This window comes from Bacillus sp. FSL W8-0102 (assembly GCF_038007225.1).
Taxonomy (GTDB): domain Bacteria; phylum Bacillota; class Bacilli; order Bacillales; family DSM-4216; genus Bacillus_O; species Bacillus_O smithii.
On the sequence record NZ_JBBOWT010000001.1, the window covers coordinates 2,833,331 to 3,064,016 of the forward strand.

Below are 230,686 nucleotides of genomic sequence, written 5' to 3' on the forward strand. Positions count from 1 at the left end.
TTTTCCGCCAAATACAAACGGCAGTAACTTTCCGTCTATAAACTTCTCTGTTTTTTCAAATTCCCCGACAAGGGAATGATAAGAAACAACGGCTTTTACATCTCCATGTTCAATACGATAGTTCAAATCTTTCGTTCTTAGCATTTCCGAACAAGGAACCACGACTAATCCCGTCTTTAGAGCAGCTGTATAAATTTCATAAGCTTCAATTAAGCGCGGGGTCATGACTAAAATAATGTCCCCTTTTTTCAAGCCTCGACTCAAAAAGGCATTTCCAATTCGATTGGCGTTTTGAATCAATTGTCTATATGTAATTTCTCTTGTATCTCCATTTTCATTTTCCCATTTGATCGCCACTTTTTTTGGATCGGAAGCATATTTTTCGAATTCCATTACGATATTGTATTTTTCTGGCGCCAACAAATCCTCTCTTTTCATCCAGAGATCCCTCCTTAATCTTGCTAGCTACTCCCGGCTTTCGCCTTTTTAGGAGCGGGGCATAATCATGAGGCCTTTCGCCAGAAGTATTTGGCAGGCTCGCATTCGCCTCGCTTTTTCATGAAGAGCTCCTTTCACGATAAACACTTACGTATAAAAAAAGACCCTTCTAAAGTACCTATCACTGCTTGTCTTTTCACATAGATCCATTATATCAAAATGATCCACACAATTTGAATCAAATTTTCGATCGGGTATTGTAAACTGACTGCAAAGTTTCGAACAGAAAGAAGCAAGGGTTTCCCCTTGCTTCTAAAGTTTGACGCTTCCATTTATTTATGGTTCTTATTGAAAAAATCATTTTATCGAAGGAAATTGTATCTTTATCTTGATAAACCGTTTAACTGCTGTTCTGCCATTTGGATTAATCGTTTTGTCATTTCTCCACCGACAGAACCGTTGGCGCGTGCTGTTGCATCCGGCCCAAGCTGCACACCAAATTCTTGCGCTATTTCTGCCTTCATTTGTTCAAGAGCATTTTCTACACCGGGAACTAAAAGCTGGTTAGACCGATTATTTCTAGCCATCCATTTTCACCTCCCTGTATTCATTAAAATGTGCATAATCGGTCCGCTTTATTCCCGATGCAGTTCACAATACGTCAAAATAGGTCTTGAAACTCTTTCGATTCAAACTCTTCACTGATCAAGAGCGTTTCTGTTTTTTCAACCGCTTCTCTTACATAAGGTTCAAAATCAAAAAAGCTTTCGTAGTGTTCCACCCTTTCCAATTTTGGTTTTGTCTTTGGAGAAGGCGGTGTAAAAATAGTGCAACAATCTTCATAAGGAAGAATGGATATATCATGCGTTCCAATTTTTCGAGAGATTTCAATAATTTCCAGTTTATCCATGGCAATGAGCGGTCTTAGAACGGGTGTACTGGTCACATCATTGATGGCCAGCATACTTTCCATTGTTTGACTGGCTACTTGTCCCAAGCTTTCCCCAGTGACAAGTGCAAGTCCGCCGTTTTTCTTCCGGATTTCATCCGCAATGGTTAACATAAATCTTCTTGTCGAAGTCATCGTGTAATTAGCCGGAACCGTTTCATGGATTTTTTGCTGGATTTCTGTAAACGGAACAATATGAAGTTTAATGGTTCCACCAAAGGATGTTAATTTTTTCGCCAAATCAATGACTTTTTGCTTAGCTCGTTCGCTTGTGTAAGGAGGACTAAAAAAGTGAACAGCCTCTATCTCTACTCCCCGTTTCATCATCATGTAACCTGCAACAGGGCTGTCAATTCCCCCCGACAACAGCAACATTGCTTTTCCGCTTACACCGGCCGGAAGTCCTCCAGCTCCTTTGACCCACTCGCAGGATAAAAATACGCCCTCTTTTCGAACCTCTACTAAAAGTTCAATATCAGGATGCTTCACGTCGACCTTAATTCCGTCTATATTTTTTAAAATGTGAGCCCCCAAAACAGAGTTCATTTCCTGGGAATCGATTTCAAACGTCTTATCCGAACGTCTTGCATTAATTTTAAACGTATTCCCAGGCGAAAAATTGGCTTGAACGAGCGTAAGCGCTGCTTCTTTGACTTTTTCGATGTTCTTCTCCGTCCGTACTACCGGGCTAAACGATTGAATTCCGAAAACATTTGATAGTTTTTCTTTGATTCTTTCATAGGAAGCCCCATTTAGAAGAAGATACATGCGGTCTCTTCCTGCCTGAATTTGGATATTCCCTTCATTTTTCATGATATCTTTTATATTTTTTTTCAGTTTCGTCACAAAAACATTTCGGTTTCTGCCTTTTGTCGACAGCTCCCCGTATCGAATTAACACGCGATCGTAAATCATGGTCATCTCCTCTTTGTTTTCGTAATCGTAGGCAATAATTCTTTTAACGTCGTGATAAATTCTTTTGCCTCTTCCATTGTGTTTTCATACGATAAACTGATGCGAACGCTGAAATCTGCCTCTTTTTCCGGTACTCCCATAGCCAGTAATGTACGGCTCGGCTGATTTTGCCGCGAAGAACAAGCACTTGTAGTCGACAGAAAGAACCCTTTTGATTCCAGCGCATGAACGAGTACTTCGCCTCGAACACCGGATATGGCAAAATTAATGATATGAGGCGCCCCGGAATCCGGAGAATAAATCGTGACGTCTTCTATAGAGCGCAAACTCTTGAATAAATAACGGCGAATATTTTCCATTTCTTTCAAACCCGTCTTTTGTTTTTCCATGGTCATTCGCAAAGCTTTTGCCATGGCAACAATCCCACCGGTGTTTTCAGTTCCGCTTCGCACATTTTTTTCTTGGCTTCCTCCTGAAAATAGCGGCGAAATTCGAATGCCTTCTTTTATATAAAGAATGCCGGTTCCTTTTAAACCGTGGAATTTGTGTGCCGAAATAGAACAGAAATCAATGATTCCGTCAGACAGCGGCAAAGGAATTTTCCCCGCTCCTTGAACATGGTCAACATGGAAAAAAATTTTAGGGAAATTTTTCAATAGTTTTCCAATTTCTTCGACCGGTTGTATAGACCCAATTTCATTGTTGACATGCATAACGGAAACGAGAATGGTTTCCGGCCGAATTGCTTTTTCCACATCTTCCACTCGAACCATTCCATTTTTATCCACAGGCAAATAAGTGACTTCAAAGCCAAGATCCTCCAACTGCTTGCATGCATTGTGCACGGAAGGATGCTCAATCGAAGTCGTGATAATATGGTTTCCTCGATGGCGGTATTGCAACGCAGTCCCCTTAATCGCCAAATTATTCGATTCTGTTCCGCCGGAAGTGAAAAACACTTCACTTGGTTTGCAACGAAGCAAAGAAGCAATCTGCTTTCTCGCTTCAGTCAATAATTTTTCCGCTTGTCCTCCAAAAGAATGGAGGGAAGACGGATTCGCATAAAAATTCTCATTTATTTTTAAAAATGACTCCATTACTTCCTTATATGGTTTTGTGGTGGCACTGTTATCGAAGTAAATCATAATTCACACCTTCTCTGTGAATGATTTCTCACACTCAAATACTAATAATAACATAGCCTGAAGTAGGGAACAATCAGAAAGAAAGCACCTTATCATTCTAAAAAACCGAAAAAAAAGAAAGCAGACGATTCAAAGTAAGATTCGAACTCTTCCCCACAATCTAAGCCTGTTCTTAAATGGGGAGGCCAAATCCATTTGAATCAGCCGCTTTCTTTAGTCTTTACCATCCATATTCAATAGATCCGATAGTTTTTTCAAAAATTGAGGATCCACTTTTTCCACTGCAGCTGCAGCTTGCTCAAGCGCCTCGCTGAATTCATAATTTCTAAAAGCTTTTTCCGCTTCAATCAGTTTTTCTCGAACGTTCGGATATTGGCTCCGATAACGATTACCATACTGGATGACTTTTTCCGCCAAAAACACCTGTTCAATCAATTCATCTGTTTTTTGATTGAGAACTTCCACCGCTTCCACAGCCAGTTCCAGCTTGTCTTGAACTTGGTTCATGTTCAACGGCTTCATTTGAAGGCACTGAATGACCTCATTGATTCGTTCTGATGCATCCTCCATCAATGATTTATAGGAATCCGGCAAGCCGGGCACATTGCTTTTCGCCACTTTACGATGGGATTCGTGTATCATTTTTCTCAATTCTTCCAATTTATCTCTAGCGGCTAATTCATCTTTTCGCAAGTTCCCTAAAAACTCCGCAAATCTCTCCTGCTCCTCTTGAAGCGATTCAATGCTTTTTCGAATCTCCATTAAATCATCGTTTAACAGCGAATAAGCAGACTGTTTGGCAAATATTTTACTGGACACGATTTCATACCGTTTCTCCAACAGAGACAATTCTTTATCTAATTTCTTTGGCACATCAATTTGTTCGTCTACTAAATGATAACTTTCTTGAACAATTTGGGTTTCTTCTTTCAGTTTTCTGTTGTTTTTTTTCAGTTTTTGCAGCAGCTCAAATGTTTGGTTGTTGTTTTGGATTATGTCATGCTTTGCTTTCACTTCTTTTTCCAACAATTCGTACAGAAGATCAATATTTTCCCTCGTCTCGTTCAACGAATCTTCTACTTCTTGAATTTCGGTTTTCGCGATTAAATCTTTATAAAGATCCAGCTCTTTCCGGATTCTCGCAATTTCTTTATCAAGCTGCAAATGATTAAGAATATACCCTTGCTTTTCCATTTCTTTATATCCTTCCTCAAGCTCATCCAGCTGGGAAGGAAGCAAGCTTGTGCATTCCGGTATCAGCACCGGTATGCGCTCCATCTTATGCAGCAAATCCGCCATTTCTTCTTTCAGATTCAATACAAGCTCTCTTGCTTCCAAATAGTTCCCCTCAGCGGTCAGTTCTTCAAATTGATCGAATTGAGAGGACAGACTATCAAGCTTTATTTCCAATATAGGTGCGGTTTTTCCATATGTATGACGATGAGCAAGCAGTCTTTTTCGAGCGGAACGATATTTTTCTTTTATCTCTTCCATATCTCTGCGGTTCTTTTCTTCACTGCCTACTAGTTCATTCAGCTCTTGCAATAAATTATCAATTTTCTCCTCTGCACTGTCCAAATTTTCTTCAATTTGTCTCATGATTTCTTGTGCTTTTCGAAAACGGTATTTGTCAATGCAACTCTCGGCATCTATCAGCTTTTCATCGATTGCCGGCAACTCCGTCGTAATGATTTCATCCCATGTTTGACGCCACCGTTCAAATAATTCTTCCGTTTGTCCAGTCATATTTAATTTTTTTACTTTTTTCAATTCATCCGCTACAGGTCGATTCATAATTTCGATTTTGCGTTTGTCCAATTGATCTACAACTTGATACTTTTTTCTTTTCATTAAGAAACCTATTGTGACCATTATGATGATCAATAAGAATGTGCCGATGACGAACTCCATCGTAAGCCCCCTGTTCCACATATGCCGTACTTTCTCTAAATAAACCCCGCTTTATTGTCCATAATTTCCCGCCTGTAAAAGAGGGGGACGGACTAATCCAGTTGTGGCTCCCAGGTGCTCGAGGTCAACCCCCATCTTGTTGTGGTGGTTGAAACACCGCCACCTCGCAAGCTGTCTTGTGCTTGTCGCACCTTCAGTCGCCTCACTTTTTTATTAATCCTGCTGCGGCTTAAGCCTCTGTTACAAAATCCCTTCCGGCTCTCTGCCTTCCGCCAAATCCCGCCGTGAGATATTTTGATTCAAAGGCAAACGCTGCTCTTATATGATATATAACTTATCCTTGTCCCTTCACCCAACAAGGATCCGTTACGGACAGTTCATCGTTTTATCGTAAAAATATCTTAATGTAAATATGATACCATGTGAATGATCTTTTTTGACAAATAAATTCTAATTTTTTACCAGGAAACTCAAAAATTTGATACACTTTTATTCATACGAAAGAAATATCTTTTCATCGAGGATCCGACTTTCGATTCTCTCATTAAAATTGACTTTGCCGATCAATTATAATAAAGGTTTCGTTTCTAATCTTTATTTTAGCTTATTTCCATCATAAATTCGAGCATCGAAAGGAGAAATACTATTTATGAGGGTCGATGGTCATATTCACACTCCTTATTGCCCGCACGGAACCAATGATTCTTTCGAGTCGTACATAGAAACAGCCATTTCTCTTGGCTTTGAAAAAATAACCTTTACCGAACACGCCCCGCTTCCGGACGGATTTATTGATACGACTCCGACGAAAGACAGCGGTATGGATCCCGGCCAAATCGATGATTACATAGAAGAAGTTTCCGAATGGAAAAAGAAATATAAAGGGATTATTGATATCCAAATTGGACTGGAAGTGGATTACATCGAGGGGTACGAGCAAAAAACAAAAGAATTTTTGAATCGATACGGGCCGCTTTTGGATGATGCCATTTTATCCGTCCACTTCCTAAAAAAAGGGAATGAGTGGTACTGCCTTGACTACAGCGCTGAGCTCTTTGGAAAGATCGTTGATGTTTTCGGCTCCGTTGAAAAGACATATGAATGCTATTACGAGACGGTATTAAAATCCATAGCGGCAGATCTTGGCCAATATCGCCCGGCAAGAATCGGCCATGTCACGCTTGTTCGCAAATTTCAAAACAAATTTCCTTGCCGAAAATCTTTTGACCATATGATTGAATCGATTTTATCGGCTGTAAAGAAAAATAGCTTTTCCTTAGATTACAACGGTGCAGGCGTCCACAAACCGGATTGTCTGGAACCATACCCGTCGAATGACATCGCTTTGAAAGCAGCTGAAATGGGCATCCCTCTTATTTATGGATCAGACGCCCATCAAGCAAAGGATCTTGGCCAAGGCAGAAAAAAGATGATCCTTTCTCTTCTTGAGGACGGCTCCGGCAAGACAGTCAAATAATTTTTCTGTCAAAATGACGCGTTTCTTGCAAGGAGCATAACGTTGAGTCGATCCAACGCTCGATCATGATCATGTATTTTTCAACAAAATATTTTTCTTGAGGGAATGTGTGCCAAACCTCCCGCAAATATTGACTTTGTAAAAACGGCATCGTCAGCAGCGATTTTAATTGAATGATCACTAAACTTTCCGGCAGATTGGCGAAAATTCCCTCTTTGATTCCTTGTTCCAGGATCAAATGAAAAAGATATTTTTCCTTCACTAAATAGGATGCAATAATTTCACGTGAGATTTGGGAGTCAATAGACACTTCCCTCCAGACAAAACGAGTCAATAAATGATTTTCTCTTTGAAACGAAAGTATGCTTTTCAAGCCTTGTTTTAAACATTCATCCGGGGGCGCCATTTCAAGTAAAAATACTTTTTCTTCCAGACAAGACAAATAGCCTTCAAAAAATTGGGTTAAACACGCTTCCAATAATCCTTGTTTTCCTTTAAAATAATAGGAGATATTCGCTGGGTTCACTTTGGCTTTTTTGGCTATGTCCCTTACCCCGGTTCCGTCATAGCCTTTTGTATTAAAAAGAACAATGGCTGCGTCTATAATTAATTCTTTCGTTTCCTTTAATGTTGCGTTCATTTTCTTCCCTCTTCTCTCCTTAATTGATCGCGATGTTTAGGACAAAACAAAAACTGGGATTTTTGATTCATTGATCGATCAGAATTTTCTGTTTTTCGACTGTTTGCCTTTCCTATTTGAGAAATTGGGGGTTCTCTTTGTTGCAGAGATGCGAATGAAACGGTGACGTGCCCATTGATTATGTCTGTAACCAATCAAAGCTGTAAAACTTATTCTTTATCAAATTTCGGATTCATACGTAAAAATCCTTTATAATTTTATCGACATTTTCTTTCAGAATCGACGTGAATTTTCAGAGAGAAGGGTGATCATGATGTTTCAAACAGAAACGTACAAAGGCTCTAAAAAAGAGCAGTATCAACTCGTCATCAAACAATTGAAAGCCTTGATGGAGTCCGAAACGAACAGAATCGCCAATTTAAGCAATGCTTCCGCTTTATTAAATCAATTTCTTAAAGAAATAAATTGGGTCGGCTTTTATTTATATGAACAAGAAAAAAATGAACTTGTCCTCGGACCGTTTCAAGGACTGCCGGCCTGCGTCCGCATCCCGCTCGGAAAAGGGGTTTGCGGAACAGCGGCAGCAGAACGCAAAACCATCCGTGTAGAAGATGTTCATCAGTTTCCCGGCCATATCGCCTGCGATGCCGCTTCCCAATCGGAAATAGTCGTTCCGATGATTAAAGCGGGACAGTTAATCGGTGTTCTCGATATCGACAGTCCTATTATCAATCGTTTTGATGAGATCGATCAAAGCATGTTGGAACAATTTGTTCATGCTTTAGTGGAATTTTTATAAGAAAGGCTTGTTTGCTTTCGAAAAAAGAGGCAGATTCCAAATTTTATTTGGAATCCGCCTCATCTCGTCTTGTTATGAAAAAGGCATTTTGCTGTCGTTTTCACTATGATAACTAATGGTCATTTTGTTTTTGCCGGTTGCTTTCGAAACGTACAGTGCTTGGTCGGCTTTTTTAAACAACGATTCTACGTCTTCTCCACTTCCTTTGTACCATTGCGACATTCCGCAAGAAACCGTCACTTTCGGATTCGTCTTTTCTTCCACTTCTACTACTATCCTTTGTGAAAGTTTCTCTGCTTCATTCACAGTCAAATGAGGAAAATAGATAGACAGCTCCTCTCCGCCCCATCTTGCAGCTATTCCTTTTTGACCGGAGACAGATTGAATAATTTTGGCCACTTGAACGATGACCTCATCCCCTACTTGATGTCCGTACGTGTCATTGATTTTTTTAAAATCATCAATATCGATCAGAAGAAAGCTCCCTTGTTCGTCGTTCTGCAGCGACTCGCTCATCTTTGACTCCAAATAGTTTCGGGAATATAAATTCGTTAAATGATCGGTAATCACAAGACGTTCAAGTTCCTCTCTTAAAAGAGAATTGGTCAAAGCCAATGTGGAATGATAAATCAAGGACTGCAGCAATTTATACATATCAAACGTAAATCCATAGGCGCTGTCTTTCAATACAATGCAAAATCCTTTTAGCATGTCGCTTTCAAACATGGGAACAGCCATTAATGAACGATATGGAAATTTTCTAACCGTTATTTTTCTGGCTATGTCCCCAATAAATATCGAATCTTTTTCTTCTTCCATTCTCTTTCCTACATACGATATGTACATTTTTCCCGATTCATCAAAAAAAATCGGGGAGCTTCCTTCCAATACTTTATAGCCATCTTTTTCTATAAAAATGAATCCGCAAGCAGAAGCTCCAAAGGAGGAAAGGATTTTGGACTGCAAAAACAATATAGTATCGGAAAAGCGCAAATTGGAATTCAGCTGCCGCGATGTTTCGTTGATAAGCTGCAAATCGGCAATAAATCGTCTCGATTGCTGATAAAGCTTGGCATTTTCCAAAGCACTTCCACCTGTTTCCACAAGCAGCCGAATAAACTCAATTCTTTCGTCGCTCAATTGAAAAAGCGGACAATCGACTTTTAAAAGTCCGTACACCCCTTGCTTTCCTTTTATAGGGACATATAAAACACTTTTGTTTGCTTGCGTTAAGTGCTCCACTTTTACTTCGCCGCTTACATAGGCTTCCATCGCCATAGAACGAGTATTTTCCATTTCAAATAAACGGAAAGGCATTTCTATGTCATTTTTATCAATCGTAAGATTTAACGAATAAAAATAATGAGGAAAAACACGTTTGAGGGTGTCCACCATTTCGTTTAATACACATTCAATATTCATTGAAGAATGAAATCTTTTTGTTGCTTGAAACAATTCTTTATAAAATTTTTCCCCATTCGAGATGGAAGAAACAAAGGCATAACGTTGAAAAAAACGATGGCTTTCTTCCGTAAATTCTTTTAAAAACCTTTCGGTGATTTTTTCTTCCAAAGGAGTTTTTACAAATAAACAGCCATAGACTTCATGTTCACAAAGAAACTGGACGCCAAACGAATATTCGGAATAGCAGCGACTGACATCCAGGATATCCCGTTGTACCCATCGTTTATTTTCAAACAGATGCTCGATCTCTTTCCGCTGTTCATTTGAAACGGTTTGCATCGAACTTTTGTCCAAAAAATGGAATTTTTCTGACTTTAAAATGTCAGAAACAGATTTCAGCCATTTTTGTTGAACATTTTGTTCATCCGGGTCCACGATAAGCTCATATAGTTTCGCTTTGTACAAAGTCATCATATTTTTCAAAAAGATTTCGTCCATCCTTTAATCACCTGTGTTTCCCATCCAATTGATTTTGCAGCGGCTGCAAAGCTCCACACAGCTCTGCACGCTTAAAAGGAAGGATTCCCGGTTTCCATTTCAATCATGTTGCGTCAACTGACGTAAAGGTTTTGAAACTCGTACCTTCCAACTATAAAATTTTCCTCATTTAGATCCATGTCAATCATACAAAACGATTTTTAATTAAATACTCAACTTTCGCACACAGAAATATGGAGACAGTCCTTGATATAACGAGGTAAAGAAGTAATCCAATTGGACAGTTGACACTGAAAAATGTCCATACTCAAATAAACCTTAGCTTCAGCCAAAGTTTGGAAAAGAGAAATCAATTGTAGTAAAGCCGTTTTAAAGTCCATCTCCTTTACTTCGTCACATAGAAACAAGAATAAGTTGCCCATGGTCTTCGGATCCTCTTCTTTCCGAAGTTGCCAAGCAATCAAGATATACCGAGTGAAGACAATGGTAGTATGGCTAATCATCATGTCATAGGAACGACCTTGAAACTCTTTGGCTAAATGTAAAAACGATTTACTGAATTTAAAAAAGGTTTCAATGTCCCAACGCATCCCATAGATTCGAACGATTTCTTCATTAGACAGCGTGGTATCTGTACTCAAAATGGCCAGCCATTCACTTTGGTTGTTTCGATTCCGCACAAACACGATTTTCACTGGTAAACCCGTATGAAGGGTTGCGTGAATCGAGCCGAGTGTTTCTTTTTTGCCAATGTCTCGTTTCGCTTTTCGATACAGTTGTTCCAAGGTTAAACGTTCTCCGTTGAAAAGATACCGTTGTTTCAGCTGTTTGACCATACCAATGACAAAAAGGCCTTTGGAGTGAATCTTCTCCACCAACGGGGCATGAGTAAACCATGTATCCATGAGCACATAATCAGCGAAAATTCCTTTATCCAATGCATGTTCTACTAATTTCAACACCATGTTTGGTTTTGCTTCCAATGCCTCGAGCCGTCGTTTGTAGCCTGTGGTTCGTTTATCAATGGACGAATGGATTTCGTTCAAGCGATTCTTTTGGTTCGCTGAACTCAAAAGAGCGAAATCGATAGGTACAAATGTAAAGCCATCGGACCATCCGAGCGTTAATAGTTGAAAACCATTGACAAACTGACGAGTGGAATGATCGAATACTTTAGCTAGAAGCTCAACCGATTTACTACGGTTACGAGAATAAATCGAATCGTCTACAATAAACACGGTAACACGGCGCTTCGAAATCGTTTGTTTCACACGACGAATCACTTCGGAGCTCAGAGATAGTAAAAAGGTTCTCCAGTTATACGTAGACGAGTTCAAAAAACGATAAATGGTATCTTTTCCTGGTAAATCGGCAGCCTTTTTGCTTTGTAAGGCGTGGTACCAGTTTCTGTATTGAAAAACAAGAAGAAATAATAGTTGAAAAATCGATAAACAAGAATAACCACAAGCCTTGATAATTCCTGCTTTTCTTAAATGATTACCAATTTGTAATTCAGAAAATCCGTCTTTTATTTCTTTTGGTAATTGCGCAAAATACTCTTTTTTCGTTATCATAATGGTGACACCTTTCTTTCTTTGGTTTTTGGTTTGGTCACCAATAGTTTACCAAAAGAAAGAGGTGTCTTTTTGTTTTTTAGACGAATTTTTTCAGTGTCAAGTGAATATGAGATACCCAAAGAAACCTATCAAATCAAGGATTATTCATAAATTTTTCACTGCGAAAGTTGAGTTAAATATTTTTTCGGAATGTTACATAAATTTAATCACCTTGCATTATTTTCAAATCAATCCTTTATAGTATAGCATAGAAAAAAAGATTATTATATATATTATTCAAACTTTTTCCATTGTCCTGATTTATTATTTTTTTACTACCTTAATTCCATAAATATGAAAAAAGAAATGACTATTTCACTAATAAATAAGTTTTATCTTCCTCTCGAATTTTAATTAAGACAATAAAAATAGTTAGTCGGGGATGCAAAAACAGAAAAGAGAAACAGGAGGAATAAAAAATTCATTGATCAGATTCAAGCAAGCAGTTTGGCAGTCTTTCTCATTTTCATATTAGAAACACTCATTTCAGCACACCTGTTTATGAAATCATTGTTTCGATTTCAAGGATACTCCAAGTTCATTTCGCAGGCTGATCCTATCCTTTTGAAGCAAACTTTTGATGATTCCGTTTCAATGCCTTATTCTGAAATCAGTGCTCCCACTTTCTTTTCGCTATCCAATCAACTTTCACCTTTTTCTTAAAACGCCCTTGACTCACACAACAAGACGACATATAATGAGTTTTGTGTAAAATAAAGTAAGCAGCCTTTGTGAACACATTTTTGCGTTCATTTTGTTCCTCACATCCAATGAGAATAAATCTTGGATGAGGTGCATCGCGTAACCCTTAGCTGCTGGGGCGATGGTGCATGAAAACAAAATGGCCAAAATTGCTGTCTCACGCCTGTTTTTTATTTTACAACAAAATAAAATAAAGGAGGAGTTTTTCCATGGCTCGTTACACTGGTCCTACATGGAAAATTTCCCGTCGCCTTGGCATTTCCTTAAGCGGAACGGGGAAAGAATTAGAAAAACGCCCATATGCTCCTGGACAACATGGTCCAAACCAACGTAGAAAACTTTCCGAATATGGTCTTCAATTGCAAGAAAAACAAAAATTACGCCATATGTACGGAGTAAATGAACGTCAATTCCGTAATCTGTTCGTAAAAGCTGGCAAAATGAAAGGGGTTCACGGTGAAAACTTCATGATTTTGCTTGAATCCCGTCTTGACAATCTTGTTTATCGTCTCGGTTTAGCGCGTACTCGCCGCCAAGCTCGTCAGCTTGTTAACCACGGTCATATTCTTGTAGATGGAAGCCGCGTAGATATTCCATCTTACCAAGTTCGCCCGGGTCAAACCATCGGTGTTCGCGAAAAATCTCGCAACCTTGACATCATTAAAGAATCCGTGGAAGCTAACAACTACGTTCCTGAATATTTAACTTTTGATGCTGATAAATTAGAAGGAACTTATACTCGTCTTCCAGAACGTTCTGAGCTTCCTGCTGAAATTAACGAATCTCTTATCGTTGAGTTCTACTCTCGTTAATCAATTTAAAAAGAGCCTGTTTAGGCTCTTTTTTCATTTCTTCGCTCGTCGGTTCCCCATTTTTTTCGATTCCTCAATGAAAGAATCTCTTCTCTTTTGAGGAAAAAAGCTTTTAACATCCGTATTCATATAACAGAAACAGCGTCCCATGACTTTTTAGGACGCTGTTTTTATTCTTAGTATCTCAACTTTCGCACACAGAAATATTTAAGCATTGCTTGATATAATTAGGTATAGTGGCCAACCATTTATTCATTTGATTTTTAAAGATGTCCATGTTCAAAGAAACCTCGGCTTCCGCCAAAGTTTGGAAAAGGTCAATAAGTGATTGAAGGGCAGTAATAAAATCTATGTCTTTTACATCTTCGCAAAGGATGTAAAAAAGGTTGCCAATCGTCTTAGGATCCTCCTCTTTTCGCATTTGCCAAGCAATGAGAATATATCGTGTAAAAACAATGGTTGTATGGCTAATTAACATGTCGTAGGAACGTCCTTGGAATTCTTTCTCTAAATTTAAAAGGGATTTATTGCATTTGAAGAAGACTTCAATGTCCCAACGCATGCCGTAAATACGAATGATCTCTTCATTTTCTAATGTTGTATCTGTGCTGAGAATGGCAAGCCATTCGCTCCGTTTATTACGGTTTCGTACAAATAGAATTTTTACTGGAATTCCATTGTCTAAAGTAGCATAAACGGATCCGCGAATGTCTTTTTTACCCATGTGAGGTTTTGCCAATTTGTAAAGTTGATTCAGTGTGAAACGTTCACCATTGTAAACGTATCGCTGCTTTAATTGCTTCACCAAGCCAATGACAAATAACCCTTTGTTCGTAATCTTCTCAATTAAAGGCGCTTGTGTAAACCAGGAATCCATGAGAACATAGTCAGCTATAATCCCTTTTTCAAGCGCATGATCAAGTAAAGCTGAAGCCACGTCCGGTTTTGATTTCAGAGCTTCCTGGCGACGCTTATAGCCAGATGTTCGTTTATCAATATTGGTATTGATTTCTTGCAGGCGATTTTCCTTTTTCGGTGAACTTAGAAGAGCAAAATCAACGGGAATAAAAGTAAAACTATCGGTCCAGCCAAGGGTAAGCATTTGAAACCCTTTCAAGTACTGATGGGTAGAGTGATCAAAAACCTTAGCCAACAGTTCAACCGACTTACTACGGTTTCTTGAAAAGACAGAATCATCAATCACAAAAGCTGTGACACGATCTTTTGAAGTTAATGGTTGAAGCAGACGGATCATTTCACTGCTTAATGAAAGCAGAAACTTTCTCCAATGATAGGTTGGTGTATTTAAAAAGCGATAGACTGTATCCTTTCCGGGCAGATCCTGAGATCGTTTACTCATAAAAGCACGAAACCAGTTCTTATATTGGAAGACTAAAAGAAAAATCCGTTTGAAAACAGTAAGACAAGAATACCCGGAAAGTTTCGTAATATTCGCTTTTCTTAAATGATATCCAATATTTAATTCGGAGAATCCTTGTTTAATTTCTTTTGGTAATTGCGCAAAGTAGTCTTTATTCGTTATCATAGTGGTGACACCTTTCTTTTGGATTTGGTTTCGTCACCAATATTTTACCAAAAGAATAGGTGTCTTTCTTTATGTTTTAAAAAATGTCAAATGATAATTTTGTACTTCCCAAAACCATTTACATCAAGCATTTAAACAAGATTTTGGACTGCGAAAGCTGAGTTAGTATTTAATTAAAAAGTATTTCTTTTTCCCTCTGCGGACAATCGTAAACTGGCCCTCAATACGGTCATTTTCCGTTAATTGATAGCTTGTATCCGTGACTCTTTCTCCGTTGATATAGATGGCTCCATTTTGAATATCTTCGCGAGCCTGGCGTTTCGATGGAGAAATTTTTGCTTGGACTAATAAATCAACCAAACCCAGTTCTTGAGTTTCCTTCACTTCATAGGAAGGGACATCTTTAAATCCTTGTTTAATCTCTTCTGCTGATAATTGTTTAATATCTCCGCTGAATAACGATTCTGAAATGCGAATCGCTTGATTGAGCGCCTCTTGGCCATGAATAAGGCGGGTCATTTCTTCCGCAAGCGCTTTTTGAGCTTTGCGCAAATGCGGCTCTTTTTTCAATGATTGTTCCAAATCCTCAATTTCTTCTTTTGTCAGGAACGTAAAGTATTTTAAGTATTTCACTACATCTTCATCCGCTGTGTTAATCCAAAATTGATAGAATTCATAAGGAGAGGTCTTTTCCGGATCCAGCCAAACAGCACCGTTTTCTGTTTTCCCGAATTTTGTGCCATCTGCTTTCGTCACAAGCGGGATCGTTAAACCATACGCTTTTGCTCCGTCATGAATCTTTCGAATTAATTCCAATCCGGTTGTAATGTTGCCCCATTGGTCGCTTCCGCCGATTTGTAATTTACATTGATACTCATCGAACAAATGCAAAAAGTCGATCCCTTGCAAAATCGTGTAGCTGAACTCTGTAAACGAAATACCGGTTTCTAGGCGGGAAGCGATCGTATCTTTTGCCAGCATGTAATTGATGCCGATGTATTTTCCATAATCACGCAAGAACGTAATGACGTTCATCGTACTTGTCCAGTCATAATTATTGACGAGCACCGCTCCGTTGGATCCATCAAAATCAAAAATTTTCTCTAATTGTTTTTTCAACCCTTTTACATTTTCTTGAACCGTTTCAATCGTTTGAAGTTTGCGTTCTTCTTTTTTCCCGCTTGGATCGCCAATCATCCCCGTTGCTCCACCGATCAGCACAATCGGTCGGTGCCCGTGCTGTTGAAAACGACGAAGTGTCAAAAACGGAAGCAAATGTCCAATATGCAGACTGTCAGCCGTTGGATCCACTCCGCAATATAGCGAAATCTTTTCGTTTTCAAGAAGCTCCTTAATATCCTGTTCATCTGTTTGTTGGTAAATGATCCCTCTCCACTGTAATTCTTCCAGTAAATTCACGGTTGTTCCTCCTTTGATCAAGAAATTTTTTCCAAACGCAAAAAAGTCCCTGCTAAAAAAGCAGGGACGCTGTTCGCGCGGTACCACCCAAATTGAGAATTGCTTCTCCACTCATTGATTGCTAACGGTTTAGACCGTTCGCCGCTACTCTCCTTTTCACGGCAAAAGCTCCGGGAGGTAATTCGTTCAACTGCATGTATCGGTTTGCACCATCCACCGACTCTCTGAAAGCAAAGACAGCGAACTACTGATTCCCTTCACGGCTTTTCCACGATGCATTTGTCATTCTACATTCGTTCATATATGAATTTTTATCACAGTTATATAGGATTGTCAATGCGACGTAAAAATTTAGGCAAAGTCATTTGTCATTCAAGCCGCTTGTTGGATCACTTGGATCGAAGAAATCTCGGCATTAGCTATGACAACGATCTTAATGTCAATCATTCTCTTATGAGCAAAAGCAAAAAACAGGGCTGACTAAGCAAACAGTCAGCCCTTTTCACAAAAGGAAGGAAAAGACCTCTTCACTTCGTTTTGTACATGCAGACAATGAAACAACGATTTCGAACTAGTCTTCCATTGTGGATAAGTCGCCAGTCGGCAAGTCTAGTTCCCAAGCTTTTAAGACGCGGCGCATAATTTTTCCGCTTCGTGTTTTCGGTAGTTTGTCGCGGAATTCAATTTCCCTCGGAGCGGCATGAGCCGCCAAGCCTTTCTTAATAAATTGGCGAATGTCTTCCTTCAGTTCATCAGAAGGTTCATATCCTTCCCTTAACGCAACAAACGCTTTAATAATTTCCCCGCGTACAGGGTCCGGCTTCCCGATGACCCCCGCTTCGGCAACTGCGGGATGCTCTACCAATTTACTTTCTACCTCAAAAGGTCCCACTCGTTCACCCGATGTCATAATCACATCATCCACACGTCCCTGGAACCAAAAATATCCATCTTCATCCTTATATGCGGAATCCCCCGATACGTACCAATCTCCGGCTAAAAAGTAAGATTCATATTTCTCTTTATTTTTCCAAATCGTATACATCATGGAAGGCCAACCTTTTTTGATGGCCAAATTCCCCATCCGATTAGGAGGGAGTTCGTTTCCTCTGTCATCCACAATGGCGGCTTTCACGCCGGGAAGCGGTTTGCCCATGGATCCTGGTTTAATCTCCATGCATGGATAATTGCAAATCATAATGGCTCCTGTTTCCGTCATCCACCACGTATCATGGATGCGAACATCAAAAACTTTCTTTCCCCATCGCACCACTTCAGGATTCAATGGTTCACCAACACTCAAAATATGGCGGAGCGAACTTAAATCGAACTGTTTCACGAGCTCATCTCCTGCTCCCATAAGCATTCGAAAAGCGGTTGGAGCACTGTACCAAACGGTAATCTCGAACTCCTCAATCGTCTTATACCAATGTTCAGGATTAAAACGTCCGCCTACAATCACGTTGGATGCTCCCATTAGCCAAGGTCCGAATATGCCATAAGACGTCCCCGTTACCCAGCCCGGATCCGCTGTGCACCAATAAACATCGTCTTCTTTCAAATCGAGCACCCACTTGGCTGTTTGATAATGCTGGATCATCGCATTATGAACATGAAGGACACCTTTTGGCTTTCCCGTAGACCCTGAAGTATAATGAAGGATCAAACCATCGTTTCGATCGACCCACTCGATATCAAACCGTTTGCTGGCGTTTTTCAGTTTGGCCAAAAAGTCGATATGTGTCTCATCTTCTTGAATATCTTTCCCAACCAGAAAAATCTTTTTCAAAGCGGGAAGATCTTGTTTGGGCACCCTGTGCAGAAGTTCCGTTGTAGTGATCAGCACCTTTGCCTCACTATCTTGAAGCCGGTCTCTTACCGCCCCTTCCATAAAGGCCTCGAATAATGGACCGACGATGGCACCGGTCTTGATTGTCCCTAAAAGAGCAAAATACAGTTCAGGCGAACGGGGCATGAAAATAAACACCCTGTCTCCTTTTTGAACATCTCCATACTCCTTCAGAACATTTGCTGCCCGATTTGTCCATTCTTTCATTTCTTTAAACGTATATTTTTCATTTCTTTCAGCGTCTTTATAATAGAGAGCCACTTTATTTTTGCGAAAAGTCTCGACATGGCGGTCAATGGCTTCATAAGCCAAATTGACTTTTCCCGTTTCGTACCAAGAAAAATATTTTTCAGCTTCTTTCCAATCAAACGACTGATAAGTTTCCTCGTAATTTTTTAAATTGAAATCCCCTTTGACGACTGGTAACGCTTCCAACCTCATTTGACCGATTCCCCCTTTCAATATGACAATTTTATTATACTATATTTATTATTTTTTCTCAATTTTTTAAAAATTTCATATGTTACATGATTCTGCCATCCCATCATTTCTCTCTTTACATCATGATCTTTCCATCTTAACTTGATTATACCATTTTTGTCAAAAGAACAAAAACAATCTGAAAAGTTTGTAAAAATAGTTTACCGGTATAGTGCTTATATAAGATAATGAAAGTAAGATTTCAAGGTGGTGACCAGATGGAACATAAAAAAACATATCATTCTCTTAAAATGGAAACTCCGAAAGGAGAACTTATCATTGAAGGTCCAATTTCCTCAAACACGCTGGCAAACTTAGAGTTTCATCAAGATTTAGTTGCTTTTCGCCAGCCTTCAAAGCAGCATAAAGCGCTGATCGAAATTGCCGATCTCCCCGAAGGAAGAATTATCATCGCTCGGGAACATCAAACCATTGTCGGTTATGTAACCTTTCTATATCCTGATCCTCTTGAACGATGGTCAGAAGGAAACATGGAAGATCTTATTGAATTAGGAGCCATTGAAGTGATTCCCGAATATCGGGGATTCGGAGTAGGAAAGAATCTTTTGCGGGTCTCCATGATGGATGATGCCATGGAAGACTATATTATTATAACGACGGAATATTATTGGCATTGGGACTTAAAAGGCACCGGTTTAAATGTTTGGGAATATCGAAAAGTGATGGAAAAAATGATGAATGCCGGCGGTCTTGTTTGGTATGCAACCGATGATCCGGAAATCAGTTCTCACCCTGCCAACTGTTTGATGGCAAGGATAGGAAAAAGGGTCAGCCCCCAATCCATTGAGAAATTCGATCAGCTTCGTTTCATGAACCGATTTATGTATTAAAGTTTGTGTCAAAGGATAAGGAGGCAAATGATGATGATCGTAGAAGAAATTATGAATAAGGAAGTCTATACCCTTCCCCCTGATGCTTCAATTCGAGATGCACTTCAATTGTTAAAATCTAAAAAAATCCGCCATATTCCGGTTGTGGATGAAAAACAACATTTAGTCGGTCTTGTAACAGAGCGGGATTTAAAAAATATCACATCTTCCATTTTTCAAAAAGAAATAAGGGAAGAAATTCTGAAAAAACCCCTTCATTCCTTTATGATAAAAAAAGTTGTAACAGGTCATCCACTAGACTTTGTAGAAGAAGTTGCTTATCTTTTCTACGACAATCAAATTGGCTGTTTGCCCATTGTCCAAGACGGCAAACTTGTGGGAATCCTTTCTGAAACAGAAGTCCTCCATACATTCGTGGAATTGACGGGAGCCAATCAGCCGGGGTCCCAAATTGAAGTAAAAGTCCCTGATAAAACAGGCATTCTGTACGAAGTGGTGACCGTGATTCATAAACAGAAGGCCAATGTTTTGAGCGTTCTTGTATATCCCGACAAAAAGGATGAACGATATAAAATTCTTGTTTTTCGCGTTCAAACGATGAATCCTCTCGAACTCATTCATGCATTAAAGAAGGAAGGGCATACGGTTTTATGGCCAAATATGCCCGGGATTTCCATATGAAAAAAAAGGCCGTATTTATTTATTCAGACGATCTATTAACTTATAAATTCCATAATCAGCATCCGTTCAATCAATTTAGAATCACTTTGACAATAGATTTATTGAAAAGCATTGACGCCTTAAAAGAAGAACATATCATTCCGCCGCGGATCGCCACCGAAAAAGAGCTTACCCTCATCCACGATCCCTCTTATATTCAAGCGGTAAAAAAAGCCGGAGAAGGACAACTATCCCCGGATATCGCCGAAGGATATGGGCTCGGCACGGAGGATACGCCCATTTTTAAAGGCATGCATGAAGCAAGCGCTCTGTTGGTAGGAGGAACATTAACAGCCGTTGATTGGGTCATGACCGACAAAGCCGAACATGCCGTTCACTTAGGCGGAGGGCTGCATCATGGATTTCGCGGAAAAGCTTCCGGTTTTTGCATCTACAATGATAGTTCTGTCGCTATCCAGTATTTGCTGGAAAAATATCATGCCAGGGTTTTGTATGTAGACACCGATGCTCATCATGGCGATGGTGTGCAATGGTCTTTTTATGATGATCCAAATGTTTGTACGTTGTCCATCCACGAAACGGGAAGGTATTTATTCCCGGGCACCGGAAATATCAACGAGAGGGGAAACGGAAAAGGCTACGGCTATTCCTTCAACATCCCTTTGGATGCTTTCACTGAAGATGAATCTTGGCTCCATGCGTATGAAACAGCCATTTGGGAAGTCGCGGCCTATTTTAAACCGGATGTGATTTTGACACAAAATGGTGCGGATGCCCACTATTATGACCCTTTGACCCACTTATCGACTACCATGAAAATTTATGAACGCATTCCTAAAATGGCCCACGCCATTGCCCATCAATATTGCGACGGCCGCTGGATTGCCGTAGGGGGTGGGGGATATGATATTTGGAGAGTCGTTCCCCGGGCATGGTCCCGAATTTGGCTGGAGATGACCGACAATAATCATTTTAACGGTCCTTTACCAGAAAAATGGATATCGAAGTGGTCGAAAAAATCGCCTGTTCCATTGCCTGCTGCTTGGGAAGACCCTGAAGGAATCTACAAACCCATTCCCCGCAAACAGGAAATTACGGAAAAAAACCGCCTAACCGTAGAAAAAGCACTTTACCCGCTGCGGCATGAACATTAAACGAAACCGTCAGTTGATAAAAAATATTATTCGAATTTTCATTTTTTAAACAAGAACCAATCAAAAACACCTATCCGACTGGCTGAACAGGTGCTATGTTTCTTCTTATGAGCATTAGATCACTATTTTTGGATTTGAATATGGTCCCTGCTTTCCTCTTGATTGAAAGAAGCAAGAGGAAATTATATTCCTAAATGCAATAGGTCCAACAATAACCAGCGACGGAGATCGTGGCTGGTTATTGTTGGACCTTATTTTGTAGAATTCCGTTTTTCAATTCGGTGTGGCAGTATAACAATATGGTCTTTCACTTCCTCTTTGTTCATATATTTTGTCAGCAGACGCATAGCAACAGCTCCTATGTCATAAAGCGGCTGTACGACAGCTGTTAATTTCGGTCGAACCATTACCGAGAGCTTTGTACTTTCGAAACTAACGATTTCCAGATCATCCGGAATATGAACACCGTCATCTTGCGCTCCATGAATAACGCCTAATGCCATTTCATCGTTGCTGACAAAAATAGCGGTCGGCTTTTCTGCATTTTCCCGAAATTTTCCCCAAGCTTCCATTCCGGAGTCATATGTGTAGTCCCCTTCAAATAGCCATTCTTCTTTCCAAGAAATACCGGCATCTTTCAAGGCCTCTTTATAACCTTCGAATATAAATTCCTTGCTGATGGTGTTGTTGAAAGGTGCAGCCACAAAACCGATACGTTTATGCCCTTTTTTCGTCAGCATTTCAACGGCTTCATAAGCGGCCCGTTTATAGTCGATATTAACAGAAGGGATTTGATTGGATTGTTCAACGGATCCCGCCAGAACGATCGGTACAGACGAACGTTCAAATTCCTTTACATGTTCTTCTGTGATGGTCCCGCTCATAAACACGATCCCATCCACTTGTTTGCCAAGCATCGTGTTTAAAAGACGAATCTCTTTCTCTTTATTTTGATCGGAATTGCTCAAAATAATGTTGTAATTATACATAGTAGCAATATCTTCAATTCCTCGGGCCAGTTCCGCATAAAAAATATGGGAAATGTCGGGAATGATCACACCGACTGTTGTCGTTTTTTTGCTGGCCAGCCCTCTAGCTACCGCATTCGGACGATAGCCCAATCTTTCGATCACTTCCAACACTTTTTTTCTTGTCGTTGGTTTCACGTTGGGATTTCCGTTCACCACCCTTGAAACCGTCGCCATGGAAACATTCGCTTCTCTTGCTACATCATATATCGTAACAGTCACTGCATTTCCCACTCCTTCATACTTTTCCTCTTATTTCTATTATATTAAAACCTAGGAAATAAAAAGCTTTTCTTGTAAAAAACTTTGTGAAATTGTTTACGAACTGGTCTCGTTCTCCTATAATACCTTAAATTCCTCTCATTATGCAATGAAAAGTAAAGCGATTTTTCCGCAAAGTCCATTCAAGAAACTCTTATCGCTATAGTTGAATGCATGATCCCGACAATCATCCAGCCTTTCCTCTCTATTGTTTTGTAATATCTCCATTTCATCTTCATTATAGCCTTTTCTTTTCTCCCTTTCTTATTATTTTTCCAAAACGACATATTCTAATAAAAAAGTCTGATTCAACATGGTATGTCCTACCAGTTGAATCAGACTGCTGTACGCTTATTCTAGTCTAAGTGCCATCGTTTTCCTCTGCGAATAAGAAAGGTCTACTTTCTATGCTTTGACAGGAACGGCTTTTAAAATTTCATTGTAAAATTCGTCGAATTGTTTTAAATCCATTTGTTGAGCGGAATCAGACAACGCCACTGCCGGATCTGGATGAACTTCCGCCATCACACCGTCTGCTCCAATGGCTAAAGCTGCTTTTGCAGCCGGAAGCAAGAGGTCGCGCCGGCCCGTAGAATGAGTTACGTCTACAAAGACTGGCAAGTGCGTTTCTTGTTTTAATATTGGCACTGCCGTAATATCTAACGTATTGCGAGTCGCTCTTTCATAAGTGCGAATTCCGCGTTCACAGAGTATAATTTGTTCGTTTCCTCTTGACATTATATATTCTGCTGCATACATGAACTCTTGCAAAGTAGCGGAAAGCCCGCGTTTTAGCAGAACCGGTTTTTTCACAGAGCCTGCCGCTTTCAAAAGTTCAAAGTTTTGCATATTGCGGGCTCCGATTTGAATAACGTCCACGTAATCTAGCGCCATTTCAATATGAGCCGGATTGACGATTTCTGTGACGACCGCCAGTTGAAATTCGTCCGCGATTTGCTTTAATATTTTTAATCCATCTAACCCAAGTCCTTGGAAATCATATGGAGAAGTGCGTGGTTTAAACGCCCCTCCACGAATAAGCTTTAATCCTTTGTTCTTAATGGATTGAGCCACTTCCGCTACTTGCTCATACGATTCAACGGCACATGGACCGAATACAAACGTTGGCTGCCCTGCGCCTACTAATTCACCGTTAATTTCAATAACCGTATCTTCCGGTTTTTTCTTGCGTGAAACAAGCAAAGCTTTCCGATGATCATCTTCCTGCAGTTCCAAGCTCGCTTTAAAAATTTCTTTAAAAATATGCTCGATAGTAGAGTTTTCAAACGGTCCGTCATTTCGCTCAATAATCGTGTTCAACATTTTTCTTTCGCGAACCGGATCGTATTTGTTCACCCCTTGCGGCAATTTCGCACGTCCAATTTCTTGAACAATTTTGGCACGTTCATTAATCAATTCGAGCAATTTTAAATTAATTTCATCCACTCTTTGTCTTAATTGTTCGAGCTCTTGATTTCCCACGACCTTCAATCCCTTCTCAATTTGCTGAATATTTTTCAGTTTATGATGACACCTAGCAAAAGTGAATTCCCAGCCCTTCACTGGTATAAGTTTTATCACCGGCGATAATTTAGTGATAATTATAAATCATATATTTTAAATTGTCACGAAAAATTTGCTTCAACAATTAAACGCTTTTAAGCGATAAAGTATTCTGTATAAAAACTGGATAATACGCCTTTTTTGATAAAAATATTTAACCGTTAGAGATAAACTACGATTAGCGGCAGCTTCAAAATCTCTTACGGTTCAAAACGAAGCTGGACACCCCGCCGCTAACGGCAGAAATGCCGGTTTTATTTATGAATATTATGAAAATAACGGCCAGCATGCTACTGACCGCAGCAAAAACAGACTGGAAATTCCACTGAATCTAAATTTTTGCCAATGTGTCAGCCGTGATTTGGTAGTGAGAATCATACCATGCCGGACGCTGATTAATGAAAAGGAAGGCTTGTGGCGACTCGTGTTGGATTCCAAATTTTCGAGCGATGTAATTGGATAGCTCCCGGGATTCTTGGACAGCTAAAAAATACCCCTTTTCTCTTGGATGTTCGCGCAAAAATTGGTCCATTTCTCGATAAGCATGAGCACTTATGGGACACGTCAGACTATGCTTTAAAAAGAACACGCGTGGTTCCCTTGTCAGCAATTGTTCAAACTGTTCAATGGTTACTATTTTATTCATAATCATCACCTTTGCAATCGTTATTGGAGGGCAGCCAGCCTTTTTATACAAAGAAAGCCGATCACATGAATTTTAAATACCGTCATCACTTGATAGACTCATATAACAAAAAACTAGTTTGACAAAAAAAGAGGGTGAAAACATCATACCATTTCACCGCTCCCACATCAAATTAATCGTTTTTATTAACCGATTTTTCAGTTTTTTCAAACGCCTGTTTCGTTTCTTCCAGTTTTTTGCTTACTTCGTCTAAAGTTTGGCCATTCTGTGATTGAAATCGTTGGCTCACTTTATCTGCCATCTGAATCGTTTTTTCTTTCGCATTGGATGTGATCGTTTGAATTTTGCCTGCCATTTCACCGGATTTTGATTGCACCGTTTTGGATAAATGTTCCGCCTTATCTTTTGTAGCTGAAGCTAATTCACTACTTTTTTCTTTTGCTGAACATGTCCATTGAATTCCTTTTTCTTTGGCTAATTCTACCCAACTAGACGCTTTTTCTTTAAAAACATCTGCTTGTCCGGTTAAATTCCTTCTTAATTCTCTTCCGGATTTGGGGGCGAGAATCAAGGCGGCTGCAGCTCCAATGACTCCTCCGACAAATGCACCGGCTAAAAATCCGCATGAGTTTCTTTTTTCTTTATTTTCCACATTCCTCACTCCTTTTCATATTGCAGGATGGAAAAAGCGGGCATTAATTTCTAGCCCTCTCTATCGAACCGCGGCTTTCAGATACGGTGTTATTCTGTGTTTGGGCAGCCGGCGACTCTTCTTTACGCTTCCATTTATCCAATACTTGTTTGACGACTTGACTCCATTGGACCGCCTGTGAAATTTTATTCTGATTCTTTTCTAATTGCGACCCTACCGTCGTTGTGATTTTTTTCAAAGATTGATTGAACGTCTCAATCGAACTGCCAATGCCTTTCACTGCGTAAACGACCGAATTCAGTTCTTTCGTTTTTTCCCCAATATTCTCAGCCAACTCATTTGTTTTATGTAAAAGTTCAGCCGTTTCTTGGGTGACTCCTTTCAACTGGCTTTCCAAGCCGTCCAACATTTTTGATACACTGTTTAAAGTACTGTCAACCGACCTTAATGTTCTGGAAACACTAAGAGCTAAAATAAGAAATGCAACAGCGATCACCGCCACACTTACGTACAAAATGACAATCACTTTAAACACCTCCTCAACTTATTCTTCATTGAATTTCGGCGAAAAAAATGAAACTTCTAAAATATTCTTCTTTTTCGCGAACCCTCCATAAATTTTACTATTTCTTTTAGGGAGGCGTCAATTTCATCATCAAGATTCGCTATAATCTGATGACCATTCTATTTTATGGATTTTATGAGACTATAAAGTAGAGTCGAGCCTTATCCAATGAATAAATCGAGGAGTTTTTCCAATGTTGCATCCACCTATATCAAGCTGCAGCGTAAGTGTGGCCGGAACTTTTAACAGATTATTACGAAACCGATGTTTTTAAACAAACGGACTCATCGTTTTTTAGAAGAATGAAGAAAAATATACAGATGGCAACAAAAGGGATATGCACTGGAGAAACATACAAGTCCATATCATACTGCATTTCGAAGAGGATATTTGCCACATCATTCAATGAAACATGATAAAAAAAGGAAAATAGAAGTTTTCAAAACGGAAAACGATTTCTTTTTATGTTTGAACAGGCTTCAATTCCAGGACTGACAAGAATAAAAACGTATCTTTTTGAGAGAAATAAATGTTCAAAATACCTTTTTAAAAGGCGCCGGCTTCCTTCGGCACCTATACTACAAACAATTCTCCTATCAGCGGTCGAAAAACGGTGTGATAGAATTTCAATTTACATGGTCTATAATAGAGTACCGGCCAACCCCTGCGCGGGAAAGTCCCTTGCTTTTTCTTGTCAAAATTCTTACGAAAGTCTTCTTGCTTTTCTAAAAACATTCAAGCTAATTTGACTCGTCAAATAAAAACACCGGCTGCTTCAACCACTGGCCCCCGTCTAAAGATATGCATTCTCCATTTAAATAAGAAGCTTTGTCTGAAACCATAAAAGCAGCCAAAGCAGCGATTTCTTCCGGCGTTCCTAATCGTTTCAACGGCACGCTGTCGATAACCTTTCTTTCCGTCTCCTCAGAATCCAACAGCTTGTCTGCTCCTCCTGTTCGTTCAATAGGACCGGGAGCTATGGCATTTACCCGAATGCCGTATTTGGTGCCCCACTCTACCGCAAGCGTTCTAGTGAGCGAGAGAACCCCGGCCTTCGCCGCAGCGGAATGAACCACCCCTGGACCTGCCTGCCAAGCGTAATTCGCAACCATATTCAGAACATTACCTTTGCTGTTCGTTTCGATCCAATATTTCCCTACCGCTCTTGTACAATAAAAGGTTCCATTTAAGACAATATCCACCACCGCTTTCCAGCCATTGACGGATAATTTTTCTGCCGGACAAATGAAATTTCCTGCGGCATTGTTCACTAAAACATCAATTCTTCCAAACTTTTGATCCGTTTCTCGGACCATTTTATCTACATCATCCGGATTTCTGACATCCATGGCAATCGTCAATATCTCACTATTTCCCTGTGATTCTATCTCTTTTTTTGCCTGCTCCAGCCTTTCAACATTTCTTCCTGTAATAACGACTTTCGCTCCTTCTTGAAAAAAATGTTTCGCCATATATTTTCCCATCCCATTTGATCCGCCTGTTATGATCACAACACGATCTTTCAACTCTATCCCCCCTTGTTTAAATAGAAAGAATAATCAGATAATTTTTATTTTACCATACTTTAAAATGAACTGAAAGGCCGATCATCTAAAAAAAGAGCAGACTTAAAGCCTGCCGCCTCCTAACGCCATCCCAGCGTGGAGAAAAGGCCGGGCTCTAAGTCAGCTCTAAAACATTCAGACTTCCTAATCGATGACTATCATGACATCATTGTCTATTTTTTCAAAGTGTTGCTTAGCAGCTTTTCATAGGCAAGCTGGAATTTTTGAATATCTCCCGCTCCCATAAAGATGAGAACCGCATTTTCATGCTTTAAGAGCGGAGACGTGTCTTCTTCTTCAATAATTTGCGCTCCTGAAATCCGCTCTTGAAGATCTTTTACAGACAGTTTGCCATGGTTTTCACGCGCTGAACCGAAAATTTCGCATAAATAAACAGAATCAGCTTCATTAAGGCTTTGAGCAAAATCATTTAAGAAGGCCTGAGTTCTTGAAAACGTATGAGGCTGAAAAATGGCCACAATTTCCCGATCAGGATATTTTTGACGTGCAGCATGAATCGTTGCCTTGATTTCCGTTGGATGGTGTGCATAGTCATCAATAATGATTTGCGTTCCCATTTTTTTCTCGGTGAATCTTCTTTTGACCCCTTCAAAAGTAAGAAGCCGTTCTTTGACGATTTCCGTATCAATATTTTCATATTGGCAAACAGCTATTACTCCTAGAGCATTTAAAACGTTATGGTCGCCAAACAAGGGAATTTCAAAAGAGCCATAAAACGTATTTCTAACAAATACATCAAATGTCGTACCATTATTTGTATGCTTAATATTTCGAGCTTGGAAGTCGTTCTCTTCGCCAAAGCCATAATACACAACGGGAACTTTCGCTTGAATTTTTTGTAACAGTTCATCATCACCGTAAGCAAAAATGGCTTTATTCACTTGCATCGCCATTTGCTGGAAGGCAGAAAAAACATCATCGATATTCGCAAAATAATCAGGATGGTCAAAATCGATATTGGTCATAATGGCGTAGTCGGGATAATAGGATAAGAAATGGCGCCGATACTCACAAGCTTCAAAAACAAAATATTCGGCGTCCTTAACGCCTTTCCCAGTACCATCACCGATTAAATAAGAAGTAGGTTTTGCCCCGCCAATGACATGCGCCATTAACCCTGTCGTCGATGTTTTCCCGTGAGCGCCTGCCACAGCAATGCTTGTAAACTTGCGGGCAAATTCCCCTAAAAATTTATGGTAACGGATTACCGGCAATCCAAGTTTTAACGCTTCTTGAATTTCTTCATGTGTGTCAGGAAATGCATTTCCTGCTATAACCGTTAAACCAGGTTTAATGTTGTCTTTACTGAAGGGATAAATCGGAATTCCGGCATCTTCCAGAGCTTTTTGAGTAAAAAAGTATTTTTCAATGTCAGAACCCTGCACCTTATAGCCCTTATCGAACAAAATTTGGGCGAGGGCGCTCATCCCCGATCCTTTAATTCCTACAAAGTGATATGTTGTCATAACAGACCCTCCAACAATCGTCTATCAATAAGCATTATATGTAATTTTGGTTCCCTTTGCTCAAAATGGATAATGAGCTTTTCATATTGAAACATTATAGCACTTTTTCAGGCTCGTGACTATTAATAGGATTTTTCCTTTTTTCTTGTCTTTGTTTCAATCCATTTTCACGACCTTAATTTTCAAAAAGAATGTTTCATGGCTCATTCAAGATTTAAAATCATCGCAAATGAGCCGCTTTTTTATTTTGAAAGCACGCATTAGAATTGGCTGGATTCCTTTAAATCCTCAAAATCTTCTTCCGTGATTAAAACGTCTCTGGGCTTGCCGGGTTTTTGTTCCGAAATGATTCCTTGTTCTTCCATCATTTCAATCAACCGAGCCGCGCGATTATAACCGATCCGAAAATGTCTTTGCAATAAAGAAGCGGAAGCACCGCCATGGCGAACGACAAACTCACAGGCCGGCTTAAACAAGTCATCTTCATCTTGCAGAAAGTTGGCTTTTTGAACAAGTTCTTCTTGAACAAACAAGTAATCGGATTCCCACTGTTCTTTCACGAAGGAAACCACTCTTTCGATTTCCCCATCAGAAACAAAGCTGCCTTGAAGCCGCACCGTCTTTGATGTTCCGTTGTCCAAAAATAACATATCGCCTTTTCCTAACAATTTTTCAGCTCCCCCGGTATCCAAAATCGTTCGTGAATCCGCTTGAGAGGAAACGGAAAAGGCAATTCTAGTAGGAATATTGGCTTTAATTAACCCGGTGATCACATCGACGGACGGCCGCTGAGTGGCTACCAATAAGTGGATGCCACATGCCCGCGCTTTTTGGGCAATTCGGCAAATCGCTTCCTCGACATCAGCGGGAGACATCATCATTAAATCAGCCAGTTCATCAATCACAATGACGATATAAGGCATACGCTTTTCTTTTGCTTCCAACGCTTTTTGATTGAACCGTTCAATATTTCGAACACCAGCATGAGCAAATAATTCATACCGCCTTTCCATTTCATCCACCGCCCATTTTAACGCCTGGGTAGCTGCTTTTACATCCGTAATAACCGGGCTGACCAAATGTCCAATGCCGTTGTACGGCGCGAGTTCAACCATTTTCGGATCAATCAATAGCAGTTTCAATTCTTCAGGAGTCGTTTTATACAAAAGGCTGATCAATATGGAATTGATGCAGACGCTTTTTCCAGAGCCGGTTGCGCCGGCGATCAATCCATGGGGCATTTTCTTTAAATCAGCCACAACCGCTTGGCCGGAAATATCCAGTCCCATCGCAATCGTGAGAGGAGATTGGCTGTTTTGGAATGAAGTGCTCATAATAATTTCGCTTAAGTATACGGGTCGGCTTTCTTTATTCGGAACCTCAATTCCGATTGTATGTTTTCCCGGGATAGGCGCCTCTATCCGAATATCTTTGGCCGCCAAGCTCAACTTAATATCATCCGACAAGTTCGTAATTTTATTCACTTTCACCCCTGGTTCAGGCTGTACTTCAAATCTGGTGACAGACGGTCCTTCCGTGACATTCACCACCTTAGCGCGTACACGGAAGTTTTTCAGCGTATCGTTTAATAATTGAATTTGCTGTTGTATCCATGCTTCATTCGTTTTTTTTTCAGCCGGCGGAGTCAAAAAACGGATATCGGGCAGCTGATGGTCAGTTTCTTTTTCGATGTTCTCCTCCGCTTGTCCCTTTTCCACTTTATGGATATGAGGAGCCATGTCCGGCTGTTTCCGATTGTTCGCGATATTTTTCTTCTCTAAATTCCGTTTGTCCTGCTTAAGCATTAGCACATTAAAGGGGAGATGCGGGCGTGATTTATTCGATTTGTCTGCGTCTGCCCTTTCAGAAACAGTTTCCGATCGCTGTTCTTGATTCGAATCCTCACTAATGTCCAATTCCCGAACAACAGATTTCTGTTCCTCGACTGGTTCCATTTTTCTTACATTTTCATATTCTTCTGTTACCGCTTCTTCTACCGTAGGAAAATCGTTTTCTTGTGATGATTGTTTTGTTGATAATGGGGAGTCTTCCAAATGAGAAAATTCATTGGAAGCCGCTTCGTCTTTCAGATGATTCTCTTCAAGGATTACCTGTTCTTTTTCTGCCGCCACCTGTTCTTTTCCAGAAGGTTCGGCCTGTTTTTCTTCGTTTTTAAACGAAACAGCCAAAGTCTGATTTCGTTCTTTCTGCTCTTCAAAATTCTCATTCTTTCTTTTTAGCGTCTCTGTGTGACCTGACACTTCTCCTTCCACAAAAGAATTTTTCAACTCGTACTCTACAACTTCGCTTTGGCTTGCTTCTGACGGACGTTTATACCCGTAAATGGGAGACGGAATATTCGTTGGTCGAAAAGGACGGTTGCCTTTCCGTTCGCTCGACACATGATAAGAAGCACTCTTTAAGTTTTCCGTTGTTGGTTTTGGTTCCAGTTTGATCGGCTCATTCCTCCGATGCCGATTATGTCGTTCAAGCGTTTTTCTTTCTGTTTTTTCCGACGCAGCAGGCAAAGATAGGGGTTTTTGCGGATAATGGTAAGCAATTCTCGTTTTCAATTCCCGCACCGGCTTTGTTGGATTTTTTTTCAGATTGTCTGTTCGTTCCTTTGGTACCTGCCGCGGTACATGCGGAGAATCGCTCTCTTCAATTTCTACTACTTCTTCATCTATAAAAAGTTTCATAAATCGTTTCAGCCAGCTCAAAGTTTACCACTCTTTCTTTATTTAAGAATCATTTCTATTTTAACAGTTAAATAGAAAAATTCGAGAGGAAAATAGGCTGAAAATGCAAGAACAACAAATATTCTTAAGCCTCTTTTCATCGATGAAGGCTTTGGGCTTTTCTCCCTAAGGGAATGGCAAACCAGCCAGAACAGACTCCACCTAGATCTTTCTATACTGAAAATCTCGGAAAATCATTTTTGCAGAAATACCATCCAATCTTTACTCGCTGCTCACTTTTCAACCGATCCTTTCAATATCCACAACAAGAAATCCATTGAAACGAATAAAGGGTCCGATCCTTCTACAACCATTAATAGGATACAATCATCTTCCTATAAAGGTTGAAAGAACCAAACCCTTGTTCACATCTTTATTCACTGGCCATTATCCATTAAAAGGAAAACGGCTGGCCGACTTCATATTCATCTGATAAAACTAAAATTCCTTTTTCTTTAGGAGCATTCGGCAGCTCAAGCTCGCGAGCCGAACAGATCATGCCTTTCGAAGGAACTCCTCGCAGCTCCGCATCTTTTATAACCATTCCGCTTGGCATGACAGCGCCGATCTTGGCGACAACCACTTTTTGGCCCGCCTCCACATTAGGTGCTCCGCATACAATCTGCAATGTTTCATTTCCTACGTCGACTTGGCAGATGCTCAATTTATCTGCATTAGGATGCTTTTCCTTTTCTTTCACATATCCTACCACAAATTTAGGAGAAAAATCTCCTTCTAACGTTTCATCAAAACCGCACTCCTGCAAAATCCGGTTGATTTTGCCGAGAAGGTCTTCGTTCATGTCGACGGGGCCATTACCTTCAATTTCCAGGAATTTGGATATATGAAAAATATTATAACCAGCCGTTTCATTGGTTGGTTCATGATAAATTCTGGCCGCCTCTTTTCGCACGTCTACGGCAATTTCCTCTTGCGGAAAATCTTTGATCGATATTAGTAGAGTATCCCCTACACCTTTTCGATTATAAAATACGTTCACTTACAATCTTCCATCCCTTCATTTTCTTTTGTTTTTGGCTAAAATAAAAATCGGTTCCAACTTGCCATTTTCATACAAAAATGACAAAGCCGTAATCGGTATCCGTCCGTTGGCAAAAAAGCTCATCGTCATATTGGCCAATATGTCATATCCGGTTTCATTGCGGATATCCCCGATGATCAGCACATCTGCATGAGGCACGGAGACAGTCATCACACCTTCGACTTTCTCCTCCATCTCAGAAAGCCATTTTTCGTTTAAAATTCGGCTTGAATCATACCCGTCATTTGTATTTAAAAAATAAAAAACATTATCCTCTACCTCATCTTTTTTAACGGAAGTAGAAAGGGAGCGGGCGTTGAATTTCGCCGTCTCTCTCACTCTTCTGGCATCCCAGTTTTCCTTTTCCAACAGTTCCTTATCAATCAACCGATAAGTAGTCCCCATATCAAGGGCATAATATATTCTTGTTTCGGCCGTATGATCATCATACAAAAAAGGTACGCCTTCTTTCGCTTCCTTTGGAAAAGATGTGGAGCGAATAACCGGATAAATGTACTTTTCTCTTTCCGATAAGCTTGGTTCTTTTCCCATGACAGCCAGCGCTTCATTGACATAGTAAACAACCTCATCGATTGCTTTCTCTTTCATTGTTTCCCATCTGCCTAGAATGGGAGGGAGTGAAACATTGACCCCTTTTCTCGTTTCCTTGTCCTCGATTCGTAAAACATCTTTTTCCCGATCAAATGTAAAAAGGCGGTTTTCTGATTTTAATCGTTTTTCCAATTCCTTTCGCAGCGCTTTACTGTCCAATGAATTTTCCTCCTGTCCAAAGGAACTTATTTTTGGAGGCTGTCAATAAACTGATCCACTTCTTCTTTTGTTTTACGGTCTCTGCTGACAAACCTTCCAAGCTCTTTTCCGTCTTCATAAGCAATAAAACTAGGAATTCCAAAAACGTCTAATTGTTGGCAAAGGTCGATATATTCATCCCGGTCAATATGGACAAACGTATAATCCGGGTGCTCTGCTTCAATTTGAGGAAGAAAAGGTTCCAAAAAGCGGCAATCTCCGCACCATTCTGCTGAAAAAAGAAAAATGTGTTTCCCGTTATTTTTAAGTTCTTCAAATTGTTCTATTGATTTTAATTCTTGCATCGTTTATTCCTCCTGACCATTCTCATTTAATAAATATTGGAAATCGAATCCTTTAAAAACACACAGAGAAAGATACATCCTAATCTATCATAAGATTATCATAAACTGGCCAATAAAATGAAGAATAGCGCTCACCATGCCGCAAAAAACTTCATTCGTTTTTTTTAAGCCACCGAGCGCTTTGTTCTGATCGACAAGCAAAGATCCCTTTTGCTTGAATTTGGAAACCTGTCAAGAGTTAACCTAAAAAACAAAAATTTATTTCAACAAACAAGCCGGGGGCTTCAATGGCTATATCCTTATAAGAATAAGATCTTACCTTTCATTCTTTCGGTACAGCCATTGTCCGAGGAGCAGCTTCATCACATGGAAAAACATGTTTTTTCTTGTGACAAGCCCGTTAGTAAAAATGCCTACAGCTCCTTCTTTTTCACGGATTTGTTTTCTGCGGCAAAATTCATCCATCACCGGTCCCAACTCTTCCCCCGCTCTTAATCTTTCGGCAATCTCTTTTGGCAAGAGAATTCGGGCTCCTCCGGCAACAATAGGCTCTTTTCCTTTTTCCGACAGAGCTCCCCAGTTACAAAGCAAAAGACCTTGCGGCGTTTCCGTTACACCGCCTTCCAAACCGATTCCGACATCAGCATTTTCCGCCGACAATGCTCTTTCCGCTCGTTTGACGGCCCCTCTTATTGTTTCCTCATCCGAAAAAGGCTGATTGCTTACCCCCGATTCGACGTCAACCGAAAGTACTTCGGCACTCAATTGAACAAATTGGATTCCTTCTTTCACGGCAGCGATTTTTGCTGCATTTTTTGACCCCACCGCTATTTTCACGGATTGCCACTCCCTCTGTCTCAACCAAACCACTTTCTCTATAAATGAAAAACCTTTCCGTTCCGGCAGTCACATCTTTTAGAAAAATCCATTAACGGATGGAATGTCTTCCAATATTCCATTACCCGTTATTCCGAATGGCCTCAACCGTTGATTGATCACATGAACGAACTAGCTTAATCAATAATTCTTTAGCAGCTTGGTAATCATCTACATGAATCATCGAGGCATGCGTATGAATATAGCGGGAACAAATCCCGATCACCGCACTAGGGACGCCTTCATTGGACAAATGCACTCTTCCGGCATCCGTCCCTCCTTGTGAAACAAAAAACTGATAAGGAATTTGATTCGATTCTGCCGTATCGAGAACAAATTCTCTCATTCCTCTATGAGTTACCATCGTCCGGTCATAAATACGAATCAAAGCCCCTTGCCCCAATTGACCGAATTGATTTTTATCTCCGGACATATCATTGGCGGGACTTGCATCCAACGCAAAGAAAATATCCGGCTTAATCATATTGGCAGCTGTCTGCGCACCTCGAAGGCCGACTTCTTCTTGAACAGTCGCTCCAGAATAAAGCGTATTAGGAAGCGTTTCATCTTTTACTTCCTTCAACAATTCGATGGCAAGCCCACATCCATAGCGATTATCCCAAGCTTTGGCTAAAATTTTCTTTTGATTAGCCAATGGAGTAAACGGACAAATCGGCACGGCAAACTGCCCCGGTTTAATGCCAATCCGTTCCGCATCTTCGCGGTCGTCCGCTCCAATATCAATGAGCATATTTTTTATTTCCATCGGTTTTTTCCGCTGTTCTTCACTTAACAAATGGGGAGGAATGGATCCAATCACACCGATTACCGGTCCGTTCTCCGTTATAATTTGTACACGCTGCGCTAACAGAACTTGATTCCACCAGCCTCCCAGCGGCTGAAATCGGAGCATTCCGTTATCCGTAATCGAAGTAATCATAAATCCTACTTCATCCATATGACCAGCTACCATCACGACAGGTCCGTTTCCTTTTTTGACCCCAAAAATACTCCCTAGCCGATCTTGCACTACTTCATCAGCGTATTGAGAAAGCTGTTCCTTCATAAATGCACGTACAGCATGTTCATTTCCGGAAGCTCCCGGAAGTTCAGTTAATTGTCGAAACAATTCCAACGTTTCTTGATTCATGAGATCATGCTCCTTTTCGTTGTTGCAAAACTATGTACATTGTTATTTTACAAAACTTTGAAACCCTTTTCCAATTGAGCTCCCCTGCTTATGGCGAATTTTTCAAATTCATGTATACTGAAAATAGTAACTTTTTTGGGGGTGTGCTCATGAGAATTGGGTGGAAGTCTTTTACATTAGGTGCAGTCGCCGGTGCAGCAGGCGCGTTGTTTGCCCAAAAAGCGGTAACGTCCTCGCCTACCGTTGCAGCTGAAAAAGTCCTTGCCCGCGTCAAGGAAGCTTTTAACAAAGAAGGAATCATTGAAGGGTCATGGATTCAAATGAAACCGGAGCAATATCAAAAACTTGGAATTGACACAACTGTTTATAAAGGCGGAATTTCCAGAAGACGGGATGGCGAATTGGAGCAATATGAATTTATCGCCGATGCCAGCACCGGAACCATTATGGACGTCTATCGCCTTTCCTAATCGCTCGCCAACGGGTTCGGTCCGATCGTTCCCGTTGGCACTGACAAAACGCTTTCCCACTTCGAAAACGGACAGTTGATTTGTGGAAAAATCATCTCTTTTTTTTCGGTTTTGTTAAGGCCCCTTTTTAAAGCAAAACTTCATTCTCCTCTGCCTTTTTTGCCGGAAACTGCACTTCACAGCGATAAATTCTATTTCCTTTTTGCGAAAATTTTTCTTCATATTCGGTCATGACATTTTCTTGATAATCGCTGTTGTGAAGATCAAGACTCACATCCTTTAAAATAAGACCGTACTGCGAGAAGCTGACAAGCGAGTATTCAAACAATCCTTGATTATCCGTTTTCATATGGATCTCGCCGCCCTCCGCCAAAATTTCCTCATAGGCTTTCAAAAAATTTTTGTAAGTCAATCGCCGTTTTTCATGTCGTTTCTTTGGCCAAGGATCTGAGAAGTTCAAGTAAATTCTTTCGATTTCTCCATTGGCAAAAAAATCGGTTAAATGACCAGCGTTCACATTCAACAGCTTTACATTCGGCAATTCTGCCTCTATGACTTTGTCAAGCGCAGATACAATCACGCTTTCTTGCAGTTCAATTCCAATAAAATTGACATCAGGATGTAATCGAGCCATCCCCACAATAAACTGTCCTTTTCCTGTGCCAATTTCCAAATGGATCGCCTGATCATTTCCGAACATTTCCCGCCATTTTCCTTTTTGCTTTTCAGGTTCAGGAATCACATATTGTGGATATTGCCGAATTTTTTCTTTAGCCCAAGGTTTGTTTCGTAAACGCATTAAAAATCCCCCACTGTCTATTCGTTCATAATCTTCATGCATAAAAAAAAAAGAATTCCCGACACTAAAATAAGAGAATTCCTTATATGATGCGAAAGAAAGGATGAGTGCCATGCCTTTAACATGGAAGGATCAAGCACAATTATTAAGAGATATTTTAAGCGACCATCAACTGGATTGTTGCGGAACCGTCTCCGAATGCGAACAGCTCGAAAGACTGGCAAAATCGTTGATGGCCAATGCAAACGTTGATCAAGGTGTCAAATCAACATTACAGGAAATTTATCAATACAGCCAAGATGGTCAATATACACAACATTTGGATGAGCACATCCAAGCCCATCAAAACCACTTATCTCAATGGGTCAGCGATATAGACCAATTGTCTTAACACGATCATAAGATGTTATGGAGAAAGGTAAGCCAGCGGTTCATTTCATGAAAACGGCTTTTATCTTTATGCCATTGAATAGATAATATGGTTTGCATCACCACATACCATTTCATCCGCAATTGAAGGTGAGTAGTCAGTTCCATTCCGTACAACCTAAGCCACTCTTCCCAATCATTTCCGGGGATATAACAATATAGAAGCATGCCCAAATCAATGGCCGGATCGCCTATAAGAGGGCGGTCCCAGTCAATCAAATACAAACGATTGCCTTCGGAAAGCAGCCAGTTGTTATGGTTGACATCTCCGTGGCAAACGGCATAATCGTCATAGCGAATGAACTTGACCTTTTTTTGCAGAAACTCAATGGCTTTTTGAATGGTAGGATGCTGCAGCAAATTCAAGTCAATTCCATCTTGGACTTCCAGCAACAGCTTTTCCGGCTGAACCGGGCGCTTTTCAAGTCGCTCCAGCATTGTCAAAAGCGGTTTAGATGTATGAATTTTTTTTAGTAATTTCGTCACCCTTCTGTCCACCATCTCATCAGGAGACAGTTCTCTGCCGTTCAGCCAATGCTGGGCGGTAATCACATCCCCGCTTTCTAACCTTTTCGTCCACACAAGTTTGGGAACGATTCCCTCAGCTGACAAAGCAGCAAGAAAAGGCGAAGAATTTCGCTTTAAAAAAAGCCTCTGTTCTTCATGCTTGGCAAAAAAAGCTTCGCCAGTAAGTCCTCCGGCGGGGATAATCTCCCATTCTTGATCAAACAAATGTTCCAATTTATTTAATTTTATTTTGGCAGCTTTGTCCATACGCTCTTTTCCCGATTGATTATCCATCTTATTGCGCAATCCGATTCTCCTATATTTTTAAGCTTTCCGTCCGATCGATCCAAACGGGCAAGCTACCACTGAATGAAATCATTCCAAGTAAAACGATCATACTCTATTCCATTCAGCTTTCCTTCAATTCAACATCCGCTTTTCAATTGAAACTACTTTTTAAATTTTATCTTCTTTCGAGTGTTTTCGTCAAGATGCCGTCCAAAACGACTTCAGCGCAATACGAAGGCAATGGTCCGACCAATGACCAATGGACTTCGCTTGAAAAAGCAGAGGGTCCCTTTTTCTCATCACAAGCAAAATAGGGGTTCGATTTTAAAGGACAATTGCCTCAAAATGACCGTTGTATCCAACTAATCATCAGCAGTCCCCACTTGACGGAAGTTTCGCTTTCCTCGTGTTGAAAGGATCTAAACTCATTATTTAAAAAAATAGAAACAAGTTCGCGAAAAAAAAGACTTGCCGCTTTCTAAATTATTATTCTGCCCCGTTCGTCCAACAAACAAAATCCATGGTATGAACAGAGACGATAAAAAAGATTCCTACTATTGAACACATACATAGCAGCTAATAGGAGAAAGGACAAGCGTCTTTTCCACTTCTCGGATTGGTTGAATGCCTGCACGGTTCTCATCCGCAATCACTTTCCAAGCAAACTCGCCGGGAAGAGCCATTTCTCCAGACAATTCATTCGGATAAAACACGACGAGAATCTTATTCCAAGGTCCCTTGCCGCCCACGTCGTCCATTAAAACTGATACGATTCCCTCCCTTACTGTCCATTTTTTCAAATGCTTTCGGATCTCCTCAGCAGTTTGCAAGCGGAAAGCTCCATGATTTTTCCGAATTTCAATCAAACCTTTTATATAATCAACGGCGTCTTTATAATTCTCCTTCCTGCTCCAATCCAGCCAGTTGATTTCATCTTCGCTGTTATAGCTGTTTCCAACCCCTTTTTTTGTCCGAAAAAACTCTTGGCCGCTGTGAAGAAAAGGAATCCCCTGGGAAAGCAAAACCATAGCAGTAGCTAAAAGGTGGCGGCGACGGTTTTCCTCCTCTTGGTTTGGAAAACAAGCCATTAACTTATCCCACAAAGTATGATTATCATGGCATTCCACAAAATTTACAGATTGCAGCGGCTCTGTAAATATTCCCGTTCTGCCTTCTAAAGGGATGCTTGCGCACACCGCATGGAAAGCTTTTTCATACATATCCAGCTTTCCAAGAGCAAAGCCTTTGTCCGAAAGATGAAATACGCTCCCCTTTACGGAGTCGCGGAAAAAATCATTAAACTGGCCAATTTCGGGAAGTATATGCTGATTATGAAGCGCAGCTTTTTGCTGGCGGGCGAGCGGCGTCGGCAAATCCCATCCTTCCCCGATGATAAGACAGTCCGGCTTGTAAGAGCGAGCCACTTTTACTGCTTCTTTCATCGTTTCTACATCGAGAATACCCATTAAATCAAAACGAAACCCGTCAACATTATATTCTTTCAACCAAAACTCAATGGAATCCAGAATGAATTTTCGGGCCATCAGCCGTTCAGAAGCAAAGTCATTTCCAACTCCGGTGCCATTGGACGGCCGCCCGTTTTCATCAAAACGAAAATAATACCCCGGAACAAGTTGTTCGAAAGCGGAGCTCTCCCGTTCATACAAATGGTTGTAAACAACATCCATTATGACTCGCATTCCTTCAGAGTGAACGGCTTCAATCATTTCCTTTAACTCTAGAATCCGATTGTAAGGGTTTTGAGGCTCACTTGCATAAGATCCTTCAGGTACGTTATAAAATAGAGGGTTATACCCCCAATTGTATGATTCTTCCGGTTTATCGTCAGGAATGCCGTAAAAATCGTGAAAAGGAAGAAATTCGATATGGGTGATTCCTAAATTTTTGATATAAGATAAACCCGTTATTCCTCCCGTCTTTCCTCTCGTATTTTTTTCCGCAACTCCTAAATATTTTCCCTTGTTCTTTACTCCGCTGTCAGGATGAATGGTGAGATCTCTAATCGACGTTTCGTATATGATTGCATTGACGGGCGATCCAAAAGACGGAGGAGAAACTCTTTTAACATTGGTTTTGCCGAGATCGACGACGCAACTGTACTCGCTGTTCAGACTGACTGCTTTTGCATATGGATCAGCCGCTTTTCTCCATTCTCCATTTATAAAAACTTCGTAATAATAGCAAGATTGTTCCCAATCGCCTTTCACGACAGCAGAAAAAACTCCTCGTTCTTCCCGAATGAGCGAAAACGTTTCCCAATTGATTGCCCCTCTTCTTTTTACATGGACTTTCGCCTCTATCGCTGCCGGCGACCATATTTTAAAAACGGTCCTTTCCTTTGTATAATGAGCTCCCAAATCTTTTCCCTCATAAAAAAACATTTGGTCGAACTCTTGCGTACGAATAACTTTGCCGACAAGTAATAACGTTTCTTGCCCTCTTTCATCCAAAATATAATGACTTTTCCCGAAAACCGGAACCACCGGAGATTCGCAACGATATGTTCTGCCGTATTCTGAATCCAGTTTCTCCAGTATGTTCAAGTCAATTATGGCATCTTCCGTTTTTAGTCGAAAAGAAGACGATTCTCCTTGAAAGTAATCGTATGAAAGAAAAATAGTGAAGACATCCAACTCATCTTGGTAGGCATGAAACGATTGATTTTTAGGAAGCATACATCCTTCTTTCCTTTCCACTGTTTCAGTCCTTGCTCCCGCTTAACAGATCATTAGCCAAGGAGACGATGCCGCCCATTCATTTATAAAAATTCTTTTTGTCATCTGAGCACTCTGAAAGTGGAAATTTTTTTATCATCATTTTCTTGTCAACAGAAACCTATACAACTCTGAAAAATTACAGCCGGATGATGAAATTGATCCGATTATACAGCTAAAAGAATCCAGCTTTTGCCCCCTCTGATCGAATTTTATCAAACGGTCAGGCAGTTGGTGATAAATGAAAAGCACAACTTTTGTGCTTTTCAAAGTGTTCTATCTTCTGCTTCATCTCCGATTCCAATTTCATGATCTGGCCATTCCGCCTCATCGTCCCACTCCGGCCTATTGATGCTGTTGGTTTCCGCAAATTCCAAAACGGTTTTGGCCGCTTTTAATTGCTTCATTTTTAACGGGGAACGGAACTCTCTCATCGATTCAAACCATTTCGGATAGCTTTTTTTATCGAAAATGTGGAGATCAAAAGGAGGAGATGGATAATCAATGTAGCCGTTTCGCGATATGACCGCTTTTTTCACCGGAAAATCCACATTGTACGTACGAAATAACTTAGACACGATGACCCCCATTCTTTGCAAAGAAAGAACCGGACTTAACACTTTTTTCTCTTTTTTTCCTATTTTTTTGATCCAGAATCGATCTGAGGATCCAAAATAAACAGCCCGGTTTTCCTCCTCCAAAAAAGTAAGACACCATAGTTCAGTGGGCGTCAACAAGAGAACATCCAATTCGACCGGCGCCTTTTTCAAAGCCAATATCGGTTTATACATAACGAGAAACGTATCTGGAAATCTTTGCAGAAAATATTTTAAGCGTTCATCATAAAAATATTTGTAATCAATATATGATGTTTCTGTTAAAGTGGAACTTGCCCACTTGATTTGAAATTCAAACAGCTGATCGAGAAAAAATTGTTTTAACTCCAATTCGTTCATATTCGAAAGATCCATTTGAAAAAAGGGAGACTCTTTCTTTTCATTTTCCCCTTCATCCATCGAAAAATTCCTTTTTCGAAACATATTTTTCAATTTATGGAACATATTTGTTTTTTCCTTGTTCTCATCTTCATAAAAAAGGGATTCCTCTTGCGCCCACCCCTCATGCTCTTGTTTTTGCATTTCGCTCCAATTCACAAACTTGTCCCACTGTTGTTTTTTTAATCGGATAAATTGGGATGGGTAACGGTACACATCTTGTTGATATCGAGACACATAATCTTGGAGCTTAATTAACTGAGCCATTTCTTTTCTATTCCTTTCCTTCCTTATTTTCGAAACAAAACCGGACAATTTCTTCATACATGGGCGAACGGTCTAAATGGGTCTGATACAACACCACTGAGTCTGCTTGAAAAATATGGGAAGGTGGTTTGGCGTACAAAAAACCGGTTGCATCTGTAAACGAAATATCCCCATTCCATTTTTTCGCCAGCGTAATATGAGGGCGGAATGGTTTAGAATCCAACTGAAAACCTGCCTCTTTCGCAGCTTGGAATACTTGTTTTTGAATATCGAAGAGGCGGTTGTTCCGTTTTGTTCCTGCCCAAAAAATTCGGGGAGATTCTTTACGGCCGAATGTTCCGATAGAGTCAATCTGCACGGAAAAAGGCGGCGTTTTTTCGACGATCCGTTTTACTGTATCCACCGCTTCTTGTAACGGCTTTGGATCTGCGTCGCCTAAAAAAGCGAACGTAATATGATAATCGTTCGGGTGCACCCAACGTTTGAACGGCAATGAAAATTGGCGCCGCCAAGAATACAAATATTCTTTTGTTTCATCAGGCAGCCTTAAAGCAAAAAAATAATGAGTTTTCACTTCCACCACTCCTATGATTGGCCCTCCAGCACATGATGTCTAAAAATCGAGCCACTATCCCAAAATAATAATTACATTGTATCAAAAAATGGGAAAAAGTATAAAATCTGCAAAAGTTGATTAGACCTCTAAGAATAGGTATGATGAATAATGAAGATTAGAAAGGAAGGCGTAAACAATGAAGATCGTTCAAAACATAGCTGATCTAATCGGCAATACACCTTTGGTAAAACTAAACCGTCTTAATCCCAAAAACGGGGCCGATATTTACTTAAAGCTGGAATATTTCAATCCGAGCAAAAGTGTAAAAGACCGCGCCGCGTATAATATGATTGTGGAAGCAGAAAAAGCGGGACTGTTGAAAAAAGGATCCACCATTATTGAACCAACGAGCGGCAATACCGGCATTGGTCTAGCGATGAATGCAGCGGCTAGAGGATATCGCGCCATTATCGTGATGCCGGATACCATGACAAAAGAGCGCATTAACTTATTAAAAGCATACGGCGCCGAAGTCGTTCTGACTCCAGGAAACGAAAAAATGCCCGGAGCCATCAAAAAGGCGAAAGAATTGGCTGCGGAAATACCAAATAGCTTTATCCCCATGCAATTTGAAAATCCCGCCAACCCGGATGCCCATCGCCGCACTACCGCTATCGAAATCGTTGAGGCCATGAAAGAACTCGGAAAAGAGTTGACGGCTTTTGTAGCGACATCCGGTACTGGAGGAACGATTACCGGAACCGGTGAAGTACTGAAGGAACACTATCCCAATCTCAAAATCCATGTTGCCGAACCTTATGGATCGCCGGTATTATCGGGCGGAAAACCAGGAAAACATAAACTTGTAGGGACAAGTCCGGGATTTATTCCTGCCACCTTGAATACGGAAGTATATGATCAAATCCATTTAGTAAAAGATGAAGAAGCATATGAAATGACCCGCAAGTTGGCCAAAGAAGAAGGTATTCTTGTCGGTCCTTCATCCGGTGCTGCTTGCTTTACTGCCATCAAAGTAGCAAGCGAGCTTTCAAAAGATGACGTCGTTGTTTGTATGACAGCTGATACAGGCGAACGTTATTTATCAAGCGATCTTTTCCGATATTAATCATTCGTGTCTGTCCACCAGCAGTATTCCTTACTCCCCAAGGAATATGCTGGACCCATCAAAAATAACGGAAAAACCACGTTTTTGCCGAACCTTTTGGTGGGGTATTTTTCTATCTATATTTTTGCCCGGAATCCGCAAGGGGTCACATTCATAAAAAAAGCCAAAGCCTTCTATCCCTTCTGAAAAGCTTTGGCTAAACCACTATTCTTTCTTTTTCTGTTCTATCTCTATCCTTCAGTAATTTTACTTAAAGCTTCGATTTCTTTTTCTAACAACTCCTGTATTTTTAACGTAACCGCACCTGGTTTTCCATCAGCCACCGGCTTCTCGTTTACTTCCACAACAGGAAGAACTTCGGACGTAGTGGAAGTAAGAAATACTTCATCTGCTTGCAGCAGTTCTTGTTTCGTAAACGGCTTTTCGTCCACTTGAATGCTGTTTGCTTGGCATAACGAAATGACTACCTGCCTAGTAATTCCGTTTAAAATCAAGTTGTTTGCCGGATGTGTTTGCACAACTCCGTTTTTCACAATAAAAATATTGGAAGAGGCGCCTTCCGTTACAGTTTCTCCACGATGAAGCACCGCTTCATAGCACCCCTCGGAAGCCGCTTTTTGCTTTGCCAGCAAATTCGCCAGCAAATTTAAACTTTTAATATCGCATCGCAGCCAGCGAATATCTTCCACAAACAGCGCTTTCACGCCATATTTTCTTTCCTTGTCAGGCCTTTCGAATGATTTAGTATATGCCACCACGACAGGTAAAACGCTTGAATCAGGAAAGGCGTGAGCTCTAGGAGACGCACCGCGTGTCAATTGTAAATAGACGCTTCCTCCATCCAACTCATTTTTGTCAATTAATTCTTCAAGCAAGGCTTTCCATTCATCATTTGTATAAGGATTTTGAAGGGAAATTTTTTCCGCACTTGATTGAAAGCGAGACAGATGCTGATCGACAGCAAACATTTTACCATGATAAACCCTGATGACTTCATAGATTCCATCGCCAAATTGATAGCCGCGGTCTTCAATATCCACTTTGGCTTCTTTTCTCGGGAAAAACTCCCCATTTAACAGTACCCATTCCATCGGTATCTCCCCCATTCCCTCTTCATTGAAAACTCAATCAAATCAATCCAATTGCCGTCAGCTTTTTCTATTATCTTGTTAATTCATATATGGCTTGAGCATAAATCGCGGTTGCTTTCCATAAATCTTCTAAAAACATATACTCATCTTTTTGATGGGCGACGTCCGGTCTTCCTGGAAAAAGAGCTCCAAAAGCAACCCCCGTATCAAGCGACCGTGCGTACGTTCCTCCGCCAATGGCCAAAAGTTCCGCTTTTTCACCGGTTTGCTGTTCATATACATTCGCCAACGTTTGAATAAACGGATGGTCTTTGTCTACATGATGAGGTTTGCTGTCAGAGAAATTTTCAATGGCCAATCTCTTTTCACGAAGAATGTTTTTTAGCTGATCTATACGATCTTTAAGAGGAAAGGTGACAGGATAACGCATACTGATCCCTATTTTTCCTCCACGATCCCGATCAAAAGAAAGAATGCCAGCATTCAACGATAATTTGCCTGTTATATCATCTTCATAAGCGAGGCCTAATGAATCTCCTGTGAAATCTTGATGGAAATAATGAGAAACAAATTGGAAAAAATCTTTTTCGTATTCTGGCAGATCTAAACGAGATAAGAAATCACATAAATACAAACCCGCATTTTTTCCTTTTTCAGGCTCCGAGCCATGCACGGATATTCCTTCCATTTCCAGGACCAGATCGCCTCTGTCCATGAAATACTTGCCCTGCAAACCGTTTTCGCTCAAATAATTGGAAAACTGCTGCAAAATTTTTGTTTCCCCATGATGAACCATCAAAACCGCTTTTGCGTGATCAGGGACCATATTATACCGTCTTCCCGATTGAAAGGAGAGCACTTCTACCTCGCTTTCGGCCGCATCCTTCTCTTTTGCCGTTTGCACGATATCAAAATCAGCAATTCCTTTTTCTGCATAAATAATAGGAAAATCCGCGTCGGGAGCAAATCCAAAAGTCGGCATTTCCTCGACCTGAAAATAATGGTCGACACAGCGCCAATCGCTCTCTTCATCCGTTCCGATAATCATTCGAACCCGTTTGTTAATCGGCACTCCAAGATCCTTAACAATTTTCATCGCATAATAAGCCGCCATCGTCGGACCTTTGTCATCGATGGAGCCACGCCCAAATATTTTTCCGTCTTTGATTTCCCCGCCGAACGGCTCCACAGACCAGCCGTCTCCTTCTGGAACAACATCCACGTGACAAAGGATTCCTAAAAGCTCATCCCCTTGGCCAAATTCAATATGACCTGCCACATTTCCGACATTGCGGCTGCTGAATCCATCTCTTTCTCCCAATTTCAGCATAAATTCAAGCGCTTCTTTTACTCCTTTTCCTAACGGAGCGTCACTCGTCGCATGGCTTTCATCCAAAACGCTTTTTATTTGAATCAATGATTGCAAATCGCGAATCAATTCCTCTTTTCTTTTTTCGACTTCTTCGTTCCAATGAATTTCAGCCATATTTTGTTCTCCTTTAACTCTTTACTTTCTTCTTTTATTTTACTCTTCCCGGCCTGCAAAAAAAACATTTCGCCATTGAAAAAACCTTTAATCAAAAACTGCTATTTTACGACAATGGGATAAATTATCCACATTTGGGGCAAAATTTCAGTAAATTCAAGTTTTTTTAATAGTAAAATATCATCTAAAGGGGTATAATGTAATTATCAGACATCTTAAATTTCTTTGCAAAGGAGTTGTCTGAAACGAAAATCGTTACATAAAAGTATACCACATAAGTCGTCCGTTGTTATTGCCTCTGGAAAAAAGAAGAGGGAGTGGTTTTTTGAAACCTTCAACCAATCGGATGTTGACTAGGATTAAGTCCGTTTACATGTTCATTAAAGAAAATGGAACTGTCACTACGCAACAGATTGTCGATGAGTTTGGCATCACTCCTCGCACTATCCAACGCGACTTAAATGTGTTAGTTTACAATGATTTAGTTCAAAGCCCTAGCAGGGGCAAATGGACAACAACGTCTAAGAAAGTGAAAATATCCTAATGCGAAAAAAAGCGATTCCCGCTTAATCGGACGGGAAATCGCTTTTCTTTTTTATCTTTCGCTGTTTTTTCGCATCAGGACGTACTGCTGCAAGGAAGCGATCTCCTCTTGCCGCAATTCCCGATACTCTCCTAGTTTCAGTTCTTCATCCAATGTGAGTGGCCCCATTTTAAGACGCTTCAAATAGATGACTCGTTTTCCGACGGCTTCAAACATTCTTTTGACTTGATGAAATTTCCCTTCAGTAATCGTTAACTCAATATGAGAACGAATCCCGCTTTGAAGAATGTTCAATTGAGCCGGCTTCGTTACATATCCGTCATCCAGTTCGATGCCTTTTGAAAAAACGTTTCGGTCATTTTCCGTCACTTCTCCTGCAATTACGGCAAAATAGGTTTTCGGAACATGCTTTTTAGGGGACAAAAGCAGGTGAGCCAACTGACCATCATTGGTCAACAGCAATAGGCCCTCTGTATCTTTATCAAGCCTTCCAACCGGAAACGGCTGAAACACCTGATCTTTTGGATCCAGCAAATCTACAACTGTTTCCTCATATAAATCTTCTGTGGCGGAAATAACACCGGCTGGTTTATTCATCATAAAATAGACAAATTCTTTGTAATGAACGATTTCCCCCAAAACTTCTACCTTGTCCGTTTGTGGTTGAACATGCGTTTTCCCATCTTTGACCGGTGCCCCATTCACGAGCACCGCCCCTTTTTTCAACAGACTTTTCACTTCTTTTCTGCTTCCATAGCCGAGATTGGCCAGCATGCGATCAATTCTCATCATGAACCTCCTTGAAGATGGGAACCACAAGCAGCTAAAAGCAAAAGGATCATCATAATCCCCTAGATATTCTCAATTTTTTCCCGAGAAGCGTCGCTTTCTTGCCGAACATTTTCCCTATTAATTTAGTGCGGTAACTTAAATAAAAATAGACGGAAGCCCCCACCAAAGCACATATTCCGATTATGATCAATGCTTGAAGCTTGCTTGCCGGGTTCAAGAAATGCGCAAGAAGATGATAGGCGACGATCACGCAAATCGACATGATCAAATTAAACAGAAGGATTAATACCGTCCGACGAAAAACCACTCGATAAGAATAGGACGTAAATGCTTTAATCACCACAAGATTGATGATAATGGAAACCATGTAACCGATCGCCGTCGCATAGATAGCTCCTTCTGTTTGAAACATTTTAATCAAAGGAATGTTCAAACTAAGTTTTAAAAGAATTCCCACAAGTAAGCTGAAGACGGTAAAGCGTTGTTCGTTAATTCCTTGTAAAATCCCTGCCGTTACTTGGAAAAGCGCAAACAAAATCGCCACAGGGGCATATGTCTGCAAAATTTCCGTGCCAAGAGTGCTATGTTCATAAAAGACTGTGTAAAACGGCTCTGCCAGCAGAGATATGCCGAGAGAAGCCGGGACCGTCAAGTATAACAGCACTTGGAACGTCTGATTTAATTGATCGTTTACCCGTTTCATATTTCCTGAAACAAAGGATTCTGTCACTAACGGTACAAGCGTCATGGCAAAAGAAGTAGCAAGCGAAACCGGAATAATGACCAATTTCTGCGAGCTGAAATTTAAAATACCGAAAGCAGGAACAGCCGCTTTGGCTTGTCCAATAGCGGTCATCGCTCGGTTAAACGTCACCATATCCACCAGCTGATACAGTGAAGTGGCGATGCCGACAAAAACAAATGGAATCGCGGAAACAAAAATTTCTTTATACATATCAAAGAGAGAAACACTCACTTCTCCCCTGTCCTGCTTCAGCAGTTCGTTCAAATGCCGTTTTCGTTTCCAATAATACCAAAACAGCACCAGGAGGCCGGCAACCGCCCCAATAAAGGCCGCAAAAGTAGCGACGCTGATCGCAGAAACAATCGTGCCATGCAGAACATGCAAAACGACATAAGCCCCGATCAATAAAAATAAAATACGTGCTATCTGTTCTACGACTTGCGAAACAGCGGACGGTCCCATGGATTGGTGGCCTTGGAAAAAGCCGCGCATGATACTCATAAACGGGACGATAATCAAAGCGAAACTAACCGCCCGAATAACGGTAGCCACGTCTTCCACCGAATAGGTTTGATCTTTATTAGTAATGACAAGTTTTGCAAAAAATGGCGCAAATTCATACATGGCGAGAAAAGACAAGAAACCCGTGATCGTCATTAATACGAGTCCTGATCTAAAAAGTCTTCGCCCTACAGAATATTCTTCAAGTGCATTATATTTGGAAATAAATTTTGATACCGCCAGCGGTACACCAGCTGTGGCAATGCTGATAAAAATCATGTAAGGAACGTAGCCGTACTGATAAAGCGAAGCGGCATCTTCCCCACCGATAATGGCATAAAAGGGAATCACATAAAAGAGGCCAATAAATTTTGAGATAAACGTACCTAGTGTTAAAATAAAAGTTCCTCTTATTAATTTTGAAGCCATAACATCCCTTCCTGATCATAGAAATGTTGAAATGCACTAAGACATAGTTTACAACTTTACATAGTTTCTGACAAACTTTTTCATGGTCTTTTTAGTGTCGAAAAAGATGGTAAAGCAGGTGGTAACAATATGTATGATGTCATTGTGATTGGAGGCGGTCCTGCCGGTCTAATGGCGGCCATCGCAGCCGGCGAAAAGAAGGCAAATGTTCTTTTGGTAGATAAAGGAAACAAACTCGGCCGCAAACTAGCCATCTCCGGCGGCGGACGCTGTAATGTAACGAATCGGCGGCCGATCGAGGACGTGATCCGGCATATACCAGGAAACGGCCGATTTTTATACAGTGCCTTTTCGATTTTTAATAACGAGGATATTATTACATTCTTTGAACAGTTAGGAGTCCAATTGAAAGAAGAAGATCACGGGCGTATGTTCCCCGTTTCGGATAACGCTCAATCAGTCGTCAACGCCTTATTGCGCCGTTTAAGTGAATTGAAAGTCGAAATTCGAACGAACTCCCCTGTCAAAGATATTCTGTTTGAAACAGACCATAAACACACCATTGTCTTGGCCGACGGATCGACCATTGACGGTCGTGCCATCGTGATCGCAACCGGCGGTAAATCAGTGCCTCATACCGGGTCAACCGGCGACGGCTATCCTTGGGCGAAAAAAGCCGGCCACACCATTACCGAACTATACCCGACGGAAGTTCCTGTTACGAGCGACGAACCCTTTATTCAAGAAAAAAGGTTACAGGGCCTTTCACTAAAAGACATCGCTTTAAGCGTCCTCAATCCAAAAGGAAAAAAAATCATTACTCATCAAATGGACATGATTTTTACTCATTTTGGCATTTCCGGACCCGCCGTCTTGCGCTGCAGTCAGTTTGTCGTCAAATCGATGAAAAAATGGAATTTGGATAAAGTGACAATGCACCTAGATTCTCTTCCTGACTTTCACGAGGAAGAACTGTTTCAAAAAGTGAATCAAGAAGTGAAAAACAATCCGAAAAAATCGGTCAAGAACACTCTAAAAGGCCTGCTGCCCGAAAGATATTTGCTGTTTTTGCTGAAAAAAGCTGAGATTGACGAAAATACGCCTTGCAGCACTCTTCCAATAGATCGAATCAAGAATTTCGTCCATCTGTGCAAACATTTTACTTTTCAGGTAAACGGCACGCTCCCACTCGAAAAAGCGTTTGTCACAGGCGGCGGCGTCTCCGTAAAAGAAATCGAGCCAAAAACGATGGAATCCAAAAAAAGACCGGGCTTGTTTTTCTGCGGTGAAATCATGGACATCCATGGATATACGGGAGGATACAATATCACCTCTGCTCTTGTAACAGGGCGGCTTGCCGGCCTGAACGCCGCAAAATATCGGACAACACAAAATTAATAGAAGTTGCGTTTCAACCTAAAACGCCGTTTGCATAGACGGCGTTTTCTTTCATTCTTTGCTTTTAAAAAGCCGAAAAGTTTCATAGACCCATTCAGCTCATCGTTTTTCTTTCCGGTAAACCACCATCGCGCTGAAACAATAAATTTGCTCTTCTTCCTCTTCCGGCATCGCTGCAATATGGTACTTTATGTCCACAATATTTGGTTCATCCACCGTTTTTAAAAATGCGTTTATTTCTTCTTCCAAGTCTTTTTCATGCTCATAATCAAACACTTTGACTTGAATCATCATTGTTACTCCTTTCATTTCCTTTTTTAATTATCTTTTCCAATTTTTCGAAAATTTAATCGCATTCTAGATTTTTGCAAGGAAAAAGCATACAATTTGGAGGACGGCAGCTCCTTCCCGACCACGGCTCATCAACGGTTTTTTGAAGTGATTGAGGTACGTCCGGAAACGTCCGTCGATCTTTCCTTGGAAAAATCCCCTCACACTCCCGTTCGATGAATGGAGTGCTAAGTGAGAGGTCTTGACATGGGCCTAAAGGGAGCCGGGGAATGTTTATCGTTTTGCTGTTTTAACGGCCGTTTATCTTTGAAAACGGGCAAAGCAGTTTTAAAGTCAAACATAATGAAATTTTGTTTTAAGAGAACATTAGGATCATTTATTTTTCATCCTATAATCATATATTCCATGAAAGAGACGGAAATCAGAATATTTACGACTTGTTGCCTTGGTCTCGGATAAACGTATAAACGAAGAAGAGACAGCAGTAAAAGGAGGAGAAAGGGTATTGAACAACTCTTGGAAGCTCTATTGGCAGTTATCCATAGCGATGATTCGGACCGGAATTCTCGGTTACGGAGGAGGTCCATCCGTTATCCCTCTGATTCGATACGAGGCCGTCACAAGATATCGATGGATGGAAGATGATGAATTCGGAGAAACGTTAGCGATCGCAAACGCTTTGCCGGGACCGATTGCCACGAAAATGGCCGCCTACATTGGCTATAAACTAAAAGGAAACGTCGGAGCGGTTCTCGCCGTCATAACCCATATACTTCCTAGTTGCATTGCCATGATTGCTTTATTGTCTGTCGTCTCCGTGCTAAGCACTTCAAAAGTAGTGGCCGGGATGATCGCAGGAGTAGCGCCTGTGGTCGCTGTCATGCTCGGGGTCATGGCTTATGAATTTGCGAAAAAAACGATCGATGGATTAGGAAAAGTGATGGGCATCGCTATGTTTCTTTTAGCCTTTCTGCTTTTAGAAACGGTCCATATTCATCCAGCCATCGTGATCATTCTCTTTTTAGCCTATGGAAGCATCCATTTTCGGACGGCTGCCAAATGGAAAAAAGAACATAAAAACAAGGAGAGCGAAAAAGCATGACTGTTTGGATTCAACTGATGATCGGATTTTTTTTGGCAAACGCCCTTGGATATGGCGGCGGCCCTTCGTCTATTCCTTTAATGTATGAAGAAATCGTGTCCCATTACCATTGGTTAAATAATCAAGAGTTTTCCAATATGCTTGCCCTTGGAAATGCCCTTCCCGGCCCTATTGCTACCAAAATTGCCGCCTTTGTAGGGTTTGATGCAGGCGGATGGGTAGGCATGCTCGTCGCTTTAGGAGCAACTGTCATACCATCTGCTGCGGCGCTCATCTTTTTGTTAAGAGTACTTGAAAAACACCGGCATTCACTCGTCGTCAAAGGAATGACTCTCTTAGTACAGCCGGTCATTGCCATTATGATGGTAGTCCTTACTTGGCAAATGGGAAAAAGCTCGATCTCTTCCATCGGAATTTGGCATTCTCTCGGCATTGCGGCCGTTTCCTTTTGGGCGATGGAAAAACTCAAACTCCACCCTGCTCTCGTCATCGTAGCTGCCTTCGCTTATGGCGGCATTGTCCTTCAACATAGTATGTAAAAGATGAGAAACAATATCGTTTCCCATCTTCCCGCCGACGTTTTCTTCTAATTTTTGGATTCCCTCAAAAACGCAGTGCCCATTTTCATTTTTTATGGGCTCTGCAAAGTTCTTTTATGATGTCGATCCCCTTAATGATCCTCATGCCTTAAATATTCGAAAGAAAAATGATGAAAGGTTTATTGTTTCTTTGAAAAAACGATCTGTTACGTTGAAGAGAAAGATTGAAAAGCGATTTTACAATGGCATCATACCGCCTTCCTTTCTGTGCCAACGATAATACTACTTGTCATCGGCTTCTTGATAAAAACTTTCACTATGCCCCCCTTTTCAGTCATCCGTTAAACACACTTGACAGTCTGAATTTCGTTGAAAAATCGGAATTTCTTCGGAAATATAATGGTTTTAACCAATCTGGAACAATGAATGACATTTTAAAAAAGATTTGAAAATAACGATTAATCAGAATATAATATTAACATAATATGTTAGATATTCTGACATAATTTTCGGTTAGTCCATTGCGCTTCTTTTACAGCCGTTTTTTGAAGGAGGTAGAAAAATTGGGGTTATTTGAGGGTTTGGGAGTTCGAGAAGGATTTTCACTGTGGTGGTCCTACCAATTAAATCGCAAAAGCACGGGAACCATTGAAGAAATTTTCGAAGACATCGCCAAAACGAGGGTCGAATTATTAACAGAATGGGCCAATGAACAGTGGAGTTTTTTAGAAAACATGACTGCTGAGTTTGAACGCATTTTGCCTTCTGAGATTGATCTGTATTTGAAAAAAATGTTGAAAAAAAGCCGGTATTTTACAGAACTTTTTCTGTTGGATACAGAAAACAGAGTGACTAGTACGACTTTTCCTAACCATAAGAATGATTTCAATCATCACTCTTTCAAAAAAGGGATCGACTATGTCCTTCAAACGAAGGAACGTCTTTTATACGGTCCGTATTTGGATCCCACGACTCTGGAGATTGGGCCAAGGACATCCCAATTTCACGATGAAGTGACGTTATTATTCTTGCAGCCCGTCATCTTGCAAGAGAAACTGCATTCCATCTTGGCAGGACGCGTTCCCAATGATGTAGTCGGAGATCTCATTCAACGTGAGGCTGGTCACGTTTATCCTGATTCCGGTGACAATTATATTTTTTTAGTAAAATCCTATTTTGATCCGTCTCTTCCCCAAGGAATTGCTTTATCACGCAGCCGTTTCGAAGACCGTACCTTTACTTTCGGCGAAAATTTAAAAGACGGGGTCCATACGAAAGACGGAGGATTGGTTAAAATCAAGAACCATACAGAATTTGAAATTCGTTTTACCGATCCAGCCACAAAAGAATTACATCCCGGTGTTCAAAATACGATTCGAAATGGGGAAAATCTTTTTGTTCATTTCCCGGGATATCCTGACTACCGTCATATCCCCGTCATAGGGAAGGGTGTGACGTTTCAGCTGCCGGGATCTCTGGATGTGTGGGGAATGATGTGTGAGGCTGATTTAGAAGAGGTGTACCGTACCCGCTCCATTAGCTGGCGATTAGGCATACGTTTTGCTTTTTACATTTTCATCGGCGTTCTTCTCAACCAATGTATATCATTTTTCGGATTTTCGCCTTCCTGGTATGATTTGCTCCTCAATGGATTATACGGCATTTTAGCCACTTATTTGTTTTATAAAAGAGGGTTGGTGCCTATTGCTTCTCGATTAAAGCAATTAACCAATATGATGCGAAAAATTGCGGAAGGCGGCGGAGACTTAACTACCCGCTTAGATACAAGGCTTCTGATCAATGATGAAATTGGATCATTGGGACGTTGGGTCAACAATATGATAGACAGTCAGGATGAATTGATAGGAAAAGTGAAATACGCCGCATTGGACGTGGAACAAACCAATCAATTTCTGCGGGAAAAAACCATTCTGGTTGAAAACGATTCTTTTTCGGTGATCAAGCAAATGGACGGAATGTTCGCGGCCATTCAACAGCAATTAAATGAGGTTCATGAAGCCAGAGGACAGGTGGAACAAATTCATCAAACTTTACAAGGACTGGAGCGATTATCCCAAGAACAATTGATACAAGCTCAAACCCAAGTGCAAGGCATTGATCAAAAAATGAATGATATCGTGGAAAAAGTACATAATGCCCTGAATTTAACAGATCGCTTTATGGAACTGTCCAATAATATTGGACGTATTGTCGAAACGATCAATCACATTGCCAAGCAGACCAATCTGTTGGCTCTCAACGCAGGGATTGAATCCGTAAGAGCCGGAGAATACGGACGAGGTTTTACCGTAGTGGCCAATGAAATTCGCAAGCTGGCAGACCAAACGACCGTTGCGACAGAAGAAATCAGCAAGACTTTAGAAAAAATTAAAGAAAGTTCTGTTCTCGTTCAAAATGCGATTCAAGACAGCAGCCAAGAAGTCAAAAAAGGAGCAGACTTTATTCACAATGTACAGGAAGTGTTGGAATCCATGTCACAAGCTGCCGCTTCCCATGAAGCCACAGAACAAATGAAGCAGATTATCAATAACATTGCCGTCATTAATGAGCGAAATGCCCATACCGTCGAAAGCGTTGACGAATCGACCAAAAAAATGGTGAACTTAATCCAAGATGCACGATTCGCTTCTGAACAAAGTTCACTAGTCGTGTCTACCCTCAGAAGTTTAGTCGACAAATTCAACTTAACAGCAGAACAAACTGTCAAAAACAACGGAATCGATCATTCTCCTTCATGAACGAAATCGAGTAGGAGGGAGCGATTAACTCCCGTCCTCTCACACCACCGTACGTACGGTTCCGTATACGGCGGTTCAATTAAGATCATTGACGCAAGTCTTTATAACTTCCGTGAATAGCTGTTCTCTTTATGCCAGTGGTCACTCCACCCTCCAAGAGGTCTCCCACGGGATTCACCGCTTCCTCCCTCAAGTGAGGTACTACGTTTTCTGTGTTCATCATGACTCACTGAATACCAAGGGCTATTCTCTCTTAATTGTTCGGTCCTTCTTAGTTGTTCTAGACCAACTAATACTATGACCTCTGCTGACTTCTGACGGTTCAGCTACTTATCACTAAGTAGGTTATGAAGAGTACTTCACATATCCGCCAGACCTCCCCGGGTAAGTACATGCACTTTCACACCATCTATCCGCCTCATTTACTCGATATGACCTTCGACAGAAAGAGCTTTGTTTTGTTATGCAAACTCACTCAATCATACCTAGCCTTATATGAGGTTCGTGTTCCTCGGACCGGTGTTTTGCCTCCAGCTTCCTTCAGATTCCGCGTCACCACGGACACCCTTGCTCTTGGCTAACCTCTACTTCTGTCTTCGGGGTTCGGGACTTACAACCTATAGTTCATGTACATGCCGGGCGCACATAAAAAAGCCTTCCATCGCCAAGTGGAAGGCTTTTTTATGATTGCGAAAATCAGAAAGCAATCGATACAAATTTGGTTTCCAAAAATTCTTCCATACCGTGGTGGCCGCCTTCACGTCCGAGACCGCTTTGCTTAAAGCCGCCAAAAGGAGCTTGGGCAACAGACGGAAGACCGTCATTTAAGCCAACGATGCCATACTCAAGTTGTTCCGTTATTTGAATGGCTTTGCTGATGTTTTCTGTAAAGACGTAAGCTGCTAAGCCGTAAGGAGTGTCATTTGCTCTTTGGATGACTTCCTCAATATTTTGGAACGTGGTGATAGGAGCGAGCGGACCAAATGTTTCTTCATTCATACAAAGCATTTCATCCGTGACATTTGTGATCACTGTCGGTTCAAAGAAGAATCCTTTGTACTGATCCGCTTTTTTGCCGCCGATGACCACTTTCCCGCCTTTTTCCACCGCATCTTCAATATGTCTTTCTACTTTTTTCACAGCGTTTTCATCAATCAGCGGGCCAATTTCGACTCCTTGATCCAATCCATTGCCCATTTTTAATTGTTGAACAGCCTCTGCCATTTTTTGAGTAAAAGATTCCACAATCTTTTCATGAACATAAATTCGGTTGGCGCATACGCACGTTTGTCCGGCATTTCTAAATTTGGAGGCAATAGCTCCCGCAACCGCCTTCTCGATATTCGCGTCGTCCAATACAATAAAAGGAGCTTGACCGCCTAATTCAAGCGATACTTTTTTCACCGTATCAGCCGCACCACGCATCAAAATCTTTCCAACTTCCGTCGAACCCGTGAAAGTGATTTTTCTAACCCGCTCATCCGCCAGCCATGTTTCGCCAATTTCTTGCGGATTTCCTGTAATAATATTCAGAACGCCTTTCGGTATGCCTGCTTTTTCGGCTAATTCTGCTAATTTAAACGCTGTAAGAGGTGTCTGCTCAGCGGGCTTAACGACAACAGTACAGCCTGCCGCCAATGCCGGAGCCACTTTTCTCGTAATCATAGCAGCCGGAAAATTCCAAGGCGTGATGGCTGCCACAACCCCAACCGGCTGTTTTAGCACTAAAATTCGTTTATTTTCGTGAGAAGCTGGAATCGTCTCCCCGTAAATACGTTTTCCTTCTTCCGCATACCAAGAAATGAAACTGTTTGCATAATCCACTTCCCCGATGGCTTCTTTTAACGGCTTCCCTTGTTCTCTAGTCATGATCTCGCCAATTTCTTCTTTATGTTCATCAATTAATCGATGCCATTTATACAACAAAGCGCTTCTTTCGCCTGCTGTTTTTTTGGACCATGACAAAAAAGCATTATATGCGGCGTCCACCGCTTTCTTCGCTTCCTCTTTCCCGCCATTTGGCACGGCCGCAATCACTTCTCCATTTGCCGGGTTGATCACATCAAATGTAAGCAATTCCGTTCCGGTCCATTCACCGTCGATAAACATGGGTGCAACCTTCATCCTTGATTCCTCCTATCCCTATCATTCCGATTTTTGCAAGCGGCTTCAAATTAGTCGCATCGAAATCATGACATCCATCATTTCAGGTAATCCATGTATTCCATATTCATTTCTTTTAGATTTTTTCGAAAATTAAAAGAAAAAAATTTTCATTCATAAACAACCATTGTGTCAAGCAAAACAAAGTTCCTACATTCATCGGTCCCTGTCTTAACAGTCTTGATGAACGTTTACAGAAGATATTCTTGCTGTATCTTAGAGGAGGTATGGTTTCAAAAGAAAATTCACCGTAAACATGTAAAAACAAAAATCTTCATAACTGCCGAATTTCTTTACCACCTCCCTCAATAAAGTTTATTTTTCTCCCGAATACTCGCTTTTTCTCAAAATTTCATAGACACTTAATAGAATACACACCTCATTTAATGGATATATGTTGAATTTTTTTAAATAATTTACATGGTAGGGGGCATCCTATCAACCAAATTGTATTTATTTGGTAAAAATATGGTATAACCGTGCTTCATCATCTCCACATCACTCACGGTCGCTAACCCTCCCACATCTCTCCGGATTGAATTCCATACATTCCTTCGTCCTGCGTATCCATGAGGTGGAGGTTGGATATGCTCCTTTGCTGGGTCACATGCCCGTATGGAATAAATAAGCTCCAACTCTGCACTATTGGTGTTTGTCATTTGAGATAATTACGGTATTCTGAAATGATTTCATGAACTTAATAAAGCCTTAAGCTGCCTGTAATGAATCGATTTGAGGCAAACCTCTCAATAACTTTGAACCATCAAATTCACACTGTTTTTGACCAATGACAAATAAGACACGTAGTAATTTACAACACAAGGCAATCAGTGACTGCTGTTTCTTCAAAGGTCGATCAGGACGCTTTGTGTAGTATTGATGCAGGGCTTTAAACGTTGGATTATGGGCAACGAGTGGACGAATGGCCAAGTATAAAGCTCTTCGCAATCGACTTCGTCCTCGTTTTGTGATCTTGGTTTGCCCCTTAAACTTCCCGGAACTATGTTCACGTAATGACAGCCCTGCCAGATTTACTAATTGCTGGGGATGACTATACTTTGTTATATCCCCGACCTCAGCGAAGAATAGCGCGACTGTTGTAGGACCTAAGCCTTGAATATTGATCATTTCCTTCGCTCCAGGTATCGTTACTACAAGTGCTTCCAGATCCTTATCTAACTGTCCTAATTGCTCTTTGTATAGCTCATATTGATCGAGTAAATAATCCAATTCACGTTTAGCAAACTTGATACCAATTTGGATACCAATGCTCTTTTTCGCTGCTTCTATTAACTTTGTAGCTCGTTTGATTCCTACACCACGGTTTACTTCTTGTTTCCATTTCGCAAGAACTTCTTCTGATGTCATTTCTTTAATCTGAGAGGGGAATGGAAAGTTTCTTAATGTACAAAGAGCTGCCTTTCCTTCCCAGTCTTTAAATACATCGAAAAACTCCGGAAAGTAACGCTGGATGTGATTTTGAATACGACCTTCTGTGATCATAAGCTGCTGGATGAGCTGATCTCTTAATTTGACGCCTTCTCTTAGCTCTGCATAGATGCCATCTAAGAGATTTGGTACGGAGTATCGCCCATCTTTAATCAGCTGTGCAATCACACGTGCATCTTTCGTATCGTTTTTAGTTGGAGAGTTATCATCCAGCTCTTTAGTTTTTTTGACATGCATAGGATTGACCAAGACAAAGTCATAACCTTTAGCAGTCAAGAAATAGGCCAGACTCAGCCAGAAATGACCGGTCGGCTCAACACCAAAAATGACATGTGTTTTTTGGTGTTCCTTTTGATGCCTCGAAACCCAATCAAGCAGTTTTTGATAGCCATGTATGCGATTTTCAAAGATCAGTCTTTTTCCAAATTCGATTCCTCGATCATCCTGAGCTCGAGCGACGTGTTTGTCTTTGGCGATATCAATGCCTACAATTAATGTTGATGGTGTAATTTGCGAGATTTTACGATTTTGCGTATAATTCATCTTGAGTCCTCCTTGGTAATTATTAATTCGGGGTCAATGCATTGACACCCTGTACTATACCAAGAGGGCTCTTTTTGTTTCAAACCTCAAATTTCTTCATTACAGGAATAGCTCCTTTAATCTTCTCTTTTTATCATAACACTGTAAGTTTCCATTTGGTGATTTTTTGTACTGAGAGGCGGTATAAAACAGATTCAATCTGCTGCTTCCTGTGAACGGAAATCCGATTGCTTTCATTATAACGTAGAGGCTGCCGACTTTATCGACAGCCAAAACATCTGAAACATTCATATTGTGATCTTACTATTTTTTTGGTTGAACTTTTCCTGTCCATTCCAACATGCCGCCAATCATATTGCGGACTTTGTATCCTTGCTCTTGCAAGTAATGGCAAACATTTTCGCTGCGACGTCCGGAGCGGCATATAAAAATATATTCCTTTTGTTTGTCCAGCTGATCAAGAGAATTTGGAATTTCTCCCATTGGGATGTGTTTGGCTTCGGGTATCATTCCTTCTTGTACTTCTTCTTCTTCACGAACGTCAATTAAATTGAGTTTTTCGCCCTTTTCCAGCTTTTCTTTCAATTCCTCCGGTGTAATGATTGGAATTTCTTGCATCCTGCCATCTCCTTCTGAATCAATATAATGATCTGTTGCAATGGTTTAGAGAACGGAGTTTCTGCTCAAAATTTTGGACAGTCGACGTTCTTTTTCGCACTATTCATTTGTCCCCGCCATAATGCCGTGAGTTAAGCGGACGGGGACACAACACCGGTTAATTGGCTACGATATTCACCAATTTACCCGGCACCGTAATCACTTTTCGAATCGTTTTTCCGGACAACTGTTCTTGAATCTTTTCATCGGCGAGAACGAGTTTTTCCATTTCCTCTTTGCTCGCATCCTTGGCGATGGTCCGTTTCGCGCGTACCTTGCCATTGATTTGAATGACAATTTCCACTTCGTCATCCACTAGCTTGGATTCATCGTAAGCAGGCCATGGTTCGTACGCAATAGTGTCACTGTGCCCCAATTTTTCCCACAGTTCTTCCGCAATATGAGGGGTGATCGGAGACAACAGTTTTACAAAGCCTTCAGCAAATGGTTTTGGCAAATAATCGGCTTTATACGCTTCGTTGACAAACACCATTAATTGCGAGATCGCCGTATTAAAATGGAGCTGTTCATAATCCTCCGTCACTTTCTTAACCGTTTGATGATACACTTTTTCAAGCGCATTTCCTTCTTCTTTGATCTTGCTGCTCAGCTGACCGTTTTCATCCACAAACAGTCTCCAAACACGGTCAAGGAAACGACGCGCCCCGTCAAGTCCGGTTGTACTCCATGAAATGGAGGCATCTAAAGGTCCCATAAACATTTCATAAAGACGCAACGTATCAGCGCCATGACTTTCAACGATTTCATCCGGATTGACGACATTCCCGCGCGATTTGCTCATTTTTTCATTATTTTCACCAAGAATCATTCCTTGGTTATATAACTTTTGGAACGGTTCTTTCGTCGGCACTACTCCGATGTCGTATAAGAATTTATGCCAGAAACGAGCATAAAGAAGATGGAGAACTGCGTGCTCCGCTCCGCCGATATAAATGTCAACAGGAAGCCATTCCTTTAATTTTTCAGGATCAGCCAATGCTTTTGGATTATGCGGATCTATATATCTTAAAAAGTACCAGCAGCTTCCGGCCCATTGAGGCATTGTGTTCGTTTCTCTGCGTCCTTTTTTGCCGGTTTTCGGATCCACTACATTAACCCATTCTTCGATATTGGCCAATGGCGATTCCCCTGTTCCGCTCGGTTTAACTTCTTTTGTTTTTGGAAGCATAAGCGGCAATTCCTCTTCCGGAACCGGAGTCATCGTTCCGTCTTCCCAATGGATGATCGGAATAGGTTCTCCCCAATAACGTTGGCGGCTGAACAGCCAGTCGCGCAGACGGTACGTAACTTTTTTGGAGCCGACCCCTTTTTCTTCCAGCCATTCGATCATTTTGGCAATGGCTTCTTCTTTATTTAATCCGTTCAAGAAATCGGAATTGACATGCACACCATCGCCGGTATAGGCTTCTTTGTTCACATCTCCGCCGGCGACTACTTCTTTAATAGGCAGTCCAAATTTTTTAGCGAACTCGAAGTCCCTTTCGTCGTGGGCAGGAACGGCCATAATCGCTCCTGTTCCGTAGCTCATCAGTACATAATCGGCAATCCAAATAGGCATCTTTTCATTTGTAACAGGGTTGATCGCATAAGCGCCAGTAAATACACCCGTTTTTTCTTTTGCCAAATCGGTACGTTCCAAATCGCTTTTTGATTGAATTTGTTCTAAATAGCGTTCAACCGCTGCTTTTTGTTCCGCTGTCGTAATTTTTTCCACTAACGGATGCTCAGGGGCCAAAACAGTATAAGTGGCTCCAAACAAAGTATCCGGTCTTGTTGTGAAAACAGTGAATGTTTCATCATGGCCATCGACTTGGAAACGAACTTCTGCCCCTTCTGAGCGGCCGATCCAGTTTCTTTGCATCTCTTTAATGCTTTCAGGCCAATCCAATTCTTCCAAATCTTCCAAAAGTCGATCAGCATAAGCTGTAATTTTTAATACCCATTGTTTCATCGGGCGGCGAATAACCGGATAACCGCCACGTTCACTTTTGCCATCAATGACTTCTTCGTTGGCCAGAACAGTGCCAAGAGCCGGGCACCAGTTGACCGGAACTTCATCTATGTAAGCAAGACCTTTTTCATACAATTTTAAAAAGATCCATTGCGTCCATTTATAATATTCGGGATCGGTAGTATTAATCTCTCTATCCCAATCGTATGAAAATCCTAATGATTTGATTTGACGTTTAAAATTGGCAATGTTTTTTTCCGTGAATTCCGCAGGATCGTTGCCGGTATCAAGGGCATACTGTTCCGCCGGCAATCCAAATGCATCCCACCCCATCGGATGGAGAACATTATACCCTTGCATCCTCTTCATTCGGGCAAGAATATCGGTTGCTGTATATCCTTCCGGGTGACCGACATGAAGTCCGGCGCCGGATGGGTATGGAAACATGTCTAATGCATAAAATTTTGGCTTGTCCGGATCTTCCATCGTTCGGAATGTCTTATGTTCTTCCCAGTATTTTTGCCATTTCGATTCGATTTTTTTATGGTCGAAACTCATGTAGCTGATCTCCTCCTTTGCTTTCAGCGATATTGGTATATCAAAACAGGGAAAATAGAAAAAAACTCCCGTCCCCCAGTTTGGGACGAGAGATGCTTTCGCTCCCGCGGTACCACCCACATTAGTGCACAAGGCACTCAGCTCGATTCCTTAACGTGGAAGGACGGCAAACGCTACTCATCTTTCACGTCTGCAACTCTAAGGCGAGTTCATGGCAGACCCGGTTGACTTGCACCTTCCGTCAACTCTCTAAATCGGGAGTTTATGCCACTACTGCTCCTTATCATCGTTTTTTACCCATCATTTTAGTATAAGATTATTTTAGACAAATTTAAACAAACTTTCAAGTCTGTTTCAAAGAAGGGCATGGAATCAAACAGCTATGTAGCTACATGGTTATTGCTCCAGAACCAATAAAACGAAATGGTTTGATATTTTCCATAAACTAAAGAATTCAGAGAAACTATATCCGGATAAATACAATAATTTCTAACTTATTAACTAGACAGTTACTGGTAAATAACCGGCTATCAGCAGCTACATAACTGTTATACATTTTCGTTTTCTCATGATTTTTATCAATTCGTTCCGTAACAGGAAACGATAACATTCGATGTGTTGACTGCCTTTATCAATACTCGATATTTAGTTGAGGAGCTTTTTGTCTTAGTGGTGATTTTATAAGGTGTATTCCAGTAGGTTAAGTGATAACCATAGCCAGTCGTAAATTTCCAAGATCCGCCATCCAGGTATTGAAGATAAACATATACGTCTCCAGTGGTGTTTTTCACACTCACTTCATGCACGATGTTAGGATAAGAAGTTGTACAAGGACTACTGCCTGCATAAGAACCGGCAGAAAGGGTATTGTTAAAAGTTGTAGTAGCTGCAAATGTTTCAGACACAGAAGCAAATGCTAATATAAGCGCAAAAATTGGAACAAGAATGAAAAATAGCCATCTCTTCATTACTCCTTGAGACAACTCCAAATTCATTTTATATCTTCTCCCTTCATTAATAATGGTTAAAACCAACAGTACACACTCTTAAGTTAGAATGCTTTTATTTTATTCTGAATTTTCATTCTATAAAACAAACCAATTTCCCAATAATGAAGTACGAAAATCTTAAGCCTAACTTTACTGCGACTAATGTCTCAATCATCCAAAAGCCATCATCTCATTTGTCTAATAAACAACAGAAGAAGTCCCAAAAAAGGACTTAAACTCTGTCCTTTTTGAGACTGCTTCCAAAAAGCATTACGATTTTGATTTCACGGGTTGGCTGTTGCGGGCATTCTGTTTTTTTGTTTTTTCGATTGTGCTGTATTCATTCGCTATTTCATAATGCTCCGGATTCGTTCCATTTTTGGTTTTTTGCTCGGGATTTTGTCGTTTGGATCTTTTTTTCACATCAGTTCCCCCTAACGATCGTGGCTAAGCAAAATCATTTTGTTTTGCATATCTTGTATCTGCAGCCTTTTACGGTAAAGCTGTTCCCTTTGTTGCGGATTGGCACTGTTATAAAGCTGCAGCCATTCATTGTAAAGATTCTCCAGTTCTTGCATGGCTTCACGATATTCGACATCATGATAATGCCCCTGCAAAGCCCCTTCCTGATATTGCTCTTGGGCTTTTAAAATTACATTTTCGCAAGTCTGAAGAAAATGATCGATGGAGTCTCTCGTAGCCATGATTTTGCCTCCTTGACAAATTGAAGCGATTTTATCCGCCTCTTAAATAGTTTTTTCCACATTTCATCCTTTATAGTTGGTAAAGTTCGGTTGACATGTTTTTTAAAAAATCGTGATTTTTCAATCTTCTCAGCCAACTGCATTCCCTTTTAAAAATGGAATCTTTATTTACTTTTACGTGACATTCTTGTTCTATTGGAATGTATTCGCTCTTCATGATAAAATTTGTACGTTAGGAGGAATGCAAATGGAAAACCCTTTTCCATACAGCAACAATGACAAACGTTATCACACCTGGAATTATCACTTACGTCAGGTGTTTGGCCATAAAGTATTTAAAGTTGCCTTAGACGGCGGTTTTGATTGTCCAAATCGGGACGGCACCGTCGCATACGGCGGCTGTACATTTTGCAGTGCGGCTGGTTCCGGAGATTTTGCAGGCGACCGCGCCGACGATTTGGAAACACAGTTTCATAAAATAAAGGCAAAAATGCATCAGAAATGGAAAGATGCAAAATACATGGCTTATTTTCAAGCGTTTACCAACACTCACGCACCCGTAGAAGTATTAAGGGAAAAATATGAAACGGTCTTAAAACAAGAAGGAGTAGTAGGATTGTCGATTGCCACACGTCCGGACTGCCTTCCCGACGATGTAGTGGACTATTTGGCAGAGTTGAATGAAAGAACTTACTTATGGGTCGAGCTGGGATTGCAAACCGTCCATGAAAAAACCGCTCAATTGATTAATCGTGCGCATGATTTTGACTGTTATGTAGAAGGAGTAGAAAAGCTTCGCCGACACGGCATCAGAGTTTGTTCCCACATTATTAATGGTTTGCCGTTGGAAACATATGACATGATGATGGAAACCGCTGAAGCTGTCGCCAAATTGGACGTTCAAGGGATTAAAATCCATCTTCTTCATTTGTTAAAAGGTACACCGATGGTCAAACAATATGAAAAGGGAATGTTGAAATTTCTATCCTTTGATGAATACGTTCAACTAGTGTGCGATCAATTAGAAATTCTGCCCCCTGAAATGATCATTCACCGTATTACCGGCGACGGTCCGATCGATTTGATGGTCGGTCCGATGTGGAGCGTCAACAAATGGGAAGTTTTAAACGCCATTGACGATGAACTGAAGCGCCGGAACAGCTGGCAAGGAAAATTTTTTAAAAAAGCTAAAGTCCATTCATGAACAGCAGGTGAATTCAATGATATTAGAAGGAATTTTGCCTTATGCGCGGACGCTTTTGGAAAAAGCAGTAACGCCAGGGGATGCTGTCGTAGATGCCACCATGGGCAACGGGCATGATACGGTATTCCTTGCCAATTTAGTAGGGGAAAAGGGGACAGTATTTGCTTTTGATGTTCAAACAGAAGCGTTGAAAAAAACAAAAGAACGTTTGGAGCAGCATCAACTGACTGATCGAGTCGTCCTCTATCATAGAGGACATGAAGAACTAATCCGAACGATTCCCGAAAAGTTTCACGGAAAAATTACCGCGGCGATTTTCAATCTCGGATATTTACCCGGAAGCGACAAATCGATCGTCACCAAACCGGAAACGACTAAAGAAGCGGTCGAACAATTGCTCGAAATCATGGCTCCTGGAGGCGTCATTGTGTTGGTTGTCTATCACGGCCATGAAGAAGGAAAAAGAGAAAAAGACGAACTTTGTTCTTTTGTCCGCAGCATTGATCAATCCATCGCTCATGTGCTGCTTTACCAATTTATCAATCAAATTAACGATCCGCCGTTTATTATTGCTTTGGAAAAAAGGAAATGACATTATTGGCGAGATTGAAAGAGAAAAAAGGCAACTGGCTGATAAACCAGTTGCCTTTTCTTTTTAACTCAGATTGACTTTTACTTAAGCACTTCTTCCGCGATCAGTTCATAAGAGCGCAAACGGTCTTCAAAGCTGTAAGTGATGGACACCAACACAATTTCTTCTGTTTCATATAATTCACTTAAGCGCAAGAGTTGATCGTGGACCTGTTTCGGATCACCGATAATCATTCGTTTTCGATTCTCCTGAACGATCTTTCGTTCCAATGAATCGTACGAATATTGAGCGGCTTTTTCCGGGCTTAGAGTTCCGTTCAGCGGCGTTCCCCGCTCCAGCATAAGTAAAGTTAAGTCTAAACTTGAAGCAATTCGTTCCGCCTCTTCTTCTGTTTCTCCGCAAATGGCAAAAACCGCTACCATATTTTTAGGCTCGCTTAAATACTTGGACGGTCGGAACTGACGGCGATACTCTTTTGTAAACTCCGGACCTCCCTCCCCATTGATAAACTGGGCAAATGTATAGGGCAGTCCTTTTTGAGCAGCCAGTTCTGCGCTGGAAAGGCTGGAACCAAGCATCCAAACTTCAGGAACAGTCTGTGTAACAGGAGAAGCTTTCAATCCGTAATACGGATGACTTTCGTCCAGCGCATCGTATAGATAGGTGAGCAGTTCATCAATTTGTTCAGAATAACGGTCAACTTTGCGGTACTGGCCGTTGTTTAACGCCAGCGTGGCTCTCGGCATTCCACCGGGGGCACGTCCTATTCCTAAATCGATTCGTTTCGGATTCAGCGCTTCTAAAACACGAAAATTTTCCGCCACTTTAAACGGACTGTAATGAGTGAGCATTACCCCGCCGGAACCTAGCCGGATTTTTTTCGTTTTGGCTGCCAGATAGGATATCAACACTTCCGGTGAAGATCCTGCTAAAGTGGTTGAATCATGGTGTTCAGAAACCCAAAAACGCTCATATCCCAATTTTTCTACATGCTGAGCCAATTTCACTGTATTGGAGAGTGCTTCTTCCGCCGCCATTCCTTCTGAAATGGGCGACTGATCTAAAACACTTAATTTTAAAGCCACTTCTTTACATCCCCTTATTGAAAACTTTGGTTTGATTGTTTCATTATTCACTATGAGTAGCTAATTGTCTAATAAATTGCTCTTCCTTAACGTCACCAATACTTTCGAAAACATTCTTGAACGAACGGATGAAAAACGGCTCTTTTGTATGTTCTGTCCAAACAGAAAAAGGTTATTTGGATACATGCTGACGAAATTTTCGATACATTCTGCCGTTATAATAGAAAAAGTAGCTGGTCGAACCTCCAAAACGGATAATTTTCTTCGCTAAAGACTGAACATCCTTTTGTTGGTTGACTTTATCCTCCGATAAATAAATGCCAAGGAGCCCCCTGTTGATCAATTGATGAAATTTGGCATGAGGCAAATGTTTCGTGCTGCTATCCGCTTTTTGAATAAAATATTGAAAGCGGGACAAAAGCTCTTCTTGACTGTCATAATAAAAGCAAAAATTTAAATCTCCGCCTTTCCGGTCCTCTTCCTGATCAATAAAATAATCCAATAAAATGTGAAGACCTTGGATATACGGAAAATAGGCTTCTCGAATCATGGACGCATATTCCGGCTTGAAATCGTCTCTAAATGCATAAGAAACTAAACAAAAAATGCCCAAAGTGGAACCTGAACAAGCCGAAAACTCAAACCATTCCATCTTCGGAAGCTGATCTTTATAACGAGAAAACCATTTTTTTAATCGTTCTTCTCTTTCTTCCACACAAACATGCTTATGTATTTGGAGATCGCAATAATATCGGCAAAGTTCAAGCAAGTAGGAGGATATAGCCGGATAATGATTGATTTTTTGCAAGACTGACTGGCATGTGCCGACTAATTCCCGTAAATAGCCGCCATCTTCCTGCTCGTTTCGAAATCGGTAATAAGGGCGAAAAGGAGCTCCTACCGTTAACGCATCTATCATCGATTCGTGAAGGGCAGCAAAATCTTTTGGATCAAGAGAAGTGCTCCGGTCGCATAAATTGTCCAAGTAATCGCTGATCGTCTGGTAAGCGACAATAAACTTTACAGCTTCTCCGAAATGTTCGCCGGACAGCAGCGCTAAAATCGAACCGCCTTCACAATGAAACGTTTTATGTTCGATACTGGCAAGTGCTTGTTTTTTCAATTCTTGATCAGGTATCGAGTTCGCCTTTTTTTTCCATTTGTTTAATTCTTTATGAACAGTTGGAAATACTTTACGATAAGCCTGCCCCATTAATGAAAATGGATGGGTGGGGATGGTCAATATTCTCACCTCTTTTAATCAACCACGTAGCCAATGGAACGCAAGCAATTTTCGACAAAACTCTTCGTATATGCGAAAACCTCTTCTCTTTCCGGCTCATTAAAAATTTCATGGTACAGTTTCGGCCACTCTTTGAAATGCATTTCTGAAAGAGACAATTGCTGAAACCACTTTTTCACTTCAGACTTATCTACAATTTTATCATCTCCTGCTTGCATGACCAAAAATGGAATATCAGGCATTTTCGAAACATCTGTGAACGCAAGCTTTACAGCCTGTATCATTTCCCTGTACCAGCGGACTGACACCTTTGTCACGTACAACGTATCGTTTAAATCAATTTCCTGTACTTCTTTATTCCTCGTCGCCATTTCAATGGATAATCCCGTTGCAAATTTAACGGAAGGCACCAGGGAATTTAAACCATAGGAAAGAACATCAAGAATTTTTGGCGGCGTGTGCAGAAGCCCTAAACAAGGCGAAGACAAGATCACCCCGGCCAGTTTGACTCGCTCTTCCTGCAATAGACGGATGGCAACAAGCCCTCCTAAACTATGTCCAAGCAAGAATATAGGCAAATCAAATTGGTAGGCAGCCTGTAACCACTCTTTCACTGCCGATATGTATTCATCAAAACGCTCAATATGGCCGCGCTTAGACCTGGATGTCGTTCCTTGCCCGGGCAAATCGCCCATTACTACATGAAAACCGGAATTTCTCCACATTTCAATGAGCCATCCATATCTGCCATGATGTTCAAAAGCGCCGTGAATCATGACAATGACGCCCTTTCCTTGTCCATCCTCGGGATTCCATTTCCACATGTTGATCAACCTCGCTTTTTTACAGATCTAGAGGTCCCTTTTGCCTCCGTTTCTTGTTCCTTTCATGCTCTCTAAACGGCTTCGTTGATAAATACCGACACTTCGCTTATAGAATCCAAGTTTTTTCAAACAGTGTCGACTCTTATCCATTACGGCCACTTGCTGAGATAGATTTTCTCCAACGTTCACATCATGTAGCAAAAATACAGATTTGGCAAGGAAGATACCCACCACATTATACAAATCTTCTAAAATTCGATAGAATAAGGTAGAAGGAGCAAAGAAAGGAGCCAAGAACGGTCATGATCTATCCTTATCACGAAAAAACGCCGAAAATCGCTGATTCTGCCTTTATCGCTGATTATGTCACCATTACGGGAGATGTTGAAATTGGCGAAGAATCCAGCGTTTGGTTCAACACCGTCATCAGAGGAGACGTTGCACCAACGATCATCGGTAAAAAAGTCAATATTCAAGACAACTCCGTACTTCATCAAAGTCCAAATAATCCGTTAATATTGGAAGATGAAGTGACAATCGGCCATCAAGTGATTTTGCACAGTTGCATCATTCGTAAAAAGGCTCTTATCGGTATGGGTTCTATTATACTCGACCGCGCTGAAATTGGAGAAGGGGCTTTTATCGGAGCCGGCAGCCTTGTACCGCCGGGAAAAGTCATCCCTCCGCACTCAATGGCTTTCGGACGGCCAGCCAAAGTCATCCGTCCCATTAATGAACATGATAAAAGCGAAATGGAACGAATTGTCCGGGAGTACGCCGAAAAAGCTCAGTATTATAAGCAGCTGCAAAATCAAAAGGATTAGTAGTATGTCCAAAAACCATTATCCCATTCCTGCCATCCACTTTCCAAGCAGGATCATGCGCCGGTATTGATTCAAACATCCATTTTGTTTTCCATCCGGTGCTCTCAAAAATGTTTTAGGTGGTGCTGAATGAATTTTACTTTCATGATTTTATTCTTTTTTCTCATTAGTTTAGGAATCCTTCTTCTTTTTATCATAAGATATTTCCGCGACAAATGGAAACCGACCGTTTTAATAGTGTTGCTTTTTTTCTTGTTTCTTTCAGTCTTTTTCCGGGATGAAATCAAATATTCGATTCCGTTCCAAAAATCGCTTATAGCATTTCATCATTGGACTCATTATTCTACAGCCAAAGTAAAAGAGAGTGTTTTGCTTGATTCCCCTCTCATTCCTCAATTGCCGGAACTGCCACGGGGATGCGAAGTGACAAGCTTAGCCATGCTCCTTCAATCAGCAGGCGTCTCCGTCGATAAAATGGAACTGGCCAAAGAAGTGAAAAAGAACCCTGCCACTTATCGAGTGGAGAATGGACTTATTTTTTTCGGCGACCCTGACAACGGATTTGTCGGCGATATGTATACGCTTTCTAAACCCGGCCTGGGAGTTTATCATAAGCCCATTTTGGAACTGGCCAATAAATATTTGCCAGAAGGCAAGAAGGCATTAGATTTGACAGGAGCGGATTTTGAAGAATTAAAAGTCCATCTTTCCGACGGCCGCCCAGTTTGGGTTATCATCAATACCACTTACAATAAGCTGCCGGACAGCGCGTTTCAAACTTGGCATACGGAGAGCGGAAAAATAAAAATTACCTATAAAGAACACTCGGTATTAGTCACCGGCTATGACGATCAGTATGTGTATTTTAACGATCCACTAACCAATGTAAAAAATCAAAAAGCACCCATTGACTCCTTTGAAAAAGCATGGGTGCAAATGGGGAGACAGGCCATTACCTATCTCCCCTAGTTTTTTACCCATTATTACACAAGCTGCATTTCCCGTTGTTTTTGTGTTTGAAATTCATATTTGCCTTCTACATATACAGCATGCCAAATCATAAAAATAAGAACGGTCCAAATTTTACGGCTGTTATCTTTTTTTCCTTGGCAATGTTCTTCCAGTAAATCTAATACATATTGCTTGTTAATAAGATGCCCCGTTTCGCTTTCTTTAATAATGGTTACAGCCCAATCATGCATTTCTGCTTTCAGCCAATGGCGAATTGGCACCGGGAATCCCAGTTTCTTTCTATTTAATACATGATCAGGGACAATTCCTTCCGCAGCTTTTCGAAGGATGTATTTGGTCGTGCCATGAGCGGTTTTATAGCGCGTTGGAATTTTGGACGCCACTTCAAATACTTCTTTATCAAGGAATGGAACGCGCAATTCCAAAGAATGGGCCATTGTCATTTTATCTGCCTTTAACAAAATGTCACCGCGCAGCCATGTATGAATATCAATATACTGCATGCGATCGACATCGTCATAACCGACTGTTTCTGCATAAAATGGCTTTGTAATGTTGGTATATTCAAGGCCGTCGCGATATTGTCGCAATAGTTTCCGTTTTTCCTCTTCTCCAAACATCTTCGCATTACCGATGTACCGTTCTTCCATCGGCGTAACGCCGCGTTCAATAAAGCTTTTTCCTTTCACACCATCAGGCAAAATGGAAGCCAACAATCGAAGCAATTTTTTCCCAACTTCCGGTATGTTTTGAAAAACAGCCAACGATTGCGGTTCACGATAAATATTATAGCCGCCGAAAAGTTCATCTGCTCCTTCTCCTGATAATACGACTGTTACATGTTTTCTTGCTTCGCGAGCTACGAAGTACAACGGAACACAAGCCGGATCGGCCAGCGGATCATCCATATGCCAAATAATCTTCGGCAATTCTTTCATATATTCTTCCGGTGTGATCACGTAGCTAATATTTTCCACACCCAATTTTTCCGCTGTTTCTTTAGCCACATCAATTTCACTATATCCATCGCGTTCAAATCCGACAGAGAATGTTTTAATCTTTGGATGGTATTGCTTGGCAATCGCAGCAACAAAAGAAGAATCAATTCCCCCTGAAAGGAAGGATCCGACAGGCACATCGCTTCTCATGTGTACTTTTACAGAATCAAGAAGCGCCTCACGCACCATTTTCACATATTCGTCTTCTTCGCGGTAAATCGGTTGGAAAGCGGCTTTCCAATAACGGCGAATCGTCATGTTTTCGCCGACTTTTTTAATAAAATAGTGGCCAGGTTCCAATTTTTGAATTTCCGCATGCAATGTATCAGGTTCCGGAACGTATTGATACGTAAAATAATGTTGAGCGGCATTCGCATTTAAGCTGCTTTCTTCACTGGCAAGCAAAATGCTCTTCTTTTCGGAAGCAAAAAAAGTACGTCCTCCTTCTTCTTTATAAAAAAATGGTTTAATGCCGAACGGATCTCTTGCACCGAACAACACTTGTTCTTCTTTATCCCAGATCACAAAAGCGAACATACCGCGAAGCTTTTCTACAGCTTTTTCTTTTAGGCGGCTGTACAAAGCGACGATGGTTTCTGTGTCAGACGAAGTAGCAAATTCAACGCCTTCTTTTAAAAGTTCTTCTCGTAATTCCACATAATTGTAGATCTCGCCATTAAAAATAATCCAATATCGTTCATTTTCAAATGACAGCGGTTGGTTTCCATTTTCAAGGTCAATAATACTTAAACGTCGAAATCCTAATTGAACGTGTTCATCTTGATAAAATCCATCATGATCAGGACCACGGTGATAAATGATATCGTTCATTAATTTAAATTGTTCTTCCGTTAATTTCGGATAATCTTTATGATCATAAACGCAACCGATAAAGCCGCACATGACTATCACCTTTCTGTAATTTAAGTTCACATTACTAGTTTAACGAAATTGTGAATCTTGGCAAGGAATTTATTTCATGAAAAATTTCCATTTCATTCCGGAAGTTCCAAAATCAAATCACTTCCAATACCTCAACAGGAAAAGCGTCCAAGTTCAAAAGTCGAATTTTTTATCAGTCCTTTTCTAGTTGTAGGAGAGTTTGCCTATTGGAATGTTGTATAAGTATCCCCTTTTTCACGATGATTCATCAATTGTACCATTTATTTTCCGCTATAGATGGCCACAATACTTGGATTCATTAAAAAATCTTCACGTTCAAATGAAAAAGGAGCTACAGCTAAAAGTGTAACTCCTGTACATTTGTCTATTGATTTAATGCTTGTTCGCGAAGCGTTTGGGCTTTATCTGTTTTTTCCCAAGGAAGGTCCAAATCGGTGCGTCCGAAATGGCCGTATGCAGCTGTTTGTTTATAAATTGGGCGACGCAGATCAAGCATTTTGATAATTCCAGCTGGACGCAGGTCGAAGTTCTTTCTCACGACGTCTACCAATACATCTTCCGATACAGCTCCAGTTCCGAATGTATCGATGGAAATCGATACCGGCTGAGCTACCCCAATCGCATAAGCAAGCTGTACTTCACACTTTTCTGCCAGTCCAGCTGCCACAATATTTTTAGCTACATAGCGGGCAGCATAGGCTGCAGATCGGTCTACTTTCGTCGGATCTTTCCCAGAAAAAGCTCCTCCACCATGTCTTGCGTAGCCGCCGTAAGTGTCTACGATAATTTTCCGTCCCGTTAATCCGGCGTCACCTTGAGGTCCTCCAATAACAAAACGGCCGGTCGGATTGATGAAATATTTCGTTTCATTATCGATCAATTCTTTTGGAACAATTGGGTCAATAACATGTTCTTTAATGTCGCGCTGAATTTGCTCTAACGTGATTTCCGGATGATGTTGGGCCGAAATGACAATCGTATCGATGCGCACAGGCTTGTCGTTTTCATCATATTCAACCGTTACTTGAGTTTTTCCGTCCGGACGCAAGTAAGGAATAATCTCTTCTTTGCGCACTTTTGTCAACCGGCGGGATAAAGAATGGGCTAAAGAAATAGGAAGCGGCATTAATTCTTCCGTTTCATTGCAGGCAAATCCGAACATCAAACCTTGGTCGCCCGCGCCAATCGCTTCAATTTCTTCATCCGTCATCGATCCTTCTCTTGCTTCCAAGGCGCGGTCCACCCCTTGAGCAATGTCGGGAGATTGTTCATCGATAGACGTCAAGACACCGCAAGTATCTGCGTCAAATCCGTATTTCGCCCGGGTATAGCCAATATCCCGCACCGTTTGGCGTACAATTTTGGGAATATCCACATAAGAAGACGTCGTAATTTCTCCAGAAACCAGCACAAGCCCAGTTGTTACTGAAGTTTCAGCAGCTACCCTTGCATTCGGGTCTTTTTCGAGAATAGCATCGAGAATGGCATCAGAAATTTGGTCGCAAATTTTATCCGGATGCCCTTCGGTGACAGACTCTGAAGTGAAAAGACGGCGTTTTTTTGACATCAAAGTTCCTCCTATCGCAGTTTCGATCAATTCCATTTCCTTCTTTTAACCCGCCAGTTAAGGTCTTGACAACAGAGAAAGTAAGCCTTATCTTTTTGGGGTCAAAACATTTGAAAATGGATGTTCGCTTTATTTTTAAACGGTACTCGTTTCCTTTCGTAGTATGGTATGATTGCCCGTTTCCAAAGGACCGGCAATCTCAATGGTCCAGCGCCAAACTCAATCAAAAAGAAAAACCTTTCCCAAAAGAATGCAGAGGAAAGGTTTTTGGTTACATGCGCCTTTCACTCTTATCGTTCAAGGTATTTACACCTTGCATCAGGTTAGCACCTTTCTCACAAGCCCCTCGCGTCGCCGGTACGACATAAGAAGCATGTCCTTTTACCTGACGGCTTCAAAATCATCGCTTGTCGTTGAGAAGGTTGCCGGGTTTCATCGGGCCTGTCCCTCCGCCAACTCAGGATAAGAGTATCCGTTCAATGTTAAACTATAACGTAGAAACCAAACGGGTGTCAACAAATTTTTGTCTTTCCGTTGACGCAATGTTTTCTTCCTGAAATAGAAATAAATTCTATTTTAAATCCGTCGCAACAGACGGTTTAAACGGACTCATTAAAACCTGAACCAAAAAACTCTGAATCATATCCTGTTTCTCCCTTTTTTCTTCCTTTTATATATATAAGTTGAATTAAAGATTTACAACTGAACATACAAACGATCGATCGTTTGTTCTGGTTTCTGGTTGATTCGCTGAATAAAGGCTTGGACATTCTTTCTAATTTCTTGCACACTCGAATAGAACACGTTGTAAATCACGTCTGATTTCAGCCATTTCCATAGCCCTTCAATCAAGTTCAATTGCGGACTGTATGGTGGCAAAAAGACGAGCTCTAACCGATCTTCGTGTTCTTTTAAAAATGGCTGAATGAGTTTGGCATGGTGAATTCGAGCGTTATCTAAAATCATCACTATTTTGCCTGTGGGATAGCGTTCTAACACAAGTTGAAGAAATCGAAGAAATGTTTCCGCGTCATAGCGTTCTTCTTCGATGCAAAACACTTCCCCTGTTTCGTAGTTCAACGTGCCAATCAGCTTCAGCCCTTGATGTTTTCCAAACGTCGGAATGATTCGTTGTTTTCCTTTGACAAACCATGTTTTTTGAATCGCTTGGTAATCACGAATCATCGACTCATCTTGAAAGAGGACATGGGCGATGTTCCCATCTACCAGTTTTTTTTACTTCAGGGAAGGTGATTTCGACGAATTCTTTTTGTTTCTCTTCATCGGCATTGGCTAGTGTATAGGTCGGTTTCGTATAGCTTAGCCCTAACCGATGCAGAATGTCAATTGTTCCGCGAAGCGTGTATGTTGGCCCCCACTTTTGTTGAATGAGTTCAGCGATTATCGCAAGCGTCCAATTATATTTTGCTTCGAATCCCACATCTACGGGGAGCTGATGTTCAATGATCAAAGCCAGCTCTTTTTCCTGCTCAGGGGTCAATCGACGTGGGGCGCCAGGTGAGTATTTCATCTCCAGTCCATCAAGACCGCGCTGGGCGTAGGCATGAATATAGTTATAAATAGTTTTCTTGGATCGACCAATAATCGTTGCGATTTCTCCTTTGGTATATCCCTGCAAATGAAGATAAATCGCTTGGTAGCGTTCATATGCTCGTTTACTTTTTGCTTCTTTCATGGCAGTGGACAACTTTTCGATCTCGTCTTTGTGATTTGGCATCATATTTTCTCTCCGTTCCCCTATTTTCTCTTTGTATTTATTCGCCGTGGAACGGGAGAAAACCTTTATTTCAATTTATATAGTATAGAATAGGCATGCCAATTAAGGAAAAGATGAAAAAAAATAGACAAAAATTTACGATAAATAGTATAGACTAATCGAATAAAAGTGTTATACTATTTCTTAAGTGAACTCGAAAATAACATCTAAAAATAAAAACAAAAGGATGGTTATTATTTATGAATTCTGTCATTTCGAATGAAATTTTGGAATTAGTTAAGGGATCCAATGTCCATGTTCAATTATCTGTCCCACAACTGGTTGAAAAAGTCCTTTCCAGAAAAGAAGGCGTATTAACTGCTTCCGGCGCCGTTCGCGCTCAAACCGGAAAATATACCGGGAGATCACCAAAAGACAAATACATTGTAAAAGAGCCATCAACCAAAGACAAAATAGACTGGGGACCGGTGAACCAGCCGATTTCTCCAGAAGTTTTTGATAAATTATACCATAAAGTCATTCGTTACTTAAAAGAACAAGAAGAAATTTTCGTATTTAAAGGATTCGCCGGCGCCGATCCATCTCATCGCCTTCCGATTCAAGTAATCAATGAATACGCATGGCATAATCTTTTTGCCCATCAGCTTTTTATCCGTCCGACGGAAGAAGAATTAGCGGGTCATCAGGCGGAATTTACCATTCTTTCGGCCCCTAATTTTAAAGCTGATCCTGAAGTTGACGGAACGAGATCAGAAACTTTTATCATTATCTCTTTTGAACGCAAAGTCATATTGATTGGCGGGACTGAATACGCCGGAGAAATGAAGAAATCCATTTTTTCGATCATGAATTACCTCTTGCCGGAATCCGGCGTCTTATCGATGCACTGCTCGGCCAATGTCGGTTTTGAAGGAGACGTTGCTCTGTTCTTCGGGCTTTCCGGAACGGGAAAAACCACTTTATCCACAGACCCGAACCGCCGTTTAATAGGAGATGACGAGCACGGATGGTCATCTACAGGAGTCTTTAATATCGAGGGCGGCTGCTATGCAAAATGCATTGGGCTTTCCGAAGAAAAGGAACCGCAAATTTATCATGCGATCCGCTTTGGGTCCGTTCTTGAAAATGTAGTATTGGATGAAAATACTCGGATTCCGGATTATAACGACTCTTCCTTGACAGAAAATACTCGTGCCGCCTATCCAATTGACGCGATCGATAATATTGTCGTTCCTAGTATTGCAGGTCATCCAAACACGATTATCTTTTTGACCGCAGACGCTTTCGGTGTTCTGCCCCCTATCAGCAAATTGACAAAAGAACAGGCCATGTACCATTTTCTAAGCGGATACACATCCAAATTATCCGGTACGGAAAGGGGCGTTACCTCGCCTGAAGCAACATTCTCCACATGCTTTGGAGCGCCATTCTTGCCTCTTCCGGCTACACGATACGCTGAAATGCTCGGTGAAAAAATCGATGAACATAATGTGCAAGTCTATTTGGTCAATACCGGATGGACAGGCGGAGAATACGGCGTCGGATCCCGAATGAAACTATCCTATACACGTGCAATGGTTCAAGCCGCTTTAGAAGGCGAATTAGCTAATACCGAAACTCAGAAAGACGAAATTTTCGGTCTGGAGATCCCTCTTCATGTTCCGGGAGTGCCGGACGAAGTATTGCTGCCGAAAAAAACATGGCAGGATGAAAAAGCATATGAAGAAAAAGCACTGGAATTGGCGGCCCGCTTCCGTGAAAACTTTAAGAAATTTACCGATGTACCCGCAGAAATTGAAAAATTGGGTGGACCTATTCAATAAAGTTCTGCCGTTTGAAAGATATCCAATAATACCGAGATCCAACGTCAAACATCCCCTTCCCCCGCAAGAATTTTCTTGCGGAAGAAGGGGATAGTTGCTTTTATGATCATTTTGGTCCATTTTTCCTTTCAAAATGCCCCATCACCAACACGGTCCATGCACTTCGTAGATCAGTTGGAAGATGTGTGAACTACCCTCCACTTATCAACCTTACGGTTTGATTGAAGTGGGGGCTTCTCGGGTAATCCCGTCTAATGACAGAAAATTGACCGAGCTAACCCTCTCGTTCCGAAAGTTATTATTCTTTATGCTAATAAGCGTAATCCCTCATTTTTGATATTGATTGCTGAATTGTGATCGCGATCTAATACAAAGCCGCAAGAACATTTATATACACGTTCAGATAATGGCATTTCTTTTTCCTTGCCGCAACATGAACACTTCTTAGTGGAGGGAAACCACTTATCAATTTTCACAAGTTGTTTCCCCTGTTCTTTTAGCTTATACGCTAAGAAAGTAGTGAACATCCCCCAGCCGTTATCATGAACGCTTTTTCCAAAGTTGAGGGCTTGAGACATGCCTTTCATGTCTAAGTCCTCAATAATCACAGCGTCATAGTTTGTTGCTAATTCTTTTGACTTATGATGAAGAAAGTTTCTGCGCTGATTCGCTGTCTTTTCATGTAGCTTAGCCACTTTCAGGTGTTGTTTTTCCCATCTTGCAGAACCTTTCTTTCTTCGAGAAAGAATTCGTTGTGCTTTTGCTAATTTATCTAAGGCTTGCCGATAGTAACGTGGGTAATTGGCTTTCTTACCCTGTTCACTCTCGACATATAGACCATCCATAGCAAAATCCAAACCAACAACTTTCTGTATTTTAACTGGACGAATATCTTTCTCATATTCTGTCAAAATTGAAATGTAGTATTTGCCTGTCTTTGTTTTAGAAATAGTGCAAGATTTGATTTTATAATCAGCAGGTATCTCTCTATGCTGTTTCATTTTTATTGGCTTTTTGATTTTTGGCAGTTTGATATGACCATTTTCTAGCTTAATATTTCCGTTGACCATATTAGTTGTATAGGATTGTTTTGCTTTACGATTTTTGAACTTTGGAAAATCCGCATTTCCTTCAAAGAAATTCTTATAAGCAGTCTGTAAGTTCATTTGTGCATTTGCCAAAGCTAAAGAATCCACTTCTTTTAGGAATGGAAATTCACTTTTATATTTTGCAGGGGTCGGAAACTTTTGCTTTTTAAGCAATTCTTTATCATCCTTGAACTTTTCATACGTTTCTTTGCGTTCAGCTAACATCTTATTGTAGACAAAGCGAACACAACCAAATGTCTTAGCTAATAATGCGGATTGTTCTTTGTTTGGTAACAAACGAAACTTGAAAGCTTTGTTTTGCTTGGCCATATCAATTCACCTCACTTTGTGCGGAAAAATTTCGTATATATTGATTATACCGTAAAAAATCCGTACAATCAATATGAGGTGATAATCATGAGAGAAGAGAAAGAACGTGTAGAAATTCGTATGCCTAAGACGATATTAGAAAAATTGGAGCAATATCAAAAAGAAAATGGGATTCCAACTAGAACAGCCGCAATCTTAGAATTGTTGAGAAAGGGATTGGAAAAATAACTTTGGCTAAAGCCAACCGAAATTCATCTCCCACCTACTCATTGGTGCTATTCACACCTTCACATTCCTAAAGGATGGAAGACTTCTTTCGGAAAGACGTTAAAAAATGATTAGAAATCGAGTAGGAGGGAGCGATTAACTCCCGTCCTCTCACACCACCGTACGTATGGTTCCGTATACGGCCGTTCAATTAAGATCATTGACGCAAGTCTTTATAACTTCCGTGAATAGCTGTTCTCTTTATGCCAGTGGTCACTCCACCCTCCAAGAGGTCTCCCACGGGATTCACCCCTTCCTCCCTCAAGTGAGGTACTACGTTTTCTGTGTTCATCATGACTCACTGAATACCAAGGGCTATTCTCTCTTAATTGTTCGGTCCTTCTTAGTTGTTCTAGACCAACTAATACTATGACCTCTGCTGACTTCTGACGGTTCAGCTACTTATCACTAAGTAGGTTATGAAGAGTACTTCACATATCCGCCAGACCTCCCCGGGTAAGTACATGCACTTTCACACCATCTATCCGCCTCATTTACTCGATATGACCTTCGACAGAAAGAGCTTTGTTTTGTTATGCAAACTCACTCCATCATACCTAGCCTTATATGAGGTTCGTGTTCCTCGGTCCGGTGTTTTGCCTCCAGCTTCCTTCAGATTCCGCGTCACCACGGACACCCTTGCTCTTGGCTAACCTCTACTTCTGTCTTCGGGGTTCGGGACTTACACCCTATAGTTCATGTACATGCCGGGCGCACATAAAAAATAAGGGTGCTGTTGCGCAACCCCTTATTTTCTGCCTTTGAAAAGGTGAACAGTCTATTGATTTTTTCAGTTTGTGGAGTTTAAAGCAATAAGCCTGTATGTGATGAGAGTTTCCTGATTTTCCCATACTACTTTTTCAATCACAGCGGTACCTGAAATATCGCCATCCAACGTTTTTTTGACAGGAACAGGTACATGCAGCGGATAAAGACGATACCCTTTTTTTCTTAACTGAAATAGATTTCCTCCCACTCTTTCCTCATTTCCTTTTGTCACAATCATTGTATTCAGTTCCAGCGGCATTCCCATCGTTTATGCCCTCCCAATGAAAATATCGTTCTCTCCCTTATCCTATCACGACAGGACCTGATTTTTCATCCATTGACAAGAGGATGTCACCATTTTGCGGTTCATTGCGGGCGGAAAATAATGAGTGAAGTTCGGAAAATACCAAGTAGTCACACGTTTTCCCAATTCTTTCAGTCTTTTTTCCAAGCGGTAAGCGTGTTCAATTGATACATTTTGATCTTTTCCCCCGTGTATGATCAACACCGGACAACAAAGATTTTCTAAATGATAGATAGGTGTTCTCCACTTATATTCTTCTGGCACTTTTTTCGGACTTCCGCCGATCACCCTTTTCATCATCCTTCTTAAGTCCTTCCGCTCTTCATAAGTTAATTCCATATCTGTTACCCCGCCCCATGAAACGACCGAAGCAGCATCCCGTTTTTCAATCGCTGTCAGCAGTGCCATAACACCGCCGCGGGAAAAGCCGAAAATATGAATTCGGTCAGGATCCACCTTCGGATTTCTTTTTAACAATTCAAAACCGGAAAAAGCATCTTCACGATCTTTTCCCGCGAAATCTTCATTTCCTTCTCCTCCTTGATTCCCCCTGTAAAAAGGTGCAAATACAACAAATCCTTCCGAAGCAAATTGCGCGATTCGGGCCGGTCGAACCATACCGACGCTTTTGATCCCGCCCCGCAAGTATAATAATCCATCATACAGACCTTCTTTTTTCGGCACCGCAAGCAACCCTTTCACCCTTAAACCGCTTGACCAATAGGTAATCATAAAAAGATTCACATTTGGACTAGGAGAAGGAAAAACATATCGTTCGATGATCTGACCATCTTGCACGTTACCACCACCTTTCCCGTTCTCTTGCTTGCAGCCGTTTTTTGTTCAACTCCAAGAATTTGTTTCCACGATCCTATGTACTTTGTACTAAAACTGATAAATTACTGTTTTTTAGAAATTGAAGCAAAAAACGGCACATCCTATTCGTTCATTTTACAGCTTTTCCTGTAACGCGTTTCAAAATGGGCGTTCACACATTTTTTGCCGTCATCATAAAATAGAATGAATCAAGTGCACTATAAGATGACTAAAGGAGGCATCGTCCATGTCGAGTACGTTTAAAATGTCGTTTTCCATTCTCTTTGCTGCCGTGTTAATCATTGGGTTAAGTGCTTGCCAATCGAATGAAACAACTCAAAAAACAGAAAAAATAAGAGTTGCAGAAGTGACACGATCGGTTTTCTATGCCCCCCAATATGTTGCGCTCGCCAAAGGCTTTTTTAAAAAAGAAGGATTGGACGTACAGTTAAAAACCACTTGGGGCGGCGACAAAACGATGACCGCTCTGTTGTCGGGCGGTACAGATATCGGGCTTGTAGGCTCGGAAACATCGATTTATGTCTACACTCGCGGCTCTAAAAATCCAGTTATTAATTTTGCTCAATTGACCCAAACAGACGGAACGTTCCTCATTTCCAGGAAGAAGATAGATCACTTTACATGGAGCCAATTAAAAGACTCCCGTTTTCTCGGGCAACGTAAAGGCGGTATGCCGCAAATGGTCGGAGAATACGTGTTAAAGAAAAACGGAATTGACCCGCATAAAGATCTCCATCTGATACAAAATATCGACTATGCCAACATCCCGAACGCATTCGCTTCCGGCACCGGAGACTTCGTACAATTATTTGAACCTCAAGCCTCCATTTTTGAAAAAGAAGGAAAAGGATACATCGTCGCTTCGTTCGGAAAAGAATCAGGCCATGTTCCGTATACTTCTTACATGGCGACAAAAAGCTATATGGAATCTCACCAATCTGCTGTTTCTAAATTTACCCGTGCCATCTACCAAGCTCAGCAATGGGTCGCTGACCATAACTCGAAAGAAATTGCGCAAGTCATCCACCCCTATTTTAAAGATACGGATACCGATATGCTCGCGAAAGCGATTGATCGGTATAAAAATCAAGGAACTTATGCAACTGATCCAATACTCGATCCAAAAGAATGGAATCATTTGCAATCGATCATGAAGGAAGCCGGTGAACTTCCTAAGCAAGTAGATTACAAAACTCTTGTAAACACTTCATTTGCCGAGAAAGCCATAAAAGATTAAGGAGGGGCTAGTCTTGAGTTTCGTCGAAATCGATCATGTCTCTTATACTTACTTTACCCCCGAAGCAGCTTTCGAAGCTGTTCATAATATTCAAATGACCGTGGAGGAAGGCGAATTTATTTCTTTATTAGGGCCGAGCGGTTGCGGGAAAACGACCCTCCTATCGCTCATCGCAGGACTGATGACCCCGACGTATGGAACGATTTATGTGGACGGACAACATCCAAAAAATTTAAAAAATACCATCGGTTATATGCTTCAGCAAGATTACTTATTTCCTTGGAAAACCATTGAACAAAACGTTCTGCTCGGCTTAAAAGTAATGAAACAATTAAACGAAACGAGTAAAGCAAACGCCCTATCCCTTTTGGAGCAAATGGGATTAAAAAACGTTCGCAATCAAACACCCCGGCAGCTGTCGGGGGGAATGCGACAAAGAGTGGCACTAGTCCGAACATTGGCAGTCAATCCGAAACTGCTGTTATTAGATGAACCTTTTTCTGCCTTAGATTATCAAACAAAACTGAAGCTTGAGGATTTAGTTTTCCAAACGCTAAAGTCTTTTCAAAAAACGGCTATTTTAGTGACACACGATATTGGCGAAGCGATTTGTATGAGCGACAGGATCTATCTATTTTCCAAAGGTCCCGGACGAATCCATAAAGTCTTTGAAGTGCCGGATGAACTGAGATCCCTTTCTCCGCTCGAAGCAAGAAACCATTTATCCTTTACACCGTTTTTCCAAGAAATATGGAAGGAGTTGGAAAGTCTTGAAAATGGATGATCGCATTTCCTCACTGCATCAGAACTATAAATTAAAAATCAAAAAGGAAAAACGGTTCATCACCATATGCCAGATCCTATTATTTCTCGCCTTTTTCACGATCTGGGAAGTCGCCAGCCGCCGGGAATGGGTGGATCCGCTGATCTTCAGCTCTCCCTCTAAAATTTGGCATTTGCTTCTCAATAAAATCAGCGATGCTTCCTTGTTTCACCATATGGTCGTTACTTTAACAGAAACAGCGGCGGGATTTATCATCGGGACTTTAGCCGGCACGATACTTGCCACTATTTTGTGGTGGTCTCCTCTTCTTTCCAAGATTTTGGATCCTTACCTCGTTGTGTTAAACGCTCTGCCTAAAGTAGCTCTTGGCCCGATTCTCATCGTCGCGTTAGGCCCTGGTTTTACTTCCATCATCACGATGGGAGCAGTGGTTTCCGTCATCATCACCACCATCGTCGTATATACGTCCTTTCGGGAAGTGGATCCAAACTACTTGAAAGTATTGCAGACGTTCGGAGCCACCCGGAAACAAATCTTTCAAGAAGCTGTTTTTCCATCCAGCCTCCCCGCGATCATCTCTACTTTGAAAGTAAATGTCGGTCTATCATGGGTAGGCGTGATTGTCGGAGAATATCTTGTTTCCAACGAAGGACTCGGTTATTTAATCATTTACGGGTTCCAAGTATTTGACTTTACGCTTGTACTCATGTCGTTATTGATCATTGCCGTATTGGCAGCCATTATGTATCAAGCAGTAGCCGTGTTGGAAAAATTAACGGCCAAGAATCGAAACTAAAAAGAAATGCCCTGCGATTGTTTCAAATAACACAGCGTTTGCTGCACCACATCGTCTTTCATCAAAAAGCTGAATTTACTTGAGTTCAAATACCGATTCAAGTCCCCTTTTATTAAGACCGGGCCGTCTGTTTCTAAATAATCCTTTTTAGGAACCAACGAATCAATCATGCCGTAGCATATCGCTTTTACAAAAGGCTTTATAGGATCTTTGACCAAATATTCACCCAAATAGAGCAAATGGTTGTTCAACAGGCCGCCTGTTTCTTCCCAAACTTCCCTTTTGGCGGCCTCTTGCACCGTTTCTCCTTCTTCGATTTTTCCACCCGGAAATTCCAATCCCCTTTTCGGATGATTGGTCAAAAGCCAGCTATCGTCGTATCGGCATATAACAAGAACATGCTTTGGAGGGATGGTAAAAGCATTTTGAGAAAAACAAAGCTGCACTTCATATCCGTTTTGATCGTAAAACTTCTTCATTTTTTGGTCACACTCGATTTTCTTGGTTTTACCGATATTATACCGTGGAATGAATCGTTTCGCATTCCTTCTATTCGTTACAAATCCCCTTTTTCTTCCCAATAGCTGCCATCCAAAATCCCTATTTGTTCGATATGATTTTTGGCCTCATCATCGCCCAATTGATAAATCATTTCATAGATTTTGCGAAGATTTCGGTCATAGGCATCATTTTCCCGATCGTAATGGTATTGAACATACGGGGCGTGGCTGCGGAAAAAATTTTGCCATTCTACCGAATAATTCGATTCAAATATTTCGCGCAAACGAGTTATTTCTTCGTCCGTGGCAAAAATCCGATAATTCCATGGGGAATCCTGAGATGTTTTGAGAATCTCTCCATTCCCAACATGTACATAGTAAGTTTTTTTCTCACCGGCCAAATGATATCCTCCTCTTTTCTTTTTTGTTATTTTTACTTTTTTCAACTTTCTTTAAAAATATACAAGCACTTCATGTTGTCGTGCTCATAAGGTCTTGTTGTAAAAAAAGAAATGACTAGAATAAACGGAGATCTTTTATGAGCGAGTCCCCACCTCAACTGTACGGTTGATTCAACAAGCGGGGAACATTCTTTTATTCTTCAATGAAAGAAATAAGGGGGTTAAGGAGGAGCAATGAACAAATATTAGAAGGTTAAGAAATTTTTTTCAAGGCTTTTCTAGCCGTCTAATCCAAAGTAAATCAAAAAAGTCATGCAACGAAAAAGCAATTTTTATACAGATGCACTTTTGGCTATAGCTTTTACAATGAGTGATTGAGAAAGCCATCATTTTTACTCTTTCATCTTATATAGGTAACGGATTTAAACGAAGTCAAGATACCAGCCATTGCAGCTACACTAGCTACCGTTATTAAGGAGTATAGAAGTATTTTGTCTCCTAGTATCCATAAACCGAAAAGAATAATCAATGAATCAATTAGAATGAGAAGATAACCAACATTAATCGAAGTGGATTTTGAAATTAAAAAAACAAGAAGATCAATTCCACCCGGAGAGGCATTATATCTGAGCATGATCCCTACTCCCATCCCAATTGTTAGCCCTCCCAGTAGAGCACTTGCTATAACAGGAAAATGAACTATTCCATTTAATAATAGATCGATCATTATGGAGGTGATCATCAATCCATATAGACTATGTAAAAAATAAGAAAGGTCATACTTTAATGCCATCAAATAAATGGGAACATTTAAACATACCATCGTCATCCCCATCTTAAATCCCCATAAATATTTCACTAATAAACTAATGCCAAAGATTCCACCATTTATGATGTGGGATGGAATAATAAATGTATTAATTCCTATCCCGATCATCGTACTTCCCAACCCAATCATCAGCAATTTTTTGCTCACACTCTTCACCCATGCTCTCAACTTTTTATTACTACCTATATGAGAAACTTGTCTATTCTATGCACTGTTTAAAGTGGCTCTTGACACATAGAAGACTTCTCTTTGAAAAAGATTAAATCGAATGTCAAACGGAAAAAATGGAGAATAATATTTACATGAAAAGTTTTGGAATCTGAAGTAAAGGAGGCTTTCCATATGAAATTAGTCGATGAATTATATGAACTGTATCGAGGGCGCTTGCAAGGAACGGAAGAAGATTTGGATATGATTACGTTATCCGTTTTAGAACATTTGTCTCGAAAAGAACTGCTGGATATCATCCACGATTTGCCCGATCCAGAACTGGAATATTTTTTTCGATTATATTTATTTGAAGAATTAAAGGAAAAATTTGCTCAGGAAGATGAACAGCTGTTAAAAGGAAAGCACAATTTCCACTAATTGGTTACATAAGCCATGACTTTACGGGCCGTAAAAAAAGCACATGATGACGCCCGGTAAAAAATCGCAAGACGTCATCATGTGTTTTCAATGGTGACCGATTGCAAATTCCCTATTATGGGAGGACAACCAGCCTGTTGACTTCACCATTGCTTAAGCGGTCAAATCCTTCATTGATTTGCTCCAAAGGAATAGTGCCGCTAAGAAGTTTATCAATCGGCAGTTTCCCTTGTTTATACATATCAATAAATCTCGGAATATCTCTGAAAGGAACGCAGCTTCCGACATAAGAACCTTTCATCGTTCTTTCCTCTGCCGTTAAAGTCACTTGCGTGAATGAAAACTTGTGCGAAGGGTGAGGAAGACCGGTTGTAATCGTCATTCCACCTCTTCTGGTAATTTTATAAGCCGTATCCATGGCCGGCACCGCTCCTGCCGTTTCAAACGCATAATCAACCCCTCCGTCAGTAGCGGCCTTCACGTTTTCTACTACATGCTCATCTCCTGCATTGAAAACATCCGTCGCACCAAGCTGTTTGGCGAATTCCAGCTTTTCTTGATTCAGATCAATGGCGACGATCTTTCTCGCACCAGATGCCACCGCGCCTAAAAGGGCGCTCAAACCGACTCCGCCCAACCCGACAATCGCCACGGTGCTTCCCATCTGAACTTTTGCAGTATTCACTACCGCCCCGACTCCGGTCATCACCGCACATCCGAATAATGCCAATCGTTCAAACGGTACATCCTTATCCACTTTTACAACCGAATTTCTGGCAACCACTACATATTCAGAAAAAGCCGAAACGCCGAGATGGTGATGAATATCTGAACCGTTTTCATGCAGTCTTCTTTCACCGCTCAATAGAGTACCTTGATTATTTGTTTCGGCTCCTTTTTCGCATAAAGCCGGCCGACCTTCCTGACAGGGCAGACAATGTCCGCAACTAGGAACAAAGACACAAACTACATGATCACCTTCTTGCAAATCGTCTACCCCTTCCCCGACTTTTTCTACAATTCCTGCTGCTTCATGTCCCAGTGCCATTGGTGTAGGCCGCGGTCTGTCGCCGTTAATCACAGATAAGTCTGAGTGGCATAATCCAGCCGCTTTGATTCTGACCAGGATTTCTCCCCTTTTCGGCGGATCCAGCTCCAATTCTCTTATTTTCAAAGGCTGGCTTTCTGCATACGGACGTGATAATCCCAACTCATACAATACGGCTGATTTTGTCTTCATTTTGCTAGTACATCTCCCTATTCATAATATCCTTCAGTAGACTTAATAAATGATTGAAATTGTTGGCTGTCATGGCCAAACCATACTTGAGAATTGGTTTCTTTCGCCAATCGTTTGATTTTTTCCACTGCTTTTACATAACCTAAAGAATCATAAATAATTCCCGGAACTTTGATGGGAGGGCCATAATTTTCAGCTGAATAGACAGCATCGGAAGCTAAAATAATTCCTCCCGTACCCGGCAGTTGAACATGCAGACCTAACATCCCCCAAGCATGGCCGCTGCCAAAGTTCAAAAGCGTCACATCTTCCGCCAATTTAAGCTGGTCCTCATTTCTGCCGATGGTCTTCCACTGCAGATGGTTTTTGATCCAAGCATCAATATCAGCCCAAATATAGGCGCCGCCTTTTTGATGCTCAGCATAACATCTTAAAGCACCGTTCAATTCATCTTCATGAACGATAATCGTCGCATTTGTAAACATTTCCAAGCAGCCGGCATGGTCCAAATGCAAATGAGAAGCTACAACGTATCGGATATCTTCAGGACGCACTTTCAACTGTTCCAGCCGGTTATGTAAATAGCATTCTTCGCTCGCTTCCCAAGGAAAGGTCTTTTGGGTCATTTCTTCCCAGCGCCCTTTCACTCCCATTGAGTTCGGATTGCAAGCGGTATCAAACAAAATTTTTCCTTCCGGATGATCGATCAGTACGGTATAAATCGGAAACTCAATAAATTCCGTAGGCTGGTTGGGATGATCTACAGTAGCCGGATTATGCATGGCAACCATAAAGTTTTTATCCATTTTCATTCGGCCATTATCCAGCACATATAGCTTAGAATGCGCTTTCACAATATTCGTCATCACAGCACCTCTATCTTTCCGTATTTACCGACGGCTCTTTCATTTTCCCAACGAATCCAATACATTCAATAATCCTCTAAATTTCAGCTATCCTTTCCCTTATCCTTTTATCACCCCCGATTAGGATCACTAAAACCGTCCGTCATTTTTTCCTCCACCAGATGCAAATCAAATCACTCTTTTGTTCAATTCGGTCTATTCTTTTAATTCATTATTACATAAATTATCTAATAATTAAATATAAAGTGAAACTTCCGTTTTATTAAGGCGTACAGTTTAATACCTGCTCCATAACGACGTCTTCTTTTTCTCTTGGAAATAAAAAAGTAGTATGTTAAAATCTAAACGCTTTATAATATTATATATTTTCTGAATAATATATAATAAAGAAAAAAGTTAGATACCATCCCCCCCTTTGACCATGGTGTTTCTTTTTACAGGAGGAGAATTTCTTATGACAGATGGGAGGTCTGCTTTTCTTGTTTTTCTAGCTGCAATATTATGGGGGACAACGGGAACAGCCCAAACTTTTGCACCTGATAGCGCCACCCCTGTTGTTATCGGAGCTGTCCGGTTAGCCATCGGCGGTCCCGCGTTGCTCATCTCCGCTTTTTTGAAAAGGAAATTAAATCATCAAGGGTGGTCGGTTATCCCCGTTATCATGGCTGCATTATGTATCGCTGCCTATCAACCGCTTTTTTTCTCCGCAGTGAAATTAACAGGAGTCGCAATAGGAACCGTTACGGCAATCGGAAGCGCCCCGATTTTAGCAGGCATCCTTGAATGGATTGTGAAGAGGAAAACTCCTGAACGAAATTGGTGGCTTGCGACGTTTTTAGCAATGATGGGCTGTCTATTGCTTATTCTGAATGATCATGAAATGAATGCCGCGCCGTTAGGCATCATTATGGCAATTGGTGCGGGATTATCATTTGCGGCATATACGTTGATCACGAAACATTTGCTCGAAAAGCACATACCCGAGGCAGTAGTTGGGGTTGTGTTTACTTTAAGTTCGATTTTCTTAACCCCCTTTTTATTTGTATACAATCTCAAATGGCTATTAGATCTTCATGGGATAGCTGTTGCTTTATATCTCGGACTTTTTGCCACTGCGCTTTCTTATATGTTTTTTGCAAAAGGACTGATGGGGATCCTCGCCTCAACGGCGGTTAGCCTTTCTTTGGCTGAGCCGCTCACTGCTGCATTACTTGGTGTTTTCATAGTTGGTGAGACGCTGGTTCCCATTGCATGGATGGGGGTTCTTTTGTTATTCATCGGGTTAGGATTATTGTCCTTTAAACCCGGAATGCAAAAAAGAAGATAGTTTGACCCATTCACTCGATCATACCCGTTATTTCATAACATGATCGCTTTCAATAAGATCGGAAAGAGTGTATTAAAGGAAGTTATCATCATTCAAATGTTAATAATTATCTTTCCGAATTTCCAAGCTGAAGAATTACCTGTATTCCCCGACGTTTTACCGGATGTAAAACTAATTTATTATCAAAACGTATGATAGTAAAAGTCCATTTTTAAGAAATAGGGGGCAACACAATGGAAACCAATAATCGAAACTGTTTAAGATGCCAAGAAGAGATGACTAGGGTGTCTGTAATCCCCGGCGGTGGCGGGAATTGAAAAGATGAAATCAGGATTCTTTAAAGGAAAAAACGTCAAGCGTTAACGCATTTGTATGCACTCAATGTGGGTATGTAGAACTTGTTGCTGAAAATCCAGCAATTTTCAAAGAAAAATAAGTTTTATGGATTTCTAATCGAGTAGGAGGGAGCGATTAACTCCCGTCCTCTCACACCACCGTACGTACGGTTCCGTATACGGCGGTTCAATTAAGATCATTGACGCAAGTCTTTATAACTTCCGTGAATAGCTGTTCTCTTTATGCCAGTGGTCACTCCACCCTCCAAGAGGTCTCCCACGGGATTCACCGCTTCCTCCCTCAAGTGAGGTACTACGTTTTCTGTGTTCATCATGACTCACTGAATACCAAGGGCTATTCTCTCTTAATTGTTCGGTCCTTCTTAGTTGTTCTAGACCAACTAATACTATGACCTCTGCTGACTTCTGACGGTTCAGCTACTTATCACTAAGTAGGTTATGAAGAGTACTTCACATATCCGCCAGACCTCCCCGGGTAAGTACATGCACTTTCACACCATCTATCCGCCTCATTTACTCGATATGACCTTCGACAGAAAGAGCTTTGTTTTGTTATGCAAACTCACTCAATCATACCTAGCCTTATATGAGGTTCGTGTTCCTCGGACCGGTGTTTTGCCTCCAGCTTCCTTCAGATTCCGCGTCACCACGGACACCCTTGCTCTTGGCTAACCTCTACTTCTGTCTTCGGGGTTCGGGACTTACACCCTATAGTTCATGTACATGCCGGGCGCACATAGATAAATGGACCTCATCCATCTAAGGTCCATTATTTTGCAAAAACAGCAAACATTTAACAGAGCCATTTAAAAAAAGAAATGAGAGTGTTACACGAATAAAAAATAGTAAACACTCGGAAAGGTTGCTTTTTCATTTAAACACTAACATGCTCTGAATGATGTTTGAGCCTTCATTCGGATATTTCCGGAAGTTCATTTTTGGATATGTGAATCTCCCTGTTCATTGGCTCAATGTATTGTACTCTTTATACACTCCATGGTGTTTTTATGATGATTGCATGATATCACAGAAAAAGTTTTCACTTTTTCATAAAAAAGGGTGTCCCTCATTCAAATTTAGGACACCCTCACACTACTTATTTGCCAAGAAAAGAATTCAACATCCAAACATGCTTGTCTAGTTTTTGGTGAATGGAAAGCAGCATATCTCCTGTCGTGTCATCGCCCACTTCTGCGGCCAAGTCCATTCCTTCTTTTAATTCTTTTATTAAGATCGAGAAATCGTTTACGGTCGCCTGTACCATTTCTTCAGCGGTTTCCGTTCCTTCGGCTTCCTTCACACTAGCTACTTCCAAGCTTTCTTTCAACGTAGCGATCGGCTGACCGCCTAATGCCAGCAGTCGTTCTGCCAATTCATCAATATTTTCGCTTGCTTCATTATAAAATTCTTCAAATTTTTCATGAAGGACAAAAAATTGTGAACCTTTTACATACCAATGGAAGTTATGTAATTTTGTGTAAAGCACTGTCCAATTGGCTACTTGCTTATTGACGATTTCCAATAATTTTTCCGACATTTTTATCACCCTCCACATTTATGTTGTTCCCATTTCCATTTTAAACTAAACATCAAACGTTGTCATTTTTTGTATCTCGATCTGGAATCATGATAAAATAAACCTACTGTTAGGGAGAGGTGTATCATGGGAAAAAAGTTTGCCATATTCTTTATCCGAGTTTACCAAAAAGCGATATCTCCATTAATGCCTCCTTCTTGCCGATTTTATCCAACCTGCTCTCAGTACGGTTTAGAAGCGATAGAGCGTTTTGGCGTCCTGAAAGGCGGAATGTTAACATTAAGACGAATCAGCAAATGCCATCCTTTTCATCCCGGCGGCTATGATCCCGTACCCGAAAAATGGCCGCAAAAAAAGAATGATGATTAAAAAAGAAATTCGTTCGTTAAGAAAGCGCCCATCTAAATTCCGAATCGTTACAAATCGCTTCCGACTTTATATGTAAGTAAGAGACATTGACATTTACCTTAAAGGAAAACGTCAATCCATAAAAAAGAGGCTGCCGCTTTGGCAAGCCTTTTTTATTCGGCCGAGCTATGGGCATTTTTTTTCACCATTTCCCGGTACAGCTGTTTTAATTCTCTTCTTAACAATTTGTTGGACGCATTTCTTGGCAATGCCGGCACGGTAAAAAAGCGCCTTGGAATTTTATATTTTGCCAAATGCATTCGGCAATAATCCAATAATTCCTTTTCTGGAACGTGTTTTTTCACGACGAGAAACGCAACCGGCACTTGGCCCCAGTTTGCATCGTTTACGCCGATGACTCCGGCTTCGACAACATCCGGATGTCCCGTTAGAACCGATTCGATTTCTGCCGGATATATGTTCTCTCCACCGGAAATAATCAAATCTGAACGCCGATCCAACACATACAGAAAACCCTCTTCATCCAAATAGCCGATATCCCCCGTGAACAGCCAACCATCTTGGAATCGTTCGCGATTCGCATCTTCCCTTTTCAAATAACCTTTCGTCACATTTGGTCCTTTCACGACAATTTCACCGGCTTTCAGAGGAGGCAGCACTTTCCCATCTTCCATAATGCGAATTTGTGCTGGAAAAAGCGGCTTTCCGGCTGATCCAAGCTTGCTCAAACTATATTCAGGCGGAAGCGTTACGATTTGCGAGGAAGTTTCGGTCATTCCGTATGTTTGAAAAACGGGAATTCCTTTTTCAGCACATTGTTCCAAAATTGATTTTGGCGCCGGGCCTCCGCCGAGAAGCATGCAGCGAAAACGTGATGAATAAGATTTATTTCCAAGATTATTCAACAAACGTTGCAACATCACCGTCACAACGGAAATAATCGTTCCTTCACCGTTGATCAGCTTATTGTTGATGTCTTCTTCATCAAATCGTTCATATAGCCGAACAGTCATTCCGTATATGATGCTGCGCATTAATATGGAATAGCCGCTGATGTGGAAAAGAGGGACAGCACAAATCCATAGATCATCTTCTTTTAACCCTAAATTCAACGCAGAACCGGCTGCACTCCAAAAATGATTATCGTATGATTGCAAAACTCCTTTTGGATTGCCGGTCGTACCTGAAGTGTACATAATGGAACATATATGATCCATCTTCCACTCTTCAGCAATAAATGTAAGACGCGGCTCTCTTTCCTTCAGTTCATCTATGCTTGCTTTTTCCAAATTCCCGTTTTGATTTTGGACGCGATCCGCTGTATCTTTAAATTCATCATCGTAAATCAGGAGCTTGGCCTCTGAATCCGTAATCTGCCATGAGATTTCTGATTCTGTTAATCTTGTATTGATCATGACCGCCACTGCGCCTAACTGCTGTAAAGCATAAATAATAAAAATCGATTCCGGTTTGTTTTTGACTAACAAGGCTACCGCATCCCCCGAACTGATGGAGTAGGATGCAATTTTTTCCGCGAATTTCAGCGCTTTTTCGAAAACGTCTTGAAACGTATAAGACTGATCATGAAAAAGAACGGCAGGACGGTCAGGAGTTAATGATGCCCGCTGTTTTAAAAAATTGGGTAATACTGCGGCCACACGAAAACCTCCTTTCTATGATTCAAAAAAGCTTGATGGAATTCCATCAAGCTTTCTTCGTGATTCTTGTATGATATCAAGGGAAACGCGGGAATTGTCCAAAATTTGGTTTACGTTTTTCTTTAAAGGCATCGCGTCCTTCTTTTGCTTCATCGGTTGTATAATAAAGCAACGTTGCGTCGCCGGCCAATTGCTGAATTCCGGCTAAGCCATCGGTATCAGCATTGAACGCCGCTTTTAAGAAACGAATGGCCGTCGGACTTTTTTCTAAAATTTCTTCCGCCCATTTCACCGTTTCTTCTTCTAATTTCTCAAGTGGAACAACTGTATTGACAAGCCCCATTTCCAATGCTTCCTGAGCGTTGTATTGACGGCAGAGATACCAGATTTCTCTCGCTTTTTTATGACCGACAAGACGAGCCAAATAGCCAGCTCCGTATCCACCGTCAAAGCTTCCCACTTTCGGTCCGGTTTGTCCGAAGATCGCATTGTCAGCCGCAATCGTTAAATCGCAAACGACATGAAGGACATGACCGCCGCCAATGGCATATCCGGCTACCATCGCAATAACCGGTTTCGGAATCACGCGAATCAAACGCTGCAAATCCAATACATTTAAGCGCGGAATATTATCTTCTCCTACATAGCCGCCATGGCCGCGGACTTTTTGGTCACCGCCGGAACAAAACGCTTTGTCTCCTGCACCTGTTAAAATGATGACTCCAATATTAGAATCATCGCGGGCATACGAAAAAGCATCGATCATTTCCATGACCGTTTTCGGCCGAAAAGCATTTCTAACTTCCGGGCGGTTAATCGTAATTTTGGCAATGTGGTTATAAGTTTCATAAATAATATCTTCGTATTCGCGTTCCTTTACCCAAGGAAAACCCATTTTCATTCTCCTCCTTATGTAGAACTAATAAACTCATTCACTATTGTACCAAACTTTTGACTATCTTCGACATGAATTGCGTGCCCAGCGCCTTCGACTTCTTCCCAACGTCCATTCGGCAGCATTTTTTTCATTTCTTGGGCAATTTTTTTAAATTTCACATCCAGTGAACCGGTGATCAACAGCACCGGCATGTCCAGACGATCTAATTGGCTCCACCAAGACGGCTGTGCGCCAGTACCCATCCCTATAAGAGAATTGGCCAGTCCTAAAGGATGTTGGCGAAGTCTTTGTTCGCGGATTTTTTTTCTGATCTCGATCGGCAATTGAGACTGAGAAGCAAACAAAGGGATCTTTTCCCACTCATCTACAAATGCCTGAATACCAGCTTGCAAAATTTTTTCTGCCAATGCATGATCTCGTTTTCTGCGCGCAGACCTTTCCGTCTCGGTTTTCAAACCGGGAGAAGAACTCTCCAAAATCAACCGTTTTACTCTTTTCGGATATAATACCGCCATCGTCAAGGCTAGCCGTCCTCCCATGGAATAGCCGATCACATTGATTTTCTGGATACTCAGACGGCTCAATAGTTCGATCACGTCACCAGCAATCTTTTTGATCGCATATTCTTCGCTGTTTTCCGGATGTGCGCTGTTGCCATGGCCGAGAATATCGATGGAAATGCATTGATAATCTTTTTGCAGCTTTGCCACTATTTTATCCCATGTTGTATGGTCGCCGGTAAATCCATGAAGAAATAAAAGCGGCTCCCCTTTTCCAGTGATTGTGAAATAATACGTTCGGCCATTGACCGTCATATTCATTTTCTCTCACCTAGCAGCATAGAAGTTATTTCCCGGGAAACATTCTTCCACAATTGTCGATGGACCATGACATTTTTTTCCCGATTGGTCGGTACTTCAATAATGGATAATCCTTCATGGGAAACCGCTTTTTGGACAGACTCTTGAAATTCATCCCAGCTTGATATTTTTTGATAGTCGCCTCCGTACATTTCAGCAGCAAGCGAATAATCCAGATCGATGGGAGTGCCAAAAAGTTCTTCAAAATGTTTTGGATGCTCTGCCTGGGGCAAATAAGAAAAAATGCCGCCGCCGTTGTTGTTGACGATGATGATATTCACATTCAATCGATGCAGTTTAGCTGCGAGCATCCCGTTCATATCGTGAAAGAGCGAAAGATCGCCGATGACTAAAAACAATGGCTGCCTAAATACGCTCGCCCCCATGGCAGTGGAAACGACCCCGTCAATGCCATTGGCTCCCCGGTTCGCCATAATTTCAATCTGTTTAGAATTCTTAAAGAAGAAGGAATCTACATCTCTAATCGGCATGCTGTTGCCTACGAACAGAGTGGCTCCTTCAGGCAATGCATGTTGAAGCTGATAAAACAGTTTCCCTTCATCTAAAAACTCGACATCATTTACGGTGCGCATCCATTCTTTTGTTTTCTCGTTGACGGCTATCCATTTTTCAATCCACCGGGAATGATGGTTTCTTCGTACCTTTTCTGATAACTTTTGACAAAAAGATGTTTCCTCACAGGCAATCATTCGTGTGGCAGAATAAGAAGGGTCACGCCAAAGACCTCCGCCATCGACCACCCATTGCTCAGCATCGCGGTTTTCTTGCAAAAAGAAAGTCAACGCTTTGGAGACCGGCATGGCACCAAAACGAATGATCACATCTGCAGCAAGCAGACGGCGGACGGTTTGATCCCGCAAAAAAGAATCATAACTATCTATAATTTCTTTTGACAAAAAAGGGCCGCTTCTCAACTGTGAGAGCGGGTCCGCCAAAACGGGAAAACCTAACGCTTTCGAAAGCTTCACGACTTGTTCGGAAAAACCGGTGGAATCAAGCGCTCCACAAACGATAATCCCGCGCTCATATTGAACCAGTTCATGCGCAAGGCCTTCCAGTTCCTCCTCCGGAAGTTCACGCGCAACATTTTGAAGCTGAACAGTCTGTCCAGCTTGTGTGATGGATTCGTAAGCATGCTCATAATCAGGGATAAGCGGTTCACGAAACGGAAAATTCAAATGAACCGGGCCCATCGGTGCTTGAGAAGCTATATAAACGCTTCGAGCCGCATTCGAACGCGCGTAGCGAAGCATCGTATCCCCCGTCTCCGGAAGCGCCATATCGACAAACCATTTCACATGGCGACCGTAAAGATGATTTTGATCGATCGCTTGCGGTGCCCCTACTTCTCTTAGTTCATGTGGTCGATCAGCTGTAAGAACAATCAAGGGGACGCGTGCATAATTTGCCTCGATCACAGCCGGATAATAGTTGGCTGCAGCGGTTCCGGATGTACAGAGCAACGCGATCGGTTTTCGCAAAGCTTTTGCCATTCCCAAAGCAAAAAAACCGGCTGACCGCTCATCGATGTGAAGATACAAATGCAGGTCAGGATGTTCTGCCATCAACATGGCCATCGGAGTTGATCGCGAACCCGGACTGACGACAACATGGCGAACTCCTGCTTTCGTCAATTCATCAATGAAATGGGATAAATACAATGTCAATGATTCATTATTCATGGATGTCTCCTCCTATAGCCCGGAGCATTGGCCGAAACTTAATGCTTGTTTCTATATATTCGCTCTCCGCTTCTGAATCAGCTACAATTCCGCATCCTGCGTATAGATAAGCTTGAGCGTCATGAAAAAGACCAGAACGGATGGCCACTGCAAATTCTCCGTTTCCGTCGCCATCTATCCAGCCGATAGGTCCGCCATAAAGACCTCTGTCTATTTCTTCCAATTGACGAATCTTTTCCAGCCCTTCTTGCTGAGGCAGACCGCCTAACGCAGGAGTAGGATGCAATCTTTCAACAAACTGCAGCACCGACATGTTTCGACGGGCTTTTCCGACAACAGGCGTAAAAAGATGCTGTATATCACTCAATTTCAGCAGCTCCGGCTGTTCTGGAATTTGAACGTTTTCACACAAACTGTTGATGACGCTGCCAATCATATCGACAACCAACTGATGTTCTTTTCGATTTTTGCGATCTCCCATTAATTCTTGTCCAAGCTTTTGGTCCTCTTTTAAATCTTTGCCGCGCCGGATCGAACCAGCCAAGCATGTGGAAAGCACATTTTCATGCCACTTTTGGACCAATCTTTCAGGAGACGCGCCTAAAAAACAACGATTCATCGTTTCCAGCGCAAAGAGGAAGCTTTCATGCTGCTCCTCCCATAAACGTTTTAATACAGCTTCCAGAAAAGGTCTTTCTTGAAACTGTACGGTTAACATTCTGGCTAATACCACTTTTTTTAGTGTTTCATTACAGTGAATTTGTTCAACCGCTTTATGGACTGCTTGCTTCCATTCGTTGCTGCCGTGCTCAGCCACATTTACGATGGCCGTCATTCTTTTCGGGACTTCTTTCGCGTTTCTAATGACCTTTTCTTTTTGGCTGATCCATTTTTCAAGAAAATCGTCTTCTTCATGGGCCGTATGAATCACGTTGGAAGTCAAATATGTACGGTCTTTTTTTATCGTTACCATAAACGACGGAAGAACAAAATAGGCAGAAGAAAACGGAGCCCATTTTTCCTCTTTTATCGTGCCGGGGTCAAAAGAAAAACCACCGAATAAAAGGGGACCGGTGCCCATAACCTCTTTATAGGCGTTTTCGATAACCGCTTCTTTCAATAAATGATTCCATTTTTCCTCTATTTCTTTATATCTTTCCTTAATTCCCTTTTCGCTCCTTAAAACAGCTGCATTCCCCACACCAACTATAATCGTGTCGCTTTCGGAGTCTTTCCAAAAAAAGCGTTCACCTGAATAAACGGAATCATTGCCATAATAAAAAGCGAGGGGATCTATAAAATCCATTTCTTCTGTTATACTGAAAAGCATAGCTTGATTCTTCCCTTTTCTGTTTTCCAATTTGCTCATCAATTGAACAGGAAGATGATGACTTTTAATAGACAATGAAACAGCCTCCACTTCAACTATACTTTATTCGACTCTCTCGTTTAAACTTCTTTAAAGATACACCTCTGTCGTTTTTAAAGTCAACGTAACACTTTTTTCACAATTCCATTTCTATTATATCTTAACCTTGCCAAAGATTAATCAAATACGCTTGCCCACAATAAAATAAGCTAAAGAAAAAGTTGGCATTCGCATTACGACGAAAGTCAGAAGGATGCAGCAGAGATTTTCAATCAGCTGTTTCTTTTCCTGCGCATTCCTTAGGCTGTCATTATCATCCCTCCCGTTCATCAATCGGTAAAAAAAGATTGACACCTTTTGTTTCATTTTCTATAGTGATGGTGGGAGAATAGGATGTTTTATAGGCTATTTTTACTAGAAATATAAGGAGAGATCCATCAATGGAAATGCATACAACTCCTGTTATACAGCCGGAGAAAAGATGGCGTGTTTGGTGGCGTCTTACTCGTCCACACACCCTGACAGCCGGCTTTGTTCCTGTTTTAATAGGGACCGCGCTCGCATATCAATATACATCGATACATTTTGGTTTATTTTTTGCCATGCTGTTGGCTAGTTTGCTGATCCAAACGGCTACCAATATGTTTAATGAATATTTCGATTATGTGCGCGGCTTGGACACAGAGCATTCAGTCGGAATCGGTGGAGCCATCGTACGAAACGGCATTAAACCGAAGACTGTTTTATCTCTAGCTTTTGCCCTGTGCGGAATATCTGTACTGCTCGGCGTCTATATTTGCATGCAATCAAGCTGGTGGATTGCGGCTGTCGGAACGCTTGGAATGATTGCCGGATACCTCTATACGGGCGGACCGAAACCGATTGCTTATACCCCGTTTGGCGAACTGACATCAGGCTTGTTCATGGGACTTATCATTATTTTAATATCCTTTTACATTCAAACGGGATTCATCACCACTACAAGTGTTCTGATCTCGATTCCCATTTCTATTTTGATCGGCTCCATCTTATTGGCGAATAATATTCGAGATTTGGATGGCGACAAAGAAAACGGCAGAAAAACATTAGCCATATTGCTCGGTCGAGAAAATGCGATCCGTTTCCTGCAAGGGATGTTTATCGTTTCGTATGCTTGGGTAACAGCCCTCGTCCTATTTCAAATCGCCTCTCCATGGCTATTGATCGTCTTTTTAAGTGTACCAAAAGCCGTCAAAGCCGTTAAAGGATTTATTGGAAAAACAAAACCAATCCAAATGATGCCTGCCATGAAAGCCACCGCACAAACGAATACGATCTTTGGATTTTTGTTATCAATCGGGCTTTTTATCAGTTACTTCTTATAACCTGTCCCTATAATGAGGACAGGTTTTTTCTTTGTACAAAAATAGATGTCCTGATGATGAGTATTAGTCGCCCGCAAGGATGTGGAAAGGGGTTTTTAAAATCAACGAGGGGATGGATCCAAGAAGTGAATGGATGAATGCCAGTTGGCGGGAGCCGGGGAAAACAATATAACAGTCCCATAAAGCTGCTTTTATTCTTGCTGAAAAGGCGCCCGCCGAACATTTGATTTATTCAAAACAAAGGTTCCATTGACGAAAAGTCTGATTCGTCTCGATTTTCATATTTTCCAATCTTCCATATCTCTTTGGCATATTCTTGAACGGTCCTGTCACTAGAAAAATATCCCGACTGCGCGATATTTTGAACCATCATTCGCAACCAACGCTCTTGTTCTTTTTCATAGAGATATCCTGCTTTTTCTTGAATCGCCACATAAGGAGAAAAATCTTTTAACACAAAATACTGATCATTTCCTTCAAGCAAAGAATCATAAATCACTTCGAACTGTTCGGAATCAGGCAATAGACCATCAACCAGCCGATCTACCGCCCGCCTGATACGTTTGTCATGATGGTAATATTCACGGGAATAATAGCCGCCTTCTTTTTCAAACTTCATCACTTCTTCCGATGTCAAACCAAAAATCAAAATGGATTCCGAACCGACCCGCTCCAACATTTCAATATTAGCCCCATCCAGCGTCCCGACCGTAATGGCCCCATTCATCATAAATTTCATATTTCCAGTGCCGGAAGCTTCTTTGCTGGCTGTAGAAATTTGCTCGCTTATATCGGCTGCAGGAATAATTTCTTCTGCAAGCGAAACGCGGTAATTTTCGAGAAATATCACTTTGATGAATCGATTGACAATAGGATCGTTATTCACGATTTCAGCTAAAGAATGGATCAGCTTAATAACTCGTTTCGCATAATAGTAACCCGGAGATGCTTTCGCGCCAAAAATAAAAGTTCGCGGATAAATAGAAAAAGTGGAATCTTCTCGGATGCGGTTATACAAATAAAGAATATGAAGAATATTCAGCAGCTGTCTTTTATAGGCATGAAGACGTTTCACTTGGACATCAAAAATAGAATGGGTGTCGACTTTGATCCCATTTTGTTTCCAAATTCTTTCAGCCAATATTTCTTTTCGGGCCGCTTTTACTTTCTTCAATTGTTCTAAAAACAGCCAATCGTCCTCATATTGTTTCAATAAGCTCAATTTTTCCGGTTCTCTGATCCAGCTGTTTCCAATCGATTCCGTTATTAAGTGGGATAACTCCGGATTCGCTTTTAACAGCCATGTCCGATGAGTCACTCCATTCGTTTTATTGTTAAACTTTTCCGGCTGAAATTCATAAAACCGTTTCATTTCCCTTTTTTTCAAAATTTCTGTGTGAAGTTTGGCCACTCCATTTACACTATAGCTTCCGGAAATCGCCAAATGAGCCATTCGGACTTCTCCGTATGAAATAATGGCCATCTTCTCAATCCGTTCCCAATCTCCCGGATATTTTTCCCAAAGCTGTTGGCAAAAACGTTCATTTATTTCTTGAACAATCATATAAATTCGCGGCAGCAGCGGCTGAAAAAGACGGACAGGCCAACGTTCAAGAGCTTCTGACAACGTAGTATGATTCGTATAGCAAAAAGTATGGGAAGTAATATGCCATGCTTCATCCCATCCTAATCCTAGTTTGTCCATTAAAATCCTCATCAGTTCAGGAATCGCCAAAGCAGGATGGGTATCGTTAATATGTATGGCCGTATAGCGATGAAAATCCCGAATCTGTTTATGCTGGGAAAGATAATTTTTTACAATCGATTGAATGCTCGCCGAAACGAGAAAGTATTGCTGCTTCAAACGCAATATTTTTCCTTCATCATGAGCATCATCGGGATAAAGAAATTCTGAAATCGCCTCTGTATCTTTCTTATACTTCATCACATCTTTATTAGGCATATATCGAGACGGTTCAGCGCTCCACAGCCTTAAAGTATTTACGGTTTTTCGTTTATAGCCAATAACGGGAATATCGTATGGTACAGCTGATACATATTCAGCATCCAATTGATGGAATGTCAACCTTCCATTATCATTCTCCGTTTCTACTCTTCCCCAAAAGGGAACTTCCATCGTTAAATCGGCTTTTCTCACTTCCCAGACATGCCCATGCTTCAACCATTGCTCCGGCAGTTCAACTTGATAGCCATTGACCATTTTTTGTTCAAAAAGGCCGTATTTATAGCGAATGCCAAGCCCATGTCCAGGTAAATCAAGCGTTGCAAGCGAATCAAGAAAGCAGGCGGCCAGCCTCCCAAGACCGCCGTTCCCCAGAGCTGCATCCATTTCTATTTCTTCCAACTCGGAAAGTTGAATCCCCAGCTCTGAAAGTCCCTCTTTTACGAGGTCATAAATCCCGGCATTTAATAAATTTTGTCCAAGAAGCTTTCCAAGAAGAAATTCAATGGACAAATAGTACACCTGTTTTTGACGATGAGAACGATAATGTTCATTCGTTCGAATCCAATTAAGGCTAATATACTCCCGCACCATGTTTCCCAATGTTTGAAATTGATCCGAAGGTGTTGTTTCCGCAAAACTTTTTCCAGACGTTCTTTCAACTCGGTTTAAAAATGCTTCCTTAAACTCTGCTTTAGTAGAAAACATGGCTTTCCCTCCCAGCTAGCAAATCGGCATACATTTCATTATATTGATAAGCAGAATGAGACCAGCTGTTATCAGCAGCTAACGCCTGTCTAACCATTTCATACCGAATGTCAGGCTGACGATAAAAAGACAGTGCTCTCCGAATGGTATACAGCATATCATGTGCATTGAAATTTCGAAACGAAAACCCGTTCCCTTCTTTCGTGAACTCATTATAAGATTGAACCGTATCGTTAAGTCCGCCTGTTTCCCGTACTATAGGAAGGGTCCCGTATTTCATCGCGATCATTTGCCCTAATCCGCACGGTTCAAATTTCGACGGCATTAAAAATAGGTCCGCCCCCGCATAAATCCGATGGGCCATTTCCTCGTTAAATTCCAAAATGGCTTTAACTTTTTTTGGATAAAGGTTTTCCATTTCGGCAAAAAATCGTTCGAATTCTGCTTCTCCCGTACCCAGTACAATCAATTGGACATTCTCTTGCATGATCTCATGAAAAACACATTTGACCAGATCCAGCCCTTTCTGTTTTGTCAACCTCGAAATAATCGCTATAACAGGAATATGTTCCTCCACGTTTAAATGAAGCTGTTCTTGAAGGCGCTTCTTATTTTCTTTTTTTCCACTTAGATCTTCTTCCGAATAAGGTTCGATATACGGGTCATGACGAGGATCATAAATCGATTCATCTATTCCGTTCAGTATGCCCGTTATCTGTTCTTTTCGACTATTTAATACTCCGTGAAGCTTCTCGCCGAAATAAGGGGTTAGAATTTCCTCGCGATAAGTCGGACTAACCGTTGTGATCCAATCAGCAGATACAAGCCCCGCTTTCAGGAAATTAATATTGCCGAAAAATTCGGTTAATGAAGGGTGATAATGCTCCTCTTTCAACCCGAGCAAATCAGTGAGCACGGTTTTAGGGAAAATTCCTTGGAATTGAAGATTATGAATGGTCATGACGGTTCGGATCAATTCATATCCGTGTCGATGTTGATGCTCCATCCGTAACATAAACGGAATCATTCCGGCATGCCAATCATGACAATGAAGAATTTCTGGATAAAAATTCAAAGCGGCCAAACTGTCCAAAACCGCTCTTGTAAAAAAAGAAAATCGTTCCCCGTCATCGAAATAGCCATACAGGCCCTCTCTTTTAAAATAATATTCATTATCGATAAAATAATAAATGACTCCATCGTATTCTAACCGTTCCACTCCGCAATATTGATTTCTCCATCCGACCGAAACCGTCAATTCCGCCTCTTTTGTCATTTGCGATTTCCAACGACCCTCTATATTGCCGTATTTGGGAAGAATGACGCGAACATCATTGCCGAACCTTTTCAATTCTTTTGGCAATGATCCCGCCACATCTGCCAATCCTCCTGACTTGATAAAAGGCACACATTCCGATACAACGAATAATATTTTCAAGACTTCATCAACTCTCCTTGTTTTGCGCCTTTTGGCAAGACAATCGGGAACCCATTCCGAGCTTCCAAAGATACACCGTTCTTAATTTGGCCATTTTTATCGACAATGACTCCATTCAAATGACAATCCTTGCCGATTTGGGATTTTTGCATAATAATGCTGTTCTTTATGACCGAACCTTTTTCTATTTTGACGCCGCGAAAAATCACACTATTCTCGACCGTTCCCTCAATGACACAGCCATTAGCAATAATCGAATTTTTGACAATAGCCGATTTCGTATATTTTGTCGGCGGCTCATCTTTCACTTTTGTAAAGATCGGCTGGCCGTCCTTAAACAATGCTGACCAATTGTCTCGTTCCAACACATCCATGCTCGCTTGATAGTATGAAGCAATCGAAGTAATTTTTTTCACAAATCCTTCATATTCGTACAGGCATATTGTCAAACGACTATTTTGATCTTCCACCACATCCTGCATGCATCGATATCCTGTTATTTTCCTTGTTTGTATCAATTGAACTAGCAAAGACTTCTTCACAAGGTACATATCCATAGATTGTCCATGGTGGGAAATCATCATGATATCACAATTTTCATTTATAAATCGATTTAAGATCGGTTCAAAGTTCATGTTAAAAACCGTAAAGCAATTGCTGATTAATGCATATTGTTGCTGGCTTCGGTCAAAATAATCCATGTGATGGGCAAAATGACTAAACGATCCAATCCCCTCTTCCATAACTTCTAAACCTGGTGATGGAAAGAAAAAGAGCCCATCTCTTTTACGGTTTAAATCCCATTCCTTTCCCGATCCTAAATGATCCATTAAGGAACGGAACTGAAATCGCGGAAAAATGGCCACACTCTCGATTCCCGAATTCACCATATTGGAAAGAATAAAATCGATCAAGCGATAGCGCCCCGCGAACGGAACGGCTGCTAAACAACGATGGGTTAGCAGTTCCTCCATAGAATCAAAATAAGTGGTTGCATCAATGACACCAAGCAAAGAAGCTTTCAATCGATCCCCTCCCTATTTATTATTCTCTATTTTCATTTTTAAATTTAAGCAATCCATTGCTGTAGATTATCTTGTGTAATCAATGGAATTTCCATGAAATCATAACCGCGGATTTCCGTATGTTCCGGCAAATCACAAGTAACAATGGCCCGTTCAATCGTGCAATATTTTCCTATCTTCGTGTTGGGCAAAATGACAGAATCTTTTATATAGGACTCTTCGTCGACGACTACTCCTTGGAATAAAACCGAATGATGAATATATCCATCCACGACGCACCCTTCATTTACTAATGAGTCCTGTATAACGGCATGTTCGCCAATCGATTGCGGAGGCTGGTTTGGATTTACAGAGTAAATTCTCCATGATTGATCAAAAATGTTTAATCCACATTCTTCTTCCAGCAAATCCATGTTCGCTTCCCATAAACTTTGAACCGTACCAACATCTTTCCAATACCCCGAAAATGGATAGGCGTAAAGACGTCTCCGCTTGCGTAAAAGAGTCGGAATAATATCTTTTCCAAAATCATGGCTTGATAAAGGATCTTGATTATCTTTTTCTAAACAATCTTGCAACAAATCCCAATTAAAAACTATAGATGAGCAAATTCGCTAACATAAATTTACAACCAAACAAAAAAAGAGACATGAACCCGATTCCTTGATTAGAATAGATGTGTCACCAAAACTATTCACAAGGAGGTTCATGTCTCATGAATAGATTAGCACATCATCAAGGAATCCACAAGTTTTTCACGATGTTGGGGTTGGCACTTTATTTTTCAAAACCTGTCATGAAGCATCTCGTTCATATCGTGGATGCGCTGACCACCAAAGGATTTGCGGGAACATTGACCGATCTTCATCATTGGAGCTTTCATCCGAACCACCGCACGACACTCAGCCATTTTTTCACGAAAAGCCCTTGGGATGAAGAGACGCTGCTTCGCAAACTTCAACAGTGGATGCTTCGTCGTGTCGAACGCATCGCCAAACAGGAGAATCAACCCCTTTTTGTTTCGATCGATGATACGATTTGCCAAAAAACCAAGCCTTCGTCACAGGCAACGCACGCCATTCAAGGGTGTGATTGGCACTATTCTCACACAGAGAAAAAGTCGATCTGGGGACATTCTCTCGTTTGGCTCATGGTTCATACGATGACCCAGGCTTTTCCCTTTGCGTTCCGCCTCTACGACAAGGCGGCTGGGAAAAGCAAGGGGGAACTCGCGATCGAGATGCTTTCTTCTTTGGATGTACACCGTCCTGTTTATGTGCTGATGGACTCTTGGTATCCATCGCAAACGCTCGTGGAAGCTTGTCTGAAAAAGGGATTCCACGTAATCGCAATGCTCAAGGCCAATCGGCTTCTTTATCCAAAAGGCATTGCGGTTCAGGTGAGGGAGTTTGCCCGCTACATCGAACCGAAAGACACTCACCTCGTCACGGTGGGAGAAGAGCGTTATCGGGTTTATCGCTACGAAGGCTCTCTCAAAGGTCTCGATGATGCCGTGGTGCTGCTCGCTTGGAAAGCCGATCAGCCGATGACATCGGAACATCTTCACTGCGTCTTGAGCACCGACCGGGATCTAAGCGATGAAGAGATCTTGCGCTACTATGCCCAGCGTTGGTCGATCGAATGTTTTTTCCGTCAAGCGAAAGACCAGCTGAAACTCGATGGATACCGCGTTCGCGGACGTCGGGCGGTGAAACGCTACTGGATCTTGGTGCAGCTTGCTTACGTGTACAGCATGTTCGAGTCGAACAGCGATTTTTCTGATGGGCTCGATCTTCTGCGCAAGAGAAAAGGACATAGCCTCGTGGAGTTCATTTACCGTGCAGCGAAACAAAATATTCCCATTGATACCGTGAAAAAACAGCTCCACGTGGCATAAGGGGTACCCTGTTTGTCTCTTTTACATGGTAATTATTGTAATTAAAATTGCTCAACTACAGTTAAAAATATAAATTCCCATAGATGCCAAATTGCTTTTTGGAATCTTAGGTTTTTCTTCGAATTCGGTTATTTCCATTTTTTCATTTGTGTTCATAATTCCAAACCGGCTTGCTTCTTTCAATGGCACTTCGATTACGGAAATCGTCGCCTCTGCACCCTTTTCAATATGAAACTCGAGCATTTTGCAGTAATCCATTTTATAAATATGGTCTCCTGACAAAATCAATACATATTCCGGATCATATTGCCGCAAATAATTAAGATTTTGATAAACGGCACTAGCTGTTCCCGAATACCATTTCATCGTCGATGATTCGCTGTACGGGGGCAAAACCGTCACTCCTCCGTTTTTGCGGTCAAGATCCCAGGCGCTTCCGATGCCGATATAAGAGTTTAAGACTAACGGCTGATATTGGGTAAGCACCCCCACCGTATTAATTCCCGAGTTCGAGCAATTGCTCAAAGTAAAATCAATGATCCGATACTTTCCGCCGAACGGAACGGCCGGTTTTGCCAGTTGTTTGGTCAATGCGGACAGTCTGGTCCCCTGGCCTCCCGCTAGCACTAGAGCAACACATTTTTCTTTTGCCATCGATTGATTCCTTCCTTTCAAGCGTTTCCGGTTTTAAATAAAGAACTGCAAAAGGTGGTATGATTAATTCTATGTACGCGGATTTGCCATGATACATCCCTTTTTTCGCCGATAATGGCCTATGATTCACCCTTCCTGAGCCGCCAAACTCGTCACTATCGCTGTTCAAAATCTCTTTATAGGTTCCCAAAAAGGGCACTCCTACCTTATATTTCTCGTACGCAAACTCTCTGAAATTGCAAATCACGATAAGTGGATTCCCATCTTTGTCTTTCCGTATAAATGAAAAGATGCTTTGGCTGTAATTATGAACATCAATCCATTCAAATCCTTCAGAGGAATGATCTAGTTGAAAAAGAGGAGTCTCTTTTTTATATAAGGAGAGCAGTGTTTTCGAGAAATGTTGGAATTTCGCATGAAGCTCATATTGACTCAAATGCCAATCTAACTGTTCCCGATCTTTCCATTCGGAAAATGGGGCCAGCTCAGTGCCCATAAACAACAGTTTTTTCCCGGGATGAGCCGCCATATACCCTATTAACAGGCGAAGCTGGGCAAACTTTTGCCAATAGTCTCCGGGCATTTTATCCAACAACGATTTCTTGCCGTGCACAACTTCATCATGAGAGAAAGGCAAAATGAAATTTTCAGAAAAAGCGTAAATCAAAGAAAAACTAATAAGAGAGTGATAATGAGAGCGTTCCTCAAATCCTAGTTCCATGTAGGTAAGAACATCATTCATCCAACCCATATTCCATTTATAATTAAATCCAAGACCCCCGCAATAAACAGGAGAAGTAACAAGAGGAAAGTCCGTAGAATCTTCTGCGATCATCAGCGTATTTTCATCATAATGAAAGACCGCTTCATTCAGCTTTTTCAAAAATTCAACACCAAAAGAATTCAACTGATTTTCATGGCGGTTTGGCCAATAGAGAAGGTTTGCAACGGCATCGATCCTAAAACCATCTATATGATAAACATCTAGCCAAAATAACGCATTGGAAATTAAAAAACTGTGAACTTCCTTTTTAGCTAAGTCGAAATTAGCTGTTCCCCATACATAATTTTCCCTATCCTATTCATGTTCGTATTCATATAAAAAACTCCCGTCAAATTTTGACAGACCATGAGCGTCCTTGCAAAAATGACCTGGGACCCAATCTAAAATAACCCCTAATCCGTGTTGATGGCAGCAATCTACAAAATACATAAAATCATGCGGGGTTCCGTATCGGCTTGTCACGGCGTAGTAGCCCGTTGTTTGATATCCCCAAGATAGATCAAATGGATGCTCGGTTATCGGCATTATTTCAATATGAGTAAATCCTTGTTCTTTTACATACGGAATTAAAGTTTCCGCTAATTCCTTGTAAGAATAAAAATCACCGTTTTCTTTCTTTCGCCACGTTCCAAGGTGAACCTCATATATGAACATGGGCTCGTCATATAATCTCTTTTTTTCTTTTTCCAACAGCCATGATTCATCATGCCACTTATAGTCGTTCAACGAATAAATAATCCCTGCGGTTCTCGGACGCTTTTCCGTATAAAAAGCATATGGATCGGTTTTCAAAAAACGTTCTCCGTCCCGGGTCGTTATTTCATATTTATATAGCTCTCCTTCCAAATTTCCGTTCACTGACAGGAACCATATACCATCCGGACCGGTACGCTCCAAACGGTATCCCTCACCATTCCATCCATTAAAAGTACCCATCAGCCTTACTTCCACTGCATTTGGGGCCCAAATACAAAATTCTGTCGTTTCCTTACCATGGCGTTTTCGGATGTGTGCACCAAAAAGACCGTAACAATGAAAATGTTTTCCTTCATGAAATAAATAATGATCCATATCCGTAGGGGCAGATGCAGACATAAAAGTATCCCCTCCTCCAATTAGTGTCATGATTAAATTCTGCTGTTAGAGAGAGAACTCCTTTTATAACTTTTCACTGTTTTCTGACAAAATCCAAACCATTTCACCACGGGAAAATGTTGTCCAGCATGTCCGGGGTTCAAATGATACAGGCGTCAAAGAGGGAAAGACTTCATTTTAACAGTAATCTTATAGTCTTTATATCTTCCATATGGGAGTATATGCTTAACAGATATATGGAGGTTCAAACTCATATGAACATAAAAAAACCGCAGTGGCTTTAACACTGCGGCTAAAAACGAACAGGAGATAAGACAAAAAAATCGGCAGCATGCTGCCGATTTTTCAGAGTGACCCGTACGGGATTCGAACCCGTGTTACCGCCGTGAAAGGGCGGTGTCTTAACCACTTGACCAACGGGCCATATTCATATAAATGGTGGAGAAGGCGGGATTCGAACCCGCGCGCCGCATATTTGCGACCTAACGGTTTAGCAAACCGTCCTCTTCAGCCACTTGAGTACTTCTCCTTATACAAAAATGGCTCCGCAGGTAGGATTCGAACCTACGACCGATCGGTTAACAGCCGATTGCTCTACCACTGAGCTACTGCGGAACAAAATGGGCCTGAATGGACTTGAACCATCGACCTCACGCTTATCAGGCGTGCGCTCTAACCAGCTGAGCTACAGGCCCATGCTGAATGAATTGGAGCGGGTGATGGGAATCGAACCCACGACATCAGCTTGGAAGGCTGAGGTTTTACCACTAAACTACACCCGCAAACACTGTATGGGGCGACTAGTGGGAATCGAACCCACGAATGTCGGAGCCACAATCCGATGCGTTAACCACTTCGCCATAGCCGCCATAGACATTACATGAGAATCAATGGACAAAAATGGTGGCTCGGGACGGAATCGAACCGCCGACACAAGGATTTTCAGTCCTTTGCTCTACCGACTGAGCTACCGAGCCAAAATATTTAAATTCTAAGAAGGAAAAGCAATTGCGGGGGCAGGATTTGAACCTGCGACCTTCGGGTTATGAGCCCGACGAGCTACCGGACTGCTCCACCCCGCGACGATAATCATCATTCAGAATGGCGGAGGAGGAGGGATTCGAACCCCCGCGCGGTGTAACCCGCCTGTCGGTTTTCAAGACCGATCCCTTCAGCCAGACTTGGGTACTCCTCCACGAATGAATGGTGGACCTTGTAGGACTCGAACCTACGACCGGACGGTTATGAGCCGTCTGCTCTAACCAGCTGAGCTAAAGGTCCTTTAAATGGCGGTGGAGGGGATCGAACCCCCGACCTCACGGGTATGAACCGTACGCTCTAGCCAGCTGAGCTACACCGCCATATGTCATATAAACTTGTAATTGGTGGAGCCTAGCGGGATCGAACCGCTGACCTCCTGCGTGCAAAGCAGGCGCTCTCCCAGCTGAGCTAAGGCCCCATTTCTTTTATTTCAATCGGGAAGACAGGATTCGAACCTGCGACCCCATGGTCCCAAACCATGTGCTCTACCAAGCTGAGCTACTTCCCGTATGGCGCGCCCAAGAGGAGTCGAACCCCTAACCTTCTGATCCGTAGTCAGACGCTCTATCCAATTGAGCTATGGGCGCAAACGAGTGCCGAGGGCCGGACTCGAACCGGCACGGTGGTCACCCACCGCAGGATTTTAAGTCCTGTGCGTCTGCCAATTCCGCCACCCCGGCATGATAATGGAGCGGAAGACGGGACTCGAACCCGCGACCCCCACCTTGGCAAGGTGGTGTTCTACCACTGAACTACTTCCGCATTTACATGTGCGGGTGAAGGGACTCGAACCCCCACGCCTTGCGGCGCCAGACCCTGATTCTGGTGCGTCTGCCAATTCCGCCACACCCGCATAAAGTGAGCCATGGAGGATTCGAACCTCCGACCCTCTGATTAAAAGTCAGATGCTCTACCGACTGAGCTAATGGCTCATAACAAAATCAAATTGCTTACTACTGTATTTAGGATCTGGATCATCTGATGGGAGTGGTAAACCCGACACGTTTCTCAAAGATAATATGTTTATTATTCCTCGATTAATCTAGCGATCCAAATGAAAATGGTGCCGGCTGTAGGACTTGAACCCACAACCTACTGATTACAAGTCAGTTGCTCTACCAATTGAGCTAAGCCGGCTTATTATGTATGGTGGAGGTTGACGGGATCGAACCGCCGACCCCTTGCTTGTAAGGCAAGTGCTCTCCCAGCTGAGCTAAACCTCCATCATCGCCTGGCAGCGTCCTACTCTCGCAAGGGGAATCCCCTCACTACCATCGGCGCTGAAGAGCTTAACTTCCGTGTTCGGTATGGGAACGGGTGTGACCTCTTCGCTATCGCCACCAGACTAGTTATTCTAGTTTGTCGTAAGACAAATATTATTATAACAAATTATTTTTAATTTTCAAGAATAAATTTTTCTTCTTTAACGATTCTTTATAAAACCTTTGTATGTACTCCTTTACAACTAGATAGAAGAAGCAGTTTCACCGATTTCGCGCTTTCTTTTGGTTAAGTCCTCGATCGATTAGTATCCGTCAGCTCCACGTGTCACCACGCTTCCACCTCGGACCTATCTACCTGATCATCTTTCAGGGATCTTACTTTCCGAAGAAATGGGAAATCTCATCTTGAGGGGGGCTTCATGCTTAGATGCTTTCAGCACTTATCCCTTCCGCACATAGCTACCCAGCGATGCCTCTGGCGAGACAACTGGTACACCAGCGGTGCGTCCATCCCGGTCCTCTCGTACTAAGGACAGCTCCTCTCAAATTTCCTGCGCCCGCGACGGATAGGGACCGAACTGTCTCACGACGTTCTGAACCCAGCTCGCGTACCGCTTTAATGGGCGAACAGCCCAACCCTTGGGACCGACTACAGCCCCAGGATGCGATGAGCCGACATCGAGGTGCCAAACCTCCCCGTCGATGTGGACTCTTGGGGGAGATAAGCCTGTTATCCCCGGGGTAGCTTTTATCCGTTGAGCGATGGCCCTTCCATACGGAACCACCGGATCACTAAGCCCGACTTTCGTCCCTGCTCGACTTGTAGGTCTCGCAGTCAAGCTCCCTTCTGCCTTTGCACTCTGCGAATGATTTCCAACCATTCTGAGGGAACCTTTGGGCGCCTCCGTTACCTTTTAGGAGGCGACCGCCCCAGTCAAACTGCCCACCTGACACTGTCTCCCACCCCGATCAGGGGTGCGGGTTAGAATTTCAGTACAGCCAGGGTAGTATCCCACCGGCGCCTCCACACAAGCTGGCGCTCATGTCTCTCAGGCTCCTACCTATCCTGTACAAGCTGTACCAAAATTCAATATCAGGCTGCAGTAAAGCTCCACGGGGTCTTTCCGTCCTGTCGCGGGTAACCTGCATCTTCACAGGTACTATAATTTCACCGAGTCTCTCGTTGAGACAGTGCCCAGATCGTTACGCCTTTCGTGCGGGTCAGAACTTACCTGACAAGGAATTTCGCTACCTTAGGACCGTTATAGTTACGGCCGCCGTTTACTGGGGCTTCGGTTCGCACCTTCAAGCAAAGCTTTAAGCGCTCCCCTTAACCTTCCAGCACCGGGCAGGCGTCAGCCCCTATACTTCGCCTTACGGCTTCGCAGAGACCTGTGTTTTTGCTAAACAGTCGCCTGGGCCTATTCACTGCGGCTTCTCGGGGCTATGCACCCCAAAAAGCACCCCTTCTCCCGAAGTTACGGGGTCATTTTGCCGAGTTCCTTAACGAGAGTTCTCTCGCACACCTTAGGATTCTCTCCTCGCCTACCTGTGTCGGTTTGCGGTACGGGCACCTTTTTCCTCGCTAGAGGCTTTTCTTGGCAGTGTGGAATCAGGAACTTCGGTACTATAATTCCCTCGCCGTCACAGCTTGAGGTTAGTGGCAACGGGATTTGCCTCGCTGCCCCTCTCACTGCTTGGACGCACATCCAACAGTGCGCTTACCCTATCCTCCTGCGTCCCCCCATCGCTCAAACGGAAAAGAGGTGGTACAGGAATATCAACCTGTTGTCCATCGCCTACGCCTGTCGGCCTCGGCTTAGGTCCCGACTAACCCTGAGAGGACGAGCCTTCCTCAGGAAACCTTAGGCATTCGGTGGAAGGGATTCTCACCCTTCTTTCGCTACTCATACCGGCATTCTCACTTCTAAGCGCTCCACCGGTCCTTCCGGTCCGGCTTCTCTGCCCTTAGAACGCTCTCCTACCGCGGACACCCGAAGGTGTCCACCCGCAGCTTCGGTGATACGTTTAGCCCCGGTACATTTTCGGCGCAGAATCACTCGACCAGTGAGCTATTACGCACTCTTTGAATGGTGGCTGCTTCTAAGCCAACATCCTGGTTGTCTAAGCAATTCCACATCCTTTTCCACTTAACGTATACTTTGGGACCTTAGCTGGCGGTCTGGGCTGTTTCCCTTTTGACCACGGATCTTATCACTCGCAGTCTGACTCCCAAGGATAAGTCACTGGCATTCGGAGTTTGTCTGAATTCGGTAACCCGATGAGGGCCCCTAGTCCAAACAGTGCTCTACCTCCAAGACTCTTCCCTTGAGGCTAGCCCTAAAGCTATTTCGGAGAGAACCAGCTATCTCCAAGTTCGATTGGAATTTCACCCCTACCCACACCTCATCCCCGCACTTTTCAACGTGCGTGGGTTCGGGCCTCCAGTAAGTGTTACCTCACCTTCACCCTGGACATGGGTAGATCACCTGGTTTCGGGTCTGCGACCCCATACTCATGCGCCCTGTTCAGACTCGCTTTCGCTGCGGCTCCGTCTTTCCGACTTAACCTCGCATGAGATCGCAACTCGCCGGTTCATTCTACAAAAGGCACGCCATCACCCATAAACGGGCTCTGACTACTTGTAGGCACACGGTTTCAGGTTCTCTTTCACTCCCCTCCCGGGGTGCTTTTCACCTTTCCCTCACGGTACTGGTTCACTATCGGTCACTAGGGAGTATTTAGCCTTGGGAGATGGTCCTCCCAGCTTCCGACGGGATTCCTCGTGTCCCGCCGTACTCAGGATCCACCAGGGAGGGAACGAAGTTTCGACTACAGGGTTGTTACCTTCTCTGACGGGCCTTTCCAGACCTCTTCGTCTACCTCGTTCCTTTGTAACTCCACAATTGGTGTCCTACAACCCCAGAAGGCAAGCCTTCTGGTTTGGGCTGTTCCCGTTTCGCTCGCCGCTACTCAGGGAATCGCTGTTGCTTTCTCTTCCTCCGGGTACTTAGATGTTTCAGTTCCCCGGGTTGCCTTCCTTACCCTATGGATTCAGGCAAGGATGCTGCCCCATTACGGGCAGCGGGTTTCCCCATTCGGAAATCTCCGGATCAACGCTTACGTACAGCTCCCCGGAGCTTTTCGGAGTTAGTCCCGTCCTTCATCGGCTCCTAGTGCCAAGGCATCCACCGTGCGCCCTTTCTAACTTAACCATGTTGGTTTTATCCTAGATGGCGATACTCGGTTTATGCTGCTTCTTTCTTCTATCTAGTTTTCAAGGAACAACTTGGAAGGATGAAATCCTTCAAAACTGAACAAAACAAAAGCGTACAATTGATATCCTTAGAAAGGAGGTGATCCAGCCGCACCTTCCGATACGGCTACCTTGTTACGACTTCACCCCAATCATCTGCCCCACCTTCGGCGGCTGGCTCCCGTAAGGGTTACCTCACCGACTTCGGGTGTTGCAAACTCTCGTGGTGTGACGGGCGGTGTGTACAAGGCCCGGGAACGTATTCACCGCGGCATGCTGATCCGCGATTACTAGCGATTCCGGCTTCATGCAGGCGAGTTGCAGCCTGCAATCCGAACTGAGAATGGTTTTTTGGGATTAGCTCCACCTCGCGGTTTCGCGACCCTTTGTACCATCCATTGTAGCACGTGTGTAGCCCAGGTCATAAGGGGCATGATGATTTGACGTCATCCCCACCTTCCTCCGGTTTGTCACCGGCAGTCACCTTAGAGTGCCCAACTGAATGCTGGCAACTAAGGTCAAGGGTTGCGCTCGTTGCGGGACTTAACCCAACATCTCACGACACGAGCTGACGACAACCATGCACCACCTGTCACTCCGTCCCCCGAAGGGGAACCCTCTATCTCTAGAGGTAGCGAAGGATGTCAAGACCTGGTAAGGTTCTTCGCGTTGCTTCGAATTAAACCACATGCTCCACCGCTTGTGCGGGCCCCCGTCAATTCCTTTGAGTTTCAGCCTTGCGGCCGTACTCCCCAGGCGGAGTGCTTAATGCGTTAGCTGCAGCACTAAAGGGTGGAAGCCCTCTAACACTTAGCACTCATCGTTTACGGCGTGGACTACCAGGGTATCTAATCCTGTTCGCTCCCCACGCTTTCGCGCCTCAGCGTCAGTTACAGACCAGAGAGCCGCCTTCGCCACTGGTGTTCCTCCACATCTCTACGCATTTCACCGCTACACGTGGAATTCCGCTCTCCTCTTCTGCACTCAAGTCTCCCAGTTTCCAATGACCCTCCACGGTTGAGCCGTGGGCTTTCACATCAGACTTAAGAGACCGCCTGCGCGCGCTTTACGCCCAATAATTCCGGACAACGCTTGCCACCTACGTATTACCGCGGCTGCTGGCACGTAGTTAGCCGTGGCTTTCTGGTCAGGTACCGTCAAGGTACCGCCCTGTTCGAACGGTACTTGTTCTTCCCTGACAACAGAGCTTTACGATCCGAAGACCTTCTTCGCTCACGCGGCGTTGCTCCGTCAGACTTTCGTCCATTGCGGAAGATTCCCTACTGCTGCCTCCCGTAGGAGTCTGGGCCGTGTCTCAGTCCCAGTGTGGCCGATCACCCTCTCAGGTCGGCTACGCATCGTCGCCTTGGTGAGCCGTTACCTCACCAACTAGCTAATGCGCCGCGGGCCCATCTGCAAGCGGCAGCTTGCGCCGCCTTTCAACCTTCCTTCATGCGAAGGAAGATATTATCCGGTATTAGCCCCGGTTTCCCGGAGTTATCCCCGTCTTGCAGGCAGGTTGCCCACGTGTTACTCACCCGTCCGCCGCTGACTTTCAAAAAGCAAGCTTCTTGAAAGTCCGCTCGACTTGCATGTATTAGGCACGCCGCCAGCGTTCGTCCTGAGCCAGGATCAAACTCTCCAAAAAGAAATTTGATTAGGCTTGTTTCTATTGAAACATTGGTTTACGCTTCGTTTTGTTCAGTTTTCAAGGATCCATCAAAAGCGATTTTTCTATTATATCACAAACTTGAATCAACATCAAGTTTTCTCATCCGTATCTAACGGACGATTAATAATATATCACGAAAAAAGTCCCTTGGCAACCACTTTTTTAAAAAAATTTTTCTTCATTGTTCTAAAGTCAAAAAAGAACATTCCCCTACAATATTGCATTACTTTTTGGCGTCAAATAATAGGTTAGGCGAATAAATGATGCATTTTAACTTTTAAAATATCCCATATTGCTTTAAAAACAGATAGGTCTTTTTCATTTTATCGTAAAAATGTTTTTATTCACTCAGTCCATTTGGTACATAATCTCCTTTTAACTAGACAAAAAATTATCTACATAGGAACAACCATCGTAAAATAGCCGTTCAAAACGAAATGTGTACTCATAATATGATGAATCTCCAAATACGAAAGAACATCTATCAACTGTCTCTACTTTAGGAGGACTGGAAGGCTGTATTGAATAGGAATTTGTGATTTGTAAAATTCCATGTCATAAACGTCAGATTGTAAACATAACTTATCAGAATAATAGTGTTCAAATTAGCCTTTTCCCCTTCTAGGTTATGACGGAAACGGAAAATGAAGCTTTTGAGCAAAAACAGGAAACAATCCTTCCTTCATTTCTAAATCAAAATGCTTGACGCCGATAAGAGGTTCATTTTATTTTATAAAGATACTTACTTAATTTCATAATAAATTAAAATTGCTTAAAGAATCCAAAAAAGAATTGAAAATACCAATGATCCAAATTTTCGATAAGGAGGGATGAGGAGAATGGATTGGATGGACTTTCATATATTAGCGAAACTTGTCATTTCAGCAGTATTAGGACTAATCATTGGTTTGGAACGGGAATTAAAAAGAAAACCGGTCGGATTGAAAACTAGTTTGGTTATATCGATCGTCAGCTGCTTGTTGACGATCGTTTCAAGTGAGTCTGCTTATGTATTTCCCGCAAATCATGATGTGAATATCACGATGGATCCTCTCCGTCTTGCAGCCCAAATTGTTTCAGGGATTGGTTTTTTAGGAGCGGGTGTCATTTTGCGCAGAGGCAATGACAGTATATCAGGTTTGACAACTGCTGCGATTATCTGGGGTGCCGCCGGGATTGGAATTGCAGTCGGAGCCGGATTTTACGTTGAAGCGATTGCTGGCGTTGTTTTACTGATCATCAGCGTAGAAATAATTCCCCTTATTTTTCTTGTGATTGGGCCTAAAAAATTGCGTGAAAAAGAAGTATTGCTCAAAATGACCATTAAAAATAAAGAACAGATTCAAGAAGTGATTGATATTATTCAAAAAGATAAAATAACAATCGACAATATTCATATTAAAGACCTGAAAGACGGAAATACTCATCTCCTAGAACTAAATGTGTCCGTAGATTTCCGGAGAAGGACTACTCATCTGTACTACTCTGTTTCTGAAATTCCCGGAGTGGAAAACGTGGAAATCGAAAGTCTTTAGTTTTTTTAGACGCTTATATTGTTGTGTAGCAAAGACCTCTTCGCCATCAATGCAGCAATGGAAAGAATAAAAAAATATCTTAAATTGCAATATTAAATGCAACAAGTATTGAAAGACCAGATAACCCATGATTAAGTAGAATCGGGACACTCTGCGCGACTTGACGTGGAGTGGTGGGCATGGTAGCCTGGTTGGCCCAGCCAGTACCGTATACCTGGCTTCATGGCTGGTAGCCATGCCCGCAGAGGCTCTTTGTCAAGTTGCTAAAAACCAACCCTTTGGGTTAGCTGGCTTAAGGTTAAGAAGCTAAGCCAGCTAACTCTATTTGGAAACACTCCTCAGGTGTACGATAATTGAGGATCTTCCTTGGAAGATGGTTACACCAATTTTCAACATAGGTAATGGTTTCGTCTGCCACAGAGGAAATGGGTCTCCCCTTTGGTATGAAGCGCCTAATAAGGCCATTATGACGCTCGTTGGTTCCTCGTTCACAGGATGTGTAAGGGTGTGTAAAATAAACCTCTGTTAGATCTTTTTCAACACTAAGGCCGAGGTCAGCAAATTCAGAACCGTTATCAGCCGTAATGGTTTTAAACACTTTAGAGAACCGATTACCATAAGACACTTTCAACTGAGATATGACTTCTGAAACGGATAGACTATCCTTGGCTGTCACTCTCAAAATTATTTCTTTACGGGTTTTGCGCTCAGTAAGAGTCAATAAGGCCTGATCTTTAGTCTTCTTGCCTATAACCGTATCAATTTCCCAGTGACCAAACTCTTGGCGTTCATTGACTTCAATTGGTCGCTCATCGATACTGCGTCCTAAGATCTTCTTATTCTTCCGGTTACGTTTTTTCTTGGTGTTCAGGGTAATTTTCATAGGTAGGTCAATGTTTTTAACGCCTATAAGTCCTAGATCAATATAGTTATAAAGGGTCTTGGTGCAAACCATTTTGTCTTTGAATTTCCCATCACGTTTGGCTCTCCCACATACCGCATCAGGAGACCATTTCTTATCAAGGATCTGAGTTTCGGCATACTTAATAAACTCGATGGCATCGTCTAGTTTTAGCTTGCGGCCACAGGCTTTCCTGTTTCTCTCATAGAGAAGTTGACCTGTGTCTGGAAAATAGACATGAACAATTTTCCCGTTGCTTTTTCTTTGTGGCACTGTACCTCTTCTTAACTCACGGGAGATGGTGCTTTTGTGACAACCAACATAATCTGCAATCTCCTGTTGAGTCTTACCAGCAGCGTGTAAGGCCGCAATTTTCCCACGGTCATAAGCCGTTAAGTGTTTGAAATGCCGAGCTCCTATGGTAGAATTAGTAATTGCCATAGATAAATCCTCCGTATCGATATTGTTTTAGTCGACTTAATCATACGTGGTTTATCTATGGTTTTTCATTTTTTATGCTTGTTGCATTTGATTATACAACTAGCCAATAAAAAAATATAAAAAACCTCTTGTCTTTTTAAAACAAAATAATTATAATGTAATTGTTCGTTTAAGAGTCACAAAAAAACGGGGCATTAGCTCAGCTGGGAGAGCGTCGTGCTGGCAGCGCGAAGGTCAGGGGTTCGAGCCCCCTATGCTCCATCATAAAAACGTGAATTCAGTGCGGTTAGACCATATGGCAACCGCACTGTTTTTTTATTCATTTTGTTATTTGCTTATTGGAGTTTTATACGATTGTTCAACCAACACTCTTTGAATGCTGTTCGTATAAAGACAACGAAGACCTAAAAAAATTCAATTTACCTCAATATCGATTCTACTTAAGGTCCCTTGTTCTCCATATATACTGGATAAATGAATGAAAAAAGGCCTTTCCTAAAAAAGGAAGGTTTTTTATTTAAATCAAATAACGAGTTGTCCTCTATCATCATAAAAGTTTCCACACTATGATGGGACTGAGTCGTTATTGTTCGTGTAAGGATCATTTTCAAACAATAAATGTGTTGAAAAAGGCACGCTGCCTCAACGCTGCGCAAAGGAAATCTCCATTCACTATTTCTTTTATGACTATGATCTTTTTGTTTGTCGTTCCGCCCATTTATTTCGTTCACCGTCATCAGACAGTGCTTCTGCAAACGGGTGGCTGTCTCGTTCTTGAGAAGGCATTTTCGAAGATCGAAGCTCTGCCGAATTCAAATTATTGTTTGGAGCCGCTTCTTCATTCCATTTTCCCATCTACCGCCCCTCCTTTCTCATCTTTTTGGTTTAGATGAAAAACTCTCATAAGACAATAAATCAAGAATTTGTGTTCAATAAAAAGCAATCTTATCCATATGGAGAAGTTTCGTTTATAGTTTTAGTTTATCGAAGTTCCAAAAAAACATGCTCCGACTTGAGAGTCTTTGTTCTCTAGTTATGCAATGCCGACAAAACGGACATACTGATAGACAGAAAATAAAGGAGCTGGATGCGGAATGGCTTTTTACCGGATTTTTCTGCGCTGGCCGCTTGTCGGCCGTGTATTAGCCATCTCTGTAGCCATTATTGTAGCAGCCGGAGTCATTATTCACTTCTTGGAACCGGTCACTTTTCCTACTATATTTGAAGGAATCTGGTGGGCTGTGATCACCGCCTCCACGGTTGGCTACGGAGATTACGTTCCCGCAACATTAGAAGGGCGGCTAATCGGATTGATTCTAATTTTTGCCGGCGCCGGATTTTTAACGACTTATTTCGCCTCATTAGCAGCAACCGCGGTCACTCGTCAAAATGCCTATATAGATGGCAAAGAAACATTTAAGGAAGACCGCCATATCGTCATTATCGGCTGGAATGAACGATCGCGTGCGTTTATTCATCATTGGTCTCTCTTAAAAAATTCCAAGTCCATCTTGTTGATCGATGAGTCTTTGCACCAAAATCCATTTTCAGATGGCAGAGTGCACTTTATTAAAGGAGTTCCTTATCAAGACGACACCTTGCAAAAAGGAAATGTAAAGCAAGCCGATCTCGTTTTGATTACAGCAGATCAGGATAAAAACGAACGTCAAGCGGATATGGCCACCATCTTAACGATTATCGCTGTAAAAGGAATGAATCCAAACGTCTATTGTTTAGCAGAAATTTTAACGGCAGAACAAGTAGAAAATGCTAAAAGAGCCGGTGCAGATGAATTGATTCATACGAATCAGCTTGCAAGTTTCGCTATGTTGAACAGCTTGCTTTGCCACGGAATGTCTGACGCCGTAATGGATCTATTTGATCATGTGAATGGCAGTCATTTCAAAACGATCGTAATGGAAGACGAGTGGGATGGGTTGACCTTTCGACAGTTAAGCAATGTGCTCATCCAAAAACGAATGCTTCTGCTCGGAGTGAAGCGGGAAGAAGACGTAATCATCAACCCCCCACCTGAATTAACAATGAAAAAAAGTTTTCAGCTGATCATTATATCCGATTAGTCTATCAACAAAGACTCGATGTCACGCACAAGCTGTCTTCCAAACTGGATATACTCTTCCGGAAATTCAGCATCTTTCTCTTGCGGTTCCGAAAATTGATTAAAAGAGGCGGCCAAATTTCCGGAGGAAGCATAATCGTCCAAGCCGCGCTGATATACATGATTCATTAAAAATGGCCTCCCTAGTTTCACAGTTACACCTGCTGAATCCAATTGGCCGTCTACAGCCGTAAATGGGATGCGTAAAAATTGATAACCTTCATCATCGCTGATTTTATAATCGAATGATCCATGATCATAATCCCAATTCCCGCCAATTTGAAACCCTTTTGGTTTTAATGATTGTTCCAGATTATATAAAGAATAATGCCGCCCCTCTATTTTCGAAGGTATTTGAATCATTGCAATTCCCTCCCTTTCTTTTTAGTATTTACAGCTTATCTTAAAGAATCCGTCATTTTGTTTTTAACGCTATGCTTCTCCCTTATGTATGGCTTTGTTTGTTTTTAAGCTTGCAGTGTTTCATGTTTTTGGAATAAAATAAGCGGCTTTATGATCTTTATTCTTACACAGTCTTGGAGTTTTGATCTCGATGGAAAGTTTGTGAGTGGTCCATTTTCGCACAACATGCCACTTATAACTTGAAGCATCTTTAGTTTTCAATTTAGGAGATCAAGAAAGAGGAGAATCAATCATAGCTGCAGGGAAAACCAAGCAGCATGAAGAACGAGATATCATTCATCACTTGGATTGCCCTGAAGCTGGTCAAAGTAAAAGAAGGTCTAAGTTCAGACTTTTGAACTTGGGGAAGAGACAAGGTTTTCAGCTGCTGTAAAAGTATTACCCATAATCGACAAATCAGCAGTTCCATGACTTTGGAAGAAGCTGATGATGAATATGCTTTTTGGAGACTGCACAAACAAAAAACGAATGTTTGCGACATCTCCATCTTTTGGTATGAAACTAGCTGTTTTTCATTTTGGTAACAGGAACTTCCAGACTTTTGTTTCGCAATATCAATACCATGTTTACCAACAGAAACGCCATAGTGACATAAAATATAATCTTTATGTTATAAGCCGCAGCAATCGAACTTCCTAACAAAGGCCCCAGCAAATTTCCAAGAAACCGTGCGGAAGAATTGATTCCAAACGCCGTTCCTTGGAGATTGGCGGGGGCTAATTTCTTGACCAAAACGTTTAACGAAGGGATCATTCCTCCGGTAAACAGTCCTAGAAAAAAGCGTCCAATAAGCAAAAGAGTGATATTTTTGGCTAACACTTGGGGCAAGAAAGCCAAGGCAGACATCGTGAGGGATATGATTAAAATTTTTCGCTGCCCAATTTTATCTCCTATTCTCCCTAAAATAGGGGAGCCAATCAGATTGGCGATGCCAGTAACTGCACTGACGAGTCCGACTATAAAGGCCAAATGTCTTCCGTGATATAGTGTTTTTGTGTATAGTGTGATGATGGGCTGAATGCTCATCATGGCCAATTGTGTAATTGTGGCCGCAATAAAGACAGGGAGAAGCGGTTTTAACGATTTCCAATTCTTTTTTTGTTTTGATGTCTTTTCTTTCTTGACCGTTGCTGTCTCTTTTATAAAGATCATGACCACCAGCCCGGCTAATAAAATAAGGCTTCCTGTGAGAAAAAATACTCCTTCAAATCCAACCAGCTCAGACAATATTCCGCCAATCAACGGGCCGATCAGCGTACCGACAATTTGACCCGTTTGCAACGTTCCGAGCGCCTTTCCCGAGTCTTTGTCCGGCGTCACAGAAGCCTGCAATGAAATGGACATCGAAATAAAACCGGAAAATAAACCATTGATTAGTCGCAGACCAAGCAATTGCCAAGGACTTGTCACAATCCCCATTAAAATGGTCACAATCCCCATCCCGACGGAAGAACGTAGCAGCATCACTTTCCGTCCATATTTATCGGCCAAAGAACCCCATAATGGTTGAAATAAAAAAGAAGTGATAAATTGAGCTGAGAAAATCCATCCTGTCCAATGTTCCACATTTTGAATATGATGAACTCCCAGTTTCTCAATATATAACGGTAAAAACGGTATGATAAGACTCATTCCGGCGGCTTGTAAAAAATTAGCCGGCCATAAAACCCATAAAGTACGTTTCCAGTACATGAATATCACCTACCCGTTCAGAATAATAAACTACTTGTTTTTAAGAATCCACTAAACAGGTAGTCTCCTATTTACTTTATCTAAAAAAGTATAGATTTTTAGTAGATGAGTTTCCTTCTATCATGCTATGCAAAGACAAAATAAAACATTTCATTGCAAGGGTTTGCTATTCGTTATTCATTTCATACCCAATATAAAGTATTTTGAAACTCGGCAGCCTGGAATGTTGTAATTGTTTTGCATGACAAGCTATTATCCATTTTTTCCTTATGATAAAGTTAGGGGAGAGACTCACTCCCTCCTCTTTTATCCTTTATACACGTAAAGTTTCATATTTTGATCTCGGCGAAAATGTTGATTGTTGTCAGAGTTCTTTGCCGATTCCCACTCACTGCTTGGAACTTCTTTGCAATTCTTTTCAATCCACTCGTTGATTTTCTGATCGCGTCCCATTCCCATGCCGGAAGAAATCAGGAAGTATTTCACTTCACCCGCTTTTGCCATCTTTTCAAGTTTCTGAGGCGTCAAAACTGGATCACTTCCTGAAAATCCCCCCATCGCCATCACAGCATAATTGGTTTTCAACATGAATGGAGCGGCGGTTGTCGCCCTATCAACAGCTAACATAAATTTTTCCCCATGATAGTGTTTTTCTAAATAATTCAGGAGTTTTGTATTCACTTCTTCTTCCATCATTCCGCCTCTTTGTCTAAAATCTGTTTGGCCACTCGGCCTTCCGACACTTTGTCCGCTATGGAACATCCCGGCTGGTGCTCCACCCGGTTGTGCAGAGTTCCTTTTTTCATCCATCATCGGACCAAATGATTGACTCGTAGGTCCTGCAACTGGAATTGTGCTGTTTCCCCCATGTAAAACGGTCGTAAGTCCCCAATAAAACGGAAGGATCAGCACGGCAAGCATTCCCGCAACAGACAGGAAGTAAGCAGCTTTTTCTCGATTTTGCATGATCGTCAAGAACACGAATAAAATAACTCCAACTATCGCAGTAAAAGCCATCCATGTTTCCGATACAGCTTCTCTATTTTGGAATAAGATCAATGTTTCAAAGAAAGCGGTAGCTAGAATAGCCGCAGGCAAAAGCCAACTTGGCCATCCTTGCTTCTCCTTGTAGAAATCCCATAAGTTTATCCAGCCCATTCCGACTAACCCCGCAATGGCAGGACCCATCATACTTAAATAATACTGATGGAAAAATCCCGCGATGCTGAAAAAGATCATCATCGGTATAAGCCATGCCAGCCAAAATATCGCAAATTTATGCTGCATCGTAAATTCTCTCATTTTCCGATACGATACAATTAATCCAATAACCGAAAAGAGAACGAATGGCAACAGCCAACTAATTTGACCGGCTAATTCTTTCGAGAAGAGTCGGGTTACGCCGGGATTTCCGGTTCCAAACATTCCCCTTCCCATTCCTCCATTCCCCATCAAGTGTTTACCGCCATCTTGGCCAAAGGAGGAAGGAAATTCCCCATTTCCCAGTGTTCTATTCCCATAGGGCATTCCTTGCGAAGAACTCCCGTTTCCGTTTTCAAACTGCTTTTGATTTTGCTCCATGTTCGGCATTCCTTTGAAAGCTCTGCCATTTCCATGGTCCATTCCTGTTAAACGTGAGATCCCATTATAGCCTAAAGCCAGTTCAAGTACAGAGTTTGTCTGGCTGCTTCCGATGTAAGGGCGCTTATCTTTCGGCACCATGTCCACAATCGTCGCCCATGAAAGGGATACGACAAGGAGCACAACGGTTGCCGCAATCAACTGTACCATTCGTTTCGTCCATTTTGATTTCGCCGCGATAAAATAAAAAAGATAAAACGCCGGTAATACCATATAAGCTTGCAGCATTTTAATGTTAAATCCAATTCCGACGAGAAAAAAACTCAATAATAACCAGCGAATTTTTTGTTTTTCCACTGCTTTCATTAAAGACCATGTGGCCACTAAGAGCGTCATAATGAGAATACTGTCTACATTATTTGTACGTACAACGGCTACAAAGATGGGTGTGCAGGCCAATACTAAGCTGGACAGTAAAGCTGCTTTTCGTCCAAATTGAGGTTTGATAATGACATACATGAGCCATACGGATATTACCCCTGCAAGTGCTTCCGGCAACAGAACACTAAAGTCGCTTAATCCAAAGAGATACGCACTAAGCGCTTGGATCCACAACGCAACGGGAGGCTTATCCACGGTAATAAATCCCGCAGGATCGAAGGATGCATAGAAAAACGTATGGAAGCTTGTCAACATACTTTTAACAGCCACCGTATAATATGTATCGGATCCGGCATCCTTTAACCGATAAAAATTAAGAAAAATCGAGAGAAGGAGAATTCCTAACAATAAAAAATCGATTCTTCCTTTTAATTTCATTCTCATAATTATTATTCGCTCCTTTTTTAAAGTAGAGAATCCCGCTCTCAAATAATAAAATTCTTACAATGAATACATTTTCGGAGAATCTTTATAAAGCCCGCTTATGCCCCAGTTCGACCCTTATTTGAAACCGTGTTGATCATATAAAATTTTCCTTAATTTTTTCTTAACGAATGTTTGATGAAACGAAGGAGGAGAAAATAAAAAAAGCTTTTATTGTTTGTGAAGAAACAAGAAATTGGAGGAAAAATCAAAAAAGCAATAAGCGGAATTTTCATTTTCGAATTTCTTGACAAAAGTTTGATAAGGTATATCCCGATAGAAAGCGACAATAAAAAAGCTCCTTGACTTAGGTTTATCCTAAGAAGGAGCTACATTAGCAAACTGACACTGAAATGTGACCACCGTTTTTTATGATAGAAAGCACTTCGTTTTAGATATAAAAGAAAATGATTGCGTCAGAAAGACATATACTTTTCCAATCAAAAGGCCAACTAAAATTCCTGCCCCTACAAGCGTCAATACTTTTAAATCCAATTTTGCTGCTAAGATTCTCTTCTACCACTCCCGCGATTAATCCCGCTGTATAGTCAGCAGAAGGAAAACCAGGTTGTTAAAGGTCCGGTCCAGCCACCGAAGAAAAAACCGACAATATCGCCAATGGCAGACATGAAACTCTCTCTCCATTTCAAAGAAAATAAAAAAGCCCTATTTTCGACTTCTCCATGCGTTCGTGTCAATTCCTTAAACTCTCCCGCGTTCGTTCCTCACTCAGTCCGATTTACAGTTGACACTTCTCTATATAAAAGACCCTTATTTTATATCTCATTTAAGCTTAGAAATTGATTGTTCATTCTCCGGTATTGCTGATTAATACTTTTTCTGGTTGAATAAAAGTAATAATCTACCGAATGAATTTTAAGATACCCTAAAATATTCCATCTTCTTAATATTAAAATTTTTTAAAAAATAAAGGGGAGAGAAAAAAATAATATGAAGACTAAAAAGCAAAATATATTGGATCTAGTTATGTATTCTGTATTTTTAATTTTCTTTATTTATTGGTTTATAAAGGATGATCTGCCATCCACTTATTTATGGATATTAATTATTGTGTATGCTTCAATAATTGCTTATAAACTAAAAACAATTTTCACCTCAAAAAAATAAACTAAAGATGTGTAGCTCACAAAGCAGATTCCTTACCTTCTTTTACAAATTGTTCAATGCGCTTTTTTAACAGATATTCCGAAAGAAGTCTCCCACTTCAAGCGTGAGAAGGGCGTAGCCCAACGATAAGTGGGGGATGAATTTTGGTTGGCGATAGCCAACTAATAGGATAGAATATAGCTAGAACGGACACCTTCGGAACGAAGGGAAGCGTAAAGGGTTCTTGTGTGTGGCTTACCGTTCAGCGAACACGCACAAGTCGCTTGAAGCCCCCGCCTCTAAGCGAAGCGTAGGTGGTGGGTAGTTCACTGGCCCATTTGCGATCATTCTTGTTTCAACTTATTCACCAACTTGAACAACAAACAAATCCGGCACGATTTGGGGCACGAAAGCACCCCCATCACGGCGGATACGTAAAACACGAAAAATAAAAAAAGAATCGAAAAAAAGATTTTCGGAGTACATGTCAAACTATTTTTGTACTCCGAAAATCTGCTCTTTTCTCGATTCTTCGAAAAACGTCGTTATTTCAATCGTTTTTCAAGTTCCGCTTTCTTCTCTTCATAGCCTGGTTTGCCGAGAAGGGCAAACATGTTGACTTTATAAGCTTCCACACCCGGTTGGTCAAACGGATTGACTCCGAGCAAGTAGCCGCTCATGGCACAGGCTTTTTCAAAGAAGTACACTAAATATCCGAACGTATACTCATCCATTTTTGGAATGCGAACGATTAAATTCGGAACACCGCCGTCTGTGTGAGCGAGCATCGTGCCTTCAAACGCTTTATTGTTCACAAAATCAACCGTTTTGCCGGCAAGATAGTTCAAGCCGTCAAGATCGTTTTCTTCCGCTTCGATGGTCACTTCATGGCGCGGATTTTCGACTTTAATGACCGTTTCAAAAAGATCACGGCGTCCTTCTTGAATATATTGCCCTAATGAATGAAGATCAGTGGAAAAGTTTGCAGAAGAAGGATAAATGCCTTTTTGGTCTTTTCCTTCGCTTTCTCCGAATAATTGTTTCCACCATTCCGCAAAGTATTGCAGTCCCGGTTCATAATTGATGAGCAATTCGGTCGTTTTTCCTTTATTGTATAAAATATTTCTCACTGCTGCATATTGGTAAGCCAAATTGTTTTCCAACTCGGAATGGCCGAAATCTTCACGAGCTTGAGCAGCACCTTTCATCATCGCTTCAATATCCGCTCCGCTTACCGCAATCGGCAAAAGTCCTACTGCCGTCAATACAGAATAGCGGCCGCCGACATCGTCCGGAATCACAAAGGTCTCGTACCCTTCTTCATCGGCCACTGTTTTCAACGCGCCTTTTGCTTTATCGGTAGTAGCATAAATTCTTTTGCGCGCTTCTTCTTTTCCGTATTTTTCCTCCAACAACTTACGGAAAATTCGGAAGGCAATGGCAGGCTCAGTCGTCGTTCCCGATTTAGAAATCACATTAATGGAGAAATCCTTGCCTTCGAGAAAATCCATGACATCCTTCATATAAGTGGAGCTAATATTGTTGCCGGTAAAAATAATTTGCGGCGTTTTTCTTTTTTCGCTTGGAAGAGCGTTATAAAAACTGTGATTGAGCATTTCAATGGCAGCTCTTGCGCCTAAATAAGAACCGCCGATTCCAATCACAAGCAGCACATCGGAATCTTGTTGTATCTTTGCCGCCGCTTTTTGGATGCGAGCAAATTCTTCTTTGTCATAGTCAACAGGCAGGTCGATCCATCCAGTAAAATCACTGCCTTGTCCCGTTTTCTCATGAAGAGCATGGTGAAATACTTTTACAGCGTCTTGCAAATAGCGAATTTCATGTTCTCCAAAAAAAGTTAAGGCTTTTGAGTAATCGAATTGAATATGTGTCATATTGCAGCCTCCGTAGGAAATATTTTCAACTTAACTTTATCGAATGAAAAAAAAATAATCAAGCTGTAGCCTTAAGAAGGAAACGATTACAAATTTGACATTATTTCAAACTCCTATAATCAGTTATTATATGGTTCAAAATCCATTTTTTTAATGAAATCAGCAGGGGCCGTTCTATACAGCCCCTGCCAAAAAAGATTTTAAATGCCCTTTATAAAGAAGCTTTTAAAATCGAAAGCACATCGTCGCGATTGAGAGCATGGAAATTGCCAAATTCCCCACGGAACATGGCCTTATCTGCAATCTCTTCCAAGCGTGAATCGTCAATGTCGTAATCAGCCAAACGAGATGGAGCGCCAAGCGAACTCCAAAATTCCCGCAGTTTTTGGATTCCTTCTAATCCTGCTTCTTCCGGCGTTTTTCCTGTTGGATCCACGTCGAAGACACGGACCGCTAATTGTTGAAAACGTTCCGGACGAACATGCAAGTTATGTTTCATCCAGTTAGGGAACAGAATCGCCAGCCCACCGGCATGTGGAATATCATATACGGCGGAAACTGCATGTTCAATATTATGAGTAGCCCAATCGCCGCGGTAGCCCATTTGCAGCATGCCGTTTAAAGCGATCGTTCCGGCAAACATAATCGTTTCGCGCAGCTGGTAATTTTCCAAATCTTCGATAAGCTTAGGAGCTGTTTCTATTATGGTTTTTAAAGCCCCTTCACACATCCGGTCTTGAAGAGGAGTGTCTTTAGCATCGTGAAAATATTGTTCAAAAATATGAGTCATCATATCGACAATTCCATAAACGGTTTGATCTTTCGGTACGGTAAACGTATGGGTCGGGTCGCAAATAGAGAATTTCGGAAATACGAGCGGGCTTTTCCAGCTCACTTTTTCTTTCGTTTCCCAATTGGTGATGACGGATCCTGCGTTCATTTCTGATCCAGTCGCTGCATGAGTCAACACCGTTCCAAAAGGCAATGCCGACTCGACTTCCACTTTTTTCATGACAATATCCCATGGATCTCCATCAAACTTTGCTGCTGCCGCAATGGCTTTCGTGCAGTCAATAACGCTTCCGCCGCCAACTGCTAATATAAAATCAATTCCTTCTCTTTTGCATATATCTGCTCCTTTTCTAACGGTTGAAATCCGCGGATTCGGCTCCACACCGGAAAGCTCATGCACTTGGACATCGATTTCTTTCAACAAAGAAAGCACGCGGTCATAAAGGCCGTTTCTTTTAATGCTTCCTCCCCCGTAAACAAGAAGCACATTTTTTCCGTATTTCGGAACTTCCGTTTTCAGCTCCTCCAGTTGTCCCTTCCCGAAAATCCACTTCGTCGGATTATAAAAAGTAAAATTATCCATACCGCACTCTCCTTTCTATCCTAACTATGTTATTATGTAACATTTTCTATATATTTTTCAAAACATCCACCTTTTTAAAGTAGTGGAAGTTTTGAAATGAAAAATTTACCGGGTGGCGAAAAGAATAGGACGTCTTCTTCTGCTGCAAACTACAAAAAAGAATCGTAAAAAAGGAGGTTTGTCTTATGAGTGCTCTTCAAAGAGTGGCGCTTATCTTTACTATATTAGGAGCCATCAATTGGGGATTAATTGGCTTTTTTCAGTATGATCTAGTAGCCGCCATTTTCGGTGGACAAGATTCGGCTCTTTCACGAATCATTTACGGCATTATAGGCATCGCCGGATTAATCAATCTCGGTCTGTTGTTTAAGCCGAACGAATCACTTGAACACGATCCTGAACCCAACACGGCTGATTAAACATTTTTGGTCTTGAAGACGAAAGAAATTTTCGACAAAAGCGAAAGGCATCGCTTGGACAGACATAAAAAGAAAAAGGCGGCTGAATCATACGACAGCATCATCATTTGCAGTGGACAGCCGCTAACGTCTCCTGCCAAGGTTATTTCGCTGCTCCCTTCTCAAACCGAATTCCTATTCTCCGCATCGAGTAGGAGGGGGTGATTAACCCCCGTCCTCTCACACCACCGTACGTACGGTTCCGTATACGGCGGTTCAATCAAGATAAATGACGCAAGAATTCATAACGTTTCTGTAGACTTTTAAGCCCTTGGTTACTCCAATAGGAGTTTCCAAGGGTTCTGTGTAATATGGGACTTTTTGAGATTCGCCAATAACCTTTGCGACTGTTCCCCCATTCATAAGCTTTCCATTCAGGAACTCCTAGTTTTATGAGGTTGCGTATCCTGGTCTTTGAGGTCTTCCAGTTTTTCCATAAACACATCCGGAGTCTTCGTCGAATCCAGCCATCCAAATCTTCAAAGATACTCTTTGTGTCTGCTAATGCAAAATATCCACACCATCCAAGTAGATATTGGTTAAGTTTCTTAATCCGATATTCCATTGGGTATGGTATTTTTCTTGACGTGATTTCTCGCACCTTTTTCTTCATTCGTTTTAGACTTTGCTTGGCAATCCGAACTTTTGGCTCTTTTGAAGGTGTAAAACTAAATCCTAGAAACTTTCGTTTCCATGGTCGGTCAACCGCAGATTTCTTCTCGTTGACTTTTAGACGAAGTTTTCCCTCAATAAATCGTTTGACACTAGCCATGGTTCTTTCACCAGCCCGTTTTGACTTCACGTAAATATTACAGTCATCGGCATAACGAACAAATTTATGCCCTCTTTTCTCTAATTCTTTGTCTAGTTCATCTAGTACAATATTCGAAAGTAAAGGGCTTAGGGGGCCACCTTGCGGCGTCCCTTCTTCTGTCCTAGATACCACACCATTAATCATGACACCAGCTTGTAGATATTTGCGGATTAGCTTCAATAATAGTCTTGGCTAATGTACTCATCAGCCTGTCATGATTCACTCGATCGAAGAACTTTTCTAAATCCATGTCTACTACCCATCTATAACCATCTCTGATATAGCCTTTTGCTTTCCTAACTGCGTCATGAGCACTTCGATTTGAACGAAACCCATAACTATGTTCGGAGAACATAGGGTCATATATCCTCGATAATACTTGGGCAATTGCTTGTTGAATCAAACGGTCTGTTACGGTTGGAATACCTAGTAACCGAACACCGCCATCAGGTTTCGGGATTTCGACTCTTCGAACAGGCATTGGTTCATAGGTACCCTTGAGAATTGCTTCTTTAATGGATATCCAGTTTTCGACTATGTGCTGACGTAGGTTTTGTACGGGCATCATATCTACTCCATGGCTACCTTTGTTCTTTTCTACTCTTTGTAAAGCTAAAAGCATATTCTCCCGTGACAGGATTTGATTCAAAAGCATTGTTATTCTTCCTTCCGTGAATAGCTTATCTTCTTATGCCAGTGGTCACTCCACCCTCCAAGAGGTCCCCCACGGAATTCACCGTTTCCTTCCTCAAGTGAGGTACTACGTTTTCTGTGTTCAACATGACACACTGAATGCAAAGGGCTATTCTCTCTTAATTGTTCAGTCCTTCCGAATTGTTCTAGACCAATTCGTACTATGACCTCTGCTGACTTCTGATGGCTCAGCTACTTATCACTAAGTAGGTTATGAAGGGTACTTCACGTATCCATCAGACCTCCCCGGGTAAGAGTGTAATCTTTCCTTCCATCCATCTGCTTCATTTACTCTGTATCACCTTCGGCAGAAAGGGCTTTGTTTTGTTGTGCAAACTCACCCAGTGATACCTAGCCTCATATGAAGTTCGTGTTCCTCAGATCGGAAGTTTGCCGCCCGCTTCCTTCAGATTCCGCGTCACCACGGACACCCTTGCGTTAAGCTAACTGCTACTTCTGCCTTCGCAGCTCGGGACTTTCACCCTATAGATTACACCCATGCCGGGCGCACACAAAAAAGAAGAAGGCGCTCGTCCTTCTTCTTTTTATATTTCTTCCTTTTACATCGGTTTAAAAAACCTGACTCATCTATTTACTTATACCCAGCCTCTAAATTTAGCCGCTTCCGCTGTACGGCGGACTCCAATCATATAAGCAGCCAAGCGCATATCAATATTTCTGGATTGGGCGGTATCGTATACCGTGTTAAAAGCTTTCACTAATTTCTCTTTTAATCGCTCATTTACTTCTTCTTCTGTCCAATAATATCCTTGGTTATTTTGCGTCCATTCAAAATAAGAAACCGTTACGCCGCCGGCGCTGGCCAGCACGTCCGGAACAAGAAGGACGCCGCGATTCGTTAAAATTTTTGTCGCCTCCATCGTCGTAGGTCCGTTAGCCGCTTCTACCACAATGGACGCCTTAATATTATGTGCATTTTCTGAGGTAATTTGATTTTCTACTGCTGCCGGCACTAAAATGTCACATTCCAATTCCAGAAGCTCTTTATTCGTGATTGTATTTTCAAATAATGTTGTGACGGTGCCAAAACTGTCACGGCGATCCAGCAAGTAATCGATATCAAGGCCATCCGGATCATACAGAGCCCCGTAAGCGTCTGAAATTCCGACAATTTTAGCTCCTTCATCATACAAGAATTTGGCCAAGAAGCTTCCCGCATTGCCAAAACCTTGGATAATGACTTTCGCTCCTTTTATATCAATGCCTCGCTTCTTCGCCGCTTCTTTAATGCAAATGGTCACACCTTGAGCGGTGGCTTTTTCCCGTCCTTGCGATCCCCCTAATACAAGAGGTTTGCCTGTAATAAAACCAGGGGAATCAAATTCGCGCAGTCGGCTGTATTCATCCATCATCCAGGCCATAATTTGAGAATTTGTGTACACATCAGGCGCCGGAATGTCTTTTGTCGGTCCTACCAATTGGCTGATCGCTCGGACATAGCCGCGGCTTAATCGTTCGATTTCTCCCATCGACATCTGTCTCGGATCGCAGACAATCCCGCCTTTTCCGCCGCCATATGGAAGATTCACGATGCCTGATTTGATCGTCATCCACATAGACAGCGCTTTCACTTCATCTTCAGTGACATCCGGATGAAAGCGAACTCCTCCTTTTGTCGGGCCGGTTGCATCGTTATGCTGTGCTCGGTAGCCGGTAAATACTTTTGTGGTTCCATCATCCATGCGGACCGGTATCCGAACCGTCAGCATACGCATTGGTTCTTTCAACAGTTCATACATTTCTTCATTATATCCCAATCGGACAAGAGCCTCTTTGATTACACTTTGAGTAGAAGTAAATAGATTTAAATTTTCCGTCATAAAATTCGCCTCTTTACACCTTTTTCATCTTTACTATTATAATAACATTTTGATGATTCGTTCAACCGCCCTTTGAAAAGTTCTTTTCATTACGGATCAGAAACATCAAGACGAATAACGGTTTTATCATGTTTTTTCAAAAAAAATTTCTCATCCTTTCCAGTCTTTCCATTACTTTCAGAGATTTCGTTCGACGTCTTTTATCTCTCATTTATTATTGTAATCATTGCGAAATTCAAAATTCTCTATAAAAAAGTATGATTAACGAATTCTCCCGCTGATGGCGACAAAACTATTTTTTCACTCAAAACGCTTCCGACACTGTTTTGGCTTGCATATGAAGAAGCAAATAATCCGGCCCTCCCGCTTTTGAATCAGTACCTGACAAATTAAATCCCCCAAAAGGCTGGTATCCTACGGTCGCGCCTGTACACCCTCTGTTGAAATATAAGTTCCCTACATGAAAATCTTCGTGCGCTTTTTCCAAGTTTCGTCGATCATTGGAAATAACGGCCCCGGTTAATCCATATTCCGTATTATTCGCAATTTCCAGCGCATGTTCAAAATTTTTCGCCTTCGCAAACGCAACAACCGGACCAAAAATTTCTTCCTGCATAATCCGAGCATCCGGTTCCACGTCCGCTATAATGGTCGGCTCTATATAATATCCTGTTGAATCGTCTCCTGTGCCCCCAATAATGATGTTTCCTTCTGTTTTGCCGATTTCGATATATCTCATAATTTTTTGAAAAGAAGAGGGATCAATAACCGGCCCCATTTTGGTTTCAAAACAAGCGGGGTCGCCGATTTTCCATGTTTTCGCCAAATTGGCTGCCCGATGAAGAACTTCGTCATATACCTCTTCCAATACAACAGCCCGTGAACAGGCAGAACATTTTTGCCCGGAAAAACCAAAAGCGGAAGCGACGATGGATTGAGCAGCCAACTCCAAATCGGCTTCCTTATCCACCACGATCGTATCCTTTCCACCCATTTCTGCTATGACTCGTTTTAGCCAAATTTGGTCGGTTTGTTTCTTTGCCGCTCTTTCATAAATTCGAAGTCCAACATCACGAGAACCGGTAAATGAAATAAACCTCGTTTTCGGATGATCGACTAAAAAATCGCCTATTTCCGAACCGCTTCCCGGAACAAATTGAAGAACACCGTCAGGCAAACCGGCTTCTTTCAACACTTCCACCAATTTTGCCGCCACCACAGGCGTTGTGGAGGCCGGTTTCAACAATACTGTATTTCCTGTTACAAGTGCAGCAACCGTCGTTCCCGCGGTTATGGCCAACGGAAAGTTCCACGGAGAGATCACCACTCCCACTCCGAGCGGTATATAATGATATCGATTGCGTTCTCCTTCTCTGCTTAGGACAGGAGCGCCATCTTTTATTTTCAGCATTTGTCGTCCATAATACTCCATAAAGTCAATGGCTTCCGCCGTATCAGCATCGGCTTCTATCCACGATTTCCCGGCTTCTTTCACCATGAGAGCCGAGAATTCATGCTTTCGGCTGCGGATGATGGCCGCTGCTTTAAACAAAATGTCCGCACGCATTTCAGGTTTCGTTTTACGCCAAGATTCAAACGCTTCTGCAGCTGCTTGAATCGCTTTTTCCGCCAATTCTTGATTGGCTTTGGAAACGAAGCCGATCACTTCTGTTTTGTTCGCAGGATTCCGGGAAATGATTTTCTCTTTCGTTGTGATGAGTTTGCCATCGATCACAAGCGGATATTCTTGCCCCAAATGTTGATTTGTCCTCTTTAAAGCTTCTTGAAACGCTTCCCGGTTGTTCTCATTCGTAAAATCTGTCAACGGTTCATGTTGATAAGCTATCATCTTTTTCCCTCCTGAACATGAAATTGGAATCAGCGGAACACGATAAAACAGGCAATCATCCATGAAGTTCAGATAAAAATCATCTTTTTGTTTGGAAATCAGCTTATTACATGATATCGAAAAAGGCTTTTTTTCATGCAAAAATAAAACCGAACGGCTTTGCCGTTCGATTCAGAGTGTAGACAAAAGGCATCCGAATGTGTGTATTCGGATGCCTTTTGACATTTTTATACTTTAAAGGTTGGGATTAGACCCCTCTAAGGGGTCTATTTTATGCCATTATTGGACTTTTCCATGCCCAGCAGGCCATCTTTTTCAAATTCATTGCAGCAAAAGTTAGCATCGCCTGCATGGACAATTTTTTTAGACCTCTTAAGGTTGTCCAACGCATACCATGCTTTTCCTTTGCATCAGCAAAAACACGTTCAATGGTTTCTTTCCGTCTTGCATAAATGCTCTTATTCTCTTGTGTATGCCGAAGATGATCAGCTTCCTCTAAATAAAATTCCCATACATGTCGCTGAATCAGTTTTTTATGCTCCTTACTTTGGGTGCACTTCGAGAGGAATGGACAATCTTTACACTGGACTGGATCAGAAAAATATTGACGATAGCCTTCCTTCGTCGTAGTTGCATATTTTAACACTTGTCCTTGCGGACAAAGATAACAATCGTAGTATTCATCGTAAACATACTCATGTTTTTTGAAATAACCATCCTTTGTACGAGGGCGAGTATAAGGTAAAGCAGGGGTCATATCATTTTCAAATATGTATTGGGCAACGGCGGGAGTTTTATATCCAGCGTCAGCAGCAACTACAACCGGTTTTCCATGTTTTTCGATGACTTTTTCAAGAAGTGGCTCCAATACGGAACTGTCATGAATATTCCCTGGCGTTACAATAGCCCCCAAAACAAAGCCATTTCGATCCGCAGCAGCATGGAATGAGTAAGCAAACTGTTTTGTTCGCTCGTCTTTTACGTAGTAACCACTTTCCGGATCAGTGGTACTTTCTTTTATTTCTTTATATTCTTCTTTCCCAAATTTATCTGGAGGAAATGGCTTTTTTCCATGTGCTTCTCGATCAGCATTTATCTCATCTTGTAGACGTGCTTGATAGGCTTTCGTTTCTTTTCGAACCACTTTCTTCACAAATTTATGCTTATTCGCACTCGCTTTGACATGAGTAGAATCAATAAAGACATGCTCACTGCTTATCAGCTTCTTATCTGCAGCTTCTTTCAAAATGCGATAGAATATCTGTTCAAATAAGTCTGTATCCTTAAAGCGTCGCTCGTAGTTTTTCCCAAACGTTGAAAAGTGAGGTACCTTATCATAAAAACCAAATCCAAGAAACCAACGGTAAGCCAGATTCGTTTCGATTTCCTCTATAGTTTTTCGCATGGAACGAATACCGAAGGTATATTGGATGAAAGCCATTTTAATCAATACAACTGGATCAATACTTGGTCGACCTCTTTCCGATGAATACATGTCTTGAACAAGCGAATAGATAAATGAAAAATCAATAGCAGCGTCGATTTTACGAACCAAATGATCTGCAGGTACAAGTTGGTCTAAAGCTATCATTTCTATTTGATCACGATTCATCTGTGTATTTTTTGTTAGCACTTCATCCACCTCAATTCATTACGGTATCTTAATTATACAAAAAAAGACTGTCGGCAAATCCGGTTTTTTCGGATTTGTCGACAGTCTGAACCGAACGGCTTTGCCGTTCGATTTTATTTTTTTTGATACGTATTGCTTTTTTCGGATTGAGCAATCCATTCTTTCAGTTTCTCTTTTAAAGTATTAAATCCGGTGGAAGAATCGTCCAATTTAATATTTCCGTATCGTCGAGGCATTTTCCGATCCGTTTTGGAGGATTCCATTTCACGCATGGAAAGGCTGATTTTTCCATCTTCTTCATCAATCGCAACAATTTTAGCTTGAACCTCGTCCCCAACTTTTAAATAGTCTTCAATGTTTCTGACATATCCATGTGTAATTTCCGAAATATGGATGAGTCCTTGCGTTTCCTCATCTAAGGCGACAAACGCCCCATATGGTTGAATCCCGGTGACTTTTCCGGTTACTATGGCACCAACTTCATATTTTGCAGACATGCAAACACTCCTATAAAATTTTTTCTCCTATTTACGCATTGATCAATTATAGCATAATCATACTTCCACCGCAAAAACGATTGTAAACTTCATCCATATTCAACTGAATAAATTTCGATCGTCTATAAGCATTCCATGTTTATGGCGGTCAAAACATTACTTGCCTAATCATCATCAAGAGACGTCTTATTTATCCATCATCCAAAATTTTTAGGAAAAATAAGAATAAATTTTCACATCATTGGACATCCTTAAAATGCAGCAAAGCTTTCTAATAGTATTCCCCCTACCCTTATTATCAGGACGAGTGGATCGTCCTCTTTTTTTTGCCAAAAATGAAAGGCTGATTTCCCGGTAAAGGAATTCAGCCTTTGGAGCGTATCTAAAGGGAAGCCAGAAAACGTTTCATTCTTTTAATCGCTTCTTGAAGCTGTTCGATCGATGAAGCATAAGAACAACGAATATATCCTTCTCCGCCTTTGCCGAATACATGTCCGGGAACAACGGCCACTTTTTCCGAAAGCAAAAGCTGTTCAGCGAATTGCTCCGATGAAAGCCCCGTTCCCTTAATAGACGGAAAAGCATAAAAAGCACCGCCCGGCATATGGCAATCCAATCCTAGTTCATTTAAAGATTCGACAAAGAAGTTTCGTCTTCTTCTATAATCGTTTTTCATTTCTTCCACATACTCCATTCCGTTTTGCAAAGCCTCAATCGCAGCATATTGCGCAGGAGTGGAAGCACACATCATGGTATATTGATGCACTTTCAACATCGCTTTGGAAATTTCTTTTGGAGCGCATGTAAATCCAAGTCTCCAGCCCGTCATGGCAAATCCCTTCGAAAATCCGTTTATTAATATCGTCCGCTCCTTCATCCCTTCCAAGCTTGCAAAAGAGGTATGCGGAATATCGTAAGCCAGCTCAGCATAGATTTCATCCGCAATCACCAATAAGTCATATTTTTTTACGATATCACAAATGGCGATCAAGTCTTCCCGTGCCAGCTGTGTTCCGGTCGGGTTATTCGGAGAACAGATCAACAACGCTTTCGTTTTAGGTGTAATGGCCCGTTCCAATTCTTCCGGCTGAAGTTTAAAATCATTTTGCGCCAATGTGCCTATGGAAACGACATTGCCGCCGGCCAGCTGAACGAGGGGTCCGTAAGAAACGAAGCATGGCTCTACTACCGCGATTTCGTCTCCAGGGTCAATAATCGTTCGAAGGGCAATATCCAGCGCTTCGCTTCCCCCCGATGTCACGATAATTTCTTGTTCCGGATCATATTCTGCTTGAAACCGTTCTCGCATATAATCGGCAATCGCCCTTCTTAGTTCGATTAAACCTGCATTGGCCGTATAGGAAGTATATCCTCTTTCCAGCGAGGAGATGGCCGCTTCCCTAACGGACCAAGAGGTAACAAAGTCCGGCTCTCCCACTCCTAGTGAAACGACGCCTTCCATATTGGCCGCCAGATCAAAAAACTTTCGAATCCCAGACGGAGGAATTTTATCCACTGATTTGGCTATATAGCTTTTCATTGTATTCATGGTGACACCACAATTCTTCTATCATCATTGTTTTGGTCATAAATAATTCCGTCATGCTTATATTTTTTCAGTTGGAAATGTGTAGTAGTCGAAACGACCGAATCCAACGTGGACAGTTTTTCCGAAACAAAGCGGGAAATTTCATTCATCGAACGGCCTTCCACCGTCACGGACAAATCGTAAGCGCCGCTCATTAAATAAACGGATTTCACTTCTTTAAACCGATAAATGCGCTCAGCCACGGCATCGAAACCTACTCCCCGTTTTGGCGTGACTTTCACATCTATCATGGCGGTGACTCCATGATAGCTATCTACTTTCGACCAATTTACTAAAGTTGTATAATGGACGATAATATTTTCTTTTTCTAATTTTTGAATCACGTCTTGAACTTCCTCGACAGATAATTGTGTCATTTTTGCTATGTTCTCGAGACTCGTTCTGGCATCCTTTTCCATGATCGCCAATATCTCCAGTTCTTTCTCGTTGAGCTCCATGATTCTCCCCCATTTTTGAAATATTAAGACTACTTTATTATAACAAATTTAGGAGAAAATAAAGAAGAGAGTTCCATTTAATCAAGAAAAGTTTCTCACGGATTTCCATCAACTAGGGGGAACCAACATTGTTCAATCAAAAAGAAAGAGTTTCAATCAAAATAGACGATTCTTGCTTATATTACCGCTATATTCCAAATAGTGCAGCCAAATACACGCTCGTCTTTTTGCACGGCTTTCTTTCTTCCTCTTTTAGTTTTCGCAAACTGATTCCTTTATTAAAAACAGATTATGCACTTCTTTTGATTGACTGGCCGCCGTTTGGAAAAAGCAAAAAATCAAAGGCATTTCTTTACTCGTACGAAAATATTGCCGTCTCCATTCTCCGGCTGCTTCGTTCTTTCCAATTCGAATCCGTCGTGCTCGTGGGTCATTCCATGGGAGGACAGTTGATTTTGAATATGCTGAAACAAAAGCCGGATGCGGCGGAAAAAATCATACTCATCAATGGCTCTGCTTATATTCCGAGGTTCAAACAATCTCTGATTTTGGCCAGTTATCTGCCATTTGCCCATCGATTGGTAAAACGCTTGCTGGAAAAAACGGGGGTGGAGGGAAATTTGCGGTCAGCTGTCTATGAACATGAAAAAATTAATCAAGAAATGGTGGCAGGCTATATGGAACCATTTCTTTCTGAGGATATTTTCCACGGACTGATCCGATTTCTGCGCCATAGGGAAGGCGATCTTTCTTCCATAGAAATTCAAAACATACAAACCCCTTCTCTTTTAATTCACGGGGAATTTGACAAGATCGTTCCTTTCCATATCGGCAAACGGTTAGCTCAAGATTTGCCGAACAGTCGTCTCGTTATGATCGAAAAAGCCGGACATCTTTTACCGGAAGAAAATCCGGAAGAGATCTGCCGGCACTTGAACGAATTTGTCAGCGTTGAAAAGGGAGATCGCACGAAGAATTTTCTTTGACGGCTAACAAAGCGCTTGCTATTGGTTCAATTTCTTCACGCGGAAGAAGTTCTTCAAATGAAAGTTCAAAGATGGCACGAATTTTTCGCACAAGAGATTCAAGGTTATCCGTTTCATGAACCGCTTGGATAATATCCGCCATTTCCGTATCATATTGACCTGCTCCAATGCAGAATGGATCCCAGCCCATTAAAATATCTGCCAGCTGCAGATTCGTTTTAGCGATTGGATTCAAGTTGCATCACCTTTTGTTTTACCATTTTTGCTTCTTATTTTACCATGGAGTAGAGAAATCAAACACTAGGAGGAAATATGGAATGGTGCAATTTGACGAAATCATCAGCCGAAAAGGAACTTCCTCGGTAAAATGGGACCAAATCAAAACGATATTCGGAACCGAAGAAGCGTTGCCTATGTGGGTAGCAGACATGGACTTCCGCGCCCCGCAAGAAGTGATCGAGGCTCTGAAGAAAAAAATCGAACATGGCGTTTTTGGTTATACGACCATGCCGGACTCTGCCATCGAAGCTGTTTGCCAATGGATGGAGAAGCGTCATCATTTTCCCGTTCAAAGAGAATGGCTGCTTTTCAGCCCGGGCGTAGTTCCTTCCATCAGTTTAGCCATTCAAGCGTTGACGGAGGAAGGTGACGAAGTGCTAGTGCAGCCGCCCATTTACCCGCCGTTTTTCAACATGGTAAAAGCAAATAACCGCAAAGTGGCCTATTGCCCGCTTGTCTTAAAGGGCAATCAATACGAGATCGACTTTGATGAGTTTGAACAGTTATTAAAAACTAGAAATATTAAATTATTTTTACTGTGCAGTCCTCACAACCCCGGCGGAAGGGTATGGACAAAAGAAGAATTAACCAAAATAGCGGATCTCTGTCAAACTTACCAAGTATGGATCGTCTCTGACGAAATCCATAGTGATTTGACGGCACTCCCAAACAAACATATCCCCATCGCTTCCATAAAAGAAGAATACCGCGAATTTGTCATTACTTGCATCGCACCAAGCAAGACTTTCAATTTAGCAGGACTTCAAGCTTCCTGTATCATTGTGCCAAACCCAAAAATTCGGAATCAATTATCCCGCGTTCAAAAACGTCAAGGCTTTTTCCAGCTGAATATGATGGGAATGGCAGCGATGGAAGCTGCTTATCGTTACGGGGAAAAGTGGTTGGATGAAGCGATTTCGTATATTCGTGGAAACGTGGAGCTTGTGAAGCAGTTTATTGAAAAAGAAATCCCATCATTAAGAGTAATGGAACCGCAAGGCGGATACCTTATTTGGATTGATTGCCGAGAAACCGGCTTAACGGATCAAGAAATAAAAGAGCGGCTATTATTCAAAGGAAAACTTGCTTTAGAGTCCGGCCCTAAATACGGACCAGGCGGAGAAGGGTTTGTCCGTATGAATGTCGGCTGCCCGCGCTCCTTAGTCGAGGAAGGTTTGAAGCGAATGAAAGCTGCGTTTTCGGAAAACTAATTCCCTTCATGCAGCACATTGCCGTAAATGGACGAAAGCGCCGGTCATCTGAACCGGCGCCCAATGGTTTGGATACATAAATTCGCCAATTTAAAATAATGAGCTTATTTCCTTAAATGGCGTCTCTGTTTATTAATTTGCTCTTCTAATTCCCTTGTTTTTTCCTCTTCTTTTTTGGAGATTTTTTTAATCAACAGGAAGGCGATCACTGCCAAAATAAAAAAAATGGTCATAGATATAGCCGCCGGAATATACTCCGATTTATCTTCCGGAAAATACAAAAACAAACCTAATATGAAAGCGATCAAAACAAAACAGCCCCCTTAATAGTAATGAGCTCCCTATTTCTCTTCACCATTCCAACTTCTATCCCCTTCGTCCATTCTCGATTCAAATACGAGAAAACAGCAGTCACATCAAACATTTTGTTCCTAAAATTCTGATTTCTTACACTCTACCTTTAAATCATCATGTTCGAAATCCATCGTTCCTCCGCCGGATTGAAGCATCCAGCGGAGGACTTTCATTTATTCGGCCACCAATATCGTTTCAATAATCACATCTTCCAAAGGACGATCTTGTTGATCTGTTTCCACGTTGGCGATTTCATCTACAACGTCCATTCCTTCCAACACTTGTCCAAAGACAGTGTGGCGGAAGTCAAGCCAAGGCGTTCCACCTTTCTCCATATAAACGTCAATAATTTCTTTCGGATACCCGGCTTTTTCCATTTGTTCCCGAAAACCAGGATCGATGTTTTGATTTTGGACAATAAAAAACTGGCTTCCATTTGTGTTTGGCCCCGCATTGGCCATCGAGAGCGCTCCTCGAATGTTAAACAAATTCGGCGAGAATTCATCTTCAAATGGCTTTCCGTAAATGCTCTCTCCACCTGTTCCATTTCCTTTCGGATCGCCGCCTTGAATCATAAAATCGCGAATCACACGATGAAAAATTAATCCGTTGTAATAGCCGTTTTTGCTGTGAGTAATAAAATTTTCCACAGTTTTCGGCGCGTATTCCGGAAACAGCTTGATTTTAATGCTGCCTTTATTGGTCTTCATTTCAACAACGATCTCATTTTCTGCTACTTGATTGGTTAATTGCGGAAATGTCATAAATTTTCTCCTTCCGTTTTATTATCTCTCTTACTTTACCTTATTGCGGATGAAATTTCCACATCGCAACTTCGGCTGGAGCTTCCCGACTAAAAAGTTCTTTTCCCGTTCCATTCTTTTTGTGTTATGTTTATGAAAAAGACTTTTCAGGAGGAACGAATCATGGATATAGGAGATGTGGTAACCGCCATTTACAAAACAGGAAAATATATCGGAAAAATTACGGACGAACGACCGGAACATTATACCGTGCAAATATTAGCGGTAGAAAAGCACCCGCTGCAAGGAGACCTTCACCATCCGAAACAAGGAAATGTAGGCTTTTTCCACGAACGCAAAGCGCTGGCTTTCAAAGAACAAGCCAATATTCCTAAAAAAATGGTGAAACCTTTTACCGGAAAAGTGCCGAATTACACGGAATCATTGGTGAAATCCTTTATCGTTTATAAACAGGAACTGGAACAAAACCCGGAAAATGAATATGCCCAAAAAAGCCTCCAATGTTTATCATCCATACAAAAAGAATACGAATTCATGTACTCGATTTCCTTCCCAAATTAATCATCCAGTACAAAAATTCGTATTTTCTCTACACATCAAACCTTCGCTTCTCCATGTTTACCATCATGGAGACTGATGGATCTTTTCATTTGATTGATTAGGAGAGTTTTCACTCGTCGAAGGTTGATCGGCATTTGTTGTTTGGCTTTGATTGTTTTCTGATGTTTGCGTATGATCAGCAGTACCATTGTTGTTCTGATTGTTTTCCGTCGATTGATTGGTCGGCGCCACCGGTACTAATGGATTGCTTTTCCCTGAAGGATCCGGAGTCGAGATACTTGGCGGCGTTAGTTTTAACTTTTTGGCAATCGTTGAATCATAATAAACGGAAATCGTCATATTAACCGTTAAGGCATTCGCTTCATTCTCTGTGGAAACAGGTTCGTTGTTTCCTACAAATTGGATCGATTCCACTCGATTGACACGATCCATTTGCTCCAATTTTTTTAAAAACTGATAAATCTCAGGATACGTTGACGCTTGTACGACTAAATTGACTTTTTCTTGTTTTACCCCCGACGGCAATGAAGTTTTGGCCGTTTTGGATGATTTCGTATCGTTATTTTGTGCAGTTGTACTCGTCGTTTCACCCGTATTGAAACTAGTCGCATTGGAATTTGAGTTTGTTCCAGTCATTTGATCCATTTGATCCGCTTGATTCGTACCATCATCAGCATCAGTTGATGAGTCAGAGTCTTCCGCAAGAGCGTATTGAATAATGGTACAGCCTGATGATGCTTCAGCCTTTTGCAAATCCAAAATAAATTGGTCGACAGAATCGTTCCAAGGAAGCGCTGTCTGCCATTGATAGACCTTTTTCAAATCGTCTGCTGATAATTGTTTTTCAGATTGAACCTTTTCCGATGAATTATTGACATGAGCCATTTGCGAAGAAAGGGCAGCAATCTGTTTTTTGGCAGGGACGATTGCTTTCCAATAATAAAAAATGTCTAAAAAACAGAAAAGGAACACAAGAATTAACGGGATCAACATTTTCACTCGTTTGCTCATGCCTACTCATCCTTTTCTGTATCGATCTTTAATTTACTCGTTTCAAGCTGTAAAACATACTCCGCTTGATAGCGCGGCAACGTTGTTGGATCAATAGCGGTGTTGTCTGTTGCATTATCGGTTGTATAACCGTTCACGCTGCCGGTTGTATCATTTGTTTGAGGCGGAACGCCAAAACTCTTTAACGTCGCTTTCTTGATCCATGATATTTCATTGAGTCGTTTCAAATAATAAGCAATCTCGCTTTTTGTATCAAATTGAACGATCATATCCGCTTCTTGATCATCTGTCAGTGAAAATAGCAACAAATATCCTCTTTCCGGCAGCTTTTCCGTGAGTTCTTTCAATATTTTCGTCGTTTCAATGGGTTGATTTTGTGCCCATTTCACAGCCGTTTCGTATTGATGGAAGGACTCGACTTCAGGATTTTGATGGTTCGCTTTCATTTTCGCAGCTTGCAGCTTTGTGGCAAAATCCACTTTCTCTTGCAGCTCGGCTTCTTGTTTTTGCAATGAATGGCCATAGATGAGAAGAAAAACAAGCAAAAAAATAAAAAGAACGAGCAAGATAAAAAGGCCAATCAAGAGATAAGAAGGTTTTTTCTTTTTTTCAATGAAATTGATTTCTACTAACATATACTCACCTTCTGATGCTCATTCTGCAGGGTGGAGGGCTAGTCCAATACAGTCAGAAAAAGCAGGCGGAATATTGATATTTTCTTTATTTTGAAATAACGGCACAGTCAATGCATCATCGATCTCCATTTCAATTTGCTCTTGCAAAACTTCGGAAATGGTTTGTAAATAAGGATGGTCCCCCGCTACGACGATTTTATTCAATCGCTTTTCCCCTTGCATGATGGTGAATTCGTAAAAGTTTTGCAATCGGCTTATTTCCTGAACGATCGTGCGAATATATTCACCGAGTAAATCTTCAATTCCTTCCGGCATATAATATTCATAATCCATATGTGAGCGGTTGATATACGCTTCTCTATTTGCAGGCAAGTTTACATAGTGAACATAAATCGGCTGATGTTGTTCAAAAATCGATACTTGAATATACGAATAATGGATTTGCAACAATAAAATACGGTCATCCGGACGAACCCGATTCAAATGGTAATACAGACGATACAACGATAAAAGCGATAAATCCATAACTCTCGGCTTTAATTTTAGTTTTTCCAATAAACCGACATACTGGTTCACAATCGCCTCCCGCGCTGCAATCATCAATGCTTCTCGGCCATTTTCACTCTCATCTTGCCATTCTACCGTTTCAATAATCGGATCTTCAAAAGGAAGCGGAATGGAATCATTGGCCGCCATATAAAGATATCCTTTGATTTCATCACTCGGAACATCTTCAGGAATGGCAACTTTTCGCAAAAAAGTGTGGCCATCCGGAATACAAAGAAATGTAGGCAGCTTTTTGGCGCCATATTCACTTAATTGTTCCTCAATCATTAAAAGCAAGCTATCTTCATCCTCAATCATTCCACCCGATATCAATCCGTCCGGCAATGCTTTTTGATTGAATGAGAGAATGGTATTTTTTTTTGTCACCAGTAAACGCAAATAATCATCCGTTATGATCATTTGTAATTTCTTTCGTTTGCCATATGTATAGGACTTCATTTCCTGATCTCCTTAACTCCACATGGTTCTTATGTAGAAATCTATCATATCTTGTCCATAAAAAAAGGCAAGAATGGCACCGGCAGCTATAAACGGGCCAAAAGGAACCGGTTTTCCTTTCTTAAATTTTCCTTTGAACAGGAGAATCAATCCGAATAACGATCCAAACAAGCAAGCCAGAAAAAATGACAATAGAGTCTTTTCTAATCCTAAAATCAACCCGATGACAAAGTACAGCTTAATATCTCCTCCGCCCATTGCCCCGTTTGTCACAACCGCGATGAGAAAAAGAAGTCCAAATCCAATCACGGCACCCGCCCATGAACTCCACCACGGTACGGTTGGCGAAAGGAGTCGAATGACGATAAAAAGAATCATAAACGGCAGCAAAATCTTATCAGGAATCACCATATAAGCTAAATCCGAAACGGTAATGATGACGAGCAAGGATGTAAACAAACAAGCCATCACCAGATTCATACTCCAGCCAAATTGATAAAAAGAAAAAGCAAAGAGCACACCCGTGACAGCTTCAAAAATAGGATAGATCCATGAAATTTTTCTTTTGCACGACCGGCATTTGCCTTTGAGAAAGAAAAAAGAAAACAAAGGAATATTTTCAAACCAACGCAGTTTATGATGGCAATAAGGACAATGTGAGCTTGGAAAAACGATCGATTCATGGTTTGGCACGCGAAGCCCCACAACATTAAAAAACGAACCGAACACAAGACCTATTACGGCAAAATAAACAGTCCAAAACGTATTCATTCTCGATCCTCTCATTCCTTGTGATAGCAAATACTCACTTAAGCGAAAAACGCCATGATCATTGCTAAAACTATCATCACTTAAGAGAGAGACTTTCTTTACATCGTGTCATAGAATGAAAATTACCAACAGCGTAAAGGCAATGGAATAAGGAACGGTCTGGAATATCATCCAGACCTAAAACTTGTCATTGCGCATTAAATTTACCAGAGTTAATATCTTTTTCATATCCTGCAAAAGTACCTTTACTTGTGATTAATTTAACGTAGTAGCCCGTACTATCTTTTTTCACGATGCTGTTTCTAGAATACGTTTTCGATTTATCATATGGATCTTTTGGAATCGCATCTAAATATCCACCATTAACCAAGGTTTGAAGATTGGCGCCGTCTGCACTTTTTATTTTCGATGATACTGTACTGTTTTCATCATCGGCAATCGCCAGTTTAGCTGCATTAATAATTAACAAGGCATTGGATCGATTCGAATCGGCTCTGCTGTTATCGATAATTTTTCCGACGCTTGGTACAGCCACCGCTGCGATAATGGCAAGAATGACAACAACAGCCAATAATTCAATCAGCGTCATACCTTTTTGATTCTTCACGACAGTTTGCAATTTTTTCATTACACTCCCTCTTTCTTTCCTAATAATTCTTCTAACGATCAATGAACACTAGAAAATTGAGCCATCATTTCATGTTTAAACGATTGCCCCCAACTCCTCTCAAATACTATTTTTATTAGGAAAACAGAAAATGGGAGGTTGCACTACTCGCTCCAAGTCATTCAAGTGCCCAGATACAAATGACTCTTCATCACTCCAAATTCCGAAAGTTTACAACTCTATTATACGATTTTTAGGTAGAAAGTCACTAAATTTTTCCGTGAAAAAAGTATGAATTTTCTATTAATAGTCTCTCTATCACTTACTCTTTTAAAAACCTTGATAAATGCGAAAAATCGGGACGTAAATGGATAAAATGATGATGCCAACCGCGACCGCCAAAAACACAATGAGCATCGGCTCGATTAATGTTTTCACTTGTTCAGTTGCTTGTTCAACTTCCGATTCATAAAAATCCGCCACTTTTTCCAACATAAAATCTAACGTCCCGGAGCTTTCCCCTAAAATAATCATTCTTGTAACAAAAGGCGGAAAAGCCCAATGTCCAATCATCGGCTCAGCCATTGATTTTCCTTCTTCCAATGATTCTTTCGATTTGTTGAGCACATTGATGATGACTTGATTGTCCACTATACGTTCAACAATGGTTAATGAATCAAGAATCGGGACTGAAGCGGAAAACAATGAACTTAATGTTCTCGCCATCCGAGCAAGCGCCGATTTTTGAATGATTTTACCGAACACAGGAATTTTAAGTTTCATATAATCAAGCAAATAATTGCCTCTCGGTGAACGCATCCATAGCCAGAATAAAAGCGAGCACGCCATCACAATCAATACAATAAGCCAACCGTAAGACGTTAAAACGTGACTGATCATAAGCATCAATCTAGTTATCAACGGCAGATTGGCACCAAGAGAAGCAAACATGTCTTCAAACATGGGCACAACATAAATAAACATAAAAAAGACTACCATAATAGCAATGAAGAGAATCACCAACGGATAAGCCATGGCCGATTTCACTTTTTGCCTTGTTTCGTATTGTTTTTCGAAATAAGTCGCCAGCCGGTCTAAAATTTCATCCAACTGCCCACTGACTTCTCCTGCTTTCACCATATTTATAAAAATGGGCGGAAAAATATTTGGAAATTTTTGGGTAGCCTCAGAATAAGCGATACCCGAACGAATCTCTTCTTCAACCTCGACAAGAGCCTCTTTCAACAGACGATTATCTGTTTGTTCTGATAAAATTTTCGTTGCTTCCACAACACTGATCCCTGCTTTTATAAGCGTCGCAAATTGACGAATATAAATCACTAAATCTTTGTATTTGACCTTTTTGGAGAGAATATGGATTTCACGGTAAAGCAGACCGGTCATCTCTTCCAGCGCGGCAACAGCAATTCCTTTTTCTTTCAACTTTTGCACCGCTTTGCTGCGAGTATCTGCTTTCACCGTTCCTTTCACTTTTTCCCCTTTGCGATTACGGCCGCTATACTGAAAAACCGCCATCAATAACCACCATCTATCATATAAGGTTTGGCATCTTCCAATGAAATAAGATTTTGATTCAGCAACGATTGAACAGACATTTGCATCGTCTGCATGCCAATATGTTTGCTTGTCTGCATAACACTTCTAATTTGATGAATTTTCTCATTGCGGATTAAATTTCGTACAGCCGGATTATTAATTAAAATTTCAAAAGCGGCGATTCGCCCATTGCTTTTTTGATTACGAAATAAACGCTGAGAAATAATGGCTTTCAGCTCTGACGCCAGCTGGATTCTAACTTGTCCTTGCTGGCCCGGAGGAAAAACATCAATGATTCGATCAATCGTCGTCGGTGCATCGGTTGTATGCAGCGTCGCCAAGACTAAATGGCCTGTTTCAGCTGCTGTGATCGCAGTCGAAATCGTTTCAAGATCGCGCATTTCTCCTACTAATATCACATCGGGATCTTGTCGGAGACAGGCTCGCAACGCGCTTGCAAAAGATCCAGTATCAAAACCGACCTCTCTTTGATTAATAATGCATGTCCCGTGTTTATGCAAATATTCGATCGGATCTTCCAATGTAATAATATGTTTTTTGACCGTACGATTCATCTCATCAATCATAGCCGCCAAAGTGGTCGATTTACCGCTTCCGGTTGGACCCGTCACCAATACAAGTCCTTGAGGCAATAAGGCAAAATCCCGAAACACAGCTGGAAGTCTCAGCTCTTCAAATGTTGGAATGTCTCTCGGAATGACACGAATGGCTAAACCGACACAGGAACGTTGATGATAAGCATTGACACGAAAACGAGATACCCCTGGAATTCCATAGGAAAAATCCAACTCTCCTTGTTTTTTGAACCTTTCCCACATCGAATCAGGAATAATCGCTTTGGCCATGTTTTCCGTATCCTCTGGTTTCAGTGTCGTCTCCCCTTGTTTTTTGAGTTCGCCATTGATTCTCATTACAGGCGGAACCCCAACGGTTAAATGAATATCCGAAGCACCCAGCTCAAAAGCAGATCTTAACAAATTTTCTAGTTGTTGTTTCAAGTCCCTTTCCCTTTCCTTTCATACCATATTGCTTTTCATTAGTTCATGGTTGCTTGCAAAACTTCACGAACAGTCGTCAACCCTGACTTTGCTTTTAAAAGACCGTCATCCAGCAAGAAGAGCATCCCTTTTTTCAAGCAAGCTTTCTCCACTTCTTGCATGCTCTTTTGGTTATAAAGCAATTGTCTAATCTCGTCATCTAAGATGAACAATTCATGAATGGCCAGACGCCCCTTATAGCCTGTTTGATGACAATGGATGCAGCCTTTGCCATGAAAAAGTTTTTCAATTTGAAGCCCTCGTTTTTGAAAGAGCTCTTTTTCCATTTCACTTGGTTCATAGGCTTCTCGGCAATCTGGACAAATTTTGCGGACAAGTCTTTGGGATAAAACTCCTTGTAAAGCAGAGACGACTAAATAGGATTCCACACCCATATCATTCAGACGCGGGATGGTGGCGATGGAACTGTTCGTGTGCATCGTGCTGAAAACAAGATGTCCCGTTAACGCTGAACGAATAGCAATTTCAACCGTCTCTTTATCTCGCATTTCCCCCACCATGATAATATTCGGATCCTGCCTTAAAATTGCGCGCAATCCTGTAGAAAAATCAAGACCGATCGATGGATTGACTTGCACTTGATTAATGCCTTCTAGTTCGTACTCAACTGGGTCTTCAATCGTGACAATGTTCACCTCTTCCGTGTTTAAATGGTTTAAAGCAGCATATAACGTCGATGTTTTGCCTGAACCGGTTGGGCCCGTAATAATCACAAGTCCGGAAGGTTTTTCAATCAACTTTTGAAATTGTTGTAAGTTGATTTTATTAAATCCGACCTCTGTGATATCTTTTCGAATATTCTGTAGATCCAGTAGACGAATCACCACTTTTTCTCCATAAATGGTTGGCAAAATGGAAATGCGCATATCGATCATTTTATACTTTGGAAGTTTCATTCTTCCGTCTTGCGGCAGTCGGTTCTCCGTAATATCCATATTTCCTAATATTTTCATTCTTGCGATTAATGCAGAATGTATAGACTTTGATAAAATCCTTTCCGTCCTTAATAGGCCATCAATACGGAAACGAACGATCAATTTCGATTCTTGAACATCGATATGAATATCGCTCGCTTTTAATTGAATGCCCGCTTCCAGAATGTCATTGACTAAAGCAACGACGGACTCCTCCGCTGCCTCTGATACATTGGTGCTCGCCGCAGCGGTTTCATTCAACTGATCCGTTCCATTGTAATATTTATAAATCGATGAAATAATATCTTCTCTCGTGGCAATCACGGGTCGAATTTGCAGTCCAGTGGACAGCGTTAAATCATCAATCGTGTAAAAGTCTAATGGATCATACATCGCCACTGTTAGCTCGCGATCTTTTTTCTCAATTGGAAAGACTAAATTTTTCAAAGCAAATTCTTTCGGAATGAATTTTAATAGAGTGGTATCAATCGGTATAGATTGTAATTTTACGTGCGGAATCCCAAGCTGGAACTCCAATACTTCGATTAATTGCTGTTCATTCAAATAACCTAAGCTGACTAGTACATCGCCCAATTTTTGTCTACTTTTCTTCTTTTTGAGTGCTTCTTGTAATTGTTCTTCTGTAATAACTCCCGCTTCCAATAATAAATCGCCCAGTCGTTTTCGTTCCATTTCAAAACCCTACTTTCAAACAATTATAGTAGTTTTTTCCCATTCATTATAAAATAGAATGAGAACTTTTAATACCATATTGCGAAAAGGAATGTGGCAAATGTTTCAATGTCGACAAAACGATGAACAAGGATTTACTTTAATTGAGGTGCTGGCGGCAACGACATTATTATTAATTATTTTTACTTGCCTGTTTGGCGTTTACGTTCAATCTACTGCCTATAATACGTCAAATCGTGAAAAATTACAGGCCATTCATCTAGCCAAAAAAGCTGTTTCTACATTGCGTTCCAATCAAGCAACAGTTCCAAAAAATGCGAAAGAAGGGGATGAAGTGGATATCAGCGCCTACAATCTCAATCAATCTCCCTTTGAAGTCAAGGCAACACTGTTGAAAAGCACACCAGAGGCCAATCAAGCGCAATTACTTCCCGTTCAAATCTCTGTGATAGAGGCAAACAGTAAGAAAATCCTTGCGAAAACATTTGTATATTTAGAAGAGGCATCGTCATGAAAAGAAAACAATGGAATGATCAAAAAGGGGTCACATTAATTGAATTGTTGGCAGCCATTACGCTGAGCAGCATCGTGATTGCGATTGCTTTCGCAGCATTGTTTTCAGCCATAAACATTTATAAAAACAATATGGCGCAATCGAGGCTTCAACAAGAGGCCAATATCATTTTATCCAACTTAAATCAACTGAGCGAAAAACAAGATGAAATGACGATTAGTCTTAGCAGCGATAGCCAAAAATTAACCATTGCAGCGAACGATCACACATACACATACGATCAAAATCATTATGAAATCACCATAAATTCTAATGAACTTCAGCCAGGAGGTTCCATCACTTTGCAAACAGCAGCACCGATTCCTATTCTTTTGCATGTCCAAGATCGAAATCATTCCAATCAACAAGTGAAAGTGGAAACAACGCTTGAACGTATTCATTAGGAGGGCCCACCTTTGATTAAGAAAAACGATGGTCAAGTGCTCATCATTGTCTTGCTCGTTCTTACATTAACGATGATCTTTGTGATCACTCTTTTTCCGTTTATCATTCAATCAGCGAAACAAGCCACTCTATCTGAAGAAAATATGCAAACAAAACATGCAGCTGAAATGGGGATGACATTATTTGAAAAGATGTTTGACCAAATCATGGATAAAAAAGAGTTTCATTCAACAGATGAGCTTCAAAATGAAGTACAAAATAGCACACCAACGAATCCAATTTCTCTTAATGACCACGTCGCCTATCAACTCAATGTCCATACAGCCACTGTTAAGAAGAATAACGATAGCGTCATCACGATAACCGTTGATAGCTACGGCCTTTATGACGGTAAACAAAAAAAAATTTGCAAAAGACTTATACTGTCACTTTTCGTTCCAACGACAATTCAGGATCCAAAAAAATTTTTACGAATATAAGCGATTTTGACGTACTGAAAGATCCGAGTTTTTTGAATTTCGGCAACGAGAGCTTTAGAATTAATTATAATATCAACTTACAATCTCATTATATAGGAAATTATAACTTCCCATTTTACAGCTTTTTGTTAAGAAATATTGATGTATCTCATGATGCAATATTTCAAAATGATCTTTATATACCTCTAAATTTGAAGTTGAAAATGGGGAATAGCGCATTATTTAATGACGATGTTTTATTATTTACAGGAAATTTACAGATTGGAAACGCTATGTATGCTCAAAATGAGATAAACGCTTCCCTGAATTCAAGCGTAACCGTTGGGGGAAATGCAAGCGTGAACGAATTATACGCATCCAATTCTAGGTTATTATTTTCCTCAAACTTATATGTAAAATATCTTCAACTATTTTGGTATTCAAAAATGGAAGTAGATGGAAGCATGTATTTGTCAAGTGCAACAATTGGTCCTGGCTCTACTCTGACTGTGAATGGCAACCTATATTCTGATAGGTTTTTAACGGTCTCAGACTGGCCGTTCGGCGGAAAAGTTTGTGTACATGGAAAAGCAGAAAATATCAGGACAAACGCTGACGTCAATTACAATAAAAGTAGTTGCGACAATCAACCAGAAGGGACAATCTATGTTCTAAACCAACCAGTAGACTCTCAAAATGATGGCAGTAGCGATAATAAAATTGTGACGGTTGAAGAAGGAGATGTCATCTATAAATAATGAAAAACCATCCATTAGACTGTTCATCGTCCAAATGGATGGTTTTTTGGCCTCTTCTTTTATTGATTATGATTGGCTGAATTGACATTGCTCTTATTCGTATTTTGTGAAGAAGATGGATTCTGTGTATAGGATCTGTTATTGGGTGAACTGCTATTATTATCGGTTTGAAATTGGTTATTCGATGTATTCCCTGTTGATGTATTTTGTGAAGTATTGTCGGTTCCGTTGTATGACGAATGTCCTGTTGTACCATTCTCTGTGCTAGATGTGCTATCTGTCGTTGTTGTACTTTCCGGTTGTTCCAAGTTTTTCACGACGATTTTTGGGGTCGGCAAATAAAAATCTTTGGATACAAGAGATTCATAGAATACCATATGATCCAATGCCACTTCTTTATAAAGTTCCACCGAATACCCGAATTTGCCATTTCGATTGACCGCTTTTTCTGCTAACGGGCGGTATTGTATGATTTTTCTCGGTGCATACGCTTTTACGTTTTTCTTCACCAATTTGTAAGTAAAAGGATCGGTTGGGCCGATTAAACTGAGCTTCAATACGTGATTCGATATTTTCTCACTTTTGATGACAAACGCTGTATGATTTGGATTATAGATTTTTAAATCAGCATTTGAACCGTCTACTCTTGCCTCAAAACCTAATTCGATTCCATCTGGCAAAGTATCGCTAATATGTCTTTCTACGATTTGTAAATTCGTTGGCAGCGCTAATTGATAGATGGCAGAAGCACAATGGATGAAAAAGGAAACGTCTCTATTGTCCAGATTTTGGATGTAATCATTCAATGAAAAGATTTTCTTTGGTTTAAGCGTCATGGTGGAGTTGGTCGCCATCCAGTCCTCTATGTCAGCTGGATCATTGACGACGATCCTTTTTGAGGCGATGATTTCCGGTTTATTATGGGACGTTTTCAAATACTGAACTAAATCTTCTGTTTGCTGTGAAGAATCTAGACGACTAGCTTTTTCCTTCAATAGCTGCTTCAACTTCTCTAAATCCACTAAATTGACTAATTCAGGGTTTTCCAATCGATTGAATAAAATCGTTTTAAGGGGTTGTTCATCCACTTCTGTATACAATACATTTCTTGCACCATCTAGACTGGCATCAAGAGAGGCATGGATCTTAAAATGTACAACACTCATCGGAATGGGAATCGTTTTATTAAAAAAAGAAAACGTTACTTGCGATTTTTTTTGCCAATCCAACACTTTTTCTGTTATTTTCGATTCTGCTTCTTCTTTATTCAAAGAGGCGATATTCATTGGACCAATATAAGTACCTTCTGAAAAAACAGGCTCTTTTTTTGAAAAGGAAGAAACCGCCAAAGTAGTGATTTTGGAAAGAGCCATTAGAACAACGGTCGAAATTAGTAAAATAGCGAAAAATCGAACCATGTTTGTTCTGTTCATGACGGATCACCTTTTTCATCCGTTTTATTTGTGCGCCGAGCCAGTATGTCTTCAAATGAAGACTCATTTTGTTGCGAGGGATTTGCTTCCTCTTCAAATGCTTCAAACCGTTTTTGATACATTTCTTGCATGCTTTCATCCTCATTTAAAGCCGTAATCGTTGAAACATCATATTCCGTTTCCATTGGGGGAGCCGTTATTTCATCACGTAAAAAATTTGGACGACCTTCTTCAAATCCAGCATTTGGTTGGATAGGTATGTCTATATTTTCTGCCATCGCTGCTTTTTCTCTCAAATCATCGTAGTCAAACTTTGGCTCTAAATTTTCAGCCTGATTCATTCCTGGATTGTCTTCAAACCACTGTTCTCTTGGATATAAAAGAATGGTTAAGCATAAAATAAATAAGAGTGTGATCGCCGCGGCGATTCCATACGGAAAAATCATGAACGCTACCTTGGCAATCAAGAAACAAAAAATACTTGCTATCACCATATAACGTTTATGGCGTTTACTCATGGATAAAGGAATCATATAAAACAAACAAGAAAATACGATGACCGGAATGACTAAAGAAAGAATTGTCTTCATAATGCCTCCAAAAAATCAAATTCAGTTCTTTCCTCCCGCATCTATTATACTAATAAATAACATCGATTCTGTGAAAAAATTTTTATTTTTTTGAATGTCAATGAATGGGATTCTAATAGCTGTTTACGTAAAATAGGCAAATTTCCTTGAAGAAGGTGCCCGTTTTTTTTTATTAGTGGATCTACTCACTTTGTCTATCCTTACAGCGAGTTTATATTCGTGAGACGAAATCTGTGATTGCTTCTTAGCACTTATTAGAAGCAGGGATTATTACTATATTTGGATAAAAAGGAATTTTTCCTTCTCATTCCATTCCTATATTAGAAAAAGGGGCTTTTTCAAAAAGCACTGTTCTCCCTTCTTCCAATTGCCCTGATCGTACAACACTTTCCTGCATTATTTAAGCTATTATATCAGGATGCTCGTCATTCAAAAAACCGTTGTCTTTTTAAAATGGAAGAATAAAAGATTTCAAAAAGGAACCCTGTTAGAAGGCAAAAATTCTTCCTACTACTTTATTCTTAGCTGTCTTTCTATTATCATTGGTGGAGTAAAGAACATTGACATTTTACTCGAAAAAGTACGAATGAAAAGGCGGGTCTGCATTGATGAAAACCATTTTTGGCTACTTCTTCACTGCCGTTCTGATGGCGCTTGCGATTTACTTTTTTTATTTTGCCAATCAGGAAGCGCAGCATGTCGAAAGTTTTGACAAAGTTGTAGAAAAGAAGATTCCGATACATTCGGTGGATCTTTCTCAAGAAAGCAAATTTTTGGACCAGAACGGCCGTACGTTTCTTGAAATTCGCAATCCTTATCGAATTGTCGTGAGCAACAAAGACATTCCCGATTTCATGAAGGAATTATTTTTGCAGTCTGAGGACCGGCAATTTTACGAACATGGCGGCATAGACGCTTTCGCCGTATTGAGGGCGATGATCGTCAATTCCCATTCTCATCAAATCGAGCAAGGCGGAAGCACCATCACCCAGCAGCTGGCCCGAAACTTATACTTGAATTACAACAAAACGTTTAGTCGAAAATTATCCGAAGTGTTTTATGCCTATGAACTGGAAAAAAAATTAACGAAAGATCAAATTCTCAATCTTTATTTAAACACCATTTATTTTCAAAACGGAGTATACGGGGTGGAAGCCGCTTCCCAGTTTTACTTTCAAAAAAGCGTAAAGGATTTAACGAAAGCACAGATGGCTTTTCTGGCGGCGATACCTAATAATCCAAGCTTATATAATCCTCTTACCCACTTTGCGAATACGAAAAAACGACAGGAACGATTGATTGATTTAATGAAGAAAAACGGCTTTCTTACAGCTGAAGAAGCTGAAGCAGCCAAAAAAGAACCCATTACATTAAAATTGAAAAAGCGAATAGATGAATTTCCCAACTATTCCACTTATGTTCAAGAAGAATTGAAAGAACTGATTGCGGAAAAAGAAGGGTATAAAGAAAAACTGGCCAATGAAAATCCTAAGGAAAAAGAACAAATCGAAAAACAGTTGGAAAACCGCTTAAATAAAGTGCTATCATCCGGAATTATGATTTATACCTCTTTAAATCCAATCATACAGCAAAAAGCGGAACACGCTGTTTCTTCCGTTTTGTCTTATACCAATGTGGAAGGTGCTGCTGCGGTCATCGACAATCAACATCGAAACATAATCGCATTAGTGGGAGGAAAAGATTTTCACCATACGGATTTCAACCGGGCATACCTTGCTTACCGGCAGCCAGGATCATCGATTAAACCGCTGCTCGACTACGGGCCGTATATCGATCGTTTCCATGTTTCTTTATCCAGTCTTGTCAATGCCAACAACGTCTGCATCGGCAATTACTGTCCGACAAACTACAGCAAAAAAGAATATGGATACGTCACTCTGAAAAAAGCGTTTGCGAATTCGTATAATACTCCTGCCGTCCGGATTTTCATGCAAACCGGGATCAAAAACTCTTTTTCCTATTTGAACAAATTTGGTTTTGAAAAAGTATCAGAAAGGGACGAGAATCCGTCAGCAGCTATCGGAGGCTTTACTTACGGGATGACTCCGCTGGAAATGACATCCGCCTACACCTCATTTATTGATGGCAGCTATAAAAAGCCTAGAGCCATCCAAAAGGTGACGGATTTAAAAGGACACGTTTTATATCAGTGGAAAGATGAACCTGTCAAGATTTGGTCGCCGGATACCGTATATAAAGTCCGGGAATTAATGGCAGAAGTCGTAAAAAACGGTACTGGTAAAAAAGCGAAAATCGCCCGCCCTTATGTGGGAGGGAAAACCGGAACGACCAACAATTACCATGACTTCTGGTTTGTCGGGCTGACGGATCAATATACAGCAGGTGTCTGGGTAGGAAGGGATACACCGTCAAGCATCGAATCATTGGAACATTACGGACCACAGCTGCTCATTTGGCGGAAGATCATGCAATAATCCAATATTCTTCGTTTTTGAAACAGAAAAATCATTGAAGCAAAAAAGGTCAGCTCCTCCGTCACCCGAATGGGATCGGAAGGAACTGACCTTTTTTCGTCATTTCTCATTTTTGATTTAAATAGGCAATCCGGCCATCGCAGTGTTATAGATTTTCAGAATCATATAGAGCAGAGCGGACGTAATAAAGCCCCAAACGACAATTTGGAAGCAAATAAAACCGACGAGTTTAAACGATGTTGTCAACGAAGGGCTGATTTTATAAACAAAATAAATAAAATAGATTAAAACGGTTAAAAGAAATATGGCGATAATCCCAATGATGGATGCATAACTGCACAACGAAACCAACCCGCCGGCCAAAAAAATAAGTGAACCATTTCGGACATTTTTTAAAATTTCTCCGTCCGTATCCGTGGAAAAAAAGAGCAAAGAAAGTTCATTGATGGTTTCAGCGACTACTTTTAAAGCCGACAGCACCATGAAAAACACTGCGATCAGTCCAATCATGACAGCCAGCTTCAATTCTGTTTCCGAAATGATTCCCAGCATTCCTTGATAAATGCCAATCTGTTTCAAAAAATTGATGATGGTGTCTTCCACATAAATCGCCAGTGACAAGCTGAATAATAAAATGGTCAAAAAAGGAAAATAACCTGTTAAATAAGTATTTTTCATGATCAGTCGCTCCTGTTTTTCTCGAATCAACTTTCATTATGCAAGAGCCTTTCTACATTTACAAGAGCTTTATAGAAAAACATTGATTTTTCGTTTATTTATAGAATGGCAGTCAAAATATCCCTTTTCTCCATTTTCAATCGTCCAAAAATCTTTTCTCCATCTCCCAACCGTCTGCCATTCTTGAGAGTTTCTAAAAAGCCCTGTACAATAAACAGTCTACGTTTACTTTGCTTTCTTATGTATCATCGTTTATTGACAATGGCAACCGTACATCTCGATAAACAAATAAGACGGTCGTTTTCGTCGACGATCCGGATCTCCCAAACACATGTTGACCTTCCAATATGTACTGCTTCTGCACGGGCTGTCACCATTCCCTCTGTTTTAGAACGGATATGATTAGCGTTTATTTCAAGTCCAAAGCAGATTTGTGTTTCCGGATCAATGAGTTGTGCTGTTCCTAAGCTTGCAGCGGTTTCAGCCAATGCAACGGAAGCCCCTCCATGAAGAAATCCCATTGGCTGCCGAGTGCGGTCATCTACAGGCATGGTCATGACCACTTTCCCTTTTTTCATTTCGATTATTTTCATGCCAAGACTGGCTATCAACCCTTGTTCATAATTTCCTTCCATTAACTATCCCCCGTTTTTTATTTTTTAGAAAATACGTTTTTTTTTAAATATTTTCTCTTATTTTATCATAATCACCCCCTGTGCTACATATCTTTTCCACAGAATGACATTTATGAATCAGGAAGGAGAATCTATAAATGCACCAGCCTCCTTTCCCGCCTCATAACGATCCAAATTCTATTCCTTATGGCCCAAATCATCCAACATACATTTCTCCCGACAACCGACAATTTCCAGTCGTCCAGATCAACCAGTTCACTCAATCCGCCAGAAAATCATTGGAACTGCTAAGAGACGCACAACTGTTTTTGAATACGGTCTCCACGAACGGTGCCTTTGCAAGAGAGCTGATGGACGCCGCTCAACGTTCGCAAACAACGAAAGTGATACAAATGATTCAATCGATTGGAATTAGAATTCGGCCGGAAATTTATTTTAATCCGGATGGGCTTTTAGTTCGCTTTACCCGCATGGATGAAGATCAAAAAAAAGAATGCTGCCGATTACTGTTGGAACTTCGTTGGAAGAAATAATATAGGTTTTTAACTTTTCACTGCATTTTTTTGATAGAAAACCTGCTTAGTATGCAAGAGAATAGCCATCCCTTTCAAAAAGGCTGTTGATAACTAGGAAGCCGATCCATGTTTCATAGAGCGGCTTCCTTTGCTCCATTCATCAGCCTCTTTCCTTGTTTAAAAATACGGATATGGATAAAACGGACGCGGACCGTAAAAAGGATATGGCGGTCTAAACAATGATGCTGCTATCGCCGTTCCTAGCAAGCCGCCCAGCAGTCCACCGATAAACGGTTCCCCCGGAAAAAAGCGATGCGGATAATACATATAGGGTAACCTCCTTTTCCTATGCTACCCTATCCTTATGCAAAGACGGAAATCTTTGTATAGGCCCGCCAAAAATTTAGCTTTAAAAAGCAGCGGTACGAAAATCAAACGCCGTATCCTTACTCTTTATCAAATCGATCGACAAATAAAGCAAGCGTTCTCGTCATGACGCCCGTTGCACCTGCAGGCCCCAAGTCGTAGTCCTTATCGGTATCAGCCGTTCCGGCAATATCCAAATGCACCCAAGGAGCTCCTTCCACGAATTCTCCAATAAAAGCAGCTCCCATGATCGCATGGCCTTCTCTGCCGGGAGAATTATTTAAATCGGCTATTCGGCTATTTCGAACCCGTTTTTTATCTTCTTCCGTATAAGGCAGCCGCCAAATATATTCTCCAGCTTCAAAAGAAGCCTCTAAAATTTGTTCAAAAAGCCACTCATCATTGGTGACCGCTCCTGTTTTATCTGTCCCGAGCGCAACGATTACTCCGCCTGTCAATGTGGCCACATCGACTAAATATTCGGCGCCATGATGTTTCGCATAAGTGACGGCATCCGCCAATACTAAACGCCCTTCAGCATCCGTATTCAATACTTCGATCGTTTTTCCGTTCATGGATGTTATCACATCATCAGGCCGAAATGCCGACGCGCTCACGACATTGTCTGTAGCCGGAATGACTGCCACCACATTTTGTTTAGGTTTCCATTCGGCGATCGCCTCCATTGCCCCAAGTACAGCTGCAGCCCCCGCCATATCGGTTTTCATGCCGACAAGTCCGTTTTTCGTTTTGAGCGAGTAGCCGCCCGAATCATATGTAATGCCTTTTCCGATGAGCCCGATGACATCTTCCCACTTTTCTTTTCCTTGATATTTTAGCGTAATCATTTTTGGTTCTTCTTTGGAACCTTGATTGACGGCCAAAAAAGCGCCCATTCCCAGTTTTTCGATTTCGCTTTTCCCAAGAATCTCTACTTCCAATCCATATTTTTCTGCCAATTGGCTGGCGTACGAAGCAAGATAGGACGGAGTCAGCAAGTTGCTTGGCATATTGACGAGCGTACGGGCGGAATTCGTCGCTTTTCCAAGTATGTATCCTGCTTTGGCTGCTTGTTCGATTTCTCCGATCTTATGGCTGCTGTAAACAGTCATTTCCTCAATCCGCGGTTCCGGCAGATTGGGTTTTTGCTTATAATCACGGAATTCATATGTAGAAAGCGGAACCGCTTCGCCTAATGCCGCTGCTGCTTGAACGGCATCCCATTTATCCGTTATAAACGTATCAAGCGCAATAGCGGCCTTTTGAACCGGCGTATTTTTTATATATTTGGCGGCTTTTCCAAAAGCCATTTTTAATTTCTGAATCGTGAGTTCTTTTTCTTTTCCCAAACCGACAAATAAGATTCTTTTGGCAGGCACAAAACCAAATGTATGGATCAGTTGCACGCTTTTATATTTGGTGGAAAGATCCCCGGTCTTTACAAGTTCCGTCAACTGACCTTGAAACGCCTCATCCAATTCTTTGAGAACTCCTTCAAACTTAAGGGGTTTATCCAACAAACCGACGATCAAGCAAGGCAATTCTATTTGAAACGGATTTTCATGACTAAATTGAAACATCTTTTAACACCTCCAACACCATTATAACCCTGGCAGAAAATAAACCACCAGTAATGATCATGGATATTTGGAGTTGTTCACTTCCAACTGTTATTTACTGGAAAGAAAAGAACAAGACAAAAGGCCCCCCTTCCATACTGCTCTTTCTGTACAGGCTCAATATGGAAAGGGGATCCTATTTGACTCTCGAAATTTTTATTCATTGCGGGTTTTTATATATTGCTGCCGGTATACTTGCAAAGCTTTATTTTGGTTTAAAGAAACCAGCGTTTCTTCTGTCAAAGTTCCTTTTCCCATTTTGACAATATAAACGGCCAGTTTTTTCTTCCCCCACTCTTTATAAACATCATCAACTGTCTCGTAATATAGGTCAATCCGATTTCCTTTGATTGCGCTCCCGGTATCCGCTACCACTCCATAGCCATATCCGGGAATGAACAAAATCGTTCCAATCGGAAAGATCGTTGTATCAGCGGCAATAGTCGAATAAAGATCTCTTTTTACCTTGACGCCTGAATATGTAATACCATAACTGGGATGGCTGGGAGACTTCCCCGTTGATTCTTTTCCGGCTGTATAACCTGTCGCAATCACCGTTTTTTGGGGGTATTTCGACCAATCAACATCTTGTTCCAATATACGGGGCTGCTTCTCCCTCTCCGGTTGGGTATTCGCTTGCACAGGTTTCATAAGCAGCTGATCGATCCTTTTTCCGGATAATCCTTCAAGCTTTCGCTCACTCGTTTCCATCTTTGATAAAATCGTATGTTTAAGAGCCCAATTTCCAATCATAGCCGCATCTACTCCGGAAATCGTTTTAAAAGTGGCCATAAGTGCGATCAAAAATAAGATGGTCATAAAAACTCTTTTGGACGTCCGTTTTATTAGTCCCATCCTTTCACTCCCCTCACCCTATTGGTCTCCAAATGATGGCCACATTATTCAAAAATGGAAAAAAACTTGGTAAAGGTTGGAGTGAACAAAAAAGGATTCGTGAAGAAAATCTAGGATAAGACTTAGAAGAACACCGTTTTATGCAAATCACCCATGAGGAAATGATCTAAAGAGAAAAAAGTCGGCTCTTCTTCGATTAGTCCATCAGTCGCCTTATTAGAAACTTTTGCGAAGGCATTCCCTCATTTTTTTGTTTCAAATTGTGCTACAATAATGCCAAAAATGATCTGGAGGCATGTATATGGCGGAACATCACTTTCATTTAAAAGCAAACTGGCCCGGCCTGCGAAATGATGTTGGGGAAATAAAAGCTGGGAATTTACGGACAAAGGTTTCGATTCCGGCGGAAATGGACGGCCCAGGCATCGGGACAAATCCGGATGAAATGCTTTTAGGGGCGGCAGCCACTTGTTATATCATTACATTGGCCGCCATGTTGGAACGAAGCAAGCTGGAGAAGAAACAGTTAACGCTGGAATCAGAAGGGATCGTTGAAGTAACCAATGGCGTATTGACTTATAAAAAAATCATCCATCGTCCGAAAATAGTCCTTCATCGTGATGCAACCGCCAAAGAGATCAGCCGAGCACAACGTCTTGCTGAAAGAGCAGAATCGTCTTGCATGATTTCACGAGCCGTCAAAGGAAATGTGGAGATAGAACTGGAAATAGACATTCAAGTTGCTTCCGAATAACCGTGAACATAAAACTTTTAACGATTTTGGAGCAAAAAAGAGACTGAATCCAAAAGAGTGATTTCCTTTTGGATTCAGCCCTTCAAAACATTCGATATCCTTTTTTTCTTAATTCCTTTATGACAATTCCCGATAAAACGGCCCCGGCTAAGCCGCTTAACAAAATCAACATATCGGCCGATTTCAGTCCTACCAATCTTTCTCCTAACGTAGTGAAAGCTTCTCTAGTATGCGTTATATAAGAAAGCGTACTAATCCCATCTACAATGATCAACACAACGAGAGGATATAAAATCGACATGATCCATGTCATTCGAAGCAGCATATTTAAAATAAATCCGATTCCGAAAAAAAGCACAAAAAACAGCAACATCGATATAAATAAAACGGCAATATGCACTAGGAAACACCCCACAGGACTAAAAAGTATACTGAATATTCTTATATACGCCAATCTTCCCGATTATTCCTCCATTCCAATCTCATTATTCTCTCATTTTTTAGCCCTTTTGATTTCTGGAAGTGTTCCCCACTTTTAAAAGGGGAAATGTGAACGGGTAGTCTTTGCTGTTGATTCTTGTTTCAACGATCACATAAAAAAACAGAACGGCTTATTACACCGTTCTGTCGTTGTAATACCTTTTTATTTGTTGTACAATCAGCCGTTTTGTTATCTGTAAAAGGCTTAGTTGACTGTCTTAGAAAAATTTGAACTTTCCTTTTTTCAGTACCAAGGACAAACCGCCAATCATAAACAAAGCACGGTTGTCAATCACTTTTTTCATAAAGGAAGCTTTTATACCTTTCAGCTTTCTGCCGAACACAATTCCGATTGCGTCGTCATCGCCAAGAGAACATACCGTTCCTTTATTATCAAATACAAATTTTTGAGTTTCTTGTCCCTTTAATAAAGCCACGATATTTTTCGCACACACTACGCCTTGCTGCATGGCAATTTGGGCAGTCGGCGGATATGGACGATTCGTTTCTTCATTAATGACAAGCGAACAGTCTCCTACAATAAACACATTATTGTAGCCAGGAGCTCGCAAATCTTCTTCTACTTTTACACGGGCACGATTGTTTTCAAAACCGGCTTTTTCAATGACAGAGTTTCCTCTAACTCCCGCAGCCCAAACGACAGTTCCTGCCTTAATTTCCTCGGTTTCATTTTCGCCTTTAGCCACGATAATACCGTCAGGAGTCGCTTCTTTAATGGCCGTGCCGACTCGGAATTCAACGCCTTTCTTTTGCAGCTGTTCCATTGCATATTGAACAAGCTCTGGATCAAATCCAGGAAGAACAGTTGGTGCTGCTTCTACGCAGATGATACGCACTTTTTGGAAATCAACGTCGTATTCGCGGCAAAGTTCAGGAACACGATTGGTCAATTCCCCTAAAAATTCGATGCCAGTAAATCCGGCACCGCCGACAACGATCGTTAAACGTTCTTCTTTTTTATCTTTTTCAGTGTTGTAAGTAGCAAATTGAGTTTCGATATGCTCGCGGATACGGCGGGCAGCATTCACGCTCGTGATCGCAAAAGCATACTCTTTCAAGCCTTTAATTCCGAATGTTTCCGATTCAGGTCCTAAAGCGACAACGAGATAATCGTAGTCCAATTCCCCGTTATTAAGAACTACTTTATTTTCGTTTGGTTTAATGTTTTCAACAGTAGCTTGAACAAATTTGACTTTGCTGCGGTTAATTACATTGCTGATCGCATAGCGCACCCTGTCGTGATGAAGGGTTCCAGCAGAGGCTTCGTGAAGCCAAGTCGTTTCATAGTGATAGTCATGTTTGTTCACTAAAACAATTTCCGCTTCGTTTTGGCTTAACATCTTTTGGAGGCGCGTTACAGTCATCAATCCACCATAACCCGCGCCAAGTACAACGATTTTTGGCTTAGTCACTGTTATCACTTCCACCTTTTTCTTTTAGTATGAGTGAATTCGAAAAAGTTTATTTCCTTTTTGCAATTAAAAATATCACATGTGATATTTTTCACGAATGAGGGCATACAACAACTTTTTCGAAATTTGTCATAAAATCTTAACATTATTCCCTTATAAATAATATTCCTTTTACATATACTTTTCAACCCATTTCCTACAATTAAAAGGAAGTTTTCAAAATTATATCCCTTATAAAGAAAATGATGAATTTTGGTATTTTTTGAAATGTTTTTCTCTTGTTGTATTGAAAAATGGAAACACTGAATTGGAGTATGATAAAATGGTGTTTAATAAAACTTCCATTGGTCAATAAAGCGATGAATGCAAAGCTATCTGCTAGTATATCGAAATGGGGGAGATTGTTTTGAAAGAAGACTCGAACATATACGATATGACGATTATCGGCGGTGGACCTACCGGCTTGTTTGCAGCTTTTTACGGAGGGTTAAGACAAGCGTCCGTAAAATTAATTGAGAGCTTGCCCCAACTTGGCGGCCAGCTGGCTACTCTTTATCCGGAAAAATACATTTACGATGTTGCCGGATTTCCCAAAATTAAAGCACGCGATTTAGTTGAACAACTCAAAGAACAATTATCGCTGTTTAAGCCCACCATTTGCTTGGAACAAACGGTCACTGATCTTCAAAAATTGGATGACGGAACATTTCGATTAACGACAGATAAAGAAATACACTATACAAAATCTGTTATTATCACTGCCGGGATTGGAGCATTCCAACCTCGAAAACTGGAGCTTGAAGAAGCGGAGCAGTATGAAGGAAATCACCTTCATTACTTCGTAAATGATCTGGATACATTTAAAGGAAAAAATGTAGCGATATGCGGCGGAGGAGATTCAGCGGTCGATTGGGCATTGATGCTGGAACCGATCGCTAAAAAAGTAACGATCATTCACCGCCGAGATAAGTTCCGCGCCCACGAACACAGCGTCGAACAACTGAAAGCTTCTACCGTGGAGATCAAAACACCGTTCGTTCCGTCGAAAATACTCGGTGACGGACGTACAATCCATGGACTTGTTCTTAATGAAGTACGCGGAGAACGGGAAGAAACGATTGAAGTGGATGAATTGATCGTCAACTATGGATTTGTTTCTTCACTTGGTCCTATCAAAGATTGGGGAATCGAAATCGCTAAAAACTCCATTGTTGTCAATTCCAAAATGGAAACCAATATTCCCGGAGTTTATGCGGCCGGAGACGTTTGTACATATGAAGGAAAAGTAAATTTGATCGCAAGCGGATTCGGCGAAGCCCCTACGGCCGTCAGCAATGCAAAAGCTTTTATTGATCCAAAATCCCGCGTTCAGCCAATGCACAGTACGTCTTTATTTGAACAATAAAAAGCTTTCAAGGATGTTCAACCGGAACGGTTCCATATTGGACCGGCTCGTCAAAACAAGAACGAACGACTTCTTCATCGTGCAGATAGCTCATAAACATACAATCCGCCGATATATCCTTTGCCCAAAATCGCTGAAAGACGGTTCGTTTTTGATTTTAAAACCATGGAACAGGCGCCGGGGAATCAGTACTCTAAAATAGCAGGAAATAGTTTCGTCCAAAACCAAAAGGCATGCCGTGAATGATGCATGCCTTTTGGTTTTGCCGCAATTTCAGTCATGGAATAAAAATCCGGCTTATTGGATGGCTGTAAAAAAGTTATTTTATGCATATAAATTTTTGCCTACAAAAGCTTTCCAAACGATGAGATTATATGGATTACTCCAATCGATTTCGTCTTGATTTCGTTCAAACATCTGATGAAGACGGTTGCTGGTGAACTACCCACCACCTACGCTTCGCTTAGAGGCGGGGGCTTCAAGCGACTTGTGCGTGTTCGCTGAACGGTAAGCCACACACAAGAACCCTTTACGCTTCCCTTCGTTCCGAAGGTGTCCGTTCTAGCTATATTCTATCCTATTAGTTGGCTATCGCCAACCGAAATTCATCTCCCCACTTATCGTTGGGCTATCGCCCTTCACACGCTTGAAGTGGGAGACTTCTTTCGGAAATAATGTTAAAAATAATGGACCCCTTTTGATCAAATGCCACCCCGTCTACCCACAGCATCCGATCATCAGAGACGAAGCGATGGAACCGATTGTTCTTAGGAGAATAGACCCCGATTCCTTTCCCCTCCAGCATCGTATAAAAAACATTTCCTCTGTTGTCTGCGTGCATCCCGTCGGTGGTCGTCCCTTTGCTTCCAATCGCTTTAACCGCTCGACTGATTTCATCTAAGGGTGTTTGAAAGTTTCTCAAAAGCGCTGTATCGATCGCATATAAATTTCGACCTGTAACCGGGCAATAATACAAAGTGGAACGATCTGCGGACAACGCAATACCATCGCTCCCTATTTTAATCGGTCTGTCTTTAAAGACCGGTTTCGAGTCAATCTCAAAAACAAATCCCGGAAAATCTTGTGTGCTGTAATGACGGTCAAGCACACGTCTGAAAGTTTTCTTCCTCATATTGTATACGATGATTCCACCGACAACGGGGTGGTCGGGCCAACCATTTCCGGAATCGGTGATGTAGATAAAACCATGTTTATTGTCTACAACCAAATCATTTAAATCCCATATAACCAATTTTTGTGAACCTTCCCGCGAAGGCGCATAGGCGATTTTCCCTTGATCTAACAGCCACATCCGGTTGTTTTCATCAATTTCATATCCCAGGACAGATTGCAGCACTCCAGGGTTTTCCGCCTTATTCCATTCCCAGCTTGGAAAAGCTTCTAACAGCGGTTTGCCATTTTTCATGACAATGCGATTCATAGTAGAAGGGATGCCTTCTGCCCAGCGGGGAACAGATACATAATAGTTGCCTTGCTGATCAACCTTAATACCGGCAGGCATGGCATGTCTCCAATATTGATTTGCCTCAAATTCCTGCTTCATCCTTAAATTTGGAAAATGCCAATCCAAATGCTTCCAATGGAAGAGTATTTGGTAGCGACCGATTTTCCCTTTCTCGGCTTGAAAAAAATACCGCAGCCAATAAGGATCTCGTTGGTACGGATGTGGATGTTGATAAGCATGTTGAAGATAAGGATACATTGGATAAGGGGAGAGCTGCGAAGAATAATACTGTCGCTCATCATTTCTTGGACAGTCACCGGTCCCATTGTATTTGGAATCCTGCATGTCATCCAACCTCCTCTTAAGGTTTCTCGTGGTCATTCCCTTTGATCAATATATGTCTGCTGTTAATAAAGGCATGGGCTCAAGCCGGGCGTCATCATCAGAATCGTATGGCGGTGGCATAGTTGCATCCAAGACAAGAGGGAAAAAGAAATAGCCGATTCCAAAGATAAAAGATATCTGTGTTTTAACATCAAAAAAACGACCTCCTTCAACGATTTAACATAAACCGTTAAAAGAGGTCGTAATTAACAACCCTAAATCGCAAATTTTGGGGTTGTTTTTATTCAAAAATACAAGCACGGACTGCGGATTTTTTACTGGAATTAACAACCCTTACCGATTATGTTGCCGTTTCAAAACGTGCCGGAAGACTTAGCACTCTTCCGGCGTTCCAACGTTTTGCGCCGTACGGAATGATGAACCGCAACCGCATGTGGCAATAGCGTTTGGATTATCGATTGTGAATCCGCCGCCCATTAACGATTGTTTATAATCAATTTTGGTTCCTTGCAAGATCGGTGCGCTTGCTTTATCCACTAATACTTGAATGCCATGTTGTTCAAATTGGATATCGTCTTCACTCGCTTCATGGTCGAATCCCATTCCGTAAGATAATCCGCTGCAGCCGCCGCCTCTGACAGCCACGCGCAAAAAAGCGCCTTCTTCTTCATTTTCTTTCATCATATCTTTTATTTGAAAAGCTGCAGCTTCCGTAAGGCTAATGACTCCCTCCATCTTAAAAACCTCCTTTTGTATTGGATTTCCATTCTTTTCGGAGTACAAACCGTCCCGATTAAAAACAGCGGATTCCGATGTTATTTGTAGTATAATCCGTTTTTCTTTTTTCCTCAATAGATCCGTTTGAAAACACACGAATAAGTCCCTGAATGATTTGACAATAAAATCCGTTTATGGGGTCATCTTTTCATTTTCCATTCAGATAATACATTCTCATAATAAAAAAGGCCTATTTAAATTTTTTTACAACGAATAAAGACCTATTTTAAAAATTTTTGTATAATGAAAAAGACCTATCAAATAAAATAATAAAACATCTCAGGAAGTGAACAAATTTGGCGGAAATCACACCATTTTACGAAAAAACTGAAGAATGCCCTCTTTGCAAAAAAATATTCACCACCACTAAAATACGTTCCCGCTTTATAAAAGTGGCTTCTTGTGATACAGATTTTTCCCCTATCTATCAAGATTCTGAAATCAACCCGATCGTTTACTTTGTAAACGTGTGCCCCCATTGCGGCTATTCTTACACAGAGGAATTTTCCCGATATTTCCCCCCGGCCGTTTTAAATGAAATCAAAGAGAAAGTTTGCTCGCGCTGGGTGTACCAGGACTACGGCAAACACCGCAGCATAAAAGATGGGATTAACAGCTACAAACTAGCTTATTATTGCGCCACCTTAAAGCATGAAAAAAATATCACAACGGGCGGGCTGGCATTGCGTACGGCTTGGTTATACCGTCTCTTGAAAATTCAAGAAGAAGAAAATCGTTTTTTAGAAATGGCCGTCAAACAATACGAAGATTCCTATTCAAAAGGAGACTTTTCACGAACAAAAATGTCTGAAATAAAACTTTTATATTTGATCGGGGAATTAAAAAGACGGCTGGGACACTACAAAGAAGCGACCTTTTATTTTTCCAAAGTAATCGAACGGCAAAAATTCGCTACAGAACCAAAGATTTTGGAAATGGCAAAAAATCAGTGGCAAATGATCAGACAAACAATGGAATAGAAAGGCGGCAAAGCTCGGTTCTTCTGTCAAAATTTGTTTTCTAAACAGCCTCTATATTCTATTTGTACGATGATTTTTGCCGTTTTCTCTCGCCCCTTTTCACACCAAGCCTCCCATCTTTAGCTCTCTCTTTTAAAACATCTGGTTTTCTTCGATATGTTTATATATATTCTTCACCAACTCTTCCGGAGAGTCCCCTCTTACAGGATCGCCATTGACAAGGGCGAAAAGAGATTCTCCACAAAGAGTGCAATAATTAAGACAGCCATATTCGACAATGTCCAGATTAGGATCTTCTTCCAATATTTCAAGCGCTTTTTGCGCACCGCTTGCTAAATTGCTGACGCAGAATTCAATAATTGGATTCATAGCATCACCCCAGGATTGATTGTACTATTGTTCCGCCGGTCAGAAAAGAAATGTATCTTGCCAATAGACATATGCTGGAAATGCCTTAATAAGCTGTTGTGAAAAACATGAACTTTCGTTATACTCTTGTATGGGGTATTTTTATAGATAATTTTTCTTACGTATTTTTTCATATTGAAAGGGTTTTAAAACTGACTTAGCAGAACAAAAGGGGAAATTTTTTATGAGAAACTTGGTTTTACTTGGCGGAGGATATGGGAATATGCGAATATTGCTCCGGCTGTTGCCAAATCTTCCGGAGGATGTCGCCGTTACACTTGTGGACAAGGTTCCCTACCATTGTTTAAAGACTGAATATTATGCCTTGGCAGCCGGAACAACTTCCGACCAGCATGTACGGGTTCCCTTTCCTACTCATCCACAGCTTTCGCATGTTTTTGCAGAAATTACTGAAATTGATCTGGAAAATAAAACTGTTCATCTAAAAGAACAAGATCCGATCACATACGATGAGCTGGTAATAGGTTTGGGATGCGAAGACAAATATCATGGAGTTCCGGGGGCGGCTGAGTACACACATAGTATTCAGTCGATTGAAAAAGCGAGAAATACATATCAGTGCTTAAACAATATGCCCGCTGGTTCAACCGTCGGCATCGTGGGAGCAGGTCTAAGCGGAATTGAACTGGCAAGCGAACTTCGAGAAAGCCGTCCTGATTTAAAAGTGAAATTATTTGATCGAGGACCAAGAATTTTATCCACTTTTCCTGAACGATTGAGCAACTATGTACAAAATTGGTTTACGGAACACGGAGTAGAAGTGATCAATGGCGCCAATGTGACGAAAGTGGAGCCAAATACATTATACAACCATGATGAAAAAATTGCTTGTGATGCGATTGTCTGGACTGCCGGCATTCAAGCAAACAGACTGGTCAGGCAATTGGATGTGGAAAAAGATGCTTCCGGCCGTGTGAAGTTAACCCAATACCACAATATTCCGAACAATGAACATGTTTATGTAGTAGGCGATTGTGCAAGCCTTCCTTATGCACCGAGCGCCCAATTGGCGGAAGAACAAGCAGAGCAAATTGTTCAAGTCTTATTGAAACGCTGGAAAAATGAACCTCTTCCGGAAAAAATGCCTGAAATTAAGCTGAAAGGAATTTTGGGATCTTTAGGAAAAAAAGAAGGATTTGGTTTCTTGGCAGAACGTGCCATTACCGGCCGCGTCGCCCGTTTCTTAAAGTCCGGAGTCTTATGGCTGTACAAATATCACAACGGTTAATCGAAACAATCCCGGCTAACAGACGAACAGCCGGGAAAACTAGACTTTTCAAAATCAAAAGTTTGTCTTGTAAAGGCCGTCCCTCCGTAACTGCAGCAATGAAAATATTCGGGCATTCTTTTAATACAAAGGAGGTTCCCGGCCCCTTAAGTGAATCGGCTTTCTTTCAGCTCATTCATTGATTTATGGAGCTTTGTATCCGTATTTTTCCATTTCTTCGCAAATGACTTTTAATCGCGGATTTCCTTCCCCGACCATTTTTCCTTCAACTAACACCACAGGATAAAAAAGTTCTTCCTCAATCACTCGGGATGCGAAGCTTTTTTTCTCCTTGTCTTCAGGTGGATCATAAATATCCACATACGTCATCTTGAAAGGCTGATGTGGAAACTTTCTTTCCAAAGCTGCCGTCAACCACTCAAACGTATCTTTCGATGAAGGCAAATGAACACAGCTTGCACAAATCTGTTCTGCACCATATACGACAATTTCAATCGGCTTCTGCACCGCTCTCCCCCCACCCAAACCTTTGTCCGTTTCTCATCTTCATTTTATCCAAAATCTTTCAAAAACGAAACAAAGACGATAGATTTTTTTCATGATAGTCATTATAATAAACGTAGGAAAGGAGTCGATACAAATGTCCGATCAGGCAATGAAAGAACAAGTGCAAGAAGTGTTGGATAAATTGCGTCCGTTTTTACTTCGCGACGGCGGCGACTGTCAATTGATGGACGTTGAAGATGGAATTGTAAAGCTTCGACTATTGGGCGCCTGCGGCAGTTGTCCAAGCTCGACTATTACATTAAAAGCAGGTATCGAACGTGCTTTGTTGGAAGAAGTCCCTGGAATCGTGGAAGTCGAACAAGTATTTTAAAAACGATGGAATTTGAAGCTGATCAGGAGAAAGATGATCCCTTGACTAAGCAGAACAAGACATAAAAAACGCTTGTCCTTATCCATATGTCCGAAGGGAGAAACTCTTTTCCTTGAATCAGCTTTTTTTTGAATTGAAGTCTTGATTGATTTCATCACCATTGTTTTCACAAAAGCAAAAATAATACGCAGAGTAAAAAGACCAACTTTCACATTCCGGAAGTTGGTCTTTTTTAAGCATAGTGTTTTTTTCGTTACCGTAGGAGCCATGGCACCACCGGAATTTGAATTCTTTTTATAGGCACTTCCGCCAGCTGATAAAACGAAGCCAAAAAATGTTCGTATTCTTTGGTATCTCGGATATAGCGTGTTAATTGTTCTTCCAGTTCCTTTTTTCTCTGGGGAGAAGGCGTCATAAAATAATCTTCTACACATTCAAAAAAGTGAAGCGGAAACATGAGCCTTGCAAAAATCAATCTCCAGGAAAACACCGTCAGCGGCTGAATCGATTGATACCCCTTTATAAATTGTTTAATCTCCGCCTTATATCTCGTTTGTTGATGCCAAAATTGATATCGAATCCACTCGGAAATATCCCTTGCCGCATGATCAAAAACCCAATCAAAAGGATTTTTGATGATATCCGTTTTTCCCCAAGTATCAGGTCGAAAACGTTCATGGCATATGGTCCCCGCGTCAGATTCCATTGGATCTTCATCTAACTCTGTATCGGCTACATACTGAATGGCATTTTCCGCCATTCCCATATAATACGGGAAAATATCCACGAATAAAATGTCAAACGGGTCGCTTGGAGATTGTTGAAGCAATCGGTGATAAAAGCCTTCAAGCTGCTCCAGCCTCTTTTCCCATAAAAACCGCCAAGTACCCATTCGATTCGTTTGAACCATCTTTTCTTGGATAAAACGGCCTCTGTAATGAAATTTGGCTAGCTTTCTGCCCATGTTGCTGTAGCTTCTCCCTTTTTTAACGGGATTACGCAAAACAATGAAGTCCTGCCCTTCCACCGTTTCTAAAAATTTTCCGTTTTTGGACAAGCAAAAAGAAGATACTCCTCTTTCACCGAACTTTTGAAGATGCAGAGACATTTGGCGAAATTCGATGAGCATTTCTTGTGTCAATTTCGTAGCATTTATAATAGTATATAGATAACCCTTTGCTTTATATCGGATGGGTTGGTTAGAATAGAGGGCTTCTGTCTGGATGCCGTAATATTGCTCTAACAATTGAGAGTAATCCATTTCCTTCCTCCTTTAGCCACTGGCCCCGTTTCGTTCCTTTCCGTGCCAAAAGCTTTCATGTTTCACCTGTGTAAATAAACCACAAAAAATTTTGAAAGCATGCAGTTTGAACATACTAGTAATATATATGTATCTGGCTCCCATAATTGCGTCTATTGATTGGATTTATGATCCCGCTTTTCATCTGGCAAATCAATGAAAACGGGCTTTCCAGACGGATTTCTGTCTTTTTCTTACAAAAAGCGAATGAACCATTGAATTCTTTATATTCCATCTTTTTTAATGGAGTATATTATAATAGAAACAGCAACCTCGTAAGACAAAGAATATCCTTTCCAAATATTACAGAAAAAAGGTGATGGTATGACAATGAAAAAAAGAGATGCATTAAACATGACAGAAAAAATGGCGCGCGAATGGCTGACAAAACGAGGAGTAACGATTGAGGATATCGCAAAACTGGTATTGTTTTTACAAAAAAAATACCATCCCAATTTGCAGCTGGAAGAATGCATTCAAAATGTAGAGGCAGTTCTCGGAAAGCGTGAAGTTCAAAACGCCATATTAACAGGCATACAATTAGATGTTCTGGCAGAGCAAGGCAAGCTCGAAGAACCATTACAATCGATTATTCAAACAGATGAAGGACTATATGGAGTCGATGAAATATTAGCTTTTTCCATCGTAAACGTATACGGTTCGATAGGATTTACCAACTATGGCTATATCGACAAAATCAAACCGGGTATTTTAGAATATTTAAACGATAAGTCTTCCGGAAAAGTGAACACATTTTTAGACGACATTGTCGGCGCCATTGCTGCGGCGGCTTCAAGCCGACTTGCCCACCGAGCCGGCAATGGCGATGAAACAATTGATTCATGAAAGGTAGTGTAAAAAGCGGACAGCCGGGCTTCCCTTCCCATTGTACGTCCGAAGGAGAACCCGGCTGTTTGTTTTCATACTTCCCACTCGCTAAGAGAATCAACAGTATAGGTCGGTTTTACTTCATAACGCTCCAAATGCTCTTTTAAAGTAACTCCAGTATGGACGAGGAGCGTATCCAAACCGGCATTAATACCTGCACGAATATCTGTATCATAATTGTCTCCCACCATTATGGTCTCTTCTTTGGAAGTTCCTAATGCTTCAAGAGCTTGTTCCATAATGATCGGTGACGGCTTCCCGATAAAAATAGGTTCCGTTTGAGTCGACACAGAAATAACGGATGTCAGTGCTCCGTTGCCCGGAAGAAACCCCCTCTCCGTTACAAGGGCAATATCGCTGTTAGTGGAAATAAACGTTGCCCCGTTGCGGACGCCAAGGCAGGCAAGAGTCAATTTTTCGTAGTTGATCGATCTATCTATTCCGATCACGACGAAATCAGGATTCTCGTCTACAAACCGAAATCCTTTTTCCTTCAATGCCTCTTGGAGTCCTTCTTCCCCAATCACATAAACAGAAGCACCTGGTTTTTTCTCATACATAAAATTGGCAGTCGCCATCGCTGTCGTATAGACTTGCTCCTTGGTGGCCGGAATATCAAAATCCCTCAATTTTGCTGCCACCTGTTCCGGTGTTCTAGACGAATTATTGGTTACAAACAAATAAGGAATATTTTTTTTCTTCAATCGATGAACGAATTCACCAGCGGCTTCGATTTTTTCCGTTCCTTTATACACCGTTCCATCCAAGTCTATTAAATAACCCTTATATGCTTTCATATGAACTCCTTCCAAATCGTCATATTCATAAAAAAACGCTCCCATAAAGAAAGCGCTGATCATTGATTTTTAAAAGCAGAAACCGGACCTAATTCATTGTTCAGATACGAACGAACTTTGATTGGAAATTGTTTTAATAATTCAAGATTTTTTTTGAATACTTGGTCCACTTTCTGATGATCAATGGTGGTATATTCCTGAACAAGCATTTTTCGGAGGCTGATGATCTCTTTTAAAGAGGCAGCCAATTCTTCTGTTATCACTTTTTCATCCAATAATATATCCACAATATCGTCATAACTTCCCGGATCTCTCATAATAAATCCATCAATAATATCATTTCCGGTATCAATGACCGCTTCAATGATCGAATGCGCCACACGCTCTAAAGCGGCCTTTTCTATACCTGTCTTCCAGTCAGTCTGTGTTTCCAATAAGCTTAAACGAACTTCCAAATACGTCAGCCTGTCTTCGACTTTGTTTCGATCCACAAAGTACACGGTACAACACCTGCCCTTATCTCTTCTCAGCCACTTTCATTGTACCATACTTCACTGTCTCATGGTAAAATCAAAATACTGAGTTGAAGGGGAGGAATCTGGTTAATGGAACGCTTTTTTTTATATGACGAAACGGAAAAAACAAACATACGCTATATCAGTTTTATGGGAGAAAATCAGCGATTTGATCTGGCGATTATTCAAACAGATAAATACTACGGAAAAAAACTGGTGCTGGATTTGCTCGGAAACCGCTTTGCCATTATCGGTACGGATGATTTGGAAGAGCCCGGATATTTAGAAGAAGTGTACCGTCTTAGTGAAGCAGATGCTCAAGAACTCCGTGAACTTTTATATGAAATGATTTAAGCGAATGATCCCCCCTATTTCGTCCATACTAACGGTATAGACAAATACGGAGGTGCCGCCATGTCTCGTCGAGTTGGAAAAGTGGACAAAGAAGATCAAGCCTATTCAGATTTTTCTGTTGTCGAAACCATGAAAAATTTCCTAATACCTGAAGAAGTGCCGGAAGGACCTTATGGATCTCCAAGAGGGCAAGATACCCCTGTTGAAAATAAATCGACCCCTTGGGAAGAAGGCCAACGGCATCACAGTGCGTTCAATTATGAATTTAAATCGCTTCACGAAGGGCTTCCAAGGCAATATCCCGACGCCCACCTTCCTCATGATGACCCTGATCGCACTGAAGAACCGCCATACACTACAAACCGCAACGCCGACCCTTTAGATCCTGAGGAATAAGGTTTCACTAACCATCTAAGGTCACTGGGGGTTAGTGGAACCAATCGGGCATTCAGAGGCAGTTGAACCCTTCTTGGACTTTTTTTGAAGAAGGAGACTTACTGCCCTTTCATGAGGGACAAAATAAAACTTCCATCCGTGGTACACGGATGGATCGTTGCACTAATCGGACAGTTCCCGACACACTAGGATGTCTCGTCCTTCTGTTTCTTGAAGTAGGGGTTACTGCCCCTTAATGTAGGGTAAAAAAATTTTCCTGAAAAGGGAAGTCTTTTTCACAGAATCACTTTCCCTCTAAAAAAGGCATCTGAAAAGTACAGCCGATTAGCAAAAAAGGACGGCAGCAACCGTTTTATTTTTTTACTTTTTTCAAGACAAAATAAGCGCATCCAAAATTGCAGTATTCATATAAATATTCTTTCAAAGTGCTAATTTTCGTATCAAAAGTTGCCTTTTGGCTTTGATCATCAAAGAAGCCTTTCAGCCGCAGCTGGCCATATCCCCAATCACCGACAATATAATCATACTTGCCTAATATCTCACTATAGCGATGGCGAAAAGCCTCTTCTTGAAAGCCGTTTTTGTAATCCTCTATTACTTCATAGCAATGATTATTGACGCAAATCATGCTTTTCACCTCATTCTGAAACCTTTCCTCACTGTCAAAAAATTTATTTGTTCCATTATAACATAACGAATCCCCCACAAATTACTAAAGGGGATTTAAAAAAATATGGTTATCCTATGCCCAGGGGGGATAAAAAGATGAAAAAAAACATCTTTGCAGGATGCTTATTAAGTTTGGCGGTTTTGTCCGGCTGCAATAATGAAGCCGCTGACCGCGATCGTTCGGGAATTTACGACCGGAACGGAAATACACTCAATGTCAATAACGATCAAGATCTTTTTGATAAAAATCGAAAAGCATACAATATCATGACAGATGACCGTGATGAGTCATTTGGCTATGTACGTCATCAAAAAAGCCCGATTCAAGGAAAAACCATTTCTTATCGGGACATGTACACTATGGACAGAGAGCAGGTGGCTGATACGATCAGCCGACTGAGCGTCGGACTTCCGGACGTAAAAGACTGCGCCACGCTTGTAACAGATGAGGAAGTGCTCGTAGCCTATGACCGTCGGCAAAACGCCCATACTTCCCGTTCTGAGACGGCAGATCAAGTGAAAAGAACGGCCATGAGCGTAGTCCCTCGCTGGTACCATGTTTATGTCACGGACGATCCAAATTTGAGAAGAGACGTTGAAAACCTTGCCTCCATGGATGCCAATACGAGAAATTCTGAAACAAACATCAATCGGACCATCAACCTCATGTTGGATCGTTCACCGCAAGGACGCTCCATAGTGGACGGCGAAAATCCGAATGGCGAACGCATTCACGACCCACTCGAAGATGATAATCATGCACAAAAAAGAAAACATCAATGATCATGAAAATCCGGTTTTGTGGCTCCATTCTCTTTGCAACAGGACATTCGCACGGATCCTGTCTAGCGGGAATCATCCGATTCTCCAAAAAATGGAAGAATACGTTGAAAGCGGATGAAAGGAAAAACTTCCATACAGCTATTTTTGTTTTTCTCACTCGCTCTGGTTTGGACGGCTATATGCCCCCTGACACCTTATTTCAACATGTTTTATTTAGCGGAAAAAGTGAGTTCAGCAAACAATGCTGAACTCACTTTTTCTATTTCGTCATCATTTCAAACTTTAGGCGTTTTGCGCTTCAATCCGATCCATAATTTCTTTTGCTTTAGAAGCTAAGTTGACTTGTTCATCCGCATGATAGGAAGAGCGAACAAGCGGTCCCGCTTCACAGTGGCTGAAACCTTTGCTTAAAGCAATTTCTTTTAATTCCGCAAATTCATCCGGATGATAGTACTTTTGAACAGGCAAATGCTTTTTCGTCGGCTGCAAGTATTGGCCGATCGTCATAATATCCACATGATTGGCCCTGAGATCATCCATCGTTTCGATAATTTCTTCTTTTGTTTCTCCAAGTCCGATCATAATGCTCGACTTTGTCGGAATATCAGGCTGCATTTCTTTGGCACGGCGCAAAAACTCCAATGACCGTTCATAAGTGGCCCGCGCCCGCACTCTTGGTGTCAGTCGTTTCACCGTTTCCACATTATGATTTAAAATATCCGGACGGGAATCCATTAAAATTTTCAAATTTTCTTCCACTCCGCCCAAATCAGAAGGCAGAACTTCTACAGTTGTAAACGGATTTTTTCTGCGAATGGCGCGTACTGTTTCCGCCATTACGGCAGCTCCTCCATCTTTTAAATCATCTCTTGCCACCATCGTCACAACCACATGTTTTAAGTTCATTTGTTGAACGGAATCAGCTACCCGTTCCGGTTCTTTCCAGTCAAGTTCCGATGGCAAACCAGTCTTGACTGCACAGAACCGGCAAGCCCGCGTACATACTTCCCCTAAAATCATGAATGTTGCCGTTCTTCTCACTCCCCAACATTCATGGATATTGGGACAGCGCGCTTCTTCACAGACCGTATGAAGGCTTTTCTCTCTCATCATTTTCTTTAAGCCTTTGTAATTTTCGTTTGTATTTAGTTTTATTTTTAACCAATCGGGTTTTCTTAAATATTCCTTCGTTTTGCTCATTTTTAACATCTCCATTTCTTTAGTAGCTTCCAAAGAGCCGAAAACAATGGCAATGTAATAAACTTCTCTCTTTGTTGCCACTTTACCATAGTTTTCAGTGTAAACACAAGCATTCAGAATTCATGATTGCCAATATTTTAAATCATAAAGAATCCTTTTTCTTCAAATAGTATAGTTATCGATTATTTTATTTGAAAGGGAGGCTTTCATTTGAAAAAAATGGTTTTCCTGCTATTATTGCTGATCCTCTTCCCTTCTTATTCCTTGGCGGCAGAGAATCAGACAATGAAGGAAAAGCAGATTTTCAAACAACGGATAGAGTTATATAAAAAAATGCAAGCTGCAACGAACATTCCTTGGTATTACTATGCAGGGCTGGACCAATATGAACGAAACTTACGCCTCTTCCGAAAAGACTTGCCTAAGCCTAAAGGAGCTATTTCGATTTGGATCCCCCCCGAAAAATGGTCTGGTTTGGTAAACCCGAATCGCGAAGACACCAATCCGAAAACGATCGCCTTTTTTAACGGCTACGGGGTGGATGGAAATGGTGATGGAAAGGCGGACAGAAATAACGATGAAGATTTGTTGGCAGCCATCGGCCAGCATTTTCTGAAGTACGGAACCGATGAAGATAATATCCGCATCGCATTATGGGCTTATTATAAAAGAGATAAAGCGGTAAGCATCATTATGGAACAGGCTAAAATCTACAAAGTTTTCAATCGTCTTGATCTTTATGACAGAGCGTTCCCGATTCCATTAAATTACAATTATTCATATAAAAGTACTTGGGGAGACAGAAGAGGATGGGGCGGCCGCCGTATACATGAAGGAACCGATATTTTCGCTGATTACGGTGTTCCTGTCCGTTCTACCTGCTACGGCATTGTCGAGATGAAAGGATGGAATCGATACGGCGGATGGAGAATCGGCATTCGCGATGTCAATAATACGTACCATTATTTTGCCCATTTAAGCGGTTTTTCCAAAAATCTAAAAGTTGGGAAAGTCGTAAAACCCGGCACGGTCATTGGCGGAGTCGGCAGCACTGGATACGGTCCGCCGGGAACGGCAGGAAAATTCCCACCTCATCTTCATTACGGTATGTATAAAGATACGGGCACGACCGATTATTCTTTTGATCCGTATCCTCACTTAAAACAATGGGAACGAATGGAACGATTAGAACGTAAAAAGAATAACTCTTAACAGTTGCCCCTTCTTCAAAAATCCCGTTCAAAAAAGCTTCCTTAAAATATGCGCACCATAAAAAGAAATCAGGGCGTTCCCGATTCCTTAATACAAACGGGAGCGCCCAGGTTTTTTATTTCGCCGGAATTTCAACAGAAGAATGGCCATTTCCGCCAAAAAATTGAGGCACGTCTCCTTGAATAATTCCCATTGCCACCGGAATATCCTGTTCCACTTTGGTTGTTTTGGTCGAAAAAGGAATAATGATTTGCACATTAACTTGAACATGGATGGCCACTTCTACATAAGCATTGTTTATGCCATAAGGTCTTACCGTCGATTTTACATCAGAACGAACATCGCCGACCGCATGAAAACGGACAGGGACATTCGGGCCCAAATTGCCGAGAATGGCGTTATTCGTTGCCTGGCCTAACGGAACGGAAAATACGATCCCTTCCAGTTTTTTTGATTGCTGAGGATCTAATTTGACATCCGCATAGTCCAACGGTTCGAGTTTCCCTTTTTCCGCTTCCCGCAAATTGTTTTGAACTTGATTCGTTACCTCTCCCAAAATCCGATTAATAATTTCCGTATTCAGCCTAGTCGTAGAAGACTTGCTTTGATCGCGATTCGGAACGGTTTCGATAATGTCGTTAATATCCATGACGTTGGCCACTTTTTGGTTAATAGCATTATTAATGACCATGGAAGCAATTTTTTTCGTTTCTGATTCCGCATAGCTCATTAAAGTAGGCTTAATCCCTGCATTAATCAGCCATAAGCTTAATGCAGTAAAGCAGGCAAAAAGAATGAACGTGATGACAAAAACATACCGTAAAGGCAAAGGTCCTCTCCGGGGTTTGTACTTTCGCAATGCAGGCAAAAAAATCCCCCCTTACAAGCTATATGTATGCTCGTAAAGGGGGAATTCATTAATCATTTTTATTTTGCACCTTCACATGTAAATGTACTTTCTTGCCCCGAATGCATTTAAGAGCCAAGCGTCGTGAAGCCTATTCTTGCTCACTTTCACACGGCTAAAACACTGGATATCCTTAATGAATCGCTTTCCTATTTGAAATCGGTCTATTGGGCATAAGAGGTGAGAGCCAATCAAATGGGCAATGCCAGCAACCGCACTGTCCGTCTATCAATTCCAAATATCTTCGATAATATTGTACTTACCCAAATACACGCACTAATTTCCATTCCATCAGATCACGCAAAAATTCCGGCATATAATATTGCTTTTCTTGAGCACGAACTAATTCCGGGAAAAAAGCGCCGTATGTAAACAGATCCGGTACGGCTAGACGATATTGTTTGTCCAAGTTCAGCTCTTGTCCATTTATTTTAACGGAACCGTTGTCTCTGTCGATATCGATCCGATCATATACAAATTCACCCCATATTTTCCCCCTGAATCCAAATCCTTTTACCTCCATATGAGGCCATTTTTCATCCAAAGTTTGATCGATGATCTTTTTCAGTACTCCTCCGTTGAGAGTAATGGCACAAGGATTAATCGGATGAGGCAATAGTTGATGAAGATCAAATTTTGTAATCGTTCCTTTTCGAAGCGAGCGAAGAAGAAGACCGGCATTTATAATGGCGCAATCAGCATCGCACCATTCTCTTAAGCCTTCGCACAGCCATTCCGCTAACGGTGATGCCTTAAACCAATCAATCGAGAGCTCGCGATCTAATTTTACGACAGGCTTGCTTAACAAACGCTTTCCCTCGCTTTGATAACGGGCCGTTTCTTCTTCCTCGCCAATAGCAGGCTTCAATTCATGGACATCATAAAGCACCGCTTTTTTCTCTATCCCTTTCTTCGATTCGGGTTCGATCTCCACAACAATATGTCCGACGTAATTCCCGAATTTTCCGGCCGCTGCTAATAGTGTGTCGTTGACCCATTTCCCTTGATGGTAAATATGATGGGTATGAGCTCCCATCACTATATCTACCTCTTCCATTTCCTGTGCAATTTTGTCATCTTCATGCATGCCTAAATGGGAAAGAACGACTACTAAATCTGTTTCTTGCGCCAAATATTCCACCTGCGCTTTTAATTCATCAAGAGGCAGCGTTATTTTCCATCCGAGAAGATGATAAGATTCAGGTAAATAGGCAGTGACGCCCGTAACGCCTACTTTCCAGCCGTTTTTCAGCTCATAAATATGATAAGGACGACACCAAGAAGGTCTCTTTCCATTTTCATCATATAAATTGGCGCAAATGACGGGGAATGCGGCCTCCTCATATAAATGATTCAATCCTTCTTTAGGCAACGTCATCCCTTCATTATTCCCGATCGTTGCCCCATCATATCCCGCTTTATTTAACAGCTTGACATTGCCTTTTCCTAGAGTAGCCTCTGTATAAGGATGGGAACGATCAATATGGTCCCCGATATCAAAAATCAGCACGCTTTCCCCCGCTTCTTCATGCCATTTTTTTCTTTCCTGCAGAAAACGGCGGATTCGCGGCCAATTTTCAAAATGGCTGTGAAAATCATTTGTGTGGTAAATATGAATCGTTTCGCTCACCGTCTTACCTGATGACTAAAAACTGAAAATGCCAACCGCAAGGATACGAAACATAACATCGCCGACCTTTTCGGCATATTCACCGGCCGTCAGGCGGCATGTGAGTCCAGAAACAGGAAAACTTTGTTTCCTTTCCGTTCATGATGCGATCATGACATTATACATTGGCAGCCACCAGGTTTCCACCTCCTTTCCTGAAACGGTCGCCTGTCGGATATGTGGAATGAGTAAGAAAATTCTATCATTATTCACTTTTTCTTAAGGTGATTTTTTTCAACACTTCCATCTTACACATTTCTGACAGCTTGGTCCAAAAATCTAATTCTGGTGTTAAAATAAATTTAATTGCCTAGGTGCTAGGCCTTCATATTCTAACCCTAATAAATCCATCATTTGTTTGGCATTATCAGCTGCATCCCCGCCGGAATTGTTATTAAAAACGACATAGATTTCTTTGCTTTGCTTCTCTAAATCGAGTAATTTTTCTTTCCATGAAAGCAATTCTTCTTTATTGTAACGATATAAATATCGAACCTCTCGCCAATTGCCTTGATTGGGCTTTCGCCAGCCATGGATATTCCGACCGTGAAAGCGGACAAGCGTCTTTTGAGGGTCCGTTGCTTCAATAACAGCCGGTATGGAACCACTGCCCGCTTGTGGTTCGTCGCAAACGCTATGAATCCATCCTTCTCGTCGCATAAAATCTAACGTCTTATCTTTCCATGCTTTCGAAAACCATGATTGGTGGCGAAATTCAAGAGCCGTTGGAACATCCTTCATCCACTCTTTGCAATATCTTAAATAATCGACATTCTTCTTTTGGCAATCAAACCACGGTGGAAATTGAAAAAGAACCATGGCTAATTTTCCAGCTTGTTGATAAGGCTGTATAGAATCCAAAAAAGCTGCAAACATTTCCTTTTTAGACGAAAAAGGCAGCTTTCCACGTTCATGTCCGGTCATTCCTTGAAACGCTTTTACGATAAACTGAAACTTTTCAGGCGTGTCTTGCACCCATTTTTCCGCATTTTTTAAAGGTTGAATGGCATAAAACGAAGCGTCGACTTCGACAATCGGAAAATGCGCCGCATATTCTTTTAGCTTATCACGTGGGGAAATTCCTTCAGGATAAAGAGAATGATGATCTCCCCAGCCTGTTACCCCGATCCAAATCACATTTTATACCTCGCTATCTTCAAGTATAGTGTGTTTTTTCTGTATAACCCTTTTGAAACGAAATAAAACCAGACAAAAAGAAAAGGCCGAACTTCCTCAGACATAATAATGGAAGAAAATTTTTCCATTGATTATGCTCATAAGGAATCTGGCCCGGATGACGAACCTGATGAACAGGTCTTAACCGATGGATCCTTTCGTTTTGATTATAGCAGAACGATACCAAAACTTAAAAGTGAGTAAAATCATTGTGAGACTTCACAAAATGGAATTTTGACACAATACATTCAGTTTAAATATTCTTCTTTGTCTATTCCCTTTGATCACTTGGTTTTTAAATCTCAGCTGCTGCGCAAGTATAAAAACAACCGCTGACACATATCTGCACATTGAAGATGATGCGCTCGAATTGTATCAGCGGTGTAACAAAGGGTTATAAAATGGTGGATGGATTGTGGAAGCTCCTACTATAAATTGATAAATCGTTGATCATATCAACGTTATCCGATGCTTCCTTCCATTTCAAATTTGATTAATCGGTTCATTTCTACCGCGTATTCCATTGGAAGTTCCTTCGTAAACGGTTCGATAAAGCCCATTACGATCATTTCTGTAGCTTCTTCTTCGGAAATTCCGCGGCTCATCAAATAAAATAATTGTTCTTCCGACACTTTAGATACTTTTGCCTCATGTTCAAGCGAAATATTGTCATTTAAAATTTCGTTTGCCGGGATTGTATCCGATGTCGATTGATTATCCATAATCAGCGTATCGCATTCAATATTGGAGCGAGCTCCGTCCGCTTTCCGTCCAAAATGAACAAGACCGCGATAGTTTACTTTACCGCCATGTTTAGAAATGGATTTAGACACGATAGTGGAAGAAGTGTTTGGAGCAAGGTGAATCATTTTCGCTCCGGCATCTTGTACTTGCCCTTTTCCTGCGATTGCGATGGAAAGGGTCATTCCTCGAGCCCCTTCTCCTTTCAGGATAACAGCCGGATATTTCATCGTTAATTTGGACCCGATGTTGCCGTCAATCCATTCCATCGTGGCATTTTCTTCACACACGGCGCGTTTTGTAACCAAATTATAAACGTTGTTTGCCCAGTTTTGAATGGTCGTATAGCGGCAATAAGCACCTTTTTTCACGAAAATTTCTACCACTGCACTATGAAGCGAATTCGTTGTATAGACCGGTGCTGTACAGCCTTCTACATAATGAACGCTTGCTCCTTCATCCACAATGATGAGCGTCCGTTCAAATTGTCCCATATTTTCAGAATTGATGCGGAAGTAAGCTTGAAGGGGAGTATCCACTTTTACACCCGGCGGAACATAAATGAATGATCCCCCCGACCATACTGCAGAGTTTAACGCAGCAAACTTATTGTCTGAAGGCGGGACAACTTTTGCAAAATGCTCACGGAATATATCTTCGTTTTCTTTTAAAGCAGAATCGGTATCTTTAAAGATAATCCCAAGTTTTTCTAAATCTTGTTTCATATTATGGTAAACAACTTCTGATTCGTATTGAGCAGAAACTCCGGCAAGATATTTTTGCTCTGCTTCCGGAATTCCCAATTTATCAAACGTTTTCTTGATTTCCTCCGGCACTTCATCCCAAGAACGACCTTGATGCTCCGTTGGTTTTACGTAATACGTAATTTCATCAAAGTCTAGTGCAGAAAGATCGCCTCCCCATTGCGGCATAGGCTTCGCATAAAATTGTTCCAAGGATTTCAGCCGAAATTCCAGCATCCATTGTGGTTCTTCTTTCATTCGAGAGATTTCTTCCACAACTTCCCGAGTCAATCCGCGTTGTGTACGGAAAATCGAGATGTCTTTATCCCTAAAGCCGTATTTATAATCACCGATTTCCGGCATTTTTTTTGCCATATTCATTTCCCTCCTTTGGAGATTATGCCCCATCAAAAACTTTCCTTTTCAACCTCCCCTTCTTACAGGAAGAGGTTGAACCCAAACACTAAATGATGATTGCATTTTCAAAAGGTTTAATGAGCTACTTGATCTTTTAAACCTTTTTCCATGGCCTTCCAAGCTAATGTAGCGCATTTAATGCGGGCCGGAAATTTAGAAACGCCTTGAAGTGCTTCCACGTCGCCAAGATCTAGATCATCAGGATAATCTTTTCCCTGCATCATGTCAGAAAAAATCTTAGACAGCTTTAAAGCAGTCTCGATATTTTTCCCCTTAATCGTTTCGGTCATCATGGAAGCGGAAGCCATTGAAATGGAACAGCCTTCTCCTTCGAATTTAGCATCTGTCACTTTACCGTCTTCTACATTCATGGTCAAATGAATGCGATCCCCGCAAGTCGGATTATTCATATCGATCGTCAAGTTCCCGTTTTCTAAACTGCCTTTGTTTCTTGGATTCTTATAATGATCCATGATCACGTTTCGATACAACTGGTCTAAATTATTAAAAGACATTGTTGAAATACTCCTTTGTTTTCAAGATACCCGAAACAAAGCGGTCAATATCCTCTTCCGTATTGTATAAATAGAAGCTGGCTCTTGCTGTTGCCGAAACATCGAGCCATTTCATCAACGGCTGCGCGCAATGATGCCCGGCGCGAATGGCAATTCCTTCCGCATCCAGCACTGTCGCTACATCGTGCGGATGGACGCCTTTTATATTAAAAGTCACTAATCCTGCTCGTTTCATCGGATCTTTCGGACCGTAAACTTCGATTCCTTCCACTTCACTCAATTTGTCCAATGCATAAGCAGCGAGATGATGCTCATGTTTTAAAATCTCATCCAAGCCAACTTCTTCAAGAAACTCAATAGCCTTACCCAAACCGATAGCTCCGGCGATAATCGGAGTTCCTCCTTCGAATTTCCAAGGAAGCTCTTTCCATGTCGAATCATACAAACCGACAAAATCGATCATCTCACCGCCAAACTCTACCGGTTCCATCTTTTCCAGAAGCTCTTTCTTACCATAAAGAACACCGATTCCGGTAGGACCACACATTTTATGTCCGGAAAAAGAGAGAAAATCGCAATCGAGATCTTGAACGTCTACTTTCATATGAGGAACGCCTTGCGCACCGTCCACCGCCAAGACAGCTCCATTTTCATGAGCAATGTTCGCTATTTCTTTGATCGGATTGATCGTTCCAAGTACATTGGAAACAAGGGTGACAGCCACAATTTTCGTCTTCGGGGTAACGGTTTCCCTTACTTTTTCAAGCGTAATAGTGCCGTCTTCCTCCAACGGAATGTATTTCAATTCCGCTTTCTTTCTTTTGGCAAGCTGCTGCCATGGAATTAAATTGCTGTGATGTTCCATATAGGTAATGACGATTTCATCGCCTTCTTTCACATTTTCCTCGCCATAGCTTGCCGCAAGCAAATTAATGGAAGCTGTCGTTCCTCTTGTAAACACTACTTCTTCCACTGATTTGGCGCGGATAAACTTGCGAACTTTTTCCCTTGTCCCTTCATAAGCGTCGGTTGCCTTCGTGCCGAGCGTATGAACACCTCTGTGAACATTCGAATTATAGCCTTTGTAATATTGTTCGATTGCTTCAATGACGGATAACGGCTTTTGCGAAGTAGCTGCGTTGTCTAAATAAACTAAAGGATGGCCATTGACTTCTTGATTCAATATCGGAAAATAGTTTCGAATATCATTCACATTCATTTTACCGAACTTTCCTTTCAATGACTTGAATAAGCTGTTCTTTTACCCCTTCAATCGGCAATTGGTTGACAACCGGAGCCAGGAAGCCATGTATGATCAATCGTTCAGCTTCTTTTCGCGGAATTCCGCGACTCATTAAATAATAAAGCTGAATGGGATCCATACGACCGACCGAAGCAGCGTGACCGGCCATTACATCGTCTTCATCAATCAACAAAATAGGATTGGCATCCCCGCGGGCATTTTTGCTTAACATCAGCACTCTGGATTCTTGTTCAGCATCCGATTTGGAAGCGCCATGCTCGATTTTACCGACGCCGTTAAAGATCGAAGTCGCTTCATCTTTCACAACACCGTGCTTTAAAATAAATCCTTGCGTATTCTTTCCAAAGTGTACAACCTTTGTCGTAAAGTTTTGCACTTGCTTGCCTCGGCCTACGGTTACGGTCTTTGTATCTCCATAAGAACCGTCGCCTTCCAGATAGGTTGTATTTTCAGAAACCGTATTGCCGTTATTCATAAGCCCGAGAGCCCATTCAATCCGTGCATCTCTTCCGGCTGTGCCTCGGCGATTGACATACGACGTCACGCCGCTGGCAAGGGTGTCTACAGCCCCGTAAGTTACTTTTGCACCTGCTTCAGCAACGACTTCTGTCACGATATTCGCAATTCCTTCCGGTACTTCTACAGTGGAAATATAATTTTCCACATAGGTGACGGAACTGTTTTCATCTGCAACAATTAACACATGGTTAAACAAAGGAACTTGGTTGTCGTCTTGAAGGAAAACGGCTTGAATAGGATCCTTCAACTCCACGTTTTTGGGGATATAAAGGAATACTCCGCCGTTTAACAAAGCTGCATGCAGAGACGTTAATTTATTTTCGTCTGCTTTCACATGTTTCATAAAATATTTTTGCACTAAATCCCCATGTTCTCTTAACGCTGTCAAAATGTCGGTAAAAATGACGCCTTTTTCTTTCAGTTCATCCGTTAACTGCAGATAAGCCGGAGTCTGGTTTCGTTGAATATACAGATTTTTCTCGGTTTCCAAACGAATCAATGCTTTTGCGTCTTCAGGCAACTGTTCAAGAGATTCAAATGTATCGCTTTTTACATAGTGCGTTTGAAATGACGTAAAGTTCCATTTATCTATTTTCGTTTTGTCCGCCTTTGGCAACGGAAGGGTTTCAGCCTTCTCTAATGATTCGATTCGAAGAGCTGCAAACCATTCCGGCTCGCCGTTTTCTTTTGAAAACGACTGGATATACTCCCGATTGACTGGTAATTTTGTTTCCACCGTCATGTTCATCCTCCTAACTGTTACGCTTCTTGACCGACTGTTTCGTCTTCAATGCCCAGTTCTTTTTTGATCCAATCATAGCCGTTTTCTTCAAGCTGTTTAGCCAATTCAGGTCCGCCGGATTTTACGATCCGTCCTTGCATCATGACATGAACATAATCAGGAGTAATATAATTCAACAAGCGTTGATAGTGCGTAATCATAATGCATCCAAAATCGCTGCTGCGCATGGAGTTAATTCCTTTGGCAACGACTTTCAAAGCATCGATATCAAGTCCTGAGTCGATTTCATCCAAAATGGCGAATTTCGGTTGAATCATCATTAATTGAAGTATTTCATTGCGTTTTTTCTCACCGCCGGAAAAACCTTCGTTTAAATAGCGTTGCGCCATATTTGGATCCATTTCCAAAAACTCCATTTTTTCATCCATTTGGCGAATGAATTTCATCAACGAAATTTCATTGCCTTCACCACGGCGAGCGTTAATGGCGGAACGCAAAAAGTCCGCATTCGTTACCCCGCTGATTTCACTTGGATATTGCATCGCCAAGAACAATCCGGCACGAGCCCGTTCATCGACTTCCATTTCAAGAACATCTTGTCCGTCAAGCGTAATGCTGCCTTTTGTTACTTCGTATTTTGGATGTCCCATAATCGCGGATGATAAAGTTGATTTACCTGTTCCGTTCGGTCCCATGATTGCGTGGAACTCTCCAGTTTTTACTTCAAGATTGACTCCTTTTAAAATCTCTTTTCCCTCTATCTCAACGTGTAAATCTTTAATTGTTAGAGTTGAACCTGCCATCTTTTCTACCTCCGTCAATATCGATATATGCTGAATACCCATTTCATTCTCAATTTATTATCATTACAATCTTATAACAAATGAAAACTAATATCAACTTTTCCAATAGTTCTTTTCCGTATTTTTTTTGAATAATTTCGACTTTAGTTATAAAATTCACAATTGTTTTCTATGCAGAACGGTGGTGGTAGTCGATATTCACTATTTTAACGCAATTTATTATTGAAAAGAACAAACCAGCGTGGGGCTCACACTGGTTTTCCCAAATGATAAAGCTTTTGACAGTACAGCTTTCCGTTCATTTCAACGACAATTTGTTTGGATTGGCAATGATCCTTTTCTCTTCGCTTTTCCACTTTCATCCTCACTTCATGATTGCTCCCGTAAACTTTATACCCTACACCATGAGCACAGTACATGGCCTTTTCCATGCTCTCCGTATATTGAAGTGTTAAAGAACAAATAACGAACCAGTCCTCTCTAAGTTTAAAGTTCTTCTCAACCAACGACAGAATCAAATAATAAACCTATATGAAAGAGTCATGTTCGTTATGAATGTTCTTATCGGCCGTCTATAGTTATTTAACCTCTCTTCACCATTTTAAACCTTCATTGAAACATCCAGACTTATTCTTTCCTTGAGCGATTGGGACTATGCGAATAATACAAGTAAGACAAGAGGACGCTGTGAAATAAAAAGCTCCTCCACAATAAAGGAGGAGCGATACATCTTTCTTTTCTTATTTGTTGACAGGCACTACAGCGCCGCCCCATTTTTTCAAGATAAAGTCTTGAATTTCTTTAGAATGAAGGACGTCGACAAGTGCTTTGATTTTCGCTTTCTTTTCATCGCCTTTGCGGACAGCTATGATATTAACATACGGAGAATCTTTGTCTTCCAAAGCAATCGCATCTTTTAACGGATTTAATCCCGCGTCAAGAGCATAGTTGGAATTGATTAACACAGCATCGCCTTCGCCGTTTTTATATACTTGTGGAAGCATGGACGCTTCAACATCGTATTTAAATTTGAAATGCTTTGGATTTTCAGCAATATCTTGAACCGTTGCTTCTTCTTTATTCACGCCTTTTTTCAGCTTAATCAAGCCTTTTTTCTCAAGCATCGTTAAAATCCGGCCGTGGTCAGCTACAGAGCTGGACATAATGATTTCAGCACCTTTCGGCAGCTGATCTAAGCTTTTATATTTTTTCGAATATAAGCCGATTGGTTCAATATGGATGCCGCCGGCGTTGGCAAACTTATAGCCGTTTTCTTTGATTTGTTGTTTGAAATAAGGAATGTGCTGGAAGTAGTTCGCATCCAATTTTCCTTCAGCCAATGCTTTGTTAGGCATAATATAATCTTGGAATTTGACAATTTTTAAATTATAGCCTTTCTTTTTCAAGATAGGTTTTGCTTTTTCCAAAATGACAGCATGTGGAACATTAGATGCTCCCACAATAATGGTTTTGTCATTGGATCCTGTTGTTTCTTTTGGTTCGCTGGAAGATTTTCCGCATGCAGCAAGACTCAATACAAATACAGATGCAATAATGGCTATAAAGAACTTTTTCACCAAATTTTCCCCCTTTATCTTTTATCTATTTTTGAAGTGATAAAATCACCAATAAACTGAATAACAAACACAATAATCAACACAATGATCGTAGCCACTAAGGTCACGTCGTTATGGTTGCGTTGGAACCCATCCAAATAAGCAAGATTTCCAAGACCACCCGCACCGATTACTCCGGCCATTGCCGTGTAACTGACAAGCGAGATCGCTGTCACTGTGATGCCTGAGACCAAAGCGGGAAGCGATTCAGGAATAAGCACTTTCCAAATAATCGTGCTTGTTTTGGCCCCCATCGCTTTAGCCGCTTCAATAACTCCTTTGTCAATTTCCCGAAGCCCGATTTCCACCATCCGTGCATAGAATGGGCCTGCGCCAATAATCAGCGCCGGAAAGGCGGCATTCGCACCGATTATCGTGCCGACAAGCGCTTTTGTAAAAGGAATGAGCAGCACGATGAGAATGATGAAAGGAATCGAACGGAAAATATTCACAACTGCGGCAACGATGGAATATATAAATTTATTTTCCCATAAGTTCCCTTTCGATGTTAAAAAAAGCAAAAGTCCAAGGATTAAACCAAGAATAAAGGTGGCAACTACCGATACTCCCGTCATGTATAGGGTTTCCTCTGTTGCCTGCCACATCATTGCCCAATCCACATTTGGAAACCATTTTTCAAGCATGGGTAATGACCTCCGACTCTACTTGTTGTGTTTGTAAATAAGCGATCACTTTTTGTACGTCTTGTTCCGATCCTTGAATCTGGATAAACAGTGTGCCATATGCACCATTTTGAGTTTGGGACACTTTCCCCTGAACAATATTTACCTCAACCGGAAAATCTCTGATTAAGTTGGCTATGATCGGCTGTTCAGCGGAATCGCCAATAAAGGTAAGTTTGACAATTTTACCGTCCTTATAGCGTTTGAGAAGATGAGCAATCGTTTCCTTCGATTCTTCCGGTTCGGTAACTTGTTGAACAAAACGCTTCGTTACCGGCTGTTTTGGATTTTTAAACACTTCCAGCACCGGACCGATTTCAACGATTTGCCCATTTTCCATAACTGCCACGCGATGGCAAATTTTTCTGATTACATGCATTTCATGTGTAATTAACACGATCGTCAAACCGAGCCGTTTATTAATATCGACAAGTAGATCAAGGATCGAATCGGTCGTCTGTGGATCCAATGCAGAAGTGGCTTCGTCGCAAAGCAATACTTTCGGTTCGTTGGCGAGAGCTCTGGCAATGCCCACTCTTTGTTTTTGGCCGCCGCTTAATTGAGAAGGATAGCTGTCTTCTCTTCCTTCGAGTCCTACTAATTGAATCAGTTCATCTACACGTTTCATTCGTTTTTCTTTCGGCACTCCGGCGATTTCCAGCGGGAAAGCAATATTTTCCCGTACTGTGCGCGACCATAACAGATTAAAATGTTGAAAGATCATGCCGATTTCTTGGCGTGCTTTTCGTAAAGAAGCGCCTTGAATTTTCGAAATTTCTTGCCCCGCAACCGTCACTTGGCCTTCTGTCGGAATTTCCAAACCGTTCAGCATGCGGATCAGAGTGCTTTTTCCGGCTCCACTGTAGCCAATAATACCGAAAATTTCTCCCTCTTGAATCTGCAAATCTATATTATTAACGGCTGTCACATTTCCGTTTTTTGTACGAAAAACTTTCTTCACCCGCGATAAAGAGATCAGTTCGCTCATTGATTCATTCACCTGCTTTCTTTTTTGAAATGAAAAAAACCTTTCCGCCAATGAGCAGAAAGGTTACGTATTCTTCGTCCTTTCTCTCATCTCTCAAAGCAAACTGCTTTGTGTGAATTGGCACCATGTCAACTGAACGATTGACGGTTGCCGGGTTTCATTGGGCACATCCCTCCACCTCTCTTGATAAGAGCAAGTGTTTATGAAATTGTTCGGAAATTGGTTTCTCGAAAATTATACATTTTCATGCGAATAATGTCAAATAAAATTGATAGAAATATGTTACTTTCATCCTAATCTACCTAATACGACGGTTTCTTCCCGTTCCTTGCATAACCACAAAATAGCTTCCAGCTGCAGCTGCAAACGAAAGGATCCAAATATGCTCACGTCTTTTCTTTTGACAGCTGTTAACAATCTTTCTTCCCCCAACAAAATATTTCGAAAAATCTCGTCCGTCCCGCAAAGATGTACGTGTGGGCTTGAAATGCTTCCTTTTTTCCAATCCATTTGGCTTTTGGACAAAGAAAACATCCATGTTTCATCGTTTGAATCAAAAAGAACGGTCAGTGGATTAGAAGGAAGAATCGGGAAAAGATGTTTTCGTTCGAAACATTCCCTTTGAATCCTTGCGAATAACTTGTCCATCTTCTCATCCCTTCACCTGAATGTTTACTGTACATAGTTCCATTTTTCAGGTGAATTCCCTTTAAAAAGGATTCGACAGATAAAGAAAAACCCTTTGACAAATTCCACCCATTTCTTCACATTCGACCGCTCTTTTTCAAATAAAAGGACGTTTCTTGAATTATTTCCTAAGAAATATGTCATTTTTGCAAGTTGGCGAAACACGAAAGCCAATCATTGGCTAAAATCATTTTTCACTTGGAAACGCTGCCTGAATGACAAAAATGGACATCCACAAAATAACAGCGGGATAAAGGCCCATAAGGATGCCTTTACCCCGCTTGATATTGAGATAATTTTTCATATAGAAAAGGTACAGAATGAAAGGCATAAATTTTGTCTTTTAATTCTTTTTTATCAAAAATCATCAGGCAAGGAACGCTTTCAATTTCATATTGATGAGCAAAATCCTCATGATAATTGATATCCGCTTTGGCAAAAGTGCAATCAGGAAAAAGCTTTTCAATCACATCCACCATTTTTCCTGCCACTGCACATGTTCCGCATAAAGGAGTATAAAAATATAATACCGTTTTGCCTGTTTCGGAAATTTGTTCATGGAGAGGTTGTTGTGTCCAATCAGATACCACTTTCATCATCCTTTTCAATATACTTCGTATCGATGTCGATACCGGCGCTAAGTAAAATGGCGGCTAGATACCGAAAAGGGGTATTTTCGACCTCCGTAAAAGCTCGATCAACATAAAGATGCCTGGCTTCGGGAAATTCTCGTTTAAACATCTTTCTCAGCTTTTCCCCGGCGGTATCAGCATCCACCAGAATATACACATCGCGGCCATAAAGTCGATCGACAAGATCATCCATTTTGCTGAGGCCGATCGTTCCATTCGTGCAAATAATCTCTACCGGCTCCTTAATAATCGCTTGAATTTTTCTCTTATCCGACGTTCCTTCCACAATAATCACTTTATCCGTCCCATTCATCTTTATCCATCCTTGCCTGATTTCTTTCTTCATTCATTGTCCCATGTTTGCGATCCATTTCAAAGCAAAAAGCCTCTACTTAAACATAGAAAAAACCCCCAGGGAGCACCCAGGGGGCCATACTAGTCTTCGCTAGTCATTTCATCGTATTGTTCAGCCGTCAACAGTTGATCTACTTGGCTGATATCGCTAGGTTCCACCACGATCATCCAAGCTTTTTCATAAGGGGATTCGTTCACATACTCCGGATTGTCGTTCAATTCTTCATTGACTTCCACTATTTTCCCGCTGATAGGAGCATAGAGCTCAGAAACGGTTTTAACGGATTCCACACTGCCAAACGGTTCGTCTGCTTTAATTTCCGTTCCTACTTCAGGCAGTTCAACAAATACAATATCCCCTAATTCCGATTGAGCGAAATCCGTAATCCCGATGCGCACTTTGTCCCCTTCTACTTTTACCCATTCGTGTTCTTCCGAGTACCTCAGTTCTTTCGGCGAACTCATGAAAATCCCTCCACTCTCAATATTTTCATAATTTACATTAACTTATTTCCATTGCTAAAAGCAAGAAAACACCCTTATCTATTCAGCCATATTTCCTCAAATTCATCTTCATGAAACCCAACTGTGACACGCGTACCATCCGTCACGATCGGGCGTTTGATTAACATGCCGTCGGAAGCAAGCAATTCAAGAAGTTCATCTTCCGAAGCCGTTTTTAAACGGTCTTTAACTCCTAGTTCTCTGTACTTTCTCCCACTCGTATTAAAAAATTTTTTTAATTCCAATCCGCTCTTGCGCCAAAGCGTTTCCAGCTCCTCTTTCGATGGAGGGTTATCGACAATATGTATCTCTTGAAAATCAATTTGATGATCTTCAAGCCATTTCTTTGCTTTTCGGCATGTTGCACATTTCGGATACCAATAAAATGTTACGTTCATGTGATCACCTTTTATAAAAGATTCTGCTGCTTTAGCGAGTTTTCCCTTTTTTAGTTCGACAAATACAGTAAAATTCCTCTTTATTTTAAAATAATCTCGAGAGAAAACAAAGAGGCCGACATCGTTGTCCGCCTCATCCATTTCTATTTCTTACACAATATATCGTTCTGACTCGATCAGCTTGGCCGCTGCTTCACGTTTTTTCGCAATGATGTTGACGGGCGTATGACGCGTAAGTTTTCGGAGGGCAGAAAGCGTCACGCGCAGCGCATCGCCTTCTTGTACTGCCGCAACAGTTTCCTTCGCATCTTGTTCGATTTGAGCAAACGCTTCTTGGCAAAAAATTTCTGTGTAAAGCAGCTTTTGCTTGTTCTTTTCAAGGCCGGTTCTGTCCAATGCCTTTTGAGTTCTCAAAATCGATGATTCCATTACATAAATATTGGCGGCTATGTCCGCAATATTCGCCAAGATTTCTTGTTCGTTCGCAAGCTCTTTGCCAAATGTTTGCACAGCAAGCCCGGACACAAGCAACGCAGCTTTTCTCGCATTTCTTAATAAATATCGTTCACGCGCGAGCGGTTCTGATCCCGGATCTTCCGGCGCCAGCACGATCAGCTCTTTTTGCAGGTCTTGCGCTTTTTGAAGCAAAGGCAATTCGCCTTTCAGCGCTTTTCTTAAAAACGTATTCGGCACTAGTAAACGATTGATTTCGTTTGTCCCTTCAAAAATACGGTTAATGCGGGAATCACGGTAAGCTCTAGAAATTTCGTATTCTTCCATAAAACCGTAGCCGCCGTGCAGCTGCAATCCTTCATCTACCACGTAATCGAGCACTTCCGAACCAAAAAATTTTCCAATCGAGCACTCGATGGCATATTCCGAAATCGAAGCAGCAATCGCTTTTCCGTCTTTTGCTTCTTCTTCCGACAGCTCGCCCATCGCTTTGTCAAATAACCCGACAGTGCGGTAAATGGAACTTTCATTCGCATAAATTTTGGAAGCCATGGTAGCAAGCTTTTCTTGTGTTAAACGAAATTGTGAGATCGGTGTATTGAATTGCCGACGTTGGTTCACGTACGGAATGGTGATTTCCAGTACACGCTTGGAAGAACCGACAGTGCCGACGCCCAATTTATACCGGCCGATATTCAATATATTAAAGGCAATTTTGTGGCCTTTGCCCGCTTCCCCAAGCAAATTTTCCACCGGAACTTCCGCGTCTTGAAGGATCAACGTCCTGGTGGATGAACTTTTAATCCCCATCTTGTTTTCTTCCGGTCCTGTCGAAACGCCCGGAAAATCACGCTCCACGATAAAAGCTGAGAAATGTTCTCCATCAATTTTGGCATAAACGACAAAGACATCGGCAAATCCGGAGTTGGTAATCCATTGTTTCTCCCCGTTTAAAATATAATGCGTACCCGCTTCATTTAACTTGGCAGTCGTTTTCGCACCTAATGCATCCGAACCGGAGGAAGGCTCTGTTAGTGCGTAAGCAGCGATTTTCTCACCGGTTGCCAATTCCGGCAAGTACTTTTGTTTTTGTTCTTCATTTCCGAATAATACGATGGGCAAAGATCCAATGCCGACATGAGCTCCGTGAGTAATGGAAAATCCGCCGGCACCTGCCATTTTTTCCGTGATCAAAGCAGAGCTGATTTTGTCCAGCCCTAAACCGCCATATTCTTCCGGAACATCGGCACTTAATAAGCCTAACTCGCCCGCTTTTCTCATTAATTGGACGGAACGGTCAAATTCATGCTTTTCCAAGTAGTCCAGTTGAGGCAGTACTTCATTGGCCACATAGTCTTCCGTTGTTTTGGCAATCATCTTTTGTTCTTCCGTGAAATCTTCCGGTGTAAATACTTGACTTGCATCTATTTCATCCGTTAAAAAGCTTCCGCCTTTTATAATGGCACGATCTGTTTGGTTTGACATCTTTCTTCCTCCTATTCATTTTTCATTTGACGAAGCCGTTTCGATTTTGTTCACTCTCATAACATATCCTGCTAGTCTTTCCATTCTTTTTCGGGATCACTCATCCTATCAATCTATCAATTCAAAAACTCCGGCAGCACCCATGCCCCCGCCGATGCACATCGTAACGACGCCAAATTGGACGTTCCGGCGCTTCATTTCGTGCAGGAGAGTAAGGGTAAGTTTGGCTCCTGTGCAACCGAGCGGATGGCCCAGAGCAATTGCACCTCCATTGACGTTCACTTTTTCTTCATCAAGGTTGAGTTCGCGTATAACTTGAATCGATTGGGAAGCAAAGGCTTCATTCAATTCAAACAGCCCTATATCCGATACTTCCAGTCCTGCCAATTTCAATGCTTTCGGAACCGCAACGACAGGGCCGATCCCCATAATTTCCGGAGGTACACCACCTACTGCGAACGAACGAAACTTCGCCATCGGTTTCAGACCGAGTGATTCCGCTTTTTCGCGATCCATCACCATAACCGCCGCTGCTCCGTCGCTCGTTTGCGAAGCATTTCCGGCCGTTACCGTGCCATTGGCCGAAAAGGCAGGACGCAATTGGGCGAGTACTTCCATGTTGGTATTCGGGCGAACTCCTTCATCTTTCGTTAAAGTGACTGTTTTTTCCACCAGCCGATGGTCCGGTCCGACTGAACGGACTGTCGCTTCTACCGGCACGATTTCATCATCAAATTTCCCTGAAGCAATCGCTTTGGCGGCACGCTGATGGCTTCTAACGGCAAATGCATCCTGATCTTCGCGAGTGACGCCAAATTTTTTCGCTACTTGTTCAGCGGTATGCCCCATGCTCATGTAATATTCCGGCGCCGTTTCGGCTAATTTTGCATTCGGTCTGACCACATGCCCCATCATCGGCACCATGCTCATCGATTCAGTTCCTCCGGCGATGATCGTATCCGCATGACCAACCATAATTTTTTCGGCCGCAAAAGCAATGGCTTGTAAACCGGACGAACAAAAGCGATTGATCGTGATTGCCGGAACGGTGTGCGGAAGGCCGGCAAGAGCTCCAATATTCCTAGCCACATTTTGTCCTTGCTCTGCTTCCGGCATGGCACAGCCGATAATTAAATCATCGATGTTCCCTTCGTAATCGCCTGCTCTTTTTAACGTTTCTTTCACTACCAGCGCGCCCAGATCATCCGGACGTACCGTTGCCAATGTTCCTTTTTTGGCTTTTCCCACTGGCGTACGCGCACCGGCAACGATGACCGCTTCTCGCATAAAACTTCCTCCTTCAACATTGTTTTTTTCACTCTCTTGTTCCAGCGGACTAGCAAAAAGATTCGCCTCCAAAAAAGTCAGTTGCGCAGCGGTTTGCCTTTTACAAGCATGTGCTGCATGCGCTGCTGGGATTTCGGCTCAGCAATCAAGCTCAAGAAAGCCTCTCTTTCTAAATCAAGCAAATACTGTTCATCTACTTCCGTTCCGTACGGCAGTTTTCCTCCGGCAATGACATATGCCAGCTTTTTGGCAATGTGGCGATCATATTGGGAAATATATCCTGATTCAAACATCGATTGAGCCGCCAAGAGCAACATCGCATAACCGGTTTCTCCTACAACGGGCACTTTTTTCCTGGTCGGCGGACGATATCCTTGTTCATAAAGGGAAAGCACCACTTGTTTTGCATCGTACAATTGATGGTCACGATTGACGCTGATCCCGTCCGCATTCGATAAGAAGTTGTTTTCGCGGGCTTCTTCACCGGAAGAAGACACTTTCGCCATCGCAATGGTTTCAAAAACTTTATTGGCGATTTTTTGCAAATCAAAATCGACACCGCTCGGCAAATTGGATAAATGTTTCCAATATAATTCCTTTGTTCCGCCGCCTCCCGGAATTAAGCCGACCCCAACTTCTACAAGCCCCATATACGTTTCAGCGGCAGCTTGAATACGCGCCGCCGGCAAACAAACTTCCGCGCCGCCGCCCAATGTCATTCCAAACGGAGCCGCTACTATTGGCTTACTGCTGTATTTAATTTTTAGTGTCGCTTGCTGGAATTGACGGATGATAAAATCGAGTTCAAACAGATTGTCGTCTTGTGCTTCCATCAGCATCATGGCAAGATTGGCTCCCACGCAGAAGTTTTTCCCTTGATTTCCGATCACAAGTCCTTTATAGTTTTTTTCCACTTCATCAATCGAATAATAGATCATTTCCACAATGTCCGGACCAATCGCATTGTTTGGCGAATGAAATTCAAGCAATGCCACTTCGTCGCCCAAATCAATCAGACTTGCACCATTGTTGGATTTGATGACTTTTCCTTGTTTTTTCAAGCTTTTCAAATCGATCACTTTCGGATGCAATGAAACCTTTTCGTAGCGGCCGTTATGATAGAAATATCGTTCTCCTTGTTCCTCTTTATAAAAAGTTTTATTGCCTGAGGCGATCATGTCTTTTACCCATGAGGGAACGTCCATTCCTTCCGATACCATTTTTTGAACCGACGTTTCCGTTCCGATCGCATCCCACGTTTCAAATGGCCCGTATTCCCAGCCAAATCCCCATTTCATAGCATTGTCGATCGCCACGATCGTATCAGCGATTTCGCCTAGCAGTTTGGCAGAATAGATTAACGTAGAAGCAAGCACGTTCCATAGAAAAGTTCCGGCCTGATCATCCGCATAAATAAGCGCTTTCATTTTTTCTGCTGTTCCTTTTAATTGCTTCGCTTTTTCTACCGTAGGCGTTTTTAAAGACTTTCTCGGTTCATATTCCAGCGTTTCCAGATTGAGTTCGAGTATTTCTTTTCCTTTTTTGACAAAAAAACCTTGCCCGGTTTTAGCGCCAAGTTTTCCTTTTTTCAGCATTTCATTCATAAAATCAGGCACTTCAAATGCGTCTTTTTCTTTTCCTTCGACTTTTTCATACACATTGTTGGCCACATGCACAAATGTATCGAGCCCCACTACATCGAGCGTACGGAAAGTAGCACTTTTGGGGCGGCCGATTAACGGTCCGGTGATCGAGTCGACTTCTCCAACCGATAAACCTGCTTTTTTCATTTCATGAACAGCTACGAGCAGTCCGTAAGTGCCAATGCGGTTCGCAATAAAATTGGGCGTGTCTTTGGCTACTACCACCCCTTTTCCTAATGTTTCTTCTCCGAATTGCTTTATAAATTGCACAATTTCAGGATCGGTATCTTTTGTCGGAATCACTTCCAACAGCTTCAAATAACGAGGGGGGTTAAAGAAATGAGTTCCTAAAAAATGCTTTTTAAAATCGGCGGAACGGCCTTCTGCCATAGCTTCGATGGAAATGCCGGAAGTATTGGAACTGACAATGCTTCCATGTTTACGATATTGATCAATTTTTTCTAATACTTGCTTTTTTACGTCCAGTCTTTCCACCACAACTTCGATAATCCAGTCGCATTCAGAGAGTCTTTCTAAATCATCCTCCAAATTTCCTGCTTCAATGAGATTTAAGCTGTTCTTAGAAGTGAGCGGGGAGGGCTTTTGTTTTAAAAGCTTTTTTAAAGCGTCGCTTGCAAAGCGGTTGCGGACTTTCTTATCTGCAAGGGTCAATCCTTTTACTTTTTCTTCTTCTGTCAGTTCGTGAGGAACAATATCTAATAATAATGTAGGCAGCCCAATATTGGCTAAATGGGCAGCAATTCCCGATCCCATAACTCCGGATCCAAGTACAGCCGCCTTTTTGATTTGTAATACCAAAACTATTTCCCCCTTCACTTTTTGAATGAATGGTCATTCATTTTCCTATCTCCACTATATATGAATATTCTAAATTTTTCAATAAATAATCAGCACAAAATAGATGAATTTTTTACTTGTTTAAGTGGACGATCAAGTGTTTCATTTTATTCGTTTCTTTTCGATTTTACTTTTAAAAAAAGGAATGAAAATAGTCTGCGGAAATAAAATAAATTTTGAATACTGCGAAAGACTCACTCGCTCTGTTCATTAAGGCAAATGATTGCGTGAATAACTCCGGCGGCCGTTATCGAGATTCTGCAAAAAGAACAAAGCCAATCCCGTTTTTCCGTTATTTCTTGACCATTCCTTTAAGAACAAAACCGACATTGGCCGGACGTTCTGCCAGTCGACGCATGAAATATCCGTACCAATCCGATCCGTACGGTACATATACACGCATTTTATATCCCTCTTCAACCAATTCAAGCTGTTTTTCCGGTCTGATGCCGTACAACATTTGAAATTCAAATTGTTCATTTGAAATCTTGTACTCTTTTACAAGCTTTTTCGTGTAGTCAATCATAGCATCATCATGAGTGGCAACAGCTGTATAAAATCCGTTCAACAAAAGCTTCTTCACCAGTTTTTTATAATTTTCATCCACATCCATTTTCTTTGGAAACGCTACAGAAGCCGGTTCTTTGTATGCCCCTTTTACCAGTCGAAGATGAGGGGAGAAAGATGCAAGATCATCAATGTCTTTTTCGGATCGATATAGATACGCTTGGATGACGGTCCCTAATTGTGGATACTCTGTTTTTAACTGTTTATAGACAGAAAGAGTGTTTTCACAGCGTGAAAAGTCTTCCATATCAATGGTCACAAATACAAACCGTTCTTTTGCCGCCTCCAAAATGCGGCGCATATTGCTCAATACCGTTTGTTCAGATATGTCGCTTCCTAACGACGTCAGTTTTAATGAAATCTCGGCATCTAATGATTCTTTCCCTATGGCCTCAATCGTACGAATGGCTTGATTCGCCATTTCTGCTGCTTCTTTTTCATTTTCCACAAACTCACCCAAATAATCGACTGTAACGCTTAAACCTTTTTGATTTAAATCTTGAATTACTTTGACTGCCTGATGGAGTGTTTCCCCGGCGACAAATCGGGATGCACCGAATTTCAAGCCATATTTTTGGGCAATCTTTGTGAATGAGCGATTTCTTGAAAGAAATAAAAAGAAATTTCGCATCATTTTCTCCATCGTATTCCCCCTTTTCTCGTAAATCTTCAGCTACTGAAGGAAAACACGGACGTTTCAAAGTGAGGGCAGTTCCACGATCGCCTTTAGACTTTCGTCTTTTCATTTCCTGTTTTTAAAAATATATTCAAAAAACGCTCCGATTTGCATAATTTTACTGGAGAAAGACAAGCTAAGAGGGAAAAAGGAGGGAACCAAATGCAGCAACCATATTCCAATAATCCGCAATCTTTCATGTCTTCGCCGCCGGTGATGACGACAAAAGATCTCTCTTACGTGAATGATATGCTTTCATGGAATTTATTAGCTATGAAAAAGGCGCATTTCGCCGCTCAAAATTGCCAAGACCCGGAAATCAAATCTGCTTTAGATTCATATGGTCAAATGCATCAGCGTCATTATCAAACTATTTTGTCGCATTTGCAATCACCAAATAACGGGATGCAGCAATGATGGAAAGGGGAAACAAGATGGAAATGCAAAATCAACAGCAAAAAATCCAAAATCCAAAAATACAGGTGCCGGAAACCCCGCAAATGAACGATCGCGATTTTATTCAAGATATGCTGGCAACTGAAAAGTACATGACTACTTCGTATGCTGTTGCATTGAACGAAATTTCGATTGATCCGCTCCGTCGCGATTTGCAAAACATTCTTACAGAAACACAAAATGCTCAAAGAGATATATTTTTAAAAATGTTTCAAAAAGGCTGGTATTCATTAGAGGCCGCCGACCAACAAAAAATCCAGCAATCTTATCAGCAGCATCAAAGCTACTCCAGCCAATTTCCGTACAACAATCCATCTCAATAAAAAGAGGCCTAAAGAAAGAGCCTGATCTCTTCCTCTGAATAAATACCATTTGGAGAGGAGAGGACAGGCTCTAATGCTTTACCGGTCGCTGATGACAATGTACGTAGCCTTCACTGGTCCGTGGACTCCATAAACCGTACTTAACTCGATATCGGCAGAGTTGCTCGGACCGGTAATAAATTGAATGCAAGAAGGAACGGCTTCACCTTTTTTGATTTTTTCACGGATGATTTGAGCGGCCTGTGTCATTCTTGGGACAAGAGTGCTTTGCGGGATCAAAGCAATAAAGTGTTTCGGCAGCAATGTCATGGACCGTCCTTTGTTCTTTCCCGTAAACAATACGACCGTCCCGGATTCCGCCAGCGTGATATCGCTAAAGACGATCGACACATTGGCTTTCTCGCTTAAACGGATGTTTTCTTCCCCTAGATCATCATTCCAAACATGGACCAATGTCTGTTCATGCGGCCATTCTTTTTCTACCAAGTCGGTGAGGCCGTATTCGGCATAGCGCTCATCTTTCCAAACGGATACGGGCCCTCCTCCGTATGATCGAACAGCCGTTTTGACTTGTTCAGCAAGATGATCTGCCGTTGTTTCCATCAATTGAACATGGATATTCGAACATTGACTGGCCAAAACCGAAACAAGCTCATCTCGGGTAGCTGTTTTCAGCACTTCATATTGTGGCGTATGCTTGTAAGACGGACGATGCACCCCCTTCGTTATCGGGTTTCGCCCCAATTTTTCAGCTATATTTTCCAAAAACGAGGTTCGATTTTGAATCATTCCCGTCATGATTGCTTCCCACCTTCCCGATTTTTAAACCAATCTCGGAAACGTTCTTTCTCAGGAGCCGGAAATTCACGTATTTTCGTCCATGCCTTTAACGGTCCGGGCCCCTTGGAAATACGCGCGTTTTTTGTGAACGGTTTCAAAGCGGAATGAGCCGCTCTCGATCCCAAACCATACAACATATCGGAGGAAGCTCCCAGCCCGAAGGCTTTCATCATGATTTTTTCCGAAAAAGGCGCTTTCCCTTCTCTTTCCACAATGACTTGCCGATGTTTCAGAAGCAGCTCATGCAAAGGAATTTTCACGGGGCATGCTTCTGTACAAGCTCCGCACAGCGAGGAAGCATAGGGAAGTTCTTTATATTCCTCATATCCGCCCAATAGCGGGGAAAGAACAGCGCCAATCGGTCCGGGATAGATGGAGCCGTAAGAATGTCCACCGATATGTCGATACACCGGACATACATTGATACAAGCAGCGCAGCGAATGCACTGAAGCACCGGCTGAAATTCCGTTCCTAAAATATCCGATCGACCATTATCCACGATGACAAGATGAAATTCCTCCGGTCCATCCGCTTCACCTTCTTCTCTCGGACCCGTAATGGCCGTCACATAGCTGGTTAGCTTATGTCCAACGGCACTTCGGCAAAGCAGACTTACAAGAACTTCCATTTCCTCGAAAGTTGGAACAATTCGTTCCATTCCCATCACGGCAATATGAGTTTTGGGAATAGACATGACAAGGTCAGCGTTTCCTTCATTCGTCACGAGGGTAATCGAACCCGTTTCGGCAATCGCAAAATTGCATCCGGTAATCCCTACATCGGCTGTTAAAAATTCGTTTCGAAGATGTTTTCTTACAAAAGCGGTGATTTCCTCAGGCTTTTCCGTATTGGAATAATGAAACTTTTCTTTGAATACTTCCCGAATTTGATTTTTATTTTTATGAAGAGCCGGAGCGACGATATGGGATGGGTGATCTTCGTCCACTTGCAAAATGTACTCGCCGAGATCCGTCTCTATCACTTCGCAGCCCGCTTCTTCCAAATATGAATTTAAATTAATTTCTTCCGTGACCATCGACTTGGATTTCACCACTTTTTTAGCCTTTTTCTTCTGAACCACTTCTTTTACGTATTGAGAAGCTTCTTCCGACGTTCGGGCAAAAAAGACATGACCGCCTCTTTTCGCTACATTTTCGCTTAATTCATAAAGATAATAATCTAAATGATTTAATACATGCTGACGAATTTCCTCTCCTAAAGAACGCCATTCTTCCCAATTTCCAAGTTGTTCCGCTTCATCCAGACGTTTTATGCGAAGCCGTTCTTGAGCGCCACGAACCGCGCCGCGCATAAACTCATTATTCAGTTCCTCATGAACACGTTCTTTAAAGTCTCCTACTCCAATTTTGATCGACAAGATTTCTCCCCTCTTTTCTTTTACCCTCTATGGTTTAAGACTTCCGCAATATGCATGACTCGAATCGGTTTTCCTTGACGTTCCATACGTCCCCCGATATTCATCAAACAACCACAATCAGCGCTGATCAAATAATCCGCACCCGTACTTTCCACATTTGAAACTTTTTCATCGACCATTTGCTCGGAGATCGGTCCCATCTTGACTGAAAACGTTCCACCAAATCCGCAGCACAAATGAGCGCCCGGCAACGGTGTAAATTCCAGTCCTTTCACGTTACGCAATAACTTTATCGGCGCTTCCTTCACCCCCAAAAGACGGGTCATATGACAGGAAGTATGATAAGTGGCTTTCCCTTCCATTTTCGCTCCCACATCTTCAACACCAAGAACTTCGACAATAAATTGTGTCAATTCGTATGTTTTATCGGCCAATTCTCTTGCCTTTGGCTCCCATATTGGATCGTCCTTAAAAATATGAGGATATTCCTTAAACATAAAAGCGCATGAACCAGACGGAGCGACAACATACTCTGAATGTTCAAACGTCTTAATCATATGTTTCATGGCATCCTTCGTTTCTTCAACATACCCGCTGTTGTATGAGGGCTGGCCGCAGCAAATCTGACTTTCCGGAAAATCAACTTCACATCCTAAATGTTCCAGCAATTCTACCGTTGCTTTTCCTACATTCGTCTTAAACAGATCGACCAGACAAGTAACAAATAAACTGACTTTCAATGGTTCCACCTTCTTTTTCTAATCGCTTCTCTAAAGAACCGGTCATCTGATGACCTTATGATATATAGTATATCATATCTATAATTATGTCAAAATCAGTACAATATTCAAAAAAATTTTTGTCTCTTCACCATTTTTTGTGACTAGCACAGAATTCTGACAATCAGTTAGCTAGAGTGGGGGACACTCAAACCCTCTCCTTCTTCATCTTACAGACCAGCCAGTTGGTGGAAAAGAAGCGGTCAAGTGCTTTCCTTGACGGCTTCTTTTCCACCAACTATGATTATCAAAGTGATGAAGAAGGAGAGGCTAGGACACCTGTTTTTTATAAGTTTTTCCTGTACACTCCAAAAATACACGTGTTCTAAATCGATCAAGATTTCTATACCCGTAAGCTCGTCGTTTGATGTTCTTAATTTTGCGGTTGGTGCCTTCTGTTCGTCCATTCGTGTAAGGTGTTTTAAAGTATTGAAGAATCTGGTCTTTCCAATTCTCGATCGTTTTTGCCACTTCATGGAAGGAAGGAAAAGGACTACTCCAAGCCAGTTGAAGCCATTCTTTTAAGTACTGGTTTGCTGTCTCATAGTTTGGTGATTGATAAAAGTCTCGAAATAGCTCTTTTAGATAATATCCATAGGCTAGGTTTTCATGTTTTTCTAATAGTTCATTTAGTCGTTCTCGTTTCTCTTCTTTCAGATTTTCATAGCCCTTCAGTAGGATAAATCGTGCTTTTTTTAATCCGGGGATTTTCTTACGGACTTGATCGAACGCCTGAGTCACTTTTTGAACAACATGGTATTTATCCACGATCATCCGGGCATGAGGAAACGCTTTGCGAACGGCTTTATGAAAGGGATCCCACATATCTACGACCACGTTTTTCACCTTTTCAGGATGAAGGACCTTTAAAGATAAAAGTTCCAACGTTGAATCGAAATCACGGTTGTGATGCATCCCCATGACAGCACCGAGGTTCGCATCATATAGTACCGTTTCATAGCTGTGTCCTTTTCGAACAGCGACTTCGTCCATACTCAAAGTCATGTCTTGATCGCTTTGAGTTTCTTGGATGACAGATTCATGTTCCTTCGCTTTATCATGAGCGACGGAATAAAAAATTCGCTCCACCGTGGAATAAGGAATCTGGTATTTTCGACGAATCTCTTGAATGGTGGTGCCGAGAACCTGTTCATAAAGGAAAAGACAAAAACGCTTCGTATAGTGTTGATGAGAACCAATCGATTCAAAGGAAGACGTAAAGACTTCGTTACAGTTTCGGCAACGATAACGTTTTACAAGCACCAGTAAATATAATGGTTTATTTAACACGGATAAATCTCTAACTTTCCTTGTCCTTCTGTCATGAACAAATGATGTGAGAAACCCACAATGAGGACATCGTTCCTCCTCATCTTTTTTCTCAACAAGAACAAGATAATGAGTGGGCAAAATTTCTTGATTAACAACTTCAAATTCTGGCAATTCTAGTGATACGGAAAACACTGACAGAACCTCCTGTTATGTTTAGTGACGCTAACATTATTGCCAGGAATCTGTTGGTGTTTTCTTATTTTTTGTCTAACATCACAAAATGTGATGATGAATCAAATTTTTTAATTCTTTCAAGGACAATCCATAAGATCAAAATTGAGTCGGGTCAAGAAAAATGATAAGAGTTGTCTTATAAAGGGGCTTTTTATGGCTTTCATGGCCAAAGTATATGTATAATGATAACTCCACAAGCACGCCATGGAAGATGACAGGTAGTTCATTTCCCGCTGCTGCTTTCTAATCAAAGCCCGATACTACCTTTTATCTTCCATGTCAATGCCCTATCATCACAAACTTATAACAATATTTTTATATGTAAAAGGCTTGCCCTTTTCACATTTCGTTTTTCTTCTTCTCATCAGCAAAGGCTTCCATCAAAACTTGCTCTACACCTTCTAAATGCTTTAGCATCGCTTTTCGTGCAGCTTCCTTATCACGGTCGACAATAGCCTGATAAATTCTTTCATGTTCCTCGTTTAATTTCTCCATTGTAGCGTCTTCAGAATAAAGGAGTAACCGGCGAGTCTCTTTCATCGCTTCTGCCATTAAGTCGGAAACATGGTGCATTAATCGAACAAGCAAATGATTTTGCGTAGCTTTAGCAATGGCCATATGAAAGTCTAAATCCGCTTTTTCACCCAATTCCTCATTCCCCACCGCTTTTTTCATTTCGGCTAAGGTCTCGCCAATTTGGCGCAAATCGCTGTCTGTCCGCTTAACAGCAGCGGCGGCGACTATTCCGGTTTCCAAAATTTTTCTCATTTCCAGCAATTGCTCAATCTGTTCATCACTCATTAAATACGCTTGCGAAAGAGGGTACATAATGCCATCCGGATTGAATTCTTTCACAAACGTGCCCTCTCCCTGCCTCATTTCTACGACACCCATTGCGCGCAGAGAAGTAAGCGCCTCGCGAATGGCGGAGCGCCCCACTTGAAAGTTTTCGGCTAATGCCTGAACCGATTGTAATTTATCACCCGGTTTTAACTCACCGTTGCGGATCATTTCTAAAAGGACATTCGCCACTTCTTCATATATTTTTTTCGGCTTTATTTTTTTAAACTCCAAAATTGTTTCCTCCCGTTGTATCTTTGCTATTTTCATTATATTATCTTTTTCCAATCAAAGTGGAAAATTTGAGTTACAATAATAGAGAAACCTGGAACAGATTGGTGTTCCAAATGCAAAGGGTGTAAAAGCAATGGAATATATCGAAAAGGGGAGCAAATTATATTCAAAAACGATTCTCTCCCTGTTTTTAGGAAGTTTTGTTACATTCGCCGTGATGTATAGCGTCCAACCGTTGATCTCCACTTTTTCAAAAGAATTTGATGTATGTCCGGCTCGAGCAAGCCTGTCTCTTTCCCTTACAACCGGCTTGTTGGCTGTTTCGATGATTCTCGTTTCCGCCTTATCCGATGCAGTCGGAAGAAAAAAAATCATGGTGGCCTCTTTGCTGTTTTCTTCCATTTGTGCAGCCGTCACAGCTTTCAGTCAAAATTTTTGGTTTTTATTAACGGCAAGAGCGATTATGGGCATTGCCTTAGCGGGATTTCCAAGCATTGCGATGACCTACATCAATGAAGAATTCCACCCTAAAAACCTAGGCACTGCAATGGGGATGTACGTAAGCGGAACATCCATCGGCGGTATGGTTTCCCGTGTGGTTGTAGATGCTCTGACGGATTGGTTTTCTTGGCATATTGCTTTAAGCGCCATCGCCTTCCTGTCTCTTCTTGTCAGTGCTTGGTTTTGGAAGTCCCTTCCGGATTCCCGTCATTTTCATGCTCAAAAAGCCAGTTTAAGAAAGCTGTTTTCCTCTCTTGGCCAAAGTTTAAGAGACCCCGGACTGCTTTGTCTTTACAGTCTAGGCTTCCTGTTAATGGGAAGTTTTGTTACATTATATAACTATATCGACTATCCGTTAATGGGTGAACCTTACCATTTGAGCCAAACGATTGTCGGACTTATTTTTTTCATATACTTGGTAGGAACATTCAGTTCTACATTTATGGGACGAATGGCCGATCGTTTTGGCAAGCCGAAAGCTCTTGTCGCAAGCATTGGCATTATGCTTCTCGGGGGAATTGTGACGATCAACAGTATACTGGTGGTTAAGCTCGTGGGCGTAGCTTTGTTTACATTTGGATTTTTTGGCGGACATTCGATCGCGAGCGGATGGGTTGGCCAAAGAGCTCTAAACTTTAAAGCTCAAGCATCATCTTTATATTTGTTGTTTTATTATACTGGCTCAAGCATCGTCGGTACAACGGGCGGCACATTTTGGAGCCGATTCGGATGGATCGGGGTGATCGGGTTAATTGCTTCACTGCTCGTCCTCTCGCTCATTATTGCGGAAATTCTTCCGTTATTGAAAATAAAAAGAAAACCGGACACGACTCATCACAAAGGATACTAGGACGACGAAAAAAGGCGTTTTCCAAGATTCGAAGACCTTGGAAAACGCCTTTTTTCAAAATCTAATAGGAAGAAAACATAAATCTTCTTTCATGGTAATACACAGAAAAAACCAGACCCATCGCCAGCATATTTCCCATTAACGAACTCCCTCCATAACTAACAAACGGAAGAGGAATTCCTGTTATTGGAAGAAGCCCGACAGTCATTCCAATGTTTTGGAACACATGGAAAGTAATCATGGAAATAATGCCGGCGCACATATAAGAATAAAACGGATTTTTCGTTTGAAGCGCTATTTTCGTCAAATGGTAAACGAGCAGGAAAAACAAGCTGATGACTACACTAGCACCCAGAAATCCGAATTCTTCGCCGACAATACTGAATATAAAATCAGTGTGGCTTTCAGGCAAATAAATATCCCGCTGGCCGAAACCCTTTCCCAATGTTTGTCCTGAGCCGATGGCCAACAGGGATTGGGTTAGATGATATCCGGACGAACTTTGATAACTGTACGGATCCAACCAAGAATAGATCCGCCCAAACTGGTACTGTTTAACTCCCAAATATTTTTCCAATATTTTCGGATGCCACAGCACCATATAGAAAATACCAACGATCAATACAGCAGCTGAACCGAATAAAGGAACTAAGATTTTCCACGTAATTCCTGAGACAAAAATCATTCCAAGCAGGATCGCAATTAACACGAGCGATGTTCCCAAATCGGGCTGCTGCATCACAAGAAAAAGCGGCAGAAAGGTAGCCAACCCCATCTTGATCAAGAGCCAAAAATCCGATTCGATTGTTTTTACGGGATTTTTTTGATGGTGCTCAACCATGATTCTAGACAACACAAGAATCAAAAACACTTTTTCAAATTCGGACGGCTGCAACGAACCCATGGCAGGTACTTTATACCAGCTTTTTGCCCCATTGATGACGGGAGCGATGCTGGAAGGCGCCACGATTAAAAATGCCAACAGCAATATGCCCAAACCGTAAGTAAACCATGAAAGCTTCATCCATTGATCGGCATCGACGCGGATTACTAACGCAATAATGCCAATACCGACACCATACCACATGATTTGTTTGACAACGAAATTTTCTTTATATTGACCAGTTGACTGCGCACTGTAAATCGCAACTAAACTAGTGATCAACAACAACAGCAAAATGAATACAAGACCATAATCAATACGGCTTTGCGATTGATTTTGAGAAGTCATCCATGTCTCCTCTTCCCATAGAAAATTACAATATACCTCTAACATTATACCTTTTCAAGTAAATTTCACAATAGAAAAATGTTTCAAATCCAACAGTTTTGAAGATAAATAACGAAAGTCTCTCTCCATAATGACAACATGAGTAATAAAAAGCATTTTAAAAACAATGTTTCAGCTATTTTTAAACTTATACAAAATCATGATCCGGATGGTGATTGCATCCATTTCTTTTTGATTTCATTTCAAGTTTGTTGCATGTCCGATTTCCCGCTTTTTATGATAGCACATAACGTGAATTTGCTAAACTATGACTAAGTGACTTCTTTTTGAGAAAGAAAAATGATCATGAAATTATGGGATCACGGCCTATAAATCATGCTCTTTTTCCAAAATAAGCCGAAATTTCGAATGTACTTTCATTTGAAATGGATATAAATATTCAAAACAGGGATGACAATCATGGTGAGGATGCCAAATGCTTGAGGTATAAACGCTCTCTAGAGGTGTAAAGCTTTGCCATGACTGTTTCGCCGATTTTCATAGTTTAGAAAAGAGACTGACATGTCCTTTCAAGCGGAATAAAAAGAGATTTCCACCTGTGGGACCTTTGGGCCCACTGATCGTTAGATGAACAAAGAAGACGATTAGGGAGTGCTCCTTCACTTAAGAACAGTTGCTGTCCTGCTTGTCTTGAAGAAGAGAACTGACTGTCCTTCATGGGGAATCGAGTAGGAGGGAGCGATTAACTCCCGTCCTCTCACACCACCGTACGTACGGTTCCGTATACGGCGGTTCAATTAAGATCATTGACGCAAGTCTTTATAACTTCCGTGAATAGCTGTTCTCTTTATGCCAGTGGTCACTCCACCCTCCAAGAGGTCTCCCACGGGATTCACCGCTTCCTCCCTCAAGTGAGGTACTACGTTTTCTGTGTTCATCATGACTCACTGAATACCAAGGGCTATTCTCTCTTAATTGTTCGGTCCTTCTTAGTTGTTCTAGACCAACTAATACTATGACCTCTGCTGACTTCTGACGGTTCAGCTACTTATCACTAAGTAGGTTATGAAGAGTACTTCACATATCCGCCAGACCTCCCCGGGTAAGTACATGCACTTTCACACCATCTATCCGCCTCATTTACTCGATATGACCTTCGACAGAAAGAGCTTTGTTTTGTTATGCAAACTCACTCAATCATACCTAGCCTTATATGAGGTTCGTGTTCCTCGGACCGGTGTTTTGCCTCCAGCTTCCTTCAGATTCCGCGTCACCACGGACACCCTTTCGTTGAGCTAACCTCTACTTCTGTCTTCGGGGTTCGGGACTTACACCCTATAGTTCATGTACATGCCGGGCGCACATAAAAAGTCTTCCCCCGTTATTCTGTCGGGGGGAAGACTTTTATAAGAAGCGAACGATATCTTCAACAGGAATTCTTGTTGTTTTGTAAGCAGGCGCAGCCGCTTTTCCTAAGGCAATTAACACCGTTGGAACGAAGCGATCGGAAATGTTAAATCTTTCAACGAATTGTTTTTTATTAAAACCGCCCATCGGAACCGTGTCATAGCCACGAGCCTTCGCAATCAGCATGATTTGCATGGAAACAAGGCCGGCGTCAAATGAAGCTATATTTTTCCGGTCTTCCGCAGACAGAGATGGATAAAGTTTGTTAATGTTTTCGATCATGAGTCTCATTCTCTCTTCATCCATATAACCTGCTTCATAGTTGCTTCGATACACTTTTTCGGCGTTTTTATACATTTCCGTATCGCCTAAAACCGCAATGACGGCTGAGCATGTTTCTACTTGTTCTTGGTTATTGGCGATGGCGCGGAGCTCTTTTTTCGTTTTTTGATCTTGAATAACAAGAAAGCGCCATGGTTGAAGATTACTGGACGAAGGGGCCAAAGTGGCTTCCTTTAAAATTTCTTCAATTTCTTCCTTCGCAATTTTATAATTAGGATCTGTAGTTGAGCAATTTTAATTACAATAATTACCATGTAAAAGAGACAAACAGGGTACCCCTTATGCCACGTGGAGCTGTTTTTTCACGGTATCAATGGGAATATTTTGTTTCGCTGCACGGTAAATGAACTCCACGAGGCTATGTCCTTTTCTCTTGCGCAGAAGATCGAGCCCATCAGAAAAATCGCTGTTCGACTCGAACATGCTGTACACGTAAGCAAGCTGCACCAAGATCCAGTAGCGTTTCACCGCCCGACGTCCGCGAACGCGGTATCCATCGAGTTTCAGCTGGTCTTTCGCTTGACGGAAAAAACATTCGATCGACCAACGCTGGGCATAGTAGCGCAAGATCTCTTCATCGCTTAGATCCCGGTCGGTGCTCAAGACGCAGTGAAGATGTTCCGATGTCATCGGCTGATCGGCTTTCCAAGCGAGCAGCACCACGGCATCATCGAGACCTTTGAGAGAGCCTTCGTAGCGATAAACCCGATAACGCTCTTCTCCCACCGTGACGAGGTGAGTGTCTTTCGGTTCGATGTAGCGGGCAAACTCCCTCACCTGAACCGCAATGCCTTTTGGATAAAGAAGCCGATTGGCCTTGAGCATTGCGATTACGTGGAATCCCTTTTTCAGACAAGCTTCCACGAGCGTTTGCGATGGATACCAAGAGTCCATCAGCACATAAACAGGACGGTGTACATCCAAAGAAGAAAGCATCTCGATCGCGAGTTCCCCCTTGCTTTTCCCAGCCGCCTTGTCGTAGAGGCGGAACGCAAAGGGAAAAGCCTGGGTCATCGTATGAACCATGAGCCAAACGAGAGAATGTCCCCAGATCGACTTTTTCTCTGTGTGAGAATAGTGCCAATCACACCCTTGAATGGCGTGCGTTGCCTGTGACGAAGGCTTGGTTTTTTGGCAAATCGTATCATCGATCGAAACAAAAAGGGGTTGATTCTCCTGTTTGGCGATGCGTTCGACACGACGAAGCATCCACTGTTGAAGTTTGCGAAGCAGCGTCTCTTCATCCCAAGGGCTTTTCGTGAAAAAATGGCTGAGTGTCGTGCGGTGGTTCGGATGAAAGCTCCAATGATGAAGATCGGTCAATGTTCCCGCAAATCCTTTGGTGGTCAGCGCATCCACGATATGAACGAGATGCTTCATGACAGGTTTTGAAAAATAAAGTGCCAACCCCAACATCGTGAAAAACTTGTGGATTCCTTGATGATGTGCTAATCTATTCATGAGACATGAACCTCCTTGTGAATAGTTTTGGTGACACATCTATTCTAATCAAGGAATCGGGTTCATGTCTCTTTTTTTGTTTGGTTGTAAATTTATGTTAGCGAATTTGCTCATCTATAGTTAGGATCATATTTTCTGACGGAATGGCGTTCTTTTATAACGGTAGATAAATCTGTAGAATGACTTGCCATATTTCTTCCCTCCATGATCAAATTACTTACTTTAAGTAAGCACTGTTAAAAGTTTAACTTTCATCATAGATTACGTCAAGAAGGAGATTTTATGATCCCAGAAAAAAAGGAAAAAGGAGCCAACTAAATAGTCAGCCCCTGGTTATTTCAATTCATAGCGTCTCCGAACAGGAAAGACCTTTCGATGCCATGAAAAATGATCATGGTGAAAGCTTGTTTCCGAAGAAATTATTTTATAACGGTTGCTCGGCTGCGGCTCATTCGTCGTGAAGATTGTTTTTGGGCCTGTTTCTTCGGGTTGCGGTACGTTCCCAACAGCAAATCCATCAGCGGATTCGTTATGCCAAACCAATATTTTTTGTTAATGGTATGATGCTGCAAGTGATAGACTTTCAGCCGCTTGCCGATAGGGGTGAAAGGCTCAATGGGACGATGAGCGGAAAAATGCCTCCATTGATGATAAAGCAGCGTTCCCGAAACGCCCGTGACAAAAGCGATGGAAAATGTGATATCCCGCATGATCAATTGAACGGCGAGAACCAGAAGCAAAAGCATTGGAAGAGTCAGCCAAGCAGGCAGCAAAATGCCTTTTAGCTCGCTCGGATGTTGATGATGATCATGCCAGTCTTTTACAGGTTGTAAAAATTTTATTTTTTCCGGCAAAGACCCATGAAAAAGAAAACGATGAATAACATATTCCATAATACCGAAAAATATGATTCCAATTAAAAAAATAAATAAAAGAGGCCAGCGAATATAAAAGACCGATAAACTCAATCCGAGAAATAAGAATAAGCCTAAACCAATCATTTCCGTTGTATTCCAAAATTCACGGACATACTTGAACATATTTGGTCGTCCCCCCTCCTTTATTTTTTTGTCAATAACTTGCTTTTTTCTATATATAATATTCAATGAATTGATGAGTGATGTCTATTATAGACTCTTTTCTTCCATCGATTCAGAGTCCAAAAAATGAATCGCTCCATTTGGTGTTTCAACGCGGCCACGATTCTGTTTCATTTTCTTAAATCCAGACGTATTTTTTCCGAAGAAAAACATTCATCACTTGTTTGATTTTGAATCAGTTCCCCCAGTATTTTATGATTTTGCTTCTTTTGGAATCGGTTTAAAGCGGAAATACCATAGCCCATTTTTTTGACTTATGTTCACTGGTTGAGTGAAAACAGGGACGGGCAGTGGAATATGCTGCTCATTGGGAATAACTCTTCGCTTTTTTACAAAGTAGACAGGGTCTTTCTTCTTTTTCCATAAGGCGGTTTTTGTCTTTATCAGTAAATTTTGATGGTCCATCCACATTTGAAACTCATGTTGATCCAGACCGGGGAGTTCCAGTTCCAGAACAAGGAAATCGTTCCATTGATAAAGATTATAGTTCATTTTCTCTTCTTTATCTGAATATCCATCTTCTCGACCATGTTTTCTGGAATGAAACACGGATTTCCAAAAAGAATCATCCTGGACCTTGTGAGCGAAATTCAGCCGTTTTTTCCATTTTTCCATCTCCGTTCTCATCTCCCCTTAAAAACATAATGCCTTTTAGTCGTTTTCTGCATGATCGCTTTCCGTCTTTCCTCGTCACAAAATCATGAAGAATGCACTACTGATTTTCAAACTATGACCATAAACAGCCGTCTGCCTTTCCCAAATCCTTTTTGCTCGTTGATCTATCTTATTCAAAAAAGCGCCCAATGTTCATGTTCATAAAACATATGCTCAAATTGCTTTTCCAACTGTATGGAGGCCTTTCCCTCGTACAAAAAGTTCAGAAGAGCAATGGACGTTATCAAAAACTGTACGCACAAAAATAGCAGGGCCAGGTTAGTCCCCGCTTGTCAGTTTTGAAAATACGTTTTATCTAATAATATTTCGTCTGTGTACGGCTTTTTTTATCATCTGTCTTCGTCCTTTTGGATCAGACAGGGTAAACCGGGTGCTTCCGATCGGAAAAAACTAGATACTTAGACATATAGACATCCAGACGTCGGGATAATTCTTCACGGAGTCGATTCGGCTCCACAATATCGTCCACGACTAACTCAGACGCCAACCGGTATATATCAATATCTTTTCGATATTCTTCACGCTTTGCTTCCACAAATGCCGCTCTTTCTTCCGGTTCCATCGCTTCTATTTTATTGGCGTACACCGCGTTGACAGCGGCTTCCGGCCCCATCACCGCAATTTGGGCAGTCGGCAAAGCTAAACAACAGTCCGGTTCAAAAGCGGGACCCGCCATGGCATACAGGCCGGCTCCGTATGCTTTGCGGACAATCACGGTCATTTTTGGAACCGTTGCTTCGCTCATTGCCGCGATCATTTTGGCGCCGTGGCGAATAATCCCCGCTTTTTCTACATTCGTTCCAATCATGAAACCGGGAACGTCCGCCAAGAATAAAAGCGGAATATGGAAGGCGTCGCACAAATGAATGAACTTAGCGGCTTTGTCGGCAGAATCATGAAACAACACGCCGCCTTTTACACGCGGTTGATTAGCAATAATACCAATCGGCTGCCCTTCTAAACGAGCAAGACCCGTAATAAGTTCAGCCGCAAATCTTTTTTTGATTTCACAAAAAGAATCTTCATCCACAATGCGGTCAATAAGCTGATACATATCAAAAGGAGCGTTCTGGTTTTTTGGAATGATGTCTTCGATTGACTGATCAAAAGATTTGGGAGATTTTTTTTCGGCTCGTTTCGGCTTTTGCGTGTAATTGTCCGGAAAGTATGTTAAATATCGGCGGGAAAACTCGATGGCTTCCTCTTCGGTTTTTACGAGCACATCACCGCAGCCCGAAACACTGCAATGCATTTTGGCTCCGCCCATTTGTTCAAGCGTCACTTTTTCGCCGATCACCATTTCCGCCATCCGCGGCGATCCTAAATACATGGAGGCATTTCCATCCACCATCACGACAATATCGCAAAAAGCGGGAATATAAGCGCCGCCAGCAGCCGAAGGGCCAAATAACAGACAGATTTGCGGAATTTTCCCTGAAAGTTTTACTTGATTGTAGAAGATTCTTCCCGCTCCTCTCCTTCCGGGAAACATCTCTATTTGGTCGGTAATTCGGGCTCCTGCGGAATCAACCAAATAAATGAGCGGACAGCGAAGCTTTTCTGCCGTTTCCTGAATTCGAATGATTTTTTCCACTGTTCTTTTTCCCCATGAACCAGCTTTCACAGTGGAATCATTGGCCATTACGCAAACAGTGCGTCCATGAATTTTTCCAATCGCCGTCACGACTCCGTCCGCCGGAAGGTCACCGGCAAGACAATTGGCAAATAGCCCGTCCTCCGCTATTATATCTTCGTCGAACAGAAGCTTGAGGCGGTCACGGACAAATAATTTCCCTTTCGCTTTATTTTTCTGATGGTATGTTTCATTCCCACCTTTTAGCACACCCTCTTTTATCTCATGATAGTTGGTAAGAGCTGCTTTTATTTCCGACATTGGGGGACCCTCCTTTATCTTCCCGTGTATCGGGGTTGTCTTTTTTCCTGAAACGCTTTGAGCCCTTCTATTCGGTCAGAACTATTTAAAAGAGTGTTATAAGCCAATTCTTCTATTTTTAAGCCTGTCATGATGTCCGTTTCCATCCCTTTGTTAACGGCTATTTTGGCTTGCCGCAAAGAAAGCGGAGCGTTTTCCACAAATTCTTTTGCCAGTTCAAAAGCCTTCTCCAGCACTCGTTCCGCTTCTACCGCGTATTCCACCAGTCCAAGTGTTTCGGCTTCTGCCCCTGAAATTTTACGAGCCGCAAAGATTAATTCTTTTGCTCTTCCTTTCCCGATTAATCTTGGAAGACGCTGAGTGCCTCCCGCACCGGGGATAATACCGAGAGAAGTCTCGGTCAATCCTAGTTTGGCATCTTGAGCAGCAATTCGAATATCGCATGCCAGCGCCAATTCCAAACCTCCTCCCATCGCAGCACCATTGATGGCGGCAATCGTCGGCTGAGGAACATTTTCCAATTCGTTGATGATGGAACGTATCTGTTGTACCGCCTGTTTCACTTCTTCTTCATCCATCCCTTTTCTTTCTTTCAAATCAGCGCCGGCACAGAAAAACGGACCGCTTCCCGTAATAATGACCGTTTGAATATCGTTCTGTCCTTTTACTGTTTGCAGCAGCTGTTTTAATTCACTGAGCAGCTGTTTTGACAAAGCATTAGCTGCTTCCGGGCGGTTTAAAATAATGATCGCTATCTTCTCCCTATGTTCCCATCGAACCATTTCTCCCATCGCTTTTTCACTCCTTCCTCGTCCGTCTTGCCAACTCCATTTGTTTGCTTGACAACGGCTTTTCCAATTTTTCTTCTATAAAATGCGCCGCTTGAAGCAGACGATTCCGATCAATTCCCGTCTCAATCCCCATCCCCGTAAGCATGTAAAGCAGGTCTTCCGTTGCGACATTTCCGGTAGCTCCTTCGGCATACGGACATCCCCCCAGCCCTCCGAGTGAACTGTCAAAAGTGGTTATCCCCATTTGCAAAGAAATGAGAACATTGGTTAACGCAGTCCCACGAGTATCATGAAAATGCATCGCAAACTGATCCGCTTTATAAGATTTCAAAAGTTCTGAAAGCAAAGCTTCTACTTGCGACGGTACGCCAACGCCAATCGTATCGCCGAGAGAGATTTCATCCACCCCCATTTCAAGAAGCCGATCTACCACCCTTTTGACTTGAGAAACCGGAATCTCCCCTTCATACGGACAAGCAATCACTGTGGATACATATCCGCGCACCGTTTTTCCGGCAGATTTGGCTTCTGCCACGACTTCTTCTAAAACCGGAAAAGTTTCAGATATGGATTTGTTTATATTTTTTTGATTATGCGTTTCACTGGCTGACATAAACAAACAGACTTCGTCCACGTCCACTTTCAACGCTCTTTCCAATCCTCTCAAGTTCGGAACAAGCGCTGCATACTTGACTCCTTCTTTTCTATGAATCTTGGAAAATACCTCTTCGGCATCGGCGAGCTGCGGAATCCATTTCGGGTTGACGAAAGAACTCACTTCAATCGAAACAAGCCCCGCCTCAGACAGCCGATTGATCCATTCCGCTTTGACATCAGAAGAAAGAATTTTATCTTCATTTTGGAGACCATCCCGGGGGCCAACTTCTTTAATGTGTACTTTCTTGGGCCATTTCAAAAACATCCCCTCCCTACTCCATTTCGATCAAATCGTCCCCTTCGTTGACAAAATCCCCCTCTTGAACATGAATGGCTTTTACGATTCCCTCTTCATCTGAAGAAATGGGAATTTCCATTTTCATTGATTCGAGAATGATCACATCTTGACCTGATGTTATTTTCTCCCCCTCTGAAACCAGTATTTTCCATACACTTCCGGCCATGCTCGCTTGAATGGTACTCATATTTTCATCCCCCTGACATCCTATTACTCGTATTCCGCCAACAAATTATTGCCTCCTTTTCCACTGCTTCTCGTCGATCAATTTTCTATACTAAACAAGGAAAGGCGGCCTTTATTTTTATAGAAAATTCAGACTTAAATTGCAATATTAAATGCAACAAGTATTGAAAGACCAGATAACCCATGATTAAGTAGAATCGGGACACTCTGCGCGACTTGACGTGGAGTGGTGGGCATGGTAGCCTGGTTGGCCCAGCCAGTACCGTATACCTGGCTTCATGGCTGGTAGCCATGCCCGCAGAGGCTCTTTGTCAAGTTGCTAAAAACCAACCCTTTGGGTTAGCTGGCTTAAGGTTAAGAAGCTAAGCCAGCTAACTCTATTTGGAAACACTCCTCAGGTGTACGATAATTGAGGATCTTCCTTGGAAGATGGTTACACCAATTTTCAACATAGGTAATGGTTTCGTCTGCCACAGAGGAAATGGGTCTCCCCTTTGGTATGAAGCGCCTAATAAGGCCATTATGACGCTCGTTGGTTCCTCGTTCACAGGATGTGTAAGGGTGTGTAAAATAAACCTCTGTTAGATCTTTTTCAACACTAAGGCCGAGGTCAGCAAATTCAGAACCGTTATCAGCCGTAATGGTTTTAAACACTTTAGAGAACCGATTACCATAAGACACTTTCAACTGAGATATGACTTCTGAAACGGATAGACTATCCTTGGCTGTCACTCTCAAAATTATTTCTTTACGGGTTTTGCGCTCAGTAAGAGTCAATAAGGCCTGATCTTTAGTCTTCTTGCCTATAACCGTATCAATTTCCCAGTGACCAAACTCTTGGCGTTCATTGACTTCAATTGGTCGCTCATCGATACTGCGTCCTAAGATCTTCTTATTCTTCCGGTTACGTTTTTTCTTGGTGTTCAGGGTAATTTTCATAGGTAGGTCAATGTTTTTAACGCCTATAAGTCCTAGATCAATATAGTTATAAAGGGTCTTGGTGCAAACCATTTTGTCTTTGAATTTCCCATCACGTTTGGCTCTCCCACATACCGCATCAGGAGACCATTTCTTATCAAGGATCTGAGTTTCGGCATACTTAATAAACTCGATGGCATCGTCTAGTTTTAGCTTGCGGCCACAGGCTTTCCTGTTTCTCTCATAGAGAAGTTGACCTGTGTCTGGAAAATAGACATGAACAATTTTCCCGTTGCTTTTTCTTTGTGGCACTGTACCTCTTCTTAACTCACGGGAGATGGTGCTTTTGTGACAACCAACATAATCTGCAATCTCCTGTTGAGTCTTACCAGCAGCGTGTAAGGCCGCAATTTTCCCACGGTCATAAGCCGTTAAGTGTTTGAAATGCCGAGCTCCTATGGTAGAATTAGTAATTGCCATAGATAAATCCTCCGTATCGATATTGTTTTAGTCGACTTAATCATACGTGGTTTATCTATGGTTTTTCATTTTTTATGCTTGTTGCATTTGATTATACAACTAGCCTAGAAAATTCAGATATTTTTTCGTATACATCTTACTGATGGTCATAATGAAAAACTATGAAGGCAAGGAAGGTATGATTCTCCTTTTTCAATCGGCTTCCTCTTATGACGTTTTCGGCTGCTTGGTGCTTTCTTGCAAATAATGACGATTCACAAACTGCGTTGTCGTGTCTCCGGCTAAAAACCGCTCATGGGACACCGTTTTTAAAAGCATTGGGATATTGGTTTTAATCCCTTCAATTTGATAGTGTTTCAGAGCCTCGATCAACCGATTGCACGCTTCTTGACGGTCTTTTCCCCAGACAATCAATTTGCCGATCATCGGATCGTAAAATGGAGTGATCACCGTCCCTTTTTCGATGGCCGTTTCATGCCGAATGCCCTCCCCTTCCGGCAATCGCAGAAAAGTGATTTTGCCTGGCGATGGATAAAATGTATTCGGATCTTCCGCATAAATTCTTACTTCAATCGCATGGCCGTCTCTTTTGATATCTTCTTGGGAAAATTCCAGCCTTTCTCCGGCTGCTATTTTGATTTGGTGCTCAACAAGATCCAATCCGGTGATTTCTTCTGTGACAGGATGTTCCACTTGAAGTCTTGTGTTCATTTCCAAAAAGTAAAAATTTTGATTTTTATCGACTAAACATTCCATCGTACCCGCATTGGTATAGCCGATTTTCCGAACCGCTTGCAGCGCCGACGCCAACATTTTTTTCCGAGTAGATTCGCTAATAAATGGAGATGGGGCTTCTTCCACCACTTTTTGATTTCGTCTTTGAATGGAACATTCCCGTTCCCAAAGCGCTACAGCATTTCCAAATGAATCGGCTAACACTTGCACCTCGATATGATGCGAGTCTTCAATATACTTTTCTACATACATCGTCCCGTCCCCAAAAAATGATTCCGCTCGTTTTTTATTGCCGGCAAATGCTTTTCGCAGCTCTTCTTCAGAACGAATCACTTGCATGCCAATCCCTCCACCGCCTGCAGAAGCCTTTAACATAAGGGGATAGCCGATTTCTTTTGCAGCCAATACAGCTTCCTCTTCATTCCGGAGGGGAATATCGATTCCTTCTATAATTGGCATTCCGGCTTGTTTCATTGTTTTTCGCGCTTCAATTTTGCTTCCCATCGCTTTAATGATATCGGAACCGGGACCAATAAAAACAAGTCCTTCATCGTGGCACGCCCTCGAAAATTCGCTATTTTCAGATAACAATCCGTATCCCGGATGAATCGCTTCCGCTCCGGACTCCTTGGCAACACGGATGATAGCATCCATATTTAAATAGCTTTGATTGACAGGAGGCTTTCCAATGCAGAACGCTTCATCGGCCTCATGAACATGCAGTGAATCCTTGTCCGCTTCCGAATAGACGGCGACTGTTTCAATCCCCATCTTTTTGCAAGTGCGAATGATTCGTCTGGCAATTTCCCCCCGATTGGCGATTAAAATTTTGGAAAACATCTTATCTCCCCTTTATATCCTCTAAATACCTTTCCCGAAGTTTAAATTTTTGAATTTTTCCCGAAGCAGTCATCGGATATTCATCTGTAAAGAAAACGTATTTTGGAACTTTGTGCCGTGATATCTTTCCTTTGCAGAACGCTCGTATTTCCTCGGCATCGGCTGTTTCTCCTTCTTTCAAAATAATCCATGCGCCTACTTCTTCCCCGAATTTCTCATCCGGCACTCCCACTACTTGCACATCTAAAATTTTCGGGTGTTGATAAAGAAATTCCTCGATTTCTCTTGGATAAATATTTTCCCCGCCGCGGATAATCATATCTTTTAGGCGACCGGTAATCCGTACATAGCCATTTTCATCCATTACCGCCAAATCGCCTGTATGGAGCCAGTGATCTTCATCTATTACTTCTTTTGTTGCCTCCGGATTTTTATAATAGCCTTTCATCACATGATAGCCTCTTGTACAGAGTTCCCCTTGTGTGTTCGCCGGCAGCACGCGGTTGCTGCCTGGTTCCACAATTTTTACTTCGACATGAGGCAATGCTTTTCCTACTGTTTCCACCCGCAACGAAACCGGGTCGTCCGTGCGGCTTTGAGTGATGACAGGCGAAGATTCCGTCTGTCCGTAGCATATGGTAATATCCTTCATCCCCATTTTTTCCATGACTGCCTTCATCACTTCCATCGGGCAATTAGAACCCGCCATCACCCCCGTCCTTAAAGTCGTTAAATTGTATTTTGAGAAGTTCGGGTGATTCAATTCTGAAATAAACATCGTCGGAACGCCATGAAGGGCTGTGCATTTTTCTTTTTCTACCGTTTGCAGGACAGCCTCAGGGTCAAATTCCTGAACCGGAACCATCGTCGCTCCGACACTTACAGAGGCAAGTGTACCGATCACGCAGCCGAAGCAATGGAAAAAAGGAACAGGAATGCATAAACGGTCATCTTTCGTAAGCTTCATGCATTCAGCGATATTGCGGGCGTTGTTGACGAGATTATAATGAGTCAACATAACCCCTTTCGGAAATCCGGTCGTTCCCGAAGTGTATTGCATATTAATGACGTCATCAGGATGAAGAGATCGAGACCGTGCTTTCAGTTCTTGAACACTGATTCTTTTCCCCTTTTCTATCAATTGAGACCAATTGTACATTCCACTATATGGTTTTTCGCTTAAAACAATCACATTTTTTAAGAGCGGCAGTCTTTTCGATTGCAGTTCTCCAGGCTGGGAATGGCGAAGCTCAGGGCATATTTCATAAATCGTATCCACATAAGAAATTCCCCTGTATCCTTCTATTAAGATTAAAGTCTTGGCATCGGATTGCCTCAGCAAGTATTCCAGTTCCATGGTTCGATAATTCGTATTAACCGTAACTAAAACGCCGCCCATTTTCCCGGTGGCGAACTGGAGCGCAACCCATTCTGGGGTATTGGTGGTCCAGACAGCCAAATGATCTCCCTTTTCCACCCCTAGCGCCATTAAGCCTTTCGCGACCAAATTGCACTCTTCGTTCAATTCACTGTAGGTCCATCTAAGATTGCGGTCGGCATATACTAATGCCTCGTGATCCGGAAAATCATGCACCTTTTCCTCCAACAACTGCCCAACCGTTTTACGTAGTAATTCGGCCATTTTCTCCTCCTAAAAATGGTTTTAGCAACCAAGTTGACGCGCGATGACGAGCCTTTGGATTTCGGATGTTCCTTCGCCGATTTCCATTAATTTTATATCGCGCAAGTGTCTCTCTACATCATATTCACGCATATACCCATATCCTCCATGAATTTGAATCGCTTGATTGCAAACGCGAAAACCGGTTTCGGAGGCAAACAATTTGGCGATTGCCGCTTCTTTTGAGAACGGTTTTCCTTGATCCTTCAGCCATGCCGCTTTATAAACTTGGTTGCGAGCGAGTTCAATCTCCATTGCCATATCCGCTAATTTAAATTGAATAGCCTGGAATTTTGAAATGGGTTGACCAAACTGATATCGTTCTTTAGCATAACGAAGAGCTTTTTCAAACGCTGCTTGTGCAATGCCGACAGAAAGAGCCGCAATGGATATTCGACCTCCGTCCAGTGTATAAAGAAATTGGCTGAATCCTTTTTCTGGATCGCCGAGCAAATTCTCTTTCGGCACACGCACGTTGTCGAGTACAATTTGACAAGTATTAGACGCTCTTACTCCCATTTTTTCATAGTCACAAGAGATTTGAACACCTGGCTTATTCGTAGGCACAATGATGGCTGAAACAATCGGCCGGCCGTTATCCCGTCTGCCAGTGACAGCGGTTACAATAACTTGTCTAGCAAATCCCGCATTCGTAATCCAGCACTTTTCTCCATTAATAACATATTCATTTCCGTCTAAAATCGCTGTGGTTCTCGTGCCCCCAGCATCGGACCCGGCATTAGGTTCTGTCAGACCGAAAGAGCCCAGTGTTTCCCCTTTTGCCATTGGAACGAGCCATTGTTTCTTCTGTTCCTCCGTACCAAAATAATAGATGGGACTAGCACCAAGGCTGATAGCGGCGGCATAACTGAGACCTGTCCCCCCACACGCTTTGCCGATTTCCTCTACAGCAATACAGTAGGAAATCGTATCCCCTCCCGATCCCCCATATTTTTCCGGAAACGGAATACCAAGCAGGCCAAGTTCGCCCATTTTTTTAAACGTTTCATATGGAAATTCCGCTTTTTGATCAAGTTCTCTAGCATAAGGTTTGATTTCCTTTTCAGCAAAATCACTGACCATTTCACGGATCATTTGCTGTTCTTTTGTCAACTCAAAATTCATGAAAATTCCCCCTTTTTAATAACCGACTAGTCGGTCTATATTCGTGTGAACCAACTGATCGAGGTCGCCCTTTTTATTTGCCATTTTAGTACCATTCATTCACCGCTTTACCGGCTGATTTCGAAGCAGATGCTCTTGTGCTGCCGGATCTTTCATGCCTTTTTCCGTTAAAAGGGCATGAAAGATTAAATCAACGTAGATTTTTCCAATGTCTTCAATGGAAAGCGGCCCTTCTTCATGAAACCATTTATACAACCAGTTCACCATTCCGATGACCGCCATGACGGTGATTTCAGCAGGGACTTCTGAACGAAAATCACCGGATTCTTGCCCTTCCCGAACAATTTGCAAAATGATATTTTTATATTGTTTGCGCTTCCGATTGATGTTGATCTCAAATTCTCCTTTAAGATAGGTGCTTTCTTGGTAAAAAACAGTGATGTGGGGTTTATACATTCCAAATACTTTCGTAAACGATTGAATGATGGCACACATTCTGGAAACGGGCGTCGTATATCGATCATATGCTTCTTGCGCTTTTTCAATGACATAAGAAATAAAAATATCATGAATGTGAAAAAGCAATTCATCTTTCGATTTAAAGTTGTGATAAAAACCGCCTTTGGATGTGCCGCATTGTTCTACAATCCGATCAACTGTCACCCCGTGGTAGCCTTCTTTTTCAAAAAGAATCAGCGCTGTATCGATAATCTTTTCTTTCAATGATTTTTTTCCCATAAAACTGATTACCATCCTTTATTTGACATACTACCGTACGATGCGCTCTCTGTAAACAGAATAATCAGAATATTCAGTTTTTGTTACAAAAAAAGACCGTTGGCTTCTTTATGAAGCTGTCCGGTCTTTGTCTTTTATGAAAGTCATCTGCAGAACCATTACGATTGATCCCTTGTTTCAGAACCCTGTGAACTACCCTCCACTTACCACCCTTGCGGGTCGCTTGAAGTGGGGGCTTCTCGGGTAATCCTATCTAACGATAAGAAATTGACCGAGCTTACCCTCTCGTTCCGAAAGTTATTATTCTTTATGCTAATATGCGTAATCCTTCATTTTTGATATTGATTGCTGAATTGTGATCACGATCTAATACAAAACCGCAAGAACATTCATATACACGTTTAGATAATGGCATTTCTTTTTCCTTGCCACAACAAGAACATTTCTTAGTAGAAGGGAACCACTTATCGATTTTTACAAGTTGTTTCCCTTGTTCTTTTAGCTTGTATTCTAAGAAAGTAGTGAACATACCCCAGCCATTATCATGAACACTTTTTCCAAAATTGAGGGCTTGAGACATTCCTTTCATGTCTAAGTCCTCAATGATAACTGCGTCATAGGTTGATGCTA

Annotated in this window: 201 protein-coding genes, 21 tRNA genes, 3 rRNA genes, 4 pseudogenes, 3 riboswitches and 2 other annotated features (2 of these 234 cut by a window edge); of the genes and pseudogenes, 54 read left to right on the forward strand and 175 right to left on the reverse strand. The window is 41.6% G+C overall.

Features of this window, described 5'->3' with window-relative positions; translation table 11 throughout:
• The 5 genes from mbcS to ezrA all read right to left on the reverse strand — a co-directional run.
• Positions 1-438, reverse strand: the start of a protein-coding gene (mbcS, locus tag N1I87_RS13450; RefSeq protein WP_341102256.1) for an acyl-CoA synthetase MbcS. The gene continues 1,149 nt to the left of window position 1, outside the view; 438 of the gene's 1,587 nt are visible here — the first part of the coding sequence; it begins with the start codon at positions 436-438; the stop codon falls past the left edge of the window.
• Between the two features lie 383 nt (positions 439-821).
• Entirely contained in the window at positions 822-1,025 is a 204-nt protein-coding gene (locus tag N1I87_RS13455) for an alpha/beta-type small acid-soluble spore protein (RefSeq protein WP_003355662.1), read from the reverse strand.
• A gap of 74 nt (positions 1,026-1,099) precedes the next feature.
• Positions 1,100-2,302: a tRNA uracil 4-sulfurtransferase ThiI gene (thiI, locus tag N1I87_RS13460; protein ID WP_341102258.1), complete on the reverse strand. Its 1,203-nt coding sequence runs from the start codon at positions 2,300-2,302 to the stop codon at positions 1,100-1,102.
• A 2-nt stretch (positions 2,303-2,304) separates the two neighbouring features.
• Positions 2,305-3,447 (reverse strand): cysteine desulfurase family protein, encoded by a 1,143-nt coding sequence (locus N1I87_RS13465; protein WP_341102261.1) that lies wholly within the window; start codon positions 3,445-3,447, stop codon positions 2,305-2,307.
• Positions 3,448-3,660: 213 nt separating this feature from the next.
• Positions 3,661-5,358 (reverse strand): septation ring formation regulator EzrA, encoded by a 1,698-nt coding sequence (ezrA, locus tag N1I87_RS13470; RefSeq protein WP_341102264.1) that lies wholly within the window; start codon positions 5,356-5,358, stop codon positions 3,661-3,663.
• 649 nt (positions 5,359-6,007) lie between these two features.
• Here ezrA and hisJ point away from each other — a divergent pair.
• A complete protein-coding gene (gene hisJ / locus N1I87_RS13475; RefSeq protein WP_341102267.1) occupies positions 6,008-6,835 on the forward strand; it encodes a histidinol-phosphatase HisJ in 828 nt (275 codons plus the stop codon).
• On the opposite strand, the gene refZ is transcribed toward hisJ, so the two are convergent.
• Positions 6,828-7,475, reverse strand: coding sequence for a forespore capture DNA-binding protein RefZ (gene refZ / locus N1I87_RS13480; protein ID WP_341102269.1), 648 nt, complete (start codon positions 7,473-7,475; stop codon positions 6,828-6,830). The genes hisJ and refZ overlap by 8 nt on opposite strands.
• Positions 7,476-7,788: 313 nt before the next feature.
• Here refZ and N1I87_RS13485 point away from each other — a divergent pair, with 313 nt between their 5' ends.
• On the forward strand, positions 7,789-8,274 hold the full coding sequence (locus N1I87_RS13485; protein ID WP_341103398.1) for a GAF domain-containing protein: 486 nt from the start codon (positions 7,789-7,791) through the stop codon (positions 8,272-8,274).
• Positions 8,275-8,346: 72 nt separating this feature from the next.
• Here the strand turns inward: N1I87_RS13485 and N1I87_RS13490 are convergent, their stop codons facing one another.
• Both N1I87_RS13490 and N1I87_RS13495 read right to left on the reverse strand, forming a co-directional pair.
• Positions 8,347-10,176, reverse strand: coding sequence for a sensor domain-containing diguanylate cyclase (locus tag N1I87_RS13490; protein ID WP_341102272.1), 1,830 nt, complete (start codon positions 10,174-10,176; stop codon positions 8,347-8,349).
• Between the two features lie 212 nt (positions 10,177-10,388).
• Positions 10,389-11,750, reverse strand: a complete 1,362-nt coding sequence (locus N1I87_RS13495) for an IS4 family transposase (protein ID WP_003353499.1) — start codon at positions 11,748-11,750, stop codon at positions 10,389-10,391.
• A 953-nt stretch (positions 11,751-12,703) separates the two neighbouring features.
• Here N1I87_RS13495 and rpsD point away from each other — a divergent pair.
• On the forward strand, positions 12,704-13,306 hold the full coding sequence (rpsD, locus tag N1I87_RS13500) for a 30S ribosomal protein S4 (protein WP_003355671.1): 603 nt from the start codon (positions 12,704-12,706) through the stop codon (positions 13,304-13,306).
• Positions 13,307-13,490: 184 nt separating this feature from the next.
• Here rpsD and N1I87_RS13505 read toward each other — a convergent pair whose 3' ends face one another.
• From N1I87_RS13505 to acsA, 3 genes are all read right to left on the reverse strand, one after another.
• The gene (locus N1I87_RS13505; protein ID WP_341100516.1) at positions 13,491-14,852 is read right to left on the reverse strand and encodes an IS4 family transposase; all 1,362 of its coding nucleotides are present in this window, start codon (positions 14,850-14,852) and stop codon (positions 13,491-13,493) included.
• 162 nt (positions 14,853-15,014) lie between these two features.
• Positions 15,015-16,271, reverse strand: coding sequence for a tyrosine--tRNA ligase (gene tyrS / locus N1I87_RS13510; RefSeq protein ID WP_327797785.1), 1,257 nt, complete (start codon positions 16,269-16,271; stop codon positions 15,015-15,017).
• Between the two features lie 59 nt (positions 16,272-16,330).
• Positions 16,331-16,541 (reverse strand) — a binding site (T-box leader).
• A 301-nt stretch (positions 16,542-16,842) separates the two neighbouring features.
• Entirely contained in the window at positions 16,843-18,561 is a 1,719-nt protein-coding gene (gene acsA, locus N1I87_RS13515) for an acetate--CoA ligase (RefSeq protein ID WP_270583299.1), read from the reverse strand.
• A 257-nt stretch (positions 18,562-18,818) separates the two neighbouring features.
• On the opposite strand from acsA, the gene N1I87_RS13520 reads away from it, so the two are divergent.
• From N1I87_RS13520 to N1I87_RS13530, 3 genes are read left to right on the forward strand one after another with little or no spacing between them, the layout of a single operon-like run.
• The gene (locus N1I87_RS13520) at positions 18,819-19,451 is read left to right on the forward strand and encodes a GNAT family N-acetyltransferase (protein ID WP_341102274.1); all 633 of its coding nucleotides are present in this window, start codon (positions 18,819-18,821) and stop codon (positions 19,449-19,451) included.
• 33 nt (positions 19,452-19,484) lie between these two features.
• Positions 19,485-20,132, forward strand: coding sequence for an acetoin utilization AcuB family protein (locus N1I87_RS13525; RefSeq protein WP_040342025.1), 648 nt, complete (start codon positions 19,485-19,487; stop codon positions 20,130-20,132).
• On the forward strand, positions 20,129-21,286 hold the full coding sequence (locus N1I87_RS13530; RefSeq protein WP_341103401.1) for an acetoin utilization protein AcuC: 1,158 nt from the start codon (positions 20,129-20,131) through the stop codon (positions 21,284-21,286). Before N1I87_RS13525 ends, N1I87_RS13530 begins: the two co-directional genes overlap by 4 nt.
• A gap of 251 nt (positions 21,287-21,537) precedes the next feature.
• Here N1I87_RS13530 and ccpA read toward each other — a convergent pair whose 3' ends face one another.
• From ccpA to N1I87_RS13595, 13 genes are all read right to left on the reverse strand, one after another.
• Positions 21,538-22,536 (reverse strand): catabolite control protein A, encoded by a 999-nt coding sequence (gene ccpA, locus N1I87_RS13535; protein WP_003355677.1) that lies wholly within the window; start codon positions 22,534-22,536, stop codon positions 21,538-21,540.
• Between the two features lie 444 nt (positions 22,537-22,980).
• On the reverse strand, positions 22,981-24,057 hold the full coding sequence (locus N1I87_RS13540) for a bifunctional 3-deoxy-7-phosphoheptulonate synthase/chorismate mutase (RefSeq protein WP_327824315.1): 1,077 nt from the start codon (positions 24,055-24,057) through the stop codon (positions 22,981-22,983).
• A 412-nt stretch (positions 24,058-24,469) separates the two neighbouring features.
• Complete coding sequence (gene ytxJ / locus N1I87_RS13545) at positions 24,470-24,784, reverse strand: bacillithiol system redox-active protein YtxJ (RefSeq protein WP_341102277.1); 315 nt, start codon at positions 24,782-24,784, stop codon at positions 24,470-24,472.
• 172 nt (positions 24,785-24,956) lie between these two features.
• Complete coding sequence (locus tag N1I87_RS13550; protein ID WP_048623845.1) at positions 24,957-25,436, reverse strand: YtxH domain-containing protein; 480 nt, start codon at positions 25,434-25,436, stop codon at positions 24,957-24,959.
• Between the two features lie 43 nt (positions 25,437-25,479).
• Positions 25,480-25,962, reverse strand: a complete 483-nt coding sequence (locus tag N1I87_RS13555; protein ID WP_048623846.1) for a DUF948 domain-containing protein — start codon at positions 25,960-25,962, stop codon at positions 25,480-25,482.
• 779 nt (positions 25,963-26,741) lie between these two features.
• Entirely contained in the window at positions 26,742-27,533 is a 792-nt protein-coding gene (gene fadH, locus N1I87_RS13560) for a 2,4-dienoyl-CoA reductase (protein WP_174521046.1), read from the reverse strand.
• A gap of 206 nt (positions 27,534-27,739) precedes the next feature.
• Positions 27,740-29,053, reverse strand: coding sequence for a UDP-N-acetylmuramate--L-alanine ligase (gene murC / locus N1I87_RS13565; protein ID WP_270583294.1), 1,314 nt, complete (start codon positions 29,051-29,053; stop codon positions 27,740-27,742).
• 260 nt (positions 29,054-29,313) lie between these two features.
• Positions 29,314-31,773 (reverse strand): DNA translocase FtsK, encoded by a 2,460-nt coding sequence (locus N1I87_RS13570; RefSeq protein WP_341102280.1) that lies wholly within the window; start codon positions 31,771-31,773, stop codon positions 29,314-29,316.
• A 412-nt stretch (positions 31,774-32,185) separates the two neighbouring features.
• Positions 32,186-32,791, reverse strand: a complete 606-nt coding sequence (gene ytpR, locus N1I87_RS13575) for a YtpR family tRNA-binding protein (protein WP_327803744.1) — start codon at positions 32,789-32,791, stop codon at positions 32,186-32,188.
• A gap of 18 nt (positions 32,792-32,809) precedes the next feature.
• Complete coding sequence (locus tag N1I87_RS13580) at positions 32,810-33,604, reverse strand: DUF1444 domain-containing protein (RefSeq protein ID WP_341102283.1); 795 nt, start codon at positions 33,602-33,604, stop codon at positions 32,810-32,812.
• A 26-nt stretch (positions 33,605-33,630) separates the two neighbouring features.
• Positions 33,631-33,948 (reverse strand): thioredoxin family protein, encoded by a 318-nt coding sequence (locus tag N1I87_RS13585; RefSeq protein WP_003355690.1) that lies wholly within the window; start codon positions 33,946-33,948, stop codon positions 33,631-33,633.
• Positions 33,949-34,263: 315 nt separating this feature from the next.
• Positions 34,264-34,785, reverse strand: coding sequence for a DUF84 family protein (locus N1I87_RS13590; RefSeq protein ID WP_340396259.1), 522 nt, complete (start codon positions 34,783-34,785; stop codon positions 34,264-34,266).
• Positions 34,786-34,906: 121 nt separating this feature from the next.
• The gene (locus N1I87_RS13595; RefSeq protein ID WP_048623850.1) at positions 34,907-35,974 is read right to left on the reverse strand and encodes a M42 family metallopeptidase; all 1,068 of its coding nucleotides are present in this window, start codon (positions 35,972-35,974) and stop codon (positions 34,907-34,909) included.
• A gap of 155 nt (positions 35,975-36,129) precedes the next feature.
• On the opposite strand from N1I87_RS13595, the gene N1I87_RS13600 reads away from it, so the two are divergent.
• Positions 36,130-36,444 carry a PepSY domain-containing protein gene (locus N1I87_RS13600; RefSeq protein WP_040342037.1) on the forward strand — a complete coding sequence of 105 codons (315 nt, stop codon included), beginning with the start codon at positions 36,130-36,132 and terminating at the stop codon, positions 36,442-36,444.
• A 127-nt stretch (positions 36,445-36,571) separates the two neighbouring features.
• Here the strand turns inward: N1I87_RS13600 and trmB are convergent, their stop codons facing one another.
• Positions 36,572-37,243: a tRNA (guanosine(46)-N7)-methyltransferase TrmB gene (trmB, locus tag N1I87_RS13605; protein WP_048623851.1), complete on the reverse strand. Its 672-nt coding sequence runs from the start codon at positions 37,241-37,243 to the stop codon at positions 36,572-36,574.
• 112 nt (positions 37,244-37,355) lie between these two features.
• Here trmB and N1I87_RS13610 point away from each other — a divergent pair, with 112 nt between their 5' ends.
• Positions 37,356-37,634 (forward strand): YtzH-like family protein, encoded by a 279-nt coding sequence (locus tag N1I87_RS13610; protein WP_003355696.1) that lies wholly within the window; start codon positions 37,356-37,358, stop codon positions 37,632-37,634.
• 5 nt (positions 37,635-37,639) lie between these two features.
• On the opposite strand, the gene N1I87_RS13615 is transcribed toward N1I87_RS13610, so the two are convergent.
• The 4 genes from N1I87_RS13615 to thpR all read right to left on the reverse strand — a co-directional run bounded on the left by N1I87_RS13615 (position 37,640) and on the right by thpR (position 43,038).
• Positions 37,640-38,413 carry a phosphotransferase family protein gene (locus N1I87_RS13615; RefSeq protein WP_040342038.1) on the reverse strand — a complete coding sequence of 258 codons (774 nt, stop codon included), beginning with the start codon at positions 38,411-38,413 and terminating at the stop codon, positions 37,640-37,642.
• Positions 38,414-39,021: 608 nt separating this feature from the next.
• Positions 39,022-41,163 (reverse strand): type I pullulanase, encoded by a 2,142-nt coding sequence (gene pulA, locus N1I87_RS13620; protein WP_341102285.1) that lies wholly within the window; start codon positions 41,161-41,163, stop codon positions 39,022-39,024.
• A 305-nt stretch (positions 41,164-41,468) separates the two neighbouring features.
• Positions 41,469-42,464, reverse strand: coding sequence for an NERD domain-containing protein (locus N1I87_RS13625; RefSeq protein WP_341102287.1), 996 nt, complete (start codon positions 42,462-42,464; stop codon positions 41,469-41,471).
• Between the two features lie 7 nt (positions 42,465-42,471).
• Positions 42,472-43,038 (reverse strand): RNA 2',3'-cyclic phosphodiesterase, encoded by a 567-nt coding sequence (gene thpR, locus N1I87_RS13630; protein WP_341102289.1) that lies wholly within the window; start codon positions 43,036-43,038, stop codon positions 42,472-42,474.
• 178 nt (positions 43,039-43,216) lie between these two features.
• On the opposite strand from thpR, the gene cysK reads away from it, so the two are divergent.
• Positions 43,217-44,146: a cysteine synthase A gene (gene cysK, locus N1I87_RS13635; RefSeq protein WP_270583287.1), complete on the forward strand. Its 930-nt coding sequence runs from the start codon at positions 43,217-43,219 to the stop codon at positions 44,144-44,146.
• A gap of 230 nt (positions 44,147-44,376) precedes the next feature.
• Here the strand turns inward: cysK and dat are convergent, their stop codons facing one another.
• Together dat and pepV are read right to left on the reverse strand one after the other, a co-directional pair.
• Positions 44,377-45,237, reverse strand: a complete 861-nt coding sequence (gene dat, locus N1I87_RS13640) for a D-amino-acid transaminase (RefSeq protein ID WP_270583286.1) — start codon at positions 45,235-45,237, stop codon at positions 44,377-44,379.
• Between the two features lie 70 nt (positions 45,238-45,307).
• Positions 45,308-46,723, reverse strand: coding sequence for a dipeptidase PepV (pepV, locus tag N1I87_RS13645; RefSeq protein ID WP_341102292.1), 1,416 nt, complete (start codon positions 46,721-46,723; stop codon positions 45,308-45,310).
• 325 nt (positions 46,724-47,048) lie between these two features.
• On the opposite strand from pepV, the gene N1I87_RS13650 reads away from it, so the two are divergent.
• Complete coding sequence (locus tag N1I87_RS13650; RefSeq protein WP_003355705.1) at positions 47,049-47,267, forward strand: DeoR family transcriptional regulator; 219 nt, start codon at positions 47,049-47,051, stop codon at positions 47,265-47,267.
• A gap of 51 nt (positions 47,268-47,318) precedes the next feature.
• On the opposite strand, the gene N1I87_RS13655 is transcribed toward N1I87_RS13650, so the two are convergent.
• Both N1I87_RS13655 and N1I87_RS13660 read right to left on the reverse strand, forming a co-directional pair.
• Positions 47,319-48,056, reverse strand: coding sequence for a pseudouridine synthase (locus N1I87_RS13655; protein WP_003355706.1), 738 nt, complete (start codon positions 48,054-48,056; stop codon positions 47,319-47,321).
• Between the two features lie 52 nt (positions 48,057-48,108).
• A complete protein-coding gene (locus tag N1I87_RS13660) occupies positions 48,109-49,734 on the reverse strand; it encodes a putative polysaccharide biosynthesis protein (protein ID WP_327823845.1) in 1,626 nt (541 codons plus the stop codon).
• A gap of 129 nt (positions 49,735-49,863) precedes the next feature.
• On the opposite strand from N1I87_RS13660, the gene N1I87_RS13665 reads away from it, so the two are divergent.
• Positions 49,864-51,132, forward strand: coding sequence for an NAD(P)/FAD-dependent oxidoreductase (locus N1I87_RS13665; RefSeq protein WP_341102295.1), 1,269 nt, complete (start codon positions 49,864-49,866; stop codon positions 51,130-51,132).
• A gap of 99 nt (positions 51,133-51,231) precedes the next feature.
• On the opposite strand, the gene N1I87_RS13670 is transcribed toward N1I87_RS13665, so the two are convergent.
• Positions 51,232-51,423, reverse strand: a complete 192-nt coding sequence (locus N1I87_RS13670; protein ID WP_040341861.1) for a sporulation protein Cse60 — start codon at positions 51,421-51,423, stop codon at positions 51,232-51,234.
• A 505-nt stretch (positions 51,424-51,928) separates the two neighbouring features.
• On the opposite strand from N1I87_RS13670, the gene N1I87_RS13675 reads away from it, so the two are divergent.
• The 3 genes from N1I87_RS13675 (at position 51,929) to N1I87_RS13685 (ending at position 55,823) form a co-directional block, all read left to right on the forward strand.
• Positions 51,929-52,525, forward strand: a complete 597-nt coding sequence (locus N1I87_RS13675; RefSeq protein WP_003355714.1) for a chromate transporter — start codon at positions 51,929-51,931, stop codon at positions 52,523-52,525.
• Complete coding sequence (locus N1I87_RS13680; RefSeq protein ID WP_003355715.1) at positions 52,522-53,064, forward strand: chromate transporter; 543 nt, start codon at positions 52,522-52,524, stop codon at positions 53,062-53,064. Before N1I87_RS13675 ends, N1I87_RS13680 begins: the two co-directional genes overlap by 4 nt.
• 563 nt (positions 53,065-53,627) lie before the next feature.
• Positions 53,628-55,823, forward strand: coding sequence for a methyl-accepting chemotaxis protein (locus tag N1I87_RS13685; protein WP_341102297.1), 2,196 nt, complete (start codon positions 53,628-53,630; stop codon positions 55,821-55,823).
• Between the two features lie 696 nt (positions 55,824-56,519).
• Here N1I87_RS13685 and N1I87_RS13690 read toward each other — a convergent pair.
• From N1I87_RS13690 to N1I87_RS13720, 7 genes are all read right to left on the reverse strand, one after another.
• On the reverse strand, positions 56,520-57,947 hold the full coding sequence (locus tag N1I87_RS13690) for an NAD-dependent succinate-semialdehyde dehydrogenase (RefSeq protein ID WP_341102299.1): 1,428 nt from the start codon (positions 57,945-57,947) through the stop codon (positions 56,520-56,522).
• A 747-nt stretch (positions 57,948-58,694) separates the two neighbouring features.
• Positions 58,695-59,978 (reverse strand): IS110 family transposase, encoded by a 1,284-nt coding sequence (locus N1I87_RS13695; protein WP_270584767.1) that lies wholly within the window; start codon positions 59,976-59,978, stop codon positions 58,695-58,697.
• A 303-nt stretch (positions 59,979-60,281) separates the two neighbouring features.
• Positions 60,282-60,596, reverse strand: a complete 315-nt coding sequence (locus N1I87_RS13700; RefSeq protein WP_341102301.1) for a rhodanese-like domain-containing protein — start codon at positions 60,594-60,596, stop codon at positions 60,282-60,284.
• 157 nt (positions 60,597-60,753) lie between these two features.
• Entirely contained in the window at positions 60,754-63,165 is a 2,412-nt protein-coding gene (leuS, locus tag N1I87_RS13705) for a leucine--tRNA ligase (RefSeq protein WP_341102304.1), read from the reverse strand.
• 78 nt (positions 63,166-63,243) lie between these two features.
• Positions 63,244-63,461: a binding site (T-box leader), on the reverse strand.
• A gap of 282 nt (positions 63,462-63,743) precedes the next feature.
• Positions 63,744-64,160: a hypothetical protein gene (locus N1I87_RS13710; protein ID WP_341102306.1), complete on the reverse strand. Its 417-nt coding sequence runs from the start codon at positions 64,158-64,160 to the stop codon at positions 63,744-63,746.
• A 264-nt stretch (positions 64,161-64,424) separates the two neighbouring features.
• On the reverse strand, positions 64,425-64,577 hold the full coding sequence (locus N1I87_RS13715; RefSeq protein WP_003353826.1) for a hypothetical protein: 153 nt from the start codon (positions 64,575-64,577) through the stop codon (positions 64,425-64,427).
• Between the two features lie 11 nt (positions 64,578-64,588).
• Positions 64,589-64,858, reverse strand: a complete 270-nt coding sequence (locus N1I87_RS13720) for a YtzC family protein (protein WP_341102308.1) — start codon at positions 64,856-64,858, stop codon at positions 64,589-64,591.
• 241 nt (positions 64,859-65,099) lie between these two features.
• Here N1I87_RS13720 and N1I87_RS13725 point away from each other — a divergent pair, with 241 nt between their 5' ends.
• Both N1I87_RS13725 and N1I87_RS13730 read left to right on the forward strand, forming a co-directional pair.
• Positions 65,100-66,062, forward strand: a complete 963-nt coding sequence (locus tag N1I87_RS13725) for a TIGR01212 family radical SAM protein (RefSeq protein WP_040341210.1) — start codon at positions 65,100-65,102, stop codon at positions 66,060-66,062.
• Between the two features lie 16 nt (positions 66,063-66,078).
• The gene (locus N1I87_RS13730) at positions 66,079-66,654 is read left to right on the forward strand and encodes a tRNA (mnm(5)s(2)U34)-methyltransferase (RefSeq protein ID WP_327797765.1); all 576 of its coding nucleotides are present in this window, start codon (positions 66,079-66,081) and stop codon (positions 66,652-66,654) included.
• Between the two features lie 80 nt (positions 66,655-66,734).
• Here N1I87_RS13730 and N1I87_RS13735 read toward each other — a convergent pair whose 3' ends face one another.
• From N1I87_RS13735 to N1I87_RS13745, 3 genes are all read right to left on the reverse strand, one after another.
• Positions 66,735-67,739, reverse strand: a complete 1,005-nt coding sequence (locus N1I87_RS13735) for an LLM class flavin-dependent oxidoreductase (protein WP_341102311.1) — start codon at positions 67,737-67,739, stop codon at positions 66,735-66,737.
• A gap of 172 nt (positions 67,740-67,911) precedes the next feature.
• Entirely contained in the window at positions 67,912-68,982 is a 1,071-nt protein-coding gene (locus tag N1I87_RS13740; RefSeq protein WP_341102312.1) for a tetraprenyl-beta-curcumene synthase family protein, read from the reverse strand.
• Between the two features lie 14 nt (positions 68,983-68,996).
• Positions 68,997-69,806, reverse strand: a complete 810-nt coding sequence (locus tag N1I87_RS13745; protein ID WP_341102314.1) for an alpha/beta hydrolase — start codon at positions 69,804-69,806, stop codon at positions 68,997-68,999.
• A 302-nt stretch (positions 69,807-70,108) separates the two neighbouring features.
• On the opposite strand from N1I87_RS13745, the gene N1I87_RS13750 reads away from it, so the two are divergent.
• Together N1I87_RS13750 and N1I87_RS13755 are read left to right on the forward strand one after the other, a co-directional pair.
• Positions 70,109-70,630 (forward strand): gamma carbonic anhydrase, encoded by a 522-nt coding sequence (locus N1I87_RS13750; protein WP_003353834.1) that lies wholly within the window; start codon positions 70,109-70,111, stop codon positions 70,628-70,630.
• Between the two features lie 129 nt (positions 70,631-70,759).
• On the forward strand, positions 70,760-71,599 hold the full coding sequence (locus N1I87_RS13755) for a C39 family peptidase (protein ID WP_003353835.1): 840 nt from the start codon (positions 70,760-70,762) through the stop codon (positions 71,597-71,599).
• Positions 71,600-71,613: 14 nt separating this feature from the next.
• On the opposite strand, the gene asnB is transcribed toward N1I87_RS13755, so the two are convergent.
• The 3 genes from asnB to N1I87_RS13770 all read right to left on the reverse strand — a co-directional run bounded on the left by asnB (position 71,614) and on the right by N1I87_RS13770 (position 76,811).
• Positions 71,614-73,503, reverse strand: coding sequence for an asparagine synthase (glutamine-hydrolyzing) (gene asnB / locus N1I87_RS13760; RefSeq protein ID WP_048623868.1), 1,890 nt, complete (start codon positions 73,501-73,503; stop codon positions 71,614-71,616).
• A 364-nt stretch (positions 73,504-73,867) separates the two neighbouring features.
• Positions 73,868-75,070 carry a methionine adenosyltransferase gene (gene metK / locus N1I87_RS13765; protein ID WP_003353837.1) on the reverse strand — a complete coding sequence of 401 codons (1,203 nt, stop codon included), beginning with the start codon at positions 75,068-75,070 and terminating at the stop codon, positions 73,868-73,870.
• A 287-nt stretch (positions 75,071-75,357) separates the two neighbouring features.
• A riboswitch (SAM riboswitch) is annotated at positions 75,358-75,539 on the reverse strand.
• A gap of 227 nt (positions 75,540-75,766) precedes the next feature.
• Positions 75,767-76,811, reverse strand: a protein-coding gene (locus tag N1I87_RS13770) for an IS630-like element ISBs2 family transposase (RefSeq protein WP_341102317.1) whose coding sequence is annotated in 2 segments (ribosomal slippage) — positions 75,767-76,306 and positions 76,308-76,811 — 1,044 coding nt in all. Because the reading frame shifts where the segments join, the coding sequence is not laid out codon by codon here.
• 236 nt (positions 76,812-77,047) lie between these two features.
• Here N1I87_RS13770 and pckA point away from each other — a divergent pair.
• The gene (gene pckA, locus N1I87_RS13775) at positions 77,048-78,631 is read left to right on the forward strand and encodes a phosphoenolpyruvate carboxykinase (ATP) (RefSeq protein WP_270584760.1); all 1,584 of its coding nucleotides are present in this window, start codon (positions 77,048-77,050) and stop codon (positions 78,629-78,631) included.
• Positions 78,632-78,936: 305 nt separating this feature from the next.
• Here pckA and N1I87_RS13780 read toward each other — a convergent pair whose 3' ends face one another.
• Positions 78,937-80,049 (reverse strand): RNA-guided endonuclease TnpB family protein, encoded by a 1,113-nt coding sequence (locus N1I87_RS13780; protein ID WP_003353982.1) that lies wholly within the window; start codon positions 80,047-80,049, stop codon positions 78,937-78,939.
• An 87-nt stretch (positions 80,050-80,136) separates the two neighbouring features.
• On the opposite strand from N1I87_RS13780, the gene N1I87_RS13785 reads away from it, so the two are divergent.
• The gene (locus N1I87_RS13785) at positions 80,137-80,277 is read left to right on the forward strand and encodes a ribbon-helix-helix protein, CopG family (RefSeq protein WP_003352379.1); all 141 of its coding nucleotides are present in this window, start codon (positions 80,137-80,139) and stop codon (positions 80,275-80,277) included.
• 829 nt (positions 80,278-81,106) lie between these two features.
• On the opposite strand, the gene N1I87_RS13790 is transcribed toward N1I87_RS13785, so the two are convergent.
• On the reverse strand, positions 81,107-81,349 hold the full coding sequence (locus N1I87_RS13790; protein ID WP_003352726.1) for a DUF2584 domain-containing protein: 243 nt from the start codon (positions 81,347-81,349) through the stop codon (positions 81,107-81,109).
• 45 nt (positions 81,350-81,394) lie between these two features.
• Positions 81,395-82,120, reverse strand: coding sequence for an alpha/beta hydrolase family protein (locus N1I87_RS13795; protein ID WP_081473002.1), 726 nt, complete (start codon positions 82,118-82,120; stop codon positions 81,395-81,397).
• Between the two features lie 331 nt (positions 82,121-82,451).
• Here N1I87_RS13795 and N1I87_RS13800 point away from each other — a divergent pair, with 331 nt between their 5' ends.
• From N1I87_RS13800 to N1I87_RS13810, 3 genes are read left to right on the forward strand one after another with little or no spacing between them, the layout of a single operon-like run.
• On the forward strand, positions 82,452-83,462 hold the full coding sequence (locus tag N1I87_RS13800; RefSeq protein ID WP_003352724.1) for an ABC transporter substrate-binding protein: 1,011 nt from the start codon (positions 82,452-82,454) through the stop codon (positions 83,460-83,462).
• A gap of 13 nt (positions 83,463-83,475) precedes the next feature.
• Complete coding sequence (locus tag N1I87_RS13805; RefSeq protein ID WP_341102320.1) at positions 83,476-84,246, forward strand: ABC transporter ATP-binding protein; 771 nt, start codon at positions 83,476-83,478, stop codon at positions 84,244-84,246.
• Complete coding sequence (locus N1I87_RS13810; protein ID WP_270584363.1) at positions 84,239-85,042, forward strand: ABC transporter permease; 804 nt, start codon at positions 84,239-84,241, stop codon at positions 85,040-85,042. Before N1I87_RS13805 ends, N1I87_RS13810 begins: the two co-directional genes overlap by 8 nt.
• Here the strand turns inward: N1I87_RS13810 and ytkD are convergent.
• The 3 genes from ytkD to N1I87_RS13825 all read right to left on the reverse strand — a co-directional run bounded on the left by ytkD (position 85,039) and on the right by N1I87_RS13825 (position 86,940).
• Positions 85,039-85,521 carry an RNA deprotection pyrophosphohydrolase gene (ytkD, locus tag N1I87_RS13815; RefSeq protein ID WP_270584360.1) on the reverse strand — a complete coding sequence of 161 codons (483 nt, stop codon included), beginning with the start codon at positions 85,519-85,521 and terminating at the stop codon, positions 85,039-85,041. The two genes, N1I87_RS13810 and ytkD, sit on opposite strands and share 4 nt — an antisense overlap.
• A 77-nt stretch (positions 85,522-85,598) precedes the next feature.
• Positions 85,599-85,943: a hydrolase gene (locus N1I87_RS13820; RefSeq protein ID WP_270584359.1), complete on the reverse strand. Its 345-nt coding sequence runs from the start codon at positions 85,941-85,943 to the stop codon at positions 85,599-85,601.
• Between the two features lie 400 nt (positions 85,944-86,343).
• Positions 86,344-86,940, reverse strand: a complete 597-nt coding sequence (locus N1I87_RS13825; RefSeq protein WP_341102322.1) for a YitT family protein — start codon at positions 86,938-86,940, stop codon at positions 86,344-86,346.
• Between the two features lie 174 nt (positions 86,941-87,114).
• On the opposite strand from N1I87_RS13825, the gene N1I87_RS13830 reads away from it, so the two are divergent.
• Complete coding sequence (locus N1I87_RS13830; RefSeq protein ID WP_003352715.1) at positions 87,115-87,360, forward strand: DUF6154 family protein; 246 nt, start codon at positions 87,115-87,117, stop codon at positions 87,358-87,360.
• Between the two features lie 115 nt (positions 87,361-87,475).
• Here the strand turns inward: N1I87_RS13830 and N1I87_RS13835 are convergent, their stop codons facing one another.
• On the reverse strand, positions 87,476-88,600 hold the full coding sequence (locus N1I87_RS13835) for a zinc-dependent alcohol dehydrogenase family protein (RefSeq protein ID WP_270584357.1): 1,125 nt from the start codon (positions 88,598-88,600) through the stop codon (positions 87,476-87,478).
• A 17-nt stretch (positions 88,601-88,617) separates the two neighbouring features.
• Positions 88,618-89,466, reverse strand: a complete 849-nt coding sequence (gene ahlS, locus N1I87_RS13840) for an AhlS family quorum-quenching N-acyl homoserine lactonase (protein WP_341102325.1) — start codon at positions 89,464-89,466, stop codon at positions 88,618-88,620.
• A gap of 454 nt (positions 89,467-89,920) precedes the next feature.
• Between ahlS and N1I87_RS13845 the strand changes: the two genes are divergently transcribed.
• Positions 89,921-90,793, forward strand: coding sequence for an EamA family transporter (locus N1I87_RS13845; protein WP_341102330.1), 873 nt, complete (start codon positions 89,921-89,923; stop codon positions 90,791-90,793).
• A gap of 1,452 nt (positions 90,794-92,245) precedes the next feature.
• Here the strand turns inward: N1I87_RS13845 and N1I87_RS13850 are convergent.
• Complete coding sequence (locus tag N1I87_RS13850; protein WP_341102333.1) at positions 92,246-92,686, reverse strand: Dps family protein; 441 nt, start codon at positions 92,684-92,686, stop codon at positions 92,246-92,248.
• 126 nt (positions 92,687-92,812) lie between these two features.
• On the opposite strand from N1I87_RS13850, the gene yidD reads away from it, so the two are divergent.
• Positions 92,813-93,055 carry a membrane protein insertion efficiency factor YidD gene (yidD, locus tag N1I87_RS13855; protein ID WP_341102336.1) on the forward strand — a complete coding sequence of 81 codons (243 nt, stop codon included), beginning with the start codon at positions 92,813-92,815 and terminating at the stop codon, positions 93,053-93,055.
• A gap of 152 nt (positions 93,056-93,207) precedes the next feature.
• Here yidD and N1I87_RS13860 read toward each other — a convergent pair whose 3' ends face one another.
• From N1I87_RS13860 to N1I87_RS13880, 5 genes are all read right to left on the reverse strand, one after another.
• Entirely contained in the window at positions 93,208-94,713 is a 1,506-nt protein-coding gene (locus N1I87_RS13860) for an o-succinylbenzoate--CoA ligase (RefSeq protein WP_341102339.1), read from the reverse strand.
• Between the two features lie 76 nt (positions 94,714-94,789).
• Positions 94,790-95,608, reverse strand: coding sequence for a 1,4-dihydroxy-2-naphthoyl-CoA synthase (menB, locus tag N1I87_RS13865; RefSeq protein WP_003352704.1), 819 nt, complete (start codon positions 95,606-95,608; stop codon positions 94,790-94,792).
• Positions 95,609-95,622: 14 nt separating this feature from the next.
• Positions 95,623-96,432, reverse strand: coding sequence for a 2-succinyl-6-hydroxy-2,4-cyclohexadiene-1-carboxylate synthase (gene menH, locus N1I87_RS13870; RefSeq protein ID WP_341102343.1), 810 nt, complete (start codon positions 96,430-96,432; stop codon positions 95,623-95,625).
• Entirely contained in the window at positions 96,429-98,174 is a 1,746-nt protein-coding gene (menD, locus tag N1I87_RS13875; RefSeq protein WP_341102345.1) for a 2-succinyl-5-enolpyruvyl-6-hydroxy-3-cyclohexene-1-carboxylic-acid synthase, read from the reverse strand. Before menD ends, menH begins: the two co-directional genes overlap by 4 nt.
• Positions 98,167-99,579 carry an isochorismate synthase gene (locus N1I87_RS13880; protein ID WP_341102347.1) on the reverse strand — a complete coding sequence of 471 codons (1,413 nt, stop codon included), beginning with the start codon at positions 99,577-99,579 and terminating at the stop codon, positions 98,167-98,169. The genes menD and N1I87_RS13880 overlap by 8 nt, the downstream gene beginning before the upstream one ends.
• A gap of 404 nt (positions 99,580-99,983) precedes the next feature.
• Here N1I87_RS13880 and N1I87_RS13885 point away from each other — a divergent pair, with 404 nt between their 5' ends.
• Entirely contained in the window at positions 99,984-100,907 is a 924-nt protein-coding gene (locus N1I87_RS13885) for a 1,4-dihydroxy-2-naphthoate polyprenyltransferase (protein WP_341102350.1), read from the forward strand.
• Between the two features lie 232 nt (positions 100,908-101,139).
• Here N1I87_RS13885 and N1I87_RS13890 read toward each other — a convergent pair whose 3' ends face one another.
• Genes N1I87_RS13890 through N1I87_RS13905 form a run of 4 tightly spaced genes read right to left on the reverse strand, consistent with a single transcriptional unit; the run spans position 101,140 to position 106,652 of the window.
• Positions 101,140-103,578 carry a glycogen/starch/alpha-glucan phosphorylase gene (locus tag N1I87_RS13890; RefSeq protein ID WP_341102353.1) on the reverse strand — a complete coding sequence of 813 codons (2,439 nt, stop codon included), beginning with the start codon at positions 103,576-103,578 and terminating at the stop codon, positions 101,140-101,142.
• On the reverse strand, positions 103,565-105,016 hold the full coding sequence (gene glgA, locus N1I87_RS13895; RefSeq protein ID WP_340396513.1) for a glycogen synthase GlgA: 1,452 nt from the start codon (positions 105,014-105,016) through the stop codon (positions 103,565-103,567). Before glgA ends, N1I87_RS13890 begins: the two co-directional genes overlap by 14 nt.
• A complete protein-coding gene (locus N1I87_RS13900) occupies positions 105,013-106,041 on the reverse strand; it encodes a sugar phosphate nucleotidyltransferase (RefSeq protein ID WP_048623888.1) in 1,029 nt (342 codons plus the stop codon). The genes glgA and N1I87_RS13900 overlap by 4 nt, the downstream gene beginning before the upstream one ends.
• Before the next feature lie 44 nt (positions 106,042-106,085).
• A complete protein-coding gene (locus N1I87_RS13905; protein ID WP_341103409.1) occupies positions 106,086-106,652 on the reverse strand; it encodes a sugar phosphate nucleotidyltransferase in 567 nt (188 codons plus the stop codon).
• Positions 106,653-106,756: 104 nt separating this feature from the next.
• On the opposite strand from N1I87_RS13905, the gene N1I87_RS13910 reads away from it, so the two are divergent.
• Entirely contained in the window at positions 106,757-107,938 is a 1,182-nt protein-coding gene (locus N1I87_RS13910) for an IS701 family transposase (RefSeq protein ID WP_040037972.1), read from the forward strand.
• Positions 107,939-107,998: 60 nt separating this feature from the next.
• Here the strand turns inward: N1I87_RS13910 and N1I87_RS13915 are convergent.
• The 25 genes and pseudogenes from N1I87_RS13915 to N1I87_RS14035 form a co-directional block, all read right to left on the reverse strand.
• Positions 107,999-108,592 (reverse strand): annotated as a pseudogene (locus N1I87_RS13915) (sugar phosphate nucleotidyltransferase); the annotation flags it as partial.
• A pseudogene (gene glgB / locus N1I87_RS13920) lies at positions 108,576-110,471 on the reverse strand (1,4-alpha-glucan branching protein GlgB); the annotation flags it as partial. The pseudogenes N1I87_RS13915 and glgB, both read right to left, overlap by 17 nt.
• 351 nt (positions 110,472-110,822) lie before the next feature.
• Positions 110,823-110,894: transfer RNA gene (locus tag N1I87_RS13925), tRNA-Glu, on the reverse strand.
• Between the two features lie 13 nt (positions 110,895-110,907).
• Positions 110,908-111,000 (reverse strand) — tRNA-Ser (locus N1I87_RS13930).
• An 11-nt stretch (positions 111,001-111,011) separates the two neighbouring features.
• Positions 111,012-111,086, reverse strand: a tRNA-Asn gene (locus N1I87_RS13935).
• 6 nt (positions 111,087-111,092) lie between these two features.
• A tRNA-Ile gene (locus N1I87_RS13940) sits at positions 111,093-111,166 on the reverse strand.
• A gap of 13 nt (positions 111,167-111,179) precedes the next feature.
• Positions 111,180-111,253, reverse strand: a tRNA-Gly gene (locus N1I87_RS13945).
• Positions 111,254-111,263: 10 nt separating this feature from the next.
• A tRNA-His gene (locus tag N1I87_RS13950) sits at positions 111,264-111,339 on the reverse strand.
• A gap of 33 nt (positions 111,340-111,372) precedes the next feature.
• Positions 111,373-111,448: transfer RNA gene (locus tag N1I87_RS13955), tRNA-Phe, on the reverse strand.
• Positions 111,449-111,479: 31 nt separating this feature from the next.
• Positions 111,480-111,553: transfer RNA gene (locus tag N1I87_RS13960), tRNA-Met, on the reverse strand.
• A 20-nt stretch (positions 111,554-111,573) separates the two neighbouring features.
• Positions 111,574-111,666, reverse strand: a tRNA-Ser gene (locus N1I87_RS13965).
• Positions 111,667-111,675: 9 nt separating this feature from the next.
• Positions 111,676-111,752 (reverse strand) — tRNA-Ile (locus tag N1I87_RS13970).
• A 6-nt stretch (positions 111,753-111,758) separates the two neighbouring features.
• Positions 111,759-111,832 (reverse strand) — tRNA-Met (locus N1I87_RS13975).
• Positions 111,833-111,854: 22 nt separating this feature from the next.
• A tRNA-Ala gene (locus N1I87_RS13980) sits at positions 111,855-111,930 on the reverse strand.
• Between the two features lie 16 nt (positions 111,931-111,946).
• Positions 111,947-112,020 (reverse strand) — tRNA-Pro (locus N1I87_RS13985).
• Between the two features lie 2 nt (positions 112,021-112,022).
• Positions 112,023-112,099, reverse strand: a tRNA-Arg gene (locus N1I87_RS13990).
• Positions 112,100-112,106: 7 nt separating this feature from the next.
• Positions 112,107-112,192, reverse strand: a tRNA-Leu gene (locus tag N1I87_RS13995).
• 7 nt (positions 112,193-112,199) lie between these two features.
• Positions 112,200-112,274: transfer RNA gene (locus N1I87_RS14000), tRNA-Gly, on the reverse strand.
• 9 nt (positions 112,275-112,283) lie between these two features.
• Positions 112,284-112,365, reverse strand: a tRNA-Leu gene (locus N1I87_RS14005).
• Between the two features lie 6 nt (positions 112,366-112,371).
• A tRNA-Lys gene (locus N1I87_RS14010) sits at positions 112,372-112,444 on the reverse strand.
• 129 nt (positions 112,445-112,573) lie between these two features.
• Positions 112,574-112,649 (reverse strand) — tRNA-Thr (locus tag N1I87_RS14015).
• A 10-nt stretch (positions 112,650-112,659) separates the two neighbouring features.
• Positions 112,660-112,735, reverse strand: a tRNA-Val gene (locus N1I87_RS14020).
• 6 nt (positions 112,736-112,741) lie between these two features.
• A 5S ribosomal RNA gene (gene rrf, locus N1I87_RS14025) occupies positions 112,742-112,857 on the reverse strand.
• Between the two features lie 160 nt (positions 112,858-113,017).
• Positions 113,018-115,950: ribosomal RNA gene (locus tag N1I87_RS14030) — 23S ribosomal RNA — on the reverse strand.
• Positions 115,951-116,084: 134 nt separating this feature from the next.
• Positions 116,085-117,639 (reverse strand): 16S ribosomal RNA (locus tag N1I87_RS14035).
• The 16S, 23S and 5S rRNA genes sit together here with 20 tRNA genes alongside, the layout of an rRNA operon.
• 872 nt (positions 117,640-118,511) lie before the next feature.
• Here N1I87_RS14035 and N1I87_RS14040 point away from each other — a divergent pair.
• Entirely contained in the window at positions 118,512-119,198 is a 687-nt protein-coding gene (locus N1I87_RS14040) for an MgtC/SapB family protein (protein ID WP_341103412.1), read from the forward strand.
• 298 nt (positions 119,199-119,496) lie between these two features.
• Here N1I87_RS14040 and N1I87_RS14045 read toward each other — a convergent pair whose 3' ends face one another.
• Positions 119,497-120,540, reverse strand: coding sequence for an IS30 family transposase (locus N1I87_RS14045; protein WP_048622401.1), 1,044 nt, complete (start codon positions 120,538-120,540; stop codon positions 119,497-119,499).
• A gap of 188 nt (positions 120,541-120,728) precedes the next feature.
• Here N1I87_RS14045 and N1I87_RS14050 point away from each other — a divergent pair.
• Positions 120,729-120,801 (forward strand) — tRNA-Ala (locus tag N1I87_RS14050).
• 426 nt (positions 120,802-121,227) lie between these two features.
• Here the strand turns inward: N1I87_RS14050 and N1I87_RS14055 are convergent.
• On the reverse strand, positions 121,228-121,395 hold the full coding sequence (locus N1I87_RS14055; protein ID WP_169799149.1) for a hypothetical protein: 168 nt from the start codon (positions 121,393-121,395) through the stop codon (positions 121,228-121,230).
• 239 nt (positions 121,396-121,634) lie between these two features.
• Between N1I87_RS14055 and N1I87_RS14060 the strand changes: the two genes are divergently transcribed.
• Positions 121,635-122,621, forward strand: a complete 987-nt coding sequence (locus tag N1I87_RS14060) for a potassium channel family protein (protein ID WP_341030091.1) — start codon at positions 121,635-121,637, stop codon at positions 122,619-122,621.
• Here the strand turns inward: N1I87_RS14060 and N1I87_RS14065 are convergent.
• The 5 genes from N1I87_RS14065 to N1I87_RS14085 all read right to left on the reverse strand — a co-directional run bounded on the left by N1I87_RS14065 (position 122,618) and on the right by N1I87_RS14085 (position 131,596).
• Positions 122,618-123,022 (reverse strand): YugN-like family protein, encoded by a 405-nt coding sequence (locus N1I87_RS14065; protein WP_327797021.1) that lies wholly within the window; start codon positions 123,020-123,022, stop codon positions 122,618-122,620. The two genes, N1I87_RS14060 and N1I87_RS14065, sit on opposite strands and share 4 nt — an antisense overlap.
• A 561-nt stretch (positions 123,023-123,583) precedes the next feature.
• Entirely contained in the window at positions 123,584-124,774 is a 1,191-nt protein-coding gene (locus N1I87_RS14070; protein ID WP_270584421.1) for an MFS transporter, read from the reverse strand.
• Positions 124,775-125,080: 306 nt separating this feature from the next.
• A complete protein-coding gene (locus N1I87_RS14075) occupies positions 125,081-127,180 on the reverse strand; it encodes a glycosyltransferase family 39 protein (RefSeq protein WP_445285697.1) in 2,100 nt (699 codons plus the stop codon).
• Positions 127,181-128,871: 1,691 nt separating this feature from the next.
• Positions 128,872-130,221, reverse strand: coding sequence for a glucose-6-phosphate isomerase (locus N1I87_RS14080; RefSeq protein WP_003354294.1), 1,350 nt, complete (start codon positions 130,219-130,221; stop codon positions 128,872-128,874).
• Positions 130,222-130,432: 211 nt separating this feature from the next.
• Positions 130,433-131,596, reverse strand: a complete 1,164-nt coding sequence (locus N1I87_RS14085; RefSeq protein ID WP_003354295.1) for an iron-containing alcohol dehydrogenase — start codon at positions 131,594-131,596, stop codon at positions 130,433-130,435.
• A gap of 185 nt (positions 131,597-131,781) precedes the next feature.
• Here N1I87_RS14085 and N1I87_RS14090 point away from each other — a divergent pair, with 185 nt between their 5' ends.
• Positions 131,782-132,015 (forward strand): DUF378 domain-containing protein, encoded by a 234-nt coding sequence (locus N1I87_RS14090; RefSeq protein ID WP_003354296.1) that lies wholly within the window; start codon positions 131,782-131,784, stop codon positions 132,013-132,015.
• A gap of 259 nt (positions 132,016-132,274) precedes the next feature.
• On the opposite strand, the gene N1I87_RS14095 is transcribed toward N1I87_RS14090, so the two are convergent.
• The 8 genes and pseudogenes from N1I87_RS14095 to N1I87_RS14130 form a co-directional block, all read right to left on the reverse strand.
• Positions 132,275-132,667, reverse strand: coding sequence for a group II intron maturase-specific domain-containing protein (locus tag N1I87_RS14095; protein WP_081473106.1), 393 nt, complete (start codon positions 132,665-132,667; stop codon positions 132,275-132,277).
• Between the two features lie 114 nt (positions 132,668-132,781).
• Positions 132,782-133,523: pseudogene (gene ltrA, locus N1I87_RS14100) on the reverse strand (group II intron reverse transcriptase/maturase); the annotation flags it as partial.
• Positions 133,524-134,157: 634 nt separating this feature from the next.
• A complete protein-coding gene (locus N1I87_RS14105; protein WP_048623896.1) occupies positions 134,158-135,402 on the reverse strand; it encodes a Glu/Leu/Phe/Val family dehydrogenase in 1,245 nt (414 codons plus the stop codon).
• A 304-nt stretch (positions 135,403-135,706) separates the two neighbouring features.
• The gene (gene pruA / locus N1I87_RS14110) at positions 135,707-137,251 is read right to left on the reverse strand and encodes an L-glutamate gamma-semialdehyde dehydrogenase (RefSeq protein ID WP_341102361.1); all 1,545 of its coding nucleotides are present in this window, start codon (positions 137,249-137,251) and stop codon (positions 135,707-135,709) included.
• 271 nt (positions 137,252-137,522) lie between these two features.
• Entirely contained in the window at positions 137,523-138,884 is a 1,362-nt protein-coding gene (locus tag N1I87_RS14115) for an IS1182 family transposase (RefSeq protein ID WP_341100430.1), read from the reverse strand.
• A gap of 113 nt (positions 138,885-138,997) precedes the next feature.
• Positions 138,998-139,381, reverse strand: a complete 384-nt coding sequence (yugI, locus tag N1I87_RS14120) for a S1 domain-containing post-transcriptional regulator GSP13 (protein WP_341101433.1) — start codon at positions 139,379-139,381, stop codon at positions 138,998-139,000.
• Between the two features lie 382 nt (positions 139,382-139,763).
• The gene (locus tag N1I87_RS14125) at positions 139,764-140,930 is read right to left on the reverse strand and encodes an aminotransferase (protein ID WP_003354300.1); all 1,167 of its coding nucleotides are present in this window, start codon (positions 140,928-140,930) and stop codon (positions 139,764-139,766) included.
• Positions 140,927-141,427: an Lrp/AsnC family transcriptional regulator gene (locus N1I87_RS14130; protein ID WP_003354302.1), complete on the reverse strand. Its 501-nt coding sequence runs from the start codon at positions 141,425-141,427 to the stop codon at positions 140,927-140,929. The genes N1I87_RS14125 and N1I87_RS14130 overlap by 4 nt, the downstream gene beginning before the upstream one ends.
• Positions 141,428-141,555: 128 nt before the next feature.
• On the opposite strand from N1I87_RS14130, the gene N1I87_RS14135 reads away from it, so the two are divergent.
• Entirely contained in the window at positions 141,556-142,413 is an 858-nt protein-coding gene (locus N1I87_RS14135) for an alpha/beta fold hydrolase (protein WP_341102365.1), read from the forward strand.
• Here the strand turns inward: N1I87_RS14135 and N1I87_RS14140 are convergent.
• The gene (locus N1I87_RS14140) at positions 142,373-142,648 is read right to left on the reverse strand and encodes a DUF1871 family protein (protein ID WP_341102368.1); all 276 of its coding nucleotides are present in this window, start codon (positions 142,646-142,648) and stop codon (positions 142,373-142,375) included. The two genes, N1I87_RS14135 and N1I87_RS14140, sit on opposite strands and share 41 nt — an antisense overlap.
• Before the next feature lie 82 nt (positions 142,649-142,730).
• Between N1I87_RS14140 and N1I87_RS14145 the strand changes: the two genes are divergently transcribed.
• On the forward strand, positions 142,731-143,903 hold the full coding sequence (locus N1I87_RS14145) for a MalY/PatB family protein (protein WP_341102371.1): 1,173 nt from the start codon (positions 142,731-142,733) through the stop codon (positions 143,901-143,903).
• A 104-nt stretch (positions 143,904-144,007) separates the two neighbouring features.
• Here N1I87_RS14145 and N1I87_RS14150 read toward each other — a convergent pair whose 3' ends face one another.
• Both N1I87_RS14150 and N1I87_RS14155 read right to left on the reverse strand, forming a co-directional pair.
• On the reverse strand, positions 144,008-144,211 hold the full coding sequence (locus tag N1I87_RS14150) for a hypothetical protein (protein WP_003354307.1): 204 nt from the start codon (positions 144,209-144,211) through the stop codon (positions 144,008-144,010).
• Between the two features lie 219 nt (positions 144,212-144,430).
• On the reverse strand, positions 144,431-145,021 hold the full coding sequence (locus tag N1I87_RS14155; protein WP_003354310.1) for a peptidylprolyl isomerase: 591 nt from the start codon (positions 145,019-145,021) through the stop codon (positions 144,431-144,433).
• Positions 145,022-145,183: 162 nt separating this feature from the next.
• On the opposite strand from N1I87_RS14155, the gene N1I87_RS14160 reads away from it, so the two are divergent.
• On the forward strand, positions 145,184-145,582 hold the full coding sequence (locus tag N1I87_RS14160; protein ID WP_061778466.1) for a kinase-associated lipoprotein B: 399 nt from the start codon (positions 145,184-145,186) through the stop codon (positions 145,580-145,582).
• A 63-nt stretch (positions 145,583-145,645) separates the two neighbouring features.
• Here N1I87_RS14160 and N1I87_RS14165 read toward each other — a convergent pair whose 3' ends face one another.
• From N1I87_RS14165 to N1I87_RS14200, 8 genes are all read right to left on the reverse strand, one after another.
• A complete protein-coding gene (locus tag N1I87_RS14165; protein WP_341102375.1) occupies positions 145,646-146,593 on the reverse strand; it encodes a hypothetical protein in 948 nt (315 codons plus the stop codon).
• A gap of 2 nt (positions 146,594-146,595) precedes the next feature.
• A complete protein-coding gene (locus N1I87_RS14170; RefSeq protein WP_048623903.1) occupies positions 146,596-147,228 on the reverse strand; it encodes a hypothetical protein in 633 nt (210 codons plus the stop codon).
• Between the two features lie 18 nt (positions 147,229-147,246).
• Complete coding sequence (gene pilM / locus N1I87_RS14175) at positions 147,247-148,233, reverse strand: type IV pilus biogenesis protein PilM (RefSeq protein ID WP_341102378.1); 987 nt, start codon at positions 148,231-148,233, stop codon at positions 147,247-147,249.
• Positions 148,234-148,245: 12 nt separating this feature from the next.
• The gene (locus tag N1I87_RS14180) at positions 148,246-149,004 is read right to left on the reverse strand and encodes a prepilin peptidase (RefSeq protein WP_270583752.1); all 759 of its coding nucleotides are present in this window, start codon (positions 149,002-149,004) and stop codon (positions 148,246-148,248) included.
• Positions 149,005-149,191: 187 nt separating this feature from the next.
• The gene (locus tag N1I87_RS14185; RefSeq protein ID WP_341102383.1) at positions 149,192-149,632 is read right to left on the reverse strand and encodes a type II secretion system protein; all 441 of its coding nucleotides are present in this window, start codon (positions 149,630-149,632) and stop codon (positions 149,192-149,194) included.
• A 123-nt stretch (positions 149,633-149,755) separates the two neighbouring features.
• Positions 149,756-149,838, reverse strand: a riboswitch (cyclic di-GMP riboswitch).
• A 103-nt stretch (positions 149,839-149,941) separates the two neighbouring features.
• Positions 149,942-151,147, reverse strand: a complete 1,206-nt coding sequence (locus N1I87_RS14190) for a type II secretion system F family protein (RefSeq protein WP_341102388.1) — start codon at positions 151,145-151,147, stop codon at positions 149,942-149,944.
• Entirely contained in the window at positions 151,147-152,187 is a 1,041-nt protein-coding gene (locus tag N1I87_RS14195; protein WP_341102390.1) for a type IV pilus twitching motility protein PilT, read from the reverse strand. The genes N1I87_RS14190 and N1I87_RS14195 overlap by 1 nt, the downstream gene beginning before the upstream one ends.
• A gap of 38 nt (positions 152,188-152,225) precedes the next feature.
• On the reverse strand, positions 152,226-153,854 hold the full coding sequence (locus tag N1I87_RS14200) for a GspE/PulE family protein (protein ID WP_341102393.1): 1,629 nt from the start codon (positions 153,852-153,854) through the stop codon (positions 152,226-152,228).
• A 100-nt stretch (positions 153,855-153,954) separates the two neighbouring features.
• On the opposite strand from N1I87_RS14200, the gene N1I87_RS14205 reads away from it, so the two are divergent.
• From N1I87_RS14205 to N1I87_RS14220, 4 genes are read left to right on the forward strand one after another with little or no spacing between them, the layout of a single operon-like run.
• Positions 153,955-154,368: a type IV pilus modification PilV family protein gene (locus N1I87_RS14205; RefSeq protein ID WP_341102396.1), complete on the forward strand. Its 414-nt coding sequence runs from the start codon at positions 153,955-153,957 to the stop codon at positions 154,366-154,368.
• Positions 154,365-154,811 carry a PilW family protein gene (locus tag N1I87_RS14210; protein WP_341102399.1) on the forward strand — a complete coding sequence of 149 codons (447 nt, stop codon included), beginning with the start codon at positions 154,365-154,367 and terminating at the stop codon, positions 154,809-154,811. The genes N1I87_RS14205 and N1I87_RS14210 overlap by 4 nt, the downstream gene beginning before the upstream one ends.
• Positions 154,812-154,823: 12 nt before the next feature.
• Positions 154,824-155,291 (forward strand): hypothetical protein, encoded by a 468-nt coding sequence (locus N1I87_RS14215; RefSeq protein ID WP_341102401.1) that lies wholly within the window; start codon positions 154,824-154,826, stop codon positions 155,289-155,291.
• 32 nt (positions 155,292-155,323) lie between these two features.
• Positions 155,324-156,028: a hypothetical protein gene (locus N1I87_RS14220; RefSeq protein ID WP_341102403.1), complete on the forward strand. Its 705-nt coding sequence runs from the start codon at positions 155,324-155,326 to the stop codon at positions 156,026-156,028.
• Positions 156,029-156,087: 59 nt separating this feature from the next.
• Here the strand turns inward: N1I87_RS14220 and N1I87_RS14225 are convergent, their stop codons facing one another.
• Positions 156,088-157,461: a VanW family protein gene (locus N1I87_RS14225; RefSeq protein WP_341102406.1), complete on the reverse strand. Its 1,374-nt coding sequence runs from the start codon at positions 157,459-157,461 to the stop codon at positions 156,088-156,090.
• The gene (locus tag N1I87_RS14230) at positions 157,458-158,051 is read right to left on the reverse strand and encodes a hypothetical protein (RefSeq protein ID WP_341096447.1); all 594 of its coding nucleotides are present in this window, start codon (positions 158,049-158,051) and stop codon (positions 157,458-157,460) included. The genes N1I87_RS14225 and N1I87_RS14230 overlap by 4 nt, the downstream gene beginning before the upstream one ends.
• A gap of 608 nt (positions 158,052-158,659) precedes the next feature.
• Here N1I87_RS14230 and N1I87_RS14235 point away from each other — a divergent pair.
• Positions 158,660-160,507 (forward strand): transglycosylase domain-containing protein, encoded by a 1,848-nt coding sequence (locus tag N1I87_RS14235; RefSeq protein ID WP_341103417.1) that lies wholly within the window; start codon positions 158,660-158,662, stop codon positions 160,505-160,507.
• A gap of 117 nt (positions 160,508-160,624) precedes the next feature.
• Here the strand turns inward: N1I87_RS14235 and N1I87_RS14240 are convergent, their stop codons facing one another.
• Both N1I87_RS14240 and N1I87_RS14245 read right to left on the reverse strand, forming a co-directional pair.
• Positions 160,625-161,185 (reverse strand): YufK family protein, encoded by a 561-nt coding sequence (locus tag N1I87_RS14240; protein ID WP_341102409.1) that lies wholly within the window; start codon positions 161,183-161,185, stop codon positions 160,625-160,627.
• 245 nt (positions 161,186-161,430) lie between these two features.
• Positions 161,431-161,820 (reverse strand): hotdog fold thioesterase, encoded by a 390-nt coding sequence (locus N1I87_RS14245; RefSeq protein ID WP_003354330.1) that lies wholly within the window; start codon positions 161,818-161,820, stop codon positions 161,431-161,433.
• A 137-nt stretch (positions 161,821-161,957) separates the two neighbouring features.
• Here N1I87_RS14245 and N1I87_RS14250 point away from each other — a divergent pair, with 137 nt between their 5' ends.
• Positions 161,958-162,353: a hypothetical protein gene (locus tag N1I87_RS14250; RefSeq protein ID WP_270584449.1), complete on the forward strand. Its 396-nt coding sequence runs from the start codon at positions 161,958-161,960 to the stop codon at positions 162,351-162,353.
• 159 nt (positions 162,354-162,512) lie between these two features.
• On the opposite strand, the gene N1I87_RS14255 is transcribed toward N1I87_RS14250, so the two are convergent.
• The 3 genes from N1I87_RS14255 to N1I87_RS14265 form a co-directional block, all read right to left on the reverse strand.
• A complete protein-coding gene (locus tag N1I87_RS14255) occupies positions 162,513-162,662 on the reverse strand; it encodes a hypothetical protein (protein WP_003353567.1) in 150 nt (49 codons plus the stop codon).
• Between the two features lie 119 nt (positions 162,663-162,781).
• The gene (locus N1I87_RS14260; RefSeq protein WP_341102412.1) at positions 162,782-164,281 is read right to left on the reverse strand and encodes a leucyl aminopeptidase; all 1,500 of its coding nucleotides are present in this window, start codon (positions 164,279-164,281) and stop codon (positions 162,782-162,784) included.
• A 195-nt stretch (positions 164,282-164,476) separates the two neighbouring features.
• Positions 164,477-165,175 carry a 3D domain-containing protein gene (locus N1I87_RS14265; protein ID WP_341102415.1) on the reverse strand — a complete coding sequence of 233 codons (699 nt, stop codon included), beginning with the start codon at positions 165,173-165,175 and terminating at the stop codon, positions 164,477-164,479.
• Between the two features lie 301 nt (positions 165,176-165,476).
• Here N1I87_RS14265 and N1I87_RS14270 point away from each other — a divergent pair, with 301 nt between their 5' ends.
• The gene (locus N1I87_RS14270; RefSeq protein ID WP_327804732.1) at positions 165,477-165,929 is read left to right on the forward strand and encodes an OsmC family protein; all 453 of its coding nucleotides are present in this window, start codon (positions 165,477-165,479) and stop codon (positions 165,927-165,929) included.
• An 82-nt stretch (positions 165,930-166,011) separates the two neighbouring features.
• Here N1I87_RS14270 and N1I87_RS14275 read toward each other — a convergent pair whose 3' ends face one another.
• The gene (locus N1I87_RS14275; RefSeq protein WP_341103419.1) at positions 166,012-166,302 is read right to left on the reverse strand and encodes a YuiB family protein; all 291 of its coding nucleotides are present in this window, start codon (positions 166,300-166,302) and stop codon (positions 166,012-166,014) included.
• Between the two features lie 325 nt (positions 166,303-166,627).
• Positions 166,628-167,851 carry an NAD(P)/FAD-dependent oxidoreductase gene (locus N1I87_RS14280; protein ID WP_341102419.1) on the reverse strand — a complete coding sequence of 408 codons (1,224 nt, stop codon included), beginning with the start codon at positions 167,849-167,851 and terminating at the stop codon, positions 166,628-166,630.
• A gap of 382 nt (positions 167,852-168,233) precedes the next feature.
• Here N1I87_RS14280 and N1I87_RS14285 point away from each other — a divergent pair, with 382 nt between their 5' ends.
• Entirely contained in the window at positions 168,234-169,247 is a 1,014-nt protein-coding gene (locus N1I87_RS14285) for an NAD(P)/FAD-dependent oxidoreductase (RefSeq protein WP_412677421.1), read from the forward strand.
• A 628-nt stretch (positions 169,248-169,875) separates the two neighbouring features.
• Here N1I87_RS14285 and N1I87_RS14290 read toward each other — a convergent pair.
• The gene (locus N1I87_RS14290) at positions 169,876-171,057 is read right to left on the reverse strand and encodes an L-dopachrome tautomerase-related protein (RefSeq protein ID WP_341102422.1); all 1,182 of its coding nucleotides are present in this window, start codon (positions 171,055-171,057) and stop codon (positions 169,876-169,878) included.
• Between the two features lie 372 nt (positions 171,058-171,429).
• Positions 171,430-171,792 carry an iron-sulfur cluster insertion protein ErpA gene (erpA, locus tag N1I87_RS14295; protein ID WP_003352460.1) on the reverse strand — a complete coding sequence of 121 codons (363 nt, stop codon included), beginning with the start codon at positions 171,790-171,792 and terminating at the stop codon, positions 171,430-171,432.
• 338 nt (positions 171,793-172,130) lie between these two features.
• On the opposite strand from erpA, the gene N1I87_RS14300 reads away from it, so the two are divergent.
• Positions 172,131-172,814, forward strand: coding sequence for a DUF2225 domain-containing protein (locus N1I87_RS14300; RefSeq protein ID WP_341102425.1), 684 nt, complete (start codon positions 172,131-172,133; stop codon positions 172,812-172,814).
• 132 nt (positions 172,815-172,946) lie between these two features.
• On the opposite strand, the gene N1I87_RS14305 is transcribed toward N1I87_RS14300, so the two are convergent.
• Positions 172,947-173,183, reverse strand: a complete 237-nt coding sequence (locus tag N1I87_RS14305) for a YuzB family protein (RefSeq protein WP_341102428.1) — start codon at positions 173,181-173,183, stop codon at positions 172,947-172,949.
• Between the two features lie 223 nt (positions 173,184-173,406).
• Between N1I87_RS14305 and N1I87_RS14310 the strand changes: the two genes are divergently transcribed.
• The gene (locus N1I87_RS14310) at positions 173,407-174,471 is read left to right on the forward strand and encodes an NAD(P)/FAD-dependent oxidoreductase (RefSeq protein WP_341102431.1); all 1,065 of its coding nucleotides are present in this window, start codon (positions 173,407-173,409) and stop codon (positions 174,469-174,471) included.
• A gap of 183 nt (positions 174,472-174,654) precedes the next feature.
• On the opposite strand, the gene N1I87_RS14315 is transcribed toward N1I87_RS14310, so the two are convergent.
• On the reverse strand, positions 174,655-174,978 hold the full coding sequence (locus N1I87_RS14315) for a YuzD family protein (RefSeq protein WP_040340815.1): 324 nt from the start codon (positions 174,976-174,978) through the stop codon (positions 174,655-174,657).
• Between the two features lie 133 nt (positions 174,979-175,111).
• Between N1I87_RS14315 and N1I87_RS14320 the strand changes: the two genes are divergently transcribed.
• Entirely contained in the window at positions 175,112-175,348 is a 237-nt protein-coding gene (locus N1I87_RS14320) for a NifU family protein (RefSeq protein WP_003352465.1), read from the forward strand.
• Between the two features lie 253 nt (positions 175,349-175,601).
• Here N1I87_RS14320 and yutH read toward each other — a convergent pair whose 3' ends face one another.
• The gene (yutH, locus tag N1I87_RS14325) at positions 175,602-176,609 is read right to left on the reverse strand and encodes a spore coat putative kinase YutH (protein ID WP_003352466.1); all 1,008 of its coding nucleotides are present in this window, start codon (positions 176,607-176,609) and stop codon (positions 175,602-175,604) included.
• 369 nt (positions 176,610-176,978) lie between these two features.
• Between yutH and N1I87_RS14330 the strand changes: the two genes are divergently transcribed.
• The gene (locus N1I87_RS14330) at positions 176,979-177,494 is read left to right on the forward strand and encodes a phosphatidylglycerophosphatase A family protein (RefSeq protein WP_048623923.1); all 516 of its coding nucleotides are present in this window, start codon (positions 176,979-176,981) and stop codon (positions 177,492-177,494) included.
• 74 nt (positions 177,495-177,568) lie between these two features.
• On the opposite strand, the gene N1I87_RS14335 is transcribed toward N1I87_RS14330, so the two are convergent.
• Both N1I87_RS14335 and hepT read right to left on the reverse strand, forming a co-directional pair.
• On the reverse strand, positions 177,569-178,333 hold the full coding sequence (locus N1I87_RS14335; RefSeq protein ID WP_341102436.1) for a TIGR01457 family HAD-type hydrolase: 765 nt from the start codon (positions 178,331-178,333) through the stop codon (positions 177,569-177,571).
• Between the two features lie 59 nt (positions 178,334-178,392).
• On the reverse strand, positions 178,393-178,833 hold the full coding sequence (gene hepT, locus N1I87_RS14340) for a type VII toxin-antitoxin system HepT family RNase toxin (protein ID WP_341102439.1): 441 nt from the start codon (positions 178,831-178,833) through the stop codon (positions 178,393-178,395).
• Positions 178,834-178,938: 105 nt separating this feature from the next.
• Between hepT and N1I87_RS14345 the strand changes: the two genes are divergently transcribed.
• Positions 178,939-179,202, forward strand: a complete 264-nt coding sequence (locus N1I87_RS14345) for a DUF3055 domain-containing protein (protein WP_003352470.1) — start codon at positions 178,939-178,941, stop codon at positions 179,200-179,202.
• 60 nt (positions 179,203-179,262) lie between these two features.
• A complete protein-coding gene (locus N1I87_RS14350) occupies positions 179,263-179,598 on the forward strand; it encodes a cytosolic protein (RefSeq protein ID WP_270583992.1) in 336 nt (111 codons plus the stop codon).
• A gap of 352 nt (positions 179,599-179,950) precedes the next feature.
• Here N1I87_RS14350 and N1I87_RS14355 read toward each other — a convergent pair whose 3' ends face one another.
• Positions 179,951-180,226, reverse strand: coding sequence for a YutD family protein (locus tag N1I87_RS14355; RefSeq protein ID WP_270583991.1), 276 nt, complete (start codon positions 180,224-180,226; stop codon positions 179,951-179,953).
• Positions 180,227-180,363: 137 nt separating this feature from the next.
• On the opposite strand from N1I87_RS14355, the gene N1I87_RS14360 reads away from it, so the two are divergent.
• A complete protein-coding gene (locus tag N1I87_RS14360) occupies positions 180,364-181,050 on the forward strand; it encodes a YhcN/YlaJ family sporulation lipoprotein (RefSeq protein ID WP_270583990.1) in 687 nt (228 codons plus the stop codon).
• Between the two features lie 282 nt (positions 181,051-181,332).
• Here the strand turns inward: N1I87_RS14360 and lipA are convergent, their stop codons facing one another.
• Positions 181,333-182,283, reverse strand: a complete 951-nt coding sequence (gene lipA / locus N1I87_RS14365) for a lipoyl synthase (protein WP_341103422.1) — start codon at positions 182,281-182,283, stop codon at positions 181,333-181,335.
• A gap of 186 nt (positions 182,284-182,469) precedes the next feature.
• Between lipA and N1I87_RS14370 the strand changes: the two genes are divergently transcribed.
• Positions 182,470-183,462 (forward strand): M23 family metallopeptidase, encoded by a 993-nt coding sequence (locus N1I87_RS14370; RefSeq protein WP_048624525.1) that lies wholly within the window; start codon positions 182,470-182,472, stop codon positions 183,460-183,462.
• A 115-nt stretch (positions 183,463-183,577) separates the two neighbouring features.
• Here the strand turns inward: N1I87_RS14370 and yunB are convergent, their stop codons facing one another.
• The 21 genes from yunB to N1I87_RS14475 all read right to left on the reverse strand — a co-directional run bounded on the left by yunB (position 183,578) and on the right by N1I87_RS14475 (position 205,756).
• On the reverse strand, positions 183,578-184,330 hold the full coding sequence (yunB, locus tag N1I87_RS14375; protein ID WP_270583989.1) for a sporulation protein YunB: 753 nt from the start codon (positions 184,328-184,330) through the stop codon (positions 183,578-183,580).
• Between the two features lie 298 nt (positions 184,331-184,628).
• The gene (locus tag N1I87_RS14380; protein ID WP_341102443.1) at positions 184,629-185,999 is read right to left on the reverse strand and encodes a bifunctional metallophosphatase/5'-nucleotidase; all 1,371 of its coding nucleotides are present in this window, start codon (positions 185,997-185,999) and stop codon (positions 184,629-184,631) included.
• A 330-nt stretch (positions 186,000-186,329) separates the two neighbouring features.
• Positions 186,330-187,175 (reverse strand): DUF72 domain-containing protein, encoded by an 846-nt coding sequence (locus N1I87_RS14385; protein WP_341102446.1) that lies wholly within the window; start codon positions 187,173-187,175, stop codon positions 186,330-186,332.
• Positions 187,176-187,675: 500 nt separating this feature from the next.
• Positions 187,676-189,073: a Fe-S cluster assembly protein SufB gene (gene sufB / locus N1I87_RS14390; protein ID WP_003352483.1), complete on the reverse strand. Its 1,398-nt coding sequence runs from the start codon at positions 189,071-189,073 to the stop codon at positions 187,676-187,678.
• Positions 189,074-189,189: 116 nt separating this feature from the next.
• Positions 189,190-189,630: a Fe-S cluster assembly sulfur transfer protein SufU gene (sufU, locus tag N1I87_RS14395; protein ID WP_003352484.1), complete on the reverse strand. Its 441-nt coding sequence runs from the start codon at positions 189,628-189,630 to the stop codon at positions 189,190-189,192.
• Positions 189,620-190,849, reverse strand: coding sequence for a cysteine desulfurase (locus N1I87_RS14400; protein WP_341102449.1), 1,230 nt, complete (start codon positions 190,847-190,849; stop codon positions 189,620-189,622). The genes sufU and N1I87_RS14400 overlap by 11 nt, the downstream gene beginning before the upstream one ends.
• Position 190,850: 1 nt before the next feature.
• Positions 190,851-192,155, reverse strand: coding sequence for a Fe-S cluster assembly protein SufD (gene sufD, locus N1I87_RS14405; RefSeq protein ID WP_048623933.1), 1,305 nt, complete (start codon positions 192,153-192,155; stop codon positions 190,851-190,853).
• A 17-nt stretch (positions 192,156-192,172) separates the two neighbouring features.
• Complete coding sequence (gene sufC / locus N1I87_RS14410) at positions 192,173-192,958, reverse strand: Fe-S cluster assembly ATPase SufC (protein WP_003352487.1); 786 nt, start codon at positions 192,956-192,958, stop codon at positions 192,173-192,175.
• 248 nt (positions 192,959-193,206) lie between these two features.
• The gene (locus tag N1I87_RS14415; RefSeq protein ID WP_341102454.1) at positions 193,207-193,389 is read right to left on the reverse strand and encodes a hypothetical protein; all 183 of its coding nucleotides are present in this window, start codon (positions 193,387-193,389) and stop codon (positions 193,207-193,209) included.
• Positions 193,390-193,698: 309 nt separating this feature from the next.
• Entirely contained in the window at positions 193,699-194,535 is an 837-nt protein-coding gene (locus N1I87_RS14420; protein WP_270583699.1) for a MetQ/NlpA family ABC transporter substrate-binding protein, read from the reverse strand.
• A gap of 14 nt (positions 194,536-194,549) precedes the next feature.
• Positions 194,550-195,218: a methionine ABC transporter permease gene (locus N1I87_RS14425; RefSeq protein ID WP_003352491.1), complete on the reverse strand. Its 669-nt coding sequence runs from the start codon at positions 195,216-195,218 to the stop codon at positions 194,550-194,552.
• Positions 195,211-196,236, reverse strand: coding sequence for a methionine ABC transporter ATP-binding protein (locus N1I87_RS14430; protein WP_040340844.1), 1,026 nt, complete (start codon positions 196,234-196,236; stop codon positions 195,211-195,213). The genes N1I87_RS14425 and N1I87_RS14430 overlap by 8 nt, the downstream gene beginning before the upstream one ends.
• A gap of 92 nt (positions 196,237-196,328) precedes the next feature.
• Positions 196,329-196,438: riboswitch (SAM riboswitch) on the reverse strand.
• 95 nt (positions 196,439-196,533) lie between these two features.
• Positions 196,534-196,893 carry a hypothetical protein gene (locus N1I87_RS14435; RefSeq protein WP_327797053.1) on the reverse strand — a complete coding sequence of 120 codons (360 nt, stop codon included), beginning with the start codon at positions 196,891-196,893 and terminating at the stop codon, positions 196,534-196,536.
• 311 nt (positions 196,894-197,204) lie between these two features.
• Positions 197,205-197,528: a thioredoxin domain-containing protein gene (locus N1I87_RS14440; protein ID WP_048623936.1), complete on the reverse strand. Its 324-nt coding sequence runs from the start codon at positions 197,526-197,528 to the stop codon at positions 197,205-197,207.
• Positions 197,512-197,877: a toprim domain-containing protein gene (locus tag N1I87_RS14445; RefSeq protein WP_003352495.1), complete on the reverse strand. Its 366-nt coding sequence runs from the start codon at positions 197,875-197,877 to the stop codon at positions 197,512-197,514. Before N1I87_RS14445 ends, N1I87_RS14440 begins: the two co-directional genes overlap by 17 nt.
• A gap of 122 nt (positions 197,878-197,999) precedes the next feature.
• Positions 198,000-198,383 (reverse strand): glycine cleavage system protein GcvH, encoded by a 384-nt coding sequence (gene gcvH, locus N1I87_RS14450; protein WP_327804705.1) that lies wholly within the window; start codon positions 198,381-198,383, stop codon positions 198,000-198,002.
• Positions 198,384-198,457: 74 nt separating this feature from the next.
• On the reverse strand, positions 198,458-198,820 hold the full coding sequence (locus tag N1I87_RS14455; RefSeq protein ID WP_327804704.1) for an arsenate reductase family protein: 363 nt from the start codon (positions 198,818-198,820) through the stop codon (positions 198,458-198,460).
• A 150-nt stretch (positions 198,821-198,970) separates the two neighbouring features.
• Complete coding sequence (locus N1I87_RS14460; protein ID WP_327797056.1) at positions 198,971-200,758, reverse strand: acyl-CoA dehydrogenase family protein; 1,788 nt, start codon at positions 200,756-200,758, stop codon at positions 198,971-198,973.
• 108 nt (positions 200,759-200,866) lie between these two features.
• Positions 200,867-202,045, reverse strand: a complete 1,179-nt coding sequence (locus N1I87_RS14465) for an acetyl-CoA C-acetyltransferase (RefSeq protein ID WP_341102463.1) — start codon at positions 202,043-202,045, stop codon at positions 200,867-200,869.
• A 77-nt stretch (positions 202,046-202,122) separates the two neighbouring features.
• A complete protein-coding gene (locus N1I87_RS14470; RefSeq protein ID WP_341102467.1) occupies positions 202,123-204,507 on the reverse strand; it encodes a 3-hydroxyacyl-CoA dehydrogenase/enoyl-CoA hydratase family protein in 2,385 nt (794 codons plus the stop codon).
• A 331-nt stretch (positions 204,508-204,838) separates the two neighbouring features.
• Positions 204,839-205,756 carry a proline dehydrogenase gene (locus N1I87_RS14475; protein ID WP_341102469.1) on the reverse strand — a complete coding sequence of 306 codons (918 nt, stop codon included), beginning with the start codon at positions 205,754-205,756 and terminating at the stop codon, positions 204,839-204,841.
• 195 nt (positions 205,757-205,951) lie between these two features.
• Here N1I87_RS14475 and N1I87_RS14480 point away from each other — a divergent pair, with 195 nt between their 5' ends.
• Together N1I87_RS14480 and N1I87_RS14485 are read left to right on the forward strand one after the other, a co-directional pair.
• Positions 205,952-206,206, forward strand: coding sequence for a hypothetical protein (locus N1I87_RS14480; protein WP_003352503.1), 255 nt, complete (start codon positions 205,952-205,954; stop codon positions 206,204-206,206).
• Positions 206,207-206,223: 17 nt separating this feature from the next.
• On the forward strand, positions 206,224-206,568 hold the full coding sequence (locus tag N1I87_RS14485; protein ID WP_147542741.1) for a spore coat protein: 345 nt from the start codon (positions 206,224-206,226) through the stop codon (positions 206,566-206,568).
• 78 nt (positions 206,569-206,646) lie between these two features.
• Here N1I87_RS14485 and N1I87_RS14490 read toward each other — a convergent pair whose 3' ends face one another.
• The 5 genes from N1I87_RS14490 to N1I87_RS14510 form a co-directional block, all read right to left on the reverse strand.
• Entirely contained in the window at positions 206,647-207,366 is a 720-nt protein-coding gene (locus N1I87_RS14490) for a LutC/YkgG family protein (protein WP_341102472.1), read from the reverse strand.
• A complete protein-coding gene (locus tag N1I87_RS14495) occupies positions 207,363-208,787 on the reverse strand; it encodes a LutB/LldF family L-lactate oxidation iron-sulfur protein (protein ID WP_341102475.1) in 1,425 nt (474 codons plus the stop codon). The genes N1I87_RS14490 and N1I87_RS14495 overlap by 4 nt, the downstream gene beginning before the upstream one ends.
• 20 nt (positions 208,788-208,807) lie before the next feature.
• Positions 208,808-209,527, reverse strand: coding sequence for a (Fe-S)-binding protein (locus tag N1I87_RS14500; protein WP_003352507.1), 720 nt, complete (start codon positions 209,525-209,527; stop codon positions 208,808-208,810).
• A gap of 309 nt (positions 209,528-209,836) precedes the next feature.
• Positions 209,837-211,030, reverse strand: a complete 1,194-nt coding sequence (locus tag N1I87_RS14505) for an ISL3 family transposase (RefSeq protein WP_341102477.1) — start codon at positions 211,028-211,030, stop codon at positions 209,837-209,839.
• A 381-nt stretch (positions 211,031-211,411) separates the two neighbouring features.
• The gene (locus tag N1I87_RS14510; RefSeq protein ID WP_003352508.1) at positions 211,412-212,146 is read right to left on the reverse strand and encodes a FadR/GntR family transcriptional regulator; all 735 of its coding nucleotides are present in this window, start codon (positions 212,144-212,146) and stop codon (positions 211,412-211,414) included.
• A 133-nt stretch (positions 212,147-212,279) separates the two neighbouring features.
• Between N1I87_RS14510 and N1I87_RS14515 the strand changes: the two genes are divergently transcribed.
• Positions 212,280-213,497, forward strand: a complete 1,218-nt coding sequence (locus tag N1I87_RS14515) for an MFS transporter (RefSeq protein ID WP_341102481.1) — start codon at positions 212,280-212,282, stop codon at positions 213,495-213,497.
• 61 nt (positions 213,498-213,558) lie between these two features.
• On the opposite strand, the gene rodA is transcribed toward N1I87_RS14515, so the two are convergent.
• From rodA to N1I87_RS14590, 15 genes and pseudogenes are all read right to left on the reverse strand, one after another.
• Positions 213,559-214,728, reverse strand: a complete 1,170-nt coding sequence (gene rodA, locus N1I87_RS14520; RefSeq protein WP_341102483.1) for a rod shape-determining protein RodA — start codon at positions 214,726-214,728, stop codon at positions 213,559-213,561.
• A gap of 1,404 nt (positions 214,729-216,132) precedes the next feature.
• A pseudogene (locus tag N1I87_RS14525) lies at positions 216,133-216,684 on the reverse strand (nitroreductase family protein); the annotation flags it as partial.
• 72 nt (positions 216,685-216,756) lie between these two features.
• Positions 216,757-217,938, reverse strand: a complete 1,182-nt coding sequence (locus tag N1I87_RS14530; RefSeq protein ID WP_040037972.1) for an IS701 family transposase — start codon at positions 217,936-217,938, stop codon at positions 216,757-216,759.
• A 419-nt stretch (positions 217,939-218,357) separates the two neighbouring features.
• Positions 218,358-218,978, reverse strand: coding sequence for a sterol desaturase family protein (locus N1I87_RS14535; protein ID WP_341102488.1), 621 nt, complete (start codon positions 218,976-218,978; stop codon positions 218,358-218,360).
• Between the two features lie 252 nt (positions 218,979-219,230).
• Positions 219,231-219,665, reverse strand: a complete 435-nt coding sequence (locus tag N1I87_RS14540) for a hypothetical protein (RefSeq protein ID WP_341102491.1) — start codon at positions 219,663-219,665, stop codon at positions 219,231-219,233.
• 400 nt (positions 219,666-220,065) lie between these two features.
• The gene (locus N1I87_RS14545; protein ID WP_341102493.1) at positions 220,066-221,607 is read right to left on the reverse strand and encodes an acyl-CoA carboxylase subunit beta; all 1,542 of its coding nucleotides are present in this window, start codon (positions 221,605-221,607) and stop codon (positions 220,066-220,068) included.
• Positions 221,608-221,621: 14 nt separating this feature from the next.
• Positions 221,622-222,398 (reverse strand): enoyl-CoA hydratase, encoded by a 777-nt coding sequence (locus tag N1I87_RS14550; protein ID WP_341102496.1) that lies wholly within the window; start codon positions 222,396-222,398, stop codon positions 221,622-221,624.
• Positions 222,399-222,405: 7 nt separating this feature from the next.
• The gene (locus N1I87_RS14555; protein ID WP_341102498.1) at positions 222,406-223,320 is read right to left on the reverse strand and encodes a hydroxymethylglutaryl-CoA lyase; all 915 of its coding nucleotides are present in this window, start codon (positions 223,318-223,320) and stop codon (positions 222,406-222,408) included.
• Between the two features lie 7 nt (positions 223,321-223,327).
• Positions 223,328-223,540 (reverse strand): acetyl-CoA carboxylase biotin carboxyl carrier protein subunit, encoded by a 213-nt coding sequence (locus N1I87_RS14560; protein ID WP_341102502.1) that lies wholly within the window; start codon positions 223,538-223,540, stop codon positions 223,328-223,330.
• Between the two features lie 353 nt (positions 223,541-223,893).
• Entirely contained in the window at positions 223,894-224,937 is a 1,044-nt protein-coding gene (locus N1I87_RS14565) for an IS30 family transposase (RefSeq protein WP_048622401.1), read from the reverse strand.
• A gap of 207 nt (positions 224,938-225,144) precedes the next feature.
• Positions 225,145-226,512 (reverse strand): acetyl-CoA carboxylase biotin carboxylase subunit, encoded by a 1,368-nt coding sequence (locus N1I87_RS14570; protein WP_341102505.1) that lies wholly within the window; start codon positions 226,510-226,512, stop codon positions 225,145-225,147.
• 1 nt (position 226,513) lies between these two features.
• Positions 226,514-228,154: an AMP-binding protein gene (locus N1I87_RS14575; protein WP_341102507.1), complete on the reverse strand. Its 1,641-nt coding sequence runs from the start codon at positions 228,152-228,154 to the stop codon at positions 226,514-226,516.
• Between the two features lie 21 nt (positions 228,155-228,175).
• Positions 228,176-229,318, reverse strand: a complete 1,143-nt coding sequence (locus N1I87_RS14580; protein WP_327805499.1) for an acyl-CoA dehydrogenase — start codon at positions 229,316-229,318, stop codon at positions 228,176-228,178.
• A 99-nt stretch (positions 229,319-229,417) separates the two neighbouring features.
• Positions 229,418-230,056: a TetR/AcrR family transcriptional regulator gene (locus N1I87_RS14585; RefSeq protein WP_048623955.1), complete on the reverse strand. Its 639-nt coding sequence runs from the start codon at positions 230,054-230,056 to the stop codon at positions 229,418-229,420.
• A gap of 307 nt (positions 230,057-230,363) precedes the next feature.
• Positions 230,364-230,686: the 3' end of an RNA-guided endonuclease InsQ/TnpB family protein gene (locus tag N1I87_RS14590; RefSeq protein WP_003353586.1), read on the reverse strand. It continues 790 nt past the right edge of the window; 323 of the gene's 1,113 nt are visible here — the last part of the coding sequence; the start codon falls outside the window, past its right edge; the stop codon is at positions 230,364-230,366.

What these genes read in the sequence shown, in the direction of transcription:
- N1I87_RS13455 (WP_003355662.1), bottom strand. Translation starts at nt 1,025, where the DNA reads ATGGCTAGAAATAATCGGTCTAACCAGCTTTTAGTTCCCGGTGTAGAA.
- thiI (WP_341102258.1), bottom strand. Translation starts at nt 2,302, where the DNA reads ATGATTTACGATCGCGTGTTAATTCGATACGGGGAGCTGTCGACAAAA.
- N1I87_RS13465 (WP_341102261.1), bottom strand. Translation starts at nt 3,447, where the DNA reads ATGATTTACTTCGATAACAGTGCCACCACAAAACCATATAAGGAAGTA.
- ezrA (WP_341102264.1), bottom strand. Translation starts at nt 5,358, where the DNA reads ATGGAGTTCGTCATCGGCACATTCTTATTGATCATCATAATGGTCACA.
- hisJ (WP_341102267.1), top strand. Translation starts at nt 6,008, where the DNA reads ATGAGGGTCGATGGTCATATTCACACTCCTTATTGCCCGCACGGAACC.
- refZ (WP_341102269.1), bottom strand. Translation starts at nt 7,475, where the DNA reads ATGAACGCAACATTAAAGGAAACGAAAGAATTAATTATAGACGCAGCC.
- N1I87_RS13485 (WP_341103398.1), top strand. Translation starts at nt 7,789, where the DNA reads ATGTTTCAAACAGAAACGTACAAAGGCTCTAAAAAAGAGCAGTATCAA.
- N1I87_RS13490 (WP_341102272.1), bottom strand. Translation starts at nt 10,176, where the DNA reads ATGGACGAAATCTTTTTGAAAAATATGATGACTTTGTACAAAGCGAAA.
- N1I87_RS13495 (WP_003353499.1), bottom strand. Translation starts at nt 11,750, where the DNA reads ATGATAACGAAAAAAGAGTATTTTGCGCAATTACCAAAAGAAATAAAA.
- rpsD (WP_003355671.1), top strand. Translation starts at nt 12,704, where the DNA reads ATGGCTCGTTACACTGGTCCTACATGGAAAATTTCCCGTCGCCTTGGC.
- N1I87_RS13505 (WP_341100516.1), bottom strand. Translation starts at nt 14,852, where the DNA reads ATGATAACGAATAAAGACTACTTTGCGCAATTACCAAAAGAAATTAAA.
- acsA (WP_270583299.1), bottom strand. Translation starts at nt 18,561, where the DNA reads ATGAGGTTGGAAGCGTTACCAGTCGTCAAAGGGGATTTCAATTTAAAA.
- N1I87_RS13520 (WP_341102274.1), top strand. Translation starts at nt 18,819, where the DNA reads ATGGAACATAAAAAAACATATCATTCTCTTAAAATGGAAACTCCGAAA.
- N1I87_RS13525 (WP_040342025.1), top strand. Translation starts at nt 19,485, where the DNA reads ATGATCGTAGAAGAAATTATGAATAAGGAAGTCTATACCCTTCCCCCT.
- N1I87_RS13530 (WP_341103401.1), top strand. Translation starts at nt 20,129, where the DNA reads ATGAAAAAAAAGGCCGTATTTATTTATTCAGACGATCTATTAACTTAT.
- ytxJ (WP_341102277.1), bottom strand. Translation starts at nt 24,784, where the DNA reads ATGAATAAAATAGTAACCATTGAACAGTTTGAACAATTGCTGACAAGG.
- murC (WP_270583294.1), bottom strand. Translation starts at nt 29,053, where the DNA reads ATGACAACATATCACTTTGTAGGAATTAAAGGATCGGGGATGAGCGCC.
- N1I87_RS13585 (WP_003355690.1), bottom strand. Translation starts at nt 33,948, where the DNA reads ATGCAAGAATTAAAATCAATAGAACAATTTGAAGAACTTAAAAATAAC.
- N1I87_RS13595 (WP_048623850.1), bottom strand. Translation starts at nt 35,974, where the DNA reads ATGAATCAAGAAACGTTGGAATTGTTTCGACAATTAACTGAACTTCCG.
- trmB (WP_048623851.1), bottom strand. Translation starts at nt 37,243, where the DNA reads ATGCGTTTACGAAACAAACCTTGGGCTAAAGAAAAAATTCGGCAATAT.
- N1I87_RS13610 (WP_003355696.1), top strand. Translation starts at nt 37,356, where the DNA reads ATGCCTTTAACATGGAAGGATCAAGCACAATTATTAAGAGATATTTTA.
- pulA (WP_341102285.1), bottom strand. Translation starts at nt 41,163, where the DNA reads ATGCTTCCTAAAAATCAATCGTTTCATGCCTACCAAGATGAGTTGGAT.
- N1I87_RS13625 (WP_341102287.1), bottom strand. Translation starts at nt 42,464, where the DNA reads ATGGCTCAGTTAATTAAGCTCCAAGATTATGTGTCTCGATATCAACAA.
- cysK (WP_270583287.1), top strand. Translation starts at nt 43,217, where the DNA reads ATGAAGATCGTTCAAAACATAGCTGATCTAATCGGCAATACACCTTTG.
- dat (WP_270583286.1), bottom strand. Translation starts at nt 45,237, where the DNA reads ATGGAATGGGTACTGTTAAATGGGGAGTTTTTCCCGAGAAAAGAAGCC.
- pepV (WP_341102292.1), bottom strand. Translation starts at nt 46,723, where the DNA reads ATGGCTGAAATTCATTGGAACGAAGAAGTCGAAAAAAGAAAAGAGGAA.
- N1I87_RS13655 (WP_003355706.1), bottom strand. Translation starts at nt 48,056, where the DNA reads ATGAGAATTGATCGCATGCTGGCCAATCTCGGCTATGGAAGCAGAAAA.
- N1I87_RS13660 (WP_327823845.1), bottom strand. Translation starts at nt 49,734, where the DNA reads ATGGCTTCAAAATTAATAAGAGGAACTTTTATTTTAACACTAGGTACG.
- N1I87_RS13665 (WP_341102295.1), top strand. Translation starts at nt 49,864, where the DNA reads ATGTATGATGTCATTGTGATTGGAGGCGGTCCTGCCGGTCTAATGGCG.
- N1I87_RS13670 (WP_040341861.1), bottom strand. Translation starts at nt 51,423, where the DNA reads ATGATTCAAGTCAAAGTGTTTGATTATGAGCATGAAAAAGACTTGGAA.
- N1I87_RS13680 (WP_003355715.1), top strand. Translation starts at nt 52,522, where the DNA reads ATGACTGTTTGGATTCAACTGATGATCGGATTTTTTTTGGCAAACGCC.
- N1I87_RS13690 (WP_341102299.1), bottom strand. Translation starts at nt 57,947, where the DNA reads ATGAAGGTTGCACCCATGTTTATCGACGGTGAATGGACCGGAACGGAA.
- N1I87_RS13695 (WP_270584767.1), bottom strand. Translation starts at nt 59,978, where the DNA reads ATGAATTATACGCAAAATCGTAAAATCTCGCAAATTACACCATCAACA.
- N1I87_RS13700 (WP_341102301.1), bottom strand. Translation starts at nt 60,596, where the DNA reads ATGCAAGAAATTCCAATCATTACACCGGAGGAATTGAAAGAAAAGCTG.
- leuS (WP_341102304.1), bottom strand. Translation starts at nt 63,165, where the DNA reads ATGAGTTTCGACCATAAAAAAATCGAATCGAAATGGCAAAAATACTGG.
- N1I87_RS13710 (WP_341102306.1), bottom strand. Translation starts at nt 64,160, where the DNA reads ATGAATTTGGAGTTGTCTCAAGGAGTAATGAAGAGATGGCTATTTTTC.
- N1I87_RS13720 (WP_341102308.1), bottom strand. Translation starts at nt 64,858, where the DNA reads ATGGCTACGAGAGACTCCATCGATCATTTTCTTCAGACTTGCGAAAAT.
- N1I87_RS13725 (WP_040341210.1), top strand. Translation starts at nt 65,100, where the DNA reads ATGCAAATGGAAAACCCTTTTCCATACAGCAACAATGACAAACGTTAT.
- N1I87_RS13730 (WP_327797765.1), top strand. Translation starts at nt 66,079, where the DNA reads ATGATATTAGAAGGAATTTTGCCTTATGCGCGGACGCTTTTGGAAAAA.
- N1I87_RS13745 (WP_341102314.1), bottom strand. Translation starts at nt 69,806, where the DNA reads ATGTGGAAATGGAATCCCGAGGATGGACAAGGAAAGGGCGTCATTGTC.
- N1I87_RS13750 (WP_003353834.1), top strand. Translation starts at nt 70,109, where the DNA reads ATGATCTATCCTTATCACGAAAAAACGCCGAAAATCGCTGATTCTGCC.
- N1I87_RS13755 (WP_003353835.1), top strand. Translation starts at nt 70,760, where the DNA reads ATGAATTTTACTTTCATGATTTTATTCTTTTTTCTCATTAGTTTAGGA.
- asnB (WP_048623868.1), bottom strand. Translation starts at nt 73,503, where the DNA reads ATGTGCGGCTTTATCGGTTGCGTTTATGATCATAAAGATTATCCGAAA.
- metK (WP_003353837.1), bottom strand. Translation starts at nt 75,070, where the DNA reads ATGTCAAAAAAACGCCGTCTTTTCACTTCAGAGTCTGTCACCGAAGGG.
- pckA (WP_270584760.1), top strand. Translation starts at nt 77,048, where the DNA reads ATGAATTCTGTCATTTCGAATGAAATTTTGGAATTAGTTAAGGGATCC.
- N1I87_RS13780 (WP_003353982.1), bottom strand. Translation starts at nt 80,049, where the DNA reads ATGGCCAAGCAAAACAAAGCTTTCAAGTTTCGTTTGTTACCAAACAAA.
- N1I87_RS13785 (WP_003352379.1), top strand. Translation starts at nt 80,137, where the DNA reads ATGAGAGAAGAGAAAGAACGTGTAGAAATTCGTATGCCTAAGACGATA.
- N1I87_RS13790 (WP_003352726.1), bottom strand. Translation starts at nt 81,349, where the DNA reads ATGGGAATGCCGCTGGAACTGAATACAATGATTGTGACAAAAGGAAAT.
- N1I87_RS13795 (WP_081473002.1), bottom strand. Translation starts at nt 82,120, where the DNA reads ATGATTACCTATTGGTCAAGCGGTTTAAGGGTGAAAGGGTTGCTTGCG.
- N1I87_RS13800 (WP_003352724.1), top strand. Translation starts at nt 82,452, where the DNA reads ATGTCGAGTACGTTTAAAATGTCGTTTTCCATTCTCTTTGCTGCCGTG.
- N1I87_RS13810 (WP_270584363.1), top strand. Translation starts at nt 84,239, where the DNA reads ATGGATGATCGCATTTCCTCACTGCATCAGAACTATAAATTAAAAATC.
- ytkD (WP_270584360.1), bottom strand. Translation starts at nt 85,521, where the DNA reads ATGAAGAAGTTTTACGATCAAAACGGATATGAAGTGCAGCTTTGTTTT.
- N1I87_RS13830 (WP_003352715.1), top strand. Translation starts at nt 87,115, where the DNA reads ATGAAATTAGTCGATGAATTATATGAACTGTATCGAGGGCGCTTGCAA.
- N1I87_RS13835 (WP_270584357.1), bottom strand. Translation starts at nt 88,600, where the DNA reads ATGAAGACAAAATCAGCCGTATTGTATGAGTTGGGATTATCACGTCCG.
- ahlS (WP_341102325.1), bottom strand. Translation starts at nt 89,466, where the DNA reads ATGACGAATATTGTGAAAGCGCATTCTAAGCTATATGTGCTGGATAAT.
- N1I87_RS13845 (WP_341102330.1), top strand. Translation starts at nt 89,921, where the DNA reads ATGACAGATGGGAGGTCTGCTTTTCTTGTTTTTCTAGCTGCAATATTA.
- N1I87_RS13850 (WP_341102333.1), bottom strand. Translation starts at nt 92,686, where the DNA reads ATGTCGGAAAAATTATTGGAAATCGTCAATAAGCAAGTAGCCAATTGG.
- yidD (WP_341102336.1), top strand. Translation starts at nt 92,813, where the DNA reads ATGGGAAAAAAGTTTGCCATATTCTTTATCCGAGTTTACCAAAAAGCG.
- menB (WP_003352704.1), bottom strand. Translation starts at nt 95,608, where the DNA reads ATGGGTTTTCCTTGGGTAAAGGAACGCGAATACGAAGATATTATTTAT.
- menH (WP_341102343.1), bottom strand. Translation starts at nt 96,432, where the DNA reads ATGAATATGACGGTCAATGGCCGAACGTATTATTTCACAATCACTGGA.
- menD (WP_341102345.1), bottom strand. Translation starts at nt 98,174, where the DNA reads ATGAATAATGAATCATTGACATTGTATTTATCCCATTTCATTGATGAA.
- N1I87_RS13885 (WP_341102350.1), top strand. Translation starts at nt 99,984, where the DNA reads ATGGAAATGCATACAACTCCTGTTATACAGCCGGAGAAAAGATGGCGT.
- N1I87_RS13890 (WP_341102353.1), bottom strand. Translation starts at nt 103,578, where the DNA reads ATGTTTTCTACTAAAGCAGAGTTTAAGGAAGCATTTTTAAACCGAGTT.
- N1I87_RS13910 (WP_040037972.1), top strand. Translation starts at nt 106,757, where the DNA reads ATGAATAGATTAGCACATCATCAAGGAATCCACAAGTTTTTCACGATG.
- N1I87_RS14040 (WP_341103412.1), top strand. Translation starts at nt 118,512, where the DNA reads ATGGACTTTCATATATTAGCGAAACTTGTCATTTCAGCAGTATTAGGA.
- N1I87_RS14045 (WP_048622401.1), bottom strand. Translation starts at nt 120,540, where the DNA reads ATGGCAATTACTAATTCTACCATAGGAGCTCGGCATTTCAAACACTTA.
- N1I87_RS14055 (WP_169799149.1), bottom strand. Translation starts at nt 121,395, where the DNA reads ATGGGAAAATGGAATGAAGAAGCGGCTCCAAACAATAATTTGAATTCG.
- N1I87_RS14060 (WP_341030091.1), top strand. Translation starts at nt 121,635, where the DNA reads ATGGCTTTTTACCGGATTTTTCTGCGCTGGCCGCTTGTCGGCCGTGTA.
- N1I87_RS14065 (WP_327797021.1), bottom strand. Translation starts at nt 123,022, where the DNA reads ATGATTCAAATACCTTCGAAAATAGAGGGGCGGCATTATTCTTTATAT.
- N1I87_RS14070 (WP_270584421.1), bottom strand. Translation starts at nt 124,774, where the DNA reads ATGTACTGGAAACGTACTTTATGGGTTTTATGGCCGGCTAATTTTTTA.
- N1I87_RS14075 (WP_445285697.1), bottom strand. Translation starts at nt 127,180, where the DNA reads ATGAGAATGAAATTAAAAGGAAGAATCGATTTTTTATTGTTAGGAATT.
- N1I87_RS14080 (WP_003354294.1), bottom strand. Translation starts at nt 130,221, where the DNA reads ATGACACATATTCAATTCGATTACTCAAAAGCCTTAACTTTTTTTGGA.
- N1I87_RS14085 (WP_003354295.1), bottom strand. Translation starts at nt 131,596, where the DNA reads ATGGATAATTTTACTTTTTATAATCCGACGAAGTGGATTTTCGGGAAG.
- N1I87_RS14090 (WP_003354296.1), top strand. Translation starts at nt 131,782, where the DNA reads ATGAGTGCTCTTCAAAGAGTGGCGCTTATCTTTACTATATTAGGAGCC.
- N1I87_RS14095 (WP_081473106.1), bottom strand. Translation starts at nt 132,667, where the DNA reads ATGAAGAAAAAGGTGCGAGAAATCACGTCAAGAAAAATACCATACCCA.
- N1I87_RS14105 (WP_048623896.1), bottom strand. Translation starts at nt 135,402, where the DNA reads ATGACGGAAAATTTAAATCTATTTACTTCTACTCAAAGTGTAATCAAA.
- pruA (WP_341102361.1), bottom strand. Translation starts at nt 137,251, where the DNA reads ATGATAGCTTATCAACATGAACCGTTGACAGATTTTACGAATGAGAAC.
- yugI (WP_341101433.1), bottom strand. Translation starts at nt 139,381, where the DNA reads ATGTCTGCAAAATATGAAGTTGGTGCCATAGTAACCGGAAAAGTCACC.
- N1I87_RS14125 (WP_003354300.1), bottom strand. Translation starts at nt 140,930, where the DNA reads ATGAATACAATGAAAAGCTATATAGCCAAATCAGTGGATAAAATTCCT.
- N1I87_RS14130 (WP_003354302.1), bottom strand. Translation starts at nt 141,427, where the DNA reads ATGGAGCTCAACGAGAAAGAACTGGAGATATTGGCGATCATGGAAAAG.
- N1I87_RS14145 (WP_341102371.1), top strand. Translation starts at nt 142,731, where the DNA reads ATGGTGCAATTTGACGAAATCATCAGCCGAAAAGGAACTTCCTCGGTA.
- N1I87_RS14155 (WP_003354310.1), bottom strand. Translation starts at nt 145,021, where the DNA reads ATGACATTTCCGCAATTAACCAATCAAGTAGCAGAAAATGAGATCGTT.
- N1I87_RS14160 (WP_061778466.1), top strand. Translation starts at nt 145,184, where the DNA reads ATGGATATAGGAGATGTGGTAACCGCCATTTACAAAACAGGAAAATAT.
- N1I87_RS14165 (WP_341102375.1), bottom strand. Translation starts at nt 146,593, where the DNA reads ATGAGCAAACGAGTGAAAATGTTGATCCCGTTAATTCTTGTGTTCCTT.
- N1I87_RS14170 (WP_048623903.1), bottom strand. Translation starts at nt 147,228, where the DNA reads ATGTTAGTAGAAATCAATTTCATTGAAAAAAAGAAAAAACCTTCTTAT.
- pilM (WP_341102378.1), bottom strand. Translation starts at nt 148,233, where the DNA reads ATGAAGTCCTATACATATGGCAAACGAAAGAAATTACAAATGATCATA.
- N1I87_RS14180 (WP_270583752.1), bottom strand. Translation starts at nt 149,004, where the DNA reads ATGAATACGTTTTGGACTGTTTATTTTGCCGTAATAGGTCTTGTGTTC.
- N1I87_RS14185 (WP_341102383.1), bottom strand. Translation starts at nt 149,632, where the DNA reads ATGAAAAAATTGCAAACTGTCGTGAAGAATCAAAAAGGTATGACGCTG.
- N1I87_RS14190 (WP_341102388.1), bottom strand. Translation starts at nt 151,147, where the DNA reads ATGGCGGTTTTTCAGTATAGCGGCCGTAATCGCAAAGGGGAAAAAGTG.
- N1I87_RS14200 (WP_341102393.1), bottom strand. Translation starts at nt 153,854, where the DNA reads ATGGAACGAAAACGACTGGGCGATTTATTATTGGAAGCGGGAGTTATT.
- N1I87_RS14205 (WP_341102396.1), top strand. Translation starts at nt 153,955, where the DNA reads ATGTTTCAATGTCGACAAAACGATGAACAAGGATTTACTTTAATTGAG.
- N1I87_RS14210 (WP_341102399.1), top strand. Translation starts at nt 154,365, where the DNA reads ATGAAAAGAAAACAATGGAATGATCAAAAAGGGGTCACATTAATTGAA.
- N1I87_RS14225 (WP_341102406.1), bottom strand. Translation starts at nt 157,461, where the DNA reads ATGAACAGAACAAACATGGTTCGATTTTTCGCTATTTTACTAATTTCG.
- N1I87_RS14230 (WP_341096447.1), bottom strand. Translation starts at nt 158,051, where the DNA reads ATGAAGACAATTCTTTCTTTAGTCATTCCGGTCATCGTATTTTCTTGT.
- N1I87_RS14235 (WP_341103417.1), top strand. Translation starts at nt 158,660, where the DNA reads ATGAAAACCATTTTTGGCTACTTCTTCACTGCCGTTCTGATGGCGCTT.
- N1I87_RS14240 (WP_341102409.1), bottom strand. Translation starts at nt 161,185, where the DNA reads ATGAAAAATACTTATTTAACAGGTTATTTTCCTTTTTTGACCATTTTA.
- N1I87_RS14245 (WP_003354330.1), bottom strand. Translation starts at nt 161,820, where the DNA reads ATGGAAGGAAATTATGAACAAGGGTTGATAGCCAGTCTTGGCATGAAA.
- N1I87_RS14250 (WP_270584449.1), top strand. Translation starts at nt 161,958, where the DNA reads ATGCACCAGCCTCCTTTCCCGCCTCATAACGATCCAAATTCTATTCCT.
- N1I87_RS14255 (WP_003353567.1), bottom strand. Translation starts at nt 162,662, where the DNA reads ATGTATTATCCGCATCGCTTTTTTCCGGGGGAACCGTTTATCGGTGGA.
- N1I87_RS14260 (WP_341102412.1), bottom strand. Translation starts at nt 164,281, where the DNA reads ATGTTTCAATTTAGTCATGAAAATCCGTTTCAAATAGAATTGCCTTGC.
- N1I87_RS14265 (WP_341102415.1), bottom strand. Translation starts at nt 165,175, where the DNA reads ATGGGACTAATAAAACGGACGTCCAAAAGAGTTTTTATGACCATCTTA.
- N1I87_RS14270 (WP_327804732.1), top strand. Translation starts at nt 165,477, where the DNA reads ATGGCGGAACATCACTTTCATTTAAAAGCAAACTGGCCCGGCCTGCGA.
- N1I87_RS14275 (WP_341103419.1), bottom strand. Translation starts at nt 166,302, where the DNA reads ATGTTGCTGTTTTTTGTGCTTTTTTTCGGAATCGGATTTATTTTAAAT.
- N1I87_RS14285 (WP_412677421.1), top strand. Translation starts at nt 168,234, where the DNA reads ATGGGGGAGATTGTTTTGAAAGAAGACTCGAACATATACGATATGACG.
- N1I87_RS14290 (WP_341102422.1), bottom strand. Translation starts at nt 171,057, where the DNA reads ATGCAGGATTCCAAATACAATGGGACCGGTGACTGTCCAAGAAATGAT.
- erpA (WP_003352460.1), bottom strand. Translation starts at nt 171,792, where the DNA reads ATGGAGGGAGTCATTAGCCTTACGGAAGCTGCAGCTTTTCAAATAAAA.
- N1I87_RS14305 (WP_341102428.1), bottom strand. Translation starts at nt 173,183, where the DNA reads ATGAATCCAATTATTGAATTCTGCGTCAGCAATTTAGCAAGCGGTGCG.
- N1I87_RS14310 (WP_341102431.1), top strand. Translation starts at nt 173,407, where the DNA reads ATGAGAAACTTGGTTTTACTTGGCGGAGGATATGGGAATATGCGAATA.
- N1I87_RS14320 (WP_003352465.1), top strand. Translation starts at nt 175,112, where the DNA reads ATGTCCGATCAGGCAATGAAAGAACAAGTGCAAGAAGTGTTGGATAAA.
- yutH (WP_003352466.1), bottom strand. Translation starts at nt 176,609, where the DNA reads ATGGATTACTCTCAATTGTTAGAGCAATATTACGGCATCCAGACAGAA.
- N1I87_RS14330 (WP_048623923.1), top strand. Translation starts at nt 176,979, where the DNA reads ATGAAAAAAAGAGATGCATTAAACATGACAGAAAAAATGGCGCGCGAA.
- N1I87_RS14335 (WP_341102436.1), bottom strand. Translation starts at nt 178,333, where the DNA reads ATGAAAGCATATAAGGGTTATTTAATAGACTTGGATGGAACGGTGTAT.
- N1I87_RS14345 (WP_003352470.1), top strand. Translation starts at nt 178,939, where the DNA reads ATGGAACGCTTTTTTTTATATGACGAAACGGAAAAAACAAACATACGC.
- N1I87_RS14350 (WP_270583992.1), top strand. Translation starts at nt 179,263, where the DNA reads ATGTCTCGTCGAGTTGGAAAAGTGGACAAAGAAGATCAAGCCTATTCA.
- N1I87_RS14355 (WP_270583991.1), bottom strand. Translation starts at nt 180,226, where the DNA reads ATGATTTGCGTCAATAATCATTGCTATGAAGTAATAGAGGATTACAAA.
- N1I87_RS14360 (WP_270583990.1), top strand. Translation starts at nt 180,364, where the DNA reads ATGAAAAAAAACATCTTTGCAGGATGCTTATTAAGTTTGGCGGTTTTG.
- N1I87_RS14370 (WP_048624525.1), top strand. Translation starts at nt 182,470, where the DNA reads ATGGTTTTCCTGCTATTATTGCTGATCCTCTTCCCTTCTTATTCCTTG.
- sufB (WP_003352483.1), bottom strand. Translation starts at nt 189,073, where the DNA reads ATGGCAAAAAAAATGCCGGAAATCGGTGATTATAAATACGGCTTTAGG.
- sufU (WP_003352484.1), bottom strand. Translation starts at nt 189,630, where the DNA reads ATGTCTTTTAATAATTTAGACCAGTTGTATCGAAACGTGATCATGGAT.
- N1I87_RS14400 (WP_341102449.1), bottom strand. Translation starts at nt 190,849, where the DNA reads ATGAATGTGAATGATATTCGAAACTATTTTCCGATATTGAATCAAGAA.
- sufD (WP_048623933.1), bottom strand. Translation starts at nt 192,155, where the DNA reads ATGACGGTGGAAACAAAATTACCAGTCAATCGGGAGTATATCCAGTCG.
- sufC (WP_003352487.1), bottom strand. Translation starts at nt 192,958, where the DNA reads ATGGCAGGTTCAACTCTAACAATTAAAGATTTACACGTTGAGATAGAG.
- N1I87_RS14415 (WP_341102454.1), bottom strand. Translation starts at nt 193,389, where the DNA reads ATGGAAAAGGCCATGTACTGTGCTCATGGTGTAGGGTATAAAGTTTAC.
- N1I87_RS14425 (WP_003352491.1), bottom strand. Translation starts at nt 195,218, where the DNA reads ATGCTTGAAAAATGGTTTCCAAATGTGGATTGGGCAATGATGTGGCAG.
- N1I87_RS14435 (WP_327797053.1), bottom strand. Translation starts at nt 196,893, where the DNA reads ATGGACAAGTTATTCGCAAGGATTCAAAGGGAATGTTTCGAACGAAAA.
- N1I87_RS14440 (WP_048623936.1), bottom strand. Translation starts at nt 197,528, where the DNA reads ATGAAAGTGGTATCTGATTGGACACAACAACCTCTCCATGAACAAATT.
- N1I87_RS14445 (WP_003352495.1), bottom strand. Translation starts at nt 197,877, where the DNA reads ATGAATGGGACGGATAAAGTGATTATTGTGGAAGGAACGTCGGATAAG.
- gcvH (WP_327804705.1), bottom strand. Translation starts at nt 198,383, where the DNA reads ATGAGTTCGCCGAAAGAACTGAGGTACTCGGAAGAACACGAATGGGTA.
- N1I87_RS14455 (WP_327804704.1), bottom strand. Translation starts at nt 198,820, where the DNA reads ATGAACGTAACATTTTATTGGTATCCGAAATGTGCAACATGCCGAAAA.
- N1I87_RS14460 (WP_327797056.1), bottom strand. Translation starts at nt 200,758, where the DNA reads ATGTCAAACCAAACAGATCGTGCCATTATAAAAGGCGGAAGCTTTTTA.
- N1I87_RS14465 (WP_341102463.1), bottom strand. Translation starts at nt 202,045, where the DNA reads ATGCGAGAAGCGGTCATCGTTGCCGGTGCGCGTACGCCAGTGGGAAAA.
- N1I87_RS14475 (WP_341102469.1), bottom strand. Translation starts at nt 205,756, where the DNA reads ATGGAGAAAATGATGCGAAATTTCTTTTTATTTCTTTCAAGAAATCGC.
- N1I87_RS14480 (WP_003352503.1), top strand. Translation starts at nt 205,952, where the DNA reads ATGCAGCAACCATATTCCAATAATCCGCAATCTTTCATGTCTTCGCCG.
- N1I87_RS14485 (WP_147542741.1), top strand. Translation starts at nt 206,224, where the DNA reads ATGGAAATGCAAAATCAACAGCAAAAAATCCAAAATCCAAAAATACAG.
- N1I87_RS14490 (WP_341102472.1), bottom strand. Translation starts at nt 207,366, where the DNA reads ATGACGGGAATGATTCAAAATCGAACCTCGTTTTTGGAAAATATAGCT.
- N1I87_RS14515 (WP_341102481.1), top strand. Translation starts at nt 212,280, where the DNA reads ATGGAATATATCGAAAAGGGGAGCAAATTATATTCAAAAACGATTCTC.
- rodA (WP_341102483.1), bottom strand. Translation starts at nt 214,728, where the DNA reads ATGACTTCTCAAAATCAATCGCAAAGCCGTATTGATTATGGTCTTGTA.
- N1I87_RS14530 (WP_040037972.1), bottom strand. Translation starts at nt 217,938, where the DNA reads ATGAATAGATTAGCACATCATCAAGGAATCCACAAGTTTTTCACGATG.
- N1I87_RS14535 (WP_341102488.1), bottom strand. Translation starts at nt 218,978, where the DNA reads ATGTTCAAGTATGTCCGTGAATTTTGGAATACAACGGAAATGATTGGT.
- N1I87_RS14540 (WP_341102491.1), bottom strand. Translation starts at nt 219,665, where the DNA reads ATGAGAACGGAGATGGAAAAATGGAAAAAACGGCTGAATTTCGCTCAC.
- N1I87_RS14545 (WP_341102493.1), bottom strand. Translation starts at nt 221,607, where the DNA reads ATGTCGGAAATAAAAGCAGCTCTTACCAACTATCATGAGATAAAAGAG.
- N1I87_RS14550 (WP_341102496.1), bottom strand. Translation starts at nt 222,398, where the DNA reads ATGGGAGAAATGGTTCGATGGGAACATAGGGAGAAGATAGCGATCATT.
- N1I87_RS14555 (WP_341102498.1), bottom strand. Translation starts at nt 223,320, where the DNA reads ATGTTTTTGAAATGGCCCAAGAAAGTACACATTAAAGAAGTTGGCCCC.
- N1I87_RS14560 (WP_341102502.1), bottom strand. Translation starts at nt 223,540, where the DNA reads ATGAGTACCATTCAAGCGAGCATGGCCGGAAGTGTATGGAAAATACTG.
- N1I87_RS14565 (WP_048622401.1), bottom strand. Translation starts at nt 224,937, where the DNA reads ATGGCAATTACTAATTCTACCATAGGAGCTCGGCATTTCAAACACTTA.
- N1I87_RS14570 (WP_341102505.1), bottom strand. Translation starts at nt 226,512, where the DNA reads ATGTTTTCCAAAATTTTAATCGCCAATCGGGGGGAAATTGCCAGACGA.
- N1I87_RS14575 (WP_341102507.1), bottom strand. Translation starts at nt 228,154, where the DNA reads ATGGCCGAATTACTACGTAAAACGGTTGGGCAGTTGTTGGAGGAAAAG.
- N1I87_RS14580 (WP_327805499.1), bottom strand. Translation starts at nt 229,318, where the DNA reads ATGAATTTTGAGTTGACAAAAGAACAGCAAATGATCCGTGAAATGGTC.
- N1I87_RS14585 (WP_048623955.1), bottom strand. Translation starts at nt 230,056, where the DNA reads ATGGGAAAAAAATCATTGAAAGAAAAGATTATCGATACAGCGCTGATT.